214 protein-coding genes, 2 tRNA genes, 9 pseudogenes and 1 other annotated feature (1 of these 226 cut by a window edge) are annotated in these 230686 nt (G+C 53.3%); of the genes and pseudogenes, 85 read left to right on the forward strand and 140 right to left on the reverse strand.

Annotation, left to right across the window (positions count from 1 at the left end):
- Positions 1 to 364: 364 nt before the first annotated feature.
- A complete protein-coding gene (locus tag G0034_RS23380; protein WP_001116618.1) occupies positions 365 to 496 on the forward strand; it encodes a hypothetical protein in 132 nt (43 codons plus the stop codon).
- Between the two features lie 231 nt (positions 497 to 727).
- Here G0034_RS23380 and G0034_RS12075 read toward each other — a convergent pair whose 3' ends face one another.
- On the reverse strand, positions 728 to 1663 hold the full coding sequence (locus tag G0034_RS12075) for a hypothetical protein (protein ID WP_000151478.1): 936 nt from the start codon (positions 1661 to 1663) through the stop codon (positions 728 to 730).
- 178 nt (positions 1664 to 1841) lie between these two features.
- Between G0034_RS12075 and G0034_RS12080 the strand changes: the two genes are divergently transcribed.
- Both G0034_RS12080 and G0034_RS12085 read left to right on the forward strand, forming a co-directional pair.
- Complete coding sequence (locus G0034_RS12080; protein ID WP_000981293.1) at positions 1842 to 2669, forward strand: ParA family protein; 828 nt, start codon at positions 1842 to 1844, stop codon at positions 2667 to 2669.
- A complete protein-coding gene (locus G0034_RS12085; protein ID WP_000032260.1) occupies positions 2669 to 2953 on the forward strand; it encodes a hypothetical protein in 285 nt (94 codons plus the stop codon). Before G0034_RS12080 ends, G0034_RS12085 begins: the two co-directional genes overlap by 1 nt.
- A 175-nt stretch (positions 2954 to 3128) precedes the next feature.
- Here the strand turns inward: G0034_RS12085 and G0034_RS12090 are convergent, their stop codons facing one another.
- The gene (locus tag G0034_RS12090) at positions 3129 to 3824 is read right to left on the reverse strand and encodes a hypothetical protein (RefSeq protein WP_000778342.1); all 696 of its coding nucleotides are present in this window, start codon (positions 3822 to 3824) and stop codon (positions 3129 to 3131) included.
- 530 nt (positions 3825 to 4354) lie between these two features.
- Between G0034_RS12090 and G0034_RS12095 the strand changes: the two genes are divergently transcribed.
- Positions 4355 to 4978: an RES family NAD+ phosphorylase gene (locus tag G0034_RS12095; protein WP_001071437.1), complete on the forward strand. Its 624-nt coding sequence runs from the start codon at positions 4355 to 4357 to the stop codon at positions 4976 to 4978.
- A 30-nt stretch (positions 4979 to 5008) separates the two neighbouring features.
- Here G0034_RS12095 and G0034_RS12100 read toward each other — a convergent pair whose 3' ends face one another.
- Positions 5009 to 5686 (reverse strand): hypothetical protein, encoded by a 678-nt coding sequence (locus tag G0034_RS12100; RefSeq protein ID WP_000182008.1) that lies wholly within the window; start codon positions 5684 to 5686, stop codon positions 5009 to 5011.
- A gap of 464 nt (positions 5687 to 6150) precedes the next feature.
- Here G0034_RS12100 and G0034_RS12105 point away from each other — a divergent pair, with 464 nt between their 5' ends.
- From G0034_RS12105 to G0034_RS12120, 4 genes and pseudogenes are all read left to right on the forward strand, one after another.
- A complete protein-coding gene (locus G0034_RS12105) occupies positions 6151 to 6915 on the forward strand; it encodes a tyrosine-type recombinase/integrase (RefSeq protein WP_000174662.1) in 765 nt (254 codons plus the stop codon).
- A gap of 19 nt (positions 6916 to 6934) precedes the next feature.
- Positions 6935 to 7321, forward strand: a pseudogene (locus G0034_RS12110) (hsdR); the annotation flags it as partial.
- Between the two features lie 70 nt (positions 7322 to 7391).
- On the forward strand, positions 7392 to 8096 hold the full coding sequence (locus G0034_RS12115; RefSeq protein ID WP_001067855.1) for an IS6-like element IS26 family transposase: 705 nt from the start codon (positions 7392 to 7394) through the stop codon (positions 8094 to 8096).
- Positions 8097 to 8231: 135 nt separating this feature from the next.
- Positions 8232 to 11239, forward strand: a pseudogene (locus G0034_RS12120) (Tn3 family transposase).
- Between the two features lie 36 nt (positions 11240 to 11275).
- Here the strand turns inward: G0034_RS12120 and G0034_RS12125 are convergent.
- A pseudogene (locus G0034_RS12125) lies at positions 11276 to 11446 on the reverse strand (TnsA endonuclease N-terminal domain-containing protein); the annotation flags it as partial.
- Between the two features lie 184 nt (positions 11447 to 11630).
- Between G0034_RS12125 and hslJ the strand changes: the two are divergent.
- Positions 11631 to 12068: a heat shock protein HslJ gene (gene hslJ, locus G0034_RS12130; protein WP_047027048.1), complete on the forward strand. Its 438-nt coding sequence runs from the start codon at positions 11631 to 11633 to the stop codon at positions 12066 to 12068.
- On the opposite strand, the gene G0034_RS12135 is transcribed toward hslJ, so the two are convergent.
- Entirely contained in the window at positions 12069 to 12335 is a 267-nt protein-coding gene (locus G0034_RS12135; RefSeq protein WP_023330510.1) for a putative hemolysin, read from the reverse strand.
- Between the two features lie 270 nt (positions 12336 to 12605).
- Here G0034_RS12135 and nifJ point away from each other — a divergent pair, with 270 nt between their 5' ends.
- The 3 genes from nifJ (at position 12606) to G0034_RS23385 (ending at position 17894) form a co-directional block, all read left to right on the forward strand.
- Positions 12606 to 16130, forward strand: coding sequence for a pyruvate:ferredoxin (flavodoxin) oxidoreductase (gene nifJ, locus G0034_RS12140; RefSeq protein ID WP_045268212.1), 3525 nt, complete (start codon positions 12606 to 12608; stop codon positions 16128 to 16130).
- Between the two features lie 388 nt (positions 16131 to 16518).
- A complete protein-coding gene (gene ompC, locus G0034_RS12145) occupies positions 16519 to 17628 on the forward strand; it encodes a porin OmpC (RefSeq protein ID WP_045268213.1) in 1110 nt (369 codons plus the stop codon).
- A gap of 140 nt (positions 17629 to 17768) precedes the next feature.
- Positions 17769 to 17894, forward strand: a complete 126-nt coding sequence (locus tag G0034_RS23385) for a hypothetical protein (RefSeq protein ID WP_255199877.1) — start codon at positions 17769 to 17771, stop codon at positions 17892 to 17894.
- 17 nt (positions 17895 to 17911) lie between these two features.
- On the opposite strand, the gene G0034_RS12150 is transcribed toward G0034_RS23385, so the two are convergent.
- From G0034_RS12150 to G0034_RS12170, 5 genes are all read right to left on the reverse strand, one after another.
- Positions 17912 to 18334, reverse strand: coding sequence for a GFA family protein (locus tag G0034_RS12150; protein ID WP_179120905.1), 423 nt, complete (start codon positions 18332 to 18334; stop codon positions 17912 to 17914).
- Between the two features lie 2 nt (positions 18335 to 18336).
- Positions 18337 to 18534 carry a hypothetical protein gene (locus G0034_RS12155; protein WP_014883975.1) on the reverse strand — a complete coding sequence of 66 codons (198 nt, stop codon included), beginning with the start codon at positions 18532 to 18534 and terminating at the stop codon, positions 18337 to 18339.
- Between the two features lie 39 nt (positions 18535 to 18573).
- Complete coding sequence (locus G0034_RS12160; RefSeq protein ID WP_014883976.1) at positions 18574 to 19023, reverse strand: hypothetical protein; 450 nt, start codon at positions 19021 to 19023, stop codon at positions 18574 to 18576.
- A 104-nt stretch (positions 19024 to 19127) separates the two neighbouring features.
- On the reverse strand, positions 19128 to 19565 hold the full coding sequence (locus tag G0034_RS12165) for a VOC family protein (RefSeq protein WP_045135219.1): 438 nt from the start codon (positions 19563 to 19565) through the stop codon (positions 19128 to 19130).
- Between the two features lie 94 nt (positions 19566 to 19659).
- A complete protein-coding gene (locus tag G0034_RS12170; protein WP_045268214.1) occupies positions 19660 to 20004 on the reverse strand; it encodes a DUF1294 domain-containing protein in 345 nt (114 codons plus the stop codon).
- An 81-nt stretch (positions 20005 to 20085) separates the two neighbouring features.
- Here G0034_RS12170 and G0034_RS23655 point away from each other — a divergent pair.
- Both G0034_RS23655 and ttcA read left to right on the forward strand, forming a co-directional pair.
- Positions 20086 to 20198: pseudogene (locus G0034_RS23655) on the forward strand (hypothetical protein); the annotation flags it as partial.
- A 73-nt stretch (positions 20199 to 20271) separates the two neighbouring features.
- On the forward strand, positions 20272 to 21207 hold the full coding sequence (gene ttcA / locus G0034_RS12175; RefSeq protein ID WP_032636334.1) for a tRNA 2-thiocytidine(32) synthetase TtcA: 936 nt from the start codon (positions 20272 to 20274) through the stop codon (positions 21205 to 21207).
- 42 nt (positions 21208 to 21249) lie between these two features.
- Here ttcA and dbpA read toward each other — a convergent pair whose 3' ends face one another.
- The 4 genes from dbpA to G0034_RS12195 all read right to left on the reverse strand — a co-directional run bounded on the left by dbpA (position 21250) and on the right by G0034_RS12195 (position 25391).
- Positions 21250 to 22623, reverse strand: a complete 1374-nt coding sequence (gene dbpA, locus G0034_RS12180) for an ATP-dependent RNA helicase DbpA (RefSeq protein WP_014884033.1) — start codon at positions 22621 to 22623, stop codon at positions 21250 to 21252.
- 27 nt (positions 22624 to 22650) lie between these two features.
- Positions 22651 to 22833, reverse strand: coding sequence for a proline-rich small protein YnaL (gene ynaL / locus G0034_RS12185; RefSeq protein WP_000025608.1), 183 nt, complete (start codon positions 22831 to 22833; stop codon positions 22651 to 22653).
- A 275-nt stretch (positions 22834 to 23108) separates the two neighbouring features.
- Entirely contained in the window at positions 23109 to 24092 is a 984-nt protein-coding gene (gene zntB / locus G0034_RS12190; protein ID WP_014884034.1) for a zinc transporter ZntB, read from the reverse strand.
- 156 nt (positions 24093 to 24248) lie between these two features.
- On the reverse strand, positions 24249 to 25391 hold the full coding sequence (locus G0034_RS12195) for a methyl-accepting chemotaxis protein (RefSeq protein ID WP_065242412.1): 1143 nt from the start codon (positions 25389 to 25391) through the stop codon (positions 24249 to 24251).
- A 455-nt stretch (positions 25392 to 25846) separates the two neighbouring features.
- On the opposite strand from G0034_RS12195, the gene G0034_RS12200 reads away from it, so the two are divergent.
- The 4 genes from G0034_RS12200 (at position 25847) to G0034_RS12215 (ending at position 30192) form a co-directional block, all read left to right on the forward strand.
- A complete protein-coding gene (locus G0034_RS12200; protein WP_045268216.1) occupies positions 25847 to 27976 on the forward strand; it encodes a putative bifunctional diguanylate cyclase/phosphodiesterase in 2130 nt (709 codons plus the stop codon).
- Between the two features lie 91 nt (positions 27977 to 28067).
- Positions 28068 to 29300 carry a sensor domain-containing diguanylate cyclase gene (locus G0034_RS12205; RefSeq protein WP_023330521.1) on the forward strand — a complete coding sequence of 411 codons (1233 nt, stop codon included), beginning with the start codon at positions 28068 to 28070 and terminating at the stop codon, positions 29298 to 29300.
- Between the two features lie 74 nt (positions 29301 to 29374).
- Positions 29375 to 29515, forward strand: a complete 141-nt coding sequence (locus G0034_RS12210; protein WP_014884038.1) for an Ecr family regulatory small membrane protein — start codon at positions 29375 to 29377, stop codon at positions 29513 to 29515.
- Between the two features lie 113 nt (positions 29516 to 29628).
- Complete coding sequence (locus G0034_RS12215; protein WP_014884039.1) at positions 29629 to 30192, forward strand: DJ-1/PfpI family protein; 564 nt, start codon at positions 29629 to 29631, stop codon at positions 30190 to 30192.
- A gap of 94 nt (positions 30193 to 30286) precedes the next feature.
- Here G0034_RS12215 and G0034_RS12220 read toward each other — a convergent pair whose 3' ends face one another.
- The gene (locus G0034_RS12220; protein ID WP_045268217.1) at positions 30287 to 31903 is read right to left on the reverse strand and encodes a peptide ABC transporter substrate-binding protein; all 1617 of its coding nucleotides are present in this window, start codon (positions 31901 to 31903) and stop codon (positions 30287 to 30289) included.
- A gap of 185 nt (positions 31904 to 32088) precedes the next feature.
- Between G0034_RS12220 and mpaA the strand changes: the two genes are divergently transcribed.
- The gene (gene mpaA, locus G0034_RS12225; protein ID WP_045268218.1) at positions 32089 to 32802 is read left to right on the forward strand and encodes a murein tripeptide amidase MpaA; all 714 of its coding nucleotides are present in this window, start codon (positions 32089 to 32091) and stop codon (positions 32800 to 32802) included.
- Here mpaA and ycjG read toward each other — a convergent pair.
- On the reverse strand, positions 32793 to 33758 hold the full coding sequence (gene ycjG / locus G0034_RS12230) for an L-Ala-D/L-Glu epimerase (RefSeq protein ID WP_045268219.1): 966 nt from the start codon (positions 33756 to 33758) through the stop codon (positions 32793 to 32795). The genes mpaA and ycjG overlap by 10 nt on opposite strands.
- Before the next feature lie 107 nt (positions 33759 to 33865).
- Between ycjG and tpx the strand changes: the two genes are divergently transcribed.
- Together tpx and G0034_RS12240 are read left to right on the forward strand one after the other, a co-directional pair.
- Positions 33866 to 34372, forward strand: a complete 507-nt coding sequence (tpx, locus tag G0034_RS12235; RefSeq protein WP_014884043.1) for a thiol peroxidase — start codon at positions 33866 to 33868, stop codon at positions 34370 to 34372.
- 275 nt (positions 34373 to 34647) lie between these two features.
- Positions 34648 to 35856, forward strand: coding sequence for an aldose 1-epimerase family protein (locus tag G0034_RS12240; RefSeq protein ID WP_045268220.1), 1209 nt, complete (start codon positions 34648 to 34650; stop codon positions 35854 to 35856).
- A 33-nt stretch (positions 35857 to 35889) separates the two neighbouring features.
- On the opposite strand, the gene tyrR is transcribed toward G0034_RS12240, so the two are convergent.
- The 3 genes from tyrR to G0034_RS12255 form a co-directional block, all read right to left on the reverse strand.
- Positions 35890 to 37431, reverse strand: coding sequence for a transcriptional regulator TyrR (gene tyrR, locus G0034_RS12245; protein WP_179120906.1), 1542 nt, complete (start codon positions 37429 to 37431; stop codon positions 35890 to 35892).
- A 112-nt stretch (positions 37432 to 37543) separates the two neighbouring features.
- Entirely contained in the window at positions 37544 to 38596 is a 1053-nt protein-coding gene (locus G0034_RS12250) for a YcjF family protein (protein ID WP_032636327.1), read from the reverse strand.
- Positions 38593 to 39990 (reverse strand): YcjX family GTP-binding protein, encoded by a 1398-nt coding sequence (locus G0034_RS12255; RefSeq protein WP_047343801.1) that lies wholly within the window; start codon positions 39988 to 39990, stop codon positions 38593 to 38595. Before G0034_RS12255 ends, G0034_RS12250 begins: the two co-directional genes overlap by 4 nt.
- Before the next feature lie 155 nt (positions 39991 to 40145).
- Between G0034_RS12255 and G0034_RS12260 the strand changes: the two genes are divergently transcribed.
- A complete protein-coding gene (locus G0034_RS12260; RefSeq protein WP_032636325.1) occupies positions 40146 to 41156 on the forward strand; it encodes a LacI family DNA-binding transcriptional regulator in 1011 nt (336 codons plus the stop codon).
- A gap of 34 nt (positions 41157 to 41190) precedes the next feature.
- Here G0034_RS12260 and G0034_RS12265 read toward each other — a convergent pair whose 3' ends face one another.
- The 15 genes from G0034_RS12265 to pspA all read right to left on the reverse strand — a co-directional run bounded on the left by G0034_RS12265 (position 41191) and on the right by pspA (position 55627).
- Positions 41191 to 42105 carry an OmpG family monomeric porin gene (locus tag G0034_RS12265; protein WP_047343800.1) on the reverse strand — a complete coding sequence of 305 codons (915 nt, stop codon included), beginning with the start codon at positions 42103 to 42105 and terminating at the stop codon, positions 41191 to 41193.
- A 65-nt stretch (positions 42106 to 42170) separates the two neighbouring features.
- Positions 42171 to 43253 (reverse strand): ABC transporter ATP-binding protein, encoded by a 1083-nt coding sequence (locus G0034_RS12270; RefSeq protein WP_014884050.1) that lies wholly within the window; start codon positions 43251 to 43253, stop codon positions 42171 to 42173.
- A gap of 3 nt (positions 43254 to 43256) precedes the next feature.
- Entirely contained in the window at positions 43257 to 43931 is a 675-nt protein-coding gene (gene pgmB / locus G0034_RS12275; protein ID WP_045268225.1) for a beta-phosphoglucomutase, read from the reverse strand.
- Entirely contained in the window at positions 43921 to 46200 is a 2280-nt protein-coding gene (locus G0034_RS12280) for a glycoside hydrolase family 65 protein (protein WP_179121330.1), read from the reverse strand. Before G0034_RS12280 ends, pgmB begins: the two co-directional genes overlap by 11 nt.
- On the reverse strand, positions 46194 to 47252 hold the full coding sequence (gene ycjS, locus G0034_RS12285; RefSeq protein ID WP_088126779.1) for a D-glucoside 3-dehydrogenase: 1059 nt from the start codon (positions 47250 to 47252) through the stop codon (positions 46194 to 46196). Before ycjS ends, G0034_RS12280 begins: the two co-directional genes overlap by 7 nt.
- Positions 47253 to 47263: 11 nt before the next feature.
- Positions 47264 to 48052 carry a 3-dehydro-D-guloside 4-epimerase gene (gene ycjR, locus G0034_RS12290; protein WP_032636319.1) on the reverse strand — a complete coding sequence of 263 codons (789 nt, stop codon included), beginning with the start codon at positions 48050 to 48052 and terminating at the stop codon, positions 47264 to 47266.
- A gap of 17 nt (positions 48053 to 48069) precedes the next feature.
- On the reverse strand, positions 48070 to 49122 hold the full coding sequence (ycjQ, locus tag G0034_RS12295) for a D-guloside 3-dehydrogenase (RefSeq protein WP_023338367.1): 1053 nt from the start codon (positions 49120 to 49122) through the stop codon (positions 48070 to 48072).
- Positions 49123 to 49151: 29 nt separating this feature from the next.
- Positions 49152 to 49994 (reverse strand): carbohydrate ABC transporter permease, encoded by an 843-nt coding sequence (locus tag G0034_RS12300; RefSeq protein WP_014884056.1) that lies wholly within the window; start codon positions 49992 to 49994, stop codon positions 49152 to 49154.
- Entirely contained in the window at positions 49981 to 50862 is an 882-nt protein-coding gene (locus G0034_RS12305) for a carbohydrate ABC transporter permease (protein ID WP_014884057.1), read from the reverse strand. The genes G0034_RS12300 and G0034_RS12305 overlap by 14 nt, the downstream gene beginning before the upstream one ends.
- Positions 50863 to 50884: 22 nt before the next feature.
- Positions 50885 to 52177, reverse strand: coding sequence for an ABC transporter substrate-binding protein (locus G0034_RS12310; RefSeq protein ID WP_045135280.1), 1293 nt, complete (start codon positions 52175 to 52177; stop codon positions 50885 to 50887).
- 14 nt (positions 52178 to 52191) lie between these two features.
- Complete coding sequence (locus G0034_RS12315) at positions 52192 to 53889, reverse strand: sugar phosphorylase (protein ID WP_063614325.1); 1698 nt, start codon at positions 53887 to 53889, stop codon at positions 52192 to 52194.
- Between the two features lie 195 nt (positions 53890 to 54084).
- Complete coding sequence (pspD, locus tag G0034_RS12320) at positions 54085 to 54309, reverse strand: phage shock protein PspD (RefSeq protein ID WP_023338371.1); 225 nt, start codon at positions 54307 to 54309, stop codon at positions 54085 to 54087.
- A 12-nt stretch (positions 54310 to 54321) separates the two neighbouring features.
- Entirely contained in the window at positions 54322 to 54681 is a 360-nt protein-coding gene (pspC, locus tag G0034_RS12325) for an envelope stress response membrane protein PspC (protein ID WP_045135282.1), read from the reverse strand.
- The gene (gene pspB / locus G0034_RS12330) at positions 54681 to 54905 is read right to left on the reverse strand and encodes an envelope stress response membrane protein PspB (RefSeq protein ID WP_014884062.1); all 225 of its coding nucleotides are present in this window, start codon (positions 54903 to 54905) and stop codon (positions 54681 to 54683) included. The genes pspC and pspB overlap by 1 nt, the downstream gene beginning before the upstream one ends.
- A 53-nt stretch (positions 54906 to 54958) precedes the next feature.
- Positions 54959 to 55627 (reverse strand): phage shock protein PspA, encoded by a 669-nt coding sequence (pspA, locus tag G0034_RS12335; RefSeq protein WP_045135283.1) that lies wholly within the window; start codon positions 55625 to 55627, stop codon positions 54959 to 54961.
- A 167-nt stretch (positions 55628 to 55794) separates the two neighbouring features.
- Here pspA and pspF point away from each other — a divergent pair, with 167 nt between their 5' ends.
- The 7 genes from pspF to G0034_RS12370 all read left to right on the forward strand — a co-directional run bounded on the left by pspF (position 55795) and on the right by G0034_RS12370 (position 63236).
- Positions 55795 to 56772, forward strand: coding sequence for a phage shock protein operon transcriptional activator (gene pspF, locus G0034_RS12340; RefSeq protein WP_023330538.1), 978 nt, complete (start codon positions 55795 to 55797; stop codon positions 56770 to 56772).
- A gap of 88 nt (positions 56773 to 56860) precedes the next feature.
- Positions 56861 to 58501: an ABC transporter substrate-binding protein SapA gene (sapA, locus tag G0034_RS12345; protein WP_014884065.1), complete on the forward strand. Its 1641-nt coding sequence runs from the start codon at positions 56861 to 56863 to the stop codon at positions 58499 to 58501.
- Entirely contained in the window at positions 58498 to 59463 is a 966-nt protein-coding gene (gene sapB / locus G0034_RS12350) for a putrescine export ABC transporter permease SapB (RefSeq protein WP_014884066.1), read from the forward strand. The genes sapA and sapB overlap by 4 nt, the downstream gene beginning before the upstream one ends.
- Positions 59450 to 60340: a putrescine export ABC transporter permease SapC gene (gene sapC, locus G0034_RS12355; RefSeq protein WP_014884067.1), complete on the forward strand. Its 891-nt coding sequence runs from the start codon at positions 59450 to 59452 to the stop codon at positions 60338 to 60340. Before sapB ends, sapC begins: the two co-directional genes overlap by 14 nt.
- Positions 60340 to 61332 carry a putrescine export ABC transporter ATP-binding protein SapD gene (sapD, locus tag G0034_RS12360; protein ID WP_014884068.1) on the forward strand — a complete coding sequence of 331 codons (993 nt, stop codon included), beginning with the start codon at positions 60340 to 60342 and terminating at the stop codon, positions 61330 to 61332. The genes sapC and sapD overlap by 1 nt, the downstream gene beginning before the upstream one ends.
- Before the next feature lies 1 nt (position 61333).
- Positions 61334 to 62140, forward strand: a complete 807-nt coding sequence (sapF, locus tag G0034_RS12365; RefSeq protein ID WP_023338375.1) for a putrescine export ABC transporter ATP-binding protein SapF — start codon at positions 61334 to 61336, stop codon at positions 62138 to 62140.
- Between the two features lie 154 nt (positions 62141 to 62294).
- On the forward strand, positions 62295 to 63236 hold the full coding sequence (locus G0034_RS12370) for an ATP-grasp fold amidoligase family protein (RefSeq protein ID WP_023330539.1): 942 nt from the start codon (positions 62295 to 62297) through the stop codon (positions 63234 to 63236).
- Here G0034_RS12370 and G0034_RS12375 read toward each other — a convergent pair.
- The gene (locus G0034_RS12375) at positions 63217 to 64281 is read right to left on the reverse strand and encodes an ATP-binding protein (RefSeq protein ID WP_032636303.1); all 1065 of its coding nucleotides are present in this window, start codon (positions 64279 to 64281) and stop codon (positions 63217 to 63219) included. The two genes, G0034_RS12370 and G0034_RS12375, sit on opposite strands and share 20 nt — an antisense overlap.
- A complete protein-coding gene (locus G0034_RS12380; protein WP_023338377.1) occupies positions 64278 to 64982 on the reverse strand; it encodes a response regulator in 705 nt (234 codons plus the stop codon). Before G0034_RS12380 ends, G0034_RS12375 begins: the two co-directional genes overlap by 4 nt.
- Positions 64983 to 65248: 266 nt before the next feature.
- Here G0034_RS12380 and crrC point away from each other — a divergent pair, with 266 nt between their 5' ends.
- The 7 genes from crrC to pdeR all read left to right on the forward strand — a co-directional run bounded on the left by crrC (position 65249) and on the right by pdeR (position 76312).
- Entirely contained in the window at positions 65249 to 65641 is a 393-nt protein-coding gene (crrC, locus tag G0034_RS12385; RefSeq protein ID WP_100124566.1) for a colistin resistant protein CrrC, read from the forward strand.
- 134 nt (positions 65642 to 65775) lie between these two features.
- Positions 65776 to 66687, forward strand: a complete 912-nt coding sequence (locus G0034_RS12390; protein WP_032629001.1) for an ABC transporter six-transmembrane domain-containing protein — start codon at positions 65776 to 65778, stop codon at positions 66685 to 66687.
- 4 nt (positions 66688 to 66691) lie between these two features.
- Entirely contained in the window at positions 66692 to 69796 is a 3105-nt protein-coding gene (locus tag G0034_RS12395; protein ID WP_045135526.1) for a multidrug efflux RND transporter permease subunit, read from the forward strand.
- 250 nt (positions 69797 to 70046) lie between these two features.
- A complete protein-coding gene (fabI, locus tag G0034_RS12400; RefSeq protein ID WP_003856831.1) occupies positions 70047 to 70835 on the forward strand; it encodes an enoyl-ACP reductase FabI in 789 nt (262 codons plus the stop codon).
- Between the two features lie 152 nt (positions 70836 to 70987).
- Positions 70988 to 71974 (forward strand): CMD domain-containing protein, encoded by a 987-nt coding sequence (locus G0034_RS12405; protein WP_179120907.1) that lies wholly within the window; start codon positions 70988 to 70990, stop codon positions 71972 to 71974.
- An 88-nt stretch (positions 71975 to 72062) separates the two neighbouring features.
- Complete coding sequence (locus tag G0034_RS12410; protein ID WP_023337374.1) at positions 72063 to 73997, forward strand: exoribonuclease II; 1935 nt, start codon at positions 72063 to 72065, stop codon at positions 73995 to 73997.
- A gap of 323 nt (positions 73998 to 74320) precedes the next feature.
- On the forward strand, positions 74321 to 76312 hold the full coding sequence (pdeR, locus tag G0034_RS12415; RefSeq protein WP_014884078.1) for a cyclic di-GMP phosphodiesterase: 1992 nt from the start codon (positions 74321 to 74323) through the stop codon (positions 76310 to 76312).
- Here pdeR and G0034_RS12420 read toward each other — a convergent pair.
- Positions 76309 to 77177 (reverse strand): annotated as a pseudogene (locus tag G0034_RS12420) (crotonase/enoyl-CoA hydratase family protein). The gene pdeR and the pseudogene G0034_RS12420 sit on opposite strands and share 4 nt — an antisense overlap.
- Before the next feature lie 193 nt (positions 77178 to 77370).
- On the opposite strand from G0034_RS12420, the gene G0034_RS12425 reads away from it, so the two are divergent.
- The 3 genes from G0034_RS12425 (at position 77371) to osmB (ending at position 78831) form a co-directional block, all read left to right on the forward strand.
- Positions 77371 to 77553: a YciZ family protein gene (locus G0034_RS12425; protein WP_059372351.1), complete on the forward strand. Its 183-nt coding sequence runs from the start codon at positions 77371 to 77373 to the stop codon at positions 77551 to 77553.
- Positions 77554 to 77596: 43 nt separating this feature from the next.
- Positions 77597 to 78349, forward strand: a complete 753-nt coding sequence (yciT, locus tag G0034_RS12430) for a DNA-binding transcriptional regulator YciT (RefSeq protein ID WP_014884081.1) — start codon at positions 77597 to 77599, stop codon at positions 78347 to 78349.
- Between the two features lie 263 nt (positions 78350 to 78612).
- A complete protein-coding gene (osmB, locus tag G0034_RS12435; protein WP_008501216.1) occupies positions 78613 to 78831 on the forward strand; it encodes an osmotically-inducible lipoprotein OsmB in 219 nt (72 codons plus the stop codon).
- A 104-nt stretch (positions 78832 to 78935) separates the two neighbouring features.
- On the opposite strand, the gene yciH is transcribed toward osmB, so the two are convergent.
- The 5 genes from yciH to pgpB all read right to left on the reverse strand — a co-directional run bounded on the left by yciH (position 78936) and on the right by pgpB (position 82586).
- Positions 78936 to 79262, reverse strand: coding sequence for a stress response translation initiation inhibitor YciH (gene yciH / locus G0034_RS12440; RefSeq protein ID WP_014884082.1), 327 nt, complete (start codon positions 79260 to 79262; stop codon positions 78936 to 78938).
- Positions 79262 to 79999, reverse strand: a complete 738-nt coding sequence (gene pyrF / locus G0034_RS12445) for an orotidine-5'-phosphate decarboxylase (RefSeq protein WP_047626731.1) — start codon at positions 79997 to 79999, stop codon at positions 79262 to 79264. The genes yciH and pyrF overlap by 1 nt, the downstream gene beginning before the upstream one ends.
- Positions 80000 to 80185: 186 nt before the next feature.
- Positions 80186 to 81355, reverse strand: coding sequence for a lipopolysaccharide assembly protein LapB (gene lapB / locus G0034_RS12450; protein WP_047626728.1), 1170 nt, complete (start codon positions 81353 to 81355; stop codon positions 80186 to 80188).
- Positions 81356 to 81361: 6 nt separating this feature from the next.
- On the reverse strand, positions 81362 to 81670 hold the full coding sequence (locus G0034_RS12455; protein WP_014884085.1) for a LapA family protein: 309 nt from the start codon (positions 81668 to 81670) through the stop codon (positions 81362 to 81364).
- A gap of 148 nt (positions 81671 to 81818) precedes the next feature.
- The gene (gene pgpB, locus G0034_RS12460) at positions 81819 to 82586 is read right to left on the reverse strand and encodes a phosphatidylglycerophosphatase B (RefSeq protein WP_023330548.1); all 768 of its coding nucleotides are present in this window, start codon (positions 82584 to 82586) and stop codon (positions 81819 to 81821) included.
- Positions 82587 to 82783: 197 nt separating this feature from the next.
- On the opposite strand from pgpB, the gene ribA reads away from it, so the two are divergent.
- Positions 82784 to 83374, forward strand: coding sequence for a GTP cyclohydrolase II (ribA, locus tag G0034_RS12465; RefSeq protein WP_008501210.1), 591 nt, complete (start codon positions 82784 to 82786; stop codon positions 83372 to 83374).
- A 36-nt stretch (positions 83375 to 83410) separates the two neighbouring features.
- Here the strand turns inward: ribA and acnA are convergent, their stop codons facing one another.
- From acnA to topA, 6 genes are all read right to left on the reverse strand, one after another.
- The gene (gene acnA, locus G0034_RS12470; protein WP_047344623.1) at positions 83411 to 86086 is read right to left on the reverse strand and encodes an aconitate hydratase AcnA; all 2676 of its coding nucleotides are present in this window, start codon (positions 86084 to 86086) and stop codon (positions 83411 to 83413) included.
- 163 nt (positions 86087 to 86249) lie between these two features.
- Positions 86250 to 86348, reverse strand: a complete 99-nt coding sequence (ymiC, locus tag G0034_RS23390) for a small membrane protein YmiC (protein ID WP_014884088.1) — start codon at positions 86346 to 86348, stop codon at positions 86250 to 86252.
- 138 nt (positions 86349 to 86486) lie between these two features.
- Positions 86487 to 86657: a YciX family protein gene (locus tag G0034_RS23395; RefSeq protein WP_045135519.1), complete on the reverse strand. Its 171-nt coding sequence runs from the start codon at positions 86655 to 86657 to the stop codon at positions 86487 to 86489.
- Between the two features lie 2 nt (positions 86658 to 86659).
- Positions 86660 to 86800 (reverse strand): YmiA family putative membrane protein, encoded by a 141-nt coding sequence (locus G0034_RS12475; protein ID WP_213391151.1) that lies wholly within the window; start codon positions 86798 to 86800, stop codon positions 86660 to 86662.
- A 338-nt stretch (positions 86801 to 87138) separates the two neighbouring features.
- A complete protein-coding gene (cysB, locus tag G0034_RS12480; protein WP_006175683.1) occupies positions 87139 to 88113 on the reverse strand; it encodes an HTH-type transcriptional regulator CysB in 975 nt (324 codons plus the stop codon).
- A 187-nt stretch (positions 88114 to 88300) separates the two neighbouring features.
- Positions 88301 to 90898, reverse strand: a complete 2598-nt coding sequence (topA, locus tag G0034_RS12485) for a type I DNA topoisomerase (RefSeq protein ID WP_014884091.1) — start codon at positions 90896 to 90898, stop codon at positions 88301 to 88303.
- Between the two features lie 399 nt (positions 90899 to 91297).
- Here topA and G0034_RS12490 point away from each other — a divergent pair, with 399 nt between their 5' ends.
- A complete protein-coding gene (locus tag G0034_RS12490) occupies positions 91298 to 91549 on the forward strand; it encodes a YciN family protein (protein WP_003856804.1) in 252 nt (83 codons plus the stop codon).
- Between the two features lie 34 nt (positions 91550 to 91583).
- Here G0034_RS12490 and sohB read toward each other — a convergent pair whose 3' ends face one another.
- Positions 91584 to 92630: a protease SohB gene (gene sohB / locus G0034_RS12495; RefSeq protein WP_014884092.1), complete on the reverse strand. Its 1047-nt coding sequence runs from the start codon at positions 92628 to 92630 to the stop codon at positions 91584 to 91586.
- Between the two features lie 251 nt (positions 92631 to 92881).
- Here sohB and G0034_RS12500 point away from each other — a divergent pair, with 251 nt between their 5' ends.
- Entirely contained in the window at positions 92882 to 93643 is a 762-nt protein-coding gene (locus G0034_RS12500; protein ID WP_179120908.1) for a YciK family oxidoreductase, read from the forward strand.
- The gene (gene cobO / locus G0034_RS12505) at positions 93640 to 94230 is read left to right on the forward strand and encodes a cob(I)yrinic acid a,c-diamide adenosyltransferase (protein ID WP_023337380.1); all 591 of its coding nucleotides are present in this window, start codon (positions 93640 to 93642) and stop codon (positions 94228 to 94230) included. The genes G0034_RS12500 and cobO overlap by 4 nt, the downstream gene beginning before the upstream one ends.
- Positions 94231 to 94265: 35 nt before the next feature.
- On the opposite strand, the gene rluB is transcribed toward cobO, so the two are convergent.
- The 3 genes from rluB to rnm form a co-directional block, all read right to left on the reverse strand.
- Positions 94266 to 95144 carry a 23S rRNA pseudouridine(2605) synthase RluB gene (gene rluB, locus G0034_RS12510; protein WP_014884095.1) on the reverse strand — a complete coding sequence of 293 codons (879 nt, stop codon included), beginning with the start codon at positions 95142 to 95144 and terminating at the stop codon, positions 94266 to 94268.
- A 96-nt stretch (positions 95145 to 95240) separates the two neighbouring features.
- A complete protein-coding gene (locus G0034_RS12515) occupies positions 95241 to 95861 on the reverse strand; it encodes an L-threonylcarbamoyladenylate synthase (protein ID WP_003856793.1) in 621 nt (206 codons plus the stop codon).
- Positions 95858 to 96739 (reverse strand): RNase RNM, encoded by an 882-nt coding sequence (gene rnm / locus G0034_RS12520; protein WP_045135522.1) that lies wholly within the window; start codon positions 96737 to 96739, stop codon positions 95858 to 95860. The genes G0034_RS12515 and rnm overlap by 4 nt, the downstream gene beginning before the upstream one ends.
- Positions 96740 to 96878: 139 nt before the next feature.
- On the opposite strand from rnm, the gene trpL reads away from it, so the two are divergent.
- The 7 genes from trpL to G0034_RS23660 all read left to right on the forward strand — a co-directional run bounded on the left by trpL (position 96879) and on the right by G0034_RS23660 (position 105075).
- Complete coding sequence (gene trpL / locus G0034_RS23545) at positions 96879 to 96923, forward strand: trp operon leader peptide (protein WP_106993556.1); 45 nt, start codon at positions 96879 to 96881, stop codon at positions 96921 to 96923.
- Positions 96900 to 96994, forward strand: a sequence feature (Trp leader region). It overlaps the preceding gene by 24 nt.
- A gap of 25 nt (positions 96995 to 97019) precedes the next feature.
- Positions 97020 to 98582 carry an anthranilate synthase component 1 gene (locus G0034_RS12530; protein WP_023330555.1) on the forward strand — a complete coding sequence of 521 codons (1563 nt, stop codon included), beginning with the start codon at positions 97020 to 97022 and terminating at the stop codon, positions 98580 to 98582.
- The gene (gene trpD / locus G0034_RS12535) at positions 98582 to 100177 is read left to right on the forward strand and encodes a bifunctional anthranilate synthase glutamate amidotransferase component TrpG/anthranilate phosphoribosyltransferase TrpD (protein ID WP_014884098.1); all 1596 of its coding nucleotides are present in this window, start codon (positions 98582 to 98584) and stop codon (positions 100175 to 100177) included. Before G0034_RS12530 ends, trpD begins: the two co-directional genes overlap by 1 nt.
- 3 nt (positions 100178 to 100180) lie before the next feature.
- Positions 100181 to 101539, forward strand: coding sequence for a bifunctional indole-3-glycerol-phosphate synthase TrpC/phosphoribosylanthranilate isomerase TrpF (gene trpCF / locus G0034_RS12540; protein ID WP_117580289.1), 1359 nt, complete (start codon positions 100181 to 100183; stop codon positions 101537 to 101539).
- Between the two features lie 10 nt (positions 101540 to 101549).
- Entirely contained in the window at positions 101550 to 102743 is a 1194-nt protein-coding gene (gene trpB, locus G0034_RS12545) for a tryptophan synthase subunit beta (RefSeq protein WP_014884100.1), read from the forward strand.
- A complete protein-coding gene (gene trpA / locus G0034_RS12550) occupies positions 102743 to 103552 on the forward strand; it encodes a tryptophan synthase subunit alpha (protein ID WP_179120909.1) in 810 nt (269 codons plus the stop codon). The genes trpB and trpA overlap by 1 nt, the downstream gene beginning before the upstream one ends.
- Positions 103553 to 103818: 266 nt before the next feature.
- On the forward strand, positions 103819 to 105075 hold the full coding sequence (locus G0034_RS23660; RefSeq protein WP_179120910.1) for a mechanosensitive ion channel family protein: 1257 nt from the start codon (positions 103819 to 103821) through the stop codon (positions 105073 to 105075).
- Between the two features lie 155 nt (positions 105076 to 105230).
- Here G0034_RS23660 and cspE read toward each other — a convergent pair whose 3' ends face one another.
- From cspE to G0034_RS12595, 8 genes are all read right to left on the reverse strand, one after another.
- Positions 105231 to 105443 carry a transcription antiterminator/RNA stability regulator CspE gene (gene cspE / locus G0034_RS12560; RefSeq protein WP_014884103.1) on the reverse strand — a complete coding sequence of 71 codons (213 nt, stop codon included), beginning with the start codon at positions 105441 to 105443 and terminating at the stop codon, positions 105231 to 105233.
- A 414-nt stretch (positions 105444 to 105857) separates the two neighbouring features.
- A complete protein-coding gene (locus tag G0034_RS12565; protein WP_117580293.1) occupies positions 105858 to 106502 on the reverse strand; it encodes a helix-turn-helix transcriptional regulator in 645 nt (214 codons plus the stop codon).
- Positions 106503 to 106506: 4 nt separating this feature from the next.
- Positions 106507 to 107166, reverse strand: a complete 660-nt coding sequence (locus G0034_RS12570) for an EAL domain-containing protein (protein WP_117580295.1) — start codon at positions 107164 to 107166, stop codon at positions 106507 to 106509.
- 266 nt (positions 107167 to 107432) lie between these two features.
- Entirely contained in the window at positions 107433 to 107948 is a 516-nt protein-coding gene (locus tag G0034_RS12575; RefSeq protein ID WP_080470437.1) for a fimbrial protein, read from the reverse strand.
- A gap of 16 nt (positions 107949 to 107964) precedes the next feature.
- Positions 107965 to 108960, reverse strand: coding sequence for a fimbrial protein (locus tag G0034_RS12580; RefSeq protein WP_179120911.1), 996 nt, complete (start codon positions 108958 to 108960; stop codon positions 107965 to 107967).
- Positions 108961 to 109031: 71 nt separating this feature from the next.
- Complete coding sequence (locus G0034_RS12585; RefSeq protein ID WP_179120912.1) at positions 109032 to 111560, reverse strand: fimbria/pilus outer membrane usher protein; 2529 nt, start codon at positions 111558 to 111560, stop codon at positions 109032 to 109034.
- 42 nt (positions 111561 to 111602) lie between these two features.
- The gene (locus G0034_RS12590) at positions 111603 to 112280 is read right to left on the reverse strand and encodes a fimbrial biogenesis chaperone (protein WP_179120913.1); all 678 of its coding nucleotides are present in this window, start codon (positions 112278 to 112280) and stop codon (positions 111603 to 111605) included.
- Between the two features lie 62 nt (positions 112281 to 112342).
- Positions 112343 to 112873, reverse strand: a complete 531-nt coding sequence (locus G0034_RS12595; RefSeq protein ID WP_179120914.1) for a fimbrial protein — start codon at positions 112871 to 112873, stop codon at positions 112343 to 112345.
- A gap of 514 nt (positions 112874 to 113387) precedes the next feature.
- On the opposite strand from G0034_RS12595, the gene G0034_RS12600 reads away from it, so the two are divergent.
- The 3 genes from G0034_RS12600 (at position 113388) to G0034_RS12610 (ending at position 115668) form a co-directional block, all read left to right on the forward strand.
- Entirely contained in the window at positions 113388 to 114050 is a 663-nt protein-coding gene (locus tag G0034_RS12600) for a helix-turn-helix domain-containing protein (RefSeq protein ID WP_045270029.1), read from the forward strand.
- 98 nt (positions 114051 to 114148) lie between these two features.
- Complete coding sequence (locus tag G0034_RS12605) at positions 114149 to 114787, forward strand: helix-turn-helix domain-containing protein (protein WP_179120915.1); 639 nt, start codon at positions 114149 to 114151, stop codon at positions 114785 to 114787.
- A gap of 275 nt (positions 114788 to 115062) precedes the next feature.
- On the forward strand, positions 115063 to 115668 hold the full coding sequence (locus tag G0034_RS12610) for a hypothetical protein (protein ID WP_032636292.1): 606 nt from the start codon (positions 115063 to 115065) through the stop codon (positions 115666 to 115668).
- Positions 115669 to 115731: 63 nt separating this feature from the next.
- Here the strand turns inward: G0034_RS12610 and G0034_RS12615 are convergent, their stop codons facing one another.
- On the reverse strand, positions 115732 to 116391 hold the full coding sequence (locus tag G0034_RS12615) for a DsbA family protein (protein WP_047027791.1): 660 nt from the start codon (positions 116389 to 116391) through the stop codon (positions 115732 to 115734).
- A gap of 129 nt (positions 116392 to 116520) precedes the next feature.
- The gene (locus G0034_RS12620; protein WP_014884107.1) at positions 116521 to 117000 is read right to left on the reverse strand and encodes a MarR family winged helix-turn-helix transcriptional regulator; all 480 of its coding nucleotides are present in this window, start codon (positions 116998 to 117000) and stop codon (positions 116521 to 116523) included.
- Positions 117001 to 117140: 140 nt separating this feature from the next.
- On the opposite strand from G0034_RS12620, the gene G0034_RS12625 reads away from it, so the two are divergent.
- Positions 117141 to 117962 carry an alpha/beta fold hydrolase gene (locus G0034_RS12625; protein WP_179120916.1) on the forward strand — a complete coding sequence of 274 codons (822 nt, stop codon included), beginning with the start codon at positions 117141 to 117143 and terminating at the stop codon, positions 117960 to 117962.
- Between the two features lie 76 nt (positions 117963 to 118038).
- Positions 118039 to 118806, forward strand: a complete 768-nt coding sequence (locus G0034_RS12630; RefSeq protein ID WP_179120917.1) for an alpha/beta fold hydrolase — start codon at positions 118039 to 118041, stop codon at positions 118804 to 118806.
- Positions 118807 to 119060: 254 nt separating this feature from the next.
- On the opposite strand, the gene G0034_RS12635 is transcribed toward G0034_RS12630, so the two are convergent.
- Positions 119061 to 120080: an NADP-dependent oxidoreductase gene (locus tag G0034_RS12635; protein WP_179120918.1), complete on the reverse strand. Its 1020-nt coding sequence runs from the start codon at positions 120078 to 120080 to the stop codon at positions 119061 to 119063.
- 98 nt (positions 120081 to 120178) lie between these two features.
- On the reverse strand, positions 120179 to 120958 hold the full coding sequence (locus G0034_RS12640) for an SDR family NAD(P)-dependent oxidoreductase (RefSeq protein WP_179120919.1): 780 nt from the start codon (positions 120956 to 120958) through the stop codon (positions 120179 to 120181).
- Between the two features lie 237 nt (positions 120959 to 121195).
- On the opposite strand from G0034_RS12640, the gene G0034_RS12645 reads away from it, so the two are divergent.
- From G0034_RS12645 to yedF, 3 genes are all read left to right on the forward strand, one after another.
- Entirely contained in the window at positions 121196 to 121744 is a 549-nt protein-coding gene (locus G0034_RS12645; protein ID WP_023330563.1) for a TetR/AcrR family transcriptional regulator, read from the forward strand.
- A gap of 177 nt (positions 121745 to 121921) precedes the next feature.
- Positions 121922 to 123133, forward strand: a complete 1212-nt coding sequence (gene yedE, locus G0034_RS12650) for a selenium metabolism membrane protein YedE/FdhT (RefSeq protein WP_179120920.1) — start codon at positions 121922 to 121924, stop codon at positions 123131 to 123133.
- The gene (gene yedF, locus G0034_RS12655) at positions 123130 to 123363 is read left to right on the forward strand and encodes a sulfurtransferase-like selenium metabolism protein YedF (RefSeq protein WP_014884113.1); all 234 of its coding nucleotides are present in this window, start codon (positions 123130 to 123132) and stop codon (positions 123361 to 123363) included. Before yedE ends, yedF begins: the two co-directional genes overlap by 4 nt.
- 194 nt (positions 123364 to 123557) lie before the next feature.
- Here the strand turns inward: yedF and G0034_RS12660 are convergent, their stop codons facing one another.
- Positions 123558 to 123728, reverse strand: a complete 171-nt coding sequence (locus G0034_RS12660; protein ID WP_179120921.1) for a hypothetical protein — start codon at positions 123726 to 123728, stop codon at positions 123558 to 123560.
- A gap of 145 nt (positions 123729 to 123873) precedes the next feature.
- Positions 123874 to 124506, reverse strand: a complete 633-nt coding sequence (gene ompW / locus G0034_RS12665) for an outer membrane protein OmpW (RefSeq protein ID WP_014884115.1) — start codon at positions 124504 to 124506, stop codon at positions 123874 to 123876.
- Positions 124507 to 124787: 281 nt separating this feature from the next.
- On the opposite strand from ompW, the gene G0034_RS12670 reads away from it, so the two are divergent.
- From G0034_RS12670 to yciA, 4 genes are all read left to right on the forward strand, one after another.
- Positions 124788 to 125192 (forward strand): YkgJ family cysteine cluster protein, encoded by a 405-nt coding sequence (locus tag G0034_RS12670; protein WP_014884116.1) that lies wholly within the window; start codon positions 124788 to 124790, stop codon positions 125190 to 125192.
- A gap of 25 nt (positions 125193 to 125217) precedes the next feature.
- Positions 125218 to 125961, forward strand: coding sequence for a YciC family protein (locus G0034_RS12675; protein WP_014884117.1), 744 nt, complete (start codon positions 125218 to 125220; stop codon positions 125959 to 125961).
- Positions 125962 to 126019: 58 nt separating this feature from the next.
- The gene (locus G0034_RS12680) at positions 126020 to 126559 is read left to right on the forward strand and encodes a septation protein A (protein WP_014884118.1); all 540 of its coding nucleotides are present in this window, start codon (positions 126020 to 126022) and stop codon (positions 126557 to 126559) included.
- Positions 126560 to 126663: 104 nt separating this feature from the next.
- Positions 126664 to 127059 carry an acyl-CoA thioester hydrolase YciA gene (yciA, locus tag G0034_RS12685; protein WP_008502796.1) on the forward strand — a complete coding sequence of 132 codons (396 nt, stop codon included), beginning with the start codon at positions 126664 to 126666 and terminating at the stop codon, positions 127057 to 127059.
- A gap of 36 nt (positions 127060 to 127095) precedes the next feature.
- Here yciA and tonB read toward each other — a convergent pair whose 3' ends face one another.
- The gene (tonB, locus tag G0034_RS12690; RefSeq protein WP_179121331.1) at positions 127096 to 127812 is read right to left on the reverse strand and encodes a TonB system transport protein TonB; all 717 of its coding nucleotides are present in this window, start codon (positions 127810 to 127812) and stop codon (positions 127096 to 127098) included.
- Positions 127813 to 128034: 222 nt separating this feature from the next.
- On the opposite strand from tonB, the gene G0034_RS12695 reads away from it, so the two are divergent.
- Positions 128035 to 128331, forward strand: coding sequence for a YciI family protein (locus G0034_RS12695; protein WP_023330569.1), 297 nt, complete (start codon positions 128035 to 128037; stop codon positions 128329 to 128331).
- 35 nt (positions 128332 to 128366) lie between these two features.
- On the opposite strand, the gene leuE is transcribed toward G0034_RS12695, so the two are convergent.
- Together leuE and G0034_RS12705 are read right to left on the reverse strand one after the other, a co-directional pair.
- Complete coding sequence (gene leuE / locus G0034_RS12700; protein ID WP_014884157.1) at positions 128367 to 129002, reverse strand: leucine efflux protein LeuE; 636 nt, start codon at positions 129000 to 129002, stop codon at positions 128367 to 128369.
- Between the two features lie 106 nt (positions 129003 to 129108).
- Positions 129109 to 129282 carry a YciY family protein gene (locus G0034_RS12705; RefSeq protein WP_017384232.1) on the reverse strand — a complete coding sequence of 58 codons (174 nt, stop codon included), beginning with the start codon at positions 129280 to 129282 and terminating at the stop codon, positions 129109 to 129111.
- A gap of 143 nt (positions 129283 to 129425) precedes the next feature.
- Between G0034_RS12705 and cls the strand changes: the two genes are divergently transcribed.
- Entirely contained in the window at positions 129426 to 130886 is a 1461-nt protein-coding gene (gene cls / locus G0034_RS12710; RefSeq protein ID WP_008502791.1) for a cardiolipin synthase, read from the forward strand.
- Positions 130887 to 130919: 33 nt separating this feature from the next.
- A complete protein-coding gene (locus tag G0034_RS12715; RefSeq protein ID WP_047027825.1) occupies positions 130920 to 131249 on the forward strand; it encodes an HI1450 family dsDNA-mimic protein in 330 nt (109 codons plus the stop codon).
- 31 nt (positions 131250 to 131280) lie between these two features.
- On the opposite strand, the gene G0034_RS12720 is transcribed toward G0034_RS12715, so the two are convergent.
- The 7 genes from G0034_RS12720 to G0034_RS12750 all read right to left on the reverse strand — a co-directional run bounded on the left by G0034_RS12720 (position 131281) and on the right by G0034_RS12750 (position 139167).
- Entirely contained in the window at positions 131281 to 132150 is an 870-nt protein-coding gene (locus tag G0034_RS12720; RefSeq protein ID WP_023330571.1) for an ion transporter, read from the reverse strand.
- Positions 132151 to 132164: 14 nt separating this feature from the next.
- Positions 132165 to 133169, reverse strand: a complete 1005-nt coding sequence (gene oppF, locus G0034_RS12725; RefSeq protein WP_014884159.1) for a murein tripeptide/oligopeptide ABC transporter ATP-binding protein OppF — start codon at positions 133167 to 133169, stop codon at positions 132165 to 132167.
- A complete protein-coding gene (locus G0034_RS12730; protein ID WP_014884160.1) occupies positions 133166 to 134179 on the reverse strand; it encodes an ABC transporter ATP-binding protein in 1014 nt (337 codons plus the stop codon). Before G0034_RS12730 ends, oppF begins: the two co-directional genes overlap by 4 nt.
- A gap of 11 nt (positions 134180 to 134190) precedes the next feature.
- Positions 134191 to 135099: an oligopeptide ABC transporter permease OppC gene (gene oppC / locus G0034_RS12735; protein WP_014884161.1), complete on the reverse strand. Its 909-nt coding sequence runs from the start codon at positions 135097 to 135099 to the stop codon at positions 134191 to 134193.
- Positions 135100 to 135111: 12 nt separating this feature from the next.
- Complete coding sequence (oppB, locus tag G0034_RS12740) at positions 135112 to 136032, reverse strand: oligopeptide ABC transporter permease OppB (RefSeq protein ID WP_014884162.1); 921 nt, start codon at positions 136030 to 136032, stop codon at positions 135112 to 135114.
- 83 nt (positions 136033 to 136115) lie between these two features.
- Positions 136116 to 137747, reverse strand: coding sequence for an oligopeptide ABC transporter substrate-binding protein OppA (gene oppA, locus G0034_RS12745; RefSeq protein ID WP_023330572.1), 1632 nt, complete (start codon positions 137745 to 137747; stop codon positions 136116 to 136118).
- A gap of 772 nt (positions 137748 to 138519) precedes the next feature.
- Complete coding sequence (locus G0034_RS12750) at positions 138520 to 139167, reverse strand: YchE family NAAT transporter (RefSeq protein WP_014884164.1); 648 nt, start codon at positions 139165 to 139167, stop codon at positions 138520 to 138522.
- 480 nt (positions 139168 to 139647) lie between these two features.
- On the opposite strand from G0034_RS12750, the gene adhE reads away from it, so the two are divergent.
- Complete coding sequence (gene adhE / locus G0034_RS12755) at positions 139648 to 142326, forward strand: bifunctional acetaldehyde-CoA/alcohol dehydrogenase (protein ID WP_023330573.1); 2679 nt, start codon at positions 139648 to 139650, stop codon at positions 142324 to 142326.
- Between the two features lie 65 nt (positions 142327 to 142391).
- On the opposite strand, the gene tdk is transcribed toward adhE, so the two are convergent.
- Positions 142392 to 143006, reverse strand: coding sequence for a thymidine kinase (tdk, locus tag G0034_RS12760; protein WP_023330574.1), 615 nt, complete (start codon positions 143004 to 143006; stop codon positions 142392 to 142394).
- A gap of 550 nt (positions 143007 to 143556) precedes the next feature.
- Here tdk and hns point away from each other — a divergent pair.
- On the forward strand, positions 143557 to 143970 hold the full coding sequence (hns, locus tag G0034_RS12765) for a histone-like nucleoid-structuring protein H-NS (protein ID WP_008502781.1): 414 nt from the start codon (positions 143557 to 143559) through the stop codon (positions 143968 to 143970).
- Positions 143971 to 144171: 201 nt separating this feature from the next.
- On the opposite strand, the gene galU is transcribed toward hns, so the two are convergent.
- From galU to rssA, 3 genes are all read right to left on the reverse strand, one after another.
- On the reverse strand, positions 144172 to 145080 hold the full coding sequence (gene galU / locus G0034_RS12770; RefSeq protein ID WP_014884167.1) for a UTP--glucose-1-phosphate uridylyltransferase GalU: 909 nt from the start codon (positions 145078 to 145080) through the stop codon (positions 144172 to 144174).
- A 200-nt stretch (positions 145081 to 145280) separates the two neighbouring features.
- Positions 145281 to 146294 (reverse strand): two-component system response regulator RssB, encoded by a 1014-nt coding sequence (rssB, locus tag G0034_RS12775; RefSeq protein WP_014884168.1) that lies wholly within the window; start codon positions 146292 to 146294, stop codon positions 145281 to 145283.
- A 91-nt stretch (positions 146295 to 146385) separates the two neighbouring features.
- Positions 146386 to 147288: a patatin-like phospholipase RssA gene (rssA, locus tag G0034_RS12780; protein ID WP_023330575.1), complete on the reverse strand. Its 903-nt coding sequence runs from the start codon at positions 147286 to 147288 to the stop codon at positions 146386 to 146388.
- Between the two features lie 114 nt (positions 147289 to 147402).
- Here rssA and G0034_RS12785 point away from each other — a divergent pair, with 114 nt between their 5' ends.
- The 4 genes from G0034_RS12785 to G0034_RS12800 all read left to right on the forward strand — a co-directional run bounded on the left by G0034_RS12785 (position 147403) and on the right by G0034_RS12800 (position 149112).
- Entirely contained in the window at positions 147403 to 147861 is a 459-nt protein-coding gene (locus G0034_RS12785) for a YchJ family protein (RefSeq protein ID WP_023330576.1), read from the forward strand.
- Positions 147862 to 147907: 46 nt separating this feature from the next.
- Positions 147908 to 148750 (forward strand): formyltetrahydrofolate deformylase, encoded by an 843-nt coding sequence (purU, locus tag G0034_RS12790; RefSeq protein ID WP_014884171.1) that lies wholly within the window; start codon positions 147908 to 147910, stop codon positions 148748 to 148750.
- Positions 148751 to 148907: 157 nt separating this feature from the next.
- Positions 148908 to 148992 (forward strand) — tRNA-Tyr (locus G0034_RS12795).
- Positions 148993 to 149027: 35 nt separating this feature from the next.
- Positions 149028 to 149112 (forward strand) — tRNA-Tyr (locus G0034_RS12800).
- Between the two features lie 84 nt (positions 149113 to 149196).
- On the opposite strand, the gene G0034_RS12805 is transcribed toward G0034_RS12800, so the two are convergent.
- Positions 149197 to 149640, reverse strand: a complete 444-nt coding sequence (locus G0034_RS12805; RefSeq protein ID WP_179120922.1) for an Lrp/AsnC family transcriptional regulator — start codon at positions 149638 to 149640, stop codon at positions 149197 to 149199.
- A 108-nt stretch (positions 149641 to 149748) separates the two neighbouring features.
- On the opposite strand from G0034_RS12805, the gene G0034_RS12810 reads away from it, so the two are divergent.
- Complete coding sequence (locus tag G0034_RS12810; protein WP_045281226.1) at positions 149749 to 150645, forward strand: DMT family transporter; 897 nt, start codon at positions 149749 to 149751, stop codon at positions 150643 to 150645.
- Here the strand turns inward: G0034_RS12810 and narI are convergent.
- The 5 genes from narI to G0034_RS12835 form a co-directional block, all read right to left on the reverse strand.
- Entirely contained in the window at positions 150642 to 151319 is a 678-nt protein-coding gene (gene narI / locus G0034_RS12815; protein ID WP_045281225.1) for a respiratory nitrate reductase subunit gamma, read from the reverse strand. The two genes, G0034_RS12810 and narI, sit on opposite strands and share 4 nt — an antisense overlap.
- Complete coding sequence (narJ, locus tag G0034_RS12820) at positions 151319 to 152029, reverse strand: nitrate reductase molybdenum cofactor assembly chaperone (RefSeq protein WP_069602166.1); 711 nt, start codon at positions 152027 to 152029, stop codon at positions 151319 to 151321. The genes narI and narJ overlap by 1 nt, the downstream gene beginning before the upstream one ends.
- Positions 152026 to 153561: a nitrate reductase subunit beta gene (narH, locus tag G0034_RS12825; protein WP_063943228.1), complete on the reverse strand. Its 1536-nt coding sequence runs from the start codon at positions 153559 to 153561 to the stop codon at positions 152026 to 152028. The genes narJ and narH overlap by 4 nt, the downstream gene beginning before the upstream one ends.
- On the reverse strand, positions 153558 to 157301 hold the full coding sequence (locus G0034_RS12830; protein WP_023338400.1) for a nitrate reductase subunit alpha: 3744 nt from the start codon (positions 157299 to 157301) through the stop codon (positions 153558 to 153560). Before G0034_RS12830 ends, narH begins: the two co-directional genes overlap by 4 nt.
- A gap of 379 nt (positions 157302 to 157680) precedes the next feature.
- Complete coding sequence (locus tag G0034_RS12835) at positions 157681 to 159078, reverse strand: NarK family nitrate/nitrite MFS transporter (RefSeq protein ID WP_014884177.1); 1398 nt, start codon at positions 159076 to 159078, stop codon at positions 157681 to 157683.
- 308 nt (positions 159079 to 159386) lie between these two features.
- Between G0034_RS12835 and narX the strand changes: the two genes are divergently transcribed.
- Entirely contained in the window at positions 159387 to 161183 is a 1797-nt protein-coding gene (narX, locus tag G0034_RS12840) for a nitrate/nitrite two-component system sensor histidine kinase NarX (RefSeq protein WP_014884178.1), read from the forward strand.
- Complete coding sequence (gene narL / locus G0034_RS12845; protein ID WP_008499531.1) at positions 161176 to 161826, forward strand: two-component system response regulator NarL; 651 nt, start codon at positions 161176 to 161178, stop codon at positions 161824 to 161826. The genes narX and narL overlap by 8 nt, the downstream gene beginning before the upstream one ends.
- A 3-nt stretch (positions 161827 to 161829) precedes the next feature.
- On the opposite strand, the gene G0034_RS12850 is transcribed toward narL, so the two are convergent.
- The 7 genes from G0034_RS12850 to nasR all read right to left on the reverse strand — a co-directional run bounded on the left by G0034_RS12850 (position 161830) and on the right by nasR (position 174198).
- The gene (locus G0034_RS12850; protein WP_179120923.1) at positions 161830 to 163236 is read right to left on the reverse strand and encodes a YchO/YchP family invasin; all 1407 of its coding nucleotides are present in this window, start codon (positions 163234 to 163236) and stop codon (positions 161830 to 161832) included.
- A gap of 148 nt (positions 163237 to 163384) precedes the next feature.
- A complete protein-coding gene (locus G0034_RS12855) occupies positions 163385 to 165862 on the reverse strand; it encodes a nitrate reductase (protein WP_179120924.1) in 2478 nt (825 codons plus the stop codon).
- Positions 165859 to 169845, reverse strand: a complete 3987-nt coding sequence (gene nirB / locus G0034_RS12860; protein ID WP_179120925.1) for a nitrite reductase large subunit NirB — start codon at positions 169843 to 169845, stop codon at positions 165859 to 165861. The genes G0034_RS12855 and nirB overlap by 4 nt, the downstream gene beginning before the upstream one ends.
- Positions 169846 to 169858: 13 nt before the next feature.
- Positions 169859 to 170647, reverse strand: a complete 789-nt coding sequence (locus tag G0034_RS12865) for an ABC transporter ATP-binding protein (protein WP_045135483.1) — start codon at positions 170645 to 170647, stop codon at positions 169859 to 169861.
- A 9-nt stretch (positions 170648 to 170656) separates the two neighbouring features.
- On the reverse strand, positions 170657 to 171535 hold the full coding sequence (gene ntrB / locus G0034_RS12870; protein ID WP_014884183.1) for a nitrate ABC transporter permease: 879 nt from the start codon (positions 171533 to 171535) through the stop codon (positions 170657 to 170659).
- A gap of 2 nt (positions 171536 to 171537) precedes the next feature.
- Positions 171538 to 172785 carry a CmpA/NrtA family ABC transporter substrate-binding protein gene (locus G0034_RS12875; protein WP_179120926.1) on the reverse strand — a complete coding sequence of 416 codons (1248 nt, stop codon included), beginning with the start codon at positions 172783 to 172785 and terminating at the stop codon, positions 171538 to 171540.
- Between the two features lie 228 nt (positions 172786 to 173013).
- Positions 173014 to 174198 carry a nitrate regulatory protein NasR gene (gene nasR, locus G0034_RS12880; protein WP_032636261.1) on the reverse strand — a complete coding sequence of 395 codons (1185 nt, stop codon included), beginning with the start codon at positions 174196 to 174198 and terminating at the stop codon, positions 173014 to 173016.
- A gap of 72 nt (positions 174199 to 174270) precedes the next feature.
- Here nasR and G0034_RS12885 point away from each other — a divergent pair, with 72 nt between their 5' ends.
- The 3 genes from G0034_RS12885 to G0034_RS12895 all read left to right on the forward strand — a co-directional run bounded on the left by G0034_RS12885 (position 174271) and on the right by G0034_RS12895 (position 176966).
- Entirely contained in the window at positions 174271 to 174624 is a 354-nt protein-coding gene (locus G0034_RS12885) for a DsrE/DsrF/TusD sulfur relay family protein (protein ID WP_179120927.1), read from the forward strand.
- Positions 174625 to 174730: 106 nt separating this feature from the next.
- On the forward strand, positions 174731 to 176515 hold the full coding sequence (locus G0034_RS12890; protein WP_179120928.1) for a methyl-accepting chemotaxis protein: 1785 nt from the start codon (positions 174731 to 174733) through the stop codon (positions 176513 to 176515).
- A gap of 211 nt (positions 176516 to 176726) precedes the next feature.
- On the forward strand, positions 176727 to 176966 hold the full coding sequence (locus G0034_RS12895) for a DUF1883 domain-containing protein (protein ID WP_045135486.1): 240 nt from the start codon (positions 176727 to 176729) through the stop codon (positions 176964 to 176966).
- 30 nt (positions 176967 to 176996) lie between these two features.
- Here the strand turns inward: G0034_RS12895 and G0034_RS12900 are convergent, their stop codons facing one another.
- The gene (locus G0034_RS12900; protein ID WP_014884190.1) at positions 176997 to 177692 is read right to left on the reverse strand and encodes a gamma-glutamylcyclotransferase; all 696 of its coding nucleotides are present in this window, start codon (positions 177690 to 177692) and stop codon (positions 176997 to 176999) included.
- Positions 177693 to 177870: 178 nt separating this feature from the next.
- Positions 177871 to 178101: a putative cation transport regulator ChaB gene (gene chaB / locus G0034_RS12905; protein WP_014884191.1), complete on the reverse strand. Its 231-nt coding sequence runs from the start codon at positions 178099 to 178101 to the stop codon at positions 177871 to 177873.
- Between the two features lie 269 nt (positions 178102 to 178370).
- On the opposite strand from chaB, the gene chaA reads away from it, so the two are divergent.
- Entirely contained in the window at positions 178371 to 179471 is a 1101-nt protein-coding gene (gene chaA, locus G0034_RS12910; protein ID WP_014884192.1) for a sodium-potassium/proton antiporter ChaA, read from the forward strand.
- 115 nt (positions 179472 to 179586) lie between these two features.
- On the opposite strand, the gene kdsA is transcribed toward chaA, so the two are convergent.
- The 6 genes and pseudogenes from kdsA to hemA all read right to left on the reverse strand — a co-directional run bounded on the left by kdsA (position 179587) and on the right by hemA (position 184631).
- A complete protein-coding gene (kdsA, locus tag G0034_RS12915; protein WP_014884193.1) occupies positions 179587 to 180441 on the reverse strand; it encodes a 3-deoxy-8-phosphooctulonate synthase in 855 nt (284 codons plus the stop codon).
- 36 nt (positions 180442 to 180477) lie between these two features.
- Positions 180478 to 181287: an invasion regulator SirB1 gene (gene sirB1, locus G0034_RS12920; RefSeq protein WP_008499515.1), complete on the reverse strand. Its 810-nt coding sequence runs from the start codon at positions 181285 to 181287 to the stop codon at positions 180478 to 180480.
- A gap of 35 nt (positions 181288 to 181322) precedes the next feature.
- Positions 181323 to 181412 (reverse strand): annotated as a pseudogene (locus tag G0034_RS12925) (siroheme synthase); the annotation flags it as partial.
- Between the two features lie 8 nt (positions 181413 to 181420).
- Positions 181421 to 182251: a peptide chain release factor N(5)-glutamine methyltransferase gene (gene prmC / locus G0034_RS12930; RefSeq protein WP_047344641.1), complete on the reverse strand. Its 831-nt coding sequence runs from the start codon at positions 182249 to 182251 to the stop codon at positions 181421 to 181423.
- Positions 182251 to 183333, reverse strand: coding sequence for a peptide chain release factor 1 (prfA, locus tag G0034_RS12935; protein WP_014884195.1), 1083 nt, complete (start codon positions 183331 to 183333; stop codon positions 182251 to 182253). The genes prmC and prfA overlap by 1 nt, the downstream gene beginning before the upstream one ends.
- A 41-nt stretch (positions 183334 to 183374) precedes the next feature.
- Positions 183375 to 184631 (reverse strand): glutamyl-tRNA reductase, encoded by a 1257-nt coding sequence (gene hemA, locus G0034_RS12940; RefSeq protein ID WP_008499512.1) that lies wholly within the window; start codon positions 184629 to 184631, stop codon positions 183375 to 183377.
- 201 nt (positions 184632 to 184832) lie between these two features.
- Here hemA and lolB point away from each other — a divergent pair, with 201 nt between their 5' ends.
- The 4 genes from lolB to dauA all read left to right on the forward strand — a co-directional run bounded on the left by lolB (position 184833) and on the right by dauA (position 189187).
- The gene (gene lolB / locus G0034_RS12945) at positions 184833 to 185444 is read left to right on the forward strand and encodes a lipoprotein insertase outer membrane protein LolB (RefSeq protein ID WP_014884196.1); all 612 of its coding nucleotides are present in this window, start codon (positions 184833 to 184835) and stop codon (positions 185442 to 185444) included.
- Entirely contained in the window at positions 185441 to 186310 is an 870-nt protein-coding gene (ispE, locus tag G0034_RS12950; RefSeq protein WP_179120929.1) for a 4-(cytidine 5'-diphospho)-2-C-methyl-D-erythritol kinase, read from the forward strand. Before lolB ends, ispE begins: the two co-directional genes overlap by 4 nt.
- A 125-nt stretch (positions 186311 to 186435) precedes the next feature.
- Positions 186436 to 187383, forward strand: a complete 948-nt coding sequence (gene prs, locus G0034_RS12955; RefSeq protein WP_003856663.1) for a ribose-phosphate diphosphokinase — start codon at positions 186436 to 186438, stop codon at positions 187381 to 187383.
- Between the two features lie 124 nt (positions 187384 to 187507).
- A complete protein-coding gene (gene dauA / locus G0034_RS12960; protein ID WP_179120930.1) occupies positions 187508 to 189187 on the forward strand; it encodes a C4-dicarboxylic acid transporter DauA in 1680 nt (559 codons plus the stop codon).
- Here the strand turns inward: dauA and G0034_RS12965 are convergent.
- Both G0034_RS12965 and ychH read right to left on the reverse strand, forming a co-directional pair.
- Positions 189173 to 190231: a MerR family transcriptional regulator gene (locus G0034_RS12965; RefSeq protein ID WP_045134151.1), complete on the reverse strand. Its 1059-nt coding sequence runs from the start codon at positions 190229 to 190231 to the stop codon at positions 189173 to 189175. The two genes, dauA and G0034_RS12965, sit on opposite strands and share 15 nt — an antisense overlap.
- Before the next feature lie 120 nt (positions 190232 to 190351).
- A complete protein-coding gene (ychH, locus tag G0034_RS12970; protein ID WP_008499505.1) occupies positions 190352 to 190627 on the reverse strand; it encodes a stress-induced protein YchH in 276 nt (91 codons plus the stop codon).
- A 274-nt stretch (positions 190628 to 190901) separates the two neighbouring features.
- On the opposite strand from ychH, the gene pth reads away from it, so the two are divergent.
- Together pth and ychF are read left to right on the forward strand one after the other, a co-directional pair.
- A complete protein-coding gene (gene pth / locus G0034_RS12975) occupies positions 190902 to 191486 on the forward strand; it encodes an aminoacyl-tRNA hydrolase (RefSeq protein ID WP_014884200.1) in 585 nt (194 codons plus the stop codon).
- A 126-nt stretch (positions 191487 to 191612) separates the two neighbouring features.
- A complete protein-coding gene (gene ychF, locus G0034_RS12980) occupies positions 191613 to 192707 on the forward strand; it encodes a redox-regulated ATPase YchF (RefSeq protein WP_179120931.1) in 1095 nt (364 codons plus the stop codon).
- 302 nt (positions 192708 to 193009) lie between these two features.
- Here ychF and G0034_RS12985 read toward each other — a convergent pair whose 3' ends face one another.
- From G0034_RS12985 to G0034_RS12990, 3 genes and pseudogenes are all read right to left on the reverse strand, one after another.
- Positions 193010 to 193456: an SMI1/KNR4 family protein gene (locus G0034_RS12985; protein WP_023330592.1), complete on the reverse strand. Its 447-nt coding sequence runs from the start codon at positions 193454 to 193456 to the stop codon at positions 193010 to 193012.
- Between the two features lie 13 nt (positions 193457 to 193469).
- A complete protein-coding gene (locus tag G0034_RS23410) occupies positions 193470 to 193889 on the reverse strand; it encodes an HNH/ENDO VII family nuclease (RefSeq protein WP_255344243.1) in 420 nt (139 codons plus the stop codon).
- Positions 193866 to 194939: pseudogene (locus G0034_RS12990) on the reverse strand (RHS repeat domain-containing protein); the annotation flags it as partial. The gene G0034_RS23410 and the pseudogene G0034_RS12990, both read right to left, overlap by 24 nt.
- A gap of 2 nt (positions 194940 to 194941) precedes the next feature.
- On the opposite strand from G0034_RS12990, the pseudogene G0034_RS12995 reads away from it, so the two are divergent.
- Positions 194942 to 195043: pseudogene (locus tag G0034_RS12995) on the forward strand (DUF933 domain-containing protein); the annotation flags it as partial.
- A gap of 54 nt (positions 195044 to 195097) precedes the next feature.
- On the opposite strand, the gene G0034_RS13000 reads toward G0034_RS12995, so the two are convergent.
- The 34 genes and pseudogenes from G0034_RS13000 to tssM all read right to left on the reverse strand — a co-directional run.
- Positions 195098 to 195391: a YciI family protein gene (locus G0034_RS13000; RefSeq protein ID WP_014884201.1), complete on the reverse strand. Its 294-nt coding sequence runs from the start codon at positions 195389 to 195391 to the stop codon at positions 195098 to 195100.
- Between the two features lie 99 nt (positions 195392 to 195490).
- On the reverse strand, positions 195491 to 195856 hold the full coding sequence (locus G0034_RS13005; protein WP_179120932.1) for a hypothetical protein: 366 nt from the start codon (positions 195854 to 195856) through the stop codon (positions 195491 to 195493).
- A gap of 16 nt (positions 195857 to 195872) precedes the next feature.
- Positions 195873 to 196253 carry a hypothetical protein gene (locus G0034_RS13010; protein ID WP_032629020.1) on the reverse strand — a complete coding sequence of 127 codons (381 nt, stop codon included), beginning with the start codon at positions 196251 to 196253 and terminating at the stop codon, positions 195873 to 195875.
- 101 nt (positions 196254 to 196354) lie between these two features.
- Entirely contained in the window at positions 196355 to 196837 is a 483-nt protein-coding gene (locus G0034_RS13015) for a hypothetical protein (RefSeq protein ID WP_023330595.1), read from the reverse strand.
- Positions 196834 to 197705: pseudogene (locus G0034_RS13020) on the reverse strand (RHS repeat-associated core domain-containing protein); the annotation flags it as partial. The gene G0034_RS13015 and the pseudogene G0034_RS13020, both read right to left, overlap by 4 nt.
- Positions 197706 to 198258: 553 nt before the next feature.
- Positions 198259 to 198741, reverse strand: coding sequence for a hypothetical protein (locus tag G0034_RS13025; protein ID WP_023330597.1), 483 nt, complete (start codon positions 198739 to 198741; stop codon positions 198259 to 198261).
- Between the two features lie 22 nt (positions 198742 to 198763).
- Positions 198764 to 203128 carry an RHS repeat-associated core domain-containing protein gene (locus G0034_RS13030; RefSeq protein ID WP_286079215.1) on the reverse strand — a complete coding sequence of 1455 codons (4365 nt, stop codon included), beginning with the start codon at positions 203126 to 203128 and terminating at the stop codon, positions 198764 to 198766.
- 3 nt (positions 203129 to 203131) lie between these two features.
- Positions 203132 to 203572: a DcrB-related protein gene (locus tag G0034_RS13035; protein ID WP_179120933.1), complete on the reverse strand. Its 441-nt coding sequence runs from the start codon at positions 203570 to 203572 to the stop codon at positions 203132 to 203134.
- A 76-nt stretch (positions 203573 to 203648) separates the two neighbouring features.
- Positions 203649 to 204725: an Ivy family c-type lysozyme inhibitor gene (locus tag G0034_RS13040; protein WP_179120934.1), complete on the reverse strand. Its 1077-nt coding sequence runs from the start codon at positions 204723 to 204725 to the stop codon at positions 203649 to 203651.
- A 3-nt stretch (positions 204726 to 204728) separates the two neighbouring features.
- Complete coding sequence (locus tag G0034_RS13045; protein WP_227025634.1) at positions 204729 to 205283, reverse strand: hypothetical protein; 555 nt, start codon at positions 205281 to 205283, stop codon at positions 204729 to 204731.
- 76 nt (positions 205284 to 205359) lie between these two features.
- Entirely contained in the window at positions 205360 to 205854 is a 495-nt protein-coding gene (locus tag G0034_RS13050) for a hypothetical protein (RefSeq protein ID WP_230939116.1), read from the reverse strand.
- Positions 205847 to 207769 carry a type VI secretion system Vgr family protein gene (locus G0034_RS13055; protein WP_023337403.1) on the reverse strand — a complete coding sequence of 641 codons (1923 nt, stop codon included), beginning with the start codon at positions 207767 to 207769 and terminating at the stop codon, positions 205847 to 205849. Before G0034_RS13055 ends, G0034_RS13050 begins: the two co-directional genes overlap by 8 nt.
- Before the next feature lie 71 nt (positions 207770 to 207840).
- Positions 207841 to 208293 (reverse strand): hypothetical protein, encoded by a 453-nt coding sequence (locus G0034_RS13060; protein ID WP_014884217.1) that lies wholly within the window; start codon positions 208291 to 208293, stop codon positions 207841 to 207843.
- Complete coding sequence (locus G0034_RS13065) at positions 208277 to 209080, reverse strand: DUF8093 domain-containing protein (RefSeq protein ID WP_014884218.1); 804 nt, start codon at positions 209078 to 209080, stop codon at positions 208277 to 208279. Before G0034_RS13065 ends, G0034_RS13060 begins: the two co-directional genes overlap by 17 nt.
- Before the next feature lie 20 nt (positions 209081 to 209100).
- On the reverse strand, positions 209101 to 210519 hold the full coding sequence (locus tag G0034_RS13070) for a serine/threonine protein kinase (protein WP_047344654.1): 1419 nt from the start codon (positions 210517 to 210519) through the stop codon (positions 209101 to 209103).
- A 24-nt stretch (positions 210520 to 210543) separates the two neighbouring features.
- Positions 210544 to 213159 (reverse strand): type VI secretion system ATPase TssH, encoded by a 2616-nt coding sequence (gene tssH / locus G0034_RS13075; RefSeq protein ID WP_179120935.1) that lies wholly within the window; start codon positions 213157 to 213159, stop codon positions 210544 to 210546.
- 38 nt (positions 213160 to 213197) lie between these two features.
- The gene (tssG, locus tag G0034_RS13080; protein ID WP_023330605.1) at positions 213198 to 214241 is read right to left on the reverse strand and encodes a type VI secretion system baseplate subunit TssG; all 1044 of its coding nucleotides are present in this window, start codon (positions 214239 to 214241) and stop codon (positions 213198 to 213200) included.
- Positions 214238 to 216109, reverse strand: coding sequence for a type VI secretion system baseplate subunit TssF (tssF, locus tag G0034_RS13085; RefSeq protein ID WP_179120936.1), 1872 nt, complete (start codon positions 216107 to 216109; stop codon positions 214238 to 214240). The genes tssG and tssF overlap by 4 nt, the downstream gene beginning before the upstream one ends.
- Positions 216110 to 216111: 2 nt before the next feature.
- Positions 216112 to 216675 (reverse strand): type VI secretion system baseplate subunit TssE, encoded by a 564-nt coding sequence (tssE, locus tag G0034_RS13090; RefSeq protein ID WP_014884223.1) that lies wholly within the window; start codon positions 216673 to 216675, stop codon positions 216112 to 216114.
- Positions 216668 to 217480, reverse strand: coding sequence for a type VI secretion system accessory protein TagJ (locus G0034_RS13095; RefSeq protein WP_179120937.1), 813 nt, complete (start codon positions 217478 to 217480; stop codon positions 216668 to 216670). Before G0034_RS13095 ends, tssE begins: the two co-directional genes overlap by 8 nt.
- A gap of 9 nt (positions 217481 to 217489) precedes the next feature.
- A complete protein-coding gene (locus G0034_RS13100; protein WP_045281207.1) occupies positions 217490 to 218482 on the reverse strand; it encodes a hypothetical protein in 993 nt (330 codons plus the stop codon).
- A 16-nt stretch (positions 218483 to 218498) separates the two neighbouring features.
- A complete protein-coding gene (locus G0034_RS13105; RefSeq protein ID WP_014884226.1) occupies positions 218499 to 219296 on the reverse strand; it encodes a PP2C family protein-serine/threonine phosphatase in 798 nt (265 codons plus the stop codon).
- Positions 219293 to 221047, reverse strand: coding sequence for a type VI secretion system-associated FHA domain protein TagH (gene tagH / locus G0034_RS13110; RefSeq protein ID WP_057057963.1), 1755 nt, complete (start codon positions 221045 to 221047; stop codon positions 219293 to 219295). The genes G0034_RS13105 and tagH overlap by 4 nt, the downstream gene beginning before the upstream one ends.
- Positions 221048 to 221134: 87 nt before the next feature.
- On the reverse strand, positions 221135 to 221551 hold the full coding sequence (locus tag G0034_RS13115; protein ID WP_179120938.1) for a hypothetical protein: 417 nt from the start codon (positions 221549 to 221551) through the stop codon (positions 221135 to 221137).
- Positions 221545 to 222534, reverse strand: a complete 990-nt coding sequence (locus tag G0034_RS13120) for a hypothetical protein (RefSeq protein WP_045134164.1) — start codon at positions 222532 to 222534, stop codon at positions 221545 to 221547. The genes G0034_RS13115 and G0034_RS13120 overlap by 7 nt, the downstream gene beginning before the upstream one ends.
- A gap of 113 nt (positions 222535 to 222647) precedes the next feature.
- Positions 222648 to 223166, reverse strand: a complete 519-nt coding sequence (locus G0034_RS23415) for a hypothetical protein (protein ID WP_286079216.1) — start codon at positions 223164 to 223166, stop codon at positions 222648 to 222650.
- The gene (locus tag G0034_RS13125) at positions 223117 to 223599 is read right to left on the reverse strand and encodes an Hcp family type VI secretion system effector (protein WP_014884229.1); all 483 of its coding nucleotides are present in this window, start codon (positions 223597 to 223599) and stop codon (positions 223117 to 223119) included. The genes G0034_RS23415 and G0034_RS13125 overlap by 50 nt, the downstream gene beginning before the upstream one ends.
- A 179-nt stretch (positions 223600 to 223778) precedes the next feature.
- Positions 223779 to 224204, reverse strand: coding sequence for a T6SS amidase immunity protein Tai4 family protein (locus G0034_RS13130; protein ID WP_071922130.1), 426 nt, complete (start codon positions 224202 to 224204; stop codon positions 223779 to 223781).
- Positions 224201 to 224707 carry a type VI secretion system amidase effector protein Tae4 gene (locus G0034_RS13135; protein WP_014884231.1) on the reverse strand — a complete coding sequence of 169 codons (507 nt, stop codon included), beginning with the start codon at positions 224705 to 224707 and terminating at the stop codon, positions 224201 to 224203. Before G0034_RS13135 ends, G0034_RS13130 begins: the two co-directional genes overlap by 4 nt.
- 65 nt (positions 224708 to 224772) lie before the next feature.
- The gene (tssC, locus tag G0034_RS13140) at positions 224773 to 226272 is read right to left on the reverse strand and encodes a type VI secretion system contractile sheath large subunit (RefSeq protein ID WP_014884232.1); all 1500 of its coding nucleotides are present in this window, start codon (positions 226270 to 226272) and stop codon (positions 224773 to 224775) included.
- Between the two features lie 3 nt (positions 226273 to 226275).
- A complete protein-coding gene (gene tssB, locus G0034_RS13145) occupies positions 226276 to 226800 on the reverse strand; it encodes a type VI secretion system contractile sheath small subunit (RefSeq protein WP_014884233.1) in 525 nt (174 codons plus the stop codon).
- Between the two features lie 75 nt (positions 226801 to 226875).
- Positions 226876 to 227892, reverse strand: a complete 1017-nt coding sequence (gene tssA / locus G0034_RS13150; RefSeq protein WP_179120939.1) for a type VI secretion system protein TssA — start codon at positions 227890 to 227892, stop codon at positions 226876 to 226878.
- Between the two features lie 11 nt (positions 227893 to 227903).
- Positions 227904 to 228620, reverse strand: a complete 717-nt coding sequence (tagF, locus tag G0034_RS13155) for a type VI secretion system-associated protein TagF (RefSeq protein WP_014884235.1) — start codon at positions 228618 to 228620, stop codon at positions 227904 to 227906.
- Positions 228621 to 228636: 16 nt separating this feature from the next.
- Positions 228637 to 230686 carry the 3' portion of a type VI secretion system membrane subunit TssM gene (tssM, locus tag G0034_RS13160; protein WP_059372663.1) on the reverse strand. Its footprint extends 1571 nt past the window's final position, so the window shows 2050 of its 3621 coding nt (coding positions 1572-3621); its start codon lies beyond the right edge, outside the window; its stop codon occupies positions 228637 to 228639.

Below are 230686 nucleotides of genomic sequence, written 5' to 3' on the forward strand. Positions count from 1 at the left end.
CATTATCAATAATTGGTGGTCGCTCTGTCAGTATCGGCATGATTCATAAAATGTTGATACTGTTATGCCTGGACCCGAAAGATACGAAAGGCGAAAACTATCTTGCTCATAAGATAAATAGTGCTAGTTACCACTGCTTTGGCTGGAATGACCCCACGACAGAAGACAATTTATGTCCTCACGAAGAGGCCTGTTCGAAGATCTTCGAACTGAGGGCGCGGAGAAGGCTGCGACGATTCAACATTATCTGTAGCAATTCAGTTTCAGAGCAGATGTGCAAAACATTTTTCAATAGACAGCAAAACCGGAAATGTAACTTTCCATAAAATCAGAACACTGATTAACCCAATCTCCGGAGATTCACATGCCTTTCTCTGATTTTCTGAAAATCATTCAGAAGTTTCAGTGTGCAACTGTGCTGGAAAAAGTACTGATGCTGCTGTTTGTAATTCTGATCATTGTGCAACAGGTGATCGATACGTTCTGCAGTCGATAAGACCCGGCCGGTAAGAAAGCGGGGTTGGATTAGACGGGTTTCTTACACGCCGGTCACAGCCAAGTGTCCTGCCGGAACGACAGGACACAGCCTGAACACAACGGGATTTCTGGCAGAATAACCGTAACACCCACCTCTTTCTGCGGAGCGCCATCTATAGACATTCTTACGGAAAAAAACGACACCTGATGGACAGGTACCGAAGGGTTAAACCAGCCAGGCTGATTAGAGTTATGGGAGTATTAGCTTCGTTTCGTTTGTTTCAAGCAGCTGTACTTGTTCGTCAATCCACTGCCCTGCAACAGCAGCTTCACTGAAATCTACTACCGGGTTATCTATCAGTTTCTGAAGGAGCTGTTCAATACGATCTATCCGGTAATGGAGATCACGCATTTCGGCTAAAAAATCAAATTGCTCCTGGTGAAAGTGAGTGTACTCGAATTTCAACCGGTACCGGCCGTTATGATAATTAACCTGTTCCTCTGTGTGTTGCCTTGCCTTACGAACTTCGTCAGCCAGGAATGTGTCAACATCACGTGTTTCTAACTCTCCGCTAAGGCGCTGCAGGGCAGGAAAGTGGTCAGGATAACAAAGGGCGAAAGTAATCATCATTCCCTCTAAAAAATGATCCCCTAACGTTTTATTAATCCAGTCCTTCAGCCACTTGCAATGCCTTTGCAGCGTAGGATCTGCACCTACAGAGACTGGCTCATAGGCCGCTCGAGCGATAATATGGAACAGAAGCGCTACGCAGTACATTTTGCCTTTCGTGCTAACCTGAACGCGATCATCGTATTTGAGATTATATGGGTTGATGTTGGGCATAACATCATGACTGTAAACCAAAAACTCAAGCGACTCATCCATGACCTTCTCAAAACGCTGGCTGCGATTGTTTCTGTCACTGATAGAGCCGGCCTGATACCACCGGTCCGAAAGCTGTCGGTATCGACGGTAATAGTCATCCTCTTTTTGCTGAATAAACTGATTCCGGATCTGGGCGTCAATCCGACGTGCCAGACCGGAGAAATCGGGTAGGACAAATTTCTCTGGTTCATTTTTCGGAGATATAAGTGCTATGAATTCAGAAACCTGCATGTCTTTACTCTGAGGTCCATAACGTTTTCCTGACATGCGAGTGCCGATGAAAAAGCTTTCAATCGTCATAACTTACCTTTCAGTGTCTATTCAGAAATTTTAAGTGTGCACTAACTATTCCATAAAACTGCATATCAAGACAAAATATCAATCAGTATAAAAATACTTTTGTATTACATTTGTATTGCCAATGTGTGCGTAATGGATTACAACTACTCCTGACTGATAAACATAATCTGGAGCCGTTATGATGAACAAGCTACAGGAACGATATGCTCGCATAATTGCGATAATGAACAATAAAGGTGGTCCTGGTAAGACCAGTTCGGCTACCAATCTGGCTGTTCACTATGCCAGATCAGGGAAGCGGACGCTGTTGATTGACTCGGACCAGCAGGCCAATACGACAGAAGTCACCGCAAATGGTAAAAAGTACTATTCCATGTATGGTCCAACTATTTGCGATCTCTACAGCAATTCTCGATTTGATATCCGCGATGTCATCATCCCCGCGATGGCCGGTGATGCTCCTATCCCTAACCTGGATCTGATTCCGTCTGACCCGACGTTCGAAAAAATTATTGAACAGACCCTTACCCGCAGTCACCGCGAAAAAATCCTGGGCCGTCATCTCGAGAAAGTTCGCACTGAATATGATTACATCATTATTGACTGTGCACCTGGGCTCAATATCGCAACCGGCAATGCAATTTTTATCGCCGATCATGTTCTGGTACCTGTCGATGGCGGGAGTTTTTCTCTGAGTGGTCTTGAAATCATGCTGGACTATATGGATGAGATCTCTGAGGAAGATTATGCACGCTTCAGTGTATTCCGGAACAATTACAATGGTGCAAATAAGAAAATAAACACTTATATCGAAACCGCCCTGGGCTCGCACGAGAGAATTTCTCCGAGACTATTGAAAAGCCGGATTCGTACTGATCAGGCCATAGTACAGTCTCAGGTGGCTTGTCTTCCTCTGTACTACTACCAGAAAAGTGCAATGGCTTTAGTGGATTACGGCAAACTTGCCCGTGAGCTAGAAGAAATTATCAGCAGTGAGGCAGCATAATGTCTAAAGAACTTGTTCGACCTATAATGGAAAAACCTGAACGGGCCAGAAAAGAAAGTAGCCTGACTAACATTGCGGCTAAAAAGAAAAATACGACAGGCGAAACACCAAAAACTATACGCATGACACCTGCGGAAAAGATGCTGGCGCAGGAACTGGTTGAGCAGATCCAGGCACTTACGCACAAGAACATTACGGTTTCCACATTACTTCGTGCAGGGCTGTACCTTGCTCAGTCAGCAGGACCAGAAAAAGTTCTGAAGGCGATTAAAGAGAACATTTAGCAATACAAATGAAATACATTTGTATTTCATCTTCAGACATCTTTCCTGCTCAGTCTGGCCTGCGGGATCAGCAGGCCATCTTGTCCAGTTGCTTAATTATCTCAAGTTCTTCTTTAAGCAAAACAGGGTACTGATGGGTACAGGATTTTAACATTAAGAACTGGCGATTCTGTCTTCATTTTTCGTGTATTTTTGAAGGGAGCCCTTTAAAAGCGTCTTCCCAGTAGAGTTCCCTTTCCTCATCATTAACAACTTTACTCATCCATGATTCCGAACGGTTCCAGCGAGCAGCAACTTCCTTCATGGTCCAGTTTTTTTCTTTTAATAATTTTTTAATCGTCTGAGTTGATAATCGGGCATTACTCCAGTTTTCAAGAGACTTTCTGGAAACATGAAAATCAAATTCAGGATATGTCTCTTCAAGTTTTTCTTTAGAAATAAAAGACCAGTTAGGTTCCTGGTACTGGTTGAAGTGAACCAGACTATATCGGTCATCCTGGGTTATGCTGATTTGAGATTCGTAATGTTCTACCCATACAGAATTCTCACGAACATACTCAAACAGAATTGATATCACTTCTTTACTTTTACGTTCCTGTGATTTAAATAAATCAAAAATCCCTTGCTGATTCTGTATTTTAATTGCACCGTCATTAATGAGTGCATTCACAGCTGATGCCCGTACACTCTCAACAGCATTGGTAATTGAAGTGTTATAATAATTTAACAACTGAGCACAGAAAAAAATTATCTTCCCGTTAACGATCTGAACTTTTAAATAGCAAAATCCCTCATCATCCCAGAAGGCTCTGAACTGCAGAGGAAGATATGTTTTTTTAAACCCTTCAATCAATCTGACACTGAGCTTCATCTTAGACTCCAACTGATTTTATAATGATAAATTGAACTATAGTTCAATATTTGTCAAATCAACGTGCAAACTGATGTCGAAAGAAGGCTGATACCTGTGGGAGATATTTTGATGCGGTAACAACCAGGACGGTCAGGATTTCTCACTCAATAGAATGAGTAACAACGCCAGCCAGAACCGGTAAAGACTGTAAGTGCATATCATCGGCACCGAATACAAATGAATTACAAAAGTAGTTCATTTGTATTCGGCGTAATTTCACTTAAAAGCTAATTAAATGTTCAATTCTTCAGCCGGTATTACACGGAAACCTACCAAAATTAGTTGGTTATATCATTTAGTTCATCCTTTACCGATCGTTCTAATACATCCAGCGCCAGGTGATGTATTATCAACTCAGTTGTCAGCTTAACGGGCAACTACCTCACGTTACGTCTGGATAACAGGCGCAACACACACGTAAATCTGAGAGGAATTCCACATGGAAACTCAAAGAATTCGATATATAAACTTTACAGAAGGAATCATCCATGAACCAATTTACAGAGGACCTACATAATGTAGTAGCTCAAATCTTAGCCGGCGCAGAAATCTCTGATAGTGAAATTTTCAAAGAATTAACTATTGAACCTGATTTTTACAAGGTGCAGGACCAGTATTACGGTGGAAATGGTATCTATTTCAACTCTGAATCAGAAACCCGCTTTTCACTGCGTAGCAAATCCAAAGGTGTATTGTATCTGGCCACCACGGCATTTACAGGGCTGAAAGAGTTTTATCAGGATGCTCCGCTTGTTGAAACTGAGGATCTTGAGAAAAACTGTATGGCGGTAATTCAGGCAGCACGCACAATCAAGATTATTGATTTAGCTGCCCTGGCGCCCCATCTGAAAACTCCGTTAGGTTATTTGATGGGCTCTAAAGCTGTCTATGAGGATACTCAGTGGCTGGCAGAAGTGCTTTCTCATTATGCTGATGGTATTGAATATTTGTCTCAACACACCGGCAAAACCTGTATCGCGTTGTGGTCTGACACCGTTGATGGAAACGGAATGCTGAAGAACATCTCAGTCACTCCGTTAATCCAGTTCAGTCTCAACGGACAAAGTACGCAGGCGATCTTAAAATCAAAGCTGGGTATTCTTACTCTCTGAGATTAAAAATGGGCCAAAAGGCCCATTTTTTTACATGGTATGGTTGGTACCAAAGTTTTCTGCCAGGATTCTGAAGTGGGTCATCTCTTCAGGCGTAGCGCCACGGCGCAGCGCGTCAACAATAGAGACATGTGTTTCAGTTCCCGGAATATCAACTTTACGGGTAAAGAAGTGACATTTCCGCACAGCACTGACCTTGTGTTTAATCAGGGATAATAATTCCGGGATGCCGGCCAGCATACCGCCTTCTGAATTATTCTCACGTGTGCAAAACTGAAATACCGGGTAAAGGTTTTCAGAACCCCATTTAATCTGAATAACTTCACCACGGTTTCCTCTTTTATGCAGGGTTGGCGGCGTGGTTGCCAGTATTTTTATAACGGCCGTTGATTTATGCACTCCGCCTGAATTCTCCAGCGACTTAAGAAATACTTCTCTCGCTTCAGCAAGATCTTCCTGGGCCTGTTTTTCAGGTGTCATGGTATTAATTAATGTCTGCAGCTGAGCCTGATTCTTTAATTCAGCCCAGAATGTTTCATCCTGCAGCGTGAGCAGTTCCAGTAACTTCTCGTGGGGCAGTTCATGCAGTGCTTCAACGAACTTGCTTCCCACATTCTGAATGCGGGTCTGCAGCAGCTGGATTTCAGTTTGCTCACGGTTTTTGAGGTGAGCACGGGCTTTATTAGGTGCATAACTGATGTTTGTCATAGTCGCCTCGTCTCGGGTGTTTAAGATTTCCATGACTTAAGAATACACAAAATCTTAAAGAAGTGCAATTTTTGTACTTCCTGCATTCCCTGCAAAATCTGCATTCCGATTTCCGCTATTTGAGGAAAGGTCGCCCAACTGAGGGCAGTTTGTCACAGAACACAACATACAGCCCTTCCCTCCCCTTCAGACCCCATCATCCAGGCAAAAAGGATCCTTTTTCGATCCTTTTGCGATCCCATACTCTCCTCACGCTAAAATATTTGTTTCTGATTTATGGTATATATCCAGAAAGCGGAAATTCAGTGCACACCGCTCTGCGGGTTTTTTCCGTGGCAGTCGCGGTCGCGAGCAACGAAAATGACAGCAGAATTTCATCAGATTGCGCTACGTGAAAAATGGCAGGGTTGCAGGGGTGTAACCCGACAGAATTTACGTAGCGTGAGCGGACCAACGGGGACACCATGACTCTGCCCTCTTTTATTAACGCCTCCCCTGCCCTGCCGGCGACAGGCCAGTCGGCTGGCCTGGACTACGGCCGCGCGCTTTCGCTACGCGAAATGGCCCGGCACTACACCGAGCTGCCAAAATATCTGCTGGCTCCGGAAGTGGCCGGACTGCTGCACTTTGTTCAGGACTGGGGTCAGCACGCTTTTTTTAATACGTTATGGAATACCGGGGCACGCCTGAACGAAGGCCTTGCCCTGAGACGGCGTGACTTTCACCTTAACGAGAGCATTCCGCATGTCGTTCTTCGCACCGCCAAACAGCGGCGTGCCGGCGGCGGCCGTCCGCGTAAGGGAAAAAGTGCCAACCGGGTGGTGCCGTTATCGGACCCGGCCTATGTCGATGAGATGCGCCGGCTGTTCGCCAGCACGAAGGAGCAGTTTGAAGATGATCCGATTACAGGCGAACGTCGCGCGCAACCGGTGTGGAATGTTTCCGACCGGACGGTGCGTAACTGGCTGGTCCGGGCTACTGATGCCGCGGATCGTGACGGCGTCAGACTGAGCATCGACGTCAGCCCCCATACCTTCCGGCACAGTTTTGCAATGCACCTTTTATATGGCCACGTTCACCCTAAGGTACTCCAGGGTCTGCTGGGGCATGAGAAGTTTGAGAGTACTGAGGTCTATACGAAAATATTTGCGCTCGACGTGGCTGCCAGTCAGCAGCTGCGCTTCACCCTCGATACACAGGATGCGCTGCAGCTACTGCGTATAAAATAGATAACCAAGTTGAGTTCCCATGAAAAAAACCAAATACAGATTTGAGAGTGATGACGATCCCTTTGTATCTAAAGATGTTTTGACTCTGATCGACAACGGACTTGTGTTTCTGGATAAGGCGCGTGAAGAATTGCAGGACTCCATGCCCAAATTTTCGATTGTCAGTTTCTGGACAGCGGTCGAGATCCTGCTGAAGGTACCTTTGTTACATGAGCACTGGAGTCTGGTGTGCTCCGGCAGGAAAATAGAGCGAGCAAGGTACCTTGCAGGTGATTTCCAGTCGGTGACATACGATGAAACATGTCAGCGATTAGCTGATGTTCTGGAACACCCTCTTCCTAAAGAAACCATCGACGTATTCAAAAAAGTCAAAGACCATCGCAACCGGGTGGTTCATTTTTATCATTCCGATTGGCACTGTTGCAAATAGTCGGTGGTGATAAACTTATCATCCCCTTTTGCTGATGGAGCTGCACATGAACCCATTCAAAGGCCGGCATTTTCAGCGTGACATCATTCTGTGGGCTGTACGCTGGTACTGCAAATACGGCATCAGTTACCGTGAGCTGCAGGAGATGCTGGCTGAACGCGGAGTGAATGTCGATCACTCCACGATTTACCGCTGGGTTCAGCGTTATGCGCCTGAAATGGAAAAACGGCTGCGCTGGTACTGGCGTAACCCTTCCGATCTTTGCCCGTGGCACATGGATGAAACCTACGTGAAGGTCAATGGCCGCTGGGCGTATCTGTACCGGGCCGTCGACAGCCGGGGCCGCACTGTCGATTTTTATCTCTCCTCCCGTCGTAACAGCAAAGCTGCATACCGGTTTCTGGGTAAAATCCTCAACAACGTGAAGAAGTGGCAGATCCCGCGATTCATCAACACGGATAAAGCGCCCGCCTATGGTCGCGCGCTTGCTCTGCTCAAACGCGAAGGCCGGTGCCCGTCTGACGTTGAACACCGACAGATTAAGTACCGGAACAACGTGATTGAATGCGATCATGGCAAACTGAAACGGATAATCGGCGCCACGCTGGGATTTAAATCCATGAAGACGGCTTACGCCACCATCAAAGGTATTGAGGTGATGCGTGCACTACGCAAAGGCCAGGCCTCAGCATTTTATTATGGTGATCCCCTGGGCGAAATGCGCCTGGTAAGCAGAGTTTTTGAAATGTAAGGCCTTTGAATAAGACAAAAGGCTGCCTCATCGCTAACTTTGCAACAGTGCCTACCGTTTTGGGTGGTATCAAAACTCATAACATTTGAGACGGTTAAAAAGAGAACAGAACACCCGTTTACGAAAGGATGCGTGATGGCTGCTGATTTTCTGACCGACAAACAGACACAGAACTACGGGCGTTATGCCGCAGAGCCAAACGAGATCCAGCTGGCACGGTATTTTCATCTTGATGAGCGAGACCTTACTTTCATCAACCTGCGTAGGGGCAGGCATAACCGGTTGGGAATTGCCCTTCAACTCACAACTGCCCGCTTTCTGGGAACCTTCTTGTCCGATCTCATGCAAATACCGCCCGGTGTCCAGTTTTATGTCGCAAGGCAACTTAACATCCGCTATCCAGAGATCATTTCCCGCTATGCTCAAAGGGAAAACACACGTTGGGAGCACCACGGGCTTATCAGGCAGCACTATAGCTATCATGATTTCGGTGATTTCCCGTGGTCGTTCAGACTGAAGCGATTGCTGTATACCCGTGCATGGCTCAGTAATGAACGCCCCGGACTGATGTTCGATTTTGCCACCGCGTGGTTGCTTCAAAATAAAGTGTTGTTGCCAGCCGCATCCACCCTGACGAGAGTCATTGGTGAAATCCGTGAGCGTGCGACCCGCCGCTTGTGGCGAAAATTGGCCGCGCTGCCAAACCGTTGGCAGACCGCACAACTGGCTGGGTTACTTGAAATCCCCGAAGGACAGCGACTCTCAGTGATGGAGCACCTAAAAAGAGGCCCTGTCACTATCAGCGGCCCCGCGTTCACTGAAGCACTTGAACGTTACACTCGCCTGCGCAGCCTGGAGTTTTCCTGTCTGAATTTCACTGGGCTGCCCGCCATACAGCTCCGCAATCTGGCACGCTATGCCGGAATGGCATCGGTGAAATATATCAGCAGAATGCCAGAAGAACGGCGGCTGGCGATCCTTACCGCATTCGTGAAAGCGCAAGAAATCTCGGCGCTGGACGAGGCCGTTGACGTGCTGGATATGCTGATCCTCAATATTACCCGGGAGGCGAAGAAAACCGGGCAGAAAAAGCGACTTAGGACGCTCAAGGATCTTGACCGCGCGGCGTTGCTGCTGGCGCGGGCATGCGCACTTTTACTTGATGAAGATACCGCCGATGATTTGCTGCGAAAGACCATATTCAGCAGTGTGTCTGTCGCCAGACTGGCAGAGTCCGTGGAAAAAGTGAATGAACTGGCCCGCCCCCAGGATACAAACTTTCAGGATGAAATGGTGGAGCAATACGGACGGGTAAGGCGTTTTTTGCCCGCACTACTGCGCGATCTGCACTTCCGTGCGGCCCCAGACGGTGAACATACCTTGGCTGCCATCCATTACCTGGCAGAGCTAAACGGCTCGAAAAAACGGATCCTGGACGATGCACCTGAACATATCATTTCAGGCCCTTGGAAACGCCTGGTGTACGATGCTGACGGTCGGATACAGCGAGCAGGTTACTCGTTGTGTCTGCTGGAGCGACTTCAGGATGCGCTACGCCGTCGTGACATCTGGTTGGAAAACAGCGATCGTTGGGGTGATCCGCGCCAAAAACTTCTTCAGGGGGAGGAATGGCAGGCGCAGCGGGTTCCAGTCTGCCGGGCATTGGGTCACCCCACTAATGGCAGTAAAGCATCGGAGCAATTGGCCGCTCAGTTAGATGAAACCTGGAAAACGGTGGCATCACGTTTTGATCGCAATACCGCCGTGGACATCTGCAATGAAGGTAAACATCCTTCGCTGACCATCAGCAGCCTGGATAAATTGGATGAACCACCGGCGCTGATACAACTGAGCAGCCGAGTCAGACAATTGCTTCCACCCGTTGACCTGACAGAACTGTTGCTCGAGATTGACGCCAGAACTGGCTTCACCCGTGAATTCAGCCATGTCAGCGAGTCAGGTGCCCGTGCGCAGGATCTGCATATAAGCCTGTGTGCGGTGATGCTGGCTGAGGCCTGCAATATCGGACATGAGCCGCTGATCAAGCACAATATCCCTGCACTGACTCGCCATCGTCTGAGCTGGGTGAAACAGAACTACATCCGAGCAGAAACGCTGGTTAGCGCCAATGCGCGGCTGGTTGATTTTCAGTCCTCGTTAGCGTTGGCAGGATACTGGGGGGCGGGGAGGTAGCCTCCGCTGATGGTATGCGTTTTGTCACGCCAGTGAAAACGGTGAATTCTGGCCCCAACAGAAAATACTTTGGTTCAGGGCGCGGCATCACCTGGTACAACTTTGTCTCTGACCAATATTCGGGTTTTCATGGCATAGTGATTCCTGGAACACTGCGGGATTCCATCTTTGTGCTGGAAGGGCTACTTGAGCAACAAACGGGACTAAACCCGGTTGAAATCATGACGGACACAGCAGGTACCAGTGACATTATCTTTGGCCTGTTCTGGCTACTGGGATACCAATTTTCACCTCGTCTGGCGGATGCGGGTGAGGCTGTGTTCTGGCGGGCCGACAAAGCAGCGAATTACGGGGCGTTGGACAAACTGGCGCGGGGTTGTGTTGACCTTTCTAAAATCGAAAGCCACTGGGATGAGATGATGCGGGTTGCCGGTTCGCTGAAGCTGGGCACTATTCATGCGTCAGAACTCATTCGATCGCTATTGAGAAGTACCCGACCGTCAGGGCTTGCTCAGGCAATAATGGAGGTCGGAAGAGTTAACAAGACACTGTATCTTCTCAACTATATTGATGATGAGGACTATCGTCGCCGGATCCTAACACAGTTGAACCGGGGTGAAGGCCGCCATGCCGTTGCAAGAGCCATCTGCTACGGTCAGCGTGGCGAGATCAGAAAACGTTACCGCGAGGGGCAGGAAGATCAGTTGGGTGCGCTGGGTCTGGTGACAAACGCAGTGGTGCTGTGGAATACGCTTTATATGCAGGAAGCCTTGTCGCACCTGCGCAGCATCGGGGAAGGGCCAGAGGATGAACATATCGCGCGGCTTTCGCCTCTGATGCACGGTCATATCAACATGCTGGGACATTATACGTTCACACTACCGGAGGATATTATGAAGGGGGAATTGAGGCCGTTAAATCTCAATTTAAACAATGAATTATCTCCTTAGCGTGGTTTTTTACATCATTGGCCCTCAAACCCCATGATGATGGTTTCGAAACGTCTTAAGGCCAAAGACTATCGAACGGTTTCCACGGGATTTAACGTCCTGAGCTCTAAGCCAGGGCTGATAACTTTGGCCATAGCCCACTCCTATGCCGTCACCTAGCGCATTTTCATAATCCAAATAGGATTTGAGACGCCTACCCCTACCCATGATCGTACCCAAAAAACGACATTGATACGTACCTATATGTGCATTTTATAGTCTCCAACCCTATAACCACACATTCAGTAAGAATACAACATTAGCGTCGTTTTTTGAGAATGGTTACAACTTTAGTGCTTTGTGTACAACTTTATTGTCTTCGGACAACAGTATTTATTATTTGAGAACAAAAATGAAAAAGCTCATTGCGTTAAGTGTTATCAGTCTTGTCCTGACCGGCTGCGTTAATCCGGGCAAAGCGTCCGTTCAGCCAGAGCAGCTGAAGAACCATCGTTTTGTACTGGAAAATGTGGATGGCAAAGCCGTGAAGGGCATGCCAACACCACCTGAGATCAGTTTTAACGCGCTGCCCGCTCTGAACCTGGTAGATAACATCAGCGTGTCTGGCACGATGTGTAACCGCTTCAACGGACAGGGGAAATTGTCCGAAGGTGAGCTGACAGTGAAAACGCTGGCAATGACGCGCAAACTCTGTACTGAACCGCAGCTTAACGAACTGGATCACACCCTCGGCGACATGCTGCGCAAAGGGGCGCAGGTCGACCTGACGGAAGACCAGTTAACGCTGGCGACCGCCGACAAAACGCTGATGTTTAAACGTGTTGACTGATCAGTAATTACCGCAGCTGCCAACGGCAAGCGACTGTTCACTGCAGCGTTTGCCGTTTGGCAATGCGCACATCCCAATAGCTGAACCATCAAGCTGGCGGGCAACCGACAGCGAGCCGCCAATCATGGCACAGTTGGCTTGTCCTGAGCTGGACATTGACGCTCTCATTCCCGGCGCTACGTGAGCCGCCGTCGCCTGCTGAACAGGCTCACTGCTACATGCCGACAATAATAATGCGGCACACCCAATCAAAAATGCTGAACGCATGCTCTCTCCCCCTTAAATAATGCGAAACCTATGCATAATAGGCATCACCTCCCGTGTCGTCGAGAGCGGATGTGCGTATTTATGCGCTACTGAAACAATTTCTCGCAATTTTTTTACCCTTTAGTTGATCTACTCATTGATGACGAGAATATCGAGGACACAAAAGCGAAAATCGTAAAACCCCCTGTTTGCTAGACTAAAGAGATAATATTCAAGGCTTGTCGTCTTATGACAGGCCCTCTTTTTTGCGCAATGTAAGGGTGTCGTCCTATGCAAACTATTGACGGTAATGGTGCAGTTGCCTCAGTCGCGTTTCGCACCAGCGAAGTTATCGCCATCTACCCGATTACGCCAAGCTCGACCATGGCGGAACAGGCGGATGCCTGGGCGGGAAACGGGGTAAAAAACGTCTGGGGTGATGTCCCGAGAGTGGTTGAAATGCAGTCTGAAGCGGGAGCGATCGCTACGGTTCATGGTGCGCTGCAGACAGGCGCGCTCTCCACGTCGTTTACCTCCTCACAGGGATTGTTGTTGATGATCCCGACGCTGTACAAACTCGCCGGCCAGCTGACCCCCTTCGTCCTGCACGTCGCCGCACGTACCGTTGCGACCCATGCGCTCTCCATCTTTGGCGATCACTCCGACGTGATGGCCGTGCGTCAGACAGGCTGCGCCATGCTCTGCGCCAGCAGCGTTCAGGAAGCACAAGATTTTGCGTTGATTTCGCATATCGCCACGCTTAAAAGCCGCGTGCCGTTTATCCACTTCTTTGATGGTTTCCGCACGTCTCACGAAATCAACAAAATCGTCCCGCTGGCGGACGATACTATCCTGAATCTTTTGCCGCAGGCGGAAATCGACGCGCATCGCGCCCGTGCCCTTAACCCGGAACACCCGGTAATTCGCGGGACATCAGCCAATCCGGACACCTATTTCCAGTCCCGTGAAGCCACGAATCCGTGGTACAACGCGGTTTATGACCACGTCGAGCAGGCAATGAATGATTTTGCCGCCGCGACCGGGCGCACGTACAAGCCGTTCGAATACTACGGCCATCCGCAGGCTGAACGCGTGATTGTGCTAATGGGTTCCGCCATCGGCACCTGTGAAGAGGTGGTTGACGAGCTGCTGACCCGTGGAGAAAAGGTCGGCGTACTTAAAGTGCGTCTGTATCGCCCGTTCTCGGCCAAACATCTGCTCTCTGCTCTGCCGGAAAGCGCGCGTACGGTGGCGGTGCTCGACCGAACCAAAGAGCCTGGGGCACACGCTGAACCGCTTTACCTGGACGTCATGACCGCTCTGGCAGAAGCCTTTAACCAGGGCGAGCGTGAAACCCTTCCGCGGGTGATCGGCGGTCGCTATGGCTTATCCTCCAAAGAGTTCGGGCCGGAGTGCGTGCTGGCGGTATTTAATGAACTGCGGGAAGCAAAACCCAAACCGCGCTTTACGGTGGGTATCTATGATGATGTCACGAACCTGTCCCTGCCGTTGCCGGAAAATACGCTGCCTTCAACCGCCAAACTTGAAGCACTGTTTTACGGCCTGGGCAGCGATGGCAGCGTCTCGGCGACCAAAAATAACATCAAGATCATCGGTAACTCGACCCCGTGGTATGCGCAGGGTTACTTCGTCTACGACTCCAAAAAAGCGGGTGGCCTGACCGTTTCCCACCTGCGCGTCAGCGAGCACCCTATCCGCTCGGCCTACCTGATTTCTCAGGCCGACTTTGTTGGCTGCCACCAGCTGCAGTTTATCGACAAATACCAGATGGCGGAGCGCCTGAAGCCAGGCGGTATTTTCCTCCTCAATACGCCGTATAGCGCGGATGAGGTCTGGGCGCGTCTGCCGCAGGAAGTACAGACGGTCCTGAACCAGAAAAATGCCCGATTCTATGTGGTCAACGCGGCAAAAATTGCCCGCGAATGTGGCCTGGCTGCACGTATTAATACCGTGATGCAGATGGCCTTCTTCCATCTGACCCAAATCCTGCCGGGCGACAGCGCACTGGTAGAGTTGCAGGGCGCGATCGCCAAAAGCTACAGCAGCAAGGGACAGGAGCTGGTAGAGCGTAACTGGCAGGCGCTGGCGCTGGCGCGCGAGTCGCTGTCCGAGGTGCCGCTGCAGCCGGTGAATGACGCCAGTCCGAACCGTCCTCCGGTGGTCTCTGATGCGGCGCCTGATTTCGTTAAGACCGTAACGGCAGCCATGCTGGCCGGGCTGGGTGACGCCCTGCCCGTCTCCGCGCTGCCGCCTGATGGAACCTGGCCGATGGGTACCACGCGCTGGGAAAAGCGCAATATCGCCGAAGAAATCCCGATCTGGAAAGAAGAGCTATGCACGCAATGCAACCACTGCGTCGCGGCCTGCCCGCACTCGGCCATTCGTGCCAAGGTCGTGTCACCGGAAGCGATGGAAGACGCACCGGCCAGCCTGCACTCGCTGGATGTAAAATCCCGCGATATGCGCGGACAGAAATACGTTCTGCAGGTCGCGCCGGAGGATTGCACCGGCTGTAACCTCTGCGTTGAGGTCTGCCCGGCGAAAGACAGGCAGAACCCGGACATTAAAGCAATCAACATGATGTCGCGCCTGGAGCACGTTGAAGAAGAGAAAGAGAACTATGACTTCTTCCTGAATCTGCCGGAAATCGATCGCAGCAAACTGGAACGGATTGATATTCGGACTTCGCAGCTCATCACGCCGCTGTTCGAATACTCTGGTGCCTGTTCCGGCTGCGGTGAAACGCCGTATATCAAGCTGCTTACTCAGTTGTATGGCGACCGGATGTTGATTGCTAACGCCACCGGCTGCTCGTCCATCTACGGCGGTAATTTGCCCTCTACGCCTTATACCACCGATGAAAAGGGTCGCGGTCCGGCCTGGGCAAACTCACTATTTGAGGATAACGCCGAGTTTGGCCTGGGCTTCCGCCTCACCGTTGATCAACACCGCGCGCGAGTGATGCGCTTGCTGGAGCAGTTCGCCGGGCAAATTCCTGCCGAACTGAATGCCGCGCTTCACGCCGAAGCGACACCCGACGTGCGTCGCGAGCAGGTGGCAGCGTTGCGTCACGCCCTTCAGGGGGTCGCGGGTGCAGAGCAGTTGCTGACCGACGCTGACGCGCTGGTCGAAAAATCCATCTGGTTGATTGGCGGCGACGGCTGGGCTTACGACATCGGCTTTGGCGGGCTGGATCACGTCCTGAGCCTCACCGAGAACGTCAACATCCTGGTGCTGGATACGCAGTGTTATTCCAATACGGGTGGGCAGGCGTCGAAAGCCACACCGCTGGGCGCCGTCACGAAATTTGGTGAACACGGTAAGCGCAAAGCACGCAAGGATCTCGGCGTGAGTATGATGATGTACGGCCACGTTTACGTCGCGCAAATCTCGCTCGGCGCGCAGCTTAACCAGACGGTGAAAGCGATTCAGGAAGCAGAAGCCTATCCCGGCCCATCGCTGATCATTGCCTACAGCCCGTGCGAAGAGCATGGCTACGATCTGGCGCTCAGCCACGATCAGATGCGTCAACTGACGGCGACCGGCTTCTGGCCGCTGTACCGGTTCGATCCGCGCCGTTCGGACGAGGGGAAATTACCGCTGGCGCTGGATTCGCGTCCGCCGTCAGATGCGCTGGCAGAGACGCTGATGCAGGAGCAGCGCTTCCGTCGCCTCAATGCGCAACAGCCTGAGGTGGCGGAACAACTCTGGAAAGACGCCGCTGCCGATCTGCAAAAACGGTATGACTTCCTGGCACAGCTGGCCGGGAAAGCCGAAAAATCAGCCAGCGACTAACGCCACTGCCCGGCTCGTCCGGGCATTTTTTTGTCATAAAAAAAGCCCGATGCTTTCACATCGGGCTAATCCAGATAATCAATGAATATCGTTTTAGTTACCTAAATAACATTCATGTGAATTATGGATAAATAATCTTAAAGGCATATAACGACGCAAAGACTACCTGAACTGGCGACTCATTAAAAATTTTTATTTGTTATGGTATAACCTTAATTATTCACCAAACAAATGATCATTACCGTGGTTTAATTCAGTTTAGATTTAACTCAATTCGTAACAATTATATTTTATTACTCTTCTGCGGAGTGTTTTAGCATGAGACCACTTTCTTATTTGGAAAGTTCAACAGGTAATTAAATAAAAACAACCGCAAAGGAATACCAAAATGCAAAGAAAAGTACTGGCTCTGATGATTCCGGCTCTGTTAATGGCTGGCGCAGCACATGCGGCAGAAATTTATAATAAAGATGGCAACAAATTAGACCTGTACGGAAAAGTAGACGGCCTGCACTACTTCTCTGATGACGCCTCTAAAGATGGCGACCAAACCTACATGCGTCTGGGTTTCAAGGGTGAGACGCAGATCAATGACATGATGACCGGCTACGCCCAGTGGGAGTACAACATTCAGGCTAATAACACTGAAGGGTCTGATAACCAGTCCTGGACGCGTCTGGCCTTCGCCGGTGTAAAAGTGGGTGACTACGGCTCGTTCGATTATGGCCGTAACTATGGCGTGCTGTACGACGTGGAAGGCTGGACCGATATGCTCCCTGAATTCGGCGGCGACTCTTACACCAATGCGGATAACTTTATGACTGGCCGTGCGAACGGCGTCGCAACCTATCGTAACACCGACTTCTACGGTCTGGTGCCGGGTCTGAACTTTGCGCTGCAGTATCAGGGCAACAATGAAGATGCCAGCAACAACCAGGAAGGTACCAACAATGGCCGCGACACGCGTCATGAGAACGGTGACGGCTTCGGTATTTCGACCACCTACGACCTTGGCATGGGCATCAGCGCCGGTGCTGCGTACACCTCTTCTGACCGTACCAACGACCAGGTGACGAATACCACTGCGGGCGGTGATAAAGCAGATGCCTGGACGGCAGGCCTGAAATATGATGCCAATAATATCTATCTGGCGGCGATGTATTCTGAAACCCGCAACATGACCCCGTATGGTGATAATACCGACGCCGTGGCGAACAAAACCCAGAACTTTGAAGTGACCGCGCAGTACCAGTTCGATTTCGGTCTGCGTCCGGCCATTTCTTATTTGCAGTCTAAAGGTAAAGACCTGGCCAACGGTCAGGGCGATCAGGACCTGGTTAAATATGCGGATGTAGGCGCTACCTACTATTTCAACAAGAACATGTCCACCTACGTTGATTACAAAATCAACCTGCTGGATGAAGATGATAACTTCTACAAAGACAACGGCATCAGCACCGATGATGTCGTCGCGTTAGGTCTGGTTTACCAGTTCTGATGATCAGAGCCCGCGAAATGCGGGCTTTTTTTTGAATGCCATCACAAATGGTAGCTTCAGAAAGGTTTTGGTTGAGGCTAAGTTGAGAGAAAGCAGGTTAGACTGCGCAGATGGCCCTTTCTTCATTAAGGACAACTGCGTTGTTTGCTCGTCTATCCTTAACCGTACTGACTCTTTTAGCCTGTTTGTGGATGGCGTTGATTTTTGATTTCCGCGATATTGTCGGACATCTCGGTGCGTTGTTGACCCGACTGGAAGGCGGTTAATCCTGCCCATGCAGTAATTAGCTTTTATGAGTCTCTCTTTTGCGAAACGAGAGATAACCAAACACCCCACTTTCGCCGTCCTTCGGATAGTTGACGCCGTCCATCACCGTCACTTCGGGGAAATCAAACGGCGAGACATTTTCAATACAGGACACATTCACGCCGTATTCATTAGGGTTAGAGCGACGCTGATGGAACGTATATATTCCGCAGACTGAGCAAAAGAAATGCCGCGCCGTCCCGGTGTGAAAACGATACTCCGTCAGCTTGTCCTCGCCTTTGGTTACGGTAATTCCCGATAACGGAGCAGAAACCGCGACTGCGCCCCGCATACGACAAAAAGAGCAGCTGCAGCGCCGCGCGGTGTTAAAGCCATCAGAGAGTTCGACCGTAAAGGCTACCGCGCCACAATGGCACTGCGCATGACGTACTTCAGCCATCGTTATACCCCTTTTCTCACCAGCTGGGCGGCTTTAACGAAAACCTCATCTTCGACACCATCGCCTTTCTGCCTGCCCAGCCTGACCAGTTCATCCACTATGCTGTCGCGATCGATCGGTCTCTGTGCGGAAACCAGTCCAATAACAGCGGCGCCGATCGCCAGCCCCACTAATCCTGTTTGTTCGTCTTTGTTCTTCATCTTCATGCTCCTGATACAACAAACAAGCGTAGCAGGATTTTAAAAACGCGGCGTCAGACCGTATTTGGGCGTTTTGATATTTGCCGCCCAAATCTTGATATCATTTTGCAGGAGTAGCGTGAAATCGGATTTTAGATAGGTCACCAGGCTATTGACGCTGTTCGCATCCACCACGGAGAAATGGTCTATTCTGTTCTGTCCAACCTGAACACAGCGATATTTTGCGGCCAGCACTTTGCCATTCACATTAAGCTGCTGGTTATTATCATCGCAACGGCCTTCAGTGATGTACGACACCACCAGATTTGCGGATTTACGCTCAGGCTGGAATATGCTCACCATGACAGGAAAACCGTCCGAGGTCTGCGTCATGTCATAGAGAACGGCATTTTTTATATACCAGGTATTATATTCCCGCTCCTGAAACGCTGACCAGCCAGGCGCAGAGAAAAACACCAGTGCTGCCAGTGCAATAGATTTTCTATTCATGGGATGCTGTCGTCCGTGTTGTTGCACGTATTATTCAGATTGTGCAAAAAACAGCAACCCACCAGGAATTGGCCTACTACTTTTGGCAGTAGGCCCGTTTCACGTTATTCAGATGCGTTCTCACCCGTCGCTGTCAGCCCGACACGCTGACCATATGAGAGCTCTAAGGTATTTCCGTCAGGATCGGCAAAGAATACGTAATACCCGACGGGATCACCCAGATCCTCCGGTGCTTTACGTAATACCCCTTCCTCAGTAGCCATCGCCGTTTTTCTGTCAATTTCTTCACGCGTAGCGCAGGCAATCCCAAGGTGGCCAAAATTCCCCAGCGGCGTATCGGTCACGTTGTCTGCCTGCACCAGAACCAGCGCAAAAGGTCGGGTGTGGTCAGTCAACCATGCCACTTTTCGGGCATCAGGAAGGCCGGGTTCACGCGAATGAATAACGTCCATCCCGGCGTATCGGCGATAGAACGTGATGCTTTTTTCCAGGTCCCTGACCATAAACGCAACATGCGTGAAGCCTACATCGATGTCTTTCATTTTAAGTTGTTACTCCTGTATCAACATGTCGAAGACATCTTAAAAGCTCAAGTTAACATGAGGTCAACGGGAATGTGTGCGGTCCTGACAACGCTCAATAAGGGGTAAAAGGAGAGCAATAATACAGCGCCATCATGGCTGAGAGACTCACCACAACACTGATCCAAAACCAGGTTTTGAACGGCTGCTTTTGCGTTTTATGGCGAAAGAGTTGTTGACCCAAAATCGCGCCAGGCCATCCTCCCACAACACCGTACAGGAGTAACGTAGTTTCCGGCACCCTGCGCATCCCTTTCCGTGCTGCCGTTTTATCGGCGCCATAAATGGCCATTGTCAGCACATTGATCAGCAGGAACCACACGGCAAAGGAAGACGAGGAGAAAAAGCTGCCGATCGCAGCGACAAGCAGAAGCAAAAAACAAAAACGATTGAGCGTCATAGGAACAGTCACTGGATTGGCGGGCGGATCTGGAAAGCCATTATACGCTATCTTAAGATAGTGTCAGGTTAAGGTGATTATTCCGTAAAACATGCTGGCATTCGTCGCAGCAATCCGTACCATACACGGCACACTTTCGCAGGCTGGTTTTCACTGCAGGCGCGAACCCGTCTTTTATTACCCGTCGGATGGGCACACAAATGCGCAGAGGGTGTTTGAAAGCATGCTATCCCGCTGGTGCCCATTTGAGGTTTGAGTTAAGAATAAATGCAAGCTAATCAAGAAGTTAACAAGAAAGAGCAATACAACCTGAACAAACTGCAAAAGCGTCTGCGCCGTAACGTGGGCGAAGCCATTGCAGACTTCAACATGATTGAAGAAGGCGACCGCATCATGGTTTGCCTGTCAGGAGGTAAAGACAGCTACACCATGCTGGAGATCCTGCGCAATCTTCAGCAAAGCGCGCCGGTTAATTTTTCGCTGGTAGCGGTCAACCTTGACCAGAAACAGCCGGGCTTTCCGGAACACATTCTGCCGGAATACCTGGAAAACCTGGGCGTTGAGTACAAGATCGTCGAAGAAAATACCTACGGCATTGTGAAAGAGAAGATCCCGGAAGGGAAAACGACCTGCTCGCTTTGCTCCCGTCTGCGCCGTGGCATTCTCTATCGTACCGCGACGGAACTGGGTGCGACCAAAATTGCGCTGGGCCATCACCGCGATGATATCCTGCAGACGCTGTTCCTGAATATGTTCTACGGCGGCAAGATGAAAGGCATGCCGCCTAAACTGATGAGCGATGACGGCAAGCACATTGTGATCCGCCCTCTTGCCTACTGCCGCGAAAAAGACATTGAGCGTTTTTCACAGGCGAAAGGGTTCCCGATCATTCCATGTAACCTGTGCGGCTCTCAGCCAAACCTGCAGCGTCAGGTGATTGGCGACATGCTGCGCGACTGGGACAAACGTTACCCGGGTCGCATCGAAACCATGTTCAGCGCGATGCAAAACGTGGTCCCTTCACACCTCGCTGACGTTGAGCTCTTCGACTTCAAAGGCATCAACCATGATTCAGAAGTGGTGAATGGCGGTGACCTGGCATTTGACCGGGAAGAGATCCCCATGCAGCCTGCGGGCTGGCAGCCGGAAGACGATGATAACCAACTGGACGAACTGCGTCTGAACGTGCTGGAAGTGAAGTAATCGGTTAGCGTCTCAGAAAGAACTTCTGAGACGCTTTATGCCTTATTTCAGTAGACGAACGCGGCAGGTTTTACCTTTAATTTTGCCATTTTGCAGCTGCTTCCATGCCTTATGGGCAACTGCCTGACGCACGGCCACATAAACATGCGCCGGATGAACCGCAATCTTACCGATATCCGCCCCTTCCAGACCGATATCGCCGGTTAATGCCCCTAACACATCACCCGGACGCATCTTGGCTTTTTTGCCGCCATCAATACACAGCGTCGCCATTTCGGCCTCCAGCGGCACGAGTTTAACGCTGCCCGGTGCATTCACCCAGTTCAGCGTGATCTGCAGCATTTCAGCGAGAATATTGGCGCGCTGCGCCTCTTCCGGCGCACAGAAGCTGATGGCAAGACCGCTGTTTCCTGCACGTGCGGTACGGCCAATACGGTGGACGTGGACTTCGGGATCCCATGCCAGCTCAAAGTTCACTACCAGCTCAAGGGATTTGATATCCAGACCGCGCGCCGCCACGTCGGTCGCCACCAGTACACGGGCGCTACCGTTGGCGAAACGCACCAGGGTCTGATCGCGATCGCGCTGTTCCAGATCGCCATGCAAAGATAAGGCGCTCTGCCCCGCCGCATTCAGCGCATCACACACCGCCTGACAGTCTTTTTTAGTATTACAAAACACCACGCACGACGCAGGCTGATGCTGACTCAGCAATTTCTGCAGGAGCGGGATTTTTCCCTGCTGTGAGGTTTCAAAGAACTGCTGTTCGATGGCCGGGAGCGCGTCGACGCTGTCTATCTCGATAGTGAGCGGATTTTTCTGCACGCGACCGCTGATTGCGGCGATGGCTTCAGGCCAGGTCGCAGAGAATAGCAACGTCTGGCGATCGTCCGGCGCGAAGCGGATCACTTCATCAATGGCATCACTGAAGCCCATATCCAGCATTCTGTCCGCCTCATCCATCACCAGCGTGCTTAATGCATCCAGCGAAACGGTGCCTTTTTGCAGGTGATCAAGCAGGCGGCCAGGCGTCGCGACAATAATGTGTGGCGCATGCTGGAGCGAATCACGCTGTGCGCCGAACGGCTGTCCACCACAGAGCGTCAGGATCTTGGTATTGGGCATAAAGCGCGCCAGGCGGCGCAGTTCACCCGCGACCTGGTCTGCCAACTCGCGGGTCGGGCACAATATCAGCGACTGAGTCTGGAACAGCGACGCGTCAATATGCTGCAGCAGACCAAGACCGAATGCGGCCGTTTTCCCACTGCCGGTTTTCGCCTGCACGCGTACGTCGCGGCCCTCAAGGATAGCGGGCAGCGCGGCCGCCTGAACAGGCGTCATCGTGAGATATCCCAACTCGTTGAGGTTGTCGAGTTGGGCGGCAGGCAGAACATTCAGGGTAGAAAAAGCGGTCACAGTAGTCTCTCGTGGTGATCTTTACGGTCAGATGGCGCGTATCCTCGCAGATCTCAGGGTTCGATGCGACAATTTAATCGGTTCTTCATCCGGCGGCGGATCGGGCATCGGCTGCGGACGCGGTATGGGATCGGGCATCGGCACAGGATCGGTGGGAACAGGGTCGGACTGACGCGATTGTTGCACGAGCAGAGCGAGTAAAATGCTCATCTTTCCCTCCAGGCTTGGTTGTCGTCCCTTTTAGGGTAGACGCTGAGAAACAGGAGGCAAAAAAAAGCCGACTATTAAAGTCGGCGTCGTACGAATCAATTGTGCTATGCAGTAATTCAAAAAAAGGAAGTAAGACAATATGGAGCGCAACGCCCATCGCTTGACGTTGCATTCACCTGCGGGAGTAATATTGCACCTTGCCGGGCTGATGTTTATTGACTTCGCTCAATTAAAAGAGCGTTTTAATCTCTGCAAAAGGGCAAAAAAACGTAAATTTACAGCCATTTACTACGATGCAACCACCATGCAACACCACCAATCAAAACAACTAACATGACGCAAAACGCGGTGAAGCCGTAATGGTAAGCACCACCGGGGATCCCCCCCAGATTGACGCCAAACAGCCCTGTCAGGAAGGTACTGGGTAAGAAGACCATCGCCATCAGAGACATCGTATAGGTTCTTCTCGCCAGCGACTCCTGCATCACCTGAGCAATTTCATCCGCCATAACCGCCGTTCGCGCGATACAGGAGTCGATCTCATCAAGTCCCCTGCCGAGTCTGTCCGCTATGTCCTGCATTCTGCGGCGCTGATCGTCATTCATCCAGTTGAGTCTTTCGCTGGCCAGACGGGCATACACATCCCGCTGCGGTGTCATATAGCGACGCATCACGATCAATTGCTTACGCAATAACGCCAGAAAGCCGCGCGGCGGGATTTGTTGATCGAGCAGGTTATCTTCGAGGTCGATGATTTTATCGTGCAGCTCTTCAATAAACTCGCTCGCATGATCGGTCAGGGCGTCACAGACGTCCACCAGCCAGCTACCGCAGTCGACCGGTCCGGTCCCCTCTTTGAGATCGTTCACAATGTCGTCCAGCGCCAGGACCTTCCGCTGGCGGGTGGACACAATCAGCCCGTCGTCCATATAGACGCGCATCGCCACCAGTTGATCGGGACGTTCATCCGTGCTGCCATTTATGCAGCGCAGGGTGATAAGCGTTCCGTCACCCATTCTGCTCACACGTGGGCGCAGGCTTTCTCCTGCCAGGGCGTCGCGCACGTTGTTGGGCAACAACGGGGTCGTGGCCAGCCAGTCAGCACTTTCCGGATGGGTATAGTTGAGATGTAGCCAGCAGGGATGCTCTTTATCAATGACATCATTATCTTCCAGCGGCCGGGCACCGCCGCGACCGTCCAGCACCCACGCAAAAACTGCGTCAGGAACGTTAAGTTCTGATCCTTTAATGCTCTCCACTGCGCCTCCCCCCTGTTTAGCTCTTTCGATGTCAGTCTAGCTTCCGTCGGGGGTTAAGCAACAACTATGTCTCGCATGGCGCTGAAATCGCTCAGGAATTGTACATACTGTGTTTCAGGAGAAGAAAAGCCTGGCATGCCAGGCTTTGAAGTGCTGTCAGAGCGAGTGCTCGGGCCGCTGGAGGAAAGGTGCAGGGCCGGTCAACGATGACGGCGACTGTCCCTGCTCAAGCCTGAAATTGCGTGTCCGCGTTTGCAGTTCAATCACCTGATTACGCAGGACATCAGAGGAACCATTGAGTTCCTCCGCCATCGCCACGTTACTTTGCGTGACCCGCTCCAGTTCAGACAGCGCCAGGGTGATCTGGTAAATGCCTTTCTCCTGCTCAGCGGTCGAGGTAGAAATCTCATCCATCAACCGGCTGACATTGCCGGAACCGGTCACGATTTCATGCATATTCTTTTCCGCTTCCGACACGACGCTGGCACCCTGGGTAACATTACTGCTGGTGACGTCAATCAGCGTCTTGATGTTTTTCGCGGCCTCCGCACTGCGGTGCGCAAGGTTTCTCACCTCTTCCGCGACGACGGAGAACCCTTTGCCGTGATCGCCCGCCCGCGCCGCCTCAACCGCCGCGTTAAGCGCCAGGATATTTGTCTGGAATGCAATCCCGTCGATTAGGGAGATAATTTCCGTCATCTGCTGCGCGCACTCGGTTATGGATTGCATATTGCTGGCAACCTGCTCCATCAGCTCTCCTCCCTTACGCGCCTGCAATGTCGCGACGTTTGCCTGCTCGCTCGCCAGACGGGTATTATCGGCATTGTTTCGGGTACTTGCCGCCATCTGCTCCATACTGGCAGCGGTTTGCACCAGAGAGGCAGACTGCTGCTCGGTTTTCACCGAGAGCTGAGCGCTACGGGCAGAGAGTTGATCCGACAAGGTCATGGCGTTTTGAGATGACGCCCTGATCTCACGCACCAGCGTCGCAATGTTACTGGAAAGACTATTAATTCCGGGGATTAATCGTCCCGCGCAGTTATTGCCAAACTCAGGGATTGAGACACCAAGATTACCTGCGGTCACTTCTTCAATACTTTTTTTCACAGTATTGATCGGCGTCACAAGAAACTTCGTCATATAACTCCAGAGCAAAAACAGCGCAACGAAATTAACCAGATTAATCGAAATGAAGAGAGAGAAATTGCTGGAAAATAGAGCAACGATACCTGCATTTACCAAAAAAAGGCATAACAGGAACCAGGCAATGAAGGTCCTGACACTAATATTTCTTAGCATGATTTTACCCACAACTTATATTTTGGTCGGCATTAAGACTTATAGCATTCACTTTTACGTTTGTCCTCACCTAACGCGCTGGTTTCTCGTTTCGCCGTTACGCACCCGATATTTAGCTTAAGTCAGGTAAAAAAAGCGTATTAGTAAAAATGTGCTGCGCCGAATGCTGTGATACTGGTTCACAACCACGTTAAGCGATACCATCACCTGCGACGAGACGATTCGTTCGTCCACGTATTTAAGGCGCTTTGCTAGTGATAGTGGTCTATGTTTAGCAATGCTTAATAAGTTAAAAACGAGAATATATTTTATATTCCCGGTGAGTATAGAGTTGTTATATGACTGGTCATTTTTCACGATAAATAACTAATATGGTTTGAATGCGCATTTTCGTTGCCCGATAAAAATGTGCCGGCAGGCGAAATCGGTAACCCTCTCAGGCGTGGGATTGCATAATGCTCAATATATCGTGGGACCCTGTGTTGATTGCTGTCTCTTATCTGGTGGCGTTTATCGCCTCCTTTGTAGCTCTGGACAGCGCCGGGAAAATTCCCCTTTCCAGCCGAAAAGCGGCTTTGTTCTGGCGGATTGCCGGAGGCGTAACGCTGGGCATCGGGATCTGGTCAATGCATTTCATCGGCATGCTGTCGATGCAAATGCCCATGATGATGAGCTACGATCTCTGGATAACCCTGGCCTCACTTGGTGCGGCGGTTATAGCCTCCACAACGGCCATTAATATTGCCGTTACGGGCAAACACCTCTCCCTGTTTAGACTGACAGTCGCCACGATCATTCTCAGCGCTGGCGTGGTCTCGATGCACTATATCGGTATGGCCGCATTGATGCTGGAGGGAAGCATCCTCTGGGATCAGCGGATTGTCGGTTTGTCCGTGGTAATTGCGGTTGTCGCCTCCGGTGTGGCGTTGTGGCTGGCTTTTCGTCTCCGGGATAAGCACAAAGGGGTCTTTGTAAATCGCATACTCGCGGCCTTAGTCATGGGTGCCGCCATCTGCGCAATGCATTATACGGGCATGAGTGCCGCGCATTTCCATGAGATGGCACGCACGCTTCCCGGCGGGATCGGCGAGCTGGGATTATCCATATGGGTTTCCGTCACCACACTCTCACTTCTTGGCGTGATGTTAATTATTTCGCTAATCGATTCGCACTGGCGCACCACCCGGCTGACGGACAATTTGCGACAACTCAATCGCCAGCTTGAGCTTCAGGCTCGCTTCGATGCCCTCACCGGGCTCGCAAACCATCATCAGATGGATATCCGAATGCAGGACTGTCTTCGCAGCGCCTTGCTGAGCAAGAGACAGTTTGCCGTGATCTTCCTGAATGTCGATCACTTCAAACGCGTGAATGATACCTGGGGCCACAGCGTGGGTGATGAGTTATTAATCACTATTGCCCAGCGCATTACGTCCCGGCTTACCCGTGAGATGACGCTGGCCAGACTGGGCGGGGATGCTTTTATCCTGCTGGTTCCCGAATGTGATGATGAAAAGCTTAATACCCTGCTCACCACCCTCCTCGCGGATATGCGCCGCCCGCTTTCACTCTGCGGTCACACGCTAAACACCACCATCAGCGCGGGGATCAGCCTCTATCCGAAAGATGGCGAAACGCTACATGAACTGAAGTTTAAGGCTGATGCAGCCTTACAACATATTAAAGAGGATGGACGTAACGGCTGGGCAATTTACCGTCCGGAGATGTCAACAACAGTGCCGGCGCAACCGGGTTTTCTGCAGGCGCTTTCTCAGGCCCTGGAACGCGATCAGTTTGAGCTCTGGTATCAGCCAACCTGGCACGCGGAAGATAAGACGATCCACGGTTTTGAAGCTCTTCTCCGCTGGCGTCATCCGGAGCAAGGCGTTTTGCTGCCGGGACTGTTTTTACCCACGCTGGAACAAACGGGTTTGATTATTCCGGTTGGCAACTGGGCGATTGAGGCCGCGTGTCGGCAGCTTCATTTCTGGACGGAACAGGGTTTCAGTCAGTGGACATTGTCGCTCAATTTATCCCCCGTTCAGTTCGAACAGCCGGATATCTTTCACATCGTCTCGTCGATGCTGGAAAAATATAATCTGTCTCCCTCCCGGCTGATTCTGGAGGTAACAGAGAGTACCGCGCTTAAAAATCTCGACCGCAGTATCGAGCTCCTGAACGCCTTTAACCATGCGGGTGTCACCGTCTCTATTGATGATTTTGGTACTGGCTATTCTAACCTGCTGATGTTAAGCGTTCTCCCGGCAAAAGAGCTAAAAATTGATAAGAGTTTTGTCACCTCTATGCTGGAAAACGAGAAAAGCCGTAAGCTGGTGGAAACCATTATTAATATCGCCCGGACCATGGAGATGAATGTCGTTGCTGAGGGCATTGAAACGGACGAACAGCAGGCGATACTGACCAGCCTTGGCTGTGACTATCTGCAGGGGTTCCTTTTCTCCCGCCCATTGCCTGCGGAACAGGTTCCGTGGCTGCTGCTACAGAAAAACTCAGATAAACAAATTATACCCATGAGTAAAATTCATACGGATCCCGCATTTATTTCACAAAAAAATCATGCCTGACAGGATTGAATAGCGTATGTTTCAGAGGAGTGGACGCGAGTTAATCTGACGTGATTGTCAGGCATAAGATGCCGATGAACAGGAAATGCCTATGTCGCAAAATGGTTTTGATGCGCTGAATGCAATTAAAACGCCCGTGTGGCTCATATCTCCTGTTTCAGAACAGATCATTTTTGCCAATGTGGCCGCAACACAGCTGATGGGTAATAAAACACTGGATGGCTTGCGTAAAGGCACCTGTTCCGCAAGTGCGCAAAGCGTGTTGTCGATGTATGTTCCTGAACTGAAAAACGATCACGATATTGTCGAGATCTGGACGATTAGCCGTGCCGGGCAAGATACACCGTTAAGCTGCCGCCTCTCTCTCTCCCACTTCACGCCTTATGGCGATGTTATCGTTTTTGAAGGGATTTCTTCTCAGGCCCCATCAGGCCTGAAAGCCAGCCGTTCCACAACCTATCAGCGTAAAAAACAGGGTTTCTACGCCCGTTTTTTCCTGACCAACAGTGCGCCAATGCTGTTAATCGACCCTGCCCGCGACGGGCAAATTGTCGATGCAAACCTGGCCGCGCTCAGCTTTTATGGCTATTCGCATGATGAAATGTGCAATAAACACACCTGGGAGATAAATACCCTGGGGAGAGGTGTCATGCCCATTATGACGGAGATTGCCGCACTGCCCGGCGGACATAAGCCGTTTAATTTTGTTCACCGTCTTGCCGATGGCACCACCCGCCATGTCCAGACCTACGCGGGGCCCATTGAGATTTACGGTGACAAACTGATGCTGTGCATCATCCATGATATCACCGAACAAAAAAGGCTCGAACTGGAGTTGGAAAATGCGGCGTTACGTGACTCAATGACAGGCTTACTTAACCGACGCCAGTTCTACAATATTATCGATCAAACCAACCTGAGCCACCTTTCCGCGCAACAGCAATTTAGCCTGCTGCTGGTGGATACCGATCATTTTAAAAACATCAACGACCTCTTCGGCCATCTGAAAGGTGATGAGGTGCTTATCGCCCTTTCCCGCACGCTGGAAGCCTGCAGCAGGCAGGATGACCTCGTGTTTCGCTGGGGAGGGGAAGAGTTTGTCATCCTGCTGCCGCGCACCTCTCTCGACACTGCCATGAAGATTGCCGAATCCGTCCGCGCGGCGGTAACCCGTATCACCATACCCGGATTACCCCGTTTTACCGTCAGCATTGGTGTGGCAAGGCATGAACCGGAAGAGAGTATTGATGAGCTGTTTAAACGCGTAGACGACGCGCTCTATCGCGCCAAAAACGATGGACGTAATAAAGTCCTTGCGGCATGAGACTGGAGTATACGGGAAAGCGTCGTTACAATGCCCCACTTATGTAAATCACTGACAGGTGGGTAGTCGCTACAATGGGAAAGACTGAAATAATACTCACCTTAATTATTTTCATCCTTATTATATTTGGCTTGTGGTTTATTTTTAGCGGTGAGATCTGGTATTTCGTTGAATATCTGGAAAATACCCTCTACCCGACCTTCGATGCGCTGTAGTGCAATAATTCATTTACTTATTTTGCCTGTGCTCTGACGGGCTCTTTTATTTCCGGCAATTGAGCCATACCAGGCTATATCTTAATCATCTCTATAAATAAGGGTGAGGAAAGATGAGCAAGAAAATCCTGATGTTGGTTGGCGATTACGCCGAAGATTATGAAACCATGGTCCCGTTTCAGGCATTACAGATGATTGGTCATCAGGTGGATGCCGTTTGCCCCGACAAACCGAAGGGGGACTACATCATTACGGCAATCCATGACTTCGACGGTGCCCAGACCTACAGCGAAAAGCCCGGCCACCGTTTTGTCCTCAATGCTGACTTTTCCGCCGCACGGGAGCAGGACTATGACGCACTGCTTATCCCAGGCGGCAGAGCGCCAGAATATTTGCGGTTAAATGACGATGTGCTCAAGCTGGTGCAGGCATTTGACGCGGCACGTAAGCCAATCGCCGCCGTGTGCCATGGTCCGCAACTGCTTGCTGCTGCCGGCATACTAAAAGGCCGAACCTGCAGCGCCTACCCGGCGTGTGCGCCTGAAGTGCGTCTTAGCGGTGGACACTACGCCAGTATCGGCATCGACCAGGCACATGTAGACGGTAATCTGGTCACCGCCCCCGCCTGGCCCGCTCATCCACAGTGGCTGGCGAAGTTTAGCGCTTTGCTGGAGTAACAGTGGTGCGGCCCATCAGCGGCACGCGCGGGCATAAGTAAAAACTGGCGCCAGAGTGCGCCAGTTTTCAGTGCGACAAGGTTATTCTCTCCCGTCAGTGCTTCTCAATATACATCGTCCGGCTATACGCCACGTCTTCCGGATTATTAATAGGATAGCCTTTCACCCACGGCTTAATCAGGCGGCCATTGGTGTACTGATAAATCGGCGCGATAGGCGCTTTCTCCGTGAGGATTTTTTCCGCCATGTTGTAGTCCGTATTGCGCGCTTTCGCCGTGGTTTCCAGCGTCGCCTGGTGGATAATTTTATCGTAGGCCGGGTCGTTGAAACGCGAGATGTTACCGCTGTGGGTTGAGGTCAGCAGCGAAAGGAAGGTCGATGGCTCGTTGTAATCGCCCACCCAGGAGGCGCGGATCACGTCAAAGTTACCGGTATTACGGCTATCAATATACGTTTTCCACTCCTGGTTTTGCAGTTTGACATCCACACCGAGATTTTTCTTCCACATGGACGCCACCGCGATGGCAATCTTCTGATGATTTTCTGAAGTATTGTACAGCAGGGTCAGCTTCAGCGGACGCTGAGGGCCATACCCCGCGGCCTGCAGCAAGGTTTTCGCCTGGGCGTTCAGCTCCTGCTGCGACATCTGTTCAAATGGCGAGGCCTCCGGGGTGAACCCGGCCGTCACGTCAGGCGTGAAGTGCCATGCGGGCTTCTCTCCCGTGCCTAACACTTTTTCCGCCATAATGCGGCGATCGATGGTCATGCTCAGCGCCAGGCGAACGCGGGAGTCGGCCGTTGGGCCCTTTTGCGTATTGAACGCATAGTAATACGTGCCCAGCTGAGGCGGTGTGTAAACCTGGCCCGGAATATCCTTCAGGAGCTTCTGATACATGTTTTTTGGGAACGATTCGGTAATATCAATATCACCCGCCAGATAACGTTTGGTGGCCGATGATTCCTGGTTAATCGGTACGAAGGTGACCTTTTGCAGGACGGTTTTTGCATTGTCCCAGTAGTGGGTATTGGGGACGACAACCAGTTTTTCATTCACCACGCGGTCATTCAGGACATAGGCACCATTGCCGACCAGAGATCCCGGACGGGTCCACTCTTTACCCCTTTCTACGTTGGCTTTTTGCACCGGGTAGAAGGCAAAGTTAGCCGTCAGATTACTGAACCACGGCAGCGGTTTGTCCAACTGGACGCGTAATGTTCTGGCATCGACCGCCGTTACGCCAAGCGTATCGGGTGCAGCTTTACCATCAATAATGGCCTGCGCGTTGTTGATACCCGCCAGGGCAGCAAACCAGGCAAACGGAGAGGTCGTTTTCGGATCAACCAGACGCTGCCAGCTGTAGACAAAATCCTGGGCGGTGACAGGCGAACCGTCGGACCACTTCGCGTTATCGCGTAGGGTAAATGTCCAGATGCGGTTATCGTTGCTCTGCCAGCGCGTTGCCACTCCCGGCGTCAACTCCCCTTTCTCATTCTGATTCACCAGACCTTCGAAGAGATCGCGAATCACCTGAATCTCTGGCAGCCCCACCGCTTTTGCCGGATCGAGTGAAGCCGGTTCGTCTTTAATGTGTCTGACCAGCTCCTGTTTTTGCGCCAGTGCCGTACCCTGTGGCACATCCGCAGCGAAAGAGAGTGAAGAGAGTCCGCACAGGCACAGTGCGGCAAAAAGACGCGAAACAGGATGCTTCATAAGATCCCCTTTAATGAATTCAGGTAACAAGCAGATGCGTAATTATTTGTTTCGACAAAAAGAAATGCAAATAACTTACTCCCGAATAGTGATTTAAGGCAATTCTCAACCATTTCGGAAACTATTTGATTAACCGCGTGTTTTGCACAACACTGCGAGTAGTGATCTTTTTATCAGGATTTCGTATGACAACCACCCGACCGAGAGCGGAACGCGGCGCCTTTCCGCCGGGCGCTGAGCAATATGGCCGCTCATTTTTAGGCGCATCGTTGATCTGGTTCCCCGCCCCCGATGCCGACCGCGACAGCGGCTTGATTCTTGCCGGCACGCACGGTGACGAAAACTCCTCCATCGTGACGCTTTCATGCGCGCTGCGGACACTAACGCCCTCATTGCGGCGTCATCACGTGATTCTGGCGGTTAACCCGGACGGCTGTCAGCTCGGTCTACGCGCCAATGCGAGAGGCGTAGACTTAAATCGTAATTTCCCGGCAGCAAACTGGCGCGCCGGAGAAACCGTTTATCGCTGGAACAGCTCCGCCGAGGAGCGTGATGTGGTTCTGCTGACGGGAGATAAACCGGGCTCGGAGCCTGAAACCCAGGCGCTGTGCCAGCTCATCCATAAGATCCACCCTGCATGGATTGTCTCTTTCCACGATCCGCTGGCGTGTATTGAAGATCCGCGTCACTCCGAGCTGGGCGCCTGGCTGGCGGAAGCATTTGCCCTGCCACTCGTTACCAGCGTCGGCTATGAAACGCCAGGATCATTCGGTAGCTGGTGCGCCGATTTGAGCCTGCCCTGCATTACCGCTGAATTCCCGGCGATCTCGTCCGACGAAGCCAGCGAAAAGTACTTAAAAGCCATGATGGAGCTTTTACGCTGGCGGCCTCAGAGATGAAGCACGCCGCTGGTAAAATCAAGCGCGGGTGACACATCAACCGCCAGCCACGTCGGGCCATCCAGATCGGCGAAACGGACCTGATTAACCAGCGGTAGCGCCGCGCCGATCGCCCGGGACGTGCAGAGCATGCAGCCCAGCATCAGCGCAAATCCCTGCGCCCGGGCCTCTTCCGCCAGGGCCAGCGCCTCTGTCAGGCCGCCGGTCTTGTCGAGCTTAATATTGACCATCTCATAGCGCCCCTGAAGGTCGCTCAAACGTTCCCGGGTATGGCAGCTTTCATCCGCGCAGACGGGCAATGGATGGATAAAATTATTCAGCGCCACATCATCTTCTGCTGGCAGAGGCTGCTCCAGCATGGCGACACCCAGGTCGGCCAGCAGCTGACATCGTGCGGCCAGCCCTTCCGGGTGCCAGGATTCGTTGGCGTCAACAATGAGCGTGGCGGCGGGAACCGCTGAGCGAATAGCGACCATTCGCTCGCTGATCAGGCGATCGTCGAGCTTCACTTTCAATAGCGTTGCCCCGGCGTCATAGAGCGCTTTTGCGCTGGCGGCCATCTGTTCCGGCTCACCGATTACCACCGTTTGCGCGGTAACCACCGATTCCGGCAGCACCACGCCCAGCAATGACGTCAGCGATGTTTGCTGTTTCGCCGCTTCCAGGTTCCAGAGCGCACAATCAATGGCGTTGCGCGCGGCCCCGGCGGGTAAACGGTGCTGGAGCGCCTCGCGAGAGAGTCCAGTTTGCAGGTCAGGAACCAGCGTCATGATATGCGCCATGACCGACGCGAGACTTTCCCCATAGCGCGGATAAGGCGTGCATTCGCCCACGCCTTTAAAACCGTCCTCTTCGATTTCAACGACCACCACGCTGGCTTCGCTTCGGCTGCCGCGAGAGATCACAAACGGGGTATGCAATGGCCAGGCTTCTTCATAGACCTTAACGCTTCTCATCATTGACTCCTTGCGGCCCGGAAAGGCGAAAAAATTGGTTTGCCGTGTTATCTGCTGATGGCATACACTAGCCCCGACGTTAACTATATGTAAACAGGAAGATATCTATGTCACAACTCGTTCATTTCCAGGGCAACCCGGTTGCTGTTGCAGGTTCCATTCCGCAGGCTGGCAGCAAAGCGCAGGCTTTTACTCTGGTGGCTAAAGATCTGTCTGACGTCACACTGGCTCAGTTTGCGGGTAAACGCAAAGTGCTGAACATTTTCCCAAGCATTGATACCGGCGTTTGCGCTGCCTCCGTGCGTAAATTCAACCAGCTGGCCACCGAAATGGACAACACCGTGGTGCTGTGCATTTCCGCTGACCTGCCGTTCGCCCAGTCCCGCTTCTGCGGCGCTGAAGGCCTGAGCAACGTTATCACCCTCTCCACCCTGCGTAGCCCGGATTTCCTCGAAAAATACGGTGTTAGCATCGCGGAAGGTCCACTGAAAGGTCTGGCTGCACGCGCTGTACTGGTTATTGATGAAAACGACACTGTCCTTTTCAGCGAACTGGTTAACGAAATTACGACCGAGCCGGATTACACCGCCGCACTGGATAAGCTTAAAGCATAACAGTGACTTAGCAATTTATACTGCGTTTTCAAAACCTCGCGATGGCGGGGTTTTTTATTACCCACGAGCTGAATCGTTAAAGCATAAATATGATAACTTCACAGTATTTATGCAATTCAATATCAGAAACTCAACAATAACGCGATCTTACCCACATAATACTGGTTAATATTTATCATCTTCGCCCTCAGTGAAGCCCATCACATTTCCCTTTACGTCAAAACATTAGATTTGCTTACGAAATCAAATAATCGTTTCAGCAAAAAGGGATCAAAATGAAAATAAAACTGGCTTTAACGCTCCTTGCGGTACTGGTTTCGGGTCACGCCACCGCAAAAACCTGGGTGCTGACCAGCGCTGAAAGCGGCGTAGAAAAAGGAAACTGGAAGATTTCCAGCGATGAGCTGAAAATTAACGACCGGACGTTCAGCATTGAGCAGAAAGTGTTGCACGGCGGAAAGCAGGAAGGCAGTAAAGTTATCATTATCAGCAGTAAAAACGGTCTGACAATTACCCTCAGCCCGACGCGTGGAATGACTCTTCTGCATGTGGAAGGTTTTGGTACCCGACTGGGGTGGAATTCTCCCGTTAAAGAGGTCGTTAACCCAGCGTATATAAATCTGGAAAGCAGAAACGGCCTCGGCTGGCTGGAAGGATTCAATGAGATGATGGTCCGCTGTGGTTATGAGTGGACGGGACACCCGGTCACGGCTGACGGCCAGATTTATACGCTTCACGGCAAGGCCGGTAATACCCCGGCTTCTCAGGTCGAAGTTGACGTTGCGGATACCGCCCCGTATGAAATTCGTATTCGCGGGTTAATCAAAGAGAGTACGTTTAAAAAAGCGGATCTGCAAACCATGACCGAACTGCGTTACGTTCCCGGAACTAACCAGTTCAGCCTGCATGATGTCCTGACAAACCATGCCGATTACCCTCATGACTATCAAATCATCTATCACAGTAACTTCGGGACGCCGATCCTCGAAGAAGGTGCACGCTTCCTAGCTCCGGCGATAAGCGTGAGCCCCTTCAACGATTACGCTAAAGCGGGCGTAGACAACTGGCAAACCTATGCCGGGCCGACAAAAGGCTTTGATGAGATGGTCTTTAACATCAAACCGCTTGCGGACAACAACCACGAAACCCTCGCGGCGGTGGTCAACAAAGCCGGCGATAAAGGCGCGTCAATTCAGTTTGATACACGCCAGCTACCCGTGCTGACCTTATGGAAAAATACCGATACGCCAAAACAGGGGTACGTTACGGGGATTGAGCCGGGTACGAGCTACGCCTACCCCGTGACCATAGAACGTGAGCAGAAACGGGTTAAGCAATTACAGCCTGGAGCCAGCGCGCAGTTTGATCTCACCTATACCCTGCTTCATAGCCCACAACAGGTGAAAGAGGTTGAAAACAGGATTGCGGCCATTCAGGGAGAGACAAAAACAGAAATCGTGACCACACCGCTGGCGAAGGAATAAACATTAAAAAAGCCTCTTTACAGAGGCTTTTTGCTATTCGTCACCTTTCTTATGATTCAAACCATACTCACGCAGCTTATTCGCAATCGCGGTATGCGATACGCCAAGCCGTTTTGCCAGTTTGCGAGTACTTGGATAGCTGCGATAAAGCTGCGTCAGGACGGAGCGTTCAAAGCGACTGGTAATATCATCCAGCGACCCTTCCATCGCCTCTTCACCTACCGATACCGTTCCGGCGTCGTAATCAGGCAGCAGAATATCCTGCGGACGCAGTTCATACCCTTCAAGCTGGGTGAGTGCACGATAAACGGCATTTTTAAGCTGACGGATGTTGCCCGGCCAACCGTAGCGCATTAACACCGTGCCGAGATCGGCAGAAAGCTTCGGACGCGGGACGCCCTGCTCGTCGGCAAAGCGGGCGACAAACAGTTCCGTTAACGGCATGATGTCCTGCGGACAATCGCGCAGCGGTGGAATGTTCAGCGTAAGGACGTTAAGGCGGTAATAGAGATCCTCGCGGAATATCCCCTTTTGCACCAGTTCCACCAGGTTTTTCTGGGTGGCACAGATGACGCGCACGTCCACATGCACCTCATGATCTTCACCGACGCGGCGGAAGGTTCCGTCGTTCAGGAAACGCAGCAGTTTTGCCTGCATACGCGGCGACATTTCACCGATTTCATCCAGCAGCACGGAGCCGCCGTTAGCCTGCTCGAAGAACCCTTTCTTGCCTTCCGGCGCGTGTCCAAACAGTTCGCTTTCAACAGCATCTTCCGGAATAGAGGCGCAATTAAGAGCCAGATACGGTTTTGCCGCACGCGGGCTTGCCAGATGCACAGCGTGAGCCAGCAGATCTTTCCCGGTACCTGTATCGCCAGTAATCAGCAGCGGCGCGGTCAGGCTGGCGAGCTTGCGCGCCTGGTCAACCACATGACGCATTTTCGGGCTGACGGCAATAATCTGGCTGAATGCGCCGACATCCTGGCTGGAGAGGTTTTGCAGTTGGCGGCCCATACGTAACGTCGAGCGCAGCATAATTACGGCACCGGTTAGTACGCGAGTGTCGCTTTCCCCTTTCAGATAAACCGGTGTGATCTCCATCAGGAAATTCTGCCCGTTTATCACTACATGCTCGCTGTGGGTATTCTGCGGGTTGCTGTCCAGCCAGCGCTGGAAGTTAAAACCCGGGACCAGCTGTGTGGCATGTTGATTGCTGAGCTTCTCCTGGCTCTGTGCAAATAGCTGACAGCTTGCGTGGTTAACGCGCTCGACTTTACTTTTCAGATCCAGAGAGAGGAACGGTTCAGGCATGGCTTCCAGCAGCGCGCTCAGTGCCAGGTGCTCTCGCTCGGAGGGCATCCAGGGGATAGTGCGCACATCCGTAACGCCAGCGATACGGCGGATTTCAGCCATCAGACTGCTAAAGGTATTGAATTCAATTTCGGCAAAATTGAGGTAAATTCGCCCGACAGGATCGATCTCAATGCCACGTAAATCAATGCTACGTAAAACAAGAAGATCGAGTAACTCGCGGGTCAGACCGAGACGGTCTTCACAGAAGACTTCAAGACGCATGGGAAATTCACCGTTTTAAGCCAGTAACGTTAAAATGATATGTCAGAACACGGTGAACCGGAAGATGGCTGTCAACAAATATTGACAGCCAGCACGATAAGTGAACAAAACCTCACGGAGCAGGTTTTTTATTGAGCGTCTCTTTAAGCTGGCCGATCAGTTCGCGCCGGAAATCCCCCAGCCGTGGCTTATCGCCATCGATCCACGGCAGCGGTCGGCACACTTCCATCGCCTTGATACCCAGACGCGCCGTCAGTAAGCCCGCGCCAATACCCTGCGCAGCGCGAGCCGAAAGACGCGCAGCCAGATCCTGCGACATCCAGTCCATGCCCACTTCACGCACCAGTTCGCTCGCACCAGCAAAGGCGATATTGAGTAACACCAGCTTGAACAGTCTGAGTCGACTGTAGTAACCCAGCTCGATACCGTAGAGATGAGCGATACGGTTAATCAAACGCAGGTTACGCCAGGCGATAAACGCCATATCCACCAGCGCCAGCGGGCTGACGGCAATCATCAGCGTGGACTCTGCCGCAGAACGGCTAATCTCGCGTCGCGCCTGGGCATCCAGTACCGGCTGAACCATATGGGAATAGAGCGTGACCACTTCCCGGTCATTCTGCGTTTCATGGATGGCGGCATACCAGCGCTGAAGCGCCGGATGCGACTGATCGATACCGGCCTGGCTGGCCAGTTTCTCACAAAACGCGCGGCCTTTGCCGGTTCCGTGGCTGTGGAGGAGATCCCGCGCTTCATCACGCTCATGCGCGCGCTGTCGCAGACGCCAGAGACGTCGCCACTCCGTCGCAACAGACCCCACGCCCGCGCCAACAATCAGCGCACCTGCGGCACATCCGCCCAGTGCGACCCAGTCCTGCGTTTGCCAGGCGTTCATCGCCCACTGGACGCCCTGCCCGACCACGCTGACGCCGAACAGTGCCAGACCGGCGGTGACCATTCTGCGCCACACACTGCGTTTTGGACGCAAAGCGGCCTCCACGACCGCCTCCGCTGGCCCCTCCTCAACCGCGGGATCGTCCGGCAGTGCCGGGGCAAAGTTGTCTGCCTGCGTACCGCTGAACGTCTGCGCCGTTTTAAACGCTTCGCGATCCGCCTGCTCAAGCGTTCCGGTAAAATCTATGCGTGGTTTTAACGGTTCCGTCATCGCAATTTATCTCCAATCAAAAACTCCAGCGCCGCATCCAGACGGATGTGTGGTAACGGCCGATCGACGCTCATGGCCTGAGGGCGGAAGGCTTCAAACTGGAAACCCTGGCTCTGCCAGAAGGCCTGGCCCGGCAGCCTGGCAGGCACTTCGCCCGGGTAGACCGTAAGCGGCTCACCGTCGCTGAGGCGATTCCCGCGCAATGCCGGTATTTTCTCGCCGTTGAGATCAATCAGCCCGCTCTGCGTCGCCTGCACGGAGGCCAGCCCAAGACAATCCATGCTAATCCCTTCAAACGCGGCATTTTGCCACGCATCCTGCACCAGCTGCTGCAGCAGAGAAACCATGTTGGCATGCTGTTCGACCGTCACGTGATCGGCTTTCGTGGCCGCGAACAGCAGCTTGTCGATCACCGGCGAGAAAAGACGACGGAACAGCGTCCGCTGCCCGTAGTGAAAACTCTGCATCAGCTGGGTCAGCGCGAGGCGCATATCGTTAAATGCCTGCGGCCCGCTGTTAAGCGGCTGCAGGCAATCTACCAGCACAATCTGGCGGTCGAAACGCAAGAAGTGGTTTTTATAAAATCCTTTGACCACTTTTTCGCAGTAGTAATTGTACCGCTCGCGCAGCATCCCGGCGTTCGTGTGTTTACCGGCCTGGGCCAGCTTCGATTCACCGGCGCCGTCCACATCTGGCCAGGGGAAGAACTGCAGCGCGGGCGCTCCGGCTAAGTCCCCCGGCAAGACAAAACGCCCCGGCTGGATGAAGTGCAGCCCTTCCTGTTTGCACTGATGAAGATAGTCCGTCCAGGCCTCGGCAATCGCCGCCAGACGGTTTTCATCCGCTGGTGCCAGCGGATCCAGACCTTCACACAGCGCTCGCCATTTCGTTGACCACGCAGCGCGTTGTCCCTGCAGCAACCCTGTCATCTGACGGGACCAGCTAAGGTAGTCCTGCGCCAGCATCGGCAAATCGAGCAGCCATTCGCCCGGGTAATCGACGATTTCCAGATACAGGGTGGAGGTATCCTTGAAGTGGCGCATCAGGGATTCATTTGAGCGGAAACGCAGCGCAAGGCGAATTTCACTCACGCCTCGCGTCGGCGTCGGCCACGCGGGCGGCTCCCCGTAAAGTTGTGCCAGCCCTTCGTCATAGGTAAAACGAGGAATACCAAAATCGCGCTGAGGGACGCGCTTAACGCCCAGCAGACGCTCTTCTCTCACGGCGCTGAGCAACGGCAGGCGCGCTCCGGCGTGCAGGTTCAGGAGCTGGTTCACCATCGCCGTTATGAATGCCGTCTTGCCGCTGCGGCTTAGACCGGTGACGGCCAGGCGCAGATGTCGGTCAACGCCACGGTTCACCAGTGAATTGAGTTCGTTCTTAAGTCGCTTCATCGCCATCCTTCATTGCCCGGAAGCCTGGAATGCATGGCTTCAGAATACAATAAATGGGGGCAGATCGTTGATTATCAATTCTTATTTATTGCTATTGCCGTTTTCTCTCCAGTAAGATGAGCGGCATTGCTGTCAGTCCGGAGTGAGTAAGGTGTATGTCACCCACCATCTATGATATCGCACGGGTTGCGGGCGTATCGAAATCAACCGTATCCCGCGTTCTGAATAAACAAACGAATATATCCCCCGAAGCACGTGACAAAGTGCTGAAGGCGATAGACGAATTAAATTATCAGCCCAACAAACTGGCCCGCGCACTGACCTCTTCTGGCTTTGATGCCATTATGGTTATTTCGACCCGCTCGACCAAAACCACAGCCGGTAACCCTTTTTTCTCTGATGTTCTTCATGCGATTACAACAAAAGCGGAAGAAGAAGGTTTTGACGTTATTTTGCAAACATCTAAAAGCAGCGAAGACGATCTGCTGAAATGTGTGAGCAAAATAAAGCAGAAGATGATCAAAGGCGTCATCATGCTGAGTTCACCGGCAAATGAATCTTTTTTCAGCACGCTGGATGCGTATGGCGTACCCGTCGTCGTCATTGGCAAAGTGGAAGGTGATTATCAGAATATTTATTCCGTCGATACGGATAATTTTAATGACAGCGCCACGCTGACGGATAACTTCATTAAAAATGGGCGACGGAAAATTGCCTGTCTGCATGCACCGCTTGATTACCACGTTTCAATTGATCGTCTGGCGGGCTATAAAGCCAGTCTGGCAAAACATAATATTGCTATTCATTCCGACTGGATCATGGATGGTGGTTATACCCACGAGAGTGCACTCGCTGCGGCGATTACATTATTATCCTCGCCAGTTCCTCCTGATGCGGTATTCGCCACCGACAGCATGAAGTTGCTAAGCCTCTATCGTGCTGCGGATGAGTTAAATCTGATGATCCCGGAGCAGGTCGTGATAGCCGGATACAGCGACCCGATGCTCTCTCTCATTCTCACGCCAGCGCCAGGTGGGTTTGACATCCCCACTCGCAAGCTGGGTGAAGAGAGTTGCGATCTGCTCTTCAGGCGCATTAGTGGTCAACCTGCCCCGCAAAAAGTGCTTGTCGACACCCACTTTGTATTAGCGGCTTCTCTGCGCTAAAACCAGGGGCGGATCGCCCCTGGTAAGTGATGTATCAGAACGCGTAATTCACACCTACGCCCGCATAGTGGAAGCGGTCGCTCTCGTCCTCATCGTGGTTTTCCCATTCATACGCATATTCCAGCGTCATGGATAAACCGTTGTTGAAGTCATAGGCATACAGCATACCCAGGCGGTTGAAATCATGCCCTTCGCGCGTCGGATCGTCCTGCCAGTCCCAGTTTGACCAGCGGTCAAGACCCAGGCGGGTGTAAGGCGTTAAGGTTGTCTGGCCCAACGAAACAGGCAGATAGGCGCGAATTTCCTGCGTGGAAAACTCGCCGTTATTACGTGAGCTGTCCATATTGAAACCGCGCTCTAAATAGTAATTTACTTTTGCGGAGACGGTTTCATTGATAGTCCAGGTAAAGCCCGTTTCGGTCTCAACACGGCTGTCAGCATAACCGGTTTTTTCCAGATCGTTAGCAAACTGATACATAGCAAGCCAGCCACTAAAGCGCCAGTCATCGGTTAATTTAATATCCCAGTCTGGCTGTACTTTGTAGCGCTGCATATTTGCGCTGCCGTCTTTGGCACCGTGCTCATCTTTAAAGTGATAACCATAATTACGGAAGCCGCCGGTCAGACCAAAAGTAAAATCATCGGTACCAATAAAGCGATAGCGTAATTCAAATTCCGGACGGTCAAAATAGGTTCCGCGCGTCATGCTGCTGTAATCAACGGGCCCTTCCTGATACATCGCCAGAGAAATTGTCCAGGCATCCCAGGTCGCATTAAACCATACGGAAGGTTCATATAATCCATCTTTATCGTCGCCCTGACCTTCGACGTTTTCAATTTCATACATGGCCCCGATATTAAATTCCCACTGTTTCGCAGTTTCTGCCGCTTGCGCACAGCTAACCCCTGCGCACAGAACGAGCGCAGCACTTTTTAGTAGAGTACTCATGAGATATTCCCTTTCTAATTAACCAACAAAAAACCGGAAATTTGCATTTCCGGCAAACACCTTTCTTATCTAATAGCCGCTTCTGTATCAGCGTCGAAGAAATGGCACTTATTCATATCGAACTGGATGCCAATATTATCTCCGGCGACGTAGTCATTCGCTGCACCTGCACGGACAACCAGTTCATGCCCCCCTACGGTGGCATAAAGCATAAATTCAGCGCCGGTCAGTTCAGCCACGCTGACTTTCGCCGTGATGTCTTCTCCGCTGCTCTGCAGGGTAAGAATGTCTTCCGGGCGGATACCGAAGACGACCGCTTTACGCTGGTAACCTTGCGCATTCAGTTCGGCCAGCTTGTCTTCAGGGATCTCCAGACGCAACGTTTCCGTTACGAAATAACGATCGTCGATAGCGCCACGAATGAAGTTCATCGCCGGTGAGCCAATGAACCCTGCGACAAACATATTGGCCGGCTCGTTGTACACCTGCTTCGGCGCCCCGACCTGCTGAATAATGCCGTCTTTTAAGATCACGATGCGGGTGGCCATCGTCATGGCTTCCGTCTGGTCGTGCGTAACATAAATCATGGTGGTATTAAGCTTCTGGTGCAGCTTGCTGATTTCAGCACGCATCTGTACGCGAAGCTTGGCATCAAGGTTGGACAGCGGTTCATCCATCAGGAAGACACCGGCTTCACGCACGATCGCCCGGCCTAACGCCACGCGCTGGCGCTGACCACCGGACAGTGCGCCTGGCTTACGCTTGAGATAATCACGTAACCCCAAAATCTGCGCCGCCCAGTTAACACGCTCCTCAATCACCGCAGGCGCTATTTTTTGCATTTTCAGGCCAAACGCCATGTTGTCGTAGACCGTCATATGCGGGTAAAGCGCGTAGTTCTGGAAGACCATCGCGATATCGCGAGATTTAGCGGGGACATCATTCATGCAGACCCCGTCAATGATCAGCTCACCGGCGCTGATCTCCTCCAGCCCGGCAATCATGCGCAGGGTCGTGGATTTACCACATCCCGATGGACCAACGAACACAATGAATTCTTTGTCTTCTATTTCGAGGTTGAAATCTTTAACCACATGGACCTGGTTATCGTAGATTTTCTGAATATGTTTTAGAGACAGTTGAGCCATAATTTATTCCTTATCAATACGCCGGGTTGCCCAGAATTCTGTCAGGCATGTCCAGGTCAGTTCCTGCGTTGAATGAAGTTGTAATCCTGCATGGTTAAGGCCAGGCCCAATCCCTACCGACAACATCCCTGCGGCGTTGATTGCCTGAACGCCCGCAGCGGCATCTTCAATGCCGATAGCCTCTTCAGGACGTACATCCAGACCGGCACAGGCGGCGAGAAAGATCTCCGGGTCTGGCTTTGAGTGACGAATGCGGGAAGCATCCGCGCAAAAATCAAATGCCTGATGAATGCCCAGCGCGTGCAAAATCCCCGGGGCATTGAGCGATACGGACGCGAGCCCAATTTTGACTTTCGCTGCACGGATATCCGCCAGCACGTCTCGAATCCCCGGAAGCAGCGAATCCTGCGTCAGCGATGCCAGTGACTGGACATAACGCGCGTTTTTTTTCGTCGCAAGCGCAAGGCACTGCTCATCGCTAAACATCCCCTCTTTTCCGCCATGCTTCAGAATGCGCAGAAGAGAATCCATACGGCTTATTCCCTTCAGCTGTTCGTTAAAGACTTCGTCGAAGGTGATGCCAATTTCCTCCGCCACGGCTCGCCAGGCCAGAAAGTGGAGGTGTGCGGTATCGGTGATCACACCGTCCAGATCGAATACAACAGCCTTAAGCACCATGGTGCGCCTCCGTGGTAGCGGTCCCATTTTCAGATGCAAGAAAGTCCTTACGGGTGATAACTTGTCGCGCCGACACATGTAGCGTTTTGCCCCACAGCGTTAGCGTGGCAGGTGCCGTCGTTTCAATGGTTAACACCTCGTTTTCATAGGTGAAATGCAGGGTTGCGTTACGCCACCGCAGTGGGAATGCCAGTTTCTGCCAGTGAGCAGGCAGTTTCGGCGCAAGATGCAGTTCCCCTTCGATAATTTGTAGGCCAGCAAACCCCTGAACCGCGCCAGACCAGATCGCACCGGTGGCGGCAGCATGTATCCCTTCATCACTGCTGTGCGGATCGTCACCCAAATCAATGCCGATGCCATCACGCCAGAAGGCATAGGCCCCCTGCGTGTCACCGCAGCGCGCGAGAACAATCCCGTGAATGGCTTTGCTCAATGACGAATCATGGATCGTGCGTGGCTCATAAAACGCCAGATTGGCGGCACACTGCTGCGGCGTAAACCGTTCCGGCAGCAGGTAGTTAAGCATCACCACATCGGCCTGTTTCAGGATCTGCATCTCGTTCACTTCCGCACGGGAATAATCGAGCAGAATCGTCTGCTTACCCGCTTTGGCTTTATAGCGGTTCAGATCAATGGCAGGTTTTGACATGAAGGAGTCATCCTGCGGGATCACACCCTCTGCATCGGCCTCTGGCAGCCATAAGCGCGCCAGGAACTGCGTGGCATTCTCCGTAAAACGCGCATCTTCACGCCCAAACATCGCCATAAACTGACGGGCACAGGCAACGTTGTGCCAGGCCAGATAGTTGGTGTAGGCATTGTTATTCACATGCTCGGTGTATTCATCCGGCCCTATTACGTCATGGATTTCGAGACGACCATTGATTTCCGTTGCGCGTCCCATCCAGAACGAGGCGGTTTCCATCAGCAGCGTCAGACCCTCATTACGCATAAAGGCATCATCATGTGTCGCCTGCCAGTAAGCGACGACGGCCCAGGCGATATCTGCCACGATGTGATGCTCAGCAAGCGCGGAGGCCACCTTCTGGCGTATCCCGGTACGGATGTTGATAGCGGCAAACTCTGGCGTTTCTTCCTCCCCACTCGCCGCGCTTTCCCATGGGAACAACGCGCCGGGCCAGCCGTTACGACGGGCTTTCTCCCGGGCGCCAGCAAGATTAAGCCAGCGATAACGCAGCAGGCTGCGGGCAATCTGCGGGCGGGTAAACAGATGGAAAGGCAGCAAGAATATTTCGGTATCCCAGAATACGTGGCCTTTATACCCCTCTCCCGTCAGCCCTTTCGCGGCGATACTGCTTCGCTCGTCATGGGCAGGCGTCATCGTAGTCAGGTGCCAGACCGCATAATCCAGCGCCATCTGATCCTGAGGTTCCGCAGACGTCACTTCCACACGAGCCTCACGCCAGACGGCTTTCCAGGCATACGCTGAACTTTCCAGCAAGGCGTCGTAGCCTCTTGCTGCGCAGACTTTTAGATCGCCCAGCGCGTTGCGAGCGAAAGACTCCTGCGACAGCGCTTTATCACTGCGGTGGGTTACCCAGACAATTTTTTCAAGCGTGACAGTGTCACCCTGCGCAATCGTCAGGGAATGATGCACGTTGAGACGCCGATTTTTGGCGGTAAAACAGCTGTCGCTCTTCGTTGAGAGCTGACAAAACGCCGAAACGACGACATCTGACGCCCGGTCCTGCGTTTCATACACGCCCTGCATGTAGTGCTGGTCAAAGACTCTGACCGAGATTTCATCCAGATGCTGTCTGCCGCTGTTCGTTTGCGTTGCATCAATACCGGTTTTCAGCACGGCCTGCGAAGCAGCATCAAGCGGTGTGATCGAAAGCTGCATCGCCACCAGAGGCAACTGGTCCAGCGACACAAAACGACGACTTTCCAGCCGGTAACGGTTTCCGTCGGGCGAACGCCAGACAACGCGACGATGCAGCTCGCCGTTGGCAAAGGCCAGCTCGCGCTGCCACTCCAGAATCTCCCCTGCAAGGAGCGTGAAATTGACGCCATCCAGCTCAACATCAATGCCGGTGATATCGGGCAGATTGACGAGCTCGGTGGTTTCGTTGCGTCCCGCACGATGATACAGACCCGCAAGGTACATGCCTCTGGTTTGCAGGGTGTAATCTTCTTCATGCGCAGCGCGAATACCCATGTAGCCATTGCCGCAGGCCATAACAGAGGCGTATTTATTCAGGCTGTGAGGACAAAAGCCCGGATCGGTTAAGACAGACACGTTCAGCATAATGTCACGCATTCCCCTGTTTCTGCTGATTCATAAAGCGCGGCGACAAGCTGCTGAATAACCAGGCCCTGTTCTGCATCCGCGATCATGACGGGCTCTCCCTGCACATGGCGTACGAAGGCATCCATACTGCGTAAATGTCGCTGGTCATCAGCCTCTTCACGCTGCGCGAGGGTGACTAACGCCCCGGCTTCGTCGTTATAGATGTGCGCCGGGAACAGCGTTGCTCCCGCTTTTTCGCCGCAGAAAGCGACATTCATGATGGACTGCTCGCGGATGTTAAGCGCAAAGGAGGTGTCCAGACGCAGAATGCCGCCGTTACAGAATTCAATCGTGCCAAACAGGGCATCCTCAACGGTGTATTGCGTAGGATCCCACTCGCCAAACTGGCCGGTGCTTTTGCGGTTTCCCAGCCTCTGAAAGCTGTGCGCGGTCACACGCTTTACCGCAGGGAAACCCAGGACATACATGGCGGCATCAAGCATATGAATGCCGATATCAATCAGCGGTCCACCACCCTGTAATGATTTATTGGTAAACACGCCCCACCCCGGCACACCGCACCGCCGCACCGCCTGCGCCGATGTGAAGTAAACTTCACCGAGCGTGCCATTCATTACAGCCTCTCGCAGTTGCTGGGTATCCAGGGCAAAGCGGTGGTGAAAATCATAGGCCAGCACTTTGCCTGCTTTACGCGCCGCGATGCGCATCTGGTCGGCCTGTTGCGGCGTCATCGCCGGGGGTTTTTCACACATCACATGACACCCCGCTTCGAGGGCCGCCATCACATGTTCAAAATGGAACCGGTTAGGCGAACAGACGCTCACCACGTCCGGCTTCACCGTTTGCAACATCTCGTGAGCGTCCTGCCATGCCGATGGAATAGCATAACGTTCCGCGAACGCCTGTGCCTGCTCAAGGCGGCTGTCCATGACAGCCACCATGTGAACATCACTGCGCGTGGCGTAATACGAGGCATGCACTTTGTCCGCGACCTGCCCGGCGCCAATAATGGCGACGCGCAGAGGCGAAGGTGTAGAAGCACTCATCACGCTCGTCATCCTTAGCATTCACGCAAATAAGTGAGTGAGTCCTGATAAGCCTGAGCCGGATTGTCGGCGCGAACGCGGCACTCATACACCACATAACCCTGGTAGTTATCGGCACGCAGCTGATCGAACAGGCTGGCGAAATCGAGGCTGCCGCTGCCCGGTTGATAGCGGTGGTTATCAGCAATATGCACATGCCCCAGCAGATCGCGGTTCTGATGCAGCGCATCCGTCAGCGAGTCTTCTTCAATGTTCATATGATAGAAATCACCGATGATCTGCACGTGCTTGAGATCGTTCTCTTCGATATAACGACGCGCGTCTGCCAGGGTATTGATCATATGATCCTGGTAGCGGTTCAGCGGTTCCAGGTAGACGGTCGTACCGGTGCGTGCAGCAACCTCATCCAGCCAGCGCAGCGACGCGCTTACCGCTTTGCGGTCGCCGTCCAGGCTGCGTGGGGAAGTCATTGGCGGCAAACGGAAGGTAAACATTCCCCAGGCCGCAGGCACGATAATGCCCTTTCCACCCACTTCCGCCAGGGCTTGCAGAATGCGTTCAATCTGCTGTAGCCCGTTGAGACGACGTTCTTCGATAAAATCACCGATCCAGCCATCGTATCCGCCACATGCCGTCGTCACCGGCAGACCCGTGGCTTTGATAGCCGCTTTCACTTCGTCGAGGTTTTCGACCAGCAGTTTGCCGTCAATTTCGTAGCCATCAAAACCCATCGCTTTGATGTACTCGAATTTTTCCATGATGTTGGCTGGGAAAAAGGCCTGGTTTTGCGTTGCGATTTTCATGATTTGCTGTCCTTAGCTTAAAAAGTGACGCCCATTTTGATACTGAGTTCCGGATGCTGATCGACATACTTCATGTAGCTTTCCGGGCTGGAGGTGAAGGTCACGACCGGGTCAATCAGATCGTCGCAGTTGAGATAACCGTTCATCAGCAATTCCCAGCAGGTCTCCTCGATACGCTTGCGGCTCCAGCGCGGGTAGTCCGGGTTGGGTTCGCTGCAGGCGCGGGAGAAAACAATCTTCGCGTTATTGAAGTGTGCTTCGCGGCCGAGGTTGAAACCCGCGGCAAATGGTTTAGCGAACGCAACGTAGGAGATGGTGCCGCCGTAGGCAAGTCCACGCAGCGCAGACTGCAGTGCATCCGCAAAACCGCTGGTCTCGATGATCACGTCCGCGCCCTGCTTGCCGGTCAGCTTTTTAATTTCCAGACCCACATCGGTACCGATTGGGTTCAGACAGTGATCTGCGCCATGACGACGAGCGATCTCACAGCGGTGCTCGATAGGATCGACACCGATGACCACTGACGCACCGGCTTTTTTTGCCAGCTGAATGGCAATCTGTCCGATGGCGCCCAGACCGACCACCACCACAAAGTCGCCTACACGGACATTGGCATCACGCACGCCGCTCATGGCGAACTGCGCCGGATCGTAGCAAACAGCGTTTTTCCAGGATGCGCCCTGCGGCATTTTGCGCAGCTTGTAGTTGTTAACCGCATTGACAATGACCGTCTCCTGCAGTGGACCATAGCAACAGACGCTGTCGCCTGGCTGGTATTCCGTTACGTCAGCACCACATTCAATAATGTCGCCGACGATCATGTTCCCCAGCTGGAATTTACCGAATTCGATACCGCGCGCAGCGCCCTCTTCACGCGGCGTAAACATCTGCCACTCCGCGTTGAACTCTTCATCAATAAACGGGCTTGCCGCACGGAAATCCACAACTTCGGTACCGTGTTTTGGTGCACCAAAACGGGCACGAATTTTCACTTCATGTGCTTCCACAGCACGATCTTCATATTCCACGAGCGCCGCCACGCGAGGCGCTGTCGCAACTAACTTTTTCATAACTTGCTCCTGATAAAAAATTGGCCGCCTCAGCCCTTAACGCCACCGGCGGTCAAACCACTTTTAATAAAACGTTCAGAAAGTGCGTACATGATGACCACCGGAAGCGCCGTCACCAGCGATGCCGCCATCATGCGACCCCAGATATAATCTGGTGTGCTAAAGAGCGTGTTCAGCCCGACCGGCAGCGTAAAGTTGCTGGCGCTGGACAGGAAAATGGAGGCAAACAGGTAGTCGTTCCATGCCACCATGAAGCAGTAAACAAACACCGACACGAGTCCGGAAATCGCCAGCGGCACGGTAATGCGGAATATGATTTGCAGGCGGTTCAGACCATCCATCATCGCGGCCTCTTCTATTTCGTCCGGGATGGTGTCGAAATAGCTGCGCAGCATGAATACCGCCGTAGGCAATGTCTGGGTCACCATGGTGATGATCAGCGCCAGTTCCGTGTCATAAATGCCGAGCGCGGTGATGATCTTGAACAGCGGCACCACCAGCAAAATCCCGGAGAACATATAGACGGTGTAGAAGCTCGCATTGATCGTCGTGCGTCCTTTAAAACGCAGTTTCGACAAGGCGTAAGCCCCCAGCGTGCCAAGGAACACCGCAATCACCGACGAGGTCAGCGATACCACCATGCTGTTGCGGAAGTAATCCACAAACGGGAAGATCAGCGGGTTAAAGATGTCGACATAATGCTGAAGCGTCCACGCCTGCGGCAAAATGGTCGGGTGCAGCGATATAGCCTCTTTCGCGCTCTTAAACGACGTCATCAGCATCACGAAGAACGGGAACAGCGTGATGATCAGAAATACCGCCAGCCCCAGATAAAAACCAATACGGCTAAGTACGCGTTTATTTGTTGCCATTGAGGTTTACCCTTTTTCTGGTCAGCAGAATCACAGCGAAGATGATCACAAACAGCACCACAGAAATTGCTGCTGCTTTACCCAAATCATTGAATGCGAATGCGGTTTTATAGAGATAGACGCCTAAAATATCGACCTTCGTGGTCAGCAGGTAGACATCCGCAAACATGTAGAACATCCAGATGGTTCGCAGCGTCACCACCGTAGCCAGCACTGGCATGATGGCGGGCAACGTCACGATACGAAAACGCTGCCAGGCGTTAGCCCCGTCCATCTCTGCGGCTTCGTACAACGATTTGTCGATGGTCTGCAAAATCGCCAGGAATGAAATGAAGGCGTACGGGAAGTAGCGCCAGATGGCGAACAGCACGACCAACACAAAGCTACTGCCGGGGTTGTCGAACCACAGCGGTGCCTGGTCATAAAGGTGCAGCAGATCAACGCCCAGGTAGTTCACAATGCCGTAGCCGTTGTTGAACATATATTTCCAGGCAAACACCAGGGAAATAGACGGCGTCACGTAGGATAAAATCACCAGTGAACGTGCCGTTTTGCGCATCCGAAATTCGCGATTAAAGAAGATCGCCACGGCCAGCCCCAGCCCGGTGCTGCCCATCACCACCAGCGCCGTGTACCAGAACGTCATCCACAGCGAGTGCCAGAATGCCGCATCACTGAGGATGCGAATGTAATTGTCCAGCCCAACAAACACAGCGCTAATGCGCGGGTTAAGCGGCAGTCGTAAGAAACTGATTTCAATATTGGAAATCATTGGCCAGGCCACCAGGCCCCCCAGCAAAATCAGGCTGGGGGCCAACAGCAGCATGGCGAAAGGCATATCTGATCGACCAGAAAACAACGTCTTCATAATTTCCTTCCGCAAAGCGCTCCTATCGTTGTGAAATCAGGTCAGCCAGTCGCTTCTGGCTATTGCTGAGCGTGGCGCTGAGATCTTGTTTACCCACCGTGACGTTATGCACCATGGAACTGATAATGCCGGACCCGGTGACATCGCCCATTCGGGTGAAGTTTTTGTCGCCCACTGCGCCAAACACCTGCACATTTGGGAACTGAGCAATCAGCTCATAAGGCAGTTGCCCAAACGCTTTAATGACCTCGTTGTTTTTCCAGGTATCCGTACCTACCACCAGCTTGTTCACCGGCAGCGCCGCACCAGGCGACATCATGACCCAGTCGGTTGCGTTTTGAGCCTGCTCCATCCACGTCACAAACTTTTCAGCCGCCTGCGTTTCACCTTCAGATTGCCCCGTGGTGATCGTCAGCGATGTGATCATGCCGTAGACTGCAGAGGTCTTTTCGGTAGGGACCACGAAGCCAAGATTGGCAGGGTTTCCATCCTGGAATACCGCAGGCAGGATGTAGGTGGAATAAACCGCCATCGGTGCGGAACCGTTCATGAAGGCATCTTTGATCTCCATGACGTCGTTCGAGCCCGGCATAGTGGTCGCGGCCAGCGCTTTATAAAAAGAGAGCGCTTTCGCCATCTCAGGGGTATCGATTTCGACGTTCCCGTTGACATCAAAAACGTTCGCGCCGCCGGAAAGTGCAAACTGGGAGAATGCCTGCTCGGTCATGACGCTTTCCGCGGTAGGCAGCGCAATGCCGTAATGTTTTTTGGCCGGGTCGTTAAGTTTCTCACTGGCCTTCAGCAGTTGTTCCCAGTTGTGGGGCTCCTCAATACCCGCAGCAGCCAGCACATCTTTGTGATACCAGACGCCGGACAGCCAGGCACTCATTGGCACGCCCGTCCAGGCGGTACCGTCTTCGGTACGGACTACGCGCAGGATCCCGTCATAGAAGGTGTTTTCGCCTACCGCTTTAATGGCTTCGCCAATCGCTTTGCGATCCAGCAGCTGTTCCTTATCCATGACTTTTGCGTAATCATGGCTGACTTCAATCACCTCAGGCAGCGCCCCGGTTCTCGCGAGCGTAATCACCTTGGTGTTGTAGGCGTCTTCTTCCACCGGCACCTGTTTCACCGTGATGCCAGGGTTCTCTTTTTCAAATTTCTCGATCAGTTTCGTAATAACCGCCTGACGCTCCTGCTCTACTGAAGAGTGCATAAACTCAATGGTCACAGCAGACGCTTTATCATCCTTACAGCCTGATAACAGGGCGCACGAAACCAGTGCTGATAACAGCACAATTTTGGGCATTTTCATTTAAGGGTCCTTTTTTAGTTTTCTTTAATCCACATAACCTGCCATGGATTGAGGGTCAGTTCCGTACCGTCAATAGCCTGTCCTGATAGCAATTCCACACCGGAAAGCGCTTCCTCATAAACGGTATGAACATTATGACTAAAATTAAATAGCGCGGTAATTCTTTCACCATTCTCAGCCACGCGAACAATTTTAAGAATCTGTTCATCAAGTGATTCAAACATTGCCTGAGCATCAGGATGAAATGCGCGTTCCCCACGACGAATAGCAATAAGCTCGCTTAAACGGGAATAGATTTTATGACGAATGCTTTGTTTATTATTGAGCTCAAGGTCAACCTGACCGGCGGTGTATTTCTTGCGGTTTATCGCGCGGTTATAACCGAGGCGTTCAACGCCTTCATAATCGTTACGCGAGCCAAGAATGCTTTGAATATAAACGGCAGGTACGCCCGGGAAACTCAGCAGTACAGCATGCGCCAGAATAAACCGCGCAATACGTTCATCATCCGGGCTGTCTTGCGAGCTTAATGCGTCCAGATAGGTCACATTGATTTCGTAAGGACTGCGCGTTCCGTCAGGATTATTTTTCCAGTTAACCAGCGCCCCTTCCTGCTGAAGTTTTTCAACCAGTGACAGTATTTCTGACTCCGGAAGAATGCCGCGTAACGGGTTCAGGCCGATACCGTCATGAGACGCCAGGAAGTTGAACCAGGTCGTTTTTGTTGAAGGCAGCGCCAGCGACCCCGCCCACTGGCAAAGCGCTTTTACATCCTGACGATGAACAGCATGCAGCACCAGCGGTGGCAAGGAGAACTGATAGACCATCTGGGCTTCATTTTCACCATCACCGAAGTACGAGATATTGTCTTTATGCGGGACGTTTGTCTCGGTAATGATCACCGTGCCGGGTGCCACAGCGTCGGTAATCGCACGGAAAAGCTGGATAAGGCAGTGTGTCTGCTCAAGATGGATGCAGCTGGTTCCTGGAATCTTCCACATAAACCCAACGGCGTCGAGGCGAATGTAACGCGCCCCTTCCGCCAGGTAATGGAGCAGTACGTCAACCATCGCAATCAGTACCTGAGGCGAGGCGAAGTTGAGATCGATCTGGTCATCACTGAACGTGGTCCAAAGATGACGCACGCTTCCATCATGCAGCTTAAATGGCGTCAGCAGCGGTAATGCGCGAGGGCGCGTCACGGCAGATAAATCAGTTTCAGGATCGACAGAAATAAAGAAATCGTCAAAGCCCGGCTTCTGCGCAAGATAATTAGCAAACCATTCACTTTTTGCTGACATATGGTTGCACACGAAGTCAAACATTAAGCTGGCAGACTGTTTTAATTCAGCAACATCCTGCCAGCTTCCGGTTTCAGGCGCGACGCTGTGGTAATCAATAACGGAAAATCCGTCATCAGAGGACCACGGATAAAAAGGTAAAAGATGGACATGGGAAAACGTGCGGGCAAGCCATTCATTATAAAAGCAGGTAAACACTGGCAACGCTTTCTCCCCTTTCGCGGAGAACTGGTCGGCGTAAGTAATCAGGACAACATCTTTTTCATCCCAGCCTGATTTGCGCTTTTCTGTAATATCAATAGCGGCTTGCTCAAGCTTTGATAATAACACGTCTAAATGTGCGTTAGAAAATGATTCACCGTAGATATGATTGATAAGTTTTTTAATTTTTGCGTTCACTTTATTTTCCATGGTAGCGGTCCCACGAAGGGCAATCTACTCCCATGAAAAATATCTGTCAACGAAGCGGGAGGCTGAAAAACGCAATTCCAAAGCGGCTCTGCTCAGTATTGTGAGCTGCCGCAAAGAAAGCACATTAAAGGGAGGGAAATGTTTGAGCTGACGCCAGCCCCTCACAGGGAAAGTGGGGGCTGACGCGCGTGTGAATTAGCGGGATAAGTAACGGCGCGATAGCCGTTTTGCCACTTTTTGCAGCATTGGTTCGAGCGCTACGGCCAGCAACATTCTGACCGGCTTACGGGCAACAGATTTGATCGCCCAACCCGCCACACCTGCCGGGCCGTAACGTAATGCCGTCATCAGAACCAGCTTACCTGCGATTTTCAGGCCGGGTTTTACCTTCTGACCGGCCTGTTGCCAGTTTTGCTTCATATAAATTCTCTCTTAAAGCTGACGAAAACGACTTCTCAGCGTAAAGGTATCCGACGTCACATAACGTTCCATTTCACGCAACCGCTTCTCCCCTGCGGCCAGTTGCTCGTCAACCGCGTTCAGAAGATCGTTACTGGTTGGCGCACTTTCTGCGACCAGTTCCCCGTCGGGCATGGGATCAAGGACAAATGACAGAACGATGTATGCCACGAACGTGATAAACGCCAGACCGAAGAAAATAGACAGTACCGTCACCACACGAACCAGTTTTACCGGAACGTCAAGATAGTGTGCCAGCCCGGCACAAACGCCACGCACCATCCCCTGCTGTGGGATTCGCCACAACTTTTTGTTCAGATTCAGTCCGGTCATTAACGATCCCTCCAGTTTGGATGTTCTGCATCCAGGATCGCTTCCAGCGCCTGAATGCGGTCACGCATCTTATTCGCCTGTTCGGTAAGCTGCGCAAGGCGTTGCTGTTCACTCTGGGAAAGATCGCCTTGTGAAGAACGGTTGCTGTAGTGCAGCCATAGCCAAATCGGCAAAACAAACAGCACGAAAATCGTCAGGGGAATGGCCAGAAAAAGCGCGCTCATGTGTACTCCTTGTCTTAGGATGCATAGCGGCACGCTCAGGTGCCGCAACAGTATTATTGGTTATCTTGCTTCATTTTGGCTTTCAATGCCGCCAGCTGCTCGCTGATTTCATCGTCCGCTTTCAGGTCGGCAAACTGTTGATCCAGTGAATTTTGCTTCCCGATGCTGTGGCTTTCTGCTTCCGCTTCCATCTGATCGATGCGACGCTCAAAAGACTCAAATCGCGCCATGGCCTCATCCAGCTTGCCGCTGTCCAGCTGACGGCGTACGTCGCGGGAAGAGCTGGCCGCCTGATGACGCAGCGACAGCGCCTGCTGACGTGCGCGGGTTTCGCTCAGTTTATTTTCGAGCTCACCAATCTCTTTTTTCATGCGGGTGAGCGTGTCATCCACCAGCGTCACTTCATGCTCAAGCGTCGCGACCATGTCCGTCAGCTTCTGTTTTTCAATCAGCGCCGCACGAGCCAGATCTTCTTTATCTTTACGCAGGGCGAGTTCCGCTTTTTCCTGCCATTCATTGAGCTGGGCGGTAGCCTGCTCAATCCGGCGCGTTAACTGTTTTTTCTCAGCAAGCGCGCGAGCAGAGGTAGAACGCACTTCAACCAGCGTGTCTTCCATCTCCTGAATCATCAGACGCACCAGCTTCTGCGGGTCTTCCGCCTTTTCCAGCAGTGAGTTGATGTTGGCGTTCACGATGTCGGCAAAACGAGAAAAAATACCCATAATAAAAATCCTCTTATTTCTGTGGTCGGGCAATGCCCTGCTGTTGAGATAATACAATTCCCGTGCCAGTTTTTTATCCTATTGATTTTGCTTGATGTGTTTGATTTATACGCAATGAAGAACTATGCTGACCTGGTGAATATCGCTAAGGAGTGGTTAATTTCATCATGGCTGGATACAAAGACAATTTACTCGGGGAAGCAAACAGCTTTCTGGAGGTGCTGGAACAGGTGTCCCGCCTTGCACCGCTCAACAAGCCGGTGCTGATTATCGGCGAGCGCGGCACGGGTAAGGAACTGATTGCCAACCGCCTGCACTATTTATCCGGACGCTGGGACGGCCCCTTTATCTCGTTAAACTGCGCGGCGCTGAATGAAAACCTGCTCGATACAGAGCTTTTCGGCCACGAAGCAGGCGCCTTTACCGGCGCCCAGAAGCGCCATCCGGGACGGTTTGAGCGCGCCGACGGCGGTACGCTGTTTCTTGATGAACTCGCCACCGCGCCCATGCTGGTCCAGGAAAAACTGCTGCGCGTCATTGAGTATGGCGAACTGGAGCGCGTCGGCGGTAGCCAGCCGCTACAGGTTAACGTGCGTCTGGTGTGCGCCACCAACGCCAATCTGCCGGAGAGGGTCGCGGAGGAGAAATTCAGGGCCGATCTGCTTGACCGCCTGGCCTTTGACGTTGTTCAGCTTCCCCCCCTGCGCGAGCGAAGAAGTGATATTATGCTGCTCGCAGACCAGTTTGCGATTCAGATGTGCCGCGAGCTCGGCCTGCCTCTGTTCCCCGGCTTCAGCGATTATGCAAAGGAGACACTACTGGCCTATCACTGGCCGGGAAATATTCGCGAACTGAAAAACGTCGTGGAGCGCTCTGTCTACCGCCACGGCAGCAGCGAGGCGGAACTGGATAACATCATTATCGATCCTTTTCAGCGTCATGCGCCGCCGGTCACCGCCCCCTCATCGTCTGACCACGCCCCCGCCCTCCCTCTTGATTTACGTCAGTTCCAGCACGACCAGGAACAACAATTGCTGGAGCAAAGCCTGAAGACGGCGAAATATAACCAGAAACGGGCGGCTGAACTCCTGGGTCTGACCTACCATCAGTTACGGGCATTGCTCAAAAAGCATCAAATGCGCTGACAATATCGGCACTTACCCGCAGACATTTTTACGAAGCAGGCGTAAGTGCGATACACTTTGCAGATCGAACCTAAAAACCTTAAAAATTATGCGTCTGGTTTTATCGTCCTTTTTTGCACTCGGTCTGTTCAGCAGCATGGCTTTTGCCGCGCCGGGGCAGACTTCGCAGCCTGACATCCGTGACAGTGGCTTCGTCTATTGCGTGAGCGGCCAGGTGGATACCTTCAACCCGCAAAAAGCGGGCAGCGGCCTGATTGTCGATACGCTTGCCGCGCAATTGTATGACCGTCTGCTTGATGTCGACCCGTACACCTACCGTCTGGTCCCTGAGCTTGCGGAAAGCTGGGAAGTGCTGGACAACGGTGCCACCTACCGCTTCCACCTGCGCAATGATGTCGCGTTTCAGCGCACGCCCTGGTTTACCCCCACGCGCAAGCTGAATGCGGACGATGTGGTCTTTACCTTCCAGCGGATCTTTAATCGCAATCATCCGTGGCATAACGTCAACGGGGATCATTTCCCTTACTTCGACAGTTTGCAGTTTGCCGACACGGTTAAGAGCGTGCGTAAGCTGGATAACCGAACGGTTGAATTTACGCTAACGCGCCCGGATGCCTCCTTCCTCTGGCATCTGGCAACCCACTATGCGTCCGTCATGTCTGCTGAATATGCGTCGCAGCTTGCGAAAAAAGATCGCCAGGAGTTGCTCGATCGCCAGCCGGTGGGCACCGGTCCGTTCCAGCTGGCGGAATACCGTGCGGGGCAATATATACGCCTGCAGCGTCATGAACATTTCTGGCGCGGCACGCCGCTGATGCCGCAGGTGGTGGTTGACCTCGGCTCTGGCGGAACGGGACGTCTCTCAAAACTGCTCACCGGGGAATGTGACGTGCTCGCCTGGCCTGCCGCCAGCCAGCTCACTATTTTGCGTGACGATCCGCGTCTGCGTCTGACGCTACGCCCGGGAATGAACATCGCTTATCTGGCCTTTAACACGGATAAGCCGCCGTTGAACAACCCTGCCGTCCGTCATGCCCTGGCGCTGGCGATTAACAACCAGCGTCTGATGCAGTCGATCTACTACGGCACGGCGGAAACCGCGGCCTCTATTTTACCGCGCGCCTCGTGGGCCTACGACGGTGAAGCTAAAATTACTGAATACAATCCGGCAAAAGCACGCGAACAACTGAAAGCGCTGGGCGCGGAAAACCTCACCCTCCAGCTTTGGGTGCCGACCAGTTCCCAGGCGTGGAACCCGAGCCCGCTGAAAACGGCCGAACTGTTGCAGGCAGATATGGCACAGGTGGGCGTCAAGGTGATCATCGTGCCGGTTGAGGGCCGTTTCCAGGAGGCGCGCCTGATGGACATGAATCACGATCTCACGCTGACCGGCTGGGCTACCGACAGTAACGACCCGGACAGTTTTTTCCGGCCGCTGCTGAGCTGTGCGGCGATCAACTCGCAGACCAACTACGCTCACTGGTGTAACCGGGAGTTTGACGCCGTGCTGCAAAAAGCGCTCTCTTCCCAACAGTTGGCCTCACGCATCGATGCTTATGATGAAGCGCAGAAAATCCTCGCCGAGGAGTTGCCCGTGCTGCCGCTGGCCTCTTCCCTGCGTCTCCAGGCCTATCGCTATGATATTAAAGGTCTAGTGCTGAGTCCGTTCGGCAATGCCTCGTTCGCGGGCGTCTCGCGCGAAAAAGAACAAGAGGTGAAAAAACCATGATTATTTTTACCTTGCGCCGACTCCTGCTGCTGCTGGTGACGCTCTTTCTGCTGACCTTTGTCGGTTTCAGCCTGAGCTATTTTACGCCGCACGCCCCGCTTCAGGGCTCATCGTTGTGGGATGCCTGGCTGTTCTGGTTTAACGGTCTGCTGCACTGGGATTTCGGTGTGTCCAGCATCAACGGGCAGCTTATCTCCGACCAGTTGAAAGAGGTTTTTCCGGCCACGATGGAGCTGTGCATTCTGGCCTTCGGTTTTGCCCTGATGGTGGGGATCCCCGTGGGTATGCTGGCCGGGATCTATCGCAACAAATGGCAGGATAAGTTCATCAGCGCCCTCGCCCTGTTAGGCTTCTCCATCCCGGTATTCTGGCTGGCGCTGCTGTTAACGCTCTTCTTCTCACTGACGATGGGCTGGCTACCAGTCTCGGGCCGCTTCGACCTGCTCTATACGGTGAAATCGGTGACGGGTTTTGCCATTATTGACGCCTGGCTGTCCGATTCAGTGTGGCGTCATGAGATGATCGTCAGCGCCGTGCGCCATATGGTGTTGCCGGTACTGACGCTGGCCGTCGCCCCGACCACGGAAGTGATTCGCCTGATGCGCCTGAGCACCATCGAGGTGTTTGACCAGAACTATGTCAAAGCCGCCGCCACGCGGGGTTTGTCACGCCTGACCATTCTGCGCCGCAACGTTCTCCATAACGCGCTACCGCCGGTGATTCCGCGTCTGGGGCTGCAGTTCTCCACCATGCTCACTCTGGCGATGATCACCGAGATGGTCTTTAGCTGGCCAGGGCTGGGACGATGGATGATCAACGCTATTCGCCAGCAGGACTACGCCGCTATTTCAGCGGGTGTGATGGTGATTGGTTCGCTGGTGATTATTGTTAACGTGTTGTCCGATATTTTGGGTGCGATGGCTAACCCGTTGAAGCATAAGGAATGGTATGCCTTACGATAACGTATACAGTGAAAAGCGCACACCCGGTGCGCTGCGTACCGTGTGGCGTAAGTTCTATGGTGACACCACGGCGATGATCGGCCTTTATGGCTGCGCCGGGCTGGTATTACTCTGCCTCTTTGGCTCGTGGTTTGCCCCGTATGGCATTGACCAGCAGTTCCTCGGCTATCAGCTTCTGCCGCCTTCCTGGTCACGCTACGGCGAAGTCTCTTTCTTCCTCGGCACCGACGACCTCGGACGTGACGTATTGAGCCGCCTGTTAAGCGGCGCTGCTCCGACGGTGGGTGGCGCATTTGTGGTCACGCTTGCGGCGACAGTCTGTGGACTGGCGCTCGGTATTTTTGCGGGATCCACGCATGGCCTGCGTTCGGCGGTACTGAACCACATTCTGGACACCCTGCTGTCGATTCCGTCTCTGCTGCTGGCAATCATTGTGGTTGCTTTTGCCGGACCGCATCTGTCGCATGCGATGTTTGCCGTCTGGCTGGCAATCCTGCCCCGCATCGTGCGCTCGGTTTACAGCATGGTGCATGACGAGCTGGAAAAAGAGTATGTCGTCGCCGCCCGTCTGGACGGCGCGACCACCTTCAACATCCTGTGGTTTGCCGTTCTGCCGAATATCGCCGCCGGGCTGGTCACCGAGATCACCCGTGCGCTGTCGATGGCGATTCTCGATATTGCTGCGCTCGGCTTCCTCGACCTTGGCGCCCAGTTGCCGTCACCTGAATGGGGCGCAATGCTCGGTGACGCGCTGGAGTTAATCTACGTGGCACCGTGGACAGTGATGCTGCCGGGGGCGGCGATTATGGTGAGCGTGTTGCTGATCAACCTGCTGGGCGACGGTATTCGCCGTGCAATTAACGCGGGGGTGCAATAATGCCACTTCTTGATATCCGCAACCTCACCATCGAATTCAAAACCGGTGAAGGCTGGGTTAAGGCCGTCGATCGCATCAGTATCACGCTTGCTGAGGGTGAAATTCGCGGGCTGGTGGGGGAATCTGGCTCAGGAAAAAGCCTGATCGCCAAAGCTATCTGCGGCGTGGCGAAAGACAACTGGCGCGTAACCGCCGATCGTATGCGCTTCGACGACATTGACCTGCTGCGCCTCTCCCCGCGCGAGCGGCGTAAGCTGGTTGGTCACAACGTCTCGATGATCTTCCAGGAGCCGCAATCCTGTCTCGATCCGTCCGAGCGCGTGGGTAAACAGCTCATGCAGAACATCCCCGGCTGGACCTATAAAGGCCGCTGGTGGCAGCGTTTCGGCTGGCGTAAACGTCGCGCCATCGAACTGTTGCACCGCGTCGGTATCAAAGATCATAAAGACGCGATGCGCAGCTTCCCGTATGAGCTTACCGACGGTGAATGTCAGAAGGTGATGATTGCTATCGCGCTGGCTAATCAGCCGCGCTTGCTGATTGCAGATGAACCCACCAACGCGATGGAGCCGACCACGCAGGCGCAAATTTTCCGCCTGCTGTCACGTCTGAACCAGAATAACAACACCACCATTTTGCTGATCAGCCATGACCTGCAGATGTTAAGCAAATGGGCGGACAAAATTGATGTGATGTACTGCGGGCAAACGGTCGAAACCGCCCCCAGCGAAGACCTGATCAACGCCCCGCATCATCCGTATACGCAGGCGCTTATCCGGGCTATTCCTGATTTTGGCAGTGCCATGCCGCACAAGAGCCGCCTGAATACCTTGCCAGGGGCGATTCCGCTGCTGGAATCCTTGCCGATAGGCTGCCGTCTTGGGCCTCGTTGCCCGTATGCTCAGCGTAAATGTATTGAGACACCACGCCTGACCGGCGCCAAAAATCATCTTTACGCCTGTCATTTCCCGCTGAACATGGAGAGAGAGTGAAATGGTCGAAACCTTACTGGAAGTCCGCAACCTGAGTAAGACCTTTCGCTATCGTACGGGGCTGTTTCATCGTCAGACTGTCGAGGCGGTAAAGCCGCTAAGTTTTACCCTGCGTGAAAAACAGACGCTGGCGATTATTGGCGAAAACGGCTCCGGGAAATCGACGCTGGCGAAGATGCTTGCCGGCATGGTAGAGCCTACCGCTGGAGAAGTGTTGATTGACGATCATCCTCTGTCGTTTGGGGATTACTCTTTCCGCAGCCAGCGTATCCGCATGATCTTCCAGGATCCGTCAACCTCGCTCAATCCTCGCCAGCGTATTTCGCAGATTCTGGATTTTCCTCTGCGTTTGAACACCGAGCTGGAGCCCGAGGCGCGACGAAAGCGCGTCTTTGAAACCCTGCGCATGGTGGGACTGTTACCGGATCACGAAAGCTACTATCCCCATATGCTGGCCCCCGGCCAGAAACAGCGCCTGGGTCTGGCGCGCGCATTGATTTTGCGCCCGAAGGTAATCATTGCCGACGAAGCGCTTGCCTCGCTGGATATGTCGATGCGGTCGCAACTGATTAACCTGATGCTGGAGTTGCAGGAAAAACAGGGTATCTCCTATATCTACGTTACCCAACATCTCGGAATGATGAAGCACATCAGCGACCAGGTGATGGTGATGCACCAGGGGGAAGTTGTCGAGCGTGGCAGCACGGCGGATGTGATGGCTTCTCCGCTTCATGAGCTGACGAAACGACTGATTGCCGGTCATTTCGGTGAAGCGCTGACCGCCGATGCGTGGAGAAAGGACCGCTAAGCACAACGGTAACCCCCCCGCTAAATCAAGGATTAAATAACCTGCGTACGTTATTTAATCCTTTTAATTTTCGTCTCCATCCTTGCTCCATATTTTTCGCAATATCCATCAACAGTTCTTCTCCAGAATATCAGGACATTACGGAGGAGAAAAAATGATCACCGCCACTTATGTTCTAAAATACACAGAGTATCTCATCAGAAAATGTCGTTCATTTTTAATGACGGACCTGCACTTCCATACTGTGAGGCTCAGGAGAACAACCGGGAAAACCCCTGACATTAAATCACCCTCGACGTTGAGTGAAAAAATATGCCATCGTCTGGTCTATGACCATAATAACGTCTATACAATGCTTGCCGATAAACTCGCCGTTCGGGAATACGTTTCTTCCAGAACTACGCGCGTGAAAACGGTGCCATTACTTGGTGTTTATACCAGGGCGTCGCAAATTGATTTTTCAGTACTTCCTGACAAATTCGTCCTTAAGTGCAACCATGACAGTGGTAGCACAATAATATGTACCGACAAAGCGCACTTTAATGACAGGGAAGCCTGTAAAAAACTGAGCCTCGCGTTAAAGAAAAATCTGTACTACACCACACGCGAATGGCAGTACAAAAACATTACGCCGAGTATACTTTGCGAGCCATTTGTCGATCTCTTCGACGATGCTGACAGGAATACAACGCCCGAAATGTTGAGGATCCATTGCTTTCATGGCGTTGCCCACTATGTTGAAGCGGATTTTACGGATGATAACGGGAAAGGGTTTATCAACGTTTATGACAGGCACTGGAACTTACAACCTTTCCAGATGGAATATCCGAATACTTCAGCAGATCCTGGCGAACCGCTTTTATTCCGAGAAGCATTGTTGGCCTCCCAGGAGCTGGCGCAGGGAATTGATTACTGCCGCGTTGATCTTATGCTAAAAAAAGATGAAATCTATTTCAGTGAAATAACCCTAAGCCCGAGACGCGGTAAACTGACGATTACCCCACAGGAATGGGATGCTAAGCTAGGACAAATATGGCATTTATCGCCAGCAAGCACATTTAATCTGCCGCTGAAACTCACGGGTCGGGCCAGGTGAGTTTAAATATTGAGTGGTTTTGCTTTGATAAGGTATAAGTGACATCGCCACCATGGGCCAGCATGATGGCTTTTACCACAGATAAGCCTAAACCACACCCTTCGGGATTCAATGCCCTGGCGCCATTATCCCGCTGAAAAGGCTGAAATAAAAAATCGTGGAAGGCCTCAGGGATGCCCGGTCCGCCATCCTGAATAAGAATATAATTGCCTTTATCAGACACGCCATTTTTGACAATGAGCGTCCGCGAGGTTGAATAGTGTAATGCGTTGTCAAAAAGAACGGCCAGACACTGGGTGATACGCAACGGATCGAACACACAACGCTGCTCCCTCAACGCTGTCTTTATCGTAAACTGATTACGTTTAAATTCGGGCATGAACGTATCAAGCGCGTCCTGTATTGTCCCTTTGAGATCCGTTCTGGATTTAGACAACGTATAACCCGCCCCACCGTCAGAGCTGACAACCCGTAGATCTTCAATCAGGCGGGTTAACCCTTCGGTCTGCCTGAGAAGATTATTAAAAAGCACCGGATCCGGTTCAAAAACGCCGTCTACCAGACCCTGGAGCCGCCCGCGTAAAATCGTGACCGGGGTTCTGAGTTCATGGGCAATGGCGGCATTCCAGGATTTACGCTGCATATCCAGCGTCTGCAGTTTTTCCGCCATTTCATTGAAATCCATGACCAGGTGATTGATCTCTCCCAGCCTGGAACTGGCACAATAAGCCCGGGCATCCAGTTGGCCCTGCGAAATTTTTTTCAGGCTGGACGCGACAGCGTTTAGCGGGGTGAGTATCCGCGAGGAAAGTTTGATCGTTAAAAAAACCGCGAATATTAGACTGATTGTTGTTGCTGTCCCGATCCACACCCAGTCCCACAGGGTCATCTGCTCGTCTTCCCCCGCAGCAGCGCCGCCGGGGAGGTGATCCAGAATAAAGGAGTAAAAAAACCAGGAGCCCAGTATGGAAATGGCAATGATCGTAAACGTCAGCAACATCATGTACGTTAAGATCTGACGACTCAGGACAGACTCTCTGTTCATTTTTTCTCCCCAAGCCGGTAACCCATGCCCCTGATGCTCTCAGGGACGCCGTAAAGCCCCGCGAGCTCAAGTTTTTTACGCAGCTTGCTCATATGGCTATCTACTGTTCTGTCGAGGGTATCACCTTCCGGAAGACATGCATTGAGTAACTCTTCGCGGGAGCAGACCTTTCGCGGATATCTGACCAGATACGTAAGAAGCTTAAATTCCGTCGTCGTTAACACCGGGGAGATCACTTCAGGTCCCACGGTAACCTCAACGTAGAAATCATCCGGATAGACCGTAATAAATGGCGTCCTGATAGGCGCGGCCCCCGCCTGCTGAATAGCGGGTTTGGTTCTGCGCAGCACCGCTTCAACCCGCGCGACAACTTCAGAAGGGTTAAAAGGCTTGATAACGTAATCATCCGCGCCAAGCCTCAGCCCCATGAGTTTATCTACGTCCTGATCGAGGGCAGAAACCATAATGACGGGCACGGAACTTTCCTGACGAAGCGTCGTGAGGACGCTCCAGCCGTCGCATACGGGCAGATGAATGTCCAGCAAGATGAGATCCGGTTTATGAAGGCGATTAAGCGCTATCGCCTGCTCGCCCTGTCTGGCCCTCAGCGTTTTCATCCCTGAACGCTCTAAGTAACTCATCAGTATTTCAGCAATGTCGTCTTCATCTTCAACAACAAGGATTAGAGTATTTTTGTTCATTTTATCTCCGCGGGTGAAATCCCTTTGAGCACGCTATCAGATATCTTTAGCACAATAAGACACAGCCTCCGGGAAAAAGTGCCGTAGCCATGAAAATTTCCAGCACTAATTTAAATGTCCGGCCATGCCTCCACACAGCCTACACATTCAGTCAATAAAGACTCGACAATGCCTGGCCAGAATAGCTATTCGGGCAGAACCCTTCTTTCATAGAACGGTGAGAATTAACCCTGTCGCTTTAAGGCTTTATGAATCTGGCTGAGATAATGAACATGGAATTTTCGAAATATTTCTCTACTAAGAAAATCGGTATATATACGCTGTTCCTGCTGCTGTCGTGGGGATTACTCTATACCTGGCTGGTGTTGATGCATAAAATGGATGAAAAAGTTGCCGCGACGCTGCCCTCCTCTCCCATTATTTATGGTTGCATCGCTTTGTCGGTTGTCTCTCTGATAATACAAAACAAAGCAGGTGCATTCACTGAATTACTTGTCATCGCCTTCTGGCTAATGGTGATTTTTATATATCTCATAATTACGTTCACTGTGCTGCTGAACGCTACGCCAGATTTCGACGATTTGGTGTTTTACTACGAGTGTTATTTAATTCTTTTTTTCTGCGGTTCGCCGTTGTACCTCATTATGAGAATGATTTGAACAACCGCACGGTTGCGCTCCACACTCTCTCCATAAAACTGCCATTTCCGCTAAACAGGCGAGTTGTAGACTTCCTGCCAACCCTTATTGCTCAAAATACACTCACTTAAAGAGTCTGAAACCTGTTACCCAGAATGAATAACCTTAATAACAATCGTCGTTCTCCAGATACAGCTGGCGTTATGTACTCACTTAAAAAACTCGCGGTACGTCACCGGAAAAAACTGGTTGTGACTTTTTTCCTTGTCGTGGCTGAAAACGTGATGTTTTTACTGTATCCCGTTCTGGCAGGCATCGCGATTAATGCCATTCTTGCGGGTAAGACACTTAACGCCGCACTGTACGGACTGATGGTGCTCTGTATGTGGATCATAGGTGCGACAAGACGGAGTGTTGATACGCGAACGTTTGCTCGTATTTATGCCGGGCTTGCGGTCTCCGTTGTGCTTTCACAGCGGAAATACCAGCTTAACCATTCGGCTATCGCCGCCAGGGTCACACTCTCGCGCGAGTATGTGGATTTCTTTGAAATGCACTTGCCCCTGCTTATTACCTCGCTGAGTTCTCTCTTTGGTGCGGCAATCATGCTGTTATTTATCGAATTCTGGGCCGGCATCATGTGCTGTGCAATCGTCATCATTCTGATGGGATTTGTCTCGGAATATGCCCGTAAAAATGAATGGTTATTCATGCGCCTGAATAATCGTCTTGAGAAGGAAGTTGATTATGTTCATAAGGCAGGCACCGCCACCCTTCACCGCCATTACGTCACGCTTGCACGTTTACGCATTGCGTTATCGGACCGGGAGGCGTGGGGCTATTTATGGGTGGGTATACTCGTTGCCCTGCTTTTTACGCTGACCATTATCTGGATGACGCAATCGGCTGGCATCACCGCCGGACATATTTATTCCGTGATGACATACATGTGGATGTTCGCGACAAGTCTCGATGACGCCCCGCAGCTTCTTGAGAAATTTTCTCAGCTCAGGGATATCGGTAAACGCGTATCAGCCGATGACGAAATTCACGTATCTGGACGTTAATTTAATGCCTCATTTTTTTATTGAACGCCCCGTATTCGCCTGGGTAGTGGCGCTTTTTATTGTCCTGACGGGTGTCCTGTCTATACCCCGGTTGCCGGTTGCGCAGTATCCGGCGGTGGCACCGCCGGGGATCATTATTTCTGTCACTTATCCGGGGGCCAGCCCCGATATCATGAATACGTCCGTGGTGTCGCTCATCGAGCGTGAAATATCGGGCGTGGATAATTTGCTCTATTTCGAATCATCCAGCGACACAACCGGTTCTGCATCTATTACCGTGACCTTTAAGCCCGGCACAGACATTAAGCTGGCACAGATGGATCTTCAGAACCAGATCAAGATTGTAGAGCCACGTTTGCCGCAGGCGGTCAGGCAAAATGGCATCAACGTCGAGGCGGCCAATTCCGGATTTTTAATGATGGTGGGGTTGAAGTCCACAACCGGCAAATTTGAAGAGGCGGATTTAAGCGATTATTTTGCCCGCAACGTCAGCGACGAACTACGCCGTGTGCCGGGAGTCGGAAAAGTCCAGCTGTTTGGTGGCGAAAAAGCGCTGCGCATCTGGCTGGATCCCATGCAGCTGCACAGTTACGGGCTTTCGGTGAGCGATGTTCTTACCGCTGTAGGTCAGCAAAATGCCCTTGTTTCGCCGGGGAAAACGGGAGATGAACCGGCAACTGCAGGACAAGGCGTAACCTATCCCATCACAGTGAAAGGGCAACTCACTTCTGTAGAGGCTTTCAGAAACATTACCCTTAAAGCAGATGCGTCTGGCGCAAGGCTGAAACTGTCCGACGTTGCGCGGATTGAGTCTGGCCTGCAAAGTTACGCTTTCGGTATCCGCGAAAATGGGGTGCCGGCAACGGCTGCGGCAATCCAGTTGTCGCCAGGCGCCAATGCGATGAGCACGGCGTCAGGCGTACGTGCACGTATCGACGAACTTTCTCAGGTGTTGCCGGAAGGAATGGCGTTTACGGTTCCCTTCGATACCGCACCGTTTGTAAAGCTGTCCATCATGAAGGTGGTGCAAACCTTTGTGGAAGCGATGGTCCTTGTCTTTCTCGTTATGCTGCTGTTTTTACATAAGATACGCTGTACGCTTATCCCCGCGATTGTGGCCCCCGTCGCGCTGCTGGGCACCTTCACAGTGATGCTATTGAGTGGATACTCGATCAATATTCTGACCATGTTCGGCATGGTGCTGGCGATAGGGATTATCGTGGATGACGCCATTGTGGTCGTGGAGAACGTTGAACGGCTGATGGAAGAAAAAAACCTTTCTCCGCGCGACGCTACCCGGGAGGCCATGGCCGAAATCACCCCGGCAATTATCGGGATCACGCTGGTACTTACCGCTGTCTTTATACCCATGGGTTTTGCTGATGGGTCCGTAGGCATTATTTATCGACAATTTTGTATTTCCATGGCGGTATCCATACTGTTGTCGGCATTTCTTGCCCTCACGCTGACTCCCGCGCTTTGTGCGACGTTGCTTAAGCCCCACAGAGCGCAAAAACACGGTGGCGGCAGGTTCGCGGTAGGCTTTAACGCCCGTTTTCATACCCTGACGACATGGTACGAATCCGGCCTGGGCGCGGTTCTGAAACGAACCGGCCGAATGCTGCTTCTGTATGTTGCGCTTTGTGCTGCGCTATTTTTTGGATTGTCTTCGCTGCCCTCATCCTTTCTGCCGGACGAAGATCAGGGCTATTTTATGTCCTCTATTCAGCTTCCCTCTGATGCCACAATGCAGCGCACCCTGAAAGTAGTAAAAACATTTGAACAGGAAATTGCGACCCGACCGGATATTGAAAGCAACATTATGATCCTGGGTTTTGGGTTTTCAGGATCAGGACCGAATTCGGCCATGGCATTCACCACGCTGAAGGACTGGAAAGAAAGGCACGGCTCTACAGCCGAGGATGAAGCCGACCATATGCAGGCCAGTATGGCAAACGTCTCTGATGCCGTAACGATGAGCCTGCTCCCGCCTGCCATTTCGGATATGGGCACCTCGTCGGGCTTCACCTGGTACGTGCAGGACAGAGCGGGACTGGGCTACGAGGCGTTAAAGCAGGCGGCCGATGCGCTGGTGCTGAAAGCGAATCAACGTCCTGAACTGAGTGGCGTGTATATCGACGGCCTGCCGGAAGGCACTAGCCTGGCGCTTCAGATTGACCGGGAAAAAGCGGAAGCTCTGGGCGTCTCATTTGATGAAATCAACCAGACGCTCTCCGTCACCATGGGTTCAAACTACGTTAATGACTACACGAACAATGGGCGTGTTCAGCAGGTGATTATCCAGGCCGATGCGCCTTACCGAATGCAACCTGAGCAGATCCTGAAATTATCCGTTAAAAACCGCCAGGGGCAGAGGGTGCCAGTGTCAACGTTTGCGACGCTCTCCTGGAACGTTGCACCGCAGCAACTAACGCGTTATCAGGGGTATTCTGCTATCCGCATTACCGGCAGTGCGGCCACCGGTGAATCCAGCGGTACCGCAATGAAAGTTATGGAGAATTTGTCCAGGGATTTACCTCAGGGCTTGGCGGGAGAATGGGCCGGGAGCTCATTGCAGGAAATAAAATCCCAGTCGCAGCTCCCGGGTCTGATCGTCCTGTCGATTCTGGTGGTGTTTATGGTGCTCGCTGCCCTGTATGAGAGCTGGTCAATACCTTTTGCCGTCATGCTGGTGGTGCCATTGGGACTGATCGGTGCAGTCATGGCCGTGTCTGTTGCCGGCATGACGAATGATGTTTTCTTCAAGGTCGGCCTTATCACCCTGATAGGCCTGTCTGCCAAGAACGCCATATTGATTGTGGAGTTTGCCAGACAGTTGCATCGTGAAGGGAACCCTCTGGTGGCGGCAACGATACAGGCCGCAAGCCAGCGCCTGCGCCCTATTCTGATGACATCGTTAGCCTTTACGTTGGGAGTGGTTCCCTTAATGCTGGCCAGTGGCGCAAGTGACAGCACACAACACGCCATCGGCACCGGTGTCTTTGGCGGCATGATTAGCGGTACGCTTCTCGCGATCTTCTTCGTCCCGGTTTTCTTTATTGTCATCGCGCGTTTCATAGAAAGCGCCAGGAAAGGGTCACTATCGTGAGGGATCGCCCATCCACGCTGGTTGGATGAGGCGAAGCTGCTGCCGGGTGATATACTGGACAAATGCTGAAATTTTGAACCCACGCCTCACCTTTTGGGGCATTCGTCTTTGGCGATCGGCGAGAAATATCGTGACACAAGGGGCTGTGAGTGGGCTATAATTTCGAGCTAATTTCGAATGATTTTGAAATACTGCCTGTAACGCTATGAATTACAAGGCAAAATAAGCAATGAATATAAGGATTAAAGCTATGGGTTTTCTTTCCGGTAAGCGCATTCTGGTGACTGGCGTTGCCAGCAAACTGTCCATCGCATACGGCATCGCACAGGCAATGCATCGTGAAGGCGCTGAGCTGGCGTTCACCTACCAGAACGACAAGCTGAAAGGCCGTGTTGAAGAGTTTGCCGCGCAGCTGGGTTCCAGCATCGTTCTGGAATGTGACGTTGCACAAGATGAAAGCATCGATGGCATGTTTGCTGAGCTGGCAAAAGCATGGCCGAAATTCGACGGTTTCGTTCACTCCATCGGCTTCGCGCCTGGCGACCAGCTGGACGGTGACTATGTGAACGCGGTTACCCGTGATGGCTTTAAAATCGCTCACGACATCAGCTCCTACAGCTTCGTTGCGATGGCTAAATCTTGCCGCGCGATGCTGAACCCGGGCGCAGCGCTGTTGACCCTGTCCTACCTGGGCGCGGAACGTGCTATCCCTAACTACAACGTGATGGGTCTGGCTAAAGCGTCTCTGGAAGCCAACGTACGCTATATGGCGAACGCAATGGGTCCTGAAGGTGTGCGTGTTAACGCCATCTCCGCGGGTCCTATCCGCACCCTGGCGGCGTCCGGCATCAAAGATTTCCGTAAAATGCTGGCGCACTGCGAAGCGGTTACCCCGATTCGTCGTACTGTTACCATTGAAGATGTGGGTAACTCTGCTGCATTCCTGTGCTCTGACCTGTCCGCGGGTATCTCCGGTGAAGTGGTTCACGTTGACGGCGGCTTCAACATCGCTGCAATGAACGAGCTGGAAATTAAATAAGCTCAGACTCTCTTCCCGCACGGGAAGAGAGTTTTCCCCCGCACCATCCCCTCGTTATTCCGTTCTGCTATTTGTTATCACCTAACAATATTTTTCCCTTTATCTGCGTTACGCCAGGATATTGATCGCCATTTTGAGATCAAGGAACGCCCATGGAACAACGCCGTTTTTCCGGCAAAGGCCACTGGTATCACGAAACCCAGTCAAACCACGCGCAGTCGGATGCGCTGCCCCTGATGCCCGAAGCCGCTAACGTCGACGATCGTTTTTTGCTCGATTTAGCCCTGCCCGATGAGATTGTCGCCGCCTGTACCGGCTGGCTTGCCCCTGCCAGAGCCTTATGCCATCAGCTGTTTCCCCTCTCACTTCCCGTCAATCGTCTGCGAACGCTCAGCGCCTATGACCGGTTAAGTACCGCGTTGACGGTTGCGCAGGCCTGTGGCGTTCAGCGGCTATGCAACCATTACGCCGCCCTTCTTGCTCCGCTGCCGGGTCCTGACTCCTCCCGCGAAAGTAACCGGCGGCTGGCGCAAATCACGCAGTATGCCCGTCAGCTCGCCAGCTCACCGGATGTCATTGATGACAAGGCGCGAAACCAGCTTGATGAGGTGGGTCTCTCTACCTATGACATTGTGGTGATTAACCAGATCATCGGCTTTATCGGTTTTCAGGCGCGCGTGGTTGCGGTCTTTCAGGCTCTGCTTGGCCATCCCGTTCGCTGGTTGCCGGGCCATCATATTCAGCCGCACACCCTGCCAGCGTGCGCCGGTAGGTGGATAGCGCTTCTTCCCGTGGTCGAGCTTCGCTATGCGAGTGCGCATCAGCTTGAGTCCCTCTCCCGCTGGCAGGCAGAACCTGCGCTTGAGGCGCTGACACCCGTCCTGTGCCATGAACCGACCTTGCTCGACCTGACGGGAGAGATCCTGATAAACAGCCGGGAAGAGAGTGCGCTTTCCCCGCCGTCGCTTTTGGCAGCAGTCGACTTGCTGACACGCTCGCCGGACCGCTTTAGTGCCGCGCAGTTTACCCCACTCATGGAAGAAGGACTGACTGTCGCCCAGGCGATCAACCGCCTGTCTCAAAGCGCGTTTGAGGGCTGGCTTAATCGACTAAAAGTCGCGGCTGGCAAAGCGGAATAACCACACGCATTCCCCAAAGACCGCTTGCTGTAGAAGTGAGAATCGCGTAAAACTGTCAGCCGCTCAATGGCTACGAAAATAGAACATTATGTTTCAGGACAACCCGCTGCTAGCGCAGCTTAAACAGCAACTGCATTCCCAGACGCCGCGTGCAGAAGGGGTCGTGAAAGCCACGGAAAAGGGCTTTGGCTTCCTTGAAGTTGACGCGCAGAAAAGCTACTTCATTCCGCCACCGCAGATGAAGAAAGTGATGCATGGCGATCGCGTCATGGCCGTCATTCATACAGAGAAGGAACGTGAATCCGCTGAGCCGGAAGAACTGATTGAACCGTTCCTGACCCGCTTTGTCGGTAAGGTACAGCGAAAAGACGATCGTCTTTCTATCGTGCCGGATCATCCCCTGTTGAAAGATGCCATTCCCTGCCGGGCCGCCCGCGGCGTTGAGCATGATTTTAAAGAAGGTGACTGGGCCGTAGCAGAAATGCGCCGTCATCCTCTGAAAGGCGATCGTGGTTTCTATGCAGAACTGACGCAGTTCATCACCTTTGGCGATGACCATTTCGTCCCGTGGTGGGTCACGCTGGCACGCCATAATCTTGAAAAAGAAGCGCCGAACGGCGTAGCGACTGAAATGCAGGACGAAGGTTTGACGCGCCGCGATCTCACTGCGCTGGAATTTGTCACCATCGACAGCGCCAGCACAGAAGATATGGACGATGCGCTCTACGCTGAAGAGAGCGCCGATGGCAAACTGCATCTGACCGTCGCCATTGCCGATCCTACCGCCTGGATTGCACAAGGCAGTAAACTGGACGAAACGGCCAAAATCCGTGCGTTTACTAACTACCTGCCAGGCTTTAACATCCCGATGCTTCCGCGCGAACTGTCAGACGATCTCTGCTCGCTGCGCCCAAATGAAGTGCGCCCGGCTCTCGCCTGCCGCATGACCATCGCCGCGGATGGGACGATTGAAGACGATATCGAATTCTTTGCCGCCACCATCGAATCCAAAGCCAAGCTGGCCTATGACAATGTCTCTGACTGGCTGGAAAACACCGGCAGCTGGAAACCTGAATCCGATGCCATTGCAGCGCAGATTCGTCTGCTGCACCGTATTTGCCTGAAGCGTGGCGAATGGCGTACAACCCACGCCCTGGTGTTCAAAGATCGTCCGGATTACCGTTTTGTTCTCGGTGAGAAAGGCGAAGTGCTGGATATCGTGGCCGAGCCGCGACGCATTGCTAACCGCATCGTCGAAGAAGCGATGATTTCCGCCAACATTTGCGCCGCACGCGTGCTGCGCGACAAGCTGGGCTTTGGTATTTACAACGTTCACACCGGATTCGATCCGGCCAATACCGAAGCGCTGGCGGCCCTGCTGAAGAATCACGATGTGCATGTTGATCCGGAAGAAGTCCTGACGCTGCCAGGATTCTGCAAGCTTCGCCGCGAGCTGGACGCACAGCCATCCGGTTTCCTTGATAGCCGTATTCGCCGCTTCCAGTCCTTCGCTGAAATCAGCACCGAACCAGGCCCGCACTTCGGCCTCGGTCTGGAAGCTTACGCCACCTGGACATCCCCAATTCGTAAATATGGCGACATGGTTAACCACCGTCTGCTGAAAGCGATTATCAAAGGCGAAACGATTGCGCGCCCTCAGGACGACACGACCGTGCAGATGGCAGAACGTCGCCGTCTGAACCGCATGGCGGAACGTGACGTTGGAGACTGGCTGTACGCGCGTTTCCTGCAGGATAAAGCCGGAACCGACACCCGCTTCGCTGCGGAGATTATTGATATCAGCCGCGGCGGGATGCGTGTCCGTCTGGTGGATAACGGTGCTGTCGCCTTTATCCCTGCCCCATTCCTGCATGCCGTTCGTGACGAACTGGTCTGTAGCCAGGAAAGTGGCACCGTGCAGATTAAAGGTGAAACAGTTTACAAAGTCACTGAGGTGATTGACGTAACTATCGCTGAAGTCCGCATGGAAACCCGCAGTATTATCGCGCGACCAGCTGTCTGATAACCCGCTAAATTGTCGGCCATTTCCGTTCGGGAAGGCCGACAATTTTTCTTTTTAACCCGCCCCACAAATTCATCATTTTTTCTGACTATTTTCCGATACCCCCCGCCCAAAATGGCCATAATTATCTACAGTAAAAGAGTGCCGTCATATTCGGTCACCTGAATAGCTGGATGCTCAGTATTCTTTTTTGGCAGACTCGTTTTATTATAAGAAAGCAGGGAAAAACAATACGTTCACTTCGGTTTTACCGCTGTTTCACAACGGAAAAGTCGACTGCAAATGAATAATTTGTGCGCTAATGAGTAGCAGCGGGAGAAATCATGATCGACGATCTTGAGCAGAATTTGCTGTTTCGTTACATGGGTACTCACAGTCCGTGGTGGCGATTGTCGGCAGACAGCAACGCTCTGCACCTTGCCGCCAGCGAAAATGCCGATGCGACTCAGGTGGTGACGCTGGACGATGAACAAGCCACGTTGATCCGCCAGTTAACGGTAATTACCTCCAGCATTTCAATGAACCTCTCCCTGTATGGCGAAGAGGTTCCCGTGCATCTTGTCGGCCGCAAAATCACCCGAAACGAGTGGGCTGGCACGGCATCGGCCTGGAACGATACCCCCTCCGTAGCACGCGATCTCGCTCAAGGACTCTCCTTCGCGGAACAGGTGGTTTCGGAAGCGAATTCCGTCATTGTGATTCTCGATCAGCACGGCAATATTCAGCGTTTTAATCGCCTGAGCGAAGAGTATACCGGTCTGAAAGAGCAGGAAGTGATCGGTCAGAACGTGTTCAAATTGTTTATGAGTCGCAGCGAGGCGGCAGCCTCGAAGCGAAATATCACCGGTTTCTTCCGTAACGGCAGCTCCTACGAAGTTGAACGCTGGATCAAGACGCGGAAAGGACAACGCTTGTTTCTGTTCAGAAACAAATTCGTTCACAGCGGCAGCGGTAAAAACGAAATATTTCTTATTTGCTCCGGCACCGACATTACCGAGGAACGTCGGGCGCAGGAGCGCCTGCGCGTGCTGGCCAATACCGATACCATCACCGGTTTACCCAACCGCAATGCCATCCACGAACAGATCTCAGACGCCATCAACCATCGGGGCGAAACGCAGGTTGGCGTGGTGTATCTTGACCTGGATAACTTCAAAAAGGTCAACGATGCCTACGGGCATATGTTTGGCGATCAGCTCTTACAGGCGGTTGCACTCGCCATTCTGAGTTGCCTTGACGAGGGGCAGGTCCTGGCCCGGCTCGGCGGCGATGAGTTTATCGTGATGGCCACGAATACGTCTCAGGGCTCGCTGGAAGCGATGGCGTCGCGCATTCTGACCCGCCTGCGCCAGCCGTTCAGAATCGGGCTGATTGAGATATATACCGGCTGTTCTTTGGGGATCGCCCTCGCGCCGCAGCACGGGAACGATCGGGAAAGTGTGATTCGCAATGCCGATACGGCCATGTACACCGCCAAGGAAAATGGCAGGGGTAAGTTCTGCGTCTTCTCCCCTGAAATGAACCAGCGCGTATTTGAGTATCTTTGGCTGGACACCAATCTGCGTAAAGCGCTGGATAACGATCAGCTTCTGATTCACTACCAGCCTAAAATGACCTGGCGCGGTGAGGTCAGAAGTCTTGAGGCGCTGGTCCGCTGGCAGTCGCCGGAGCGCGGCTTGATCCCACCGCTGGAATTTATCTCTTATGCCGAAGAGTCCGGTTTGATTGTGCCGCTGGGGCGCTGGGTGATGCTCGACGTGGTTCGTCAGGTGGCGAAATGGCGTGACAAGGGGATTAACCTGCGCGTGGCCGTGAACGTCTCTGCACGTCAGCTTGCCGACCAGACGATTTTCAGCGATTTAAAGCAGGCGCTTAAGGATCTGCATTTTGAGTACTGTCCTATCGACGTCGAGTTAACAGAGAGCTGTCTCATCGAAAACGAAGAGCTGGCGCTTTCGGTGATCCAGCAATTCAGCCGACTCGGGGCGCAAATACATCTGGATGACTTTGGTACGGGCTACTCTTCCCTTTCCCAGCTGGCGCGTTTTCCTATTGACGCCATTAAACTCGATCAATCTTTTGTCAGAGATATTCATAAGCAGTCCATCTCCCAGTCTCTGGTACGCGCCATTGTCGCAGTGGCACAGGCCCTGAATCTGCAGGTGATCGCCGAGGGGGTGGAGAATGCAAAAGAAGACGCCTTTCTGACTAAGAATGGCGTCAACGAACGGCAGGGTTTCCTTTTTGCTAAGCCGATGCCCGCTGCCGCATTCGAGCGATGGCTAAAACGCTATCAGGCGCGACAACAGCGCTAGCTGGCCTTGCGTAAGCCCGCCGCATGATGGCGGTTTTGCAGCATCACCAGACGCTCCATGTAGGCGATATCTTTCGGCTCAAGGCAAAATGCGGCATCGACCCAGTCTTCGGTAATGTCCATCAGCTCACTGCGTGGCAACTGCAGAACGCGCGTACGAGCACGCAGCATGGCTCTTACGCCGTTCAGTTTTGGCCGCAATGTGTCGATGAAGGTCCTGACCGAGACGTAGCTTTGCCCGGGTTCATACAGTACATCCACCAGCCCGTGCTGCTCGTACCATTCTGCCGTGTGGGACTCCCCTTTGTAGATGAGCTCCTCCGCCAGCTTCATGCCTGAACGTCGTGCGACCAGAGAATACCCCCCATCCCCGGGAACAGATTAAAGGCAATTTCCGGGAAACCTAACCGGGCATCACGCTGAGCCAGGACAAAATGGTGCGCCAGCGCTGCCTCAAATCCGCCGCCTAATGCGCTGCCTTCGACCATTGCCAGCGTGATGGCCCCCGTATCAAACCCTCTTGATGCCGCATGGACGCAATCAACACAGGCGCGGGCATACGCCCGTAACGCTTCACGCCGCCCGTTCTGAATGCACTCGACGAAGAACTGCAAGTCCCCTCCCACGTTGTACATTTCAGGAACAAGCGAGCCGGTAACCCAAAAATCGACCGCAAAACCCGACTGACGGACCAGCCAGGAAAGGTTCATGATCTCCTCAATTAAGGCATGGTTGAAGCAAGGACGCGGCTGAGCCCGCAGCATCATCCAGACGGTGCGTCGCTCCGCCTCGTAATACCCTGAGAGCTGCGTGAAACGTTCAGTATCGGTAAACAGTGTACAGGTAGGCTGATTGATAACTGTCATAGTCCAATTCCTCATATAAAAAAGCGCCTTGCGCGCAGTTTTAGACTAATCCACCGATTAAGCCTGCTATATGAGGGGGAATAAATTTATCACTTTCATTTATGTAATTTCGTTATTGCATTTTTTCCCTTCTCTTTTGACCCCATTTTCTGCATCATTGAAATTATTCACTTTTCGCTCCCGGGGAGAGATTATGTCTACTATTGATCCACAAGCTGTAGCACAACGTATTGATACCGTGCTGGATATTCTGGTAGCGGGTGATTATCACTCTGCGATCCGCAATCTCGAGATCCTGAAGTCTGAACTTCTTGCTCAGAATGGCGCTGACAGCGCCCCCGAAAACAAACAGCCAAAAGCGCCGTGGGAAGTGTAATCCCACCGTTTCCGACCTCGTTTCGCTTTATTAAATGGATGCTATGAATTCCCGACAACAACTCATTTTGCAGATGGTCATCGATCAGGGGCGTGTAAGCGTGGTCGATCTCGCTAAAACCACCGGCGTCTCCGAAGTCACCATTCGTCAGGATCTTAATCTGCTGGAAAAACAGAGTTACCTGCGCCGTGCGCATGGTTATGCCGTGCCGCTGGACAGCGACGACGTTGAGACGCGCATGATGAATAACTACGCGCTTAAACGTGAACTTGCAGAGTTTGCCGCATCACTGGTAAACCCTGGCGAGACGGTCTTTATTGAAAACGGCAGCAGCAATGCCCTTCTGGCACGGACGCTCGCGGAACAAAAAGACGTGACTATCATCACTGTCAGCAGCTATATCGCCCATTTACTCAAAGAGACGCGCTGTGAGGTCATTTTGCTGGGTGGCATTTACCAAAAGAAAAGTGAAAGCATGGTGGGCCCGCTGACCCGGCAATATGTTCAGCAGGTGCATTTCAGTAAGGCCTTTATCGGCATTGACGGCTGGCAGCCGGAAACAGGTTTCACCGGCCGGGATATGATGCGCACTGACGTGGTGAATGCCGTACTGGAAAAAGAGTGTGAAGCCATTGTGCTCACTGACAGTTCCAAATTTGGCGCCGTCCATCCTTACACAATGGGTCCCGTCTCACGCTTCAGTCGCGTCATTACCGACGAACGGTTAAGTGACGAGCATCGTAATAAGCTGGAAGAAGACGGTCTGATTGTCGATATTATTAAAACGTCCGCCTGAGTCCATTTCGCGCCCGTCATTCGGGCGCCTGCATATCCCTTCGTCTGAGACGATTCCTAACCCCCCTTTAAGAGTTTTTACCTGTTTAACCCGCATTAAAGTCGTAAAATTAATGTTAGCGATATAACAGGAAGTGACTATCACTTGCGTGATTACGTAACGCCTGCGCGACCAGCTTTCACGGAAAAAAGAATTAGGTATTCGTTTTGTCTATACTTAACGTGTACCTCTTTCCGTGAATCGATAATTCAGGAGAAAGTATTATGACCTTAACCAGCAAAAAATTAGCCGCCGCTGTTCTGGCAATCACTGTAGCAATGTCCCTGAGCGCATGCTCTAACTGGTCTAAACGTGACCGTAACACCGCCATTGGTGCCGGTGCAGGTGCACTCGGTGGTGCAGTCTTAACAGATGGTAGCACGCTGGGTACATTGGGTGGCGCTGCTGTCGGTGGTATTATCGGTCACCAGGTTGGCAAATAATTATTCTATAAGCCTTCCCGACATCGCGATTTAGCGTCGCATTTCAGGTCTGACTTACGCACGTATATATCACGAGCCACGGCATTTGCCGTGGCTCATTTATTTTAACCGCCTGCCAGTTTGACTTTCATGCCTTTTGCTTCAAGCAGCGATTTAATTAAATCGCGTTTATCACCCTGAATTTCGATAATGCCGTCTTTCACGGCCCCACCGCAGCCACATTTCTTTTTCAACTCAGCCGCCAGTTTTGTTAGTTCAGCATCATCCTGGTCAATTCCTGAGATAAGGCAAACCCCTTTCCCTTTTCGTCCACTGGTTTGACGCTGGATACGCACAATACCGTCGCCCTTCGGACGTTCCACTTTGGTTTTCGGCTCATCTATGCGCCCACTCTCCGTTGAGTAGACCAGACGACTGTTGGAATCGGTCATTACGCCCCCTTTTTCAGTGATGCGTTGATTGCCTTAAGCGTCTCTGCCGGGTTAGCAGACTGCGTTACTGGCCGCCCGATAACCATATAATCCACACCAGCAGCCAGCGCCTGCTCAGGCGTCATAATACGGCGCTGATCGCCCACGTCGCTGCCAGCCGGACGAATACCCGGCGTGACCAGTTTAAAATCTTTGCCCAGTTCTGATTTGAAGCGCACCGCTTCCTGTGCGGAGCAGACGACGCCATCCAGCCCGCAGTTCTGCGTCAGACGCGCAAGACGCTCGGCATGTTCGGCAGGTGACAATGTCACGCCAAGATCGCGTAAATCACTTTCGTCCATACTGGTCAATACGGTCACCGCAATCAGCAATGGCGCATCTTTCCCGAACGGCAGGAGGGCTTCACGGGCGGCAGTCATCATTCTCGCCCCGCCCGACGCATGGACGTTGACCATCCATACACCCAGCTCTGCGGCGGCGGCAACGGCGTGCGCCGTGGTATTCGGGATGTCATGGAACTTGAGATCGAGGAAGACATCGAAACCACGCTGCTGCAGATCGCGGACGATTTGCGGTCCAAACAGCGTGAACATCTCTTTACCAACTTTCAGACGGCAATCGCGAGGATCGATACCGTCGACAAAGGCCAGTGCAGCGTCACGCTTATTGTAATCAAGCGCGACAACAACAGGAGAATCCGTAATAACGTGGGAAGTGGAGGAAGTAACAGACGTCATGACCAGCCCTTTTCGTCTATGGGCGCGCAGCGGCGCGGAACAGATAAACGGCCAGCATTCTACCTGCCGCCGCCGCAAATTGACAGAATCCATTTGCGCCCCTGCCAGGCTGGCACACCGCACGGTGTTAAGGAAGGGGTATAAACCATCAGTATGTTGTAACTAAAATGGGGTGTTTTAAAAAAATTACTGGCCGTCAAGACCACGGATTGGCTTGATGGTGGACCAGGCTCGGCAGGAAGGACAATGCCAGTAAAGCGTATACGCGGTAAAACCACACTTCTGGCAACGGTAGCGCGGTTTACTCCGCACCTGCTCGCCGACCATGTCGCGCAGCACCATCAGGCTCTCTTTGGCTCGCCCTTCTTCTGCGTCGTTCAGGTGGTAATCCATCAGCTTATGGAATACCCGCATCGTCGGATGACGCTGTAGCTGACGGGTAATATACACCTGCGCGGTGTCGGACCCTTCGTACTGCTCAACCACGTCTGAGAGCATCAGCTCTGCGGTCGCGCCGGTATTCTCTTCCACGCAACGGCGCAGGAATGCTACCCACTCTTCCTGCTTACCCAGCTGTTGATAGCAGGTTTGCAGCATCTCCAGCGTTTCACTGACCAGCTCTTTGTCCTGGTCAATCACCCGAAGCAGGCTTTCAACGGCTTTGGCGTAATCGCCACTCGCCATAAAAACGCGTCCCATCATGATAGAGATACGCGCGCTATTGCGATCTGCTGCTGCACCTTTCTTCAGCAACGCCATGGCTTTGTCCATGTCGTCGTTGCCCATCTGCTGAAGGGCAAGTTCACAGTAGAAATGGGCTATCTCAACACGCTGCTTATCTTTACCCAGCTTCACCAGACGCTCGGCAGTATCAATGGCTTTTTGCCATTCGCTGGTGGCCTGATAAATTTGCAATAATTGCTGCAACGCACCGATACGGAAATCCGTTTCATCAATCAGCTGCGAGAACATATCTTCAGCGCGGTCATACAGGCCGGCAGCCATGTAATCGCGCCCCAGCTGCTGGACCGCGAGGAGACGTTGATCGTAGGTCAGCGAGGCGCTTTCCATGAGGGTCTGGTGGATACGGATGGCACGGTCAACCTCGCCACGCGAGCGGAACAGGTTACCGAGCGTGAGATGGGCTTCGACGGTCCCCGTATCCTCTTTCAGCATATCGAGGAACAGGTCTACCGCTTTGTCCTGCTGATTACTCAGGAGGAAGTTCACCCCCGCAACGTAGTCGCGAGAGAGACGGTTAGCCTCATCCTGCTTTGTTTGTTGCGCACTTCTGCGGCCCATATACCAGCCATAGGCAGCGGCTACAGGCAAAAGCAGAAACAACAACTCCAGCATCGTCGATTATTCCTTTACGACCGGCACACCAGAGCTTTCCGGAATGTCGGACGCAGGCGCAATGTTATGCTCAAGTCGTTTAATTTTACGTTCAGCGCGTGCAAGAGAAACACGGACTTTCAGCCAGAACAGACCGCAAACCAGCCAGCCAATGGCAAAGCCTGCGGCAAACAAGACCGCAAGCAGACTTGATACGCGATACTCGCCCTGCGCCAGCAGATAGTTAAACGTCACCTGTTGATCGTTTTGTGCACCCAATGTGACTGAAATGACAAAAATCGCCAATACCAGTAAGAAAATGAGTAAATATTTCACATTACTTCCCGTTATGTGGTTCAAGCGAATAAAGTGTGTTCAACTTACCGCAATCAGCCTTATAAACTACCATTTTAGCGACGGGCGCGAAACGGAAAAAGTGACGCACACGTCATGGATTTATGGGCGAAATGCGCAATATCAACCGTCAGGCGTCGCTTTGCTCCCTTTCGGCGATTTCTTCTTTCTCTTCAGGCGGTGGCGTAAGCGGGCCACAGAGTCGTTCTGCAAGCCAGGTTGCCAGCGTCACCAGCAGCCATGAGATCAGCGTAGCGACCACCAGGTCCCGTGGCCAGTGCATCCCCAGCAGCAAGCGGCTGCCCATCACTCCCGTTGCCCAGATCAGTAATATCCCGATGGTAACCGTTCGACGTCGTGGCCAAAGCAGCCCAACAGCCAACAGCGCCCAGCTGGCCGCAAACATCGTGTGGCCGGAAGGAAACGCGAAGCCCGTCTCTTTTTGCCAGTGTTTACGCAAGAACTTCGGAATATCCTGCTGTTCCGTAAGCTGTTCTTTCACCAGCGCACCGCGATCTTTACGCTTTAAATTGTAGAACTCATCTACCGGAATATGGTGTGTTTTTTCCAGCCAGACGACAAACGGTCGTGGCTCCTGAACATGGTCTTTCACCCAGGACTTAACGCCCTGACCAATAACAATCGCGCCACCCAGGATAGCAAAGAGCATCAGCGCCGCGCGCAGACGAAAACGCAGGCACCACAGGAACCAGCCACAGAGAATGATATGGGTGATAATTCCCCACGGTTGCGTGACCGTCTCCGTTACCCAGTACAACGTTTTCAGCCACGTGGCATTCTGCCCGGGCTGCCACATCCAGCCGGAGACCCATACGGTCAAAGGCATAATCAGTAAAATGGCCGCGCCTGCTGCCGTACGTCTGGCGATTGAAAGCATGTCTTCTCCTTTTACGCTAAGCCTCACAATCATAACTGAAATTCATCCGATGGGTGGAGATGACGGATCGTGCGTTTAACGTTCATATAGCATGGTGCCCATTAGGCGAACGTGCTGAGCTTGTGGCAAAATGAACAGATACAGAAAGTAAAACAGGCGCAAGACACGAAACGTGTCAGCCTACTCTGGAGAATCACATGCAGCTTAAACGTGTGGCAGAAGCCAAACTGCCAACCCCATGGGGCGATTTCCTGATGGTGGGGTTTGAAGAACTGGCAACCGGACAGGATCATGTTGCGCTGGTCTACGGCGATATTTCAGGGCAGACGCCGGTGCTGTCCCGCGTCCATTCGGAGTGTCTGACCGGCGATGCGTTGTTCAGCCTGCGCTGTGATTGCGGTTTCCAGCTGGAAGCTGCCCTTTCTCATATTGCCGAAGAAGGCCGCGGTGTGTTGCTCTATCACCGTCAGGAAGGTCGTAATATTGGCCTGCTGAATAAAATCCGCGCATACGCGCTGCAGGACCAGGGCTACGATACGGTAGAAGCCAACCATCAGCTCGGTTTTGCCGCCGATGAACGTGACTTCACCCTGTGTGCGGACATGTTCAAGCTGCTGGGCGTCGACGAGGTTCGTCTGCTGACGAACAACCCCAAAAAAGTGGAAATCCTCACCGAAGCGGGAATCAACATTGTCGAACGTGTGCCGCTGATTGTTGGCCGCAACCCGAAAAATGCCCACTATCTTGATACTAAAGCCGCCAAGATGGGCCATCTGCTGAAAGAGTGAAAGTAAAAAGCCCGGCATAAGCGCCGGGCTTTTTTATCAATCGAGCATCTTACGAATCACATAGTGTAAAATGCCGTCGTTCTGGTAGTAGGTCAATTCGGTTGCCGTATCAATACGGCACCGGCAGTCCAGTACCTCCGTCTTCCCGTCAGCTCGCGTCAGCTTCACCGGCACCGTTTTACCCGGCTGCAGGTTTTGCAGACCACTAATATCAATCTGCTCTTCTCCGGTCAGCCCCAGCGTTTTACGGGTTACGCCCTGCGGGAACTCAAGCGGCAGAATCCCCATGCCGATGAGGTTCGAGCGGTGAATACGTTCAAACGACTCGGCGATCACCACACGAACGCCTAGCAGGCGCGGTCCTTTCGCCGCCCAGTCACGGCTGGAACCGGAACCGTACTCTTTCCCGGCAATCACCGCCAGCGGTGTACCTTCCTGTTGATATTTCACGGCTGCATCGTAAATCGACACGACGTCCGTCCCCGGTAGATGGCGCGTCATCCCCCCTTCCACCCCCGGAACCATTTCATTACGAATGCGAATGTTGGCAAACGTGCCCCGCATCATGACTTCATGGTTACCGCGGCGCGAACCGTAGGAGTTAAAATCGCGGCGCTCCACTCCCCGGCTTTGCAAATAACGGCCCGCCGGGCTATCGGCTTTGATACTCCCCGCCGGAGAGATATGGTCAGTGGTGACAGAATCCCCCAGCATGGCCAGGATGCGCGCCCCATGAATATCTTTAAGCGGCGCAGGCTCGGCGAGCATCTCATCAAAGAACGGAGACAGACGAATATAGGTCGAGTCATCCTGCCAGTCATAGGTGTCCGACCCCACGACATTGATGGCTTTCCATTCCGGCGTGCCTTCGAAGACCTCCGCATACTCTTTGCGGAACATTTCTGTAGAGACCTTTTCAACGGCCATCGCAATTTCACGCGAGGACGGCCAGATATCTTTCAGGTAGACGGGATCGTTCTTGCGATCGTGACCAATCGGATCGGTCACCAGGTTAATGTTCATATTCCCGGCCAGCGCATAGGCCACCACCAGGGGCGGCGAAGCAAGCCAGTTGGTTTTGACCAGTGGATGAATACGCCCTTCAAAGTTACGGTTGCCGGAAAGTACGGCGCCTACCGTCAAATCGCCCTGCTTGATCGCCGTTTCAATGGGCTCAGGCAGCGGACCGGAGTTACCAATGCAGGTCGTACAGCCATACCCCACGAGGTTAAAGCCCAGCTCATCAAGATAAGGCGTCAGCTTAGCCTGCGCCAGGTAATCCGAAACCACTTTGGAGCCCGGCGCCAGCGAGGCTTTGACCCACGGTTGAGGTTTCAGACCCAGTTCAACCGCTTTTTTCGCCAGCAGACCGGCCGCCATTAAAACACTGGGGTTTGAGGTGTTGGTACAGGAGGTGATGGCGGCAATCACAACCGCCCCGTCCGGAAGTTGATATTGATGGCCGTTCAACACATAGTCGATGGGACGATGGTCTTTCTTCGCCACGTTGACTTCCAGCTCATTGCTGGCCGCAAAGGCTTTCGGCACGTCTGTCAACGCGACGCGATCCTGCGGACGTTTTGGCCCGGCGAGGCTTGCCTCAACGCTGCCCATATCAAGCTCAAGCGTACTGGTAAATACCGGTTCATCGCCCGGATTGCGCCACATACCCTGCGCTTTGGTATAGGCCTCTACCAGCGCCACCTGCTCTTCGCTGCGTCCGCTCAGACGCATGTACTCCAGCGTGACGTCATCAATTGGGAAAAAGCCACAGGTTGCGCCATATTCTGGTGCCATGTTGGCAATGGTCGCGCGGTCAGCCAGGGGCAGCGAATCCAGCCCGTCCCCGTAGAACTCAACAAATTTGCCCACCACCCCATGCTTGCGCAGCATTTGCGTAACGGTAAGTACCAAATCGGTCGCGGTAATGCCTTCTGACAGTTTTCCTGTCAGCTTAAAGCCCACGACATCCGGAATCAGCATGGAGACCGGCTGACCGAGCATGGCAGCTTCCGCTTCGATTCCGCCGACACCCCAGCCCAGCACGCCGAGGCCGTTAATCATGGTGGTGTGGGAATCTGTACCCACCAGCGTATCCGGATAAGCCACCCACTCTTTGTCCTGTAATTCGCTCCAGACGGCTTTACCAAGATACTCAAGGTTAACCTGGTGGCAAATACCCGTGCCCGGTGGAACCACGCTAAAGCGGCTGAATGCCTGCTGGCCCCACTTCAGGAAAACATAACGTTCGTGGTTACGCTCCATCTCCAGACGGACGTTCTCGCCAAAGGCATCGTCATCACCGAAATGGTCAACGGTCACGGAGTGGTCAATCACGAGGTCAACGGGGGAAAGCGGGTTCACTTTGGCCGTATCGCCGCCGAGGCGTTTAACCGCCTCGCGCATCGCGGCGAGATCCACCACGGCAGGTACACCGGTAAAGTCCTGCATCAGGACCCTTGCCGGGCGGTAGGCAATTTCTCTGTCGGCATGGGCATGCTTCAGCCACCCCGCCAGCGCCTGGATATCATCGAGCGTGACGGAATCACCGTCCTGCCAGCGCAAGAGGTTTTCCATCAGAACTTTCAAGGACTTGGGTAAACGCGAAATGTCCCCAAGCGTTCTGGCAGCCAGCGGCAGGCTATAGTAATGCCAGGTTTTATTTTCTGCCTGTAATGTGTCCTTACTGGCTTCGCGTAGGGTTAACGACATAAGCTCCTCCTTAATTACAGAGATGTCCTGACAATCATCAGGGCCGTAATTAAAGATAACACAAAGATGTCGTAACGTTTTGATAACAACCCGAATTGATAAATTTAGGAATGGTCCAGAGGACGTCAAAACAAAAAACCCCGCCGCAGCGAGGTTTTATCATTTAGCGGATGGCCAGCCAGATGAGCTGACTCCAGAACAGGATCGACAGGGTAAACACGCCAATCCATGACCAGTATTTGTGAGACGTCATGTTATTCATCATAGGGACACCAGGCATTATTTATTAAACATTCCGAGGTAGGTCCTCAGTGCGATATTGCTGATGTGTATTTATTAAAGAGTACAAAGGTGCATAGTCGTTATTCAGACCCAATGCATCATTACGCAAAAAACTAAATTATTGTTTTTTGGGTTCGTCTTCCGCGAACACATCAATAAAGGCTTGCTGCTGCGGCGTCAGTTTCCAGGATGCAGGCACAACTGTCGCAGGAGTCTTACGTCCTTTGTGGACAGTGTCATGACGCTGACACATCTGTTTTACCGTTTCTGTACGTACCGTCACTGCCATATTCAACCCCAATATTTCCAGGCCAGGAGAGCAACCATCAGCCAGAACAGGGCGGAGACGAGAAAGACCGCCAGCCAGGCTTTACGCTTGAGCGCAGGATCCCTTTGCGGTTCTTCACTTCCTGAAGGCATTGCTAACCTCATACAATCGATATCGCTTATCATTTAGGACCAAACAATTGGTACAATTAATCATCTGTTGAGATAAATCCTAAAGAAACTTTAGCCGAAAAGCCAGTGAATTTACGCATCTGGAGGTATGAAATATTCATTCTTTTGACCACAAATAAATATTTGAAAAGAAAAATTTGCGTAGCCGTTAATTAGTTTCTATTTTTGTCGCCAATTCACGACATTAAAACCATACAAAATAAAAGGATAATGACAATATATGGCAGGGAGAGCGCAGATGATGATAATTCTAATTTAGCTTTAAGGCGGTATTTCGGTATCTTTCCGTTAGGGAAAGATACCGGGTGTGATTATTTTGCGGGGAGTTTGATGTCTTTAAACATCTCTTCAATATCTTCATTTGAGCGTAATGCAACGGCGGTATCCACCACGTCACGCGTTAAATGCGGGGCAAAGCGCTGAATAAAATCATACATATAGCTACGCAGGAAGGTACTGCGACGGAAGCCAATTTTTGTGGTGCTGTGGCTAAAAATATCGTGTGCATCAAGACGTACCAGATCAGGGTCTGACACCGGGTCGACCGCCATGCTGGCAATAACGCCCACGCCCAGACCAAGCCGTACGTAAGTCTTGATGACGTCGGCATCGGTAGCGGTAAAGACAATGCGTGGAGTTAACCCGGCACGGTTAAAGGCGGTATCAAGCTCGGAACGTCCGGTAAAGCCAAACGTATAGGTGACTAACGGATATTGCGCCAGCTCTTCAATCGTAACCGACCCTTTCCCCGCCAGCGGGTGATCGGGAGTCACTACGATCGATCGGTTCCAGTGATAGCACGGAAGCATTACCAGATCGTCATACAGGTGGAGCGCTTCCGTCGCGATGGCAAAATCGGCATTCCCCTTCGACACCGCTTCAGCGATTTGCGTCGGTGACCCCTGATGCATATGCAAAGAGACGCGCGGATAACGCTCGATAAAGCCCTTAATAACGCCAGGTAATGCATAGCGCGCCTGGGTGTGCGTGGTGGCAATATACAGCGAGCCTTTATCTGGCCAGGTATGTTCTCCCGCAACAGATTTAATCGCATCGACTTTGGAGAGGACTTCACGCGCAATGCGAATAATTTCCTGCCCCGCTGGCGTCACCTGCGTAAGGTGCTTACCGCTACGGGCGAAAATCTGAATACCTAATTCATCCTCCAGCATGCGAACCTGCTTGCTGATGCCCGGTTGCGAGGTATATAGCCCCTCGGCAGTAGAAGAGACATTAAGGTTGTGATTCACCACCTCAACGATATAACGAAGCTGCTGTAATTTCATGCCAGACCATCCGATTTAGCGCACGCGGTCAATCGCTTAAGACGATTTGATAATAAGAAATGGGTTAACTATAACCACTATATCATTTATAGCCTGACTGTATAGTACGGAACAAAAAATAATAATAAGGTAATAAAAAAGGGCCGGAAGTCCGGCCCTTTCACTGGTAAGTGACGGTCAGGCAAGCTTATTTCTTGCCTTCAACCCATTTGCCATCGACAAAGAAGGCGGACCAGCCGGTCGCTTTGCCCTCTTTCTCTGCCGCCACGTACTGCTGCTTCGTTTTACGGCTAAAGCGAACCACCGTCTTATTGCCTTCAGGATCCTGCTGTGGCGCATCGGCCAGGTAACGCAGTTTTTCTGGCAGACGGTCACGGAAGCGGTGCAGTTCTTCTACCAGCGGCGCACGTGTTTCACGCGATTTCGGGAAGGTATTGGCCGCCAGGAAGACACCCGCAGCACCATCACGCAGCACGAAGTACGCGTCGGATTTTTCACACGGCAGCTCTGGCAACGGAACCGGATCTTCCTTCGGCGGAGCCACTTCACCGTTACGCAGAATTTTGCGCGTGTTTTTACACTCGTCGTTGGTGCACGCCATGTACTTCCCGAAACGCCCCATTTTCAGGTGCATTTCAGAGCCACACTTCTCGCACTCCACAATCGGGCCGTCATAGCCTTTAATGCGGAATTCACCTTCCTCAATCTCATACCCGTCACACGTTGGGTTATTACCGCAGACGTGCAGCTTACGTTTAGGATCGATCAGGTAGCTGTCCATCGCCGTGCCGCATTTTTTGCAGCGGCGTTTAGCACGCAGAGCGTTGGTTTCCGCATCCTCACCTTCCAGCACGTTGAGAACTTCGTTCTCCGGCACCAGGTTGATGGTGGTTTTGCAGCGCTCTTTTGGCGACAGCGCATAGCCGGAACAGCCAAGGAAGACGCCCGTGGTTGCCGTACGAATACCCATCTTGCGGCCGCAGGTTGGGCAGTCGATGCTAGTCAGAACCATCTGGTTAGGCAGCATGCCGCCCTCTTCAGGATCTTTCTCCGCTTTTTCAAGCTGGTTGGTAAAATCGCTGAAGAAGCTGTCGAGAACCTTCTTCCACTCCGCCTTATGGCTGGCAACCTCGTCGAGGCTGTCTTCCATTTGCGCGGTAAAATCGTAGTTCATCAACTCGCGGAAATTAGCTTCCAGACGGTCGGTGACGATCTCACCCATTTTTTCCGCATAGAAACGACGGTTTTCAACTCGAACGTAGCCGCGATCCTGGATCGTCGAGATGATTGACGCGTAGGTCGATGGACGACCAATACCGCGTTTTTCCAGCTCTTTCACCAGCGACGCTTCACTAAAGCGCGCAGGCGGCTTGGTGAAGTGCTGAGCAGGAACGAGATCAACCAGAGAGAGCTCATCTCCCTTGTTCACCGCTGGCAGCGTACGGTCTTCATCACCTTTACGCAGCGCAGGCATGACTTTTGTCCAGCCGTCGAAACGCAGGATACGACCGCGCGCTTTGAGACGGAAGTCGCCCGCACCGACGGTCAGCGTCGTGGAGTCATACTTCGCAGGCGTCATCTGACAGGCGACAAACTGACGCCAGATCAGCTGATACAGCTTCTGGGCATCGGCTTCCATATCTTTCAGCGACTCGGCTAACACAGAGACATCAGAAGGACGAATCGCTTCGTGCGCTTCCTGAGAGTTCTCTTTGCTGGCGAATTGATTGGCGCTTTCCGGCAGGTATTTTTTACCGAAATTATCACTGATATAACCGCGTACCATGTTTACCGCATCCTGGCTCAGATTCGTTGAGTCAGTACGCATGTAGGTGATGTAACCCGCTTCATACAAGCGCTGGGCCATCATCATGGTTTTCTTCACGCCATAGCCAAGGCGCGTACTCGCCGCCTGTTGCAGGGTAGACGTGATAAACGGCGCGCCAGGTTTACTGCTGGTCGGTTTATCTTCACGTTCCAGCACCTGATAGCGTGCTTTTTCCAGCAACGCGACGGCAGCCATGGTCTGGTCACGGTTTTCAGGACGGAAAGGCTTATCTTTCTGATGGCTCACCTGCAGTGGCAGAGCGTCACCGCCCGGCGTGGTCACATTGGCGTCAATTTCCCAGAATTCTTCCGGCACGAAGGCTTTAATTTCGCGTTCACGCTCAACGACAAGACGCACGGCGACGGATTGCACACGTCCTGCGGACAGGCCACGGGCAATCTTTTTCCACAGCAGTGGAGAGACCATATAGCCTACAACGCGGTCCATAAAGCGACGCGCCTGCTGGGCGTTGACACGGTCGATGTTCAGCTCGCCAGGCTTCTCAAACGCCTGACGAATCGCATTTTTTGTAATTTCGTTAAACACTACGCGACTGTAGCGTTTGTCATCGCCCCCGATCACTTCCCGCAGGTGCCATGCAATGGCTTCCCCTTCGCGGTCAAGGTCGGTTGCGAGATAAATGTGGTCTGCTTTTTCAGCCAGCTGCTTCAGCTCGTTAACGACTTTCTCTTTTCCGGGCAGCACTTCGTATTGTGCATCCCAGTTGTGCCATGGGTTAACACCCATGCGGTTGACAAGCGCGCTACGTTCATCCTTTTTAGGCTTTTTAGCCCCTTTGGTGGAGGTAGAGTCTGCGCTCTTTTTGCTGGCTGAGCCACTGGTCGGCAAATCGCGGATATGACCCACGCTGGACTTAACCACGTAGTCATTACCCAGATACTTATTGATCGTTTTGGCTTTTGCCGGGGACTCAACGATGACGAGAGCTTTACCCATATTCACCTTTACCTAATTTAATTCTTCCAGGAATACGCCGCACGTTGATTTCCCTTCCGCTGACGACGAGCCAATGATATTGCGGCTACGTCAGGAGATATCAACCCCTTTGTCCTACCGGGTGTCTGAGGAAAGACGCCCAGGTGATTGAGTTATCGGGTATTTTTCTCACACCTCGTATAATTCGTGACGAGTTCCCGGTCGAATGTCAAGCAATTCTGTTGCCAGAATGACGAAAGCGCACACTCTACCTGATAAAATTCGTTACGCAACTTTATTAGCATGCAAAAGCAAATCCCGCCAACCTGCCCCCTGTATCTTATCCCCTCACAAAACAGGGAAAATTTGCCCCCAAAGCGGCCCCGGCGTAGACTATTGTCACTGTTTAAGGAGTGGATTATGCAGAATACGACCCAACCTATTGACCGAGCCTCTCTGCTTATCGAAGCAAATAAGCTTATCCGTGACCATGAAGATACCCTGGCGGGCATTGAAGCCACCGGTGTAGAGCAGCGTAATGGCGTGCTGGTTTTCAGCGGCGAATACTTCCTTGACGAACAGGGATTACCCACCCCAAAAAGCACCGCTGTGTTTAATATGTTTAAATACCTGGCGCATACGCTTTCTGAAAAATATCACCTGGTCGATTAATGCAAAACGCGAGGCATATGCCTCGCGTTTTTGCTTACAGCAGCGGTTTTTGTCCGCGCTGTAGCCAGCGAAGCAGCAGGCGATCTGCGCTTTCCGCTGCACTGTTGGTAAAGCGGTCCATCAGGCGCTTACGCTGGGTGAACCGCACGCCTATCAGCTCCCTTCCGTCCATCAGGTTGAGCAGCAGATCGTCGCTGGTCCCCACTTCATCAACCAGCCCTTTTTCCTGCGCCTGAATACCGTACCAGTGTTCGCCTGTCGCGACCTGCTCAATATCCAGCGTTGGGCGCATACGGTGTACGAAATCTTTAAACAGGTGGTGCGTTTCGTTGAGATCCTCACGGAATTTTTGGCGCCCTTCTTCCGTATTTTCCCCCAGCAGCGTCAGGGTACGTTTGTACTGACCCGCCGTGTGCAGTTCGATATCAATCTCTTTATTCTTCAGAAAACGGTTAAAGTTTGGGATCTGTGCGACCACGCCGATAGAGCCAATGATGGAGAACGGTGCCGCAACAATTTTGTCCGCCACGCAGGCCATCATATAGCCACCACTTGCCGCGACTTTATCTACCGCCACGGTAAGCGGGATCTGCTTTTCTCGCAGACGCTGTAGCTGAGAAGCGGCCAGTCCGTAGCCGTGCACAACCCCGCCTGGGCTTTCAAGACGCACCACCACTTGATCCTGCGGAGTGGCCACGGCCAGAACGGCAGTCACCTCTTCCCGTAGCGAAGCGACTTCATGCGCATCCATACTGCCTTTAAAATCGAGTACATAGACGCGAGGCTTCGCGTCAGACTGTGGCGTTGCAAGCTTAGCTTTCGCCTTTGCGGCTTTGGCTTCCTGCTTGTGCTTTTTCTTCTGGGCCTTCAGCCATGCCTTCTGTTGATGGCTATCAAGCAGTGAGAGGGACATGTCTTCCTGCATCTCTTTGTACTGCTCGCTCAGACGGGTAATGCGTAACTCCCCACGCTGACGTTTGCGCTGCGTGAGATTGACAATCAGAACGGCAACGACCGCAATGGCAATCACCACCGTCGCGATTTTAGCCAAAAACAACCCATATTGAGAAAGTAATTCCACGCGTTCCACCTTGATTTAACCACGAATCTTTCACGGCAGTGTACAACAGCCCTGCCTTTGCGTCTCGCCCGTGACATTACCTGTGCGAGCCATCTTCAGGAATCCCCGCCCGGCGGTTTAAATATTTGCAAATTGTTAATTTTACAGTAATACGTCCTGTAGACTGATTGAATTCTCACGCTAATTCGGGCATAAAGCCGAAAAGTCATTATGAAGGCGCCATTGAGTCACCGTGCGCCTGAGGAGTCACCGTGCACTATCAACCGCAAAAAAACCTGCTGCAGAACCGGATCATTCTTGTCACCGGTGCCAGCGCGGGTATTGGTCGCGAAGCGGCCCTGACCTATGCTGAATATGGCGCGAGCGTTATTCTGATCGGTCGCAACGAAGAAAAACTCAAAGGTGTCGCTCAGGAAATTGAAGCGGCAGGTGGCATACCGGCCCCCTGGTATACTCTTGATTTACTGACCTGTACGCCAGCGGTATGTCAGGAATTAGCCCAACGTATCAGCACCCATTATCCACGTCTGGACGGTGTGCTGCATAACGCCGGGTTGTTAGGCGAAGTTCGTCCAATGGATGAGCAGGATCCTGATATCTGGCAGCAGGTCATGCAGGTTAACGTCAACGGCACCTTTTTCCTCACCCAGGCCTTACTTCCTTTATTACTCAAATCCGAGTCAGGCTCTCTGGTCTTTACCTCTTCCAGCGTAGGTCGTGAGGGGCGCGCAAACTGGGGGGCATATGCTGTCTCTAAATTTGCGACCGAAGGTATGATGCAGGTGCTGGCGGAGGAATATCAGAGCCGCCATCTGCGCGTAAACTGCATTAATCCGGGCGGAACACGCACCAAAATGCGCGCCAGCGCGTTCCCGAAAGAAGATCCGCAGAAGCTGAAAACCCCGGCCGAGATTATGCCACTCTATCTCTGGCTAATGGGCGACGACAGCCGTCGCAAAACCGGAATGACTTTTGATGCCCAACCGGGCCGTAAACCGGGGATTTCGCAATGAGTGAAGAACGTCACCAGCAGCGCCAGCAGCGTCTGAAAGAACAGGTTGATGCGCGCATTGCGTCAGCCCAGGACGAGCGAGGGATCGTCATCGTATTTACCGGCAACGGCAAAGGCAAAACCACCGCCGCGTTCGGCACCGCCACCCGCGCCGTCGGACACGGGCAAAAAGTGGGCGTAATCCAGTTTATCAAAGGCGAATGGCCCAATGGGGAGCGCAATTTGCTGGAACCTCACGGCGTTGAGTTTCAGGTGATGGCAACCGGTTTTACGTGGGATACGCAGAACCGGGAAACCGACACCGCAGCCTGCCTTGCTGTCTGGGAGCACGCCAAAAGAATGCTGGCCGATCCGACGCTCAATATGGTGCTACTGGACGAGATCACCTATATGGTCGCCTACGACTACCTGCCGCTGAATGCCGTGCTGGATGCACTGAAAAACCGCCCTGCACATCAGACGGTAATCGTCACGGGTCGTGGGTGTCATCGGGATATACTGGAACTGGCAGATACCGTCAGCGAGCTGCGTCCGGTCAAGCATGCATTTGATGCAGGTATCAAAGCGCAGCCTGGGATTGATTACTAAAGAAAAAAGCCCGGTGCGTTCACCGGGCTTTTAGATTAACCGTTGTTATTCCGGCTGCCAGAGCGACGGTTGCTGCTGTTCACCTGGCTATGGCGTTTCACCGCACGACGGATTTGGTTCGCCTTCATACGACGACGATCTTTCTCCACCGCCACTTTTGAGGTGGTTTCCGGCGTCAGCCCCACCAGCTCGCGCAGGTAGTTGGTCTGGGTCAGATCCAGTTCGGTATAGCCGCCACGCGGCAGACCTTTTGGCAGCAGAATGTCGCCGTAACGAACGCGAATCAGGCGGCTAACCTGAACCCCTACCGCTTCCCACAGACGACGCACCTCGCGGTTACGCCCCTCTGTCAGGGTGACGTTGTACCACTGGTTAATCCCTTCACCACCGGTAAATTTGATGGTTTTAAACGCTGCAGGACCGTCTTCCAGCTGAACGCCACGCGACAGGTCGCGCAGTTTATTTTCATCAACCTGGCCGAAGACACGCACGGCATATTCACGTTCCACTTCACGGCTTGGGTGCATCAGACGGTTTGCCAGCTCACCGTCGGTGGTAAATAGCAGCAGGCCGCAGGTGTTAACGTCCAGACGACCCACGGCAATCCAGCGCGCACCTCGCAGTTTAGGCAGACGGTCAAACACCGTCGGGCGACCTTCCGGGTCGTTGCGGGTACACAGCTCACCTTCCGGCTTATAGTAAGCCAGCACGCGGCAAATCTGTTCAGCAGACTCTTTCACGGAGATAAGATGACCGTCGATGCGGATCTTAAGCCCCGGTACGATTTCTACGCGGTCACCCAGCGTGGCGATTTTACCGTCCACACTCACGCGGCCCGCTTCAATAATGGCTTCGATTTCACGGCGCGAACCGTGGCCGGCGCGCGCCAGCACTTTCTGTAACTTCTCGCTCATTGAGCTTCCTCAGGTGTCGCCTTCACAGGCGTCGAATCAGGTCAAAAGAGGGCCTGGCCCTGCTTTGATGGCCGCGTAGTATATCTGCTTACACCTCTACAAGAAAGGCTTAACATCGCCCACGCCTTCACGAATCACTTCTGGCGCATCTTCGGTTAAGTCGACCACGGTGGTCGGTTGCTGACCAAGATAGCCGCCGTGAATAATCAGCTCAACCACCTTCTCCAGACGATCTTTGATCTCTTCCGGGTCGGACTCGGTAAACTCACTTCCCGGCAGCATCAGCGAAGTCGAGAGCATCGGTTCGCCGAGGGTTTCCAGCAGTGCCTGCGCAATCGGGTTGGACGGTACGCGCATCCCGATGGTTTTCCGTTTTTCCTGCAACAGGCGGCGCGGAACCTCTTTCGTCCCTTTCAGGATGAAGGTGTAGTTACCCGGCGTGTTGTTTTTAATCAGGCGAAACGCCACGTTATCAACATACGCATAGGTCGACAGCTCAGAGAGATCGCGACACATCAGCGTAAAGTTATGGCCGTCCGGAAGCTGGCGAATACGGCAGATACGCTCCATCGCCCCTTTGTCTTCAATTTTGCAGCCCAGCGCGTAGCCAGAATCGGTCGGGTAAACAATCACGCCGCCTTTGCGGACGATCTCCACGGCCTGATTGATCAGACGTGGCTGCGGGTTATCCGGATGAATATAGAAAAACTGACTCATACTTCCCTCTCTTCAATTTGCTGCGGCTGTTCCCAGAGCTGCCAGACCGGCTCAACGCCTGCCGGTAACCAAAGCTTGCGCCCCAGTTCAATCCACGCGCAGGGCTGATGGAAATCAGAGCCCTGCGACCCTGACAGGCCGAACTGGCGAGCATAAGTCGCAAGCTGCGCACGCTCATTGGGTGCCTGCTGACACTGGGCGACTTCCATCGCCTCGCCACCGCATTCAGCAAAGTGTGCCAGCAGTCTTTTCAGCCATTTAGCAGAAAGATTATACCGCCCCGGATGGGCCAGCACGGCCTTACCACCAGAATGATGAATCACATCAATAGCTTGTTTTATTGTACACCACTGTGGCGGAACGTATCCGGTTTTCCCGCGCGCCAGATACTTTTTAAAAACATCCGCCATGGTCGTTGCCTTGCCCGCTTCAACCAGAAAACGGGCGAAATGACCGCGCGTGACTGCCCCACCGTTCGCGAGCGCTTGTGCCCCTTCCAGCGCGCCCGGAATATGCGCCTTTTCCAGACGCTCGCCGATCATCTCCGCTCGCTGGTTGCGGCGCGTTTTTTGTTCTTGCAAAAACGTTACAAGTGCCGGATGTTCTATATCGATGTTCAGACCAACGATATGAATTTCATGGTTTTCCCAGACGGTTGAGATCTCAACCCCGGCGACCAGATTCAGCGCCAGCCCGCTGCGGGCAATCTCAGCGCGCGCTGCCGGAATGGCATCAGTGGTATCGTGATCGGTTATCGCCAGCGTGCCGACGCGCATCTCAACCGCGCGATGAACCAGGGCTTCGGGTGTCAGCAGACCATCAGAAGCCTGCGTATGGCTGTGTAAATCATAAATAATGGCGTAGGTGGTATCGCTCAAAGCACTTCCCATAACAGGTTGGAGACATCCGAAACCGCCATGATACCGACTTAACGCGAAATTCTGAAATCAAGGGTTGACAACTCGCCATCGAACTAGTTAACTAGTACGCAAGTTCACACGAGAAAGGTATCTGAAAATGACAGCACATTTCACTCTGCACGGTTGGTGGCGCACTTCCTGATTTTCGGGCAGTGTCACGCGTCTGCGAAATGCAAACAGATACCCAGCCCGCTACCCAGCGGGCTTTTTTTTGAACAGAATAAATGAGAACAACAACATGCAAACAGCCAAACCCCATCTCGACCTGCTGACCTGCGAGGCGGCCTATCGCCACAACCCGACCGCGCTGTTTCATCAGGTGTGCGGCGCACGTCCGGCAACGCTGCTGCTGGAGTCTGCAGATATCGACAGCAAAGACGATCTTAAAAGCCTGTTGCTGGTCGACAGCGCGCTGCGCATTACCGCGTTAGGTGACACTGTCACCATCAAGGCACTTTCTGACAATGGCGCATCGCTGCTGCCGCTGCTCGATGCTGCCCTGCCTGCGGGCATCGAGAATAAACGTCACCCGGACCAGCGAATTCTGCATTTTCCTCCGGTAAGCCAGCTGCTGGACGAAGATGCCCGCCTCTGCTCGCTGTCCGTTTTCGACGCTTTCCGCCTGCTGCAAAATCTGGTCACCGTGCCGGAAGATGAGCGTGAAGCGATGTTCTTCGGCGGGCTGTTTGCATATGACCTGGTCGCCGGGTTTGAAGATTTGCCGGAAACCGAGCAGGGTAACCGCTGCCCGGATTACTGCTTCTATCTGGCCGAGACCCTGCTGGTGATCGACCATCAGAAAAAATACACCCGCATCCAGGCCAGCCTGTTCACGCCGTCCGCGGCTGAGAAAGAGCGCCTCGAAAATCGCATCGCTCAACTCCAGCAGCAAATGACGGAGGCGCCCCCTGCGCTGCCGGTACAGCGCGTCGAGCAGATGACGTGTGAGGTTAACCAGACCGACGATCAGTACGGGGCCGTGGTTCGCCAGATGCAAAAAGCGATTCGCGCCGGGGAAATTTTCCAGGTAGTGCCTTCCCGTCGTTTCTCTCTCCCCTGCCCGTCGCCGCTGGCAGCGTACGATGTGCTGAAAAAGAGTAACCCGAGCCCTTACATGTTCTTTATGCAGGACAATGATTTCACTCTGTTTGGTGCGTCACCGGAAAGCTCCCTGAAATACGACGCTACCAGCCGCCAGATTGAGATCTACCCAATTGCGGGCACCCGCCCCCGCGGCCGTCGTGCCGACGGTTCACTGGATCGCGATCTCGACAGCCGCATAGAACTGGAAATGCGTACTGACCACAAAGAGCTCTCCGAGCATCTGATGCTGGTTGACCTGGCGCGTAACGACCTTGCGCGTATTTGCACGCCGGGTAGCCGTTACGTGGCTGATCTGACCAAAGTCGACCGTTATTCCTTCGTCATGCATCTGGTCTCCCGCGTGGTGGGTGAACTGCGCAGCGACCTCGATGTGCTGCACGCCTACCGGGCCTGCATGAACATGGGCACCCTGAGCGGCGCGCCGAAAGTGCGTGCGATGCAGTTGATTGCCGCTGCCGAAGGTCGTCGTCGCGGCAGCTACGGCGGCGCGGTGGGTTACTTCACCGCCCACGGCGATCTCGATACCTGCATCGTGATCCGCTCTGCCTACGTTGAAGACGGAATTGCCACCGTCCAGGCCGGCGCCGGGATTGTTCTCGACTCTGTTCCGCAGTCTGAAGCTGACGAAACCCGCAGTAAGGCTCGCGCGGTATTGCGCGCCATTGCTACCGCACATCATGCACAGGAGATTTTCTGATGGCTGACATTCTGCTGCTCGATAATATCGACTCCTTTACCTATAACCTGGCAGATCAGCTGCGTGCGAATGGCCATAACGTCGTTATTTACCGCAACCACGTACCGGCGCAGACCCTGATTGACCGTCTGGCGACCATGCAAAACCCGGTGCTGATGCTCTCCCCGGGTCCGGGCGCGCCAAGCGAAGCAGGCTGTATGCCGGAGCTGCTGACCCGCATGCGCGGCAAGCTACCGATTATCGGCATCTGCCTCGGTCACCAGGCGATCGTTGAAGCCTACGGCGGCTATGTCGGCCAGGCGGGCGAGATCCTGCACGGTAAAGCCTCCAGCATTGAACATGACGGCCAGGCGATGTTTGCCGGGTTACCGAATCCACTTCCGGTTGCGCGCTATCACTCGCTGGTCGGGAGTAATATTCCCGCCGGGCTGACGATTAATGCCTCGTTTGAAGGGATGGTGATGGCGGTACGTCACGACGCGGATCGCGTCTGCGGCATGCAGTTCCACCCGGAATCGATCCTGACATCACACGGTGCTCGTCTGCTGGAGCAGACCCTCGACTGGGCGCTACAGAAGCTGGAGCAGACCAATACCCTGCAACCGATTCTGGAGAAACTGTACCAGGCGCAGACCCTTAGCCAGCAGGAGAGCCACCAGCTCTTCTCCGCTGTAGTGCGTGGCGAGCTGAAGCCTGAACAGCTGGCCGCGGCGCTGGTGAGCATGAAAGTGCGCGGCGAAAGCCCGCAGGAGATCGCCGGTGCCGCCACGGCCCTGCTGGAAAATGCCGCCCCGTTCCCGCGCCCGGACTATCCGTTTGCCGATATCGTCGGCACCGGCGGCGACGGCAGCAACAGTATCAATATTTCGACTGCCAGCGCCTTTGTGGCGGCGGCATGCGGGATGAAGGTGGCGAAACACGGTAATCGCAGCGTTTCCAGTCGGTCTGGCTCCTCCGATCTGCTGGCCGCGTTCGGTATTAACCTCGACATGAATGCCGAACGTTCCCGCGAAGCGCTGGATGACCTGGGCGTCTGCTTCCTGTTCGCGCCGAAGTACCACACCGGGTTCCGCCATGCGATGCCGGTGCGCCAGCAGCTTAAAACCCGCACGCTCTTTAACGTGCTCGGTCCGCTGATTAACCCGGCCCATCCGCCGCTGGCATTGATTGGCGTATACAGCCCTGAGCTGGTCCTGCCGATTGCCGAGACGCTGCGCGTCCTGGGTTACCAGCGTGCCGCCGTGGTACACAGCGGCGGTATGGATGAAGTTTCTCTCCATGCACCGACGCTTGTAGCCGAGCTGAACAACGGCGAAGTGCTTAGCTATCAGCTCGAGGCGTCTGATTTCGGCTTAACACCCTATCATCAGGACGCGCTGGCGGGCGGCACGCCAGAAGAAAACCGTGACATTCTGACGCGCTTACTACAAGGTAAAGGTGAGGCCGCGCATGAGGCCGCCGTGGCAGCCAACGTCGCCATGCTGATGCGTTTGCACGGTGAGGAAGACCTGAAGGCTAACGCCCAAAAAGTTCTGGATGTACTGCGCTCTGGTGCAGCTTACGATCGCGTTACCGCACTTGCGGCAAGAGGGTAAAGAATGCAGACCGTTTTAGCGAAAATCGTTGCCGATAAGGCCATCTGGGTGGAAGCCCGCAAAGCAGAGCAGCCGCTTGCCAGTTTCCAGAATGATGTTGTTCCCAGCAGCCGTCGTTTCTATGACGCCCTGCAGGGCGCACGCACCGCCTTTATTCTGGAGTGCAAAAAGGCCTCTCCGTCAAAAGGCGTTATTCGCGACGATTTCGACCCGGCGCGTATCGCCGGTATTTATAAGCATCATGCGTCAGCCATCTCCGTGCTGACGGATGAGAAATATTTCCAGGGCAGCTTCGATTTTCTGCCCATCGTCAGCGGCATCGCGCCGCAGCCGATCCTGTGCAAAGACTTTATTATCGACCCGTATCAGATCTGGCTTGCGCGTTTTTACCAGGCTGACGCCTGCCTGCTGATGCTCTCGGTACTTGACGACGAGCAGTATCGCCAGCTGTCTGCCGTAGCGCACAGTCTGAACATGGGCGTGCTGACCGAAGTAAGTAATGAAGAAGAACTGGAGCGCGCCATCGCGCTGGAAGCTAAAGTGGTCGGCATTAACAACCGCGATCTTCGCGACCTGTCGATTGACCTGAACCGTACGCGCCAGCTTGCGCCGCGTCTGGGTTCTGGCGTCACGGTAATCAGCGAATCCGGCATTAACAGCTACGCTCAGGTGCGCGAGCTGAGCCACTTCGCCAACGGTTTCCTGATTGGTTCCGCCATGATGGAACATGACGACCTTAACGCCGCGGTGCGTCGCGTCCTGCTCGGTGAAAACAAAGTGTGTGGCTTAACTCGCGAACAGGATGCCCTGGCGGCGTATGACGCGGGGGCCATTTACGGCGGCCTGATCTTTGTTGACGCCTCGCCTCGTGCCGTCAGTGAGGAACAGGCGCGCAATGTGATCGCAGCAGCGCCACTTAGCTATGTGGGCGTGTTCCGTAATGCGGATATCGCAGACGTCGTGGCAAAAGCCGAAACGTTATCCCTGAGTGCGGTGCAAGTGCATGGCGATGAGGATCAAGCCTACATCGATAAGCTGCGTGCAGACCTCGCCCCTCAGGTGCAGATCTGGAAAGCGCAAAGCGTGGGTACCACCCTGCCCGCACGTAACCTGAATCATGTTGATAAATATGTGCTCGACAACGGCCAGGGCGGTACGGGTCAGCGTTTTGACTGGTCACTGCTAAATGGCGAAAAGCTGGACAACGTCCTGCTGGCGGGTGGATTAAGCCCGGATAACTGCGTGGAAGCTGCCAAAGCGGGCTGCGCAGGCCTCGATTTCAATTCAGGCGTAGAGTCACAACCGGGTATTAAAGATGCCAGCAAACTGGCCTCGGTTTTTAACACTCTGCGTGCATATTAAGGAAGAGAAGATGACGACATTACTTAACCCGTATTTTGGTGAGTTCGGCGGGATGTACGTCCCGCAAATCCTGATGCCCGCCCTGCGCCAGCTGGAAGAGGCGTTCGTCAGTGCGCAGAAAGATCCGGCATTTCAGGCGGAATTTACCGACCTGCTGAAAAACTATGCGGGCCGTCCGACAGCGCTGACGAAATGTCGCAACCTGACCGAAGGCACAAACACGACGTTGTATCTCAAGCGTGAGGATCTGCTGCACGGTGGCGCACATAAAACTAACCAGGTTCTCGGCCAGGCGCTGCTCGCGAAGCGTATGGGGAAAACCGAAATTATTGCTGAAACCGGTGCAGGCCAGCACGGCGTAGCCTCTGCGCTCGCCAGCGCCCTGCTGGGCCTGAAATGTCGCATTTACATGGGTGCGAAAGACGTTGAGCGTCAGTCTCCGAACGTGTTCCGTATGCGCCTGATGGGGGCGGAAGTGATCCCAGTGCACAGCGGCTCCGCGACGCTGAAAGATGCCTGTAACGAAGCGCTGCGCGACTGGTCTGGCAGCTACGAAACCGCGCACTACATGCTCGGTACCGCGGCGGGTCCGCACCCGTTCCCGACCATCGTGCGCGAATTCCAGCGCATGATCGGTGAAGAGACCAAAGCGCAGATCCTTGAAAAAGAAGGTCGTCTGCCGGATGCGGTGATCGCCTGCGTCGGCGGCGGGTCTAACGCCATCGGCATGTTTGCTGATTTCATCGACGACACCCGCGTGGGTTTGATTGGCGTCGAGCCTGCCGGTCACGGCATTGAATCGGGTGAACATGGCGCACCGTTGAAGCATGGCCGCGTGGGGATCTACTTCGGTATGAAATCGCCAATGATGCAAACCGAGGAAGGCCAGATTGAAGAGTCCTACTCTATCTCTGCGGGCCTGGATTTTCCGTCAGTTGGACCCCAGCATGCGTATCTGAACAGCACGGGTCGCGCGGATTATGTTTCTATTACCGATGACGAAGCGCTGGAAGCCTTCAAAACGCTGTGCCGCAGCGAAGGGATTATCCCGGCGCTGGAGTCTTCCCACGCCCTGGCGCACGCGCTGAAAATGATGAAAGAGAACCCGGAAAAAGAGCAACTGCTGGTCGTTAACCTGTCCGGTCGCGGTGACAAAGACATCTTCACCGTTCACGATATTCTGAAAGCACGAGGGGAAATCTGATGGAACGCTACGATAATGCATTTGCCGAACTGAAATCCCGCCAGGAAGGCGCGTTCGTTCCCTTCGTTACGCTGGGCGACCCTGGCCCGGAGCAGTCGCTGAAGATTATCGACGCCCTGATTGAAGCGGGTGCCGACGCGCTGGAGTTGGGTATTCCGTTCTCTGACCCGCTGGCGGATGGCCCGACCATCCAGAACGCCACCCTGCGCGCGTTTGCCGCAGGCGTGACGCCCACTCAGTGCTTCGAGATGCTGGCGGCGATCCGCCAGAAGCATCCGACGATCCCGATTGGCCTGCTGATGTACGCCAACCTGGTGTTTAACCGTGGTATTGATGAGTTTTACGCCGAGTGCGCGCGCGTGGGTGTCGACTCCGTTCTGGTGGCAGACGTACCGGTAGAAGAGTCTGCGCCGTTCCGTCAGGCGGCGATGCGCCATAACGTGGCACCTATTTTCATCTGCCCGCCAAACGCCGATGATGAACTGCTGCGCCAGATTGCCTCCTATGGTCGCGGGTATACCTACCTGCTCTCCCGTGCGGGTGTAACCGGCGCGGAGAACAAAGCGGCGCTGCCTCTGCATCATCTGGTCGAAAAGCTGGCTGAGTACCATGCCGCTCCTCCACTGCAGGGCTTTGGGATTTCATCTCCCTACCAGGTCACCGCGGCGATTGACGCTAACGCAGCCGGTGCAATCTCAGGCTCCGCTATCGTTAAAATCATTGAGAAGAACGTGGACAAGCCAGAGCAAATGCTGACTGAGCTGAAAACCTTTGTCAGCGCAATGAAAGCGGCAACGCGCAAAGCGTAACCTCTCCACCGTCTGGCTTCGCCGCCAGACGGTGTTTCTTTAGCGCCGCCATTCTGGGCACTGCCACGCACATTCGCCTGCTTTTATCGCCTGGAACGAATTTGAAAATAAAGTTACTGACCGCAACAAAATAGCTCGGTGCGGGTTAGGATTCAGGTCGTGGACTTGCCTGTACCGGATATGCCATTATATGATTTGGTTAAATCTTTGTATTTATCTCCTGAATGAGGTAAATACAAAATGGCATACGATTCAGGCGATAAGCGGTGGTGTACTTGGATTATTTATTAACATTCATAGAAAGCAATCCGGCTCTGGCCATTGGATTTAATCTTATTCTGCTGGTCATCTCCGGTTTCTTTGCGCACCTGATGTGCAAATTCCTGCTCATAAAAATCGTTCGTAAGGTCTTCTTTTCCAGCCATAAACAGGATGTCCCGCTGGAAAAAGATCGTCGTATTGCCGAGAAGCTGTCGAATTTCATTCCGGTTATTATCGTTTATTACGTCCTGCAGTTTATGCCCAATATGCCGGCATCGCTGGTGACGGCAATAAATACCATCTGTGGGATTTTATTCTTTATTTTTCTGTCGGTTTTCTTCAATGAGATGCTGGATATTGTCAACAGCTCTTATTTACGCAAGACGAAGCGTAAAAATCACTCTATCAAAGGCTATATTCAGATAGGGAAAATATTTATCCACATCATCGCTGCGATCATGATCCTTGCCGTCATGTCGAATAAATCCCCCGCGATCATTATTTCCAGCCTCGGGGCCGTAGCAGCCGTACTGATGTTAGTCTTTCAGCACACCCTGCTTTCGCTCGTGGCCAATATCCAGCTTTCGTCAAATGATGTCCTGCAGTTGGGGGACTGGATTGAAATGCCCGATAAGAACCTGAGTGGCGAAGTGACCGACATAGCGCTGCACACCATTACCATCCGTAACTGGGATAACACAATCTCGCGTATCCCGACCAAAAACTTCCTGACCGAAACGTATACCAACTGGCAGGCCATGTTTTCGTCAGGGGCGCGCCGGATTATGCGCAGCACCACTATCGATCAGCACTCAGTTAAATTCCTCACTCAGGAAACGCTGGCCCCGATGCTGGCCCTGCGCGGCACGAATGAACCGCTGGCAAAGCTCATCGACGGGCGTGATCCCATGGGCGTTCCGGACAGTTGGTTTATGGATAATGGCCTGACAAATTTAACGCTTTTTCGGCACTACCTGATGGCATGGCTCGCCGATCGGCCTGATATTATCAAAGAAATGTATATTGTCGTGCGAACGCTAAAGCCTACGCCGTCGGGTATTCCCCTGGAAATTTATTGTTTTACCTCATCCGTACTGTGGATGGAGTATGAAAATACCCAGTCAGCGATATTTGAATACATCACCGCTGTCGCCAGTCAATTCTCGCTCCGCTTATATCAGCATCCGGCTGGTCATGATTTCTGGCGTTTATCACAGGAATACAGCCTTCGGGACCGCATCCCGCCTCCGGGTGAAGGATAATTGTCTCTGAAAACAGGTCGGCAAAACAGAATAACAATTTTCCTGGAGCCATAAAAAAACCCGCACTCGGCGGGTTTTTTTGTTATCAGTGAAGCTTAACTGCTCAGACTCGCGTCTTCATCGCTATCGTAAGGGTCATTGATAACAAGCGCGACTTACAGCGGAGAAACATTACCCGCTGCCGGGCCTTTAGCGCCATTTTCAATGGTGAAGGACACTTTCTGGCCTTCATCAAGCGATTTGAAGCTGTCGCTCTGAATAGCAGAGAAATGTACGAATACATCTTTGCTGCCGTCGTCAGGCGTGATAAAGCCAAAACCTTTATCAGCGTTAAACCATTTTACTAAACCAGTCATTTTATTAGACATAGATAATTCCTTATTTTTTGAGCCACTAAGCGCGGCGATGATGGCCTGTATTTAGAGAGTAACTTATTTGGCACTTAGGAGGAGGCTCACGAAGAAGAGTATCTATTGATAACACCTGAACTGAGGACTGCTTTACTAAACTGCTTTTATAAGGTCTGTATTCCAAACCGATGACGCTATTTAGGCACAGAAAATTTTTTTAAGCAAAGTTTTTATTTTTTATTATAACCGCTTAAACACCCGGACGGCTGAATGGCTATGAAAATTAAGGCGCTGGAGCAGCGTATTCACGCCCTGTTTAGCCAGAGCATACTGCCCCTTGTCCAGCCAGGATGCCCTTGACCTACCCGTACTGCTGTTAACTTAATGCATACTCGAGCAGGACGGATTACGTGCATGTCATCCCTGACAATGCTACACAATGAAGATTAATCGCTCACTAAATAAATATCGCATATTCTGTTGATGCCCCATTCGATTCAGGAGAGTCAGCAGCTCAAAATCACAGTCAAGATCATACTTTTGCATGATCTGTCGCTTGTGGGCACTGACTGTTTTGGCATTGATACTTAACACCTTCGCAATCTGTTTCGTATCTTGTCCATGGAAAAACCCAACAGCAATTTTCATTTGTTGTGGCGACAACACTCTACACGCGCAGTCTAAACAGCTAAAGGCATACTCCCCTTCTCGCGACACGGTAAGACTCTTAGCAGCAAAATGAATTTTGTCTGTGATCGCTTTGATAGAATCGTCACGAGCAATAAAAACACTGTTCTTGACACACAACGGTAGTCTTGCGAACCGAGGATTTTTTTTCTCCGGATAGATGCCTATCAATAAACTTTTTTTCTTCCTTTTTTTGAGAACCTGATGACAAATAACCGTTTCGCCTACCGAAAAATTCATAACAATAACGTCAACGTCATGAACTGTCGTTGCATCCAGTTTATCACTAACAATGTAATCCGTTTCTGCAAGGGAGAAAATTTGCTGAAGAAGTTTAAGCAGCCCAAACCGAAAGAATAAGTCCTTATCGTTAATCACAACATTCATCATAAAATCATCCCACTACCAATGGTAAGGTATAGTGATGCTCTGGCCACAAATAACCCTGTAAATGCGTTGCGCCACACTCAATGGCTATATTGTAGTGCTCGATAGTTTCTATTCCTTCAATAAGGATATTGTTAGTTAACAGACTAGAACAGTAAACAAAGGAACGCAATAAGCTCGGATTTTCTAACTGCTGCCAGAAAAAATTTTTATCCACTTTAACCCCATCAAATGCAAAAATAAAAGATGATAGCACCCGTAATAGTGCTGGTGTGAGATCGTCAATCCATACTTCAAATCCATTCGAATGAATAAGATGAAGATTGCTCATCAACGCCATGCGTTCGAAACCATTAAGCTTATCAAGATTAGCAGGATCCTGAAGTTCAATGATGATATTTTTATTTAAAGAACTTAATATAAAATGAATTGCCGTTACGTTGCACAGCATTGAAACAGGCAGGTTTATATAATATTTTTCATTATCATCAAGTTGATTCAAAATGGTAAGTTGTTTGTCCAAAAGAGTAATGTGCGCTGGAATATCCAGCGCACTGAAATAAATCTCGTTGTCCACTGAGCTTTTGAGCTGGCTTAAGACCTCATAGCCTAAAATGTTTAGCTGCCTAACGGAAAAAATTGGCTGAAAGCGAAGAGCACTAATCATAAAAAACCTTACATCAGCATGCCACGTCTTATTCAGGAATAAAACACCAGATCACACTTGTGATTAAAACAAGCACAATCATTAATTTTAGTAAAATCGTCCCGTAATAATAGGAATAAAAAATAGATCACCCATTGTATTTAAACCCCATATCGCATAAGAAGCGCTAAAAGATCGTGACGCGCCCCTTTACAAGCTTCTCATGCGGTTATGAAGTGTTGATATGGTGCGACTAAACTTGGCTACCAGACAGGAAGAACTGATAACTATTGATAGACAAACGTTGCCGTCACGACTGAACTAATAGTGCCAGGTGTAGCCCCGCCGCTCACGGAATAAGCGCGTGCCTGCATATTATAAGAATATGCATTGCTGGAAATATTCCCCGCATAGGACTTGCCGTCACCCATTGGTTCCCCACTTTGCATTTGCAGTTGGACTGAAACGTTGGTTGCTGTGCCAGTACTAAGATACAGATCTGCCGGCCGTGCAGGATCCGCCGCTCCGTGCATGGTCATTATTGCTTTAGTGGTCCCTGCCGGGCAGGAGGTAAGGTTAATCGTAAAGGGTACCCAGGTACTGGACGCGCCCGCAGCCTGTAGCGATGACGCCTGGATATTTTGCCCTAAATCTATCGCCTTTGTGACGCTATCGCTGCTGATTTGGCAAGGGGAGGCAATAATATTTCCCGTAATATTCAGTGTGACGGGATCAGCGGCATGCGCCAGCATGCTTAAAGAGAAACAACCAATCGCCAGGGTTTTTAAATAATGTTTTTTCATGAGTCGCTCTTCTTTCTTATTGATACGTTAAATTCAGGGTTGCTGATGCATTAGCCGTACCTGTTGATACTGTTGTTCTTGTCTGGTAATAACGCGCCGTCAGCGGGAACGTTTCCTGTCCACCCGTGGATGTCTTGAGAACAATTCGGTTATTCAGCATCAGTGGCGCACCGTTATAGACAATTTGCACACCCACACCTTTTGCCACCCCTGCCCCCCCCTGTCCGGTTAGAGCCAAAACGCTGCTATCGCTTATATCGGGATTCTGGGTACCTGAAAGGCTGACGTTAATATTTGCACCTACATCACAATTTAATCCCAGATTCTGTGTGTTCTGAGCAACCGCTGGGGTAGTTCCGACTGTGCTTCCAAAAGAAGAAACAGGTACATCTCCAATAGGAAACGTTAAATTTGGCGTGCTTATAGAACATGCCACTACCGTTACAGTGCCTGATATATATAGGGGTATAACTCCAGAGTTGACACCCGCCATAAAATTAGTAGAGCCATATTCAGGGCGATAGTAAGCTATTTGTTGATTAATATAACCTGAGGTCGCTAATGCGGCCGTTTTTACAAATTGTATATAGGGCTGATAGGTCCAGGTACGGGTTGGAGGTCCCGATGACCACCCTGCGCTTCTGTAAGTGGTGCCCGCAAGCATAGGCTGATCATACTGACCGGCGTAAAATCCACCGTAGACCCCCATGGAGATACCAATGCCGTTTAATGAAGTATTAAAAACTGCATTACCATTATAGGACCCTGCAGTACTTAAAACAGAAACAATTCCATTCGCTACACCTGTTCCGCTAGGGTCAACACATGTCGCAACATCCTGTTGCACTCCATAAATTAGCCCACTGACCGCCGAGTTAGAAGGCGCATCCCGCTGAACAATCACATTGCCAAAGTTAAGGGTTGCAGAAGAAATTAAATTGCTACAACCCGCATAGCTATAACCCGACGCGAGCGTCAGAAATATAAATAATATTCTGAATGATAATTTCATATTCCTACCATTACTGAGATGTAAATTAATACTGATAATTAATCCAGTATAAATTTTATTGTGCGTTAAATTTATCTACAGATCGCATTAAGGGACGCAATTCCATTTTTTGGTGCAGTCTCAGGAATATTGACTCTCGCCCGGCATTGCTGTGATGTTTCATCGCCCCATTTCACGCTCAGGTCTGCGCTACCTTGTAAACCCGTTAAATAAACCTGTCCCTGATCCCCGACTATTGCACCCTGTTCACTGTTTCCTGCAGAGCTCACGATGGCACCGAAAGGTACGGGTTCCCCGTTTGTCTGTTTCAGAGTTAATAATGCGCGCATTCCCACACTCGCCACATAGTCGGCCCGAACAATTGCGCCTCGGGTTGGAATAACGGTTTTGGTTGTCAGGTCCAGTTCGACGTCATCCGGCATAGAATCAGGAGATAGCGTCACGTCATTTTTGCGGAAAGGAGTGACGTTACTGACAACGGTATAACCTCGCCAGTCCGTTTTCGCCCCGCTTTGGTTCTGAACGCCTACGCCTTTGGCGCCCGGTGCTTTAATCAGTACGTTAGTTTCTCCCAGCGGCTGGGAGAGCGTCACCCCATCAGCATGAGCCAGAATACCGCCCTGTAAGCCGTAGTTCAGGCGATCGCTATTACGGTCATAACCGTAACCCGCGGTGACTTCACCATATGTCCCTTTATAATCGGCATTCATTGTGCCGCTATAGCCGACATTATCCGTGCCATAACCTTGCTGAACGCTCCAGTTAAGCGCGTTGTTCTCCAGCGCCACACCGTTGAGACCAACGGTATGCGTTGTGCCACTCATCTTACTGGCGTTCATGCCGTAGTTTGCCCATGTCCCCGGGAGGAACTTCTCTAACGGAATACTGATGTTTAGTGCAATCTGCTGATCTTTATCGTAGCGAGTCTGTTCACTGTAGCCATCCGCTGCGCCATTTTTGCTGTAGGTGTAAGTGATACCGTAGTTAACACCATTCCAGGAGTTGTTATAGCCTGCACTGATGGATTGCATCGTTTTGCCTGACGTCCAGTAATCCTCACGCACCGCCCCCAGCGTCAGTGAGCCGAAGTCAGCACCGAGTGTCTGGTTCATCGTCAACTCCATACGGTTACGGCGGCGGTCAATCAGTGCGTAATTGTTGCTATACGAATCCAGCACTTCCTGCATCCCATAATAACCGCTGGTCGAATAGCGATAGCCGGCAATAGCAAAGTTAGTCCCGGTCTCAGCGAAGTTCTTACTGAAGCGCCCTCGCCAGGACTGACCGCTGGCTTTTGCTTCATCCTGCGGTTTTGACCAGGCCTGGGTCACGTCTACAGACACCGCGCCCAGGTCGCCCATATTTTTGCCAAGTCCAGTTGCGAGAGACTCATACTTGCTCGATTCCTGGAGACCGCCATACAGGGTGAAGCCTTTTGGCAAACCATAGATGGCTGTCATCTGTGAAAAGGGTGTCTTTTCTACGCTGTTGTCATAGGAACGGTACTGACCACCGGTAATAGCATATTTCAAACGGCCTTCACGCTGGAGCACTGGCAGTGACGCAAAAGGTACGGTGAAATGCTGCTCGCTACCATCAGCTTCTTTAACGGTGACATAAAGATCACCCGCTCCGCCAGTTGAGTACATATCCGTAATCTCGAAGGCACCGGGTGCGACATAACTCTGATAAATAACATAACCATTCTGTCGAATGACCACCTGCGCATTAGTACGGGCTATGCCACGTACCACCGGTGCATATCCTTTTAAGGAATCGGGCAACATATCGTCATCTGAGGCAAGTTGAGCCCCCCGGAACGGGATGCTGTCAAAAACATCAGCAGGCGCGGAGCTATCACCCGCAGTGAGCTGCGCTTTTAACGAAATAATATCGCGTTGAGCATAGGTATAAACGGTATCCCATTTATCCTGACCGTTGCTGTCACGGTTCCAGGTTGTATAGTTGCGCAGGCGCCATGGTCCAATATTAATACCCGGACGTAGGTTGGCATATTGAGTATTGTCATTGGAACTGTTACTGCCACGTCCCCGATTACTGGCACCGCTCAGACTGTAGTTAAGCAACGTGGCCGTTATCCCTTCGTCCCATTTATCGGGAGAAACATAGCCTCTCGCCTGCGGTATCAAAGCCGCCTGCGGAATACTGACAAGTAGTCTCTGAGTACTGAATTGAAAATCAGTGGAAGCCTGTGGGATGGCTGCCAAATTGGCGCATTTTGAATCTGGTGAAAGATCGGGGAAGAGTTCCGTCTTCACACCCCAACTTTTCAATAACTCCGCGCTGATACAGGGCTGTAACGTAGCATCCCCATCTTTATCTTTTACGGCTATAAATTCTATATCACGGGTATCAACGAGCTGTTCATCGAGCACGATATCAACGTGATAGGTCCCCGGTGCCTGCGCACCAGATTCATAAGCGGTAAGATCGATTTTACCGCCCGTGGGGTTATCAAGCTCCAGCAATTCAGGGTTAAAATAGTCGCGGGCGCTGGCAAACGGAATGAAACCATTTAAAGCGACCGCGATCAAGATTGCCAGCCTGGCAGGTTTTAAACAAACATTACTACTTATCATCACCGGTTACCTGTGAATCCATTAATTTTGCGGTCGTTATTTTTAAATGTTTGCGTTATGTTTTTTACCCGGGCCGCCATAATCATTAATAATGGTAAAGGTCATAGCACCGCCGTGAACACCCTGAGGTAAATTAAAGCGAGCGCTTGAACCAGGCATAACAAAAGTCACATCATCAAGTTTCTTACCGTTGACGGTAACTTCGTTAAAGTTCATCACATAATTTGTTGGATTGGTGACCTGAAGTTGATTACCCGCAACGGACCAGGTTAATTTATCCGCTACTTCTTCGGGGGCAGTACCTTTTAATGCAGCGGGTCGATAAATTAACTTAATACGAGTTTTAATGGCAATTTGTAGCGTATTGTCTTTACGCGGCGCGGATGGAATAGATTTAATGTTTAGCCAGTACAGGCTCTCTTTATCCTGAGGCAATGCACCGGCCATGATAATGCGTTCAACGTTTTGTTGGCCGTGATCGAGACGATATAGCGGAGGTGTAATAACAAAAGGAGCTTTCTCAGCGCCACCGTTCAATGTCTCAATCCAGGACTGAATAAGATAAGGCGTATTGTCAGGATTATTTATGCTGAGGGTTGCTTCTTTTTTATTGCCATCATAAATTACACGCGTGCCTCCAATAACAACGCCTGCATTTGCTGCAGTGAAACCAGCACTCATTATAGTCAGGGCAATTAAAGATTTACTAAGGAAATTCATTTTATACCTCTAAAAACAGGGACCGGGTTGCCCCGGACCCTTAGTTAATTCCCGGCAGGAAATTAGTTGTAGATTACAGAGAAGTTAGCTACAGAGTTTGCCGGACCAGCGGTTACTGATGCTGCTGTTGATTTATACTGAGCGTAGAAATCCAGGTTGTTGTCGGCAGTGCTTACCAGTGGGTAACGGTAAGCGGTATCACCATGCAGTGGCAGCTGAGCTTTATCTGCAGTCATCAGATTGATTGCAACGTTTGTTGCAGCACCTGCGACAGAACTGTCGATTGCCAGCAGTGTTGAGTCGGTCGTTTCTGGTGTACCATCAAAACGCACATGTGCAGAAGTAACAGCTACAGGGCAGTTTTGCAGTAAGATGGTGAATTTCTTCGCAGCAGTCACATCACCAGCAGCGGTGAATTCAGACTTGTTGTAAGAACCCAGAGCAACAGTCTGGTTCTGAGAAGCAACAGAAACATCACAAGCTGCATCCAGAATTTCACCAGTGAAGTTAACAGTGCCGGCGGCAGCAAAAGCATTTGCAGCAGAGAGTGTTGCAACAGTGGCAAAAGCAACTGCGATAATAGACTTTTTCATTTACTAATTCCTTGAGAATAAAATTATTTACCTGCAAGCCACTACGAGAAATAAATCATTATTCTCGTGAGCACCCCGACAGTTTTTCCTTACTTCAAATTGAAGTGCAGGCAGCTGAAATCATTTAATCGCCAATACTAACTTGGTGCAGAAAAATGATAACCACATAGTTCATAACACTGTGAGAAAATGGGGCCGCCTTGCTGGGGCTAAATTTAGATAATTCTTAAACCCTTTTCAAATTTTATCGAGACCAACTATAGACTCAGACATTAACAACATTTAAATATTTATTTTGATTAAAGAAAAAACCATGATTAACAACCATTTGCATTAGTTTTAATTTCAATTCAACTTAAAAATCATCGCTACAATAAAGTCCATGCGTTTAAATATGAAATGCATGTTAAAAAACCAGTCTACTTATGGATTACATACCAGTGTAATTCTTAGATCATTAGCCTGATAATTATCTCTTACACGTATTTCTTTATTTATATGTATGGAGTTTACCATGAAGGCTAAGTTTACAATTGAGCCCCCCGCGCCGGTTACATCAACGACCGAGTTGAAGCCAGTTACTCGTATCCAACGTATAATCGATATCGTGGCCCCCTACGCAGAAGATTTTTCAGTATCAAAAGGCGAGGTTTTACGTTACAGCTATAATAACAAGCGTGTTTGCTATCTACTTCATGAAGGTCATACCACTCTTTATCGCCGTGGAGATGGGATGGTCCTTAATTCCGAACAAGCGCCGTTCATTATGGGCGTAAGTAACATGAAAGCCCGCCAGGAACATCTTTACGGAAGGGCAACCAGCGATGTTAAATTGAGCCGTATCCCCTCAGAACGTTTCATTCTCCTGATAGAAAGAGAAAACTTGTGGGAAGATTTGTGCTACTTCATCCTCTACACGGCAGGCAGGGTTTATCAGCATTGCACCATGATTTCGCAGCTATCTGCGTACGAAATCATAAGGTTTCATCTGGTTGAATTAATGCAGGAGCCAGAAAGGTTGCGGCTAAATACGACAGCTGCAACTTATATTCTTAATCGAAGCTATCTTTCCCGCAGCGGAACCATGCGTATTCTCTCGAAACTGAAGGAAGCAGGTTGTATCACCTTAAACCGAGGAATTCTTATTAAAATAAATAATTTACCGCAAAAATACTAGACTTCGATCTGTTGTGCTATCCTTAAAAAAATAGTGTTGCGTTGTTCCCCTTCGACTTTGTAATCTACGACTCAGCATTTTATATTCAGGATCAAGAAATGAGCACTCGCGACAATGCTTCTACGCCACTTTCAATACCCTCCCTTTACGCAGGTGAGTTGGTTGAAAAACTTTTACCCCATACACCTGTTAAAAGTTACCCTGCGCGGCGAACATTATACATTTCGAGTAATAACGCAAATTTTTGCTATATCATTGCAGAGGGAAAAGTTGAATTATGTCGGGAAGATAGCATTGTCATTGCCATTGGTAAGGCCCCGTTAGTTTTAGGGTTAGGCAGCATTACCAATATGTATGAAGGTATGTTTATCAGAACACTGACAACATGCAAAATCGGTATGCTTTCTGCACAAGAAGCGCTCGGTCTGATTGAAAAGGAAGATCTATGGCGCCCACTGGCAAATCATATGCTTATTATTGCTGCAAAGTTATATACAGTGGGCATGCAACTCTCGGCCCCTACAACGTATGAAATAATCTGTTCTCAACTGCACGAACTAATGAGTGAAGATGAGTCTGTACGTGGATCCATAACCGCTGAAAGATATATTCGTAACAAAACACCGCTGTCACGCAGTGGTGTAATGAAAATCCTTTCCTCATTAAAGTCAGGTGGTTACATAAATATTGAGCAGGGCAGGCTTATTAGTATAGGTGTTTTACCCAAAAAGTATTAATAAAAAAAACGTAATAAATAATGCTTTCTTTATATAATCCCCTATCTCGCAAGCCTCCCTGGTGCTCAGGTTGTCAGTAACACTTGTGATAACATCCCCCTGGCGAGTTCCCACCTGGATTTCTGGTGCAAGGCTGAAGTCTGATGTGGAAAGGTAACGCACCCTCACTAAATAGCTCAATATGCTTAAAATTCATGCCTATAGCGCACAAAGTGAAATAGATTTTCGTTCGAAGCCACTTATCATAGGTGTTTTGAATGAAAGTGGTGGTGTTAATGTCTGTGCTCAAAAGCTTTTTCTTCTTTCTTTTCGCGTCAGCAGCCTGCTCCTTGCCCGTACTTTGTCTGTGGGCGGATATCTCTTTATTTAATCTGGATATACCGGAGATATCGCTGACCGAAATTGTGCAGGAATCGGTTTTAGTGAGCATCGTATTTATTCACTTCCTCCTGGCGAAGAAATGGGAATTCATGCGCTATTGCAACATCCTGATCGGCGGCTTTTTCCTCTCCATGCTGATTCGCGAACTGGATGCATTTTTTGATCTTCTGGCTCATGGAAGTTGGGTGTGGTTTGCACTACTTTCCGCTATTTGCGCTTTGCTTTATCCCGTTATCCATTTCCGACTTACTCTTACGCAACTGACCCACTATACCCGTACCCCGTGGTACGGCATGATGCTCAGTGGTCTGCTGGCAGTCCTGGTTTTCTCCCGGCTGTTTGGAATGCACGAATTATGGTACGCGATACTCGATAAAAGCTACGTCAGGGTGGTCAAGAATGTCGTGGAGGAAGGTAGCGAATCATTCGGGTATATGCTCTGCCTTATCGCATCTGCAGGGTACTACTGCTCTTTCCGTTCCCTCTCCCGCCAGAAATGATTCGGGCATTCGAACATGTGATAAACGAAGCTCCGGTGTGTAAAACCGGAAGCCTCGTTTTGGCTACGCAAGCTTTGCCAGCGCCTCGCCGATGCTTTTTGCTCCACCGTAGAGATCGTGGCCGCTGATAATGTGCTCAGTGCTGTCAACCGTAACCAACAGCAGCGGAACCCCGCTGAAACCTTTTTGATTCATAAGACGCTTTACGTCAGCGATCCTGTCGTCCGTCAGGCTGCGAAGCGCGTTATCAGCATCAAGCCGGCCGGCAAAGTCGTTAGGGTTGAGGTCAACGTTATTTTCCCGAGCCCAGGCGATACCGATCTCTTCCACCACATCACTTTGCGCGGTATCACGCCCCAGTACATAGCGGGCATGTTGCAGTGCACGAAGCAGCCCTGCCTCTGCCGCCGGGCTGATTTCATGAAAAGCCGTAAGTGCCCGGTTCATAAACGTCGAATCAAAGCGCGCACCTGAGTTCAGGAGCTGGTGATAGCTCTCACTGAATGGCTGACCGGTCAGCGAAGCGATACGCCGATCGTTTGTCCACGCATATTCTGCCCATTGGGCGGTGATGTGCCGGGCACCCTCATCACAAAAAAGACCGCTGGGCATTAACGTGAGTTTTTCGATGTAATGTTGTGCCAGATAATTCAGGGCGGGCGAGCTGGCATAACACCAGCCGCAAAGTGGGTCAAAAAAATACTGTAGATTGTCAATGCGCATGTGGTATCCCCTGGGAATCATTAGCCCTCATCATAATGAGATTCCTCAATGCGAAAAACAGCCCTCCAGTAAATTCAGTGTTTCATAGAGCGTACGAATGGACAGTATGTCTCTGCCCGAATGACCCCATCAGGCCAGGTCATTGGCGTCCGGTTTCTGCGCGCGGTGGATCTTGTCACGGATCTTATCGACTGATGCTTTGATGTCAGCAATGATGTCGGCGTCCATCCCCAGGGTATCCACAATACAGCGCGTGATAGTGCTGGTCTCGCTTTTCAGCGCCTCCCCCTTCTCCGTCAGGTGGATAAGCACTTCGCGCTCATCCTTCGGATTACGTGTCCGGGTGATCAACCCCGCAGTCTCCAGCCGCTTCAGTAAAGGGGTCAACGTGCTGGACTCAAGAAAAAGAATTCCACTCAGTTCCTTCACTGTTCGCCCATCCTGATTCCACAAGGTAACCATCACCAGATACTGGGGATAGGTCAGGCCAAGCTTATCAAGCATGGGACGATAGAGCTGAGTAAAAGCATGTCCCGCAGAGTAAAGAGAGAAACAGAGCATACCATGCACATCTGGCAGGGAATCCTCGGAATTAGTGTGTTTAGTCATATGTCCTCCAGTCCCCTTAAAATAATTTGCATACGATTTAATTGCAAGCGATTGACAAAGGCAAAAAGGGCTGCCATATTCATTTGCACACAAACAAATCGCACACAAACAAATAATGCAACACATAACAGGAGTACAAAATGACAACTTTCATCACCAAAGACGGAACAGGCATTTTTTACAAAGACTGGGGTTCAGGTCAGCCTATCCTCTTCGCTCACGGATGGCCGTTATCGTCTGATGCCTGGGATCAGCAAATGCTGTTTTTCAGCCAGAATGGTTTCCGGGTCATCGCGCAGGACCGTCGCAGCCATGGGCGTTCAGACCAGACTTTCCACGGCAACAATATGGATCAGTATGCGGACGATCTCGCTGAGCTGATTGAGTCGCTGGATCTGAAGGATCTGATTTTAGTGGGTCACTCCACAGGGGGCGGCGAAGTTGCACATTATATCGGCCGTCATGGTACCTCACGCGTGGCTAAAGTCGTTCTGGTCGGCGCAGTCCCTCCTCTTATGCTCCGGACGGATGCCAATCCAGACGGTACTTCGATTGAGGTGTTTGATGCTATCCGCGAAGGCACGGCCAAAAACCGCTCACAGTTTTACTTTGACCTGACAATTCCGTTCTATGGCTTTAACCGTGACCATGTCCCCACCAATGACGGGTTACGGGAAAACTTCCGCAGAATTGGCCTGCAGGGCGGCATTAAAGGGCAATATGACTGCATCCATGAGTTCTCTGAAGTCGATTACACACGCGACCTGCAGCAGATTGATCGCCCTACGCTGATTATTCATGGCGACGATGACCAGATTGTCCCCATTAAGGCATCCGCACACCGCGCCGCTGAGATCGTTGCGAATGCGACGCTGACGATATATGCCGGCGGTTCACATGGACTGGCGGAGACAGAGGCCGATCGCTTTAACGCTGACGTACTGGCCTTTATTCGCGGCTAACCAGGTGGCCTGTTTCAGACAGGCCACAATCCCCCCTACGCATACCCTTTAAACTGTATTGAAAAGAGGAATGATCATGTCCAAATTTGCTGCCTCCCTTGCCGTTGCCGCCGTTCTGCTGTCTGCCAGCGCAATCGCCGAAACCGCTAAGCCGACCGTTGTCCTGGTTCATGGTGCCTTTGCCGACTCTTCTAGCTGGAATGGCGTTACCCGGATCCTGCAAAAGGATGGATACAATGTCGTTGCTGCCGCGAATCCGCTGCGCAGTGTTTCGGGTGATGCGGCTTACGTCTCTTCTGTGGTGAACAACATTAAGGGGCCGGTTGTCCTTGTCGGGCATTCCTATGGTGGCCAGGTTATTACGAACGCGGCCCGTGATACAAACAATGTCAAATCGCTGGTTTATGTCGCCGCATTTGCTCCGGACGCGGGTGAAGCCGCGGCCGACCTGGCAGGGAAATTCCCTGGCGGCACGCTTGGCCAGGCGCTTGCCACACCGGTGAAGCTGGCTGATGGTAGCGTCGATCTCTCCATCGATCGGGCGAAGTTCCACCAGCAATTCGCGCATGACGTTTCAGCTGAAGAGGCGGCGCTGATGGCCGCAGGGCAAAGACCGATTACCGAAGCGGCTTTAACTGAAAAATCGGGTGCGCCAGCCTGGAAAAAACTGCCCTCTTACTTCATTTACGGTGACGGCGACAAGAATATCCCCGCCCAGGGTTTGCGATTCATGGCTGAACGCGCGGGATCAAAACACACCGTTGTGATTAAAGGCGCATCCCATGTCGTGATGGTTTCACATCCCCAGGATGTCGCCACACTTATCGAGGAATCGGCGAAGTAAACATCACTCTCCCGCCCCGAAAGCCCCCCTCGCCTGAGGGGTGGCCATATCCGTAATGCCCAGGTTTTAATCCCGCGCAGAGTACAACGTATATTGGGTTCATCCTTCCCCCGACTCACCAAAACGTAGCGAAATATCCACGCCTTCAGTAACAAGGTCCGCAGCATAGGGGGCGGCAATGTGCAGGGTTCCACTCAGCGCATCACCATTATCTGCGGTCCGCCGCTGCAACGGCGCTCAAGCCTTCGTGGCTATTACCCATGAACTTTAACGACGACTTTCCCCTTTGCATGCCCGCGAGCCAGATAGGTGAAGGCGTCGCTCGTTTCGGCAAAGGGGTAAACTTTGTCGATTACGGGCTTGATGAGTTCAGCGTCCATGAGTTCACCGATTTGGCTGAGCTGGCTGCCATCAGGGCGAACAAAGAGAAACGAATAGGTCAAACCTCGCTTTTTTGACAGCCGCATGATTTTGCGGCTCATCAGCCCTAATACGAAACGCAGGAAAACATTTAGGTGTCGTTCCCGCGCGAAAGCAGCATCTAACGGCCCGATCAGGGAAATAATTTTCCCTCCCGGCTTAAGGATTTGCGTGGATTTCTCAATCGCATCACCTCTGATAGTACCGAGGACAATATCGTAGCCGCTCAGCACTTTTTCGAATTCCTGCTTTCTATAGTCAACGACGTCATCTGCACCAAGGCGGCTCACCCAGTCAATGTTGGCTGTGCTGGTGGTCGTCCCAACCGTTGCGCCAAAGTGTTTCGCCAGCTGAATAGCAAAACTGCCGATTCCACCGGATCCGGCAGGGATAAATACTTTCTGCCCCGCTCGCAGCATCGCGCGTTCTGTCAGCGCTTGCCAGGAGGTGAGACTGACCATAGGAAGTGACGCGGCCTGTACGAAATCCAGACTGGCGGGTTTTAACGCCGCAAGGCTTTCTGGCACCCGGACAAATTCGGCCAGCGACCCCGTTCCCCTGTCAAAAATACTGGCGAAAATCTCGTCGCCTGCCTTGAATCGCGTCACGCGACGTCCTGTGGCAACGACAACGCCGGACACATCACTGCCCAAGGTCGCGGGGAGACTGAAATGCAGAACGCGTTTGAACATGCCGGTCGGGATCATGTTATCGATTGGGTTCAGACCTACTGCATACACTTTGACCAGAATTTCATCATCACCGGGGGACGGAAAATCGACGTCATCGATCCCCAGTCCCGGGGATTTACCATAGCGTTTAAACGTAAACGCTTTCATCGTCTTCTTATTCATTTGTCTTTTACTCTGCCGGGTTTGCCTGTGGCATGTTTCTTAACAACGCTGTTGCTGAGTGAAAAAACGATACTCAGTCCTATGCCGAATCCCCCTGACTACACTTTGTAGCGCTCTGCCACGTTAGCCTGGTTGATGTCCGCCAGCAGAGCCTGACGCGTCCTCTCCAGATCATCCCAGTGGGCAGCGTGTTGTAAAGGAGGGATGGTGATGAGTTCGCGACGATCAAAGCCCGCCAGGGCTGCGTCAACTAACTGATCCACTTCCATCATCTCGGGCGCCTTACTGATATCAATACCGGCACGTTCCCAGATTTCGGTGTAAGTGCCGGCCGGAAGTACCGCCTGGACGTAAACGCCTGCGGAGGACAGCTCAAGATGCAATCCCTGCGACAAGAAAAGCACAAAGGCTTTGGTTGCACCGTAAATCGACATGGCAAATTCCGGGGCAAGCCCAACGACTGAACTGATATTGACGATCGCACCTTCTCCGGCGTTGACAAACCTTGGTGCCGCGGCACTGGCAAGTCTCGTCAGCGCGGTGACATTCAGGGCGATAAGACGCTCAATTGCCTCGGACGTCTGGCCGATAAAATGGCCCGACTGTGCGATGCCAGCGTTATTGATCAGCACCCCTATTTTTTCGTCTTCACGAAGACGCGTTTCCACCGTCGCTAACTCCGCTGCCTGAGTGAGATCGGCAGGCAGGACATCTACAGAAACGCCCTTCTCCTGTCTCAGACGTTCGGCAAGTGCGTCTAATTTTGTTTTATCCCGGGCAACCAGAATCAGGTCATGTCCACGGCTTGCAAACCTTTCCGCATAAACAGCACCAATACCCGTCGATGCGCCTGTAATGAGAACTGAAGTTTTCGTCATGTGTGATCTTCTTTATCAAATGTTAAACACAATCTGCACCGTTCGATGCAGGTAAATCCGGGAGATATCCGGCTCTCTTTGCTGATCTCAGCCAGACTGACAGAGCGTGCCTTTCTCTGCGAAGCGCTGTCGGAGATACGGATTTAATGATGATGATCATAATCTATAAAGTCAACTGGTTTGATTATGGTCATCATCAATGTATAATTGAGCCTTGTTTTATAGGGGGTGGGCAGCATGAAAGTGTCAAAAGAGCAGGTCCGGGAGAACCGGATGCGCATAGTTGAAACGGCATCCGAACTTTTTCGTGAACGCGGCTATGACGGCGTGGGCGTGGCGGAGCTGATGTCTGCTGCGGGTTTAACCCACGGCGGGTTTTATAAGCACTTTGGTTCGAAGGCCGACCTGATGTCAGAGGCCATGAATTGCGGGTTTGTGCATGCCGCGGAAAACCTGGCGGGTGTAGATCGAGACAAATTCATTGAATATTACCTCTCCCGGCAGCATCGCGATGATATGGCCGGAGGTTGCGTGATGTCTGCCCTGGGCACGGACACCGCACGCCAGTCTGAGTCCATCAAAGAGACATTTGCAGCCGGGGTTGAACGTCAGCTGGCAATGTTAAGCGACGAAAATGTCTCACGTGCTGACCTGATAAACACCTTTGCACATCTTGTCGGGGCTCTGGTGTTGTCCCGTGCCTGCCCGGATAATTCCGCGCTGGCTGACGAAATTCTGGATGTCTGCCGCTCTCGCATTCTGAGTAAGGCTCCGCGAAAGGAATGAATATTTTGCAGCCGGGGGTGTGATTGCCGGGAAATAACCGGAAGATTTAATGACGGAGGTCATAAAAAATGACGCTATCCCGGAGAGTAAGTTTGGAGAGGTTTTAGAGTAAGCCAAAAAGTTATATATTCCGGCCCGTTAAATCCAAATACACCTTCTGAGTTCAGAGGCTTACTCATGTCATGGCAATACTTCAAACAGACTTATTTAGTTAAGTTCTGGTCACCTGTTCCGGCCGTTATCGCGGCAGGCATTCTCTCTACTTATTATTTCGGCATTACCGGTACCTTCTGGGCCGTGACCGGCGAGTTTACCCGCTGGGGTGGTCAACTTCTGCAACTCGCTGGCGTGCATGCCGAAGAGTGGGGCTACTTTAAACTCATTCACCTGGACGGTACTCCGCTTACCCGCATCGACGGAATGATGATCATCGGGATGTTCGGCGGCTGTTTCGCGGCGGCGCTGTGGGCAAATAACGTCAAGTTGCGCATGCCCAAAAGCCGCATCCGCATTATGCAGGCGGTCGTCGGCGGGATTATTGCCGGATTTGGTGCTCGCCTGGCGATGGGCTGTAACCTTGCCGCGTTCTTCACGGGTATTCCGCAATTCTCACTGCATGCCTGGTTCTTTGCCGTCGCCACCGCGATTGGCTCTTACTTCGGTGCAAAATTCACCCTGCTGCCGCTGTTCCGTATTCCGGTAAAAATGACCAAAGTTAGCGCAGCGTCGCCGCTGACCCAGAAGCCGGACCAGGCGAAACGCCGTTTTCGCCTCGGTATGCTGGTCTTTTTTGCCATGATCGCGTGGGCAATCTGCACAGCGCTGAATCAACCGAAACTCGGCCTGGCGATGTTGTTTGGCCTAGGGTTTGGTCTGCTGATCGAACGCGCGCAGATCTGCTTTACCTCTGCATTTCGCGATATGTGGATCACCGGACGAACCATGATGGCAAAAGCGATCATTGCCGGTATGGCGGTGAGCGCCATCGGCATTTTCAGCTATGTACAACTCGGTGTTGAACCGAAAATCATGTGGGCCGGTCCTAACGCGGTGATTGGTGGCCTGCTGTTTGGCTTTGGAATTGTGCTGGCGGGCGGGTGTGAAACCGGCTGGATGTATCGCGCCGTCGAAGGCCAGGTGCATTACTGGTGGGTCGGCCTTGGTAATGTCATTGGTTCAACCATTCTGGCGTACTACTGGGATGATGTCTCACCTGTACTCGCAACAAACTGGGATAAGGTCAATCTGTTGAGCACCTTCGGTCCGCTCGGCGGCCTGCTGGTAACCTATGCCTTGCTGCTGGTCGCTTTTTTACTGGTTGTCGCGCAGGAGAAACGTTTCTTCCGTCGCACCACCGCTAAACCTGAAACGCAGGAGAACGCTGCATGAAAGAGATCGTGCCTGATTATCGACTGGATATGATCGGCGAACCTTGCCCTTATCCGGCAGTGGCTACCCTTGAAGCGCTACCGCAGCTCAAAAAAGGGGAAATTCTGGAGGTGGTGAGCGACTGCCCGCAATCCATTAACAACATTCCTCTGGATGCTAAAAACCATGGCTACACGGTGCTGGATATTCAGCAGGACGGGCCAACAATCCGCTATTTGATTCAAAAATGAACGTTCAGGCCTCGTCAGAGGCCTTTATCGCATTGAATTATAAGACCTCTTGATCGAGGGCAAAGCCGCCGCATCTGACTTAAGTAAAATCTCATATCCATTTTGAAGGAGGTTTTCGCAGTTTGATGTATTTACGAGCTTTACTGGTTTTCGCCTTATTGATTCCCTTTCACGTGCTGCCCCTGAATTTCTCTTCAACCTTCCTGCGCCTTAACTGTCCGGAAAGAGGACTTGTCGAGGTTATTCTGCACGTTTACGACCATACGCAGGAACGGTGGCGCGGCCAGTTTGAAACCGGCGCAGGGCACAAGCGCGCGGGTGACACGGAAATTATCCCGTTTGCCAACGGTGATATTCTGTTCCATTCGGTGTCCAGCGATGCATTCAGCTATTTATATGATGGGGAAACGCGCCTCAGGCACTGCCTTAAGCTGGACGAACGACCGGTTTATCCGTCGTTTTAAGAGTGCGATGCAAACTGGCCACCGCGTGGCCAGTTTAACCGGGGGATTAGAAACGATACCCCGCAGAGAACATAAACACCCACGGGTCCAGTCTCGTGTTGATACTTTGCTGCTCACCGCCCGCTTTAAAGCGTACGTCTGTATCAATGTCCATGTACCAGACTGAGGCGTTGATCAGCCAGTCACGGTTAATCAGGTAATCCAGCCCCACCTGTCCCGCCATACCCCATGAATCTTTCAGGCTGAGGTCAGTCAGACCGGCCTCTTTACCGGTATCGTTAAATTTCTCATCGAAGAAGGTGGTGTAGTTTACACCGGCGCCAATATACGGACGCACCTTGCTGCTGGCATCGCCAAAGTACCATTGCGCCATCAGCGTTGGCGGTAAATGGTGTACGGTGGCGATATCACCGGTTGCCCCCAGACCGACGCGATGACGGAACGGCGTTGCCGCCAGAAGCTCGACACCAATGTTATCCGTCGCCATATAAGTGAACGTTAAGCCTAACTGGGTGTTATTACTGACGTTAAAACCGCCCATACCCAGCACGTTATCAGAGCCCTCAGTTGGGCGAACCGTGGCCGAACCGGCACGAATAAAGAATTCACCTGCTTCGTGCGCGTACGCGCCGCCAGAGAGACTGCTTAATACAAGGGCTGCCACCGCTAATTTTTTCATATCCGCTCCATCGTTGTGGTTTTAATCGCGGGTGAGAATATACTCACAAATGAGTAATAAGTGATCTGCCACAGATCACATTAAAACCAGTAAGTTAACATTCATTGATCTGGGTTAATTTTTTGTGGCGCTTTGAAAGGCAGTAAGTTGTTTCCATGTCAATTTTTGGCATTTCACAGTTACAAAATTTTCTCTTTTCCCCCTCTTGCTCTTCCTCAGGCGGCTGGCTAATTTATCGCTCTCACAAATTGATTTGATGCGTTCTTTTTTGCAGGTGTGCCATGAGTGAAGTTAACCCGTGCATGACGTGCGGAGCCTGTTGTGCGTATTTTCGAGTCTCTTTCTACTGGGCCGAGGCCAGCGATGGCGGCGGTACCGTTCCGGTTCATCTCACTGAGCCGTTAACCCCTTTTCTGCGCTGTATGCGCGGCACGAACCAAAAACAGGCTCGCTGCGTCGCGCTACAGGGTGAACCCGGGGTCTCAACCCGGTGTTCCATCTATGAGGATCGCCCCAGCCCCTGCCGGGAATTTGCTATGTCAGGGGAAGACGGGCAGGTCAACGACGCCTGTAATCGCGCCCGCGCACGGGTCGGATTACCGCCGCTTTACAAAGATATGCTTTTCCATACAAGCCTTGATGCTGCCACAGCAGGTGCATCCGGTGTACAATTGCCGGCTAATTAACACCTGCAATACTCAAGGAGAGTGCATGTCTATCACGGCGAAGTCTGTCTACCGTGACACGGGAAACTTTTTCCGCAATCAGTTCATAACTTTTTTACTGATCGCGTTGCTTTGCGCCTTTATCACTGTGGTGCTGGGCCATGCCTTCTCACCGAGTGATGAACAGATTGCCAGCCTGAGCCAGGGTGACAATCTGGCAGGAAGCGTCGGGTTGTTTGAACTGGTGCAAAACATGACGCCAGAGCAGCAGCAAATCCTGCTGCGGGCTTCAGCCGCATCGACGTTCTCTGGTCTCATTGGTAATGCGATTCTGGCGGGCGGCGTTCTCCTGATGATTCAGCTGGTGTCAGCGGGCCATCGGGTCAGTGCCTTACGGGCGATTGGTGCCAGTGCCCCCGTTTTGCCGAAGCTGTTTATCCTGATCTTCTTAACCACCCTGCTGGTGCAGATGGGGATTATGCTGGTCGTGGTGCCGGGCGTGTTGCTGGCTATCGTGCTCTCTTTTGCCCCGATCATGATCGTGCAGGACAAAATGGGTATTTTTACCGCAATGCGCAGCAGTATCAGGCTCGCATGGGCGAATATGCGTCTGGTAGCCCCTGCCGTGATCGGCTGGCTGCTGGCGAAAACGCTTCTGCTCCTGTTTGCGCCGAATTTTGCGGTTTTAACGCCTAATGTTGGCGCGGTAGTCGCGAATACGCTGAGCAACCTGATTTCAGCGGTACTGCTGGTCTATCTGTTCCGCCTGTATATGTTAATTCGTCAGTAATCCTGATGCCGGGAGCATGACCCGCTTCCCGGCTCAACAGAGAAGATGGAATCACAGAATGAAGCAGTTTCTTGATTTTTTACCGCTCGTGGTCTTTTTCGCGTTTTATAAGCTGTATGACATCTATGCTGCGACCACTGCGCTGATTATCGCGACCGCGGTTGTGCTGATCTACAGCTGGGTACGTTATCGTAAAGTTGAAAAAATGGCGCTGGTCACGTTCGTGCTGGTCGCTGTTTTCGGCGGGCTGACCCTGTTCTTCCACAATGATGAATTCATCAAGTGGAAAGTCACGGTGATATACGCGCTGTTTGCAGGCGCATTGTTAATCAGCCAGTGGGTTATGAAAAAACCGCTTATTCAGCGCATGCTGGGTAAAGAGCTGACGCTGCCGCAGCAGGTCTGGTCCCGACTGAATATCGCCTGGGCGGTGTTCTTTATTCTTTGCGGTCTTGCCAATATCTACATTGCCTTCTGGTTGCCGCAAAACATTTGGGTCAACTTTAAGGTCTTCGGCCTGACCGCCCTGACGCTGATTTTCACCCTGCTCAGCGGCGTTTACATCTATCGACATATGCCGCAGGACGATAAGCACTAACTGCTGGTTAACCAGAACGTGTTCGACAGGCGTTCTGGTCTATTCTCTCCGCTGTGAAATCATAGTAGCATCCCGCCTGAAGTCTTCCGTTACGAGTTAAAACAATGACAACAACTAACGCCCCTCAGGGCGAACTGGTTTTACGCACACTGGCAATGCCCGCTGACACCAATGCCAATGGCGATATTTTTGGCGGCTGGCTGATGTCGCAAATGGATATGGGCGGCGCAATTCTGGCAAAAGAGATAGCTCATGGACGCGTGGTAACCGTGAGGGTCGATGGAATGACCTTCCTGCGCCCGGTAGCGGTAGGTGACGTGGTGTGCTGTTACGCGCGCTGCGTCAAGCGCGGCAATACCTCCATCTCTATCAACATTGAAGTCTGGGTGAAGAAGGTCTCTTCAGAACCGATTGGACAGCGCTATAAAGCTACTGAAGCACTGTTTATTTATGTGGCAGTGGATAGCGAGGGTAAACCTCGTCAGCTTCCACAGGCCTGATTATCTGACAAAAAAGCCTCCATCCGGAGGCTTTTTTTATTCCATCTGCGCCCCGCCGTTCAGGCGAAAGACAATGTTCACGATCAATCCGCTACCCGGTTTACCGGCTTCGTAGCGCCATCTGCGCATCGCCGATTTCACTTCGCGTTCAAACATATTAGAAGGCTGAGCGGACAAGATTTGCACGTTATCAACGCGGCCATCTGCGGTAACGTCAAATTTCACCCGCACGCGGCCTTCAATACGTAAAGCCTGCGCTCGCGCCGGATACTGAGGCTGGTTTCGGCTCAGTGCTCGTGGGCCCGCTGGCGCGGCAACCGTTGGTTTTGGTGCCGGTGTGGAGTTGTTCATCACCGGACGTGAAGGTGCTGTATTCTCAACCGTCTGGGTCGCGCGTGGCTCAACCGGACGTTCTTCGCGTTTCGGACGCTCCTCGACCTTCTTAACCGGTTTTGGCTTCGGCTTAGATTTGGGCTTCGGTTCAGGTTTATGGATCACCACCGGGGCTTCCTTCGGTGGCGCCGGAACAGGTTCGGGTTCTGGCTCCGGTTCAGCAACCGGCTGTGGCGGCGCGACCTGCGGCGGCTCGAGATCCGCTGGCGATACCATGGTCACCGAAATCGGCTGCGCGGGTGCGGGCATTTCAATAACCTGATGAACCGAGGTATAGAGCAAACCCGCCACGACAGCACCGTGAATCACGACGGAGAGCAGCGTCGGCCAGGGAAAGCGGCGAGGTAAATCAAGGGTCATCGAAGTCATAGTCATCAACGTTAAAAAATCGAACCCTGATTTTAAATGCAAATAGCAATCATATTCAATAAGACACTTTGTTCTGGCGCAATTTAAGCGTCAATGTGGCCAAAAAAGGGGCATTCAGATCAGGGTATTAACATTGTTTTTATCTTTACATTGCAGTCAGTTGCCCTTTCACATAACGTAACTGACACTTTAAAACGCTTAAGGAGCTTCACCGTGCTTTACGTGATTTACTCTGAAGATGTCGCTGATTCACTTGAGAAACGCCAGTCTGTCCGCCCTGCTCACCTGGCACGCTTACAATTGCTACAGGATGAAGGTCGTTTGCTGACCGCTGGTCCAATGCCTGCTGTCGACAGCAACGACCCGGGTGCAGCCGGTTTTTCGGGCTCCACGGTTATTGCAGAGTTTGAATCTCTGGAAGCGGCGCAGGCCTGGGCTGACGCAGACCCGTACGTTGCGGCGGGCGTGTATGCGAAGGTAACGGTGCGACCGTATAAGAAAGTGTTCTGATATAACTAAGGCTCCCTCAGGAGCCTTTCTTCACATCAATGCAGGGACGCTAACCGCGCCGCAAATCCGACAAACAGCAGCCCTATCAGCCCGTTCCCCAGCTTTGCCAGTTTCTTTTTGGTTTTTAAATAACGCGTGACAAACGCACCGGAGAAGATCAGGAAGCTCATGTACATAAAGCTAATCAACTCAAGCGTGGTGGCGAGAATCAGAAAAGAGGTCCCGGTATTTTGTGCATTCACGTCTATAAACTGCACAAAGAACGAAACGTAGAACAGAATCGCTTTTGGATTCGTCAGGCTCAGTACCAGGGCGCGTTTCATGATCATACTGGCAGGTTCAGTTCCGCTCTCGTGAGCATGATTCTGACGGTTAATCACCGACCAGAGCATTTTGCCGCCCAGCCAGAGTAAATAGAAAGCACCCAGATAGCGTACGATATTAAACAGTACAGGCGTGGTCTGGATTAAAGCCGCGACACCGGCCCAGGCGAGAAACATCAGAACCGCATCGCCGATAAACACACCTGTGGCGGCAAGATATCCTTTTTTAACGCCGTGACCGATCCCGGTCTTCAGCACAAACAGGGTATTCGGGCCCGGCACCAGCACAATAAAAAATGCGCCAACAACATACGTCCAGAAATTCAGTACGCCAAACTCCGCAAACACCTCTCCCTCCTTTTGCTAAACATTACCGGAATATCGCAGCAATAACGATATTCTCTCAATAAGACACTATAAAATCAGCGGGCACCTTGCGGTGCCCTCAGGGTTTTCAGATATCCTGGACGGCGAACAGCAACGCGTTGCGGTGCCTGTTCAATCCACATTTTCTGATGGCGTGGATACGCATATTGCGGCGGGATTGTGCTTCCAGCCAACGAGCCTTACGACGACTCACCTGTCGCAACATGCGCCAGCGCCCTACTTCTGTTCTACTGCGCTTCATGTCTACAACTCTTTCTCAAACAGAGCCGCCATTATAAACCCAACCCGGCAGCAAACCAGCGCTTTTACCTGGCGTTTTTATTTGCCAGATGAATCCTGATGCGTACACTCATAACAATACGCTTTCAAAAGGATTTTTTAACCATGACAACCTTCTACACCGTGGTGAGTTGGCTGGTCATTTTGGGATACTGGCTGTTAATCGCGGGTGTGACATTACGCATCCTGATGAAGCGCAGAGCCGTACCCTCTGCCATGGCCTGGCTTCTGATCATTTACATCCTCCCGCTGGTGGGAATTATTGCCTATCTCTCTTTCGGTGAGCTTCATCTGGGTAAACGCCGGGCCGAGCGGGCGCGTGCCATGTGGCCTTCCACCGCGAAGTGGCTTAACGATCTTAAAGCCTGCAAACATATCTTTGCCGAGGAGAACAGCAGCGTCGCCTCCTCGCTGTTTAAGCTCTGCGAACGGCGTCAGGGGATTGGCGGCGTTAAGGGGAACCAGCTCCAGCTTCTGACCTCCTCCGATGACGTGATGCAGGCGTTGATCCGCGATATCCAGCTTGCTCGCCATAACATTGAGATGGTGTTCTATATCTGGCAGCCCGGCGGCATGGCCGACCAGGTCGCTGAATCCCTGATGGCGGCCGCGCGTCGGGGGATCCACTGCCGTCTGATGCTGGACTCCGCAGGCAGCGTGGCCTTTTTCCGCAGCCCCTGGGCAGGCATGATGCGTAATGCCGGTATCGAAGTGGTTGAGGCGCTAAAGGTAAATCTCCTGCGCGTCTTTCTGCGCCGGATGGACCTTCGCCAGCACCGTAAAATGATCATGATTGATAATTATATTGCCTACACTGGCAGTATGAACATGGTTGACCCGCGCTTCTTTAAACAGGACTCCGGCGTCGGGCAATGGGTGGATCTAATGGCACGAATGGAGGGGCCGATTGCCACCTCGATGGGAATCGTGTACTCCTGCGACTGGGAGATAGAGACCGGCAAGCGTATTCTACCCCCGCCGCCAGATGGCAACATCATGCCGTTTGAAGAGGCCAGCGGTCATACTATTCATACCATTGCCTCCGGGCCGGGATTCCCGGAGGACTTAATTCATCAGGCGCTGCTGACGGCTACCTACTCAGCGCGTGAATATTTGATCATGACGACGCCCTACTTCGTCCCCAGCGATGACCTGTTGCACGCGATCTGTACCGCAGCGCAGCGCGGTGTCGATGTGAGTATCATTTTGCCCCGCAAAAATGACTCGCTTCTGGTGGGCTGGGCCAGCCGCGCCTTCTTTAGCGAACTACTGGCCGCCGGGGTGAAAATATACCAGTTTGAAGGCGGGCTGCTGCACACCAAGAGCGTGCTTGTCGACGGTGAGTTAAGCCTTGTGGGCACGGTAAACCTCGATATGCGCAGCCTGTGGCTGAACTTTGAAATCACCCTGGTGATTGATGACGCCGGATTTGGCGGCGACCTGGCGGCGGTGCAGGATGATTATATCTCCCGCTCGCGGCTGCTGGATGCCAGGCTGTGGGTAAAACGCCCGCTGTGGCAGAGAATAGCTGAACGACTGTTTTACTTCTTTAGTCCGTTGCTGTAAAACGTGCCCAACGATGTTAAACAGGTAGTCATCATGGAAATGGATCTGAACAATCGCCTGACCGAAGACGAAACGCTCGAGCAGGCCTATGACATTTTTCTCGAACTGGCGGTTGATAACCTCGATCCCGCGGACGTGATCCTCTTTAATCTGCAGTTCGAAGAGCGCGGCGGTGCCGAATTGTTCGACCCTGCAGAAGACTGGGCTGAACATGTGAATTTCGACCTGAATCCTGACTTCTTTGCCGAAGTGGTGATTGGGCTGGCTGATGAAGATGGTGGGGAAATTAACGACATTTTCGCTCGCGTCCTGCTCTGCCGGGAGAAAGACCACAAGCTGTGCCACATTCTCTGGCGCGAATAATAAAAAAGGCTGCGATGGCAGCCTTTTTTATTTACTTCGGTAACTCGCTCCCACAGCGGTTGCAAAACCGCGCGCTCTGCTCATGCTCTCCCTGATGACAGCGCGGACATTTACGCTGCGCTTTATGGCTTTGAAATGCACTGCTCATGTGCGTGGTAATTAACCCCGTCGGGATAGCAATCACCGAATACCCAATCAGAATGAGCACGGATGCCACTATGCGCCCCAGCGGCGTATGGGGTGTGATATCACCGTACCCCACGGTCGTCACGGTCACGATGGCCCAATAGACGGAGGCGTTGAGCGTTGTGAAGCCGTATTTGGGCCCTTCTATCAAATACATCAGCGCGCCGAAAACAATCATCACAATGGCAATAAACGAGTAAAACAGAATAAGCTGATGTCGTGCGCTAACGATGGCACTCCAGAATACGCGCAGCGACGGCATAAAACGCAGCAATTTAAGAATTCGCAATACGCGAATCACGCGCATGGCGCGCCAGGCGAAAACATAGTTGAGACTGATTTCTGGCCATAGCCACATGACATAGAGCGGCAGGATGGTCGCTAAATCGATAAAACCCCAGAAGCTGAATACGTACTTTGCCGGATTGGGCCAGCAAACGACCCGCAGAATATACTCAGCGGTAAAGACCAGGGTGATCGCCAGTTCAAGCCAGACAAAGGCATGCCATTCATCAAATGTCAGGTGATATTGTGTCCCGACACCGGATTCAATAAAGATGACAATGACGCTTAGTAACGCAAACAGCGCGCAGAGTCCCTCAAAACGGCGTCCCGATACCGTTTCTGGATCGAATAAAAGATGATAGAGCCGTCGACGGGCTGAAGTGAATAAACGCGACACGGTAACCTCGCAATAAATAAGGGCTGACATCATGTCAGCCCTTGCGATTATAACGGGTCTACTTTCAGGCAGGAAACCGCATGTCGGAAACTGCCTTCCAGAACCGGTCGTGTTTTCGCACATTCCGGCCCGGCCATCGGGCAGCGCGTACGGAAGACGCAACCTGACGGCGGGTTAATTGGTGAAGGCAATTCTCCTTCCAGAAGCTGGATCGTTTTATTTTTCTCCAGATCGGGATCGGGGATGGGTACTGCAGACATCAGTGCTTTGGTGTAAGGGTGCAGCGGATTGTGGTACACCTCATCATACGTGCCCAGCTCCACGGCATGACCCAGATACATCACCAGCACACGGTCAGAAATGTGTTTTACCACGGCCAGATCGTGCGCAATGAAGATCAGCGACAGCCCCATCTCGCGCTGAAGTTTCTGCAGCAGGTTTACCACCTGCGCCTGAATGGAAACGTCCAGCGCGGAAACCGGTTCATCACAGATAATCAGCTTCGGCTCAAGGATCAGCGCACGCGCAATACCAATACGCTGACACTGACCGCCGGAGAATTCGTGCGGATAACGGTTAATGAGGTTAGGCAACAGCCCCACTTTCAGCATCATCGCCTTTACGCGGTCACGGACTTCCTGACGCGGCATCTTAGGATGATAGGTGCGCAGCGGCTCGGCAATAATCTCTCCGATGGTCATACGCGGGTTAAGTGATGCCAGCGGATCCTGGAAAATCATCTGGATGTCGCTTCGCACGTCGCGCCACTCGTCGGGCTTCATCCCCAGCAGGTCTTTACCCAGCCACGCCACTTTTCCGTCGGTAGCTTTGACCAGGCCGATAATGGCACGTGCGAAAGTGGATTTCCCACAGCCGGACTCGCCCACGACCCCCAGGGTCTCCCCCTCGTACAGACGCAGGGTGACGCCATCCACCGCTTTCAGGGTTTTCGGCGGCTGCCAGAACCACTGTTTACCATCCTTAATATCGAAATGCACCTTAAGGTCAGCGATTTCGAGCAGCACATTGCGTTTTTCATCTAATGCGTTCATACCAGCTCCTCCTGCGGCTTAAAGCAGGCGCGCAGACGGCCTGGTGCAAATGCTTCCAGCGGCGGTGCGCTGTTGCAGATTTCCATCGCATGCGGACAGCGCGGCTGGAACGGACAGCCTTTTGGCAGACGCAGCAGGTTTGGCGGGTTGCCCGGAATGGTGAGCAGGGATTCCCCTTCCGCATCAAGCCGCGGCACCGCGTTCAGCAGGCCAATGGAGTATGGATGGGCAGGCTGATAGAACACGTCCCGCGCTTTGCCGTATTCCATCGTACGACCGGCATACATCACCAGCACTTTGTCACAGATACCGGCAACAACACCCAGATCGTGGGTAATCATGATAATCGCCGTGTTGAACTCACGCTTAAGCTCGTTCAGCAGGGTCATGATTTGCGCCTGAACGGTAACGTCCAGTGCGGTAGTCGGTTCATCGGCAATCAGCAGTTTTGGCCGGCACAGCAACGCCATAGCAATCATCACGCGCTGACGCATACCGCCGGAGAATTCATGCGGAAACATGCGCATGCGCTTACGCGCTTCCGGCATTTTTACCGCATCCAGCATTTTGACGGATTCCTCAAACGCTTCCGCTTTCCCCAGACCCTTATGCAGCATCAGGACTTCCATCAGCTGCTCACCGACGCGCATATACGGGTTCAGCGAGGTCATCGGGTCCTGGAAAATCATCGAGATCTGCTCGGCACGCAGCTTGTTCAGCTCGTGCTCCGGCAGGTTGAGGATTTCGCGACCATTGAATTTTGCGGAACCGCCAATCACACCGTTAGATGCCAGCAGGCCCATCAACGCAAAGGCGGTCTGGGATTTTCCGGATCCGGATTCACCGACAATCCCCAGCGTTTCACCCGCACTCAGGTTGAAGTTGAGATCGTTGACGGCGGTAACATCCCCGTCAGGGGTTTTAAAGGTCACACGGAGGTCTTTTACGTCCAGCAGAAGATTGCTCTGCTGTTGCGCCTGTGGCGCAGTGGCCGTTTCAATAATTGTCATGACGGCGCTCCTTAACGGTCTTTCGGGTCGAGGGCATCACGCAGGCCATCGCCGATAAAGTTGAAACAAAACAGTGTGACCACCAGGAAACCCGCCGGGTAGAGCAACAGCCACGGTGATACTTCCATCGAGTTTGCACCATCGCTCAACAGTGCGCCCCAGCTGCTCAGTGGTTCCTGCGTACCCAGCCCCAGGAAGCTGAGGAAGGATTCAAACAGGATCATGCTTGGCACCAGCAGTGAGGCATAGACCACAACCACCCCCAGCACGTTAGGAACAATATGGCGAACCACGATATTTCGGGTAGATACGCCACCAACCTGCGCGGCTTCGATAAATTCTTTACGTTTCAGGCTCAGCGTCTGGCCGCGTACGATACGCGCCATATCCAGCCAGGAAACCATCCCGATGGCCACGAAAATCAACAGAATGTTCTGGCCGAAGAAGGTCACCAGCAGAATGACGAAGAACATAAACGGGAAGGAGTTCAGGATTTCCAGCAAACGCATCATCACTGAGTCCACTTTGCCGCCAAGGTAGCCGGAAAGTGAGCCGTAGAGCGTACCCAGAATTACCGCCACCAGCGCGGCGGCGATACCGACCATCAACGAGATACGCCCCCCAATCGCGACGCGCACCAGCAGATCACGGCCGGATGAGTCGGTCCCGAAATAGTGACCGGATTCCATATCCGGCGCGCTGGACATCATGCCCCAGTCCGTATCGAAATAGGTAAATTGCGACAGCATCGGTGCCAGGGTCACAAACAGCGCGATGATCACCAGAACCACCAGACTGGCGACGGCGGCACGGTTGTGCATAAAGCGACGGCGTGCATCCTGCCAGAGACTACGACCTTCCACTTCCAGTTTTTCACTGAAGTTTTCCAGCGCCTCGCTGTTTTTCTTACTCAACATCATGGCGTGCTCCAGTTAGTAACGGATTTTCGGGTCGATGACGGCATACAGCACATCAACGATCGCGTTAAAGAGAATGGTGAGCGCACCAACGAGGATCGTCAGGCTCAGTACCAGCGAATAATCGCGGTTGAGCGCGCCGTTAACGAACAGCTGACCAATGCCCGGCAGGCCGTAGATGGTTTCGATAACCATCGAGCCCGTGATGATCCCAACGAATGCAGGCCCCATATAGGAGAGCACCGGCAGCAGCGCCGGTTTGAGCGCGTGGCGGAAGATAATCCGGCGCATCGGCAGCCCTTTCGCGCGCGCGGTGCGGATGAAGTTCGAATGCAGCACTTCGATCATAGAACCACGGGTGATACGCGCGATACTGGCGATATAGGCCAGAGATAATGCCACCATTGGCAAAATCATGAACTTCAGAGCCCCGCCGTTCCAGCCGCCGCCAGGCAGCCACTTCAGCGTAATGGCAAATATCATCACCAGTAATGGCGCGACAACGAAGCTGGGTATCACTACCCCGGTCATTGCCACCCCCATTACGGCATAATCCCATTTGGTATTTTGTCTGAGCGCGGCGATAACGCCTGCGGTGACCCCGAGAACGACGGCCAGAATGAATGCCGCAGCACCCAGCTTTGCCGAAACCGGGAAGCTGGAGGCCACCAGGTCGTTTACGGAATAGTCTTTATATTTAAATGACGGTCCAAAATCACCGTGCGCCAGCTGCTTCAAATAATTGAAGTATTGGGTAGTGATGGGATCGTTTAAGTGATACTTCGCCTCGATATTCGCCATAACTTCCGGCGGCAGCGTACGTTCACCGGTAAATGGACTTCCCGGTGCGAGACGCATCATAAAGAAGGAAATCGTAATTAGAATAAATAACGTTGGTATCGCTTCTAGACAGCGACGCAGGATAAATTTCAACATTGCCCGTACCTTCTGGCGTGTGCCTGATGAATGTTACAAAGTAGACACAGTGGGGCAAGCCAGGCTCACCCCACGTATTGCCATTAATGCTTGATAATATAAAGATTCTTAACGGAAATATTATCCAACGGGTCTTTACCGGTATAACCCCCTACCCACGGTTTCACCAGACGGGCGTTAACGTAGTAGTAAACCGGTACGATTGCAGAGTCTTTATCGAGCTGCTCTTCAGATTTCGCGTACAATTCTGCGCGTTGCGCATCGTCAGACACTTTCAGCGTATCAGCGATGATCTTGTCGAACGCCGGGCTCTTATAGTGCGCAGTGTTGTTTGAACTGTCGCTGAGCATCGTGTTCAGGAATGAGGTCGGTTCGTTATAGTCCGCACACCAGCCTGCACGCGCCACGTCGAAGGTCCCCTGATGACGCGTATCGAGGAAGGTTTTCCACTCCTGGTTTTCCAGCTTAACGTTGACGCCCAGGTTTTTCTTCCAGATAGACGCGACGGCGATAGCCAGTTTTTTATGCAGATCTGACGTGTTGTACAGCAGGTTAAACGTTAATGGCTTATCGGCAGTGTAGCCCGCTTCAGCCAGCAGCTTTTTCGCTTCTTCGTTACGTTTTTCCTGTGACCACTTGAACCATTCAGGCTCAACCAGTTTCATTCCATCGGTATAAGGAGGGGTGTAGCTATACGCCGGGAGATCGCCCTGGTTTTTCACTTTGTTCACGATAATATCGCGATCCAGTGCCAGCTTCAGCGCAGTACGAACGCGTACGTCGGTGAACGGTGCTTTCTGGTTGTTGATTTCGTAGTAATAGGTGCACAGGTATGGGTCGACGTGAACTTCTTTCGGGATCTCTTTTTTCAGCTTCTGGAACAGTTCAATCGGCATGTTGTTATAGGTCATGTCGATTTCACCGCTACGGTAGCGGTTAACATCCGTTACTTCAGAAGAGATTGGCAGGTAGGTGACCTGATTAATCACGGTCTTCGCGTTATCCCAGTATTGCGGGTTACGCTCCAGGACCATACGTTCGTTGACCACCCAGTCTTTTAGCTTATAGGCACCGTTGGTCACGATATTGGCAGGTTGCGTCCATTTTTCACCAAATTTTTCCACAGCGGATTTTGGTACCGGGGAAACGGATGGGTGAACCAGCAACTTATAGAAGTACGGAACAGGTTCGCTCAACGTCACTTCAAAGGTATTGGCATCGATCGCTTTCACGCCCAGGTCGGTGACCGGCTTTTTACCGGCGATGATGTCATCGATATTGGCGATGTGGCCATATTGCAGATAGCTCGCATACGGAGAGGCGGTATTTGGATTCGCCAGGCGCTGCCAGCTATACACGAAATCTTCGGCGGTAACCGGCGTACCGTCGGACCATTTGGCATCTTTACGCAGATGGAAGGTCCAGACTTTAAAATCTTTATTTTCCCACTTTTCTGCCACACCCGGTGCCGGGTGGCCGTCAACGTCAGTCACCAGCAGGCCTTCGAACAGGTCACGGTTAACGTTTGACTCAGGAACCCCTTCAATTTTGTGCGGGTCAAGAGACTGAACTTCCGCACCGTTGTTACGCACCAGCGTCTGTTTTTCCGCCAGTTGTACTCCTGCAGGAACGTCCGCAGCCATTGCAGCATTGCCCGCGATTAGCGCAGTTAAAATCCCCGCCGCTACCAGATTTTTTTTTGTGATGATGGACATTGTGTTGGTACTCCACTCATTATAATTACTGGCTTTCGCCAGCTGTCTATTCCCCTGTTGGGGCCTGTACAGCGCAGGAGTTTTTTTTGCTGCTGTCAGGTTCTTCTTTTACTGCTTGCTATCACCGACTTTTTTTATTACTGACTGCTCGTATGGCCGTCTTGCGTCGATTCTTCACAGGCCTCCCCTGTTTGAGACCTGAGCTGGATATCTGAGAAGAGAGCTATATGAAAATAATTCTCATCTGATTGTTTTATGCTGCAAAATAATAGGCCGGAAAGTATCAAATGGCGTAAACGCGCGCCAATACATTTTGCAAATTTGTTAAGCAATTCTCTTTTACGAAGTACGTCGTATCGTTGGGGGCAGCCCTGCCAGACATCGAAAGCCGATAAAAACACCGGGTATTCAATAAGGTAGAGAAAACTTCCTCTACTCGCGCGTCGCTGCGCTACTTTTGAGTGATTTTGTACAAAAATTTAACAACTGATCATTATTTAGCACATTCCTCTAAGGGAAAGTTGAAATTACTAATAACATTTCGGTTATCTCTCAGCAAGCCCCAGAGTATCGTGTGAGTAAAATAACAGAACGTTCGAAGATTTTCTGTGCAGGCGGGATTGTGCGAAACCCATAACTCTTTGAAATAAAAGAGATGAACATTATTAGTAGAATTTATTATGATATGTGAGCATTTCAACTTTAGTTATATGATTTGCTGATATTCACGTAAAAAAAACGGAGCCGTAGCTCCGTTCTTTCATTCGAAATATTAGTGTAGCAAGCCGGGGAAAATGCTTTTAATACCGGTGACAATGAATTCGATCCCTAACGCCATCAACAACAACCCCATGATACGGGTGATGACGTTAATCCCCGTCTGCCCCAGCAAGCGAACCAGCCAGGGCGCCATACGAAATACCCCCCAGCAGCAGAGCGCGAAAACAGCAATGGCGACAGAAAAACCAATCAGGTGCATGAGGCTATGGTAACGCGTACCCCAGACAATGGTTGAACTGATGGCACCAGGCCCTGCCATCAAGGGCAACGCCAGCGGAACCACGCCGATACTTTCGCGTATCGCGGTTTCTGACTTCTCCTGCTTGTTCTGTTTGTCCTCGCCCAGCTTACCGCTGATCATCGACATGGCGATGGTCACCACCAGGATCCCACCCGCAATGCGGAAGGAGTCGATGGAGATACCGAAGACCTGGAGAATGGCATCCCCCAGGAAAAGCGAGGTGAGCAAGATGATCGCCACAGACAGGTTAGCGGTGAGATTGGTTTTGTTCCGGGCCGCCGCCGTCTGGTAACTGGTCATACTAATAAAGACAGGAATGATACCCACCGGGTTAACCAGGGCAAACAAACCGATAAAAAATTTGAAATACGTTGGAAAATCAAAGAGCGTTTGGATCACGTTTTGCTCCGCCTTTGCACATGCCCGGGACTGACAACGTTGTTATGAAAAATCGCGCTGAAGATACGCTTTTTATTAGCATACTTCACCAGAAATCTGTGCCAAAACGTTAGCATTTCAGAATGTTAAACATATGTTGAATCATTGATGCCACCACTTCCAATAGTTACTTAATTAATTAACAGTGGAAAAATATCCATGAAATAACCCTGCTGAAAGGTATCAGCTTGGGGAGAAATTGACGCAGATCATGATTTCCGTACTCAGAAGTGAGTAATCTTGATTACGCCCCCCAGGAAGGTCACCTGTCAAAAAGGGATGATGCTAAGGTAAGGCTCTTTTAGTAAATTAGTGTGCTGGAGCATAAAGTAACCCATTGTTTTACTTTATGTAACGCAAGTCGTATTGGCACTGTCTATACTGTCTGACGTATCGAGCGCTGGTTTACTAAAAGAGTTTAAACATTATCAGGAGAGCATTATGGCTGTTACTAATATCGCTGAACTGAACGCCCTCGTCGAGCGCGTTAAAAAAGCCCAGCGTGAATATGCCAATTTCACCCAAGAACAGGTTGATAAAATCTTCCGCGCTGCCGCTCTGGCTGCTGCAGATGCTCGAATCCCTCTCGCTAAAATGGCCGTTGCCGAATCTGGCATGGGTATCGTTGAAGATAAAGTGATCAAAAACCACTTTGCTTCAGAGTATATCTACAACGCCTATAAAGATGAGAAAACCTGTGGCGTGCTGTCTGAAGACGACACCTTCGGCACGATCACCATCGCTGAACCTATCGGTATTATCTGCGGTATTGTTCCAACGACTAACCCAACTTCAACGGCTATCTTCAAATCTCTGATCAGCCTGAAGACCCGTAACGCAATTATCTTCTCTCCACATCCACGTGCAAAAGATGCGACCAACAAGGCAGCAGATATCGTTCTGCAGGCTGCGATTGCCGCAGGCGCACCAAAAGATCTGATTGGCTGGATCGACCAACCTTCCGTTGAGCTGTCCAACGCACTGATGCACCATCCTGACATTAACCTGATCCTGGCGACCGGTGGTCCTGGCATGGTTAAAGCTGCATACAGCTCCGGTAAACCTGCCATCGGTGTTGGCGCGGGTAACACCCCTGTTGTTATCGACGAAACTGCTGATATCAAACGTGCCGTTGCTTCTGTACTGATGTCTAAAACCTTCGATAACGGCGTTATCTGTGCATCTGAACAGTCTGTTGTTGTGGTTGATTCCGTATACGACGCTGTACGCGAGCGTTTCGCCAGCCACGGCGGCTACCTGCTGCAGGGTAAAGAGTTGAAAGCGGTTCAGGACATCATTCTGAAAAATGGCGCACTGAACGCCGCTATCGTAGGTCAACCCGCCTATAAAATTGCTGAACTCGCAGGCTTTACCGTTCCGGCAACCACCAAGATCCTGATCGGTGAAGTAAAAGTTGTCGACGAAAGCGAGCCGTTTGCTCACGAAAAACTGTCTCCTACGCTTGCCATGTACCGTGCGAAAGATTTTGAAGACGCGGTAGAGAAAGCCGAGAAACTGGTTGCCATGGGCGGTATCGGTCACACCTCTTGCCTGTACACCGACCAGGATAACCAGCCTGAACGTGTTGCTCACTTCGGTCAGATGATGAAAACTGCCCGTATCCTGATTAACACCCCTGCTTCTCAGGGTGGTATCGGTGACCTGTACAACTTCAAACTCGCACCTTCCCTGACTCTGGGTTGTGGTTCCTGGGGTGGTAACTCCATCTCTGAAAACGTTGGTCCAAAACACCTGATCAACAAGAAAACCGTTGCTAAGCGAGCTGAAAACATGTTGTGGCACAAACTTCCGAAATCTATCTACTTCCGCCGTGGCTCTCTGCCAATCGCGCTGGATGAAGTGATTACTGATGGCCACAAACGTGCGCTCATCGTGACTGACCGTTTCCTGTTCAACAACGGCTACGCTGACCAGATCACCTCTGTTCTGAAAGCGTCTGGCGTTGAAACTGAAGTGTTCTTTGAAGTTGAAGCTGACCCAACCCTGAGCGTGGTGCGTAAAGGTGCTGAACTGGCGAACTCCTTCAAACCAGATGTGATTATCGCTCTGGGTGGTGGTTCCCCAATGGACGCCGCGAAAATTATGTGGGTTATGTACGAACATCCAGAAACCCACTTCGAAGAACTGGCGCTACGCTTTATGGACATCCGTAAACGTATCTACAAGTTCCCGAAAATGGGCGTGAAAGCGAAAATGATCGCCGTCACCACCACTTCCGGTACGGGTTCAGAAGTTACGCCATTTGCAGTAGTAACTGACGATGCAACCGGTCAGAAATACCCACTGGCTGACTACGCACTGACCCCAGATATGGCTATCGTTGATGCCAACCTGGTTATGGAAATGCCGAAATCACTGTGTGCCTTCGGTGGTCTGGATGCCGTGACTCACGCTCTGGAAGCTTACGTTTCTGTTCTGGCATCTGAGTTCTCTGACGGTCAGGCTCTGCAGGCACTGAAACTGCTGAAAGAAAACCTGCCAGCGTCTTACAACGAAGGTTCTAAGAACCCTGTAGCGCGCGAACGTGTCCACAGTGCAGCCACTATCGCCGGTATCGCGTTTGCGAACGCCTTCCTGGGTGTTTGCCACTCTATGGCGCACAAACTGGGTTCACAGTTCCACATTCCTCACGGTCTGGCGAACGCCCTGTTGATCAGCAACGTTATCCGTTATAACGCCAACGACAACCCAACCAAGCAGACGGCTTTCAGCCAGTACGACCGTCCGCAAGCGCGCCGTCGTTATGCTGAAATCGCTGACCACCTTGGTCTGAGCGCACCGGGCGACCGCACTGCTGCGAAGATTGAGAAACTGCTGGCATGGCTGGAAAGCCTGAAAGCTGAACTGGGTATTCCTAAATCTATCCGTGAAGCAGGCGTTCAGGAAGCTGACTTCCTCGCTCACGTAGACAAGCTGTCTGAAGATGCATTCGATGACCAGTGTACTGGTGCTAACCCGCGCTACCCACTGATCTCCGAGCTGAAACAGATTCTGCTGGATACCTACTACGGTCGTGAGTTCAAAGAAGGTGACGTTGCTGCTGTGAAAACAGAAGCACCTGTCATTAAAGCTGACAAGAAAGCGAAGAAAAGCGCTTAACTGACAGCCTGATGAAAAAAACCCGCCTTCCAGGCGGGTTTTTTTATGTCTGAATAACAAAGAGGTTATTTTCTGTTGTCGTGCTGAATCGCCGTCAGAGAGCCGACTGACAGCGCTTCTTTATAATGCTTACGACAGACCGAGACATAGCGTTCATTGCCGCCTATCACCACCTGCTCCCCATCTGCATAAGGTTTTCCGGCCTGATCGAGTCGAAGCACCATGCTGGCCTTACGTCCGCAGAAGCAGATAGTTTTCAGTTCAACAAGCTTATCTGACCAGGCGAGCAGATACTGGCTTCCGGCAAACAGCTCCCCGCGAAAGTCCGTACGCAGCCCGTAGCACAGGACGGGAATATCCAGCTCATCCACCACTTCAGAGAGCGCATGAACCTGTTCACGCGTCAGGAATTGGCTCTCATCAACCAGAACGCAATGAATAGGCTCTGACGCATGCGCAGCGCGGATGTCATTCAGCAGGTCAGTTTGCGGGTTAAACAATCTGGCTGGCGAAGACAGGCCTATTCTTGAACTCACCTTTCCGGCACCGAAGCGGTCGTCGATTTCAGCGGTATAAACAACGGTACGCATCCCTCGTTCCTGGTAATTGTATGAGGATTGCAGCAGTGCGGTAGATTTGCCGGCATTCATTGCCGAATAGTAGAAATAAAGCTGTGCCATTGGCCGTAAAACCCTAATCAATGTGTAATATTACCGATGATTCATTGTACCATATTTTGTCTGGTCTTCCGCGACAGGCCGCACAGAAGATGCCTTGCTGAAAGGTGTAAAACAGCTACTTCTGACGAAAATAATCCGTTAAAACAGAGAGTAAAGATAAGCTCATTTGTGAATATGTTATAGGGTGAGCCAAACATAACACTTCTTTTTATAGTGGCATCAGCGTTCATTAAAATTCACTATTTATTAACTATTCCTGCCTTAACACCCCAGCCTGGAACTAATACAAAAGGCTGATATTTATCCGCCGAAACTATAATTCCTGCGGTAAATGTCACAAAAAAAAGATGCAATCAGCGGGGTTAAGCAGGTTAACGTGATAACAAGCGACACACAGTCGAAGAGGAAATTTAAGTTAGCGTAATTAATAATAGCGGCTTTATTTAGTATTTTTTGAATTCCTTACATTCCTGGCTATTGCACAACTGAATTTATGGCTCTATTATTAGGACAACAAACCACCCCCCATTATAAGTTTGAGATTACTACAATGAGCGAAGCACTTAAAATTCTGAACAACATCCGTACTCTTCGTGCGCAGGCAAGAGAATGTACCCTTGAAACGCTCGAAGAAATGCTGGAAAAATTAGAAGTTGTAGTTAATGAACGTCGCGAAGAAGAAAGCGCTGCTGCTGCTGAAATCGAAGAGCGTACTCGTAAACTGCAGCAATATCGTGAAATGCTGATTGCTGATGGTATCGATCCAAATGAATTGCTGAACAGCATGGCTGCAGCTAAAACCGGTACCAAAGCAAAACGCGCTGCGCGTCCTGCTAAATATAGCTACGTTGATGAGAACGGCGAAACTAAAACCTGGACTGGCCAGGGCCGCACTCCTGCTGTAATCAAGAAAGCTATGGATGAGCAAGGTAAACAGCTGGATGACTTCCTGATCAAGGATTAATCACGCCGAATTCAGAAAAATCCCGCTTCTGGCGGGATTTTTTTTGGCCGCAATTTATTGCAAACATCCTCTTACACAACGTCATAAAGCGTTATTCATCGATATAGCTTTGCTTACAATCAGGCACCCCGGGGCGTTTTATGGGCATAAAAAAACCGGTGGGCAACGCCACACCGGTTTCAGACATTTACACCGGAGGGGTTATTTCTTAATACCCATACTCTCATTGAGCCAGGCTTTAAATTCTTCACCCAGTGAATTGTGGCGAATGCCATATTCAACGAAAGCCTGCATATAACCGAGCTTATTACCGCAGTCATGGCTCTTACCTTTCATATGGTAAGCCTCAACGGTCTCTTTCTCGATCAGCATATCGATAGCATCGGTCAGCTGGATTTCATCCCCTGCGCCTGGAGGCGTTTTCGCCAGCAGAGGCCAGATTTCAGCACTCAGGACATAGCGACCCACAACCGCCAGATTAGAAGGCGCTACGTCGGCTTTAGGCTTCTCTACAACGCCAACCATGGGTACGCTTTCGCCGGGTTCAAGGTTAACGCCTTTGCAGTCAACCACGCCGTAAGCCGTCACGTCATCAACAGGCTCAACCATGATCTGGCTGCTACCCGTTTCATCGAAACGCTTGATCATCTCTGCCAGGTTGTCCTGGGAAAGATCGGATTCGTATTCATCCAGAATAACGTCAGGCAGAATAACCGCTACCGGCTCATCACCGACAACCGGGTGTGCACACATCACCGCGTGACCCAGGCCTTTAGCCAGCCCCTGACGCACCTGCATAATGGTGACGTGCGGAGGGCAAATAGACTGAACTTCTTCTAACAGCTGACGCTTAACACGTTTTTCCAGCATGGCTTCGAGTTCAAAACTTGTATCGAAGTGGTTTTCGATAGAGTTTTTTGATGAATGCGTAACCAGCACAATTTCAGTGATGCCGGCTGCAATACACTCATTGACGACATACTGAATTAATGGCTTATCAACCAGAGGCAACATCTCTTTAGGAATCGCCTTAGTTGCTGGTAACATCCTGGTCCCCAATCCCGCTACCGGGATGACGGCCTTTCTGACTTTCGAATTTAGGGCAGCCATTCAAATTCTCCTGATTTGTTCAAGTTTTGAACTTTTATGCAATAAATAACGCGTTGAGTATATCAGCCTCGCCCTACAGTCCGGGTCTGAAAAGAACGCGTTGCCGATCAATTAGGACAAATACGCATGATTCTGGGCTGCGATAGTAGCACTCCCGAGAAAACAGAGGTAAAGCAATCTTAAAATTACGCTCCAGTTGCTTATTCCGTGGACAACATTAAGCGTAGCCTTCCCCCAGCCCCCCAAATTTGGCACTGCCATGAGGAACAACGGTGGCTAATTTGATTAAGATACGCCGTACCCAGTGTTCCAAGCGGTACACCGTTACTCACCTGAATATGGTGTTCGCCCGTATTCAGTGACGCATTCAGACCTGCTGAAACGAGGATAAGATTTTTTAAACCGCTATGGTAATAACCCACCAGCAGTGGGAACTGTCCCGGTAAATTGGCCTGACGAAAAAGCTGGTTTACTTGTTTGAGTAAACTGCCTAACTCAGGAAGCCGTTGTCCCTGATGCGATAACTGTTCCTGCAATAAACCGTTAAATAGCGCACGAAGTAACAACGCGGCTAATACGCCATTATCCCCTGCACGGGTTACGTCCAGAGAATAAAACGCGAGATCAGAGTCAGACAGTGGCGCAATATCCAGCACCAGCCCAGGCTGGTCAGCCGCCACCAGCTGGCGATAATTTACGCGGCAGTGTGAAATAGTCTGCTGAACGGGTGGCTGAAGTTCTTGCAACAGTTTGGCTGCCGCAGGCGGATCACTTACCAGCGCGTCCCAGTCCTGGAAAAGACGTTCCTCTTCCTCAACGCGGGAATTAAACATATTCGGATAGAGGCACGCTAATACCGTTTCACGTAACCGGTTCAGATCTTTAACGGGTTTAAGCAGGATATCCTGGACGCCAAGGCGCAATGCTTTGGCGATATCCGCCATATTTTCTGTCGCAGAGATCACCAGAATGGGCATCTGGTCACCCTCGTTACGCAGATGTTCAACCAGTTTCAGTCCGTTCATGCGCGGCATCGCGATATCGCAAATCATCAGATCGGGCGCAATGCTGGTCATTTTTTCCAGCGCGTCGATGCCATCTTCAGCCAGTAACGTGTTTGCGCCCAGTGAGGATAACCATGAATCCAGTAGCGATCGGAAAACGGGCTCGTCTTCAACAATCAAAATGTGTTTTCCGGCCAATGGCTGCGTCATGGTTCCTCCCCTGACTGATAGTTACTAAATAGTGGCATGCTATCGGTACTATCGCCTGTCAGATTTTGCTGAAGTAGTCAAAAAAAGGTGCTTAACGTGCTGTTCGCACAAATGGCAGCAACTCGTCTATTTTCTTTTCGACGGCTAATGAGCCCGCTGCGATGGCGGCCTCAGCCCGATGGAAATCAAGGGTAGAGATTTGTGGACAGTATGGCTGAATAAGAATATCCGGAGGATCGCCAGCCATACGGTTACGTTTAAGGCGATTCTCAAGAACCTGAATAGAGGTGGTCATGATTTCCATCGCCGTCGGTGCGGCGACCGAGCGTCGTGCGGCCAGACGCCCAATCCTTCCACGCAAACGCGCGTGCCAGGCAAGCTTCTCGCCTTCGGCATCTTCGCTCTGGAGATTGACCGGCATAAGGTCTTGCTGCATCAGGTGAGCATCGTGCTGCAAATCCACGGCAATCACGATATCGGCCCCCATGGCACGCGTCAGAGAGATGGGAACAGGATTAACGACGCCACCGTCGACAAGCCAATAACCGTTATGGGGGACAGGTGCCATAAGCCCGGGAATGCTGCATGAGGCACGCACCGCAAGGTGAATATCTCCTTCGGTCAGCCAGAGTTCGCGTCCGGTGCTGAGATTCGTCGCGACGGCACCGAAAGGCATCTGACAATCCGTGAAGTCCTGAAGAGGCATAACCTGGCGGAACTGGTTAAAGACGCGTTCGCCGCGCAACAGTCCACCGCGCTGCCAGGAGAGATCCATCAGGCGAAGCACGTCCCAGTAGCTGAAGGAACGTACCCAGGTTTCGAGTTCCGGGAGTTTGCCGCACGCATACGCGGAGCCGACAAGCGATCCTATGGAACATCCCGCAACGATATCGACGTCAACGCCCATCTTGTTTAAGGCATTAATCACGCCGATGTGGGACCATCCCCGGGCTGCACCTGAGCCCAGCGCCAGTCCAATTTTAACCTTTCTCATTAGCCCTGTTTTACTTCCCCTGGATTCCTGACATAGCGTCAACGCAACAGCTCAGTTAACATAGTGCTACCCGAGGCGTTTAACGCCCTTATTTTTTATTTCAGGAAGAGAATCGTGTCTCAACTCTGCCCCTGTGGTAGCGCTCTGGAGTATAGCCTATGTTGCCAGCGATATCTTTCTGGCAATCAGGTTGCACCGGACCCGTCACACCTCATGCGTTCGCGGTATACTGCTTTTGTGATCAAAGACGCAGACTACCTGATAAAAACCTGGCACCCATCCTGCCACGCCGCCGACTTCAGACAAGAGATCGAAGCCGGGTTTACGCATACCCAATGGCTAGGACTTACCGTCTTTGAATCGTCACCCGGCAGTCACGACGACGAAGGCTTTGTCAGCTTTGTCGCCCGCTTTACCGAGAACAATAAACCTGGCGCCATTATCGAGCGTTCCCGGTTCTTAAAGGAAAGCGGGCAATGGTATTATATTGACGGTACGCGCCCACAGTTTGGTCGTAACGATCCCTGCCCTTGTGGTTCAGGTAAAAAATTTAAAAAGTGTTGCGGGCAGTAACGCCTGACAACCCAGACTTCGCAAATACAAACAGGATTTCCCGGCGATGCAATCATTACAACGTAAAGTTCTGCGCACTATCTGTCCCGATCAAAAAGGGCTGATCGCACGAATTACCAACATTTGCTACAAACATGAACTGAATATCGTGCAGAACAACGAGTTCGTTGACCACCGTACCGGTCGTTTCTTCATGCGAACCGAACTGGAAGGTATTTTCAACGACACCACCCTGCTTGCCGATCTGGACAGCGCGCTGCCGGAAGGTTCAGTGCGTGAGCTGAATCCAGCGGGCCGTCGCCGCGTTGTGATTCTGGTGACGAAAGAAGCTCACTGCCTGGGCGATCTGCTAATGAAAGCCAATTACGGCGGTCTGGATGTTGAAATCGCCGCGGTTATCGGCAACCACGAGACCCTGCGCACGCTGGTTGAACGGTTTGATATTCCGTTTGAACTGGTGAGCCATGAAGGCCATACCCGTGAAGAGCATGACAACCTGATGGCTGAAGCCATTGAAGCGCATAATCCGGACTACGTGGTGCTGGCGAAATATATGCGCGTGCTGACGCCCTCTTTCGTGGCGCGTTTCCCGAACAAGATCATCAACATTCACCACTCATTCCTGCCAGCCTTCATTGGTGCCCGCCCTTACCATCAGGCGTACGAGCGCGGCGTGAAGATCATCGGCGCGACCGCGCACTACGTGAATGACAATCTGGACGAAGGCCCAATCATCATGCAGGACGTCATTCACGTGGATCACACCTACACGGCAGAAGACATGATGCGCGCTGGCCGCGACGTTGAGAAAAATGTGTTAAGCCGTGCGCTGTATCAGGTGCTGGCACAGCGTGTCTTTGTCTACGGTAACAGAACGATTATTCTTTAATCGACAATGAAATGAACTGGTTAGCTTTCCAGCTTTGCGCGTAAAAATCAGGCAACCAGTTTATTTTTATTGTGGTAACGCTTTACAGGGGCGTGTCATTTGATATGATGCGCCCCGCTTCCAGCAGGAAGCGGGCCAGTAAATAGCATTACCCCGTGGTGGGGTTCCCGAGCGGCCAAAGGGAGCAGACTGTAAATCTGCCGTCATCGACTTCGAAGGTTCGAATCCTTCCCCCACCACCATCTCTCAGCATTACCTCAAAATGTGAATTACCCCTGGTGGGGTTCCCGAGCGGCCAAAGGGAGCAGACTGTAAATCTGCCGTCATCGACTTCGAAGGTTCGAATCCTTCCCCCACCACCATCATTTAAAAAAATCATCACAGAACCGAACTTAGCCCACTTTTGTAGGCCGGGTAAGGCGCAGCCACCACCCGGCGACAGGCAGCTACATCGGTGGCAATCGTCGCTTCACCGGCGAACTCTTCACAATCGACGTATTACACTGCGCATGTTCCGCCAGCCCGTCCAGCAACACATCCAGTTGCTCTATCGAGCGCACCACCAGCCTGATCACGAAGCAATCTTCCCCGGTCACTTTGTCGTTCTCAATACACTCCGGCATCGCCTGAATGTACTTATCCACTTTATGCAGCAACCCAGGCAGCGGCCGCACGCGCACCAGCGCCTGCAGCGTATATCCCAACGCCGCCAGATTCACCCGCGCACGATATCCCTGAATCACACCGCGTTCTTCCAGCCTTTTCAGCCGTTCTGCCGTGCTGGGTGAGGTCAAACCGATACGGCCACTGAGCACCTTCAGCGACATGCGCGCATCTTCAACCAGGCAGGTTAATATGTGTCTGTCGATCTCATCGAGAAGGTTTTCCATCGATTTTGCCTCATTTTAAAAAGTCATCACTCTCTTTCACCTTATATCACCCCTGTAAAACCCGACAGCGATTTTCGACAATAAGGTCATTAAATCAGGAGGTGGATAATGCGTGATTTCCATAAAGGCGTCTGGCAAATGAGCCTGGCGATGTTAATTTCCGGCTCTATCGGTGCGTTTGTTTTACTCTCCGGTCTGCCCGTCACGGAAGTGGTCTTCTGGCGCTGTCTTATTGGGGCCATAACACTTTTTATTTTTATCCGGGTCAGTCAAAAGCCCTTTAGTCCCCTCACCCGCACCACGCTGATGCTGGCGATTCTCGGGGGTGTGGCATTAGTTGTGAACTGGCTACTGCTTTTCGCCGCTTACGAACGTATCTCTATTGGCCTGTCTACCGTGGTATATAACACCCAGCCGTTTATGCTGGTATTGATGGGGATGTTTTTAGGTGAGCGCGTCAGCCTGGTAAAATGGGGCTGGCTGTTCCTCGCCTTTGGCGGAGTGGTGATATTGCTCTCCAGTGAGCTGACCGGAGCCCATAACAGTAAATGGCTCGCAGGGGTTGGTCTGGCCATGGCCGCGGCCTTCTTCTATGCGCTGACGGCAATCATTGCGCGCAAACTCAAAACAATCGCCCCACAGCATATCGCTTTTATCCAGGTGCTGACCGGCGTGGTGATGCTGCTGCCTTTTGCCAGCCAGCCGTCGCTCTCCGGCGATTTTCCCTGGCCGATCTTGCTGACGCTGGGCATCGTCCATACCGGTATTATGTATCAACTGCTGTATAGCGCGATCCAGAAACTGCCAACGCCGGTGACCGGCTCCCTGTCGTTTATCTATCCGGTGGTGGCAATTATTGTAGATAATCTGGTGTTCGGACACGCATTGAACCTGACGCAGCTGGCGGGTGGCGCGTTAATCCTGTTTGCCGCGGCGGGCAACAACCTGGGCTGGGGCGAAAAAAAACCCCGCGAGTGCGGGGTTGGTATTAAAACGGTGCATTAGCGACGGGCACGCACAATCTGATACTTGCGCGTCAGGTACTCCACCGGCGCGCTCCAGATGTGTACCAGACGGGAGAACGGGAACAGCACAAACATCGTCATCCCCAGCACCAGGTGAACGCGGAAGATAAACGCCACGCCGTCCAGGTGTTCGGACGCGCCACCGTGGAAAGTCACCACGGACTGCGCCCAGCCGACCAGCTTCATCATTTCACTGCCGTCCATATGCTGCGCCGAGAACGGAATGGTCAGCAGACCCAGCGCGCATTGCACCACCAGCAGGGAAAGGATCAGGATGTCCGCCGCAGTGGTCGTTGCCCTCACCCGCGGGCTGAACAGACGACGTTTCAGCAACAGCAGGCCCCCGACGAGGGTCATCACGCCGCAGGCACCGCCCGCGATCATCGCCATCTTCTGTTTCACCTCAATCGGCAGCCACGCTTCGTACATCCAGTGCGGGGTCAGCATCCCGAGGAAGTGCCCGGCAAAAATCCCGAGGATCCCGATATGAAACAGGTTAGACGCGACGTGCATCCCCTTACGATCCAGCATCTGGCTGGAGGCAGCACGCCAGGTGTACTGGCCGTAGTCATAACGCAGCCAGCTTCCCACCAGGAACACGGTGCCCGCGATATACGGGTAAATGTCAAAGAAGAACATATTCAGGAAGTGCATTAGTGCCGTCCTCCGTTAGAGATATCCAAATATTGCGGAGCGACCGCCCCGGCAAAACGACGCTGGTGAGCGGAGATTTCAGACTCGCCGCAGCTCTGGTCAGCAAAGAATTTCACCTGCTCTTCCTCCCAGACCGCATCCAGCGCTTGCGGGGTATCATCGCGGGCTTCATCCGCGATTTTCTCCGCCACTTTTTCACTGTCGACAGCGGCGTTTGCAAGCTTCATCAGCAGGTCGAACAGCACCGCATAGCGGCTCTGACGCTGCTGAAGACGCGCGCTGAGCAATGCCAGGATCGGCGCGATGTCCTGCAGACCGCCCAGCGCCTCGTCTTTCGGCAGTTGAGCCAGATACTCCAGGTACAGCGGCAGATGGTCCGGCAGCTCGCGGCTGTCGAGCATCAGGCCGTGCTGCTCGTACTGAGCCATCAGGTCCACCATCGCCTGACCCCGGTCGCGGGATTCACCATGAACGTGTTCGAACAGCAGTAACGACGTTGCACGGCCACGGTCAAACAGCTGGCTGTAGTCCGCCTGCGCGTCGAGCAGATCGCGCGATAACAGGTCGCGGAGGAAAACGCCCAGCGTCTGGGCATCCTCTTTATCCAGGTTTTCAGATGACGCGAGTGCATCAAAAAGCTCCTGCTGATGCTGCGCAAGCGCAGCATCCGGATACTCGAGCAGACGCGAAACAATGACGAGTTCAATCATTGGTGCGGCTCCGTTTTGCTGGTCACATCCATGGCGTCGATGCGGCGGCTGTTAAACAGGTTGAATTTGCTGTCTGACCCATGGCAACCGTCGCCAAAACTAAAGCCACAGCCATTTTTCTCCGGGAAGGCCTCGCGAGCCAGTTCACGGTGGCTGCTCGGCACCACGAAACGGTCTTCATAGTTCGCAATTGCCAGGTAGCGGTACATCTCCTGGGCCTGTGCTTCAGTCAGACCGACCTCGTCCAGCGCGCGGGTATCGTTAACGCCATCAACGGTTTCCGCACGCTTAAAGTGACGCATCGCCAGCATACGTTTCAGCGCCAGCAGTACCGGCTGGGTATCCCCTGCGGTCAGCAGGTTTGCCAGATACTGAACCGGGATACGCAGGCTCTCGACGTCCGGCAGAATGCCGTTGCTGCCCAGCTCGCCTGCATCGGCAGCAGACTGGATTGGCGACAGCGGCGGCACGTACCAGACCATCGGCAGCGTGCGGTATTCCGGATGAAGCGGCAGAGCCAGCTTCCAGTCCATCGCCATTTTATACACCGGCGACTGTTGCGCCGCGTCGATAACGCTCTGTGGAATACCGTCCTTCAGCGCCTGCTCAATGACTTTCGGATCGTTCGGGTCAAGGAACACGTCAAGCTGACGCTGATACAGATCTTTCTCGTTCTCAGTGCTCGCGGCATTTTCAATCGCGTCTGCGTCATACAGCAGCACGCCGAGGTAGCGGATACGGCCTACGCAGCTTTCGGAGCAGACGGTTGGCATACCGGCTTCGATACGCGGGTAGCAGAAGATGCACTTCTCTGATTTCCCGCTCTTCCAGTTGAAGTAGATTTTTTTGTACGGGCAGCCGGTGATGCACATACGCCAGCCGCGGCATTTGTCCTGGTCGATCAGAACGATGCCGTCCTCTTCACGCTTGTAGATGGCGCCGCTTGGGCAGGTCGCCACGCACGCCGGGTTCAGGCAGTGCTCGCAAAGGCGCGGCAGATACATCATGAAGGTGTTTTCGAACTGGCCGTACATCGCCTTCTGCATGTTCTCGAAGTTCTGGTCTTTGGCGCGTTTTTCGAACTCGCCGCCCAGAATCTCCTCCCAGTTTGGACCGCTGGTAATTTTGTCCATGCGCTTGCCGGTGATCAGCGAGCGAGGACGCGCGATCGGCTGGTGTTTGCTTTCTGGCGCGTTGTGCAGGTTCTGGTAGTCATAGTCAAACGGCTCGTAGTAATCCTCAATGCCCGGCAGATGCGGGTTAGCGAAGATTTTTCCCAGAAGCATCGCGCGGTTACCCATGCGCGGCTGCAGCTTGCCGTTGATTTTACGGATCCAACCGCCCTTCCACTTCTCCTGGTTTTCCCAGTCGGTCGGGAAGCCGGTACCCGGCTTGCTTTCCACGTTGTTGAACCAGGCGTACTCCATACCTTCACGGCTGGTCCAGACGTTTTTACAGGTGACCGAGCAGGTGTGACAGCCGATGCATTTATCCAGATTCAGCACCATGCCGACTTGTGAACGAATTTTCATTTTACGCTCTCCTGTACCTGGTCATTACCTTCGCCGTCTAACCAGTTAATGTTCTTCATCTTACGTACCACCACGAACTCATCGCGGTTCGATCCTACGGTGCCGTAGTAGTTAAAGCCGTAGGCCAGCTGTGCATAGCCCCCGATCATATGGGTCGGCTTCGGCGTAATACGGGTCACGGAGTTGTGGATCCCGCCGCGCTGTTCGGTGATTTCTGACCCCGGCAGGTTAACGATACGTTCCTGCGCGTGGTACATCATGGTCATCCCGGCCGGTACGCGCTGGCTCACCACCGCACGCGCCGTCAGGGCACCGTTGCTGTTAAACACCTCGATCCAGTCGTTATCTTCAATACCCAGATCTTTGGCATCCGTCTCGCTCATCCAGACAATCGGACCGCCGCGCGAAAGCGTCAGCATCAGCAGGTTGTCGCTATAGGTCGAGTGGATCCCCCACTTCTGGTGCGGCGTCAGGAAGTTCAGCGCCTTTTCAGGGTTACCGTTGGATTTCGCGCCCATAACTGCGGTTACGGAGCGGGTGTCGATTGGCGGACGGTACACCAGCAGGCTTTCACCGAAGTCACGCATCCACTGGTGATCCTGATACAGGGACTGACGACCGGACAGCGTGCGCCATGGGATCAGCTCGTGAACGTTGGTGTAACCGGCGTTATAGGAGACATGCTCATCTTCAAGTCCTGACCAGGTCGGGCTGGAGATAATCTTGCGCGGCTGGGCCTGAATATCGCGGAAGCGGATTTTCTCTTCCTCTTTATTCGTTGCCAGATGCGTGTGGTCACGACCGGTAAACTCGCTCAGCGCTGCCCACGCCTTCACCGCCACGTGGCCGTTGGTTTCCGGCGCCAGGGTCAGGATCATCTCTGCGGCATCAATCGCCGTGTTCAGCATTGGCTGGCCTTTCGCCGGGCCGTCCGCTTTGGTGTAATTGAGCTTACGCAGCAGATCCATTTCGCTCTGGGTATTCCAGGCAATCCCTTTCCCGCCGTTACCGATTTTCTCCATCAGCGGACCGATAGAGGTAAATCGCTCGTACGTCGCCGGGTAATCACGCTCCACCGGAATGATGTGCGGCGCGGTCACGCCCGGGATCAGGTCACATTCGCCTTTTTTCCAGTCTTTGACGTCCAGCGGCTGCGCCAGCTCGGCCGCAGAGTCGTGCTGGATTGGCAGCGTCACCACGTCGGTCTCTTTGCCCAGATGCCCGACGCACACTTCAGAGAATTTCTTCGCGATATCTTTGTAGATATCCCAGTCGCTTTTCGACTCCCACGCCGGGTCAACCGCGGCAGACAGTGGATGAATAAACGGATGCATATCCGAGGTATTCATGTCGTCTTTTTCGTACCAGGTCGCGGTTGGCAGCACGATATCGGAATACAGGCAGGTACTGGACAGACGGAAGTCGAGGGTCACCACCAGATCCAGCTTGCCGTCCAGACCGTTGTCTTTCCATTCCACCTCTTCCGGCTTCACGCCACCCTGCCTGCCGAGATCTTTCCCCTGGATACCGTTCTCGGTACCGAGCAGGTATTTCAGCATGTACTCGTGACCTTTACCGGACGAGCCCAGCAGGTTGGAGCGCCAGATGAACAGGTTACGCGGATGGTTTTTGCCGTTCTCAGGCTGTTCAGCCGCGAAACGGATTGAGCCGTCTTTCAGGGACTTAACGGTGTAATCCACCGGTGACATTCCAGCTTTTTTCGCCTCTTCCGCGATGCGCAGCGGGTTAGTACCCAGCTGCGGCGCAGACGGCAGCCAGCCCATGCGCTCAGCACGGACGTTGAAGTCAATCAGGTGGCCACTGTAGCGGGATTTATCCGCCATTGGCGACAGCAATTCCTGCGCGGTAACCGTCTCGTAGCGCCACTGGCTGGAGTGGTTATAGAAGTACGAGGTACTGTTCATGTGACGTGCAGGACGCTGCCAGTCAAGGGCAAACGCCAGCGGCTGCCAGCCGGTCTGCGGACGCAGTTTTTCCTGGCCTACGTAGTGGGCCCAACCGCCGCCGCTCTGACCGACACAGCCGCAGAAGATCAGCATGTTGATCAGGCCACGATAGTTCATATCGAGGTGATACCAGTGGTTCAGACCCGCGCCGACGATGATCATTGAGCGACCGTGCGTCTTATCCGCGTTTTCTGCAAATTCGCGGGCGATACGGGTAATCTGTGCGCGAGGAACGCCGGTGATCTGCTCCGCCCATGCCGGGGTGTAGGCTTTTACGTCGTCATAGCTGGTTGCGCAGTTTTCATCATTCAGACCCCGTTCCAGACCGTAGTTCGCCATGGTCAAATCGTAAACGGTAGTGACGAGCGCCGTTGAGCCATCAGCCAGCTGCAGGCGTTTAACCGGCAGTTTATGCATCAGAACATTTTTCAGTTCAACCTTGTTGAAGTGCTCTGATCCTTCGCCTCCAAAGTACGGGAAGCCGACCTCGGCGATCTCGTCCTGGCTGCCCAGCATGCTGAGACGCAGTTCCGTCTCTTCACCGGTGGTACCGTTACGCTGTTCGAGGTTCCACTTGCCCTTCTCACCCCAGCGGAAGCCGATAGAGCCGTTAGGTGCCACCAGCTCGCCGTTGCTGTTATACGCAACGGTTTTCCATTCAGGGTTATTTTCCTGGCCCAGCGCGTCCACCAGATCGGCGGCGCGCAGCGTACGGCCAGCGGCGTAGTAACCATCACGCTCTTCCAGCATCACCAGCATCGGCATGTCGGTGTAGCGACGTACATAGTCGGTGAAATACTGACTTGGTTTATCGAGGTGGAATTCGCGCAGCATAACGTGGCCCATCGCCATCGCCATCGCGGCGTCGGTACCCTGTTTCGGTGCCAGCCACAGGTCACACAGTTTGGCAATTTCCGCGTAGTCCGGGGTGATCGCAACGGTTTTGGTCCCTTTGTAGCGGACTTCGGTAAAGAAGTGCGCGTCCGGGGTACGGGTCTGCGGAACGTTAGAGCCCCAGGCGATGAGGTAGCTTGAGTTGTACCAGTCAGCAGATTCCGGCACGTCGGTTTGCTCGCCCCAGGTCTGCGGAGACGCAGGCGGCAGGTCGCAGTACCAGTCGTAGAAGCTCAGACAGGTGCCGCCGATCAGTGACAGATAGCGCGCGCCGGAGGCGTAAGAGACCATCGACATCGCCGGGATCGGCGAGAAGCCTGCCACGCGGTCAGGGCCGTAGGTTTTGACAGTGTAGACGTTAGAGGCGGCAATCAGCTCGTTCACCTCTTTCCAGGAGGAACGAACAAAGCCACCGCGGCCGCGAGCCTGCTTAAAGCTTTTCGCTTTATCCGCATCTTCGATGATGGACGCCCAGGCATCAACCGGATCGCTGTGCTGCACTTTCGCTTCACGCCACATTTTCATCAGACGCTTACGCATCAGCGGGTATTTCAGACGGTTAGCGCTATAGAGATACCAGGAGTAGCTGGCGCCACGCGGGCAGCCGCGCGGTTCGTGGTTCGGCATATCCGGGCGGGTGCGCGGATAGTCGGTCTGCTGCATTTCCCAGGTCACCAGACCGTTTTTAACGAAAATCTTCCAGCTACATGAGCCAGTGCAGTTTACGCCGTGGGTAGAACGGACAACTTTGTCATGCTGCCAGCGTTGACGGTAACCGTCTTCCCAGTCCCGGTTGGTATCCAGAACCTGGCCGTGCCCATCGGCAAAAGTTTCACCCTTCTGTTTGAAGTAGCGAAACCGGTCCAAAAATTTGCTCATCGGGTATCTCCTGTGTGGAGCCTGTGGCTCTCTAAATCGACATTGCTGATTTGCAGCGAAGGTAACGCTCTGAAAGAGGAGGAGAATTGATAACGATCAAGACGACGAGGGACTTTCAGGGGTGGGGTTAGGCCAAATACCACCAAAGCGGTAGATTTTAAAAATTCATAATAATATGATTTTTAATGATATTTTCATTTCATCGTACAATAACCACGGCAAAATTTAACATCTCAGGTATTAAGGGGTAGACCTCCCTGCAAGGCGACGGCGATCACAGTGTTACCGGCGCGCTTCTGTGCAAACCCACCAGTATGTTGTAACTACTTCCAGATCAAAAAAAACGCGGCCCCAAGGCCGCGCAAACGGATAATCACACTTACTTATTTTTCTTGGTATTACGGCCATATACCAGCCACGTAATCACAACGCAGGCGATATAGAACACAAGGAACACTTTCATCGCACCCGCCGGGGAACCGGTCAGGTCAAGCGAAATACCGAACGCTTTCGGGATAAAGAAGCCGCCAATGGCACCGATGGCAGAGATAAAGCCCAGCGCAGCAGCGGTATCCGTCGCCGCTTCACGCATCGCCTGCTCTTCGCTTCCACCCTGCGCTTTCACGCGATCCATCGTCAGCTTACGGAAGATCACGGAGATCATCTGGAAGGTGGACGCACTCCCCAAACCGGCCGTCAGGAACAGCACCATAAACACGCCGAAGAAGGCGATGAAGTTTCCGCCCTGTCCGTCCGCTGGCAGCGTCAGGAACAGCAACGCACAGAAGACAGCCATCACGACAAAGTTCACCAGCGTCACGCGGGTACCGCCCAGACGGTCAGAAACCATGCCGCCCAGTGAGCGAGCCAGCGCGCCAATAAATGGACCAAAGAAGGCGAATTGCAGGATCTGCACGTCCGGGAACTGGGTTTTCGACAGCATGGCGAAACCGGCAGAGAAACCGATAAACGACCCGAAGGTGGCCAGATACAGCAGCGCCATCACCCAAAGGTGTCCACGTTTCAGCACCGGCAGCTGTTCACTCAGTGACGCCTTCGACGCAGACAGATCGTTCATAAAGAACCACGCTGCCAGGGTGAAGACCACCAGGAACGGCACCCAAATCCAGGCGGCGTTCTGCAGGTAGAGGGAAGAACCATCCGCCTGTTCAACGCCACCGCCACCAAAGGCAGCAAAAATGGACACCGAGATCGCCAGCGGCGCGATCAGCTGCATCACGCTCACGCCCATGTTGCCCAGACCACCGTTAATGCCCAGCGCGCCACCCTGTTTCGCTTTCGGGAAGAAGAAGCTGATGTTCGCCATACTGGAGGCGAAGTTCGCACCCGCAAAACCGCACAGCAGGGAGATGATCACGAACACGCTGAACGGCGTGGACGTATCCTGCACCGCGAAGCCGAGCCACACGCAAGGCACGATCATGATCCCGGTACTGAATGCCGTCCAGCGACGGCCACCAAAGACCGGCACCATAAAGGCGTAAGGAACGCGCAGCAGCGCGCCTGACAGCGACGGCAACGCGGTCAGCATAAACAGCTGATCGGTTGTGAACGTAAACCCAACTTTTGGCAGATTTACCGCCACTGCACTAAACAACATCCATACGCAAAACGCTAATAACAGACACGGAACGGAAATCCACAGATTCCGGCTTGCTACACGATGGCCGCGCTGTTGCCAGAACGCCGGATCCTCTGGACGCCAGTCTGTAATAACGGCACCATTTTCCCTTTCGGGAGCGGATGAGTGACTCATAGACACCTCTGATTCTCGAATGATGCTGCAAACATTAGGGTTTTAGGGCGGCGGTAAGTTGATATAAATCAAAGGAAAAGTGCGAGGATTTGCGGCACGAAAAAAGGTCTTATCCTTAGTGAGTAGGCAAATCAGGTCAAAAAGACGTAGTTTTTCACGGCGCTGACGCGTCCCTGCTCCCCTACCCTCAGATGCATACTCCACTGGCAATTTAGGAGTAATCATTTATAGGTATGGGTATACTCCAGGGTATGCACCAGAATAGCGCCATTCCTGCAAGCAGGCCACGTCAGGAGCCCGGCAACTCTATGTTAAAAAGATGTTTATCACCGCTGACACTCGTCAATCAGTTAGCCCTGATCGTTTTGCTGTCCACCGCACTCGGCGTGACCGGCATGGCGATTTCCGGCTGGCTGGTACAAGGGGTACAGGGTAATGCGCATGCCATCAATGAGGCAGGCTCGCTACGCATGCAGAGTTACCGTCTGCTGGCGTCGGTGCCTCTGACGCAGGACGACCAGCCTCTCATTGATGAAATGGAGCGCACGGCTTTCAGCCCTGAACTGGAAAATGCAGCCATCCGCGCCGGTCAGCAATCCCAGCTTAAAGCCCTTCAGGGCTACTGGCACACCCAACTGGAACCCGGACTGAAACAGGCGCAAAGCCCGGAGACGGTCGCGCAGGACGTGGCGGGTTTTGTCTCACGCATTGATGCCCTGGTCTCCTCTTTTGACCAAACCACTGAATTACGCATCGATCGGGTGGTGATGGTACACCGTGCCATGGCGCTGTTTATGGGCCTGCTGCTGATCTTCACCATTATCTGGCTCCGCGCGCGGCTGCTGAATCCGTGGAAACAGCTGCTGGCCATGGCCCGGGCGGTAACCGCCCGGGATTTTACCCAGCGCACGCACATCAGCGGACGCAACGAAATGGCGATGCTCGGCCAGGCGCTCAACACCATGTCGGCAGAGCTGTCCGAAAGCTACGCGGTGCTTGAGCAGCGCGTACAGGAAAAAACGGCGGGGCTGGAGCAGAAAAACGAAATCCTCTCTTTCCTGTGGCAGGCCAACCGCCGGCTGCACATGCAGGTGCCGCTCTGTGAACGCCTCTCCCCGGTGCTGAATGGCCTGCAAAATCTGACCCTGCTGCATGACCTGGAGCTGCGCGTTTACGACGTGGAAGATGAAGATAATCATCAGGAGTTTACCTGTCAGTCCGACATGTCCTGTGATGATAAAGGCTGTCATTTATGCCCTCGCGGCCTGCCGCCGTCGACCACTGGCGGCACGACGCTGAAATGGCGACTAACGGACAGCCATACCCAGTACGGTATTCTGCTGGCGACCCTGCCCGCCGGGCGTCACCTGAGCCACGATCAGCAACAGCTGGTTGATACGCTGGTTGAACAGCTAACGGCCACGCTGGCGCTCGACAGGCATCAGGAAAAACAGCAGCAGCTGATCGTTATGGAAGAACGCGCCACCATCGCCCGCGAGCTGCATGACTCGATCGCCCAGTCGCTCTCCTGTATGAAAATGCAGGTAAGCTGCCTGCAGATGCAGGATGCGCAGATGCCGGACAGTAATAAACAGCTACTCAGCCAGATACGCAACGAGCTGAATACGTCCTGGGTACAGCTGCGTGAGCTGCTGACCACCTTCCGCCTGCAGCTGACCGAGCCGGGCCTGCGTCCGGCGCTGGAAGCCAGCTGTCAGGAGTTTAGCGCCCGGCTGGGGTTCCCGGTGAAGCTGGATTACCAGCTGCCGCCACGGTTTGTCCCGTCACATCAGGCTATTCATCTACTGCAGATCGCCCGTGAAGCACTCAGCAACGTGCTTAAACACGCGGAAGCGACGGCGGTCACGGTCACCGTCAGCCAGCACGCTAACCAGGTCAGACTCACGGTTCACGACAACGGCCGCGGCGTGCCGGAAAATGCCGAGCGCACGAACCACTATGGTTTAATCATTATGCGAGACCGCGCCCAAAGCCTGCGCGGTGATTGTCAGGTTCGCCGGAGAGAGACGGGTGGCACGGAAGTCGTGGTCACCTTTATTCCCGAAAAACCGCTTACAACTTCTCAAGGAGAAACCCATGACTAATCAGGAACCGGCATCCATCCTGTTGATCGACGACCATCCGATGCTGCGTACTGGCGTAAAACAGCTGGTCAGCATGGCACCCGATATTACCGTGGTTGGCGAAGCCAGCAACGGGGAACAGGGCATTGAGCTCGCCGAGTCCCTCGATCCCGATCTGATCCTGCTCGATCTGAACATGCCCGGGATGAACGGCCTGGAGACCCTCGACAAGCTGCGGGAAAAATCGCTTTCCGGACGCATCGTCGTCTTTAGCGTCTCGAACCATGAAGAAGATGTGGTCACGGCGCTGAAGCGCGGCGCGGATGGTTATCTGCTGAAAGATATGGAGCCGGAAGATCTGCTTAAAGCACTGCAGCAGGCCGCGGCGGGCGAGATGGTGCTGAGTGAAGCCCTGACGCCGGTGCTGGCCGCCAGCCTGCGGGCCAACCGCGCCACGTCTGACCGTGACGTCAGCCAGTTAACACCGCGCGAACGCGATATTCTCAAACTAATCGCCCAGGGGCTGCCGAATAAAATGATCGCCCGCCGTCTGGATATCACCGAAAGCACGGTCAAAGTGCATGTGAAGCATATGCTGAAGAAAATGAAGTTAAAATCCCGCGTTGAGGCCGCCGTGTGGGTACATCAGGAACGCATTTTCTAAGGATTACTCATCCGGCAGCAGCTTCCAGCGCGGGTCGTCGTCAGGTATAGCGATCAGCGGCTGCACCACCGCAAGCGTGATCTCATTGGACGAGACGCGCTGGCCCTTCTCATCTTCCACTACCGCCGAAAGATGCCAGCGGTTTGTCGCGCCTTCTGCCTCATTCCAGGCAGGCATAATCACGCTCCAGCCGTCGCTGCTGTTACCCTTCCCGGGCGACGTCAGGCTCAGTGCCTGGGTATCGCCCTGCCAGTGGATCTGACGGATGCCGTGCGTGCTACGAATCTGTAGCTTCAGCATGACGGTTTCACCCCCTTTCAGATCCCACGGCGGCGTTGCCAGCCAGACGGACAGCGTTTTACGCTGGCGGAACTCCATAATCGGAAGGCTGTTACGCTCGGGGGAATCATAGCGGCTGCCACGCAGAGAACGCGTGGCCGCAACTTCACTGGCGGAGAGTTGCTTTACCAGCGGCACGCCAAAGCGGTAGTTAAGCTTCAGGCCGAGGTTATTCTGGCTTTCGCCGCTTTCACCCTGCTTATGCGCGGCGGTCAGCGTGACCAGCGGAACCGGGGTATAGTTAAGCCCAAGATTGACCGCCACCGGGTTGTGATAGCCGGTTCCGCTGTTGAAGAGATCAACGTTGTCGCCAAAATACTGCTCGACGCTGACGCTGGTGTTCAGGTGATGAAACCACGGCAGCCAGGCTTTGGCGGTGACATCATATCCCCGCGCCATTCGCTGTTCCTGAACATCAGATCTGTCGCGCCATCCGGCAAACGGCTGGTAATAGTTCGCTGACAGGCGCAGATTCTCCCCCCACACCTCGGCGCCCAGTCCGGCACGCTGCAGGTTTTCGTCCAGCAGATTATCGTAGAAGGTGTTATAGCCCAGCAGCCATTTTCCGGCGACCCAGCGCTGGCCGATTCCGGCGTTACTGACCAGGCCATCCGTCTGCTGCGTCAGGCCAAGCTGGCTCCAGCTCAGGTAACGGTTGTTATCGTTCCAGGGGATAAACCAGCTCCCGCTGCTGCCGTTAAATTTGCCCTCGTTATCCACCAGTAAATTGACGCTGGCGTTCCCCCAGGGCGACAGCCAGGACTCAATCTGCTGGTTCACTTCGCCGCTCACCGCGTCGCGCACCTGACCAAAGGCAAACTGACGCGCCTGCTCGCCCGTTGTCAGGCCGTTGTCGGTCATACTGGCTTCACCAAAGGCTTTCGCCATTTCGGCCAGGTGCTTTTCCCCTTCCCCTGAGGGAGCAGCCATACCCAGGTCGGGCAGATTATCCCCGTTATTATCAAAGGGATTTTGTGCCTGCTGGATAAAGGAACGCTGCGCACCGTGAACGGCTCCGGCCGTAAGAAGGGGGAGTAAGAGCAGAAAACGAATGCGGGACGATACAACCATCAACGTCGTAAAAAAGAACCTGTGTTTATGGATAAACTCTTATTATGTTAACGCGATAAGCCTGGAAATGCAGTTCTGGCGGAAATTTCAGGATTATCCTGAAACTGATTGTCGGGTGGCGACTCCGCCACCCGACGCCCTTACACCATCATCCAAACAGTCCTTTCAACTCCGAAACGCAGGAGCCGCAGTTCGTGCCGCACCGTAACGTTGCCCCCAGCGCGGCGACGCTTTCGCACCCTCCGGCTATCGCCTCCCGAATCGCATTTTCTCCGACGCTGAAGCAGCTACAGATAATGCGTCCCGGATCCACCGTCTCCTCCACACCCTGCCCGTTCAGCAGCGCATGACGCTCTGCAGGCGTCGTGGGGGGCGAGCGAAAAGCAGCGTCAATGATCGGGTGTACCAGCTCCGGTAACGTGGTGCCTTCCCAGAAGCCGAGCATCAGCTGACCTTCATGCCAGGCCAGCAGGCTGCTGCGTTCGCCGGTTTGAGCAACCTGTAACTGCCAGCCCCGGCTGCTGGCGTAGTTCATGACCCACGACAGCAACGGTTTATCTCCTGATACCGTCAGATGCGAGGCTTTACGCCACCAGTGAACCCAGGATGGTAACGCCGGCTGTTCGTGGGTATAGAGCACCCCTTGCCAGGCGGGCAGCCAGGGCATGATCCGAACGGCGGTTTGTTTGCTCTCCGGCTGGCCCGACGCCGGATCGCAGCGCCCTTCCACCAGCGCATTCACCTTTCCCTGACGGGCAAACACGGCGTTCCAGTGCATCGGGGCAAACGCCTCGCCTTGCCGGATGCCGCGGTTGACTCGCACTCTGGCGACCATCACGCCGCGCGGCGAACTGATCCGCGCCAGCTGGCCATCACACAACGAGAACCGCACGGCATCGCTGGCGCAGACCTCAACAAACGGCTCCGCGATATGCTGCATCAACCGGGACACATACCCCGTCCGGGTCATGGTGTGCCATTGATCGCGGATGCGTCCGGTATTGAGGATCACCGGGTACAGCGTGCTGACCGCCGCACCGTGCTGGACCGGATCGACCGGCACCAGGTTTCGACGCGGAAAATCCCCCGTTGACCACTGATACGGCTCCAGCCGCTCCCACGCTTCCCGGGTAAGTTCAGCCAGGTCATGCAGGTTCAATGCCCGCGAGCCGTCATTTTCAAAGGCCGTCAGCGCCGCGTGCTCGCAAAAAATCTCGTGCGGATGTTGCCAGGCAAAGGCATCACCGTGACCCAGCCGTTGTGCAATCTGCGCGACGATCCACCAGTCCGGTTTTGCCTCTCCCGGGGCAGGCAGAAAGGCGCGCTGGCGCGAAATACGCCGCTCGGAATTGGTCACAGTGCCGTCCTTCTCCCCCCAGGCCAGCGCCGGAAAACGGATTTGGGCGAACCGGCTGGTGTCGGTATCGTTCATGACCTCAGAAACAATCACCAGCGGGCAGCCTGCCAGCGCCTGACATACGGCGTGACTGTCCGGCAGCGAGACCGCTGGGTTGGTGCCCATGATCCACACCGCCTTCACTTCGCCACGGGCAATGGCATCGAACAGTTCAACCGCCATCAGGCCTGGCGTCTGCGCCAGCCTTTCCGTTCCCCAGAAACGCGCCACCCGCGAAAGATCGTCCGGCTCAAAGTTCATGTGCGCCGCCAGCTGATTTGCCAGCCCGCCCACTTCCCGTCCGCCCATGGCGTTTGGCTGTCCGGTCAGCGAAAACGGACCGCAGCCCGGGCGGTTGAATTTTCCGCTGGCAAGATGGACGTTGATGATGGCGTTACACTTGTCGCTACCGCTCGATGACTGGTTGATCCCCATGGTGTAGAGCGTGATCGCGCGTGGCGCGGTGACAAACCAGTCATAAAACACACCAATATCCTGCACAGGAAGGTCGCAACACGCCGCCACGCGGGCCATCGGCCACGCGTCGGTTCCCTGGATCACATTGAGCAACCCTACAAACAGCCCCGCATCGCTGCCGGGTTTTAGCGCCAGATGCAGGTCAGCAATATCACAGGTAACCGTTTCACGCGGGTCAATCACCACCACCTTCATCTGCGGATGGGTTTGCTTTGCCTGCACCAGCCGCTGGTACAGGACGGGGTGCGTCCAGGCGGCATTCGAGCCCACCAGTACCACCAGATCGCTGTTCTCCACGTCCTCGTAACTGCACGGCACCACGTCCTCACCGAAGGCACGTTTATAACCCACCACCGCTGACGACATGCAGAGCCGGGAGTTGGTATCAATGTTCGCCGCCCCGATAAACCCCTTCATCAGCTTGTTAGCAGCGTAGTAATCCTCGGTTAACAGCTGGCCGGATGCGTAGAACGCCACCGCCTGCGGCCCCCATGTGTCGATAATGAGCTGGAGCCGTTCACCTGCCGCCTCCAGTGCCTGCGTCCAGTCCACCTCATGACCGTCGAGGACCGGGCGCAAAAGCCGCCCCTGTAAATCGGTTGTCTCCCCCAGGGCGGCCCCTTTCACGCACAGGCGACCAAAATTCGCCGGATGGGTTTCATCTCCCCGAACGCTGACCACGCCGCCTTCCACGCGGGCGACCACGCCGCAGCCCACCCCGCAGTAGGGGCATGTTGTCCGGGTTTCTGTCATGAAGCCTCCGCACGCATGACCAGGGCATCGTTACCGACCCACACTTTGCCGTTTTCGATTTTCACCGGCCAGGCGCGTACCGCAGGCTCACCATTTTCAACCTGACAGCCATCGCGCAGACGAATGCGCTGTTTATAAAGCGGAGAGATCACCACCGGCTCCCCCGCCGCATCGCCAAGAATGCCGCGAGAAAGCACGTTCGCACGGCTTCCTGGCTCCAGGTCGTCGAGGGCATAAACGGTTTTGCCAAAGCGGAACAGCGCAATCGCATTGTGACCAAGACGCGCGCCAATGCCCGCCTGTTCGGGGATATCCTCGATACCGCAGATTTCCTGCCAGCGTTTGCCTTGCTCTGCGGCAGTGTCGTTCACAGCGGTGCGGAACAGCGCCAGACGGTTGGGATCGTTGAGCGTGGTCTGCCATTCGCACTGGTAGGTTTCTACCACCCGGGCCATCTCCTGCTCCAGTTCGTGGGCAATACCCAGACTGTCGTCGAGGATCACCTCGCGCAGATAGTCGAGGCCGCCTTCCAGGTTGTCCATCCAGGTGCTGGTGCGCTGCAGGCGATCCGCCGTGCGGATGTAGAACATCAGGAACCGGTCAACGGTACGGATCAGCGTTTCATCGTCCAGATCGCTGGCGAAAAGATCCGCATGGCGCGGCTTCATGCCGCCGTTGCCGCACAGGTAGAGGTTCCAGCCTTTATCGGTGGCAATGACGCCCACGTCTTTGCTCTGCGCCTCGGCACACTCGCGGGTACAGCCGGAAACCGCCATTTTGATTTTGTGCGGCGCGCGCAGGCCTTTGTAACGGTGCTCCAGTTTGACCGCGAGGCCGGTGGAGTCCTGCACGCCATAGCGGCACCAGGTCGACCCAACGCAGGATTTCACCGTGCGCAGAGATTTCCCGTAAGCGTGGCCGGTCTCAAATCCGGCTTCCACCAGCGCCTGCCAGATCTCCGGTAGCTGTTCCAGAGTGGCGCCAAAGAGGTCAATACGCTGCCCGCCAGTGATTTTGCTGTAAAGGCTATAGCGCTTTGCAATCTGGCCGATGGCGATCAGCCCGTCGGCGGTCACTTCCCCGGCGGGCATACGCGGCACGATGGAATAGGTTCCGTCCTTCTGAATATTGGCAAAGTAACGGTCGTTGGTGTCCTGCAGCGGCAGATGCGTCGGTTTAAGCAGATACTCGTTCCAGCAGGAAGCCAGCACGGACCCGACCAGCGGCTTACAGATTTCGCACCCGTGTCCCTGACCGTAGCGGCTGATGAGCTGGTCAAAGGTGCGGATATGGTTGACGCGCACCAGGTGGTAAATTTCCTGGCGTGACCAGGGGAAGTGTTCACAGATATCCTTTTTCACCTCCACGCCCTGTTCAGCAAGCTGAAACTCCATCACCTGCTTCACCAGCGCACTACAGCCCCCGCAACCGGTCGCCGCTTTAGTGCACTGTTTGATGGCACCGATATCCGTTGCGCCCGCGCTCACGGCCTGGCAAATATCGCCCTTGCTGACGTTATGACACGAACAGATCTGCGCACTTTCCGGCAGCGCCGCCACGCCCAGCGCTTTTGGCGCGCTGCCTGAGGATGCGGGTAATATCAGGGTTTCCGGCGCTTTCGGCAGGCTGATTCCATTGAGCATCATCTGCACCAGCGTGGCGTATTCGCTGGCATCACCCACCAGCACGCCGCCGAGCAGCGTTTTGCTGTCGTGGCTGACCACGATTTTCTTGTAGATTTGCTGCGGGCCGTGCGTCCACTGGTAGCTCAGCGCCCCCGGCGTGCGCCCGTGAGCGTCGCCAAACGACGCCACATCCACGCCCAGCAGCTTGAGTTTGGTGCTCATATCCGCGCCGGTGAAGGTTTTATCCTCCCCTGCCAGCACGGCGGCGGCCACGCGTGCCATCTGGTAGCCCGGGGCAACCAGTCCAAAGATTTTCCCTTCCCACAACGCGCATTCGCCAATGGCAAACACGTCACGGTCGGAAGTCTGGCAGCCATCGTTAATGCAGATCCCGCCGCGCTCGCCGATAGCCAGCCCGCTGCTGCGCGCCAGCGCGTCCTGCGGACGGATACCGGCAGAAAAGACCACCAGGTCTGTTTCCAGCGCTTCGCCATCGGCAAAGCGCAGCACCAGCCCGTCATCCGTCGACGCTATTTCCGTGGTGGCTTTAGCGGTGTGAACGCCCACGCCCAGCGCCTCGATTTTCTTGCGCAGCATCGACGCGCCGTCGTTATCGAGCTGAACCGCCATCAGATTGGGCGCAAACTCCACCACGTGAGTGTCGAGCCCGAGTTGTTTCAGGGCGTTTGCTGCCTCCAGCCCCAGCAACCCGCCGCCGATGACGGCCCCGCGACGCGCACCCGCCGCATGGGCCGCAATGTTGTCGAGATCGTCGAGCGTGCGGTAGACAAAACAGCCCGGCAGATCGTTACCCGGTACCGGCGGGACAAACGGGTATGAGCCGGTCGCCAGCACCAGTTTATCCCAGTGCGTTTCATGCCCACTGGCGGTACGCACCACGCGCGCGTCGCGGTCAATGGCGACAATCTGCTGCGACAGGCGCAGCTCAATGCCGTTATCAGCAAAAAAATCCCCTGCCACCAGCGAGAGCGAATCCGCACTGCGGCCGCCAAAATACTCGGACAGATGCACGCGGTCATAGGCGGCATAGCGCTCTTCACCAAAGACCACGATCTGATACTGCTGATGTAAGTTGCGGTTAACGCAATCTTCGAGAAAATGATGGCCGACCATACCGTGCCCAACCACCACCAGAGTAGGTTTTGTCATAGCGTTCTGTCCTGCAACCTGCGGTTGCGTAGTGAATCGATCGAACAGCCAGTCCGCGTGTGCGGGCGCAGCCGTTGCCAGTAAATCGGTAAATGTCGCCGCGTTGCGGCAATCTCCCATCAGCAGCACGCCAGCCAGCGTCCCCTGATGGATCAGTAAGCGACGATAGTGACGCGTCAGCGGATCCCATGAACGCCAGACCACGTCGCCCTCCTGCTCCGCCGCACGACCCAGGCTGAACAGCTCCACGCCGGTCACCTTGAGGCGCACACCGTTGTCGGTGAGGGTAAACGGCGCAGTGGTGTCGCCCGCCAGCCGTGCGGCGAGGATATCGGCCTGCGCCAGACAGGGTGCGACCAGGCCAAACGTCTGGCCATCAATTTCGCAGCACTCGCCAATGGCATAGATGTCCGGCGCGGAGGTCTGCATCTGGTGATTCACCACAATCCCGCGCGCGCAATGAAGGCCGCTGGCCTTTGCCAGGTCAATGTTGGGCTGCACGCCGGTCGCCAGCACCACGCGCGCCGCAGCAATACTGCGTCCATTGAGCAACGTCACGGTGTTGTCGTTAATCGCCGAGATGCCGGAGGCAAGCTCACAGCGTACGCCCCGTTCCGCCAGCGCCTCCTCCAGCAGCGCGCCAGCCTGTTGATCCAGCTGTTGTTCCATCAGCCACGGACCGCGATGAACGAGCGTGACGTTGTCACCTGAGCGTGCCAGTGCTGCCGCAGTCTCAACCCCAAGCACGCCGCCCCCCAGCACCACCGCCGGACCGGAAACTGCCTGAATGGCGCAGGTATCCTCCAGGGTGCGGAACGTGAACACCTGCGGCGCATCACCGCCGGGGATCGGCGGAACAAAAGGCGTTGAACCGGTGGCAAATACCAGGGCATCCCAACCCAGCGTGCGGGTGGCGGTTCGCACTTCCCGTGAGACCACGTCCACGGCAAGCGCCCTTTCGCCCCGCAGCACCATAACGCCACGTACCCGGTACCAGTCCTCATCCTGAAGACAGATATCCGCTGCCGCTTTCTCGCCCCCCAGCACCGGCGAAAGCTGAATGCGGTTATAGGCATGCTCAGGCTCATCACCGACGACGGTGATAGCAAAACGACCCGAGGCCCGCCCGGTTAGCCCGTCAATCAGCCGGGTGGCCGCCATTCCATTCCCGATAATGACCAGTCGCATCAAAGCCCCCTCGTTACGCCGCTTTCGGCTGTTTTTCGTAGAGGAAATGGAGGATCTGCTGACGCATGTGGTGGTAGCGGCTGTCGTCCGCCAGCTGAACCCGGTTGCGCGGACGCGGCAGATCAACGCGCAGGATCTCTCCGACGGTCGCCGCCGGGCCGTTGGTCATCATCAGCACGCGATCGGAAAGCAGCACTGCCTCATCTACGTCGTGGGTAATCAGCACGATAGTGGTGTTCAATGCCTGCTGGATCTGCATCACCGAGTCCTGCAGATGGGCTCGCGTCAGCGCATCCAGCGCGCCGAACGGTTCATCCATCAGCAGCACTTTTGGCTTCATCGCCAGCGCGCGGGCGATGCCCACGCGCTGTTTCATGCCGCCGGAGATCTCCCCCGGGCGCTTATGCAAGGCATGCCCCATCTGCACGCGGTCGAGGTTGTGCTCGATCCACGCTTTACGCTCAGCCTTGCTCATGGTGTGACGGAACACCTGATCCACCGCCAGGGCGACGTTGTCAAAGCAGGTGAGCCATGGCAGCAGGGAATGGTTCTGAAACACCACCGCGCGCTCGGGGCCCGGCCCGGCAATTTCGCGGTTGTCGCAGATAAGCCCACCTTCCGTCGGCAGCGTAATGCCGGCAATAAGGTTCAGCAGCGTCGATTTGCCGCAGCCGGAGTGGCCGATCAAACTGACGGTTTCGCCCTCGTGAATATCAAACGAAACGTTTTGCAGCGCCAGAAACTCGCCGCTGGCAGTAGAAAAGCGCTGGCTCACGCCCTGGACCTGAATTAATGGTTTCATCTTCGCTCCTTATTTTTCCTGCCAGCTAAAGCGACGGGCAATCAGCATCAGCCCCTGCTCCAGCAGCAACCCGACCACGCCAATAATGACGATGGCGATGAGAATGTTTTCGACGTTGAGGTTGTTCCACTCGTTCCAGATCCAGAAGCCGATGCCTAAGCCTCCGGTGAGCATCTCGGCGGCGACAATCACCAGCCAGGCAATACCGATGGAGAGGCGTACCCCGGTCAGCACCGCAGGCAGCACGGCAGGAAAGAGAATGCGGCGCATGATGGTCCACTCAGAGAGTTGCAGTACCCGGGCGACGTTGAGGTAGTCCTGTGGAATACGGCGCACCCCTTCCGCGGTGTTGATGACCATCGGCCAGATGGAGCAGATAAATATGGTCCAGCTTGATGCTGGCTCCGCTTTCTGGAACAGCAGCAGGCCGATGGGCAGCCAGGCCAGCGGGCTAACCGGCCGCAGGAGGGCAATTAGCGGGTTGAACATGCGCGAGAAAAAGGTGAAGCGGCCAATCAGAAAGCCCAGCGGAATCCCCGCCAGCGCTGCCAGACCAAAGCCGATGGCGACGCGCTGCAGTGACGCAAGCACGTTCCAGCCTATGCCCATATCGTTTGGCCCGTCGCGATAAAACGGATCGGCGAACAGGGTTATGGCCGAGTCGAGCGTGCTGAGCGGCGTCGGGAAGCCTTTGCTGTTTATCGCCGCCAGTTGCCAGAGCACCACCAGCAGCCCCAGCCCCAGAAACGCCGGAATAACGCGCTGTAAAACATCATTCATTCGACGCGCCAACGCAGGCGTACGACGACGAACCTGTAACGGTGGCAGGACAATCACCTCCCCGCTCTCAGGCTTCTCTTGTGGTTTTGTGTTTTGCAGATGCGGCATAATCAGGCCCCTTTACGGTGAATGGCAAAACGGTTGGCGTACCCTTCCGGATCGGTTCCGCTCCAGACGGTACCGTCCATCAGCGTGCTGCTGCGATACGGTGATGAGGGAGTGGAGAGTCCGCCGACGGCGGTGGCAGCATCCTGCCAGACCGCGGTCTGGTTAATGCGCTGCGCAATACCCACGTAATCCGGCGCGGTTTTAAGCAAGCCCCAGCGGCGGAACTGGGTTAAGAACCACATGCCGTCAGAGAGATACGGATAACTGACGGCACCCTCGTTGAAGAAACGGATCGGGTGTGCGTCCTGCCAGCGCTGCCCCAGGCCGTTGTCGTATTCCCCGAGCATTCGCCCGGTGAGATACTGTTCTTTGCAGTTGAGCCACGCCCGGCGCGAGAGGATCTGCGCGGTTTCACGTTTGTTTTCCGGGGACGCCTCAATCCAGCGCGCGGCTTCCATCACGGCACTCACCAGCGCCCGGGCGGTGTGCGGATTTTTCTCCACCCAGTCGCGACGCGTGCCGAGAATTTTTTCAGGATGATCTGCCCAGATGGACTGCGACGTGGCAGCGGTGAAGCCAATGCGGTCGTTAATCGCCCTCGCGTTCCACGGCTCACCGACGCAAAAGCCCACCATGTTGCCAATGCGCATGTTCATCACCATCTGCGGCGGCGGCACCACCACCGTGCGCACGTCATCGAAGGGGTTAATGCCTGCGCTCGCCAGCCAGTAGTAAAGCCACATGGCGTGCGTTCCGGTCGGGAAGGTGTGCGCGAAAGTGTAAGAGCCAGGCGCCTGCTGCCCGACCAGCGTTTTCAGCCCGTCAAGATCGCGAACCCCCTTCTCCGCCAGATCGCTGGACAGCGTAATGGCCTGACCGTTCTGGTTAAGCGTCATCAGGTTTGCCATCTGCTGCGGCTTGCCTGCAATACCCAGTTCAAGCCCGTACAGCAGACCGTAAAGAATGTGCGCGGCGTCCAGCTCCCCCGCCACCAGCTTGTCGCGTACCGCTGCCCAGCTCGCCTCTTTGGTGGGGACGATGGTGATACCGTATTTTTTATCAAAGCCTTTCAGGGCTGCGATAACCACCGGCGCACAGTCGGTCAGCGGGATAAACCCGATACGTACCGTCTCCTGCTCCGGTTTATCCGAGCCTGCCGCCCAGGCAGCCTGCATGACACCCGGTATTAACACTGCGCCACTCGCCAGCATGCTGGCCTGCAAAAACCGCCGTCTCGACAAATCCGCCATGACCACTCCTGAAAAAAAGCCAAAAAAAAAGCGCCCACAGTGCCGAAGCACCGCTGGACGCCTTTATCCCGAAGACTGATGCACCGCCGTTGGCGCACCGTCAAAAATGGTTAATTCAATAATGCAAAGTCAATGCCAGGTTTGAACACCCTGTTTCAGGGCCGACAGCCGGGTTTTGCTCGCCATTACGCACCCCAATCAGGCACAACATGCCCACTGATTGTGCAGCTACTCCTTTGGGGTTATCTGCCACACGCTTTTCACCGTAAGCAGCGCCCGGGCGATATCCACCATGCGCTGATTCTTGTCCATCGCCATTTTGCGCAGCGTTGTCCAGGCCTGCTCCTCACTCATATTCTGGTGGGTCATCAGCACGCTTTTTGCTTTATCAATGGTTTTTCGCTCCTCAAGCGTATCGCGCAGCGACGCAAGCTGACGGGAGAGTTGCTCAATCTCGCGCGCCTGCTGGCGAACCAGAGGCAGCAGGGGTTTATCCGGGTAATGCGCCAGCGGGTCCTCCAATTCATCTGCGGGATGCGGATAAACCTCGTCACGCTGAATCCGCTCATCCACCGCGACCATCAGATCGGCGATGATTGTCTCCTCCAGCGCGCGCAGATGCTCCAGCCGCGCCGTTTGCAGCGCAAACCACGCCAGCGCGGTATGGCCATTATCCGCGGCAGGCTGGCGGGTACAGGCCACGCGCCGGAGTTGCTCCGTCTCACGGTCGGGCTGGCAGTTGAGGGAGAAAGTGGCCTGAACGTCAGCCTGACTGTGGGAGAGGAAGATCTCAAAGCAGGCTTGCTGCCCGTCAATGCGATCTACCAGTCTCTGGCGGGTAACGTCATCAAAAAAACCCTGCGTGAAGCCTATCGCCCCCAGGGCCCGCTCTTGTCCCGCCAGCTCTTTCCCCTGCATCAGGCTGTAAAGGGCGACAAACCGGCCCGCGATTTGCGGATCGTCAATGCTGTCATTGAGTTGAGGCACGATACTGAGCAGATGGCGAAGCATGCGGGAGTAATGTTCCATGGCCTGCGGGGCCGTCAGGGTTTGTTGACTCACCCCGTCACGCAGCGCGGGAAGTGTGTCCAGCGTATGCAGTGCATTACCGATACGTTCGCAGACGGCGCTCCCCGGGAGGAGGGACTGCTTGCCAAGTATCGTATTCAGCGCAGCAAGATTTTCGTCTACCAGCGCCCGGCTGGCTTTGCATTCAGGCGCGTAGAGCTTACCCTGTGAACAGAGCCAGACGTTGGATGCCCCGCGCTCGCACTGTAGCATATGTACCAGTTGGCTAATGCCGTGCACCAGCACGTTCAGCTCTGCCAGCTTGCTGAGCTGCTCCCGGCGCATCAGCCTCGCGCGCTGAAGCCATTCGGTTGCACCCGGCGAAATGCCAGCCATTAATGTCATGCTTACTCTCCCGGACAGCGAAACTCCGGAGAATTAAGCAATATTCGTGCCTTTATAAGAACAGGAGTCAACATGCAGAAGATTGTGATCGTCGCCAACGGGGCGGCTTACGGCAGCGAATCTCTTTTTAACAGCCTGCGTCTGGCCATTGCGTTACGTGAAAAAGAGAGCGACCTGGCATTACAGATTTTTTTAATGTCGGATGCCGTCACCGCCGGGCTGAAGGGCCAAAAGCCGGCAGAAGGCTATAACATTCAGCAGATGCTGGAGATCCTGACCGCGCAAAATGTGCCGGTGAAACTGTGCAAGACCTGTACCGACGGACGCGGGATTACCACTCTGCCGCTGATAGAGGGCGTAGAAATCGGGACGCTGGTTGAGCTGGCCGAATGGACGCTGACCGCAGAGAAAGTATTAACTTTTTAATAATAATCCCGTAAAAATATTATTTTCTTATGGACGCGGTTTCAGCATCAAGTTTACCTGCGGGGTTGCCGATAGGCATGGAAACAACACAGCAGGTATTTCACTTATGTTCAGATCGATTCGCGCACGTATTATCGCCACGACGACAGGTTGCCTTGTCGTCGCCCTTCTTCTCAATACCGTTATTAACTTCCAGGTCACGCGCCAGGATAACCAGCAGTCACAGCGCGATATATTGACCAGTACCAGCGCCAGCCACAACATGGCGATTGCCGACTGGGCCAAAAGCAAAATGACGGTGATTACTTCCGCACAAAGCGTCGCGCTGGCTGACGACCCGGTTCCGGTGTTTAAACAACTGGCGCAGGCGGGGGGATTCACTAACGTCTATGTGGGTTATGCGAGCAAGACGGCGAAGTTTTCTGAACCTGCGGGTGTCCCGGCGGATTATGATCCGACCATTCGTCCCTGGTATCAGCAGGTGGTGAGCACGGACGGCCCGGTAGTGACGGCACCCTATGTTGATGCCGGTACCGGAAAGCTGGTGGTGACGTTTGCTGTACCGGTGAAAGAAAATGGCGTCCTGAAAGCGGTGGTGGCGGGCGATGTCGCCATGGATAGCGTCGTGGCAAACGTGCGCGGCATCCACCCAACACCCGCCAGCAGCGGGCTGCTCCTGAACAGTGACGGTACCGTGATTGCCGCCAACGATCCGGCTTTGACCCTGAAGCCGTTTGCCGAGACGATCAAAGGGATCGACTTTGCGGCGCTGAAACGCGGTAATCCGGTCGACGGAACCCTGAATGATGTAGACAAAACCTTCATTGCCTCAGCCGTGCCGGGCACAAACTGGCTGCTGGTCGTCGCGCTCGACAACAGCGATGCCAACTCCGGCATGCGTTCCCTGCTGAAAGCGTCGGCGATTTCGCTGGTGATCCTGGCACTCCTGAGCGGCGCCATTGTTCACGTCCTGATTGCCCGTCTGCTGAAGCGCCTGTCTGACATTCGTGATGCGATGCATAACATTGCCAACGGGACCAACGATCTGTCCCAGCGTTTGCCGGACAGCGGCAATGATGAAGTGGCGCAAATTGCGCAGGCCTTTAATGCCTTCAGCGATAAGCTTTCCGTCGTGATGGTACAACTCCGTGACGCCAGCGCGTCGGTGAAAAATGCCGCGCAGGAAATTGCGGCTGGCAACCAGGATCTTTCCGGGCGTACCGAGCAGGCGGCGTCCAGCCTTCGCGAGACCGCCAGCGCGGTGGAGCAGATCACCGCCTCCGTCACGCAATCGAATGAATCGGCAGCGGAAGCGAACGATCAGGCAAGCAAAGCGTCTGCGGCTGCCGCGCGCGGTGGTGAAGTGGTTTCTCAGGCCATCAGCACGATGCAGTCCATCGAAGTGGCGTCCGCAAAAATTGGTGATATCACCAGCGTCATCGACGGTATCGCCTTCCAGACCAACATTCTGGCGCTAAACGCCTCCGTCGAGGCGGCGCGTGCCGGTGAGCAGGGCCGCGGATTTGCCGTGGTGGCAGGGGAAGTGCGTAACCTCGCCAGTCGTAGCGCCCAGGCGGCGAAAGAGATCAAATCCCTGATTGATTCCACCACCGATAGCGTGGCGACTGGTTCGCGCTATGTGCATCTGGCCGGTGAAAGCATGGATGAGATCCGCTCCAGCATCGGCAGCGTCTCCGGCATCATGCGCGAAATCTCCATCGCCACCAGCGAACAGATGAAAGGCATCCATGAGATTAACCATGCGGTGACCCATCTCGACAGAATGGTGCAGCAGAACGCCGAGCTGGTGGTGCAGTCCGCCGCCGCCGCAGGAGCCCTGCAGAGCCAGGCGGGCGACCTTGCTGAAACGGCCGGCCATTTCCGCATTTAATGTTCCCCCGGCGCGCGTTTCGCGGGTAAAACGCGCGCCAGCCTAACTTTTGAGGAATTTTGTCATTTTTGTTTAATCGTTATGCCATTTTTTGATCAAAATCAGCATCCCGACTCTCCCCCTTTGGTGTTATGCAACGAGTGAATTGTGAACAACATCACGCTCGGATATGGCTGCAGGGAGAGCGTTGTTTAAGACTACGGGGTAAAAAATGGCACGGGTAAAAACAAGTTTGAAACTGTTCGGCGGGGATACGGTAGTGGTGCGTTGCTCAGAACGCTGCCGCATACATCTCATGAGTTCAAAAGCGCAAAAGCAATCCCAGGCGGATATTCTGACCGTGCAGGATGATAAAGCGTGGCTTACCGTGCCGTATACCGGCACATGGGATGTGCTGATCGACAGCCACAGTCAGTCGCTGGAGCATTCCGTCAGCTACGTGGCAGCATAAGAGTAAACGCCCGGCCAGCCGGGCGTATTATCAGGCAAAACCCGGTCGCAGCGAGCTGTTGACAGGGTTCCCTTCCAGCAGCGCCCTCACCTTTACCACCAGCTCATTCAGACAATCGTCCTTCATACCGAGGCGGGTCAGCTCCTGATCGAGGGAGAAGAGATACTGCGCGTTGGTGCCCAGCGGCCCGCTGGCGGCGGCAATCAACGGGGCGATGACCTGCGTGCGGGTATCCGCTTCATACAGCGGATGGCGTGGATCCATAATAAACACCAGCGCATTGACGGTACGTCCATCGTCAAGCTCCAGCTTGCACCAGCTCGGCATATAGCAGCCGGTGATCATCTCGCGCTTCCAGAGCAGCGTCAGCTCCTCTTCGAGCGTGGCATCCGGGAGGCGATACGCCACGCCCGTGGTGCGTCCGCCCTCTTTCAGTGCAAGCATGCGACCAGGCTGACACGCACTGCCGCGTCCGGCCGTCAGGCGCAGACAAAATGCGCGGTGCCAGCCAGGCAGCGTTCCCGTTGCCGATTCGACAAATTCCAGAGCCGGGTTCCACATCAGCGAACCGTAGCCAAAAATCCATACCGGGCCATCATCCGGGCGGCAGGCAAGCGTGGCAGCAAGCGACGCCGCACGTTGTTCAGCTGACCAGAGAAGCGATTCCTCAATAGCACCAAATGCCGTCTTACAATCTGCCTTCATTAAGAAATCACGCGTTAACACTTTACACCTCCGCCACTGCATGCTTCCTTGCGACATCTGTAATGCGCCTTCCCGGCATTTTTTCTCTGGTCATTTTGCCAGCAGTGAAATAACGATAAGCAATTAGCGGACCAGTTGCAATACAACGGAAGTTCAACCGCCTGAAAAGTCAAAATGAAGGCAGCGAATTATTTCACGGCTATTTCTTTTTATGCCATTTATCATCGTCTCCTTTCTCGTAGTCATGTTTAACTGCGGCCCAGGCGACCTTATGCGCCGTCTCTTCCCGGCTGGCATCATCCCGGCGATCGTCTTTATCTTTGTACTGATCCCAGGCGCTGTTAAACGCTTCCTTGTAGATATCCTGCGCGTGTTCAGGCAGGACATTTTTCACGTTATCAGGTAATTCGCGTTTCGTTTTGTAGGGCATCACTAACCTCTCTTTTCGGTAAAGAGATAAGTGTGGACGACGATATGCCATGGTGCCACCCAACAATAATTAATGAGTAAATTAAAATTATAATTCGTTGTTATTTAATATTTATTTATGAGAGATATGGCATTATAGACTTCAAAGAATAAAAACATCACAAAGGGTAAAATTAAGTAAAAATTAGAAGGTATTTAACAGATTTCTGTTAATTTAATCTCCTTAAAATCTATCTATAATTACAAGCACCTGCATTGATGGAGAAGCACATGACAGCAACACACGAGGCGGTAAAGACCCGCCACAAGGAGACGTCACTCATTTTCCCGGTTCTGGCACTGGCTGTGCTGCTCTTCTGGGGAAGCAGTCAGTCACTGCCAGTGGTGGTTGGTATCAATATTCTTGCCCTGGTCGGTATTTTAACCAGCGCATTTAGCGTCGTTCGCCATGCGGACGTATTAGCCCACCGTCTGGGCGAGCCGTACGGTTCGTTAATTCTGAGTCTTTCCGTTGTTATTCTCGAAGTCAGCCTGATTTCCGCGCTTATGGCGACCGGCGATGCTGCCCCGACGCTGATGCGCGATACCCTCTACTCCATCATTATGATTGTGACAGGCGGCCTGGTGGGCTTCTCGCTGTTACTGGGCGGGCGTAAATTTGCGACCCAGTACATGAACCTGTTTGGTATTAAACAGTACCTGATTGCCCTCTTCCCGCTGGCAATTATCGTGCTGGTCTTCCCGATGGCGCTGCCAGGTGCAAACTTCTCCACCGGTCAGGCGCTGCTGGTCGCGCTGATTTCCGCAGCCATGTACGGCGTGTTCCTGCTGATTCAGACCAAAACGCACCAGAGCCTGTTTGTATACGAACATGAAGATGACGGCGACGACGATGACCCGCACCACGGTAAGCCGTCAGCACACAGCAGTGTGTGGCACACGGTTTGGCTGATCGTGCATCTGATTGCGGTCATTGCGGTCACCAAAATGAATGCCAACCCGCTGGAGACGCTGTTGACCGAGCTGAACGCCCCGGTGGCCTTTACCGGTTTCCTGGTGGCGCTGCTGATCCTGTCCCCTGAAGGACTGGGGGCGCTGAAAGCGGTGTTGAACAATCAGGTGCAGCGTGCAATGAACCTGTTCTTCGGCTCCGTGCTGGCGACCATATCACTCACCGTACCGGTGGTGACGCTGATTGCCTTTATGACGGGGAACGAACTGCAGTTTGCGCTGGGCGCGCCGGAGATGATTGTGATGGTGGCCTCGCTGCTGCTGTGCCAGATCTCCTTCTCCACCGGACGCACCAACGTGCTGAACGGCGCGGCACATATGGCGCTGTTTGTGGCGTACCTGATGACGATATTTGCCTAGCCTCTTTGCCCAGCAGCGCTTCGCTTGCAGTTCCTACAGGTTTTGTAGGCCGGGTAAGCGCAGCGCCACCCGGCAATATGTCCTATAAAAAAACCCGCCGAAGCGGGTTTTTTTATTAGTTGCTGGTATCCAGCTCGTCGAAGTTCTTCACCAGATCGTCAATCGCTTTGATCTGCTTCAGGAACGGCTCCAGCTTATCCAGCGGCAGTGCGGACGGACCATCGCATTTCGCGTTAGCCGGATCCGGGTGCGCTTCAATGAACAGACCCGCCAGACCCGTTGCCATACCGGCGCGCGCCAGCTCGGTTACCTGCGCACGACGACCGCCAGACGCGGCACCAAACGGGTCACGGCACTGCAGGGCGTGAGTCACGTCGAAGATCACCGGAGACTGGTTAGAGACGTTCTTCATCACGCTGAAGCCCAGCATATCCACGACCAGGTTGTCATAACCGAAGTTTGCACCACGGTCGCACAGGATAACCTTGTCATTGCCGCCTTCGATAAACTTGTCGACAATGTTCCCCATCTGGCCAGGGCTCACGAACTGTGGTTTTTTCACGTTGATGACCGCGCCGGTTTTCGCCATCGCTTCCACCAGGTCCGTCTGACGGGCCAGGAATGCCGGAAGCTGGATCACGTCTACCACGTCCGCTACAGGCTGTGCCTGCCAGGACTCATGCACATCGGTGATCACTTTCACGCCAAACGTCTGTTTCAGCTCCTGGAAAATCTTCATGCCCTCTTCCAGGCCCGGGCCACGGTAAGAGTGAATGGAGGAGCGGTTGGCTTTGTCAAAAGAGGCCTTAAACACATACGGGATGCCCAGCTTCTGGGTCACGGTCACGTAGTGCTCGCAGATACGCATGGCGAGATCGCGGGATTCCAGCACGTTCATACCGCCAAACAGCACGAACGGCAGGTCGTTTGCTACCTTGATATCACCAATGCTAACCACTTTTTGTTTCATAGGATCGCCTTATTCAGGTGTGAATCGGAATTAAGATTAATGCAGTGTAATTTGTTTGTGCGAGATCGCGTTGATCTGCGCGCGAATCATTTCGCTAATCGGATCTTCCGGGCACTGCTCAACGAAATAGCTCAGATCGTTCAGCGCAACGTGTTCGCAGTCGAGCTGGGCATAGATAAGCCCGCGGTCGCGAATTTCGTAGGGATCTTCCGGATTAAACTGCAGCAGCACTTCGCTGGCACGCAAGGCAAGCTCCATCTGACGCTCTTCCATCAGCGCTGATTTCAGCGTATCCAGCAGCTTGCGGATCACTTCGGCGTTATCGGCCTCGTCGAGATCTTCGTTAAAGAGCTCGGCGACCGGGCTGATGTTGCCCTTCAGCCAGACGTCCAGCGTATGCTCATCCAGCGTATCGCCGTTAAACGGATTAATGAGCCACATCTCGCCGTCCAGCCACTCCGCCCGCAGGATCATCTGCGTCGGGAAAATGACCGGCACCAGTGGAATATCAAGACGGTGCGCGACCCACAGCAAAATAGAGCCCAGCGCAACGGCGCTGCCCTGACGGTTTTTTAAGACCTGGTCCAGCCATAATGCGTCAGACAGGCGATACACGCCACGCGTGTCGCAGAAACCCCATTCGCCGTAGAAAAGCTCAAGCAGCTTCTCTAATTGCCAGTCCTGCGGGCGCGCCTGATTGATCTCTTCACGCGCCAGGCTGACCAGATTCTCCAGTTCATCGTAAACGTACTGCGACGTAAAATCGTCGCGTATCATCTCCGAAATCAGGATCATGCCATCGCAAAGCGGCACTTTATTAAATTCGAAATCGGCTAAGGACTTCATGACTTACCCCAGTAACGCCCGAACGTACAGCTACCCCCGGGCGCGATAAAACTCAAAACAATGTAGATGATAACGCCAAACCGCCTTTCAGTCAGCCTTACGCCTTTATCAGTAAATGGCAGATAGCCTTGCTTCATGCCCACTGGCCTAGCGTCAACCGTTCATTACCGCCGTGGTCGCGGCAGGTTTCCACTGCGGTATAACCCGCTTGCGTAAACAGCGCACGTACGGCTTCCCCCTGCGTCCAGCCATGTTCCACCAGCAGCCAGCCGCCGGGAAGTAAATGTTGCCGTGACGTTGTCACTATGTGATCAAGATCGGCTAACCCTGCGTTAGCCGCAACCAGCGCCGACAATGGCTCGAAACGAACATCGCCCTGCGCAAGGTGCGGGTCGTGCTCGTCAATATACGGCGGGTTACTGACGATCATCTCGAACGAGCGAGTCTCCAGCGCGCTAAACCAGCTGCTTTGCAGCACGGTCACGTTAGTCAGCCCAAGACGCGCCACGTTACGCTGCGCCAGGGTCACCGCGTCAGGCATCACATCCACTGCCGTCACATCACAATCCGGACGCTCGCTGGCAAGCGCCAGCGCGATAGCACCCGTTCCTGTTCCGAGATCGAGAATGCGGCTGGCCGCAGCCGGCAAACGCGCCAGCGCCTGCTCCACCAGACATTCGGTATCCGGGCGTGGAATCAGCGTTGCCGCTGAGACATAAAGCGGGAGCGACCAGAACTCACGTTCACCGACAAGATGCGCCACCGGCTCACCGTTTTTACGGCGGGCAAGCAGCGTAGCGAGCTGCGCTTGCTGCTCAGCGGTCAGTGGCGTCTCACCGAATGCCAGCAGATACGTACGGGCTTTACCCGTTACATGCTCCAGCAAAATTTCGGCGTCGCGTTTTGGGCTTTCGCTTGCGGAAAGCTCACCGGCGGCCTCACGTAACCAGCGCTGAAAATCCATTATTCCTGCTCGGACAGCGCCGCCAGCTGGTCGGCCTGGTATTCCTGCACGATAGGCTCAATCAGCATATCCAGCTTCCCTTCCATCACCTCGTCCAGACGGTAAAGCGTCAGGTTAATGCGGTGGTCGGTCACGCGGCCCTGTGGGAAGTTGTAGGTACGGTTACGGTCGCTGCGATCGCCGCTGCCCAGCAGGTTACGACGCGTCGATGCTTCCGCCTGCTGGCGTTTCGCCATTTCGGCCGCGTGGATACGCGCACCCAGCACGGACAAGGCTTTGGCTTTGTTTTTATGCTGCGAACGCTCGTCCTGACACTCCACCACAATACCTGTTGGCAGGTGAGTAATACGGATAGCGGAATCGGTGGTGTTAACGTGCTGGCCGCCCGCACCAGAGGAGCGGAAGGTGTCGATGCGCAGGTCCGCCGGGTTGATGTCCGGCAATTCCGCTTCCGGCAGCTCTGGCATCACCGCCACTGTACAGGCAGAGGTATGAATACGCCCCTGAGATTCCGTAGCAGGCACGCGCTGCACGCGATGACCGCCAGATTCAAACTTCAGACGACCATACACGCCGTCGCCGCTGATCTTGGCGATAACCTCTTTATAGCCACCATGCTCGCCGTCGTTAGCGCTCATGATTTCCACGCGCCAGCGACGCGATTCAGCGTAGCGGCTGTACATGCGGAACAGATCCCCGGCAAACAGCGCCGCTTCATCACCGCCGGTACCGGCGCGGACTTCCACAAACGCGTTACGCTCGTCGTCCGGATCTTTTGGCAGCAGCAGCACCTGAAGCTGTTGCTCCATCTCTTCAGAACGCGCTTTCGCATCCTGTAACTCTTCCTGCGCCATCTCGCGCATTTCAGGATCGTCGAGCATCATCTGCGCGGTTTCGATGTCTTCCTGAACCTGTCGCCAGTCGGTAAAGCATTTAGAAACATCACTTAACTGCGCGTACTCACGCGAGAGTGCGCGAAAACGTTCCTGGTCCGCAATGGTCCCGGCATCCCCGAGCAGCGCCTGGACTTCTTCATGGCGCTCGTGCAGAGCTTCCAGTTTAGCGACGATAGAAGGCTTCATAGGCGTAAGTGCACCTTGTCTTAGAAAATGGGTATAGGGCGCTATTCCAGCCCGAGGCTGTTGCGCAGAATAGTCAGGCGTTCATCATCCCCGTCACGGGCTGCCTGTTGAAGAGATTTGGTTGGTGCATGGATCAGGCGGTTGGTCAGTTTCCACGCCAGATCCTGCATAATAGCCTGTGCGTCGCCGCCCTGTTCAAGGGCCGCTAACGCTTTGGCAGTCAGGTCATCACGCACCTGCTCCGCCTGCCCGCGATACTCGCGGATGGTCTCGCTGACGCTTTGCGCGCGCAGCCAGGCCATAAACTCGCTGGTTTCCTGCTCAACAATGGTTTCCGCCTGTACCGCCGCCGCTTTACGCTGAGCGAGGTTGTGCGAAATGATGCTTTGCAGGTCGTCAACGCTGTAAAGATAGGCGTTCGCCAGTTTACCGACTTCCGGTTCAACATCACGCGGGACGGCGATATCCACCAGCAGCATCGGCTGATTTCGACGCGACTTCAGCGCGCGTTCCACCATCCCTTTACCGATGATTGGCAGCGGGCTGGCGGTAGAACTGATAATAATGTCCGCCTCTTTCAGACGTTCATCGATGTCGCTCAGCGCAACCACTTCTGCGCCCACCTCATCCGCCAGAACCTGCGCACGTTCGCGGGTGCGGTTCGCGATAATCATCTTTTTCACTTTATGCTCGCGCAGATGGCGCGCCACAAGTTCGATGGTTTCGCCCGCGCCGACCAGCATCACGGTGACGGTGGAAAGGGACTCAAAGATTTGACGTGCAAGGGTGCAGGCTGCGAAAGCAACAGAAACCGCACTGGCACCAATGTCGGTTTCGGTTCGCACACGCTTCGCCACGGAGAACGACTTCTGGAACATACGCTCCAGTTCACTGGCCTTCAAATGCCCTTTTTGCGAATCCGCAAAGGCTTTTTTCACCTGACCGAGAATCTGCGGCTCGCCCAGCACCAGTGAATCCAGACCGCTGGCGACGCGCATCAGATGGCTGACCGCATCATTGTCCTGATGCCAGTACAGGCTATTACGCAGCTCGTCTTCGTTGAGATTGTGGTAGTCACATAACCAGCGGATCAGCGCTTCATGCAGGTTATCCTGCTCTTCCACGCTTAAATACAGCTCGGTACGGTTGCACGTCGAGAGCACCACGCCCCCTTGCACCATCGGTTGGGCAAGCAGGCTGTCCAGCGCCAGGTCAAGCGTATCCGGCGAAAACGTAACGCGTTCTCGCAGCGAAACCGGGGCCGTTTTGTGGTTAATACCGAGTGCTAATAGGGTCATGTTGAGCGGGAGTAGTACCAGCGTTAATAAGGTTAGCAGGACGCATCATACAGGATGCGCGAGATCAATAAAAGAGACCGCCTCCTTTCGGAGTAATAGCTTACGCATTGCTTTGAGATAATTTGAACGTAGACGGTGGGACTGCGGGACGCTAGCATTAACAGTTATAACTGCAACGTATCTCAAGGATTTGTCCTCATTATGACCCGACTGATTCGCCTGCTGCCTCTGGCGGCACTGGTTCTGACCGCATGTACTGTCACCCAACCAAAAGGCCCGGGCAAAAGCCCTGATTCACCGCAGTGGCGTCAGCACCAGCAGGACGTCCGCAATTTGAGCCAGTATCAGACCCGCGGCGCCTTCGCCTATCTCTCTGATGAACAAAAAGTGTATGCGCGTTTCTTCTGGCAGCAAACCGGGCAGGACAACTATCGCCTGCTGCTGCTGAACCCGCTCGGCAGCACCGAACTGGAGCTTATCGCCAAACCGGGCGAAGCGCAGATCACCGACAATAAAGGCCAGCACTACACCGCGACCGATGCCGAAGAGATGATTGGCAAGCTGACCGGGATGCCGATCCCGCTGAACAGCCTGCGCCAGTGGATCCTCGGCCTGCCGGGTGACGCCACCGACTACACCCTGGACGATCAATACCGTCTGAGCCAGGTCAACTACACCCAGAATGGCAAAACCTGGAAAGTGGTATACAACGACTATGACAGCAAGAGTAAACCATCGCTGCCATCAAATATGGAGCTGACACAGGGCAGCCAGCGCATCAAGCTCAAAATGGATAACTGGATCGTTAAATGATGACCCACTGGCCTTCTCCGGCAAAACTGAACCTGTTTTTATATATCACCGGTCAGCGTGCTGACGGCTACCATACCCTGCAAACGCTGTTTCAGTTTATTGACTATGGCGACACGATCGCCATTGAGCCGCGTCAGGACGGGCAGATTTGCCTCCTGACGCCGGTCGAAGGCGTGGCGCATGAAGACAACCTGATTGTGCGTGCCGCGCGCCTGCTGATGAAAGCGGCGGCGTCGTCGGGGCGGCTGCCCGCGGGAATCGGTGCGGACATCAGTATAGAGAAGCGCCTGCCGATGGGCGGCGGTCTGGGCGGCGGCTCATCTAACGCCGCCACGGTGCTGGTTGCCCTGAATCACCTCTGGGGCTGCGGGCTGTCGCAGGACGAACTGGCCGCCCTGGGCTTGACACTGGGCGCGGATGTTCCGGTGTTTGTTCGCGGTCATGCGGCCTTTGCCGAGGGCGTGGGGGAAATCCTCTCCCCGGTCAACCCGCCGGAAAAATGGTATCTGGTTGCTCACCCCGGCGTGAGCATTCCGACCCCGGTCATCTTTAAAGATCCTGACCTGAAAAGAAATACCCCGATTCGGTCAATAGAAACGTTATTAAATTGTGAATTCAGCAACGATTGCGAGGATATCGCAAGAAAACGTTTTCGCGAGGTTGATGCGGTGCTTTCCTGGCTGTTAGAATACGCGCCGTCGCGCCTGACTGGTACAGGGGCCTGTGTCTTTGCTGAATTTGACACCGAATCCGCCGCTCGTCAGGTGCTTGAGCAAGCGCCGGATTGGCTGCATGGTTTTGTAGCGCGTGGGATGAACATCTCCCCTCTACAGCAGGCCATTCTGGCGCAGACTGAGTTTCGGTGACAACGTCACCCTGTTCCAGACGTTGCATCGCGCTCTTTAATACACCGCCTGGATAGCCTTCGCCTGGCCCGCACAGTTTGCGGCGAACGCTATCCACCACTGGACGCATGCCTGAGGTTCTTCTCGTGCCTGATATGAAGCTTTTTGCTGGTAACGCCACCCCGGAACTAGCACAACGTATTGCCAACCGCCTGTACACTTCCCTCGGCGACGCCGCTGTAGGTCGCTTTAGCGACGGCGAAGTCAGCGTACAAATTAACGAAAATGTACGCGGTGGTGATATTTTCATCATCCAGTCCACCTGTGCTCCAACGAATGACAACCTGATGGAACTGGTTGTTATGGTCGACGCGCTGCGTCGCGCTTCCGCAGGCCGTATCACTGCTGTAATCCCTTACTTCGGCTATGCCCGTCAGGACCGTCGCGTCCGTTCCGCGCGTGTGCCAATTACCGCTAAAGTCGTTGCTGATTTCCTCTCCAGCGTCGGCGTTGACCGCGTACTGACCGTTGACCTGCACGCAGAGCAGATCCAGGGCTTCTTCGACGTCCCGGTTGATAACGTATTCGGCAGCCCAATCCTGCTGGAAGACATGCTGCAGCTGAACCTGGACAACCCGATCGTGGTTTCTCCGGACATCGGCGGCGTGGTACGTGCCCGTGCTATCGCTAAGCTGCTGAACGATACCGACATGGCGATCATCGACAAACGTCGTCCACGCGCTAACGTTTCTCAGGTGATGCACATCATCGGTGACGTTGCTGGCCGCGACTGCGTGCTGGTTGACGATATGATCGATACCGGTGGCACGCTGTGTAAAGCCGCTGAAGCGCTGAAAGAACGTGGTGCGAAACGCGTATTTGCTTACGCAACTCACCCGATCTTCTCCGGTAATGCGGTGAACAACCTGCGTAACTCCGTCATTGACGAAGTTGTGGTATGCGATACCATTCCACTGAGCGACGAGATCAAGGCACTGCCAAACGTGCGTACCTTGACCCTGTCCGGGATGCTGGCCGAAGCGATTCGTCGTATCAGCAACGAAGAATCCATCTCTGCAATGTTCGAACACTAATCGAACACGGCCGAAAAACCCGCTGCGGCGGGTTTTTTTGTCTTTAGGTTTTATTTGTATGATTAATGCCTCCTTCACCTGCCATTCATATGACAGATGATGCGCACTCGGATGATAGATAATTGTGAAAAACGTAGCCTCCTCACATGTTCTGCCCTTTCGCGCCCTCATCGACGCTTGCTGGAAAGAGAAGTACACCTCGTCACGTTTTGTCAGTGACCTGATTGCCGGGATCACCGTCGGCATTATCGCCATACCGCTGGCGATGGCGCTGGCGATTGGTAGCGGCGTTGCACCACAGTACGGCCTCTACACCTCGGCCGTTGCCGGGATTGTCATCGCCCTGACCGGTGGTTCACGCTTCAGCGTCTCTGGCCCGACCGCCGCTTTTGTGGTGATCCTCTACCCGGTTTCGCAACAGTTTGGTCTTGCAGGCCTGCTGGTTGCCACCCTGATGTCAGGCCTGTTTTTGATTCTCTTTGGCCTGGCCCGCTTTGGCCGCCTGATTGAGTACATTCCCCTTTCCGTCACGCTCGGGTTCACCTCAGGGATCGGGATCACCATCGGAACCATGCAGATCAAAGATTTTCTCGGTCTGCAGATGCCTCACGTACCGGAACATTATCTGCAAAAAGTGGGCGCGCTGTTTATGGCACTGCCTACGGCCAACCTGGGCGACGCCGCCATCGGGATTGTGACGCTGGGTACGCTGATCGTCTGGCCTCGTTTAGGGATTCGTCTGCCGGGTCACCTTCCCGCGCTGCTGCTGGGTTGCGCAGTAATGGCAATCGTCAATATGTTCGGTGGTCATGTCGCGACGATCGGCTCGCAGTTCCACTATGTGCTGGCGGACGGTTCTCAGGGTAGCGGCATTCCGCAACTGTTACCGCAACTGGTACTGCCGTGGGACATGCCTGGCTCCAGCTTTACCTTAAGCTGGGATTCCCTGCGCGCCTTGCTTCCCGCCGCATTCTCTATGGCAATGCTGGGGGCCATTGAATCGCTGCTCTGTGCCGTCGTGCTCGACGGCATGACCGGCACCAAACATAAAGCCAACAGCGAACTGGTCGGTCAGGGGTTAGGCAATCTCATCGCCCCGTTCTTTGGCGGTATTACCGCAACGGCAGCCATCGCCCGTTCAGCGGCGAACGTGCGCGCGGGAGCAACCTCCCCCGTTTCGGCGGTTATCCACTCCGTGCTGGTGATCCTCGCTCTGCTGATCCTTGCCCCCCTGCTCTCCTGGCTGCCGCTTTCCGCTATGGCCGCGCTGCTGCTGATGGTGGCCTGGAACATGAGTGAGGCGCATAAGGTGGTCAACCTGCTGCGTCGTGCACCAAAAGACGACATCATCGTAATGTTGATCTGTATGTCGCTGACGGTGCTGTTCGATATGGTTATCGCCATCAGCGTCGGGATCGTGCTGGCTTCCCTGCTGTTTATGCGCCGCATTGCACAGATGACGCGCCTTTCGCCGGTCAACGTAGAGGTGCTTGATGATGTGCTGGTGCTGCGCGTAATTGGCCCGCTGTTCTTCGCCGCGGCGGAAGGCCTGTTCAGCGAACTGGAAACCCGCATCGCGGGCAAACGGATTGTGGTATTGAAATGGGATGCCGTACCGGTGCTGGATGCCGGTGGCCTGGACGCCTTCCAGCGCTTCGTACAACGTCTGCCGGAAGGCTGCGAGCTGCGGGTGAGTAACCTGGAATTCCAGCCGCTGCGCACCATGGCGCGCGCGGGCGTACAGCCGATCCCTGGCCGACTCTCTTTCTACCCTAACCGGGAAGCGGCGTTAGCGGATCTGTGATTCACCTGATGCGGAGAAACGTCTCTGCATCATTATCCCGATGGCCTGCTGGAGCCATGCAAGCACAGCAGGCGACATCCATGTTCCTTTCATCAGCTGCGGCTCCTGCTGCATGGCCGCGCGAAACTTTTGCTGGGTTTCCGGGTTTGTTCCCGCATACGACTGGAATAACGCCAGCCAGTTTTCAGCCAGCTTTTGCGCCTCCTCACAGGCAGGATCGATACTTTTCCGCTGCGCCTGATGCAGTTTCGCCACCAGCGGCGGCCACTCCATCATGCGGTCAAAGTAGTGTGCCCTGGTAAAGGCCATCTCTTCGGCGGTGAGATACTTCTCCCATATGTTGAGCTTAGATTCAGCAAACGCCCGGGTAATGTACTCCGTCATCTCCGGCGTGATGCCAGTCTGCGCCTGCATTTGCGGCTCAACGCTGTGCATTTCGTTCAGCCGGGTAAGAAACTCCGGCTTGCCCGCCGTGTCCTGCTCCAGGCGTTCCATCCAGCGCGTCGCCAGCTCCATGGCTCGCGCATCCGTAACGGGGATATGTTGCTCCAGAAGTATGTTGGCCTCTGTAACCAGCCCTGACCAGATAGCCGCCAGTGCCTCCTTCTGCACCGCAAACGGCAGCTGCTGTAACTCTTCTTTGCTAAACCAGCGATCGTACATATTCATTAACTCCAGCGTCTGTAGCCAGGATTCCAGATCCGGCGTCGCATCGTCGCGAAGCCCGGTGCGGAGTTCCACCAGCCGGTCGCGCAGCGTATGTATGCTGCAAAGCTGTTTATCCAACAGCGTGATTTGCGCATCGAGTAACTCGGTTAACGACAGCGACGCCTGTTCCAGAAAATCCCTGATTTCAGCAAGTTCCAGCCCCGCTTTTGCCAGCGTCTGGATCATGTGCAGACGCTGGACATCTGCCAGGTTGTAAAGCCGGTAACCTGCCGCACTTCTGGCAGAAGGCAGCAACAACCCTGTTTGCTCATAGTGATGCAATGTCCGCACGGTGATCCCGGCCCGTTTCGCAAGCTCACCCACCTGAATCAACATAATTGCTCCTTTTTACTTTGCCAGTGCACCCACTCTGGAGCCTTACGTTACGTGAGGGTCAATACTACATGCAAAAAAAAACGACTCCCTCGGGAGTCGTTCGGTGTTCTTTATCAGGTACTAGCTGTGCTTGTGCTGATCCCTGCGACAACGTTTATCATAATGGCGCACCCACCAGTATTTATCGCAGACTTCCTCATGTCCGCTCACGCGCGCCCCGGCAAGCCACAATACTGCACCGAGGAAAATGCTCAGTACCGCGCCATGCGCGAAGTATTGCGGGAGATCAAGCTGCGGCAATTGGTTTAAAATTGAATAACCCACGCCGACAACCATCACGAACAGCCCCAACCCCATCAGCACGTTACCGAGTAACGAAGCGTTTTTGCGTTTCATGTGTCACCTCCGGAACTTTGGGTTGTCAGGGGAAAAGCCCCTAATCCTTGTGTGTAAAGTATAGACAACGCCCCTTTTATGAGTTGCGTGAATGATCACATTTACGGATAACTCCCAAACAAAAGTTTACAAATAAGGCGTTGAACAGCTTGAAATTCTAATTGTTCAGATGAGTAATTATTCGACTTTCGCCGTGACGATTGCAGAATTTTGTCAAGCGGCGCGCCAGACAGTAAACTACGCGCCAGATCTGGAACCCATTAGGAATTGAATCGTGACGATTAAACTGATTGTCGGCCTCGCCAACCCGGGCGCAGAATATGCGGCCACTCGCCACAATGCCGGGGCATGGTATGTTGATCTGCTGGCCGAGCGGTTGCGTGCTCCCCTGCGCGAAGAACCTAAATTCTTCGGCTATACCTCACGTATCAACCTTGCTGGCGCAGATGTGCGCCTGCTGGTACCCACCACCTTTATGAACCTGAGCGGTAAAGCCGTGGCGGCAATGGCAACGTTTTATCGCATCAATCCGGATGAAATTCTGGTGGCTCACGATGAACTGGACCTCCCACCCGGCGTGGCAAAATTCAAACTAGGCGGCGGGCACGGGGGCCATAACGGTCTGAAAGATATTATCAGCAAGCTGGGCAATAACCCGAATTTCCACCGTTTGCGCGTAGGAATCGGCCATCCGGGCGATAAAAACAAAGTTGTTGGTTTTGTGTTAGGTAAGCCCCCGGTTTCTGAGCAGAAGCTGATTGACGAGGCGGTAGACGAAGCGGTGCGCTGCACTGAAATTTGGCTGAAGGATGGCTTAACCAAAGCGACAAACCGCCTGCACGCTTTCAAAGCGCAATAATCCGCCCGATACGGCTTTTTTACCGCGCGTGATGCGGGTTACGTGTATAATAGGCAGAGTTATTTACTTTTCATCAATCGGTTATCGTTAACGGATTGATTATCAAGATATTAAGGTGATTTAGAAATGGGATTCAAATGCGGTATCGTCGGTCTGCCAAACGTGGGCAAATCCACCCTGTTTAACGCGCTTACCAAAGCGGGTATCGAAGCGGCGAACTTCCCGTTCTGTACCATCGAACCGAACACCGGGGTTGTGCCATTGCCCGACCCGCGTCTGGACCAGCTCGCGGAGATCGTGAAGCCACAGCGCATTCTGCCGACCACCATGGAGTTCGTTGACATCGCGGGCCTGGTAAAAGGCGCCTCCAAAGGTGAAGGTCTGGGTAACCAGTTCCTGACCAACATTCGTGAAACCGAAGCGATCGGCCACGTTGTGCGCTGCTTCGAGAACGACAACATCATCCACGTCAACAACAAAGTGGATCCGGCTGACGACATCGAGGTCATCAACACCGAGCTGGCGCTCTCTGACCTCGACACCTGCGAACGCGCGATTCACCGCGTGCAGAAGAAAGCCAAAGGCGGCGATAAAGACGCGAAAGCGGAACTGGCTGCGCTGGAAAAATGTCTGCCACAGCTGGAAAACGCGGGCATGCTGCGCGCGCTGAAAAACCTGACTGAAGAAGACAAGGCGGCGATCAAATACCTGAGCTTCCTGACCCTGAAGCCAACCATGTACATCGCCAACGTTAATGAAGACGGTTTTGAGAACAACCCGTATCTGGACAAAGTGCGTGAAATCGCCGCGGCGGAAGGTTCTGTCGTTGTGGCGGTATGCGCTGCCGTTGAATCTGATATCGCCGAGCTGGACGACGCTGACCGTGAAGAGTTCATGGCCGAGCTGGGTCTGGAAGAGCCGGGTCTGAACCGCGTAATTCGCGCGGGTTATGAGCTGCTGAACCTGCAGACCTACTTCACCGCTGGCGTGAAAGAAGTCCGTGCCTGGACGATTCCTGTGGGTGCAACTGCGCCTCAGGCAGCCGGTAAGATCCACACCGACTTCGAGAAAGGTTTTATTCGCGCGCAGACTATCGCGTTTGAAGACTTCATCACCTACAAGGGTGAGCAAGGCGCGAAAGAAGCAGGCAAGATGCGTGCGGAAGGGAAAGATTACATTGTTAAAGATGGCGATGTGATGAACTTCCTGTTTAACGTTTGATTGGTTTTGAATGAAGAAAATCCACGCTTTGGCGTGGATTTTTTTATTCGAGGGTTAAAACACATTTTCCAGGAGTTCTGTTTTCATGCTGGGTTCAAATGGAATGATCTCAACAGTCGCAAGCTTTAACCTCTGAAAAGGATCCTCGCGTAGTCGCTCCTCAAGAGAGGCAAGACACTCAGATTTAGCAAGAATGACGCCACCGTTTCTTGGGATCCATTTACATTATAAGGCCCAAGTTCCATCATAGACCTTATAATGTTAGCTCTTGATTGAAAAGATCAAAATTTACTTAAAAAAAATCATGTCCGTAATTTCACATAATTATCAAAAAACTCAGAAAACGAAGCGTTTAAAGTGTTTGTTTCTTTTCTGGAAAACAGATCATAATTAATAACTCGACCAAAAGTTTTGCCGCCACAGTCTATACACCAACAAACTTCGTCATCTTTGAAATAGATAACTGCATAGTTTTCAGGAAGGGAGAACTCAGTCCGGCAATAATTTGTATCATAAAAAACAGCACCTCCGGATTCTTCGAGTGCATTGTTATCAACTACTCCTGAGATCTCCTCTCCAATTACACCGCCGCCGCCAACCAAATGTAAGAACTCTTTAAAATCAAGTGGGAGTTTAATACCCAGATTATTTTCAAGTATGTCAATCTGCTCTAGATCAACCGGGCCTAACCAAAACACCTCGTCTGTAGCATTCTTATCTAAATGCTCAATTGCAGTTTTGATAGTCATCTTTTACACCCTATTAAAAATCCAATGATCTCAACTTCCAATACGCGCTTCTAAATCTGTTGTACTGCCTATCAAGTTCAGGAGTATTTCTAAAACTCCCACCATTCTCAATTAATCCATGCAATTGCTTATGATACAGCTTATGCGTTGATGAAAGAATTTCCACCATCGGTCCAGGCTCTTGTCCAAGAACATGATGGAGGTTAACTTGTTTTCCATCCGTGCCAATCGGAGCATAGCCATTCTTCATCAAATCAACATTTGTCCAACCATCCTTAACTTTCGCTTTGATTGAAGGATGAACTGACGGATGAACCGACTTAGGGACACCTGGATGTATATCAACAGTATTTTTATAGACTGTACGTCCCAGAATGGTTCCAGGCTTATATTTACCTGAGGATGAACACCTACTCAACCCCCACGGATCCACCCACCCCAGCGCATTCGGCGCATACTGGTAAAGGTTTATCCCCCCCGCCAGCCCTATCGGGTCCTGCTGCGTAAACCGTCCGCAGTCCGGGTCGTAATACCGGAACAGATTGTAGTGCAGCCCTGTCTCACGATCCAGGTATTGACCCTGCATGCGCAGGTTCTGAGAATATCCTGATACCTGCGTTTCGCTTTCCCGCAGCAGCTTGCCCCAGGCGCTGTTCACCGCGTCCCAGCGCACCTGCCCTTCGATATCCGTCATCCGCTCCGGCGTGCCGTTGGGCTGACAGTGGAACCAGAAGATTTCCGGGGCATCCACGCCGTCGATACGCGCCAGCGGATCGTAGCTGTCCTGATCGCTGTAGACGTAGGTCAGCGGCACATCCCCGTGCACTTCCTGCAGCAGGCGGAACCCCTCCCAGACAAAACGGGTAGTGACCGGCTTGCCGGTTGGCTGCCCGCCCAGCATCTGGCGACGCGTTTTGCTGATCCGTCGTCCGAGCGGATCGTAGCGGAAGTTGACCTGCGTCTGCGGTTTGTTGCGATCCCGCGGCTGGCTGATGACCTCCGTCAGGCGGTGCTCGCCGTCGTAGCGGTAGTGCCACCGGGTCTGGCCGTTATCCTTCTCCACGGTGCGGCCGTGAATGTCATAACGCCAGCGAATGCCGTTCAGCTGCGTCAGGCGGTTATGCGTGACCTTCTCAGCAGCCCCTTCGAGCGGGTTACCGGCGGCATCCCAGCGCCACTGCTCCTGTCCGGGCAGCGAGCCGTCCTGAACCAGCAGGCGCCCGGCGCTGTCGTACTGCCAGCGGTACCAGCTGAACGGATTATCGTCCCGCTCTTCCCGCACCAGGTTATTGCGGTAATCGTAATCCCAGCAGCGGGACCAGCGGCGCGGCGACGGGCGGTGAGCATTGCCGGTAAAGACGTCCCGGCGATGCAGTCGTCCAAGGTGGTCGTACTCGCTGCGGGTGGTCAGCAGCCCCTGGGTGCGGCTGGTTTCACGGTGGAGTTCGTCGCGGGCAAAGTCGGAGACCGACAGCTTATTGAGAACAAGGTGAGCAAGGCAAGAAAGAATCAGGCAAGATGCGTGAGAAAGAGAAAGATTACATCGTTAAAGATGGCGATCTGATGAACTTCCTGTTTAACGTCTGATTTGTTTTGAATGAAAAAAATCCACGCTTTGGCGTGGATTTTTTTATTCGAGGGTTAAAACACATTTTCCAGGAGTTCTGTTTTCATGCTGGGTTCAAAGGGAATGATTTCAACAGTCGCTAGCTTTAACGCCTGAAAAGGATCCTCGCGCAAGCGCTCTTCAAGAGAGGCAAGACTTTCACACTTAGCGAGAATGACCCCACCGTTTCTTGGGATCCGTCTACCGGATGCCAGGAAAATCCCCTCTGAATACCCCTTTTTTAGCCACTCAACATGAGCATGTATCGCTGCGTCAATCTCTTCGAGTGGTTTGATATAGGTTAAAATGACAATGTAAACCGTGCTCATCCTTTGCCTCTTAGCTCTGTTTTAAACCGCTTGTTGGAACTGCTTATGCAGCCCTCTTTTGCCACCGGTTATTGTTATCATTTTTTGGTGCTTTTGATGTTAATACGCAGGGCCCGATAGAGACAGCGCGTTACGCTTCATATCCCAGGAATAAAACCAATCATGCCAGCCGTTTTGCTTTTCCGCATAGCTACAGACCACAACCACTTGCTTTGACAGGTTGAAAGTTAAGTAATAGAAAGCTGCGCCTTCAGGAGGTGCTGACCAAAATGGTTTTTCACCCTGCGCATTGAAGATGGTCAAAACGGTTGGTAATGGCTTTGGTTCGCTTAACGCAAAGACTAACTGGCGTGTTGAGTCGACCATTGCATTGTCTAAAAATGGCATACTAACCACTCTGTTACTTTCACCACTAGCCCAATGAAGCAGGTTATTTTCTTTAAAATAAATGAGATTTTCAATCATTGGTAAACCTCAACCTTTAAAGGTTGATCTTTTTCAAATCACCTTCAAAAAGCCCCACAAGATATACCCGGTATCGTGCTGGTTGCACTTCTTTATACGTTAATACACTAGAAAAATCTTTCAAACACTTTGAACATGTATTTTTCGAAACATCTAATTGGCTATCGTCGTAGCTATATTTCTTATGTTCACTAACAAGCTTCACACCTCTCATTTTCTTAACCAAAAAGCTTTTTACCTCTTCAGTAAGCGTGTCAAACTCATATGAGTTTACGATAGAGTAGACTATTACCCCGTCACACTCAGGGCATGATATTTCCTTTCCATACTCTATGAAATCATTGTCAATGCCATCGAGGACTAATAACTTCTTTTTAAGTCGATTAGTTATTTTCATTTTCTCTATAACTTTTAACTCCAATAATAACAAGTAAGATTAAAAGTAAATGGATGATGTTATTAGTCAATAACTTAATTTAGGCAAGCCTTAGTTATTGATTATATTGAATTCCAAACTATATGTATGCCATGGTTGAATGACTTTGTCTCATACGAGACAGAAATTCGGCCCCATTCATAATCCCATCTAATCATTTCTGTTTTCGTAATATCAGGAGCCCCTAAATTCAGAGAAAGGCTTAGCCAATCAGACAAGCTTTTCACTGAGTTATTTAGCATGTTAATATTAGTTCTTGCATCCCAGTCCTTTAGGGATTTATAATATTCACTATCTTTATCGACAAGATGAACCATAAAAGGAAAACCAAAACATATTGGCCGTATGTTAATTTCAAATTCTTTATCGCAAAAAAACACCGGATCAATAAGATAGTGATAAGGCATGTATTTCTTTACAGCATTAAACGTATTTAGTTTGTGATAAAGTTTACTGTTGCAAAATCCTTCTTCAGTATCAATCTCTAAAGTTAGACCATCGAAAATTAGCTTTCCCGTTTTCGCATTAAAATTTAAGTTTATCATATATCTAAAATCTTTCCTGGGGTTAAGGACTGAAGTCCTCCCCCATCTCCATACAACTTATTGGCTGCAGCTCTACCGTAAGCAACATCTATGTCTTCGCTTACATAGAAAGCCCTTAATTTCGTACGTACAGACCATCGAGGATCTAATTTTACCTGTAGCACTTGATGATAACCCAAAGGATCGCCTCTATATTGATTGACTGTTGGGAATGTCACAGTATATGAGGGTTGTTGATTCCCATTCGGGTAAAGAGCATAAAGAATTATACCTTTTTTCAGCTTCCTATTCTTATAAACATCAATACCGGGATAATCATCATTTCCAGGGCCTTGCCACTTTGTTGCTTCTTTAGATGGATCCTTACATTTACGACTCAACCCCCACGGATCCACCCCAGCGCATTCGGCGCATACTGGTAAAGGTTTATCCCCCCCGCCAGCCCTATCGGGTCCTGCTGCGTAAACCGCCCGCAGTCCGGGTCGTAATACCGGAACAGACTGTAGTGCAGCCCTGTCTCACGGTCCAGGTATTGCCCCTGCATGCGCAGGTTCTGAGAATATCCTGATACCTGCGTCTCACTTTCCCGCAGCAGCTTGCCCCAGGCGCTGTTCACCCCTTCCCAGCGCACCTGCCCTTCGATATCCGTCATCCGCTCCGGCGTACCGTTGGGCTGGCAGTGGAACCAGAAGATCTCCGGGGCATCAACGCCATCGACACGCGCCAGCGGATCGTAACTGTCCTGATCGCTGTAGACGTAGGTCAGCGGCACGTCCCCGTTCACCTCCTGCAGCAGGCGGAACCCCTCCCAGACGAACCGGGTAGTGACCGGCTTGCCGGTTGGCTGTCCGCCCAACATCTGGCGTCGCGGTGACGGGCGCTGGGCATTGCCAGTGTATACATCCCGGCGATGCAGTCGACCAAGACAGTCGTACTCCCTACGGGTGGTCAGCGCCCTCTGCATGCAGAAGGAAAAAATTACACTGTTAAAGATGGCGACATACTGAACTTCCTGAATAACGTTTGAATAGTTTCAGTTGTGTCTTGAGACTCTCTTTACTTCATAGCATTTACTAATAACCCACGCCATATCTTGATTTTTTCTTGAAAGTTCAATTAAAGTATTTATAGCGAAATCTGAAGGCGAGTAATTCATTCCGCCATAAATGCAATCTTTTCAGAATTATTATCTAACTATTCTTTATGCATTTTCATTATACATCCCTCCTTTTTAGACCCACTTATAAAAGATGTACAAAGAAGATTATTATTTCATTTAGAAAAAAGGGATTAATCCGATTTTTTATCTCGCATACTAAATAAGGCAGTCATCTATAATAAATTTAAATATCACTACTGGACAATATGGCTTCCGTTCCATGGATGGATAACTCATATATGTAATGTACGATTTATTACCATCAGAGATTAAGATTCCATTCAATATATATCCCACAATCAAAGGATCTTTCATTTGATTGCACTGTTATCTCTCCCCATTCATAAGTCCATTTTGTTCCATATGGAGGCTTATTTATCTTTCCCATATTGTTTCTGGAAAATTTATTTTGAACCCATTCTGTCAATCGTCTTTCTTCCTCTTCTAGATTTTTTAACGATGCCCTCTTATCCCAATCTTTGAGTGATTGATAAAAATCTCCGTCTTTACTTGTAAGAAAAAGAGATGGATTAAATGAGAAAATTGCTGGTCTGAACTCTACGATAAAATTCTGCCCTTCCCATTCAATATCATTTTTCGAAAAATAAAATTTACCTATCTTAGTAAATTGCGGATGGGTTTTGTAAAACTCAGATGAAGTAAATATTTCAAAAGAACTAAGTTCAATAGGATAATCATCAATTTTAACATTCCCATTTTTTACATTAAATGTCATCTTTTTCATATATCTATAACCTTACCAGGAATTAATTTACCTCTTGCTTCTTCAGGTATGTAAAACTGCATCCCCCCCCCTTTCCGAACTGAGGATTCGCCGTTGCACGACCACTAGCAACAAATATATCCTCAGATACATAATATGCCCTAACTTTGGTTCGTACAGGGAAATCTGGGTTAAGTTTCACTTGTAACGCCTCATGATATCCTAATGAATCACCTTTATATTGCCTAACTGTAGGATGAGTTACGGTATATGCAGGTAACTGATCACCATTTGGATGCAATGCATAGAGGATCGTTCCTTTTTTAAGCGTTCTGTTCGAGTAACTATCAATACCTTTATAATCTTTATTAAGAGGTCCTTGCCACTGAGTCGCTTCTTTAGAAGGATCCTTACATTTACGACTCAACCCCCACGGATCCATCCACCCCAGCGCATTCGGCGCATACTGGTAAAGGTTTATCCCCCCCGCCAGACCTATCGGGTCCTGCTGCGTAAACCGCCCGCAGTCCGGGTCGTAATACCGGAACAGATTGTAGTGCAGCCCTGTCTCACGGTCCAGGTATTGCCCCTGCATCCGCAGGTTCTGAGAATATCCTGATACTTGCGTCTCGCTTTCCCGCAGCAGCTTGCCCCAGGCGCTGTTCACCCCTTCCCAGCGTACCTGCCCTTCGCTATCCGTCATCCGCTCCGGCGTACCGTTGGGCTGGCAGTGGAACCAGAAGATCTCCGGGGCATCAACGCCGTCGATACGCGCCAGCGGATCGTAGCTGTCCTGATCGCTGTAGACGTAGGTTAGCGGCACGTCCCCGTGCACTTCCTGCAGCAGGCGGAAACCTTCCCAGACAAACCGGGTGCTGACCGGCTTGCCGGTTGGCTGTCCGCCCAGCATCTGGCGTCGCGTTTTGCTAATGCGTCGTCCGAGCGGATCGTAGCGGAAGCTGACCTGCGTCTGCGGTTTGTTGCGGTCCCGCGGCTGGCTGATGACTTCCGTCAGGCGATGTTCACCGTCGTAGCGGTAGTGCCAGCGGGTCTGGCCGTTATCTTTCTCCACGGTGCGGCCGTGGGTGTCATAGCGCCAGCGAATGCCGTTCAGTTGCGTCAGGCGGTTATGCGTGACCTTCTCAGCAGCCCCTTCGAGCGGGTTACCGGCGGCATCCCAGCGCCACTGCTCCTGTCCGGGCAGCGAGCCGTCCTGAACCAGCAGGCGCCCGGCGCTGTCATACTGCCAGCGGTACCAGCTGAACGGATTATCGTCCCGCTCTTCCCGCACCAGGTTATTGCGGTAATCGTAATCCCAGCGGCGAGACCAGCGGCGCGGCGACGGGCGTTGGGCATTGCCAGTGAAGACATCCCGGCGATGCAGTCGACCGAGGCGGTCGTACTCGCTGCGGGTGGTCAGCAGCCCCTGAGTGCGGCTGGTCTCCCGGTGGAGTTCGTCGCGGGTGAAATCAGAGACCGACAGCTTATCGAGGGCAATACCGAGCAGATGCCCGCTGCCGTAGTAGAACTGTTTCAGCTCGCGGCCATCGGGCAGCGTGACGGAGGTGCGGTTGCCCAGCGCGTCATACTCCCACGCCAGCTCGCCGTGTTCGCCCGCCTCGCGCGTCACGCGACCGAGCGCGTCATAGTCAAAGGCAAGCTCCTGCTCGGCCTCGGTGGTCCATGCGTCGGCTGAAAGCGCAGGATGCAGCCCGATCCGGCTTAATAGCCCGGATGGTGTGTAATGATAGCGGGTCTGTCCTTCCGGCGTGGTGCGGGCGACCAGCTGGCCGCTTGCGCTCCAGGCGAAGGCGTGGGTGATGGCCTCCGGGTGACCGGCGGCAAAGGTGCGCGCTATCGTGCGCCCGCAGGCGTCGTAGCAATACTGAGAGGCCACGCCATCAAGCCCTGTCTCTTCCAGAAGCAGCGAGTCCGCGCCCCAGCGGAACCGGTACGCTTCGCCGTTTTCGTTTTCCAGGGCAACCAGACGCCCGCGGCTGTCCCAGCGGCGGCGCACCTCTTCCCCCTGAGTATTGCGGGTGGCGGTTAAGCGCCCTGCGTCATCGTATCTGAACTCGCTTTCTTTCCCGTCAGCGCCCGCATGCTTCACCGGCAGGCCGCGCTCGTTCCATGCAAGTGACTCCGTCCAGCCTTCCGGACGATCGAGCTGCACCGGACGTCCTGCCGCGTCGTAGCGATAGCGCGTCTCTTCGCCGTCGGCGCCAGTCTCGGCCACCAGCCAGCCGAGCGGATGATAACGGTAGCGGGTAATGCGCCCGGAACAGTCCGTCGCACGTACCATCTGCCCGGCGTCGTTATACTCCTGGTAGCGGCTGTTTCCGGCGGCATCGACCTCCTCAATCACCTGACCAAACTCATCCCGGTGCAGGAGCGTGGTCTGCCCCATCGGGTCGACCACGCGCTTCAGGCCGTGATGTTCGTCGTACCAGAAACGGGTCGCGCTGCCGTCGGCTTCGATAATGGCCGCCGGAAGCGCGCGGTGCTCCAGCCAGGTGGTGGTACGGGTATTGCCGTCGGCGTCGATCTCCTGCACCCGATTGCCCATTTCGTCGTAGACAAAGGTAACGGCATTGCCGAGGGGATCGACGCGACGGGTCAGAAGTTCGTTGTCATCCCACTCGTAGCGCCAGTTTTCACCGCGCTCGTCAACGTAACGGACAATCAGATTTTGCGCGTTCCAGTAGTGCTTACGCGTCTGGCCGTCGTAGTGCTCGACGGTCGTCAGCCCGGCGGCTAAATCATAGCTAAAGCGGCACCCGTCGCCGGTGCTGGTGCGGTTTTCCACCACCCGCCAGTGGTCGAATTTTTGCCAGCGGTATTCACTTTCCAGCCCACCAGGCAGGCGGTGCCAGACCATCAGGCCACGGTCGTTATAGCGGTATTCACGCGTCACCACGCCGGAGGCATCCGTCGCGCTCGCCAGCTGGCCGCCCGCATCGTAGCGCCACTGCATCAGCGGCCAGGAACGGTTGCCGTCGAAATGGCTGGCTGCGGTAACGCGCTGCGGGAAACGTTCATCTTCGTAGCGCAGGGTGACGTCGATTGCCCGCGGCTCGTCGTGAAGGCCGACCAGCCTGCCGTGCTCGTCCCACTCCGTCAGCAGCGCGTTGCCGTATTCGTCGCTGAGAGATGCCAGACGCAGCACAGCAGGGTTTGCCCGGGTTGGTTTGTACAGACGCCACACCGCACCGTCGTCATCAGCTATCGCCACGTCGCCATTTTCATTACGGCGGATAATGATACCTTCGCTGATGCTGTAAAACGCGCGGTCGACAGGCGGCAGCTCGAAGCTCAGCTCACGCGCGGTTTCGTCGAACCAGGTGGCGTTGTTTTCTTCCAGCGTCAGATAGCTGTCAAAGGGGGTTGCCCAGCCCAGCCCGAACAGCCCTTCGCGGGTGGTCAGGCTGTTATAGCTGCGCTGCCAGCGAAGCGGGAAGCGCCCCGGCAGCGAGAAATCGAGTTCATCGTCGTCATTCAGTACCTTTACGCCGGTGGCGGCGTGAACCGGATGCGAGGAGCCAAACACGGCATTCACGGCCATATCGGCCAGCATCCCGCCGCCGGCCGCCGCCAGCGCGCAGGGCATGTTTTTCAGAATCTTGCCCGGACGTCCGCGCAGCAGGGAGAGCGCAATCATCCCCAGCGCCAGTCCCGGCGTTTTACCGCTTTTGATATCGCGAACCGTAAGCGTGTCGCCGCCAATGATCACGTTCGGGGAGACATCGTCGGAAATGGTGCCTTCGCAGGTGGTGCGATCTTTCGCGCGCACCGCAGGCTGTCCGTTGATAAAGACGCTTTTGGAGCCTTCCGCCAGATACTGCGGCCCGGAGTGTTTTTCGCACGCCACCTTGTCTTCTTCCAGTGGCGAGGTCCCCGCCGCGGCAGAGGCCACGCTCGGCTGCCACATTTCGCTGCCAAATTGTCCGGCGGCAGAAAGGAGCATGCCCGCGTAGTCGGCAAAGCTGCCCGGCGACTGCGGTTCAGGGGAAGGGGTATCCGCAGGCGTCAGCGTTCCGGCCGCGCGCGCGGCGGGGATCGCATTCGTCAGAACGTTATTCGAACCGGTGGTAATTTTGCCCGCAGGCGACGGAGGGAAAAGCGCATTGCCCAACCCTTCCGCGGCATTGCTGATATCGTCAGTGATCCCTGCCACGTTCGCCAGCACGCCGCCGATAATCCCGCTTAACAGACAGCTGGATCCAATTGCCGCCACGCCTGCTGCCGCGGCCCCCGCCCCCAGCAGTGGCGCCGCTACGGTTGCAGCAGCGCCAACCGCCGCACCGATCACCGCATAGGCGGCACCTTCCGCCACAATGCTGGTGATGTCAGCAAAAATGCTGGAGTGAATAATCTCGTCGCCCTTACGGGCCGCGTTGTTATCGCTCATGCCTTACACATTCCGGTTGTCGTTTAGCGTCAGACTTTGCTTAAGCGCGCTCCAGCGCCCCTCGTCCTCTTCGGTGAACGCTCTGAGTGCCGAGAGGGTAAAAATCATCAATACCGGTTTGCCCGGCGTCTGTACGGCCAGCTGTTTTTGCCACAGGCGTTGCCCGTTACTGTCGAAGGTGGTCTCAACTTCCAGCCCATTAATTTTTCCGTCAGGGCCGGCTTTTACATTCCGGAATTCGCTCTGAGCAATTTCGCCCATCTGAGGACGCAGCACATCCCACTGGCGGTGAAACTCTTGTTCGTAGTCACTGCTGTCCGGAATGACGCCGCGGCTGACCACCACGGATAATCCGCTTTCGTCATCGCGAATAATATTCATACTGTTATCCTGCCAGGCAGCAGGAAAAAGGGAAAACGAACCTTCCTGGAGGGTGTATTTCATAAGTGAACTCGGGATGGTTAATATTGTGAGAAACAAGAAGGCCAATCCATGCTGGCCCTTTGGGCTGGCTGTTTTATTATTTACGCCATTGACCTGACTGTTCGACTAAAACCTGGCTGCCTTTGCTGACAACCAGTTTCGCGGGTGCATACGTCACGGTATAAACGATTTCGCCATTCTTGTACGTTGAGCCGATTATTTTACCTGCGGAGTCGCGCAACGTTTTTCCCCTTAAGGAGATCGTGCTGTTATCGCTTTTGCGCACGCCGAGATAAACCATCTGGGCACATTCGCTCTCGAAATGGCCGCACTTGTTTATCAAAGAAATAGCGAATTTTTCGGATTCCAGTTTTCTGGATTCAGCGTGATGATCCGAATCGGCTTTATGTAATGTATAACGCAGCGGAGCATAATCATTGCCATGTTGAGGAGGCGTTACTAAACGCCATTCCATTTCATTCCCCTTTACTTCCAGAGCAGCCCGCCCACCTACACCGCCAAACGATGAATTGAACTCAACAGTGGCACGATTGCCAGCAATCATACCGCTAAGATTACGCTCATCATCCTCGGGGCAATCAATGCGGTTTCCTTTCCGGGAGATATAGCAATAAGAGCCGGTGATACGGTTGCCTGACCGAGCTAACTGCAGGGTTAACGTCGAGTCGCTCCCGAACTCGCCTGCCCATACCCCGTCAAAGGCGAGTCCTGATTGGCTGTTCGATGCAAACTGCAGCGTATTGAATCTGGCAGCCCATTGCTGAATATCGGCATGAATAACCGGTCTATTATCTGAAGACTGGTAATGAATAACGTCCGACTCCGGAACCACCCAGGCCGCAAAGATTTTGCCGTCAGGATTGATGACCAGCGCTGACGCATTCTCCAGGTAGAGATCTTTTAGCCAACCTTCAACAAACAATCCGCCACCTGTGGTGGTATGCGGTTCACCAAAGACATCAAAGTTATCAGTAAAGGTCTGGTAATGATTTCCCAGCGTCTTCCTGAGACTGTCTGTCACTTCGCTGTCGTTAACGATGCTGCTCACCGTATCAAGCTTATTGTATTGCGATAATTCAAGCGCCGATGACGTTTCAACGACGCCTGTCAATAAAGCGGTGAACAATGCGACTGCCAAATATTTTTTGGTCATAAATCACTCTGAAGTACCATTTTCGTAATTCATGGTTATTTTCACAACCTGACTGTCTATAACCTTAAAAGAGAGCAATTTCTTACCCAATTCATAGGAAATCCACTTCTCCCCGGAATCATTTTCGAACTGACCATCGCCGTACGCATTGTTCAGCTCTCTGATTGTTGAACCCACATGAACGCCACGCGGCGTTAAAATATCTGAGGCAGTCAGCGTAATCTGGGACACGATATAATCGTCAACGCTTCTTTCTGCTTTATCCCACCAGAGATTGGAACTGAATATTTCTAACCCAGCCTTTTGATGCTGGTAGAATTTATAGTTTGTTCCGTCAAAAGGAACTTCACCGACAAAATGGCCTTCCAACGGCACGTCAATTTTACGGGCAATATCAGGAGTCCATCTGTCGCCCAATGCGACAGGCTGGTCTTTAATCTGCACAGAAAAATCCCGTTTTGTCAGAACGGAAGGCATCACCTGAGCCAAAACCACATTGCTGCTCAGACAGGTAAACATCAGGGCAGAAAAAAGAAATACCGGAGTGTTTTTTTTCACGTTAATTGTCATTCAATGAATATTTATTGCGCTTCTCACCACTGGAAACCCCGTCACGACATGGGAACTGTGTTTCTTATTCGGCGCTTATGACGACAGAATCCAGACAGTCAGGTTTTTTCACGGTGAAACTGAAGCTCACCTTTTGTCCATTACTGTCTTTTGGCGCGGTATAACTGGTCACTTCATTCTCAGAGCGGCCTTGCGGATAGTCAGTGAGCACCAGTTGCGGAAAGTGCATTTTAACGGTATCAAGCGTTATGCATTGACCTGACGGTGAAAAATTCAGTAAAGGCGCCATGTCGCCGTTATCTTTGCTTAAACGTAAACCAATTTCGGTAATGCTCGCTCCATCATCCAGTTTGAAATCGTCAGCATTGTAGAAATTGATATATTCATTTTGTCTGGTGATCTTAAATGACAACGGCGCATTGCTTAGGCTTGTAACGGATAATGATCTGAGTGATGCGCTCATCCCGGAAATGAACTTCCAAAGATCCTGTTTCTGAGCGCCTCCTTCAGCCATTCCCGTCGTTAATAATGCGATAAGCACCGCACCGGCCTTACTCATCTTTTGGCGTAAATTTCGCCTGCACAGCCGCATCAATATCCCCTTTATGCCCCGATCCCGGTGCCGTAGTGCCCGGCTTGGTTCCCGAGGTATTCAGGTGCAGCTTACCGCCCGTGGTGATATAACCATCCCCTTCCACGAAGAAGTTAAACTCTTTACCGATCAGGTTAATCTTGCCGTTAGCATTCAGCTCAATGGCGCTTTCCCCTGAGACCAGCCGCAGCTTCGTCCCGGAAGCAATGACGTACTGCTCCACCGCCGCATCCAGCTTGCCTTTGCCGGTCAGGATCTCAGTCCCACCTTTGACGGCCTGCGTCTGGTTAGCTTCCACACGATGCAGTTCATTTTTCTTAACGTAATGGCTGCGCTCGCCACCGACGCTGTGCGTTTCATCGTTTTTAACGCTGGTGTCCATGTTGCGCTCGGCCTGGATCCACACCTGCTCTGCACCTGCTTTATCCTCAAAGCGCAGGGCGTTGGCATTGTCCACGGAGCCGTCCTTCGTGCGGCTCATAAAGCCCATCTGCGTCGCCGCCGCCGGCAGCGCCCACGGCGGCATGCTCGCGTCGTTGTACACGCGCCCGGTAATAATCGGACGGTCCGGGTCGCCGTTGATAAAGTCCACCACCACCTCGTCGCCGACGCGCGGGATTTGCACCCCGCCGTAGCCCTGGCCCGCCCACGCGCTCGACACGCGCACCCAGCAGGAGCTGGTGTCATCCCCCTTCGCCAGACGGTCCCAGTGGAACTTCACCTTCACGCGACCGTATTTGTCGGTCCAGATACTCTCGCCGTTCGGGCCCACCACCTTCGCCGTCTGCGGGCCGTAGGTGCGCGGCCACGCCGTGCTCTGCGCCGGGCGATAAGAGACCGACGCCGGGATGACCGTGAAATCGGTCCTGTGAACAGTTTCACCTTCGCCGCTGGCGTAGCGGTTCTCTTCGAAGTGGTAGCCCGCCGCCGTCACCAGATACTCGCCGTTATCGCTGAAGAACGGCGCGTTGGTCAGGGTGAAGGTGTGGCCCGGCGCAATCCCCGCCGCCGTGGCGGTGGCCTGAATCTGCTGGTGCTCAACCTGCCAGCGCTCCTGGCGAATGCGGGCGTAAAACTCCGCATGCCCGGTCTCCACAAAGCGTCCCGGCCAGTCGTAGACGTCAATGCTGCCCGGCTTCGGCGACGCCGGGTTCTGCTGGGCCTGGAACAGCCACGCGTTCGGCTTGCGGAAGTCATAGTCGTCGAGGCTGTAAATCCCCGGCGTCACGCTGTCCTCAAGCGCCCACTGGCTGATGCCCTCTTCATCCGTACTGCCGCCGGACGGCGTCTGGTGGTAAGGAATGACCTCATAGCCGCTGAACGGCTGATGCTGGGTGGCGGCGTCGGTGAGCACCAGGGTGTGCTTGTCGGCCTCGTGGCTGAAGTGATAGGCAATCCCTTCCAGCTCCATCAGACGGCTGATAAAGTCCAGGCTCGACTCCTGATACTGCACGCAGTAGTCCCACACCCGGTAACTGCCGGTGAGTTTATCCTCCACGTTGACCTGATGTTCAGCCAGCAGGGTTTTCACAATCTGCGGCACCGTCTGGCCCTGGAAAATACGCAGGTTACGGTCGCGCTTCATCGGCCACAGGTCCGGCTCCACCGTCAGCTGGTACACCGCATAGCGGGTGCCCGTCAGCTCAACGGCGCTCACCGCCACGCGGGTAATTTTTCCGTTAACATAGCGGGACGTCAGCAGGTTCTGCGTCGGAATGGTCACCGTGACCGGCTGGCCCAGCAGTTTGCTGCGGTCAATGCGCGCGTCCGTGCCGAGCACGGTCAGCGTCAGCGCGAACGACTCGGACATCGCCTCGCGGCCCGTCAGTTTCCAGAACAGAAGCCCCTCCACCGGGAGCTGAACGGTAATTCGGTTGAGCATAATTTTTATTCCATCTAGCTTATGCGATTTAGAAAAGAGGTTCGCATCTACGCATCAGCGTCATTTATATATCAAAGTGAATGATTTCTTTTTCTTTTGCCCATTAAGTAAACAAGAGAATATATTTTTAGCAGTTCCGAGATAACGAACAATCCTAAATTTACCCAGACACTTGTAATACCAAACACACTTACCAAAAGTGGGAAAAAAGAAACCGAACATCTGAACGAAATTAGACGGAAAACTTCCTGAGCAAGGGCAAATTTAATCGCAACGTCTTTTCTCTTAAAAAACAACCAGGCCGAAATAAAAAGTGAAAGTAACAAGAGCAAATCAAATATAAAAAAGAGTGTTACGATAAAGTTGTAACCGCCTCCTGAAACTACATCTGAGGTTCCTGTGAACGCGATTAAATCTGAAATCAAGGGGATCCTGTCCTGACGAAGTGAGTTTACAGAATAAAGCAAAAGAGCCAGTACATCCATGCTTCCCCAGAAATACCATAATTTACTTTTTAAATTCATAATCCTCTTCTCTGACTCCAGGTATCCATTGCCATGATTTACCACTTACTGCCCAGGCATCATCACTCTCAAGGTATTTCTGATAAATGGATCGTTGTTCTCCGTATCGTCTGATGACCGATTTCTTAGATATAAACACGCGCGATTCTCCATCCAGATCTCCGGGTAGCGCTGTCCAGCGCTGAATTTTATCGCGCGACGTATTCATGTAATCTTTACCGTCCGATCCAAATACTCGTCCCTCATCCCCCATGCTCGTCAGTCGATTAATCGCCATAATCACAACATTTTTTGTGCCATGATAATCATCTTCAACAGTTTTCCAGTAACCCGGCCCGTAATTATTGGTAGAGGGAACGAATGAATCACGCGTTGGGGCTGGTTTTCCAAATAGAGCGACATTATTTCGGTAACGTTCGAGGACGTAATTCACAAAAGCTGAGTTGTAGATCGTCTCATCAACACAAAACAACTCCCCTGACTCAGAGATGAAAAAGGGATATAGGGCTTTTGTCCGTTGACGGTGATCTATTAAGACCACCTCCCCTGAATCAATTAACCGCTGTATTTTATTAAGATTTTGCGCATAGAGGGGATCAAAAACGGCATTAGGATTAAATTCGAAGCGATGTCGTAACGTTAAACCATCAATGCTGTGAAATGGATTTGAAACGCCTCGCACCACAACAAACTCACGCCCTACGTCGCTCCGTGCATAGACAGGAGAGACAATCTTTTCGAATTCCTTTGGACGAAGCCTTTGGCTTCGAAGATCGTACACTTCCATAGTATCTCCTGTTTAAATTCCTACGGATTCACCAGCCAGGTGCCCGGCTTGGCAATATCCAGCGTCTGGCTGCGCGTTCTCCCGTTGCCCTGCAGTTCAATCTTCGCCTCACCGGCGGGCAGCTTGAGCGATGCATAGCCGTTGGTCGCCGGACGCAGCGCTTTTGGCTCGCCGTTCACTTTCAGCGTTTCGCCGTCCTGGATACGGATATAGACCAGCGCAACAGGGCTCTCGACAGGCGGTGGCGTCTGTTGCGCCGTCGCCTGCTCGCTCACCTTCGCCGTTTCTGGCTTCACGTCTGGCGCGTTCGCGGCGGTTTCCGTCGGACGCGTCTCTGCGGGTGCCTGCGCAGCCTGCTCTGACGCATCCTTGCCACCGCTGAACAACATCGCTCCGGCGACCACACCCACCAGCACGCCTGCGGCAACCATGCCCGGGATTTTGTAACGACGCCAGTCGAGTGCTGAAGCCGGCTTTTCCTCTTCCACCGGTACCAGCATGGTGCCCGGTTTTTTCGCCGTCAGCACATCGTTTATGCCCGCAACCGGCATCTCGATCAGCGCGGCGAATTCGTCGATAGACTGCGGACGGTCTTCCATGTGCAGCGCCAGCGCGCGGTCGATGGCCTGCAGCAGCGGGATGGAATAGCCCTGCGGCATAATTTCCACCAGCGGCTTGCAGGTATCCTGAATAGAACGCACCACGCTCACCGGCGGCGGAGAACCCACGATCAGGGTACGCAGCACGGCGCCGAGGGCGTAAATATCCGTCCACGGTCCCTGCTCGCTTTCGTTGTCGTCGGTGTACTGCTCGATCGGTGCAAAACCCGGTCGCAGCATGGTTTCCGTTTCGTCAGAAAGGTTACCGATGGTGCGGCGCGCGGAGCCGAAATCAAGCAGTACCGGCAGGCCGTTATCCTGGATCTGGATGTTATCCAGCGAGATATCACGGTGCAGATAGCCTTCGTCGTGGATGGTCTTGATGGCGCCAAACAGCATCGGCAGCGTGCGGCGGATCCAGGCCTCGTTGATCAGCTCCGGTTTTTCTTCACGCAGGCGCGAAAGCGTGGTGCCGCTGTAAAACAGCGTACCCATGTATGCCGTGTCATTTTGCACCCAGAAACGCAGGACATGCAGCAGGTTCGGGTGGTTAAAGCGCGCCAGCAGACGGGCTTCCTGAATGAAGCTGTTCAGGCCTGCGGAAAACGCTTTGCCAAAGCGCTCGCTGCGCAGCACAAGGGTCATGTCGTCGCCGCGCACGGCGAGCGAGGAAGGCATAAATTCTTTGATAGCGATAGTGCGTTCGAGCTGGTGATCCCACGCGCGATAAACGATGCCAAAACCGCCGCCGCCGATCACCTCTTTGATTTCAAACTCGTTGAAGCGGTACCCGACCGGGAGCGCGTTTGGGACAGTCCGATTGTTATCATTATCCGTCATCTTTTACAGTTCTCTTGATGATTATTACGCGGCAAACTGACAGTGAAACTCGCCCTGCTCGCAGGTGACATGCAGACGTCGGTACTGCTCGTCGCTGCGGCTGGCGGTAAGTAAGATCTGGCTCATCTGAGGCAGCAGGGTGTTGGTCAAAATAGCATCTACCATGCGGCCACCAGACTCCACCTCGGTACAGCGCTGAACAATCTGTTCCACCACGCTGTCGTCAAACTCAGAAATGATATTGTGATTCTCTTCCAGACGACGCTGAATGCGCTTGAGCTGCAGGCGAACAATCTGCCCCAGCATCGCGTCGCTGAGCGGGTAATACGGCACCACCAGCAGGCGGCCCAACAGCGCAGGCGGAAACACCTCCAGCAGCGGCTGGCGCAGCGCGCCGCTTAAGGCGTCCGGTTCCGGCATCAGTTCCGGATCGGCACACATAGCGCTGATCAGGTCAGTGCCAACGTTGGACGTCAGAATAATAATGGTGTTGCGGAAATCGATGTGGCGTCCCTCACCGTCCTCCATCCAGCCTTTGTCAAAGACCTGGAAGAAGATTTCGTGGACGTCCGGGTGCGCTTTTTCAATTTCATCCAGCAGCACTACGCTATACGGACGGCGGCGCACGGCCTCGGTTAACACACCGCCTTCACCATACCCGACGTAGCCCGGCGGCGCACCTTTTAAGGTGGAAACGGTGTGCGCTTCCTGGAACTCACTCATGTTGATGGTGATAACGTTCTGCTCGCCGCCGTACAGCGATTCCGCCAGCGCCAGCGCGGTTTCCGTTTTACCGACGCCGGATGGACCGCAAAGCATAAAGACGCCCACCGGTTTGTTGGGATCGTCGAGTTTTGCCCGCGAGGTTTTCACGCGACGGGCAATGAGATCCAGACCGTGACGCTGGCCGATGACGCGCTGGTTCAGCGTGTCAGCAAGATTCAGAACCGCGTCGATCTCGTTTTTCACCATCCGCCCCAACGGGATCCCGGTCCAGTCGGAAACCACTGCGGCAACCACGTTTTCATCTACCGCCGCAAACAGCAGCGGCTCATCGCCCTGCAACGTTTTCAGCGCCTGCTGCTGTTCCGCCAGCTGGCTGTACAGCCCGGCGGACTCCTCCTCGCCCGAGGCAAACAGCGCGGCGCGCAGGCGGATAATCTCCTGCACCAGACCGCGCTCTTCTTCCCAGCGCTGGGTCAGGGCTTCACGTTTGGTTTCATACGCATCACGTTCTGTGATTAACGCCGTTACGCGCTCATAAACGCCTGCACCAACGCGCGCTTCGCGTTCGGCTATCTCAATCTCCACGTCCAGCGCGGCAAGATGGCGCAGGCAATCTTCCAGTTGCGCCGGTGGCGCGCTCTGGCTGACCGCCACGCGTGCACAGGCGGTGTCGAGCAGCGCAACGGCTTTATCCGGCAGCTGACGCGCCGGGATATAGCGATGCGACAGCTTCACCGCCGCGCTGACCGCTTCGTCGAGCAGCAGCACCTGGTGGTGAGTCTCCAGCGGCGATACGGTACTGCGCAGCATCAAAATGGCTTTCGTTTCGTCCGGCTCGTGAACCTGCACCGTCTGGAAACGACGGGTCAGCGCCGGATCTTTCTCGATGTACTTTTTGTATTCCGCCCAGGTGGTGGCGCCGATGGTACGCAGCTGTCCGCGCGCCAGAGCGGGCTTCAGCAGGTTCGCCGCATCGCCGGTCCCCTGCTGGCCGCCTGCGCCAATCAGGGTGTGGATCTCATCGATAAACAGAATAATCGGCGTGGCGCTGGACTTAACCTCGTTGATCAACGCCTGCAGACGGGCTTCAAACTCGCCCTTCATGCCTGCGCCAGCCTGCAGCATGCCGATATCCAGCAGCCACAGCTGAATATTTTGCAGCGGCTCCGGCACGTCGCCATCGGCGATACGCAGCGCCAGCCCTTCCACCACCGCCGTTTTCCCGACTCCGGCCTCACCGGTCAGCAGCGGGTTGTTCTGGCGGCGACGCATCAGGATATCGACCATCTGGCGGATCTCTTCATCACGCCCGACGACCGGGTCAATCTTCCCTTCGCGGGCGCGGGCGGTGAGATCCTGGCCGTACTGAGCCAGCGTACCCTGCGCTGCCGGTACCGCACCCGCTGGCGCCTCGACGGTGGCCGCAGCCTGCTGCGTCTCTTTGCTGTTGGCGCAAACCGTATCGAACTGCTCGATCAGCACCTCGACGTTAAGACGGGTGAACTGCGCCGAAATGCTTTTCAGCACGTTTGCCAGGTTCCAGGTTTTGAGCAGGCCGATCAGCAAATGGCCGCCACGTATGCGGCTGACCCCAAACTTCAGCGAGCCATAGACCCAGGCGCGCTCTACGGCGCTGTCGATATGTTCGGAGAGATCGGAAACGGAACTCGCGCCGCGCGGCAGCGCATCCAGCGCGGCCACGATATCGCGCGTCAGTTGCTGTTCGTCGAGGGCAAAGTGGCGGATGATCTGCTGCAAATCGCCATCCTGCTGTTGCATCAGTTGATGCAGCCAGTGCACCAGCTCAACATAGGGGTTACCGCGCAGCTTGCAGAAGGCAGTCGCGCTTTCCAGCGAGGTAAATAACAGCGTATCCAGTTTGCCGAAGAGCACGGCACGGCTAATTTCTGACATGTTAGTTTCCATTAACAATGATTCGGTATACGGAAGGATTACCGCTCTGCGCGATAGACCAGATCGCCACGCGGGACAGGCTGCGGCTGAAGGCCCAGCCAGGTGTTGTAGCCTAATTGCCCATTGCTGCCGAGCGAAGTACCCTGCACCGCGTCTTCATGCAGGATCACCCGCGTTTCCCATTCAAACTCCACCCCAATGTACTGGCGCACCCAGTCGCGCAGTTCGGTGACCCACGCTTCGCCAGGTAAAAACCGGTTGTACTCTTCAGCGCTCAGCGGGCCGATTTCAATACGAAACTTATGCTGTACGTCGCGGACGGCGACGCCAAGAAAGGCGGATTCCCCCATGCGCGGCATACGGCGACCTTCCCCCAGCTGTGCCTGCTCACGCGTGGAGAGCGGCATCCACTGCGGCACGTTGCTTACCAGCCTGACCGGGGCGTTAAAATAGTTGCGCAGGATCTTCTCCAGCCCCTCCGGATCCCGACTGTGGCGGGTCAGATGCCCGGCGTGGGTAAAGCGGGCATGGGCGCTCAGGCTGCCTTTATTCATCTGGCCCGGCTGTCCCATGCCAATCAGCGAGGCCAGGTAGCCCTCAAAGCGTTTGTTGTCAGCGCGATCAAGGGAGACGGCAGGCTGCGCATCCGCCCAGGCGCGGTAAAACAGCAGCGTCAGACGATGATGAAACAGATCGACAAACGCGCTCAGGCTGGTGTCCTGATGGTGATGAATACGCTCGCGGGCATATTCGGTCATGTGAACCGGCAGCGGGCCGTTCGGACCAAACAGCCCGAAGCTGAGGATAGACACCTCATGCAGCCCGCTCTCTTCCCGCAGGCTAACCTCGGCCAGCGTCGACGGCGCAAAGCTCATCGACGGCTGCTGGCCGATGCGCAGCGGTTCAAATTTCGGCAGCGGCGCGCGTCCCAGCGGGTAGCGCTCGCCGCCCTGGGCATCAATACGCCTTAACAGCTGAAACAGATCGTAGCGCCAGGGCGTTTGACGGACCCCGTGCCAGAACGTCTCCGGCAGCTTCGTCAGGCGATGCACGCGCAGCGGTGCAGTGGCAGCGTCACTCATACCAGCGCCCTTTTACCCATTCTCGGTGCCCAGTAGCCGATCTCACCGCGCTGCTGACTCTTCAGGGTGAACTCAGTAAAGCTGTTGATGGATACCAGCCGGGCAAACAGGCGTTCCAGAACGCTGCCGAAAAGCCACGGGCTGGCACCGGAAAACGCCCGCTCGTCTACGGTCAGGGTAATGCCGATTCCGCGGGCGAAAACGACCGGACCGGGTTCAGGCACGCGGCGGTGAACCGGCTCCAGCACGCAGTGGCGAACCCCCTCCACCTGACGCGCCACGGCCGTTTCGGCCAGGTTGGCATACAGCCCTAACAGCTGGCGAAGCGCGGCAGCCCCCTCTTCATTCTCGCTGTCCATCAGGCTGAGGTAGTTCATCTGCAGCTGGCTGATAAGCCGCCAGGTGCTGAACCCTTCTGCCAGCGCCGGACGCGGTGGCGTCGGGCCTTTACGCAGGGTCAACGATTTCACCGGCATGGAGTCGGCCATGATGAACTGCCCAAGCTCCTGCTGTAGCATCAGCGGCAGGTCGCGGCTGGTGCAGAGCACCTCGGCAGAGATGTAGCGCAGGTTTTCCTGCCACGGGGCGTGCTGTTCATCTACCAGCGAAACAAACACCTCTGAACCGATATAGCCGGTACGGGTGCCGTAGCGCTGGGCATGCTCTGAGAGCACGCGCTGTTCCCGGCGCAGGGAAAAATAGGCCCCGTAGTTGCCCGCATCCCCGCTCCAGGTGCTCCAGAAAGGACGAAACGTCTGGTCGTCACGCTGACCGTCCGCGCTGCCGAAGATTTTATTCACCGCGTAAATTTCATAATCCAGCGGGCGGATGTTATCGACCACCAGATGGTATTCGTGCTGGCCTTCATTCAGCTTTTGACGCGCCGCCACCTTCGGGAACAGGTTGATGACTGGCGTGCAGTGCAGCGCCAGATGGCTGGCATCCACCACGCGCTCCAGCTGTTCATCTGATTTATCCAGCAGGATGAAGATATCGAAGGCTTTTTCGCCTTCACAGCGCTGGATCAGCGTGCTCAGGCCGCTCAGGCTGATAAAGCGGAAACGGGCTGGAAACGCGAAATACTCCTGCAGCAGACGATAACCGTCAAAGTTGCGCAGATCGTCCGGGAGCAGTGCCTGATCCGCGGCAAAGCCCTCCTGACACAGGGCATCCGACGCCAGCAGCTGTCGCTGAGGTTGCGGGCTGACCGTCTGGCAGACGATCCCGGCGTGATGTTCCATCACCAGCTCCAGCAGCTTCAGCGCTTCAATGTCCGGGCCGCTGAGGAAAAACGTCAGCTGGTCGAAATTCAGATGGCCGAGGTTTTGCGGGCCGTCGCAGGCAATGCGGATCCGCAACGCGCTGTTGATCCCCCGCTGGCTTAACCCCAGCTGTGCCAGCGGCAGGTCAGCAGGCACGCCGCCCAGCTCCACGTTGTCAATTTTCAGCGGCAGCAGATTAACCTCGTGCGCCGTAGTATAGCTGCAGGTTACGCCGGTCTTTTTCAGCGCCAGGCTGTCCATCATGGTGCCGCGCGGCACCATAAAGCCATTGCTCAGGTCGCCCCGGCTGCTGTCGGGCTCGATTTGCGCAATCGCCATTGAGGGGGTTGGCGCGAGGTAATTCGGCGCGATCATCTCCAGCAGACGCTGGGAGAAACGCGGAAACTCGGCATCCATTTTCATCTGCACGCGGGAGGTCAGAAACGCGAAACCTTCCATCAGGCGTTCCGTGTACGGGTCCGCCACTTCAATGCCGCGCATGCCCAGTCGTCCGGCGACTTTTGGGTAGCGCTCGGCAAACTCGGCCCCCATTTCACGCAGGTAGGCCAGCTCACGGTTGTAGTATTCGAGCAGTTTACTTTCCATGATTACCCCGCATCTTTCAGTTCAAAATGGCCGTTTTCCAGATCGACATCGGTGCGAAACAGAAACTCCAGCGGGTACGGCACACACCATAAACGCCCTTTTATCTCAATGGAGAGCACGTTGTGCAGATCCAGCGAGGAGGTATCCGACACACAGCGCACCTGCAATCCCTGCGGCAAAATGCGCGGTTCAAAATTGATGATGGCCTCGGTGAGCTTGCGCTGAATATCGTGCCATTCGATATCTGACATTCGCTTACCTGCGAGCGGCGCGACGCCGAAGTTGATCACCGAGCGGCTCACCTGCGGCAAGGCGCTCAGATCGCCGGAGGCATCATGGTTGATGGTATTAAACAGCCACTGCAGATCCCGCAGGACATTGCGACGCAGCGCAGCGTGGGTGATCAGATTACTGTTGGCTGGCTCGCGCTTTTTTTCCGGGTCGTTATCCGTAAGGCGATCCAGCAGCGAGGGCTGCATTTTGTCGCGCGCCCCCACCTTATCCTGCTTGCTGCGGGCCTGCCAGCCGCTGCGCAGCAGATCGCCTTCGCCAGCGGGATTACTCATCGGCTCCGTCCGTCGCAAACGTCACGAGGCTTAACGACAGCAGCGGGCTTTCGCTTTGCTCGCTCAGCCAGGCTTTTTGACCCAGCCCTTCATACAGCTTGCCGCTCTCATCAAGCGGATGCCACTCGGTAGTGCGCCCCAGTTTGACCGCATCCGGGGCATCAGCCGCAAAAGGATAGCGCGCCGGGATCTGGCACACCTGCTCGGTACCGTCGGTAAGACGGACCAGCGCATGACGCCAGACCAGATCGGTCACGCTGGCGGGCGCCTGGAAACGGATCTCCGCAATAGCGTTAAACGGCAGCCAGAAATAGCGTCCGTTAACAAGGGTTTCGCACACCGGACCAAGACGGGCATCACCGTCCATCAGCCAGTCAAACGCCTGCGTCTCCTCGTTTTCAAGGATGATGTGTCCCGCCGTTGCCTGCGCCTGTTCAAGGGCTTCCAGGCGCAACGCCTGGGCGCGCTCGCCCTCTTCGTTAAGCGCGGCGGCAAGCGTGGTCAGCCACGGCCACTGAGATTCAGGCATGGCTGGACGCGCCTGGCCCGCCATCACCTGCGCACGCTGCAGCTCACCCTGAATGGCCTGCTCCAGCAGTGTGACGGTCGGCTTCGTCTGAGGCTTCAGCGCCAGCCAGCTTTTCAGCTGGGTCAGCGCCCGGGTCCAGTTGCCGCTGAGGGTTAAAAACTGCACGAACGCGGCGCGAAGGTCGGCATCTGCCGGACGGGCTTTGATCCCGGCTTCCAGACGCGCCAGCGCGTCATTGAGCGTTTCACGCGCCAGCTGTTGATAGAGCGTATTCATAACCATTCCTTAATTCGCCGCGCGCCATGCGCCCACGGCCGGATCGCGCAGCTGAGGGCGCAGGGTGTCAATCAAAACGATATTCAGTGAGGTGCCGGGTGCGACCCAGGCGCTCCAGGTTTTCTTCACCGCCGCAATACGCGCCTGCAGCTTTGCATCATCGCTGGCGGTTTCACGGGAAATCTCTACTGCCACCGTGCCGTTACTTTTCCAGCCGTTGAGCGCGTTATCGTAAGGCAGGATCATCCAGCTCTGGTCGCTGTTTGGGGTGCTGAACACCATGCGCTCTTTGTTGACGGAGGTGATCAGCGCGTTTTCCGGGTCAGCGTTTTGATTCAGCCCCATGACCGGGAAGCCATGAATGTACGTCACAGCCATCTCTTTTTGCCCGCCGTTGCGGGACTGGGAGATCACGGTGTGACCGCTGAGCCAGCTGCCATTGCCGCAGCGGGTGGTATCAGAATCCGGAATAAAGAGCGCCGGTGCGGATGCGCCGCCTTCCCAGAAGGTGCGCAGGTGACAGCCGTCCTGGAGGGTAAACTCCTGCCACGGCGTGCGGTCAGCGGCAACCGTATGGGTTGCAACGTTTTGATCCGGCGGCATTAACGCCCCGCTGGCAGTGGTCGTCGTCACGGCTGGCGTCGCCTGCTGCTGTTTCACCACCAGCGCCCACTCCTGCGCTTTGGCGGCGGCTCCTTGCGCCAGCGTCGTTCCCGCCGGATCGTTGAGCGTCCAGCTGAGCGTGTTCACTTTGCTGCACTGGTGTTCCAGCAGTGAGCCAAGGCGTGGCACGAAGTTTTCCAGCACAGAGACATCCTTCTTGCCGTTCGCCACGATGCGCAGTGCCACCTCCGGCTTACACCAGCTTTGCGGGGTGTTGTCTTTGATGTTGTCGATCCAGATATCCAGCTTCTGCGCAGGAGACTGCACGATGCGGAAATTCTCAGCCTGCGCGGTGGAGGTCACCGCCAGAAGTGCCAAACCCGATAGCCAAAGTTTCATATCGTTCCTTGTGTGTCTAATCAGTTCCGCAGGGAAGAAATTGTGCTGCATCAGAGAGGGTATGCAGCAAAGTGGTGTCCTGAGGGTTGCCCATCCATACCGCCAGGGCGGTGTAGTTATCCTGCGCATTCCCCTCCTGCTCGCCATTCTTTTGAATGATTTGGTTCATTAAGGTCAGCCATTCCTGGGGCGTATTGACCATATGCAGCGATTGCTTCATTTGCTCTTCGCTGACGCCGTGCCAGAACCCGTCGGTGCAGAGCAGGAATGCATCGCCGTCTTCGACCTGCACGACATCGCTGTAGCTCGCTTCCGGCCCACCGTTTTCAATCCCCAGCGCCAGATAGAGCAGATTACTGTTCAGGTTGTCGGTCTGGTGCCCGGCATCTTTCATCTGCTGCACCAGGCTGTGGTCGGTGGTGACATGCCACAGCCATCCCCGGCGAAACAGATAAAGACGGCTGTCTCCGGCATGCGCCCAGTAGGCCAGGCCATAATCACGGTCAATAAACAGGCTGACCAGCGTCGTGCCCATCCGGCGATAATCCTGAACGGCCTGCTGTTCACTGAGAATGGTGCGATTCGCGGTCTGCACATAATCACGGATATGCTGCGCGTTAAGGTGTTTGTCGCCATCGAAGCGGGAAATAATGCTGTTGCGGGCCAGTTCAGCGGCCACCTCACCGCCCGGCAGGCCAGCGATGCCGTCACAGACGACAAAGCAGGCTGAACGTTCCCCTATGGTTTCTCCCGTCTGATCCTGGTTGCTGGCGCGCGTCCCCTGGCGGGAGAGAGAAGCCGTTGCGATATTCATTTGTCTTCCGATCCGCTCTGTGAGTCTTTGTACTGATTCACCTCCATGTCATACGCATGAAGGAAGGCTTCGCCGAACAGGGTGTGGAAGTCATCCTCAATCTCGCCCGCCGTCTCGCCATAGCTGCGAACAAAATAGTCCCACAGGGCGGCTTTACGGCTGCCCGGCAGCGCCAGACGCGAGGTCATGCCGTTTTGCTTCGCCTGCTCTTCCAGCTGTTCCGGATTAAAGGATTGCAGCATCGCAGCAATAATGGCGCGGATGCCGGAGATCATGCCCAGCTGGTGCGCCTGCAGATCGATCAGCGCATCGCGCACGGATTTCGTTGGCGGCATAAAGCCCGGCATCGGGGTGCCAAACATCTGGATCAGAACCGTTTTCCCGGTCGGCAACAGCTTGAACGGGTTGTTGGCATCGTCCAGCACCATGGTCATATCGGCTTTTACGCCGCGTTTAAGAATAGAGCGCGAGGAGAGCAGCGCCACGGTGCCCTGAGAGAACATGCCGAGGATCTGCCCCAGCTGACGCATATTTTCCCGGTCAAACTGCGGGACAGGCTGCATTTCGCTCAGCCCCATCCCTTCCAGCAGTGCCTGCAGCAGTTCCCCCTGCAACACATCGCCCTTCTCTCCAGTGTTCGCGGTAGCAGATGGGGAGGCAGCGTTATTTACCGGATCGATACGCAGTCGGCCCTTAGGGGTCTGAGCGCTGCTGCGCGCAACGGCCTGCGGCGTAGGCATCGTGAAACCTGCGTAATCTGGTCTCACCGGCTCCTCTTCTGCACGCGGCGTTTCCTGCGGCTCAGGGGCAAAAAGCGGGGAACCGGCAAGGACGTCTTCCTCATGCTCAGGCTCAGGCGCTGGCTTTTCGTCAGTGATGTCATCCGGATGGGTTAACGGCGCCCCGCCCATCAGCCCGAGCGGGTCATCATTGCGTGCAGCCGGCGCGCTGGCCTTGCCACCAAATAGCGCCAGCGGATCGAGTTCATCTACCGCCTCTTCTTTAGGGGCGGGTTGAGTCTCAACAGGTGGCACCAGCGTGGAAGGCGTCACGTCGTCGAAAATGCTCTCTTTTTTGAACAGCGTTTCTTCGCCGAACAGCGTGTCCGGGTCGACATTCTTACGCTCAAGCGTGGGATCGCTGTCGTTGAACATCGCCAGCGGATCTTCAGCATTACGCTCCGGCGCCGCAGGCTGAGAGAACGGATCCTGCGAAGCCGCTGACTGCGGTTTTGCACGGTTGCTGGAGATGCTGTCGGAGATGGAAAACTCCTGCATCAGGCTATCCCAGATTTCCGACGGCACGGCAGTTGGTTCCGCTTTACCGCGTGGCGCAGGGTTCGCAGGCTTCGGTTGCGATGCTGGCGCTGGCGCGGCTGTCGGATGCGCCTGCTGCTGCATGCTGGCGGCCATGCGGCTCACCGGCTGCGTGTCGTGGATAAGTTCGGCCACTTCGATACGGTAGTCATCAATACCGAGAATGTCGCCATCCTGCAGTTCAACCTGACGCCCCCGCTCCAGCGGAATATCATTTAATACCACGCGGGTGACGCTGCCACGGTTAGTGACGCGACATTCACCATTGGCGTCAACGTGAACAATGGCCTGCAGGCGCGAGATGGTGCGGTCATTGTCCGGCAACACCAGATTGTTATCCGTACCGCGCCCAATGGTGCCGCCCGGGGCATAAAAATCACAGCTGCTCTGCGGCGGCTGATGACCGGGTTTCGTAGAAATAATCGTGAATCGCATGGCGTATTCCTGCTGGTATGATTAGCGCTCAAACGCTGCCGCTCTCGGGGGTGAGAACGGCGGCGTTTGAGAAATTGAATATCAAAACTATTTAATAAAGGTGATAAAATATAATCCAACAATGAGCCATAGAGTGAATATTAATGCCTGTAACTTATAACGACGATGTAACTTTAGTATCCAGCCAATTCTTTCTTCAGGCAACGACTGCACATATTTATAAGCTTCTTCCTGAACAAGCCTTTCACGCGTAAATTTCATTTTAATGCCTTTATAAAGGCGAACGAACCAGATTATTTTTTGATAATTAGCCAGCGAACCAAAAAAAGAAGCATAGTCGGTTACAAGATCCAGATCATATCCTTTGCGCCGATAGTCTGAAAGTAACTGATTATAATCAGCCTCGTGTTTTTTGAAATAACGAGAACTGAGCAGATCCATAATTATAACAATCAACAATAAAACCACGATAAGAAATAATAGTAAATTCTCTCTATTCACCATATTTTATCCATCATATACTCAGTCGCTCCGCCCGCTATCTCACCACCAACGTATCCACCTGCAGCTGCCCCGACAATGGAGCAGGCGAGCAGTCCTACGCCCCCCGTCGCAACACCAAGCGCAACGCATACACCAGCACCTGCCATGGCTCCGTATTTACCACCGTAAATACCCCCTGCCAGGCTTGCACCAAAGCTGCTGTATTTTTTCACAGCAACTTTAGAGCAACTCTGCTCTCGTCCCGCGGTGCAGGCATTGTAAACTTCATTAGTGGTATTTGCACCTGCAAAACCTATTGCAAGCCACCCTCCCGCTTTAAGAAAACGAGCGGCCTTAGAGGCATTATCGATATATGTTGAATAACCACGAATAGAAGCGACTCCGGCTGTACTCCATTCATGAACAATGGATCTGCTTGACAAGCCTAATGCATGCTTCAATTCGTTATAAGGTTTCATCTTTAAGGTCAGACGAGACAATTTGTTTAATAAACCATCCAACTCAGAAAAGAGGCGCTGACGCTCAACAAAAAACTGTTGGCTTATCAATGTCCCTTGTGCTCTGTACTGATTCTGGTAAGCCAACTCAATGGATTTAAGTTTTTTTTCTATTTCACTAAAATATTTTTCGCCTGCATCAGCAACGACACCAAGGGACTTATCCATAAAATTAGTGACTGCAGCTATAGTACTAAAATGTTGGTTAAAGAAATTCGCTTCTCCAGAGTTAAGATCGGCCAGAGCACCATTGACTTTCTTTTTAGCAAGCTGTAATTGCTTAAGTTGCACAGAATTATTACTTCCCGGCACATCTAGAATCAACATCTGCCCAGGCTTTGACCACTGCGCATCACTATTAACCTGCATGAAATAACGTGCAGCATCACTATTTGGATTATTGAATAAAAGCCTTGCCTGGAAATCCAGGGTTCCGGGTTGCTGAACAATACAATATCCCGGATTAACTAATGATTGACTAGCCATATTCATTCCCATTGATTTTCACAAATAAGCACTCGCATTCAAATAAAAATGGAGGTGAACCAGCATCCAAACGTTGATGTTTTCTTAAAAAACGGCAACGTTTAAAAACTCTCCTACTCTGTTTTGGCTAGCGATAACTCACCTTTGGCATTTACACTGAGAATAAAGCGAGCCGCATAGCGAAGTTCCGTATTATGAGTTCTCGCCTTCAATACCACATCATATTCCCCTGACTGCCAGTCCACTTTATCCCAGCGAAGACACTCTTCAGAGTTTAAAATGTGGGTGGAAGGAAATGTTCCTGGAGAGAAAGCAATTTCCCATTTGGTACCTACACGTCGAGATATAGAAGGTTCGTAAACTAACACAGGCTCACTTAGCCTCATGTCATTCGAAATCCCAAAACAGGGTACATTTTTTTCCACCTTAACAGTTAAACTTTGAAACTGAGCAGGATGGGATATGCAGGCGCTACATGATAATACAATGGGTATAACCGTTAACGCTCTTTCCATCGCAAAAACACGCCGAATAGTGAACCAATCATAATGGCCGGGGAAAACTCCCCGGCCACATGCGCAATTACGCTTCTTTGTTCTCTTTGATGTTCCAGCCAGCGCTGCTTTCAGCACCTTTACCACCGGCAGTGGTCTGCTCCCAGTACTGCTGTTTCACTTTCGCAGCCTGGAACGCGTAGGTCACACCAACGGTATCGCCGTTGTCTGCACCGGTGTACTGAACAGAAGTCACCAGCACATCTTCCAGCGTGATGCGGGTATATTCCACCTGCTGACCACCGGCTTTACAGACGGACAGTTCAACTTTGGTCAGGTGTTTACCGCTGGCGCAGTGTTTCAGGATTGCAGTGGTGGATTTGTCGATCAGAGCGTTAACGTGCAGATCGTTAAAGTTTACTTTACCGGCACCGCCGCCACCGCCAACGCTCATATTACCCGGCTGGGAAGCGCCCCAGGAGAAGGAGGTAATATCAGTCCAGCCGGTGTGGTTAGAATCTTTAGATTCGCCCGTAACACCCTCGACCTTCAGAAACATATCAATAGCCATAATATCTACTCTTCGTGGATGAACAATATTGCTTTCGAAAAAGCACTTATATGGCAAACAGGAAAGCATGGGGCTGAATAAAACCGTCCATATTTTACCTCTGCCTCATATCAAATGACCCGTGTCATTTGACAGTCTTACATTCCCCCTGAATAAATGGAAAGAATGTGAAGTCTTTACTACTGCGGGTTATCCTGAAGCCAGGTGCGGTCAGGATTGCCGATAATTAATTGAGGTGCAAGTTTATTAAGTTCGTCGCTATGATAAAGACGTAGACAGTTTAACGTTACGCCTTTGACATCGGGTTTTATCTCAGAATGAAAGGCATTAGTTGCGCCTTTATATTTATTAATAAGGGCATTAATTTTGTCATTGCCATTTTCAATATCGAAAGGTACCCATTCCAGTAATGCATTACTGCTTCGGGCAGCATCCAGAGAAAACTGGCTTTTATCATCTGAAACTTGTGCCAGGCAGCGAGAAAAAACAACGTCTTTAATAACTTGCTTATAAGGCATTTTTTTGACAAAGAACACCGGATCGTCAGTTGCATAAACAGAGGCGGAACTGGTGAGCAACAGTAGACTGGCAATTATTTTTTTCATGGCAACTCCCAAAAATTGGCTTTGGTCGTCGTGTAATTCGTCTCCGGTGCATTGAAATAACAGTGATCTGAACAGGTTAAACCATTCCAGAATGTGGCATGACCTGCGGCGTCACTCCAGCCCTGTACCTCAAACAGAATTACGCCCTTTTTGTTGGCTAATTGCTGAACGGGTAAGGAAGGATAACTCACGACCATGTCAGGTTTTCCCCACTGGCGCGTCAACCAGGCAATGACATCCTTTACGCGGTAGAAGTACCATTTATTATCAGCACCGGATACCGTGAGATTTGCAATACGCGGAACGGGATGTCCGGTATAGTTAAGAACATAACTCATGCGTACGGCACAACTATTTGACCACCCGCCCTGATCTTGCGGTATTTCGAAGTTGTGCTTAACCTTGCCGCCGATAACTTGCTTAACTTTGCCGATAGAATCATTTGCATCGTAAATACGTGTTGCCGCCGCCCAGGCAGCAACAAACGAAGGTCTCGCGGTCATATTTCCTCTCAAATTTCCATGCTATAAAGCAAACGCCGGGCATGGCCTCCCGGCGGCAATCATCATCACGCGTCTTTCGTCTTCAGCGACGGCAGTTTAGAAACCAGACGCAGGGAAACGGTCAGGCCTTCCAGCTGGTAGTGTGGACGCAGGAAGAACTTCGCGGCGTAGTAACCCGGGTTGTCTTCAATCTCCTGCACCTGCACTTCCGCAGCCGCCAGCGGTTTACGGGACTTGGTTTCCTGAGAGGAGTTCGCCGGGTCACCGTCCACATAGTTCATTACCCAGTCGTTCAGCCAGCGTTCCATCTCTTCGCGCTCGCGGAAGGAGCCGATTTTGTCGCGCACGATGCACTTCAGATAGTGGGCAAAGCGGCAGCAGGCGAACAGGTACGGCAGACGAGAGGCCAGACGCGCATTCGCGGTGGCATCCGGATCGTGGTACTCGGCCGGTTTTTGCAGAGATTGCGCGCCAATGAAGGCAGCAAAGTCGGAGTTTTTCCGGTGAACCAGCGGCATGAAGCCGTTTTTCGCCAGCTCGGCTTCGCGGCGGTCGCTGATGGCGATCTCGGTCGGGCATTTCATGTCCACGCCGCCGTCATCGCTTGGGAAAGTGTGGCACGGCAGGTTTTCGACTGCCCCACCGGACTCCACGCCGCGAATCGAGGTGCACCAGCCGTACTCTTTGAAGGAGCGGTTGATGTTGGCCGCCATCGCATAGGCGGCGTTCGCCCACGAATAGCTGTTGTGGTTTGCGCCGTCGGTCTGCTCTTCAAAATCAAAGCTGTCGACCGGGTTAGTGCGGATGCCATACGGCAGGCGCGACAGGAAGCGCGGCATCACCAGCCCCAGGTAGCGGGCATCTTCAGATTCACGCAGTGAACGCCAGGCCGCGTATTCGGTATTCTGGAAGATTTTGGTCAGGTCGCGCGGGTTAGCCAGCTCCTGCCAGGACTCCATCTGCATCACGCCCGGTGCGGTACCGGTGATGAACGGACAGTGTGCCGCAGAGCCGATGCGCGCCATTTCGCCCAGCAGCTCAACGTCCTGCGGGCTGTGGTCGAAGTAGTAGTCGCCCACGATGCAGCCAAACGGCTCGCCGCCAAACTGACCGTACTCCTGCTCGTAGATTTTCTTGAAGATCGGGCTCTGGTCCCAGCCCACGCCCTTGAAGCGCTTCAGGGTACGGCCCAGCTCCTGCTTGGAGATGCTCATAAAGCGGATCTTCAGCATCTCGTCAGTTTCGGTGTTGTTCACCAGGTAGCTCAGACCGCGCCAGGCGCTCTCCAGCTTCTGAAACTCTTCGTGGTGAATGATCTGGTTCACCTGCTGAGAGAGTTGTTCGTCGATACCGGCAATCAGGTTCTGAATGGTGCGATAGGTATCGTTAGAGAAGGTAACGGTATTCTCCAGCGCCTGCTGTGCCAGGGTCTTGACCGCGCTTTCCACGGCAGAACGCGCCTGATCGGTTTTCGGGCGGAACTCTTTGTTCAGCAGCGCGCTGAATTCATCCTGGCTGAAGGCCTGACCCGCCTGCTGCTCATGTTGTTGAGTCTGGTTGCTCATCGATTATTCCTCGCTACCTTTCGCACTGTCGTCATTTTTCGGCAACTGGCTCAGAGATTTGAGCAGCGTCGGATCCTGCAGAATTTTTGCGATCAGCTCTTCCGCGCCGTTTTTGCCGTCCATGTAGGTCAGCAGGTTGGAGAGCTGAGTACGTGCTTCCAGCAGCTTGTTCAGCGGCTCCACCTTGCGGGCCACCGCGTCCGGCAGGAAGTCGTCCATGCTGTCGAAGGTCAGATCGACGTTGAGCTTACCTTCGCCGGTCAGGGTATTATCCACCTGGAACGCCACGCGCGGCTTCAGCGCCTTCATGCGTTCGTCAAAGTTGTCGATGTCGATTTCAAGGAATTTGCGATCGTCGACCGCCGGCAGGTTTTCCACCGGTTTACCGACCAGATCGGCCATGACGCCCATCACAAACGGCAGCTGAATCTTACGTTCTGCACCGTAGATCTCTACGTCGTACTCGATCTGCACGCGGGGGGCACGGTTACGTGCGATGAATTTCTGCCCACTGTTACTCATTGCCATGATGTTCTCCATCAAAGATGCGCGGTGAAGGTGAAACGGCAGGCTCCATGCCTGTCGTCATAATGCCTGGACGCGTTATTCGCGGCGTCCAAAGATGTTTTCCAGTTGGTTAACGCCGTCTGGCGCCAGGTCGCGAATAATGTCCATAAAGTTAAGTTCTGACAGCCGCTGCACCCGTTCAATCATCAGCGGTGCGGGGTGGCTCGGTTCGTACTGCGCAAAATACTGTTTTGCTTTTTCCAGCATCAGCTGCGCATCGGCACGGCTGGTGACCTGCACGCTGCGCCAGTCGGTAACCGGCTGAACGGGTTGCGTTGCCGCAGGTTGATGATCGGCTTGCGGTTCAGCCTGCGCCTCACGGCCCGGCAACAGCTTGCTGATGTCGGTCACCTGACAGGCACTGGCGACCAGTCCTGTGGTCTTCAGCAGTTGCTCCATCTCGGGTACACCGCTTTCACCGAGATATCCGGTAAGCATCGCGCGGATGGCCAGCAACCGCTCGTTAATCACGATTACCGCGGCAGTCCCTGGCTGGTCGCCGCGGGCCAGTTCGTCAATCAATCTTGGACGGCCCCCCGGATAGTCCGGGCATTCAGTTTTACTGCCGTCCAGCAGTGCCTGGGCGTCCCGCAGCGAAATTTCATCGCCGTTTGAACGCAGCAGCGAGGCGTTGCGTACCGCAATGGTGAGTTCAGATTTATCGCTCAGCCCCGCCAGGGCATTAATCCGATAGAACGGGTCGGTTTCGCCATACTCCTCCAGAAGCGGATAGAGCGGCTCCCAGTAGCGCGCGAGCGCCTCCTGCACCAGCAGCAGCCCGTCTGCGTAGCCTGCCAGCCCGCGGCGGCGTGTCCACGCATGGGTTAGCGCCAGCATCACGCGCAAATCTTTCGTGCGCGCCAGCAGGCTGGTGGCGTATTTTTCTACCGTGTTCCAGTCAGCAGGCTCTGCCGGGATAATGGTGTCGCCAAACTGCTGTTCCGCTTTCCCCTGGCTTGCCTGGTTCATCACCTGGAAGTCAGCGTCGTATTCCAGATTGTCGCCACAGGGTTTATCCGGGCTTATGGGCGCGAGAAATTCTTCGATATTCATGAGATCCCTGCTTATTCAAACATGGGCGGATAAAGACCGTGACGTCCCGGGCGGGCGCCCCCTGCCGGGTCGAACAGCAGGGTGAAAAGCTGCCCGGTAAAGTTGCCGCTGTGGACATGGGTGTACAGCGGGTAACCGTCGCAGCGGTTGGTCCACCAGTAGCTGGTCTGACGCAGCGGGTCAAAACACTCTGCCGCCTGCGGCCAGCCCAGCGTGCTCTGACCGTCCTCGTCATAGCCAATCACGTCAAGGATGTCGGAACGCTTTTGCGGCTCGACGGGCTGCGGAGCCGGAATGGACATCAGCATTTCATCCAGCTGCGAGGCGGAAAAACTGTTGCGCACCGCGTGCAGTCCCAGACGACCAATCTGCTGATACCAGCTTTCCGCCTGGCTGAGCAGGCTGGTCGACCACTCTGACGGGGCGAAGCTCAGCTGGATGCACACCGGGTATTGTCGGCCAACGCTGTCCCGACCGGGCAGCAGGCAGCCCATCTGGATCATCTGGCTACCCAGCATTGGGGGGACAACAAAATTCCACACCGGCGCTTTGGTGAACGGGCGTTCTCCGCTACGCTGCTCTTCCTGCTGCCAGGCAAGCAGGCCAACCTGAAACCAGTGCGACCACTGGCGCTGTAAAGTGTCAGGAAAGCGGCGCTGCAGGAAATCTCCGGCGCTGGGTAATTTGCCATACCAGCTGTAGCGGTTCATCGCAGGGGTATTCGTCATACGGCTGTCCTTGCGGTTATGGGCATGAGAAACGGGGTAGCTGGAACGGATTGCGAATGCTGTTTGGCGCAAACTCCAGCGTGACCTGATGTCCGTCGACGTTGAAGGTGGCCTGACGGCTCAGGCTACCTGCGCCCGGGCTGGTGCTCGCTTTGTCGAAAAAGCGGTTGAGTGCCCAGGCGCCGTTGGTCACCAGCGTCGCTGTGCTGCCGTTAGCCAGCCCCAACTGCATGCGGACCTGGTTGGTGCCACCCGGCCCCGGCCAGTTCATGATTTGAACGGCTTGCGGACCGTGGCTGTAGCGCAGCAGCTGGCCGTCAACGTCCAGCGTCAGGTTCAGGATGGTGTTATCCATTCGCACGGTGCGTACCGTGACCTTGAAAGACGGCGTGGTGGCACCATTCGCAAAGAAAGCGTCGCGAATCGACTGGGCCTGCTGGAACGGTCTCAGCAGCCCTTCGCTTCCCGGCAGCGTTTTACCGTCGATGCCCGGCATAAAGCGCCAGTTTGCCTGGGTGGTATCGACTTTATTGGTCAGGTTGTCGCGAAAGAAGGTGTCCATCAGCCCGGTACCGGGCGCAAACATGCGGGCGAGGTCGTCTGGGGTGACTTCCGTGCTGGCGCTACGCACCAGCGGATAACGCCCGGCAATGGCCTGGCGGCAGAACCCGCCCACTTCGACGTTAATCCGCTTACGCACATTCTCCAGATCGCGGCGCTGGGTATCGCTGCTGGCACCCACCGCCATATTGCTGAACATGGTCTGCAGCCCACCCGGCAGACGACCGGCGCTGGCCTGCAGACGGCTGATCGCCTCGCCGCCCGGCGCTGGCATGCCGCTGTTGGCGGCATCCTGTACGGCGGTCAGGTAACGATAAAGCTCATCCACCTGCTTAAGAAAATCATCAAAGACGATGGTCTTGCCCCCCTTCTCCAGCGGCTGGGCCAGCTCAATCATCGGGGCGTAGTGGTCCGTCACCAGCTGTTCCGGAGCCTGGGTAACGGCAGCGGCCTGCGTCGGGGCAGTGTCATTATTGCTGAACAGCGCTTCCAGCGTGCGGGTGGCACGGTTGCTCTGCGCCTGCGCTTTACCGGCGTCTTCCGGGGCTGGCGTATCGCGCGACAGCGTCAGCACCTGGCTCAGGTTCTGCACCAGACGGCGCAGGGGTGAGTTTGCGCCTGAGAGCAGACGCGCTGTATTGATGCGCTGGGAAAGATCGGCGCTGTTGTTAAGCTGAATGTCGGCGAGAAAGCGATCCCAGGTAGCGATAAAGTCGCGCATGTAGAGCTGACGCACGGCGTTGTCAATCTGCTGTTTATCCTCCTGCGCCGTCGCGGCGCCCAACACCCAGGCGTCGTCTTCATGCAGTGCGGTGGTCACGCTGTCGATCTGGCTGTTAAAGCTTTTCCAGTAACCGTCTGGCGTATAAAGACCCGGCACGCCGTCGCTTACCGACTTGCCGCTTTTGCGTGAAAACACCAGCTCGCTCTGCGGTCCGCCCAGGTCGGAAAGGGAGACCGGCTTAAGGTTTTCATCATGTTCCAGCAGACGCTTAAGACGACCATACACGCGAGTGGATAACGGCTGCTGATTGATCAGCGCGCGTTCACGCGCCACCAGGGACGCGTCCTGCGCGTACGGCGAAGCCTGAATTTTCGGCTCCAGCAACTGCGTCAGGTGCCATTCAAGCTGTTGCAGCTGCGCTTTCGTCACGTTCTGCGGCAGGTTACGCTGCAGATTGAGCATCACCCATGAATGCAGGAATTTACCGTCGTAGTGCTTCGGCTGGTAAAGCATCTGATAGGCTTTCAGCGCTTCATAGCTGTACTCCACGTCGCTGCCATTATCGTTGCGAAGCCAGGTGGTGATGTGCATGGCGACCGCTGGCAACAGCAGCTGATCCAGCGCTTTCTGGTACAGAGACTGAGAGGCATCGCTGACGTCATCTCCGCGGTAGAGCCCCATGCGACGGGAAACCGGCGGATCGTTTACATCAAACGCATCGCTTTTTGGCAGATCAACCAGACCATTCATCAGCGGCAGCAGATCGAACAGATCGCGCTGC

This window comes from Enterobacter sp. T2, from assembly GCF_010692925.1.
In the GTDB taxonomy this organism is placed as follows: Bacteria; Pseudomonadota; Gammaproteobacteria; order Enterobacterales; family Enterobacteriaceae; genus Enterobacter; species Enterobacter kobei.

What these genes read in the sequence shown, in the direction of transcription:
- G0034_RS23380 (WP_001116618.1), top strand. Translation starts at nt 365, where the DNA reads ATGCCTTTCTCTGATTTTCTGAAAATCATTCAGAAGTTTCAGTGTGCA.
- G0034_RS12075 (WP_000151478.1), bottom strand. Translation starts at nt 1,663, where the DNA reads ATGACGATTGAAAGCTTTTTCATCGGCACTCGCATGTCAGGAAAACGT.
- G0034_RS12080 (WP_000981293.1), top strand. Translation starts at nt 1,842, where the DNA reads ATGATGAACAAGCTACAGGAACGATATGCTCGCATAATTGCGATAATG.
- G0034_RS12085 (WP_000032260.1), top strand. Translation starts at nt 2,669, where the DNA reads ATGTCTAAAGAACTTGTTCGACCTATAATGGAAAAACCTGAACGGGCC.
- G0034_RS12090 (WP_000778342.1), bottom strand. Translation starts at nt 3,824, where the DNA reads ATGAAGCTCAGTGTCAGATTGATTGAAGGGTTTAAAAAAACATATCTT.
- G0034_RS12095 (WP_001071437.1), top strand. Translation starts at nt 4,355, where the DNA reads ATGAACCAATTTACAGAGGACCTACATAATGTAGTAGCTCAAATCTTA.
- G0034_RS12100 (WP_000182008.1), bottom strand. Translation starts at nt 5,686, where the DNA reads ATGACAAACATCAGTTATGCACCTAATAAAGCCCGTGCTCACCTCAAA.
- G0034_RS12105 (WP_000174662.1), top strand. Translation starts at nt 6,151, where the DNA reads ATGACTCTGCCCTCTTTTATTAACGCCTCCCCTGCCCTGCCGGCGACA.
- G0034_RS12115 (WP_001067855.1), top strand. Translation starts at nt 7,392, where the DNA reads ATGAACCCATTCAAAGGCCGGCATTTTCAGCGTGACATCATTCTGTGG.
- hslJ (WP_047027048.1), top strand. Translation starts at nt 11,631, where the DNA reads ATGAAAAAGCTCATTGCGTTAAGTGTTATCAGTCTTGTCCTGACCGGC.
- G0034_RS12135 (WP_023330510.1), bottom strand. Translation starts at nt 12,335, where the DNA reads ATGCGTTCAGCATTTTTGATTGGGTGTGCCGCATTATTATTGTCGGCA.
- nifJ (WP_045268212.1), top strand. Translation starts at nt 12,606, where the DNA reads ATGCAAACTATTGACGGTAATGGTGCAGTTGCCTCAGTCGCGTTTCGC.
- ompC (WP_045268213.1), top strand. Translation starts at nt 16,519, where the DNA reads ATGCAAAGAAAAGTACTGGCTCTGATGATTCCGGCTCTGTTAATGGCT.
- G0034_RS12150 (WP_179120905.1), bottom strand. Translation starts at nt 18,334, where the DNA reads ATGGCTGAAGTACGTCATGCGCAGTGCCATTGTGGCGCGGTAGCCTTT.
- G0034_RS12155 (WP_014883975.1), bottom strand. Translation starts at nt 18,534, where the DNA reads ATGAAGAACAAAGACGAACAAACAGGATTAGTGGGGCTGGCGATCGGC.
- G0034_RS12160 (WP_014883976.1), bottom strand. Translation starts at nt 19,023, where the DNA reads ATGAATAGAAAATCTATTGCACTGGCAGCACTGGTGTTTTTCTCTGCG.
- G0034_RS12165 (WP_045135219.1), bottom strand. Translation starts at nt 19,565, where the DNA reads ATGAAAGACATCGATGTAGGCTTCACGCATGTTGCGTTTATGGTCAGG.
- G0034_RS12170 (WP_045268214.1), bottom strand. Translation starts at nt 20,004, where the DNA reads ATGACGCTCAATCGTTTTTGTTTTTTGCTTCTGCTTGTCGCTGCGATC.
- ttcA (WP_032636334.1), top strand. Translation starts at nt 20,272, where the DNA reads ATGCAAGCTAATCAAGAAGTTAACAAGAAAGAGCAATACAACCTGAAC.
- ynaL (WP_000025608.1), bottom strand. Translation starts at nt 22,833, where the DNA reads ATGAGCATTTTACTCGCTCTGCTCGTGCAACAATCGCGTCAGTCCGAC.
- G0034_RS12195 (WP_065242412.1), bottom strand. Translation starts at nt 25,391, where the DNA reads ATGCTAAGAAATATTAGTGTCAGGACCTTCATTGCCTGGTTCCTGTTA.
- G0034_RS12200 (WP_045268216.1), top strand. Translation starts at nt 25,847, where the DNA reads ATGCTCAATATATCGTGGGACCCTGTGTTGATTGCTGTCTCTTATCTG.
- G0034_RS12205 (WP_023330521.1), top strand. Translation starts at nt 28,068, where the DNA reads ATGTCGCAAAATGGTTTTGATGCGCTGAATGCAATTAAAACGCCCGTG.
- G0034_RS12210 (WP_014884038.1), top strand. Translation starts at nt 29,375, where the DNA reads ATGGGAAAGACTGAAATAATACTCACCTTAATTATTTTCATCCTTATT.
- G0034_RS12215 (WP_014884039.1), top strand. Translation starts at nt 29,629, where the DNA reads ATGAGCAAGAAAATCCTGATGTTGGTTGGCGATTACGCCGAAGATTAT.
- G0034_RS12220 (WP_045268217.1), bottom strand. Translation starts at nt 31,903, where the DNA reads ATGAAGCATCCTGTTTCGCGTCTTTTTGCCGCACTGTGCCTGTGCGGA.
- mpaA (WP_045268218.1), top strand. Translation starts at nt 32,089, where the DNA reads ATGACAACCACCCGACCGAGAGCGGAACGCGGCGCCTTTCCGCCGGGC.
- ycjG (WP_045268219.1), bottom strand. Translation starts at nt 33,758, where the DNA reads ATGAGAAGCGTTAAGGTCTATGAAGAAGCCTGGCCATTGCATACCCCG.
- tpx (WP_014884043.1), top strand. Translation starts at nt 33,866, where the DNA reads ATGTCACAACTCGTTCATTTCCAGGGCAACCCGGTTGCTGTTGCAGGT.
- G0034_RS12240 (WP_045268220.1), top strand. Translation starts at nt 34,648, where the DNA reads ATGAAAATAAAACTGGCTTTAACGCTCCTTGCGGTACTGGTTTCGGGT.
- tyrR (WP_179120906.1), bottom strand. Translation starts at nt 37,431, where the DNA reads ATGCGTCTTGAAGTCTTCTGTGAAGACCGTCTCGGTCTGACCCGCGAG.
- G0034_RS12250 (WP_032636327.1), bottom strand. Translation starts at nt 38,596, where the DNA reads ATGACGGAACCGTTAAAACCACGCATAGATTTTACCGGAACGCTTGAG.
- G0034_RS12255 (WP_047343801.1), bottom strand. Translation starts at nt 39,990, where the DNA reads ATGAAGCGACTTAAGAACGAACTCAATTCACTGGTGAACCGTGGCGTT.
- G0034_RS12260 (WP_032636325.1), top strand. Translation starts at nt 40,146, where the DNA reads ATGTCACCCACCATCTATGATATCGCACGGGTTGCGGGCGTATCGAAA.
- G0034_RS12265 (WP_047343800.1), bottom strand. Translation starts at nt 42,105, where the DNA reads ATGAGTACTCTACTAAAAAGTGCTGCGCTCGTTCTGTGCGCAGGGGTT.
- G0034_RS12270 (WP_014884050.1), bottom strand. Translation starts at nt 43,253, where the DNA reads ATGGCTCAACTGTCTCTAAAACATATTCAGAAAATCTACGATAACCAG.
- pgmB (WP_045268225.1), bottom strand. Translation starts at nt 43,931, where the DNA reads ATGGTGCTTAAGGCTGTTGTATTCGATCTGGACGGTGTGATCACCGAT.
- G0034_RS12280 (WP_179121330.1), bottom strand. Translation starts at nt 46,200, where the DNA reads ATGCTGAACGTGTCTGTCTTAACCGATCCGGGCTTTTGTCCTCACAGC.
- ycjR (WP_032636319.1), bottom strand. Translation starts at nt 48,052, where the DNA reads ATGAAAATCGCAACGCAAAACCAGGCCTTTTTCCCAGCCAACATCATG.
- ycjQ (WP_023338367.1), bottom strand. Translation starts at nt 49,122, where the DNA reads ATGAAAAAGTTAGTTGCGACAGCGCCTCGCGTGGCGGCGCTCGTGGAA.
- G0034_RS12300 (WP_014884056.1), bottom strand. Translation starts at nt 49,994, where the DNA reads ATGGCAACAAATAAACGCGTACTTAGCCGTATTGGTTTTTATCTGGGG.
- G0034_RS12305 (WP_014884057.1), bottom strand. Translation starts at nt 50,862, where the DNA reads ATGAAGACGTTGTTTTCTGGTCGATCAGATATGCCTTTCGCCATGCTG.
- G0034_RS12310 (WP_045135280.1), bottom strand. Translation starts at nt 52,177, where the DNA reads ATGAAAATGCCCAAAATTGTGCTGTTATCAGCACTGGTTTCGTGCGCC.
- G0034_RS12315 (WP_063614325.1), bottom strand. Translation starts at nt 53,889, where the DNA reads ATGGAAAATAAAGTGAACGCAAAAATTAAAAAACTTATCAATCATATC.
- pspD (WP_023338371.1), bottom strand. Translation starts at nt 54,309, where the DNA reads ATGAAGCAAAACTGGCAACAGGCCGGTCAGAAGGTAAAACCCGGCCTG.
- pspC (WP_045135282.1), bottom strand. Translation starts at nt 54,681, where the DNA reads ATGACCGGACTGAATCTGAACAAAAAGTTGTGGCGAATCCCACAGCAG.
- pspB (WP_014884062.1), bottom strand. Translation starts at nt 54,905, where the DNA reads ATGAGCGCGCTTTTTCTGGCCATTCCCCTGACGATTTTCGTGCTGTTT.
- pspA (WP_045135283.1), bottom strand. Translation starts at nt 55,627, where the DNA reads ATGGGTATTTTTTCTCGTTTTGCCGACATCGTGAACGCCAACATCAAC.
- pspF (WP_023330538.1), top strand. Translation starts at nt 55,795, where the DNA reads ATGGCTGGATACAAAGACAATTTACTCGGGGAAGCAAACAGCTTTCTG.
- sapA (WP_014884065.1), top strand. Translation starts at nt 56,861, where the DNA reads ATGCGTCTGGTTTTATCGTCCTTTTTTGCACTCGGTCTGTTCAGCAGC.
- sapB (WP_014884066.1), top strand. Translation starts at nt 58,498, where the DNA reads ATGATTATTTTTACCTTGCGCCGACTCCTGCTGCTGCTGGTGACGCTC.
- sapC (WP_014884067.1), top strand. Translation starts at nt 59,450, where the DNA reads ATGCCTTACGATAACGTATACAGTGAAAAGCGCACACCCGGTGCGCTG.
- sapD (WP_014884068.1), top strand. Translation starts at nt 60,340, where the DNA reads ATGCCACTTCTTGATATCCGCAACCTCACCATCGAATTCAAAACCGGT.
- sapF (WP_023338375.1), top strand. Translation starts at nt 61,334, where the DNA reads ATGGTCGAAACCTTACTGGAAGTCCGCAACCTGAGTAAGACCTTTCGC.
- G0034_RS12370 (WP_023330539.1), top strand. Translation starts at nt 62,295, where the DNA reads ATGATCACCGCCACTTATGTTCTAAAATACACAGAGTATCTCATCAGA.
- G0034_RS12375 (WP_032636303.1), bottom strand. Translation starts at nt 64,281, where the DNA reads ATGAACAGAGAGTCTGTCCTGAGTCGTCAGATCTTAACGTACATGATG.
- G0034_RS12380 (WP_023338377.1), bottom strand. Translation starts at nt 64,982, where the DNA reads ATGAACAAAAATACTCTAATCCTTGTTGTTGAAGATGAAGACGACATT.
- crrC (WP_100124566.1), top strand. Translation starts at nt 65,249, where the DNA reads ATGAACATGGAATTTTCGAAATATTTCTCTACTAAGAAAATCGGTATA.
- G0034_RS12390 (WP_032629001.1), top strand. Translation starts at nt 65,776, where the DNA reads ATGAATAACCTTAATAACAATCGTCGTTCTCCAGATACAGCTGGCGTT.
- G0034_RS12395 (WP_045135526.1), top strand. Translation starts at nt 66,692, where the DNA reads ATGCCTCATTTTTTTATTGAACGCCCCGTATTCGCCTGGGTAGTGGCG.
- fabI (WP_003856831.1), top strand. Translation starts at nt 70,047, where the DNA reads ATGGGTTTTCTTTCCGGTAAGCGCATTCTGGTGACTGGCGTTGCCAGC.
- G0034_RS12405 (WP_179120907.1), top strand. Translation starts at nt 70,988, where the DNA reads ATGGAACAACGCCGTTTTTCCGGCAAAGGCCACTGGTATCACGAAACC.
- G0034_RS12410 (WP_023337374.1), top strand. Translation starts at nt 72,063, where the DNA reads ATGTTTCAGGACAACCCGCTGCTAGCGCAGCTTAAACAGCAACTGCAT.
- pdeR (WP_014884078.1), top strand. Translation starts at nt 74,321, where the DNA reads ATGATCGACGATCTTGAGCAGAATTTGCTGTTTCGTTACATGGGTACT.
- G0034_RS12425 (WP_059372351.1), top strand. Translation starts at nt 77,371, where the DNA reads ATGTCTACTATTGATCCACAAGCTGTAGCACAACGTATTGATACCGTG.
- yciT (WP_014884081.1), top strand. Translation starts at nt 77,597, where the DNA reads ATGAATTCCCGACAACAACTCATTTTGCAGATGGTCATCGATCAGGGG.
- osmB (WP_008501216.1), top strand. Translation starts at nt 78,613, where the DNA reads ATGACCTTAACCAGCAAAAAATTAGCCGCCGCTGTTCTGGCAATCACT.
- yciH (WP_014884082.1), bottom strand. Translation starts at nt 79,262, where the DNA reads ATGACCGATTCCAACAGTCGTCTGGTCTACTCAACGGAGAGTGGGCGC.
- pyrF (WP_047626731.1), bottom strand. Translation starts at nt 79,999, where the DNA reads ATGACGTCTGTTACTTCCTCCACTTCCCACGTTATTACGGATTCTCCT.
- lapB (WP_047626728.1), bottom strand. Translation starts at nt 81,355, where the DNA reads ATGCTGGAGTTGTTGTTTCTGCTTTTGCCTGTAGCCGCTGCCTATGGC.
- pgpB (WP_023330548.1), bottom strand. Translation starts at nt 82,586, where the DNA reads ATGCTTTCAATCGCCAGACGTACGGCAGCAGGCGCGGCCATTTTACTG.
- ribA (WP_008501210.1), top strand. Translation starts at nt 82,784, where the DNA reads ATGCAGCTTAAACGTGTGGCAGAAGCCAAACTGCCAACCCCATGGGGC.
- acnA (WP_047344623.1), bottom strand. Translation starts at nt 86,086, where the DNA reads ATGTCGTTAACCCTACGCGAAGCCAGTAAGGACACATTACAGGCAGAA.
- ymiC (WP_014884088.1), bottom strand. Translation starts at nt 86,348, where the DNA reads ATGAATAACATGACGTCTCACAAATACTGGTCATGGATTGGCGTGTTT.
- G0034_RS23395 (WP_045135519.1), bottom strand. Translation starts at nt 86,657, where the DNA reads ATGGCAGTGACGGTACGTACAGAAACGGTAAAACAGATGTGTCAGCGT.
- G0034_RS12475 (WP_213391151.1), bottom strand. Translation starts at nt 86,800, where the DNA reads ATGAGGTTAGCAATGCCTTCAGGAAGTGAAGAACCGCAAAGGGATCCT.
- cysB (WP_006175683.1), bottom strand. Translation starts at nt 88,113, where the DNA reads ATGAAATTACAGCAGCTTCGTTATATCGTTGAGGTGGTGAATCACAAC.
- topA (WP_014884091.1), bottom strand. Translation starts at nt 90,898, where the DNA reads ATGGGTAAAGCTCTCGTCATCGTTGAGTCCCCGGCAAAAGCCAAAACG.
- G0034_RS12490 (WP_003856804.1), top strand. Translation starts at nt 91,298, where the DNA reads ATGCAGAATACGACCCAACCTATTGACCGAGCCTCTCTGCTTATCGAA.
- cobO (WP_023337380.1), top strand. Translation starts at nt 93,640, where the DNA reads ATGAGTGAAGAACGTCACCAGCAGCGCCAGCAGCGTCTGAAAGAACAG.
- rluB (WP_014884095.1), bottom strand. Translation starts at nt 95,144, where the DNA reads ATGAGCGAGAAGTTACAGAAAGTGCTGGCGCGCGCCGGCCACGGTTCG.
- G0034_RS12515 (WP_003856793.1), bottom strand. Translation starts at nt 95,861, where the DNA reads ATGAGTCAGTTTTTCTATATTCATCCGGATAACCCGCAGCCACGTCTG.
- G0034_RS12530 (WP_023330555.1), top strand. Translation starts at nt 97,020, where the DNA reads ATGCAAACAGCCAAACCCCATCTCGACCTGCTGACCTGCGAGGCGGCC.
- trpD (WP_014884098.1), top strand. Translation starts at nt 98,582, where the DNA reads ATGGCTGACATTCTGCTGCTCGATAATATCGACTCCTTTACCTATAAC.
- trpCF (WP_117580289.1), top strand. Translation starts at nt 100,181, where the DNA reads ATGCAGACCGTTTTAGCGAAAATCGTTGCCGATAAGGCCATCTGGGTG.
- trpB (WP_014884100.1), top strand. Translation starts at nt 101,550, where the DNA reads ATGACGACATTACTTAACCCGTATTTTGGTGAGTTCGGCGGGATGTAC.
- trpA (WP_179120909.1), top strand. Translation starts at nt 102,743, where the DNA reads ATGGAACGCTACGATAATGCATTTGCCGAACTGAAATCCCGCCAGGAA.
- cspE (WP_014884103.1), bottom strand. Translation starts at nt 105,443, where the DNA reads ATGTCTAATAAAATGACTGGTTTAGTAAAATGGTTTAACGCTGATAAA.
- G0034_RS12565 (WP_117580293.1), bottom strand. Translation starts at nt 106,502, where the DNA reads ATGATGAATGTTGTGATTAACGATAAGGACTTATTCTTTCGGTTTGGG.
- G0034_RS12570 (WP_117580295.1), bottom strand. Translation starts at nt 107,166, where the DNA reads ATGATTAGTGCTCTTCGCTTTCAGCCAATTTTTTCCGTTAGGCAGCTA.
- G0034_RS12575 (WP_080470437.1), bottom strand. Translation starts at nt 107,948, where the DNA reads ATGAAAAAACATTATTTAAAAACCCTGGCGATTGGTTGTTTCTCTTTA.
- G0034_RS12580 (WP_179120911.1), bottom strand. Translation starts at nt 108,960, where the DNA reads ATGAAATTATCATTCAGAATATTATTTATATTTCTGACGCTCGCGTCG.
- G0034_RS12585 (WP_179120912.1), bottom strand. Translation starts at nt 111,560, where the DNA reads ATGATAAGTAGTAATGTTTGTTTAAAACCTGCCAGGCTGGCAATCTTG.
- G0034_RS12590 (WP_179120913.1), bottom strand. Translation starts at nt 112,280, where the DNA reads ATGAATTTCCTTAGTAAATCTTTAATTGCCCTGACTATAATGAGTGCT.
- G0034_RS12595 (WP_179120914.1), bottom strand. Translation starts at nt 112,873, where the DNA reads ATGAAAAAGTCTATTATCGCAGTTGCTTTTGCCACTGTTGCAACACTC.
- G0034_RS12600 (WP_045270029.1), top strand. Translation starts at nt 113,388, where the DNA reads ATGAAGGCTAAGTTTACAATTGAGCCCCCCGCGCCGGTTACATCAACG.
- G0034_RS12605 (WP_179120915.1), top strand. Translation starts at nt 114,149, where the DNA reads ATGAGCACTCGCGACAATGCTTCTACGCCACTTTCAATACCCTCCCTT.
- G0034_RS12610 (WP_032636292.1), top strand. Translation starts at nt 115,063, where the DNA reads ATGTCTGTGCTCAAAAGCTTTTTCTTCTTTCTTTTCGCGTCAGCAGCC.
- G0034_RS12615 (WP_047027791.1), bottom strand. Translation starts at nt 116,391, where the DNA reads ATGCGCATTGACAATCTACAGTATTTTTTTGACCCACTTTGCGGCTGG.
- G0034_RS12620 (WP_014884107.1), bottom strand. Translation starts at nt 117,000, where the DNA reads ATGACTAAACACACTAATTCCGAGGATTCCCTGCCAGATGTGCATGGT.
- G0034_RS12625 (WP_179120916.1), top strand. Translation starts at nt 117,141, where the DNA reads ATGACAACTTTCATCACCAAAGACGGAACAGGCATTTTTTACAAAGAC.
- G0034_RS12630 (WP_179120917.1), top strand. Translation starts at nt 118,039, where the DNA reads ATGTCCAAATTTGCTGCCTCCCTTGCCGTTGCCGCCGTTCTGCTGTCT.
- G0034_RS12635 (WP_179120918.1), bottom strand. Translation starts at nt 120,080, where the DNA reads ATGAATAAGAAGACGATGAAAGCGTTTACGTTTAAACGCTATGGTAAA.
- G0034_RS12640 (WP_179120919.1), bottom strand. Translation starts at nt 120,958, where the DNA reads ATGACGAAAACTTCAGTTCTCATTACAGGCGCATCGACGGGTATTGGT.
- G0034_RS12645 (WP_023330563.1), top strand. Translation starts at nt 121,196, where the DNA reads ATGAAAGTGTCAAAAGAGCAGGTCCGGGAGAACCGGATGCGCATAGTT.
- yedE (WP_179120920.1), top strand. Translation starts at nt 121,922, where the DNA reads ATGTCATGGCAATACTTCAAACAGACTTATTTAGTTAAGTTCTGGTCA.
- yedF (WP_014884113.1), top strand. Translation starts at nt 123,130, where the DNA reads ATGAAAGAGATCGTGCCTGATTATCGACTGGATATGATCGGCGAACCT.
- G0034_RS12660 (WP_179120921.1), bottom strand. Translation starts at nt 123,728, where the DNA reads ATGGAACAGAATATCACCGTTGGCAAACGGGATAATTTCCGTGTCACC.
- ompW (WP_014884115.1), bottom strand. Translation starts at nt 124,506, where the DNA reads ATGAAAAAATTAGCGGTGGCAGCCCTTGTATTAAGCAGTCTCTCTGGC.
- G0034_RS12670 (WP_014884116.1), top strand. Translation starts at nt 124,788, where the DNA reads ATGAGTGAAGTTAACCCGTGCATGACGTGCGGAGCCTGTTGTGCGTAT.
- G0034_RS12675 (WP_014884117.1), top strand. Translation starts at nt 125,218, where the DNA reads ATGTCTATCACGGCGAAGTCTGTCTACCGTGACACGGGAAACTTTTTC.
- G0034_RS12680 (WP_014884118.1), top strand. Translation starts at nt 126,020, where the DNA reads ATGAAGCAGTTTCTTGATTTTTTACCGCTCGTGGTCTTTTTCGCGTTT.
- yciA (WP_008502796.1), top strand. Translation starts at nt 126,664, where the DNA reads ATGACAACAACTAACGCCCCTCAGGGCGAACTGGTTTTACGCACACTG.
- tonB (WP_179121331.1), bottom strand. Translation starts at nt 127,812, where the DNA reads ATGACCCTTGATTTACCTCGCCGCTTTCCCTGGCCGACGCTGCTCTCC.
- G0034_RS12705 (WP_017384232.1), bottom strand. Translation starts at nt 129,282, where the DNA reads ATGAAGCGCAGTAGAACAGAAGTAGGGCGCTGGCGCATGTTGCGACAG.
- cls (WP_008502791.1), top strand. Translation starts at nt 129,426, where the DNA reads ATGACAACCTTCTACACCGTGGTGAGTTGGCTGGTCATTTTGGGATAC.
- G0034_RS12715 (WP_047027825.1), top strand. Translation starts at nt 130,920, where the DNA reads ATGGAAATGGATCTGAACAATCGCCTGACCGAAGACGAAACGCTCGAG.
- G0034_RS12720 (WP_023330571.1), bottom strand. Translation starts at nt 132,150, where the DNA reads ATGATGTCAGCCCTTATTTATTGCGAGGTTACCGTGTCGCGTTTATTC.
- oppF (WP_014884159.1), bottom strand. Translation starts at nt 133,169, where the DNA reads ATGAACGCATTAGATGAAAAACGCAATGTGCTGCTCGAAATCGCTGAC.
- G0034_RS12730 (WP_014884160.1), bottom strand. Translation starts at nt 134,179, where the DNA reads ATGACAATTATTGAAACGGCCACTGCGCCACAGGCGCAACAGCAGAGC.
- oppC (WP_014884161.1), bottom strand. Translation starts at nt 135,099, where the DNA reads ATGATGTTGAGTAAGAAAAACAGCGAGGCGCTGGAAAACTTCAGTGAA.
- oppB (WP_014884162.1), bottom strand. Translation starts at nt 136,032, where the DNA reads ATGTTGAAATTTATCCTGCGTCGCTGTCTAGAAGCGATACCAACGTTA.
- oppA (WP_023330572.1), bottom strand. Translation starts at nt 137,747, where the DNA reads ATGTCCATCATCACAAAAAAAAATCTGGTAGCGGCGGGGATTTTAACT.
- adhE (WP_023330573.1), top strand. Translation starts at nt 139,648, where the DNA reads ATGGCTGTTACTAATATCGCTGAACTGAACGCCCTCGTCGAGCGCGTT.
- tdk (WP_023330574.1), bottom strand. Translation starts at nt 143,006, where the DNA reads ATGGCACAGCTTTATTTCTACTATTCGGCAATGAATGCCGGCAAATCT.
- hns (WP_008502781.1), top strand. Translation starts at nt 143,557, where the DNA reads ATGAGCGAAGCACTTAAAATTCTGAACAACATCCGTACTCTTCGTGCG.
- galU (WP_014884167.1), bottom strand. Translation starts at nt 145,080, where the DNA reads ATGGCTGCCCTAAATTCGAAAGTCAGAAAGGCCGTCATCCCGGTAGCG.
- rssB (WP_014884168.1), bottom strand. Translation starts at nt 146,294, where the DNA reads ATGACGCAGCCATTGGCCGGAAAACACATTTTGATTGTTGAAGACGAG.
- rssA (WP_023330575.1), bottom strand. Translation starts at nt 147,288, where the DNA reads ATGAGAAAGGTTAAAATTGGACTGGCGCTGGGCTCAGGTGCAGCCCGG.
- purU (WP_014884171.1), top strand. Translation starts at nt 147,908, where the DNA reads ATGCAATCATTACAACGTAAAGTTCTGCGCACTATCTGTCCCGATCAA.
- G0034_RS12805 (WP_179120922.1), bottom strand. Translation starts at nt 149,640, where the DNA reads ATGGAAAACCTTCTCGATGAGATCGACAGACACATATTAACCTGCCTG.
- G0034_RS12810 (WP_045281226.1), top strand. Translation starts at nt 149,749, where the DNA reads ATGCGTGATTTCCATAAAGGCGTCTGGCAAATGAGCCTGGCGATGTTA.
- narI (WP_045281225.1), bottom strand. Translation starts at nt 151,319, where the DNA reads ATGCACTTCCTGAATATGTTCTTCTTTGACATTTACCCGTATATCGCG.
- narJ (WP_069602166.1), bottom strand. Translation starts at nt 152,029, where the DNA reads ATGATTGAACTCGTCATTGTTTCGCGTCTGCTCGAGTATCCGGATGCT.
- narH (WP_063943228.1), bottom strand. Translation starts at nt 153,561, where the DNA reads ATGAAAATTCGTTCACAAGTCGGCATGGTGCTGAATCTGGATAAATGC.
- G0034_RS12830 (WP_023338400.1), bottom strand. Translation starts at nt 157,301, where the DNA reads ATGAGCAAATTTTTGGACCGGTTTCGCTACTTCAAACAGAAGGGTGAA.
- G0034_RS12835 (WP_014884177.1), bottom strand. Translation starts at nt 159,078, where the DNA reads ATGAGTCACTCATCCGCTCCCGAAAGGGAAAATGGTGCCGTTATTACA.
- narX (WP_014884178.1), top strand. Translation starts at nt 159,387, where the DNA reads ATGTTAAAAAGATGTTTATCACCGCTGACACTCGTCAATCAGTTAGCC.
- narL (WP_008499531.1), top strand. Translation starts at nt 161,176, where the DNA reads ATGACTAATCAGGAACCGGCATCCATCCTGTTGATCGACGACCATCCG.
- G0034_RS12850 (WP_179120923.1), bottom strand. Translation starts at nt 163,236, where the DNA reads ATGGTTGTATCGTCCCGCATTCGTTTTCTGCTCTTACTCCCCCTTCTT.
- G0034_RS12855 (WP_179120924.1), bottom strand. Translation starts at nt 165,862, where the DNA reads ATGACAGAAACCCGGACAACATGCCCCTACTGCGGGGTGGGCTGCGGC.
- nirB (WP_179120925.1), bottom strand. Translation starts at nt 169,845, where the DNA reads ATGCGACTGGTCATTATCGGGAATGGAATGGCGGCCACCCGGCTGATT.
- G0034_RS12865 (WP_045135483.1), bottom strand. Translation starts at nt 170,647, where the DNA reads ATGAAACCATTAATTCAGGTCCAGGGCGTGAGCCAGCGCTTTTCTACT.
- ntrB (WP_014884183.1), bottom strand. Translation starts at nt 171,535, where the DNA reads ATGCCGCATCTGCAAAACACAAAACCACAAGAGAAGCCTGAGAGCGGG.
- G0034_RS12875 (WP_179120926.1), bottom strand. Translation starts at nt 172,785, where the DNA reads ATGGCGGATTTGTCGAGACGGCGGTTTTTGCAGGCCAGCATGCTGGCG.
- nasR (WP_032636261.1), bottom strand. Translation starts at nt 174,198, where the DNA reads ATGACATTAATGGCTGGCATTTCGCCGGGTGCAACCGAATGGCTTCAG.
- G0034_RS12885 (WP_179120927.1), top strand. Translation starts at nt 174,271, where the DNA reads ATGCAGAAGATTGTGATCGTCGCCAACGGGGCGGCTTACGGCAGCGAA.
- G0034_RS12890 (WP_179120928.1), top strand. Translation starts at nt 174,731, where the DNA reads ATGTTCAGATCGATTCGCGCACGTATTATCGCCACGACGACAGGTTGC.
- G0034_RS12895 (WP_045135486.1), top strand. Translation starts at nt 176,727, where the DNA reads ATGGCACGGGTAAAAACAAGTTTGAAACTGTTCGGCGGGGATACGGTA.
- chaB (WP_014884191.1), bottom strand. Translation starts at nt 178,101, where the DNA reads ATGCCCTACAAAACGAAACGCGAATTACCTGATAACGTGAAAAATGTC.
- chaA (WP_014884192.1), top strand. Translation starts at nt 178,371, where the DNA reads ATGACAGCAACACACGAGGCGGTAAAGACCCGCCACAAGGAGACGTCA.
- kdsA (WP_014884193.1), bottom strand. Translation starts at nt 180,441, where the DNA reads ATGAAACAAAAAGTGGTTAGCATTGGTGATATCAAGGTAGCAAACGAC.
- sirB1 (WP_008499515.1), bottom strand. Translation starts at nt 181,287, where the DNA reads ATGAAGTCCTTAGCCGATTTCGAATTTAATAAAGTGCCGCTTTGCGAT.
- prmC (WP_047344641.1), bottom strand. Translation starts at nt 182,251, where the DNA reads ATGGATTTTCAGCGCTGGTTACGTGAGGCCGCCGGTGAGCTTTCCGCA.
- prfA (WP_014884195.1), bottom strand. Translation starts at nt 183,333, where the DNA reads ATGAAGCCTTCTATCGTCGCTAAACTGGAAGCTCTGCACGAGCGCCAT.
- hemA (WP_008499512.1), bottom strand. Translation starts at nt 184,631, where the DNA reads ATGACCCTATTAGCACTCGGTATTAACCACAAAACGGCCCCGGTTTCG.
- lolB (WP_014884196.1), top strand. Translation starts at nt 184,833, where the DNA reads ATGACCCGACTGATTCGCCTGCTGCCTCTGGCGGCACTGGTTCTGACC.
- ispE (WP_179120929.1), top strand. Translation starts at nt 185,441, where the DNA reads ATGATGACCCACTGGCCTTCTCCGGCAAAACTGAACCTGTTTTTATAT.
- G0034_RS12965 (WP_045134151.1), bottom strand. Translation starts at nt 190,231, where the DNA reads ATGTTGATTCAGGTGGGTGAGCTTGCGAAACGGGCCGGGATCACCGTG.
- ychH (WP_008499505.1), bottom strand. Translation starts at nt 190,627, where the DNA reads ATGAAACGCAAAAACGCTTCGTTACTCGGTAACGTGCTGATGGGGTTG.
- ychF (WP_179120931.1), top strand. Translation starts at nt 191,613, where the DNA reads ATGGGATTCAAATGCGGTATCGTCGGTCTGCCAAACGTGGGCAAATCC.
- G0034_RS12985 (WP_023330592.1), bottom strand. Translation starts at nt 193,456, where the DNA reads ATGACTATCAAAACTGCAATTGAGCATTTAGATAAGAATGCTACAGAC.
- G0034_RS13000 (WP_014884201.1), bottom strand. Translation starts at nt 195,391, where the DNA reads ATGAGCACGGTTTACATTGTCATTTTAACCTATATCAAACCACTCGAA.
- G0034_RS13005 (WP_179120932.1), bottom strand. Translation starts at nt 195,856, where the DNA reads ATGATTGAAAATCTCATTTATTTTAAAGAAAATAACCTGCTTCATTGG.
- G0034_RS13010 (WP_032629020.1), bottom strand. Translation starts at nt 196,253, where the DNA reads ATGAAAATAACTAATCGACTTAAAAAGAAGTTATTAGTCCTCGATGGC.
- G0034_RS13015 (WP_023330595.1), bottom strand. Translation starts at nt 196,837, where the DNA reads ATGATAAACTTAAATTTTAATGCGAAAACGGGAAAGCTAATTTTCGAT.
- G0034_RS13025 (WP_023330597.1), bottom strand. Translation starts at nt 198,741, where the DNA reads ATGAAAAAGATGACATTTAATGTAAAAAATGGGAATGTTAAAATTGAT.
- G0034_RS13030 (WP_286079215.1), bottom strand. Translation starts at nt 203,128, where the DNA reads ATGAGCGATAACAACGCGGCCCGTAAGGGCGACGAGATTATTCACTCC.
- G0034_RS13035 (WP_179120933.1), bottom strand. Translation starts at nt 203,572, where the DNA reads ATGAAATACACCCTCCAGGAAGGTTCGTTTTCCCTTTTTCCTGCTGCC.
- G0034_RS13040 (WP_179120934.1), bottom strand. Translation starts at nt 204,725, where the DNA reads ATGACCAAAAAATATTTGGCAGTCGCATTGTTCACCGCTTTATTGACA.
- G0034_RS13050 (WP_230939116.1), bottom strand. Translation starts at nt 205,854, where the DNA reads ATGAGTAAGGCCGGTGCGGTGCTTATCGCATTATTAACGACGGGAATG.
- G0034_RS13055 (WP_023337403.1), bottom strand. Translation starts at nt 207,769, where the DNA reads ATGCTCAACCGAATTACCGTTCAGCTCCCGGTGGAGGGGCTTCTGTTC.
- G0034_RS13060 (WP_014884217.1), bottom strand. Translation starts at nt 208,293, where the DNA reads ATGAATTTAAAAAGTAAATTATGGTATTTCTGGGGAAGCATGGATGTA.
- G0034_RS13065 (WP_014884218.1), bottom strand. Translation starts at nt 209,080, where the DNA reads ATGGAAGTGTACGATCTTCGAAGCCAAAGGCTTCGTCCAAAGGAATTC.
- G0034_RS13070 (WP_047344654.1), bottom strand. Translation starts at nt 210,519, where the DNA reads ATGACGGATAATGATAACAATCGGACTGTCCCAAACGCGCTCCCGGTC.
- tssH (WP_179120935.1), bottom strand. Translation starts at nt 213,159, where the DNA reads ATGTCAGAAATTAGCCGTGCCGTGCTCTTCGGCAAACTGGATACGCTG.
- tssG (WP_023330605.1), bottom strand. Translation starts at nt 214,241, where the DNA reads ATGAGTGACGCTGCCACTGCACCGCTGCGCGTGCATCGCCTGACGAAG.
- tssF (WP_179120936.1), bottom strand. Translation starts at nt 216,109, where the DNA reads ATGGAAAGTAAACTGCTCGAATACTACAACCGTGAGCTGGCCTACCTG.
- tssE (WP_014884223.1), bottom strand. Translation starts at nt 216,675, where the DNA reads ATGAGTAATCCCGCTGGCGAAGGCGATCTGCTGCGCAGCGGCTGGCAG.
- G0034_RS13095 (WP_179120937.1), bottom strand. Translation starts at nt 217,480, where the DNA reads ATGAATACGCTCTATCAACAGCTGGCGCGTGAAACGCTCAATGACGCG.
- G0034_RS13100 (WP_045281207.1), bottom strand. Translation starts at nt 218,482, where the DNA reads ATGAAACTTTGGCTATCGGGTTTGGCACTTCTGGCGGTGACCTCCACC.
- G0034_RS13105 (WP_014884226.1), bottom strand. Translation starts at nt 219,296, where the DNA reads ATGAATATCGCAACGGCTTCTCTCTCCCGCCAGGGGACGCGCGCCAGC.
- tagH (WP_057057963.1), bottom strand. Translation starts at nt 221,047, where the DNA reads ATGCGATTCACGATTATTTCTACGAAACCCGGTCATCAGCCGCCGCAG.
- G0034_RS13115 (WP_179120938.1), bottom strand. Translation starts at nt 221,551, where the DNA reads ATGGTGAATAGAGAGAATTTACTATTATTTCTTATCGTGGTTTTATTG.
- G0034_RS13120 (WP_045134164.1), bottom strand. Translation starts at nt 222,534, where the DNA reads ATGGCTAGTCAATCATTAGTTAATCCGGGATATTGTATTGTTCAGCAA.
- G0034_RS13125 (WP_014884229.1), bottom strand. Translation starts at nt 223,599, where the DNA reads ATGGCTATTGATATGTTTCTGAAGGTCGAGGGTGTTACGGGCGAATCT.
- G0034_RS13130 (WP_071922130.1), bottom strand. Translation starts at nt 224,204, where the DNA reads ATGAAAAAAATAATTGCCAGTCTACTGTTGCTCACCAGTTCCGCCTCT.
- G0034_RS13135 (WP_014884231.1), bottom strand. Translation starts at nt 224,707, where the DNA reads ATGACCGCGAGACCTTCGTTTGTTGCTGCCTGGGCGGCGGCAACACGT.
- tssC (WP_014884232.1), bottom strand. Translation starts at nt 226,272, where the DNA reads ATGAGCAACCAGACTCAACAACATGAGCAGCAGGCGGGTCAGGCCTTC.
- tssB (WP_014884233.1), bottom strand. Translation starts at nt 226,800, where the DNA reads ATGGCAATGAGTAACAGTGGGCAGAAATTCATCGCACGTAACCGTGCC.
- tssA (WP_179120939.1), bottom strand. Translation starts at nt 227,892, where the DNA reads ATGAATATCGAAGAATTTCTCGCGCCCATAAGCCCGGATAAACCCTGT.
- tagF (WP_014884235.1), bottom strand. Translation starts at nt 228,620, where the DNA reads ATGACGAATACCCCTGCGATGAACCGCTACAGCTGGTATGGCAAATTA.